At 60.3% G+C, this 230,686-nt stretch carries 209 protein-coding genes, 1 tRNA gene, 2 pseudogenes and 1 riboswitch (1 of these 213 cut by a window edge); of the genes and pseudogenes, 113 read left to right on the top strand and 99 right to left on the bottom strand.

The features are described from left to right. A protein-coding gene (locus ACI2KS_RS21215; RefSeq protein ID WP_404622961.1) for an alpha/beta hydrolase family protein crosses the window boundary here: on the top strand, positions 1-903 show its 3' portion. It extends 84 nt beyond the left edge of the window; 903 of the gene's 987 nt are visible here — the last part of the coding sequence; its start codon lies off the left edge, out of view; it ends in the stop codon at positions 901-903. 225 nt (positions 904-1,128) lie between these two features. Here ACI2KS_RS21215 and ACI2KS_RS21210 read toward each other — a convergent pair whose 3' ends face one another. From ACI2KS_RS21210 to ACI2KS_RS21200, 3 genes are read right to left on the bottom strand one after another with little or no spacing between them, the layout of a single operon-like run. Then, positions 1,129-1,899: a TerB family tellurite resistance protein gene (locus ACI2KS_RS21210; RefSeq protein WP_404622960.1), complete on the bottom strand. Its 771-nt coding sequence runs from the start codon at positions 1,897-1,899 to the stop codon at positions 1,129-1,131. Then, on the bottom strand, positions 1,900-2,568 hold the full coding sequence (gene murU, locus ACI2KS_RS21205) for an N-acetylmuramate alpha-1-phosphate uridylyltransferase MurU (protein WP_404622959.1): 669 nt from the start codon (positions 2,566-2,568) through the stop codon (positions 1,900-1,902). It abuts the gene before it with no gap. A gap of 36 nt (positions 2,569-2,604) precedes the next feature. Further along, positions 2,605-3,633, bottom strand: a complete 1,029-nt coding sequence (locus ACI2KS_RS21200) for an aminoglycoside phosphotransferase family protein (protein WP_404622958.1) — start codon at positions 3,631-3,633, stop codon at positions 2,605-2,607. Positions 3,634-3,762: 129 nt separating this feature from the next. On the opposite strand from ACI2KS_RS21200, the gene ACI2KS_RS21195 reads away from it, so the two are divergent. The 11 genes from ACI2KS_RS21195 (at position 3,763) to ACI2KS_RS21145 (ending at position 17,843) form a co-directional block, all read left to right on the top strand. Beyond that, positions 3,763-6,540 carry an LPS-assembly protein LptD gene (locus ACI2KS_RS21195; protein ID WP_404622957.1) on the top strand — a complete coding sequence of 926 codons (2,778 nt, stop codon included), beginning with the start codon at positions 3,763-3,765 and terminating at the stop codon, positions 6,538-6,540. Beyond that, positions 6,521-7,843 (top strand): peptidylprolyl isomerase, encoded by a 1,323-nt coding sequence (locus ACI2KS_RS21190; protein WP_404622956.1) that lies wholly within the window; start codon positions 6,521-6,523, stop codon positions 7,841-7,843. Before ACI2KS_RS21195 ends, ACI2KS_RS21190 begins: the two co-directional genes overlap by 20 nt. Next, on the top strand, positions 7,840-8,829 hold the full coding sequence (gene pdxA / locus ACI2KS_RS21185) for a 4-hydroxythreonine-4-phosphate dehydrogenase PdxA (RefSeq protein WP_404622955.1): 990 nt from the start codon (positions 7,840-7,842) through the stop codon (positions 8,827-8,829). The genes ACI2KS_RS21190 and pdxA (ACI2KS_RS21185) overlap by 4 nt, the downstream gene beginning before the upstream one ends. Beyond that, positions 8,826-9,632, top strand: a complete 807-nt coding sequence (rsmA, locus tag ACI2KS_RS21180; protein WP_404622954.1) for a 16S rRNA (adenine(1518)-N(6)/adenine(1519)-N(6))-dimethyltransferase RsmA — start codon at positions 8,826-8,828, stop codon at positions 9,630-9,632. Before pdxA (ACI2KS_RS21185) ends, rsmA begins: the two co-directional genes overlap by 4 nt. A gap of 119 nt (positions 9,633-9,751) precedes the next feature. Beyond that, positions 9,752-10,132, top strand: a complete 381-nt coding sequence (gene apaG / locus ACI2KS_RS21175) for a Co2+/Mg2+ efflux protein ApaG (RefSeq protein WP_404622953.1) — start codon at positions 9,752-9,754, stop codon at positions 10,130-10,132. Next, entirely contained in the window at positions 10,132-11,013 is an 882-nt protein-coding gene (locus tag ACI2KS_RS21170) for a symmetrical bis(5'-nucleosyl)-tetraphosphatase (RefSeq protein ID WP_404622952.1), read from the top strand. Before apaG ends, ACI2KS_RS21170 begins: the two co-directional genes overlap by 1 nt. 56 nt (positions 11,014-11,069) lie before the next feature. Beyond that, complete coding sequence (gene glpE / locus ACI2KS_RS21165; protein WP_404622951.1) at positions 11,070-11,390, top strand: thiosulfate sulfurtransferase GlpE; 321 nt, start codon at positions 11,070-11,072, stop codon at positions 11,388-11,390. Between the two features lie 288 nt (positions 11,391-11,678). Beyond that, positions 11,679-13,601 (top strand): PrkA family serine protein kinase, encoded by a 1,923-nt coding sequence (locus ACI2KS_RS21160; protein WP_404622950.1) that lies wholly within the window; start codon positions 11,679-11,681, stop codon positions 13,599-13,601. Positions 13,602-13,717: 116 nt separating this feature from the next. Further along, entirely contained in the window at positions 13,718-14,989 is a 1,272-nt protein-coding gene (locus ACI2KS_RS21155; protein ID WP_404622949.1) for a YeaH/YhbH family protein, read from the top strand. Then, positions 14,986-16,548: a SpoVR family protein gene (locus ACI2KS_RS21150; RefSeq protein WP_404622948.1), complete on the top strand. Its 1,563-nt coding sequence runs from the start codon at positions 14,986-14,988 to the stop codon at positions 16,546-16,548. The genes ACI2KS_RS21155 and ACI2KS_RS21150 overlap by 4 nt, the downstream gene beginning before the upstream one ends. Before the next feature lie 65 nt (positions 16,549-16,613). Continuing rightward, positions 16,614-17,843, top strand: a complete 1,230-nt coding sequence (locus tag ACI2KS_RS21145) for a multifunctional CCA addition/repair protein (RefSeq protein ID WP_404622947.1) — start codon at positions 16,614-16,616, stop codon at positions 17,841-17,843. Between the two features lie 97 nt (positions 17,844-17,940). On the opposite strand, the gene folK is transcribed toward ACI2KS_RS21145, so the two are convergent. Continuing rightward, positions 17,941-18,474 (bottom strand): 2-amino-4-hydroxy-6-hydroxymethyldihydropteridine diphosphokinase, encoded by a 534-nt coding sequence (gene folK / locus ACI2KS_RS21140; RefSeq protein ID WP_404622946.1) that lies wholly within the window; start codon positions 18,472-18,474, stop codon positions 17,941-17,943. Next, positions 18,465-18,818, bottom strand: coding sequence for a dihydroneopterin aldolase (folB, locus tag ACI2KS_RS21135; RefSeq protein WP_404622945.1), 354 nt, complete (start codon positions 18,816-18,818; stop codon positions 18,465-18,467). Before folB ends, folK begins: the two co-directional genes overlap by 10 nt. Positions 18,819-18,892: 74 nt before the next feature. Here folB and plsY point away from each other — a divergent pair, with 74 nt between their 5' ends. Next, positions 18,893-19,462 carry a glycerol-3-phosphate 1-O-acyltransferase PlsY gene (plsY, locus tag ACI2KS_RS21130; protein WP_404622944.1) on the top strand — a complete coding sequence of 190 codons (570 nt, stop codon included), beginning with the start codon at positions 18,893-18,895 and terminating at the stop codon, positions 19,460-19,462. A 53-nt stretch (positions 19,463-19,515) separates the two neighbouring features. On the opposite strand, the gene tsaD is transcribed toward plsY, so the two are convergent. Then, entirely contained in the window at positions 19,516-20,541 is a 1,026-nt protein-coding gene (gene tsaD, locus ACI2KS_RS21125) for a tRNA (adenosine(37)-N6)-threonylcarbamoyltransferase complex transferase subunit TsaD (protein ID WP_404622943.1), read from the bottom strand. A gap of 196 nt (positions 20,542-20,737) precedes the next feature. On the opposite strand from tsaD, the gene rpsU reads away from it, so the two are divergent. From rpsU to ACI2KS_RS21065, 12 genes and pseudogenes are all read left to right on the top strand, one after another. Further along, positions 20,738-20,953 carry a 30S ribosomal protein S21 gene (gene rpsU, locus ACI2KS_RS21120; protein ID WP_002551877.1) on the top strand — a complete coding sequence of 72 codons (216 nt, stop codon included), beginning with the start codon at positions 20,738-20,740 and terminating at the stop codon, positions 20,951-20,953. Between the two features lie 246 nt (positions 20,954-21,199). Continuing rightward, positions 21,200-23,170 (top strand): DNA primase, encoded by a 1,971-nt coding sequence (gene dnaG, locus ACI2KS_RS21115; RefSeq protein WP_404622942.1) that lies wholly within the window; start codon positions 21,200-21,202, stop codon positions 23,168-23,170. Positions 23,171-23,237: 67 nt separating this feature from the next. Beyond that, positions 23,238-25,085, top strand: a complete 1,848-nt coding sequence (rpoD, locus tag ACI2KS_RS21110; protein WP_404622941.1) for an RNA polymerase sigma factor RpoD — start codon at positions 23,238-23,240, stop codon at positions 25,083-25,085. A gap of 390 nt (positions 25,086-25,475) precedes the next feature. After that, positions 25,476-28,433, top strand: a pseudogene (locus tag ACI2KS_RS21105) (EAL domain-containing protein); the annotation flags it as partial. A gap of 16 nt (positions 28,434-28,449) precedes the next feature. Beyond that, positions 28,450-28,526: transfer RNA gene (locus tag ACI2KS_RS21100), tRNA-Ile, on the top strand. Between the two features lie 600 nt (positions 28,527-29,126). After that, complete coding sequence (locus tag ACI2KS_RS21095) at positions 29,127-30,326, top strand: DegT/DnrJ/EryC1/StrS family aminotransferase (protein WP_404622940.1); 1,200 nt, start codon at positions 29,127-29,129, stop codon at positions 30,324-30,326. Between the two features lie 86 nt (positions 30,327-30,412). Beyond that, entirely contained in the window at positions 30,413-31,195 is a 783-nt protein-coding gene (locus tag ACI2KS_RS21090) for an ABC transporter permease (RefSeq protein WP_404622939.1), read from the top strand. Further along, positions 31,192-31,944, top strand: a complete 753-nt coding sequence (locus ACI2KS_RS21085; protein ID WP_404622938.1) for an ABC transporter ATP-binding protein — start codon at positions 31,192-31,194, stop codon at positions 31,942-31,944. Before ACI2KS_RS21090 ends, ACI2KS_RS21085 begins: the two co-directional genes overlap by 4 nt. Then, complete coding sequence (locus tag ACI2KS_RS21080) at positions 31,941-34,262, top strand: glycosyltransferase (RefSeq protein ID WP_404622937.1); 2,322 nt, start codon at positions 31,941-31,943, stop codon at positions 34,260-34,262. Before ACI2KS_RS21085 ends, ACI2KS_RS21080 begins: the two co-directional genes overlap by 4 nt. Further along, complete coding sequence (locus tag ACI2KS_RS21075) at positions 34,253-35,893, top strand: glycosyltransferase (protein ID WP_404622936.1); 1,641 nt, start codon at positions 34,253-34,255, stop codon at positions 35,891-35,893. The genes ACI2KS_RS21080 and ACI2KS_RS21075 overlap by 10 nt, the downstream gene beginning before the upstream one ends. Next, positions 35,883-36,536, top strand: coding sequence for an acetyltransferase (locus ACI2KS_RS21070; protein WP_404622935.1), 654 nt, complete (start codon positions 35,883-35,885; stop codon positions 36,534-36,536). Before ACI2KS_RS21075 ends, ACI2KS_RS21070 begins: the two co-directional genes overlap by 11 nt. 125 nt (positions 36,537-36,661) lie before the next feature. Beyond that, positions 36,662-37,708: an FUSC family protein gene (locus ACI2KS_RS21065; protein WP_404622934.1), complete on the top strand. Its 1,047-nt coding sequence runs from the start codon at positions 36,662-36,664 to the stop codon at positions 37,706-37,708. Positions 37,709-37,738: 30 nt separating this feature from the next. On the opposite strand, the gene ppk2 is transcribed toward ACI2KS_RS21065, so the two are convergent. The 5 genes from ppk2 to ACI2KS_RS21040 all read right to left on the bottom strand — a co-directional run bounded on the left by ppk2 (position 37,739) and on the right by ACI2KS_RS21040 (position 42,917). Continuing rightward, the gene (ppk2, locus tag ACI2KS_RS21060) at positions 37,739-38,662 is read right to left on the bottom strand and encodes a polyphosphate kinase 2 (RefSeq protein ID WP_404622933.1); all 924 of its coding nucleotides are present in this window, start codon (positions 38,660-38,662) and stop codon (positions 37,739-37,741) included. 138 nt (positions 38,663-38,800) lie between these two features. Continuing rightward, positions 38,801-39,571 carry a DeoR/GlpR family DNA-binding transcription regulator gene (locus ACI2KS_RS21055; protein ID WP_404622932.1) on the bottom strand — a complete coding sequence of 257 codons (771 nt, stop codon included), beginning with the start codon at positions 39,569-39,571 and terminating at the stop codon, positions 38,801-38,803. Positions 39,572-39,625: 54 nt separating this feature from the next. Then, positions 39,626-40,627, bottom strand: coding sequence for a 4-hydroxythreonine-4-phosphate dehydrogenase PdxA (gene pdxA, locus ACI2KS_RS21050; RefSeq protein WP_404622931.1), 1,002 nt, complete (start codon positions 40,625-40,627; stop codon positions 39,626-39,628). Beyond that, positions 40,624-41,916: a four-carbon acid sugar kinase family protein gene (locus ACI2KS_RS21045; RefSeq protein ID WP_404622930.1), complete on the bottom strand. Its 1,293-nt coding sequence runs from the start codon at positions 41,914-41,916 to the stop codon at positions 40,624-40,626. The genes pdxA (ACI2KS_RS21050) and ACI2KS_RS21045 overlap by 4 nt, the downstream gene beginning before the upstream one ends. Further along, positions 41,913-42,917, bottom strand: a complete 1,005-nt coding sequence (locus tag ACI2KS_RS21040) for a 2-keto-3-deoxygluconate permease (protein ID WP_404622929.1) — start codon at positions 42,915-42,917, stop codon at positions 41,913-41,915. The genes ACI2KS_RS21045 and ACI2KS_RS21040 overlap by 4 nt, the downstream gene beginning before the upstream one ends. 265 nt (positions 42,918-43,182) lie before the next feature. Between ACI2KS_RS21040 and ACI2KS_RS21035 the strand changes: the two genes are divergently transcribed. From ACI2KS_RS21035 to ACI2KS_RS20985, 11 genes are all read left to right on the top strand, one after another. Beyond that, the gene (locus ACI2KS_RS21035) at positions 43,183-43,950 is read left to right on the top strand and encodes a class II aldolase/adducin family protein (protein ID WP_404622928.1); all 768 of its coding nucleotides are present in this window, start codon (positions 43,183-43,185) and stop codon (positions 43,948-43,950) included. Between the two features lie 146 nt (positions 43,951-44,096). Beyond that, on the top strand, positions 44,097-44,558 hold the full coding sequence (locus tag ACI2KS_RS21030) for an Lrp/AsnC family transcriptional regulator (protein WP_404622927.1): 462 nt from the start codon (positions 44,097-44,099) through the stop codon (positions 44,556-44,558). Positions 44,559-44,700: 142 nt separating this feature from the next. Continuing rightward, the gene (locus ACI2KS_RS21025; protein ID WP_404622926.1) at positions 44,701-46,395 is read left to right on the top strand and encodes a flavin monoamine oxidase family protein; all 1,695 of its coding nucleotides are present in this window, start codon (positions 44,701-44,703) and stop codon (positions 46,393-46,395) included. A 10-nt stretch (positions 46,396-46,405) separates the two neighbouring features. Continuing rightward, positions 46,406-47,203: a carbon-nitrogen hydrolase family protein gene (locus ACI2KS_RS21020; protein ID WP_404622925.1), complete on the top strand. Its 798-nt coding sequence runs from the start codon at positions 46,406-46,408 to the stop codon at positions 47,201-47,203. Positions 47,204-47,386: 183 nt separating this feature from the next. Then, positions 47,387-49,840, top strand: coding sequence for a pyrroloquinoline quinone biosynthesis protein PqqF (gene pqqF / locus ACI2KS_RS21015; RefSeq protein WP_404622924.1), 2,454 nt, complete (start codon positions 47,387-47,389; stop codon positions 49,838-49,840). 156 nt (positions 49,841-49,996) lie between these two features. After that, positions 49,997-50,068: a pyrroloquinoline quinone precursor peptide PqqA gene (gene pqqA, locus ACI2KS_RS21010; RefSeq protein WP_008365141.1), complete on the top strand. Its 72-nt coding sequence runs from the start codon at positions 49,997-49,999 to the stop codon at positions 50,066-50,068. Between the two features lie 123 nt (positions 50,069-50,191). Then, the gene (pqqB, locus tag ACI2KS_RS21005; protein ID WP_404622923.1) at positions 50,192-51,103 is read left to right on the top strand and encodes a pyrroloquinoline quinone biosynthesis protein PqqB; all 912 of its coding nucleotides are present in this window, start codon (positions 50,192-50,194) and stop codon (positions 51,101-51,103) included. 146 nt (positions 51,104-51,249) lie between these two features. Next, positions 51,250-52,005 (top strand): pyrroloquinoline-quinone synthase PqqC, encoded by a 756-nt coding sequence (pqqC, locus tag ACI2KS_RS21000; RefSeq protein WP_404622922.1) that lies wholly within the window; start codon positions 51,250-51,252, stop codon positions 52,003-52,005. After that, positions 52,002-52,277 carry a pyrroloquinoline quinone biosynthesis peptide chaperone PqqD gene (gene pqqD / locus ACI2KS_RS20995; protein WP_404622921.1) on the top strand — a complete coding sequence of 92 codons (276 nt, stop codon included), beginning with the start codon at positions 52,002-52,004 and terminating at the stop codon, positions 52,275-52,277. Before pqqC ends, pqqD begins: the two co-directional genes overlap by 4 nt. Continuing rightward, the gene (pqqE, locus tag ACI2KS_RS20990; RefSeq protein ID WP_404622920.1) at positions 52,249-53,436 is read left to right on the top strand and encodes a pyrroloquinoline quinone biosynthesis protein PqqE; all 1,188 of its coding nucleotides are present in this window, start codon (positions 52,249-52,251) and stop codon (positions 53,434-53,436) included. Before pqqD ends, pqqE begins: the two co-directional genes overlap by 29 nt. Continuing rightward, positions 53,402-55,228, top strand: a complete 1,827-nt coding sequence (locus ACI2KS_RS20985; protein WP_404622919.1) for an alpha/beta hydrolase family protein — start codon at positions 53,402-53,404, stop codon at positions 55,226-55,228. Before pqqE ends, ACI2KS_RS20985 begins: the two co-directional genes overlap by 35 nt. Positions 55,229-55,395: 167 nt before the next feature. Here ACI2KS_RS20985 and ACI2KS_RS20980 read toward each other — a convergent pair whose 3' ends face one another. The 3 genes from ACI2KS_RS20980 to ACI2KS_RS20970 form a co-directional block, all read right to left on the bottom strand. After that, positions 55,396-55,557, bottom strand: a complete 162-nt coding sequence (locus ACI2KS_RS20980) for a YqaE/Pmp3 family membrane protein (RefSeq protein WP_081564967.1) — start codon at positions 55,555-55,557, stop codon at positions 55,396-55,398. A gap of 193 nt (positions 55,558-55,750) precedes the next feature. Then, the gene (locus ACI2KS_RS20975) at positions 55,751-56,449 is read right to left on the bottom strand and encodes an aminotransferase class III-fold pyridoxal phosphate-dependent enzyme (RefSeq protein ID WP_404622918.1); all 699 of its coding nucleotides are present in this window, start codon (positions 56,447-56,449) and stop codon (positions 55,751-55,753) included. After that, complete coding sequence (locus ACI2KS_RS20970) at positions 56,446-57,144, bottom strand: MOSC domain-containing protein (RefSeq protein WP_404622916.1); 699 nt, start codon at positions 57,142-57,144, stop codon at positions 56,446-56,448. Before ACI2KS_RS20970 ends, ACI2KS_RS20975 begins: the two co-directional genes overlap by 4 nt. 102 nt (positions 57,145-57,246) lie before the next feature. Here ACI2KS_RS20970 and ACI2KS_RS20965 point away from each other — a divergent pair, with 102 nt between their 5' ends. Next, on the top strand, positions 57,247-58,155 hold the full coding sequence (locus tag ACI2KS_RS20965) for a LysR family transcriptional regulator (protein ID WP_404622915.1): 909 nt from the start codon (positions 57,247-57,249) through the stop codon (positions 58,153-58,155). 247 nt (positions 58,156-58,402) lie between these two features. On the opposite strand, the gene ACI2KS_RS20960 is transcribed toward ACI2KS_RS20965, so the two are convergent. The 9 genes from ACI2KS_RS20960 to bioB all read right to left on the bottom strand — a co-directional run bounded on the left by ACI2KS_RS20960 (position 58,403) and on the right by bioB (position 69,444). After that, positions 58,403-60,181, bottom strand: coding sequence for an acyl-CoA dehydrogenase C-terminal domain-containing protein (locus ACI2KS_RS20960; protein ID WP_404622914.1), 1,779 nt, complete (start codon positions 60,179-60,181; stop codon positions 58,403-58,405). A gap of 222 nt (positions 60,182-60,403) precedes the next feature. Further along, positions 60,404-61,699: a GGDEF domain-containing protein gene (locus tag ACI2KS_RS20955; protein ID WP_404622913.1), complete on the bottom strand. Its 1,296-nt coding sequence runs from the start codon at positions 61,697-61,699 to the stop codon at positions 60,404-60,406. Positions 61,700-61,952: 253 nt separating this feature from the next. Next, positions 61,953-63,758: a phenylacyl-CoA dehydrogenase gene (locus ACI2KS_RS20950; protein WP_404622912.1), complete on the bottom strand. Its 1,806-nt coding sequence runs from the start codon at positions 63,756-63,758 to the stop codon at positions 61,953-61,955. A 357-nt stretch (positions 63,759-64,115) separates the two neighbouring features. After that, entirely contained in the window at positions 64,116-64,412 is a 297-nt protein-coding gene (locus ACI2KS_RS20945) for a pyrroloquinoline quinone biosynthesis protein PqqE (RefSeq protein WP_404622911.1), read from the bottom strand. Positions 64,413-64,669: 257 nt separating this feature from the next. Further along, positions 64,670-65,350: a dethiobiotin synthase gene (bioD, locus tag ACI2KS_RS20940; protein WP_404622910.1), complete on the bottom strand. Its 681-nt coding sequence runs from the start codon at positions 65,348-65,350 to the stop codon at positions 64,670-64,672. 87 nt (positions 65,351-65,437) lie between these two features. Then, a complete protein-coding gene (gene bioC / locus ACI2KS_RS20935; protein WP_404622909.1) occupies positions 65,438-66,286 on the bottom strand; it encodes a malonyl-ACP O-methyltransferase BioC in 849 nt (282 codons plus the stop codon). Next, complete coding sequence (locus ACI2KS_RS20930) at positions 66,279-67,010, bottom strand: alpha/beta fold hydrolase (RefSeq protein WP_404622908.1); 732 nt, start codon at positions 67,008-67,010, stop codon at positions 66,279-66,281. The genes bioC and ACI2KS_RS20930 overlap by 8 nt, the downstream gene beginning before the upstream one ends. Next, the gene (gene bioF, locus ACI2KS_RS20925) at positions 67,003-68,214 is read right to left on the bottom strand and encodes an 8-amino-7-oxononanoate synthase (protein WP_404622907.1); all 1,212 of its coding nucleotides are present in this window, start codon (positions 68,212-68,214) and stop codon (positions 67,003-67,005) included. Before bioF ends, ACI2KS_RS20930 begins: the two co-directional genes overlap by 8 nt. Before the next feature lie 174 nt (positions 68,215-68,388). Beyond that, positions 68,389-69,444 carry a biotin synthase BioB gene (gene bioB, locus ACI2KS_RS20920; RefSeq protein ID WP_404622906.1) on the bottom strand — a complete coding sequence of 352 codons (1,056 nt, stop codon included), beginning with the start codon at positions 69,442-69,444 and terminating at the stop codon, positions 68,389-68,391. A 108-nt stretch (positions 69,445-69,552) separates the two neighbouring features. Between bioB and ACI2KS_RS20915 the strand changes: the two genes are divergently transcribed. From ACI2KS_RS20915 to rarD, 5 genes are all read left to right on the top strand, one after another. After that, positions 69,553-70,287, top strand: coding sequence for a ComF family protein (locus tag ACI2KS_RS20915; RefSeq protein WP_404622905.1), 735 nt, complete (start codon positions 69,553-69,555; stop codon positions 70,285-70,287). 178 nt (positions 70,288-70,465) lie between these two features. After that, positions 70,466-71,230 carry a TOBE domain-containing protein gene (locus tag ACI2KS_RS20910; protein WP_404622904.1) on the top strand — a complete coding sequence of 255 codons (765 nt, stop codon included), beginning with the start codon at positions 70,466-70,468 and terminating at the stop codon, positions 71,228-71,230. Positions 71,231-71,334: 104 nt separating this feature from the next. Beyond that, positions 71,335-73,248, top strand: coding sequence for a PhoX family protein (locus ACI2KS_RS20905; RefSeq protein WP_404622903.1), 1,914 nt, complete (start codon positions 71,335-71,337; stop codon positions 73,246-73,248). A 217-nt stretch (positions 73,249-73,465) separates the two neighbouring features. Beyond that, a complete protein-coding gene (locus tag ACI2KS_RS20900; RefSeq protein ID WP_404622901.1) occupies positions 73,466-74,440 on the top strand; it encodes a serine/threonine protein kinase in 975 nt (324 codons plus the stop codon). Positions 74,441-74,673: 233 nt separating this feature from the next. Next, complete coding sequence (gene rarD / locus ACI2KS_RS20895) at positions 74,674-75,567, top strand: EamA family transporter RarD (protein ID WP_404622900.1); 894 nt, start codon at positions 74,674-74,676, stop codon at positions 75,565-75,567. 133 nt (positions 75,568-75,700) lie between these two features. Here rarD and ACI2KS_RS20890 read toward each other — a convergent pair whose 3' ends face one another. Then, entirely contained in the window at positions 75,701-76,219 is a 519-nt protein-coding gene (locus ACI2KS_RS20890; RefSeq protein ID WP_404622899.1) for a glycine cleavage system protein R, read from the bottom strand. 495 nt (positions 76,220-76,714) lie between these two features. Between ACI2KS_RS20890 and ACI2KS_RS20885 the strand changes: the two genes are divergently transcribed. Then, positions 76,715-78,892, top strand: coding sequence for a malate synthase G (locus tag ACI2KS_RS20885; protein WP_404622898.1), 2,178 nt, complete (start codon positions 76,715-76,717; stop codon positions 78,890-78,892). A gap of 198 nt (positions 78,893-79,090) precedes the next feature. On the opposite strand, the gene ACI2KS_RS20880 is transcribed toward ACI2KS_RS20885, so the two are convergent. Then, positions 79,091-79,537 carry a response regulator gene (locus ACI2KS_RS20880; protein ID WP_404622897.1) on the bottom strand — a complete coding sequence of 149 codons (447 nt, stop codon included), beginning with the start codon at positions 79,535-79,537 and terminating at the stop codon, positions 79,091-79,093. Positions 79,538-79,773: 236 nt separating this feature from the next. Between ACI2KS_RS20880 and ACI2KS_RS20875 the strand changes: the two genes are divergently transcribed. The 8 genes from ACI2KS_RS20875 to ACI2KS_RS20840 all read left to right on the top strand — a co-directional run bounded on the left by ACI2KS_RS20875 (position 79,774) and on the right by ACI2KS_RS20840 (position 89,125). After that, on the top strand, positions 79,774-81,708 hold the full coding sequence (locus ACI2KS_RS20875; RefSeq protein WP_404622896.1) for a putative nucleotidyltransferase substrate binding domain-containing protein: 1,935 nt from the start codon (positions 79,774-79,776) through the stop codon (positions 81,706-81,708). 14 nt (positions 81,709-81,722) lie between these two features. Next, positions 81,723-82,442: a PolC-type DNA polymerase III gene (locus tag ACI2KS_RS20870; RefSeq protein WP_404622895.1), complete on the top strand. Its 720-nt coding sequence runs from the start codon at positions 81,723-81,725 to the stop codon at positions 82,440-82,442. Between the two features lie 249 nt (positions 82,443-82,691). Further along, positions 82,692-83,210, top strand: a complete 519-nt coding sequence (locus ACI2KS_RS20865) for an RNA polymerase sigma factor (RefSeq protein WP_404622894.1) — start codon at positions 82,692-82,694, stop codon at positions 83,208-83,210. After that, complete coding sequence (locus ACI2KS_RS20860) at positions 83,207-84,196, top strand: FecR domain-containing protein (protein ID WP_404622893.1); 990 nt, start codon at positions 83,207-83,209, stop codon at positions 84,194-84,196. Before ACI2KS_RS20865 ends, ACI2KS_RS20860 begins: the two co-directional genes overlap by 4 nt. A 336-nt stretch (positions 84,197-84,532) precedes the next feature. Next, positions 84,533-86,968, top strand: coding sequence for a TonB-dependent siderophore receptor (locus tag ACI2KS_RS20855; RefSeq protein WP_404622892.1), 2,436 nt, complete (start codon positions 84,533-84,535; stop codon positions 86,966-86,968). An 83-nt stretch (positions 86,969-87,051) separates the two neighbouring features. After that, positions 87,052-88,185: a PepSY-associated TM helix domain-containing protein gene (locus ACI2KS_RS20850; RefSeq protein ID WP_404622891.1), complete on the top strand. Its 1,134-nt coding sequence runs from the start codon at positions 87,052-87,054 to the stop codon at positions 88,183-88,185. Continuing rightward, positions 88,182-88,379 carry a hypothetical protein gene (locus ACI2KS_RS20845; protein ID WP_404622890.1) on the top strand — a complete coding sequence of 66 codons (198 nt, stop codon included), beginning with the start codon at positions 88,182-88,184 and terminating at the stop codon, positions 88,377-88,379. Before ACI2KS_RS20850 ends, ACI2KS_RS20845 begins: the two co-directional genes overlap by 4 nt. Positions 88,380-88,495: 116 nt before the next feature. Then, positions 88,496-89,125, top strand: coding sequence for a glutathione S-transferase family protein (locus ACI2KS_RS20840; protein WP_404622889.1), 630 nt, complete (start codon positions 88,496-88,498; stop codon positions 89,123-89,125). Positions 89,126-89,194: 69 nt separating this feature from the next. Here ACI2KS_RS20840 and ACI2KS_RS20835 read toward each other — a convergent pair whose 3' ends face one another. Together ACI2KS_RS20835 and ACI2KS_RS20830 are read right to left on the bottom strand one after the other, a co-directional pair. Further along, the gene (locus ACI2KS_RS20835) at positions 89,195-89,695 is read right to left on the bottom strand and encodes an ATP-dependent zinc protease (protein WP_404622888.1); all 501 of its coding nucleotides are present in this window, start codon (positions 89,693-89,695) and stop codon (positions 89,195-89,197) included. Positions 89,696-89,786: 91 nt separating this feature from the next. Then, positions 89,787-90,338: a DUF2780 domain-containing protein gene (locus ACI2KS_RS20830; protein ID WP_404622887.1), complete on the bottom strand. Its 552-nt coding sequence runs from the start codon at positions 90,336-90,338 to the stop codon at positions 89,787-89,789. 234 nt (positions 90,339-90,572) lie between these two features. Here ACI2KS_RS20830 and ACI2KS_RS20825 point away from each other — a divergent pair, with 234 nt between their 5' ends. Then, a complete protein-coding gene (locus ACI2KS_RS20825) occupies positions 90,573-91,211 on the top strand; it encodes a sigma-70 family RNA polymerase sigma factor (protein WP_404622886.1) in 639 nt (212 codons plus the stop codon). Next, positions 91,208-91,882 carry an anti-sigma factor domain-containing protein gene (locus tag ACI2KS_RS20820; protein ID WP_404622885.1) on the top strand — a complete coding sequence of 225 codons (675 nt, stop codon included), beginning with the start codon at positions 91,208-91,210 and terminating at the stop codon, positions 91,880-91,882. Before ACI2KS_RS20825 ends, ACI2KS_RS20820 begins: the two co-directional genes overlap by 4 nt. Positions 91,883-91,888: 6 nt before the next feature. Here ACI2KS_RS20820 and ACI2KS_RS20815 read toward each other — a convergent pair whose 3' ends face one another. The 10 genes from ACI2KS_RS20815 to ACI2KS_RS20770 form a co-directional block, all read right to left on the bottom strand. After that, positions 91,889-92,557: a DUF1190 domain-containing protein gene (locus ACI2KS_RS20815; RefSeq protein WP_404622884.1), complete on the bottom strand. Its 669-nt coding sequence runs from the start codon at positions 92,555-92,557 to the stop codon at positions 91,889-91,891. A 366-nt stretch (positions 92,558-92,923) separates the two neighbouring features. After that, entirely contained in the window at positions 92,924-94,123 is a 1,200-nt protein-coding gene (gene fdhA, locus ACI2KS_RS20810; RefSeq protein ID WP_404622883.1) for a formaldehyde dehydrogenase, glutathione-independent, read from the bottom strand. A gap of 221 nt (positions 94,124-94,344) precedes the next feature. Further along, a complete protein-coding gene (gene purU / locus ACI2KS_RS20805; protein ID WP_404622882.1) occupies positions 94,345-95,202 on the bottom strand; it encodes a formyltetrahydrofolate deformylase in 858 nt (285 codons plus the stop codon). A gap of 143 nt (positions 95,203-95,345) precedes the next feature. Further along, complete coding sequence (locus ACI2KS_RS20800) at positions 95,346-95,978, bottom strand: sarcosine oxidase subunit gamma (protein ID WP_404622881.1); 633 nt, start codon at positions 95,976-95,978, stop codon at positions 95,346-95,348. Positions 95,979-96,134: 156 nt separating this feature from the next. After that, the gene (locus tag ACI2KS_RS20795; RefSeq protein WP_404622880.1) at positions 96,135-99,155 is read right to left on the bottom strand and encodes a sarcosine oxidase subunit alpha; all 3,021 of its coding nucleotides are present in this window, start codon (positions 99,153-99,155) and stop codon (positions 96,135-96,137) included. Then, entirely contained in the window at positions 99,152-99,466 is a 315-nt protein-coding gene (locus ACI2KS_RS20790) for a sarcosine oxidase subunit delta (protein WP_404622879.1), read from the bottom strand. The genes ACI2KS_RS20795 and ACI2KS_RS20790 overlap by 4 nt, the downstream gene beginning before the upstream one ends. 22 nt (positions 99,467-99,488) lie before the next feature. After that, positions 99,489-100,739: a sarcosine oxidase subunit beta family protein gene (locus ACI2KS_RS20785; RefSeq protein ID WP_243244200.1), complete on the bottom strand. Its 1,251-nt coding sequence runs from the start codon at positions 100,737-100,739 to the stop codon at positions 99,489-99,491. Positions 100,740-100,754: 15 nt separating this feature from the next. Beyond that, positions 100,755-102,008 (bottom strand): serine hydroxymethyltransferase, encoded by a 1,254-nt coding sequence (gene glyA / locus ACI2KS_RS20780; protein ID WP_404622878.1) that lies wholly within the window; start codon positions 102,006-102,008, stop codon positions 100,755-100,757. A gap of 295 nt (positions 102,009-102,303) precedes the next feature. Continuing rightward, complete coding sequence (gene alaC / locus ACI2KS_RS20775) at positions 102,304-103,521, bottom strand: alanine transaminase (RefSeq protein WP_404622877.1); 1,218 nt, start codon at positions 103,519-103,521, stop codon at positions 102,304-102,306. 228 nt (positions 103,522-103,749) lie between these two features. Then, on the bottom strand, positions 103,750-104,493 hold the full coding sequence (locus tag ACI2KS_RS20770) for a TraX family protein (RefSeq protein ID WP_404622876.1): 744 nt from the start codon (positions 104,491-104,493) through the stop codon (positions 103,750-103,752). A gap of 99 nt (positions 104,494-104,592) precedes the next feature. On the opposite strand from ACI2KS_RS20770, the gene ACI2KS_RS20765 reads away from it, so the two are divergent. Further along, positions 104,593-105,633 carry a low specificity L-threonine aldolase gene (locus ACI2KS_RS20765; RefSeq protein WP_404622875.1) on the top strand — a complete coding sequence of 347 codons (1,041 nt, stop codon included), beginning with the start codon at positions 104,593-104,595 and terminating at the stop codon, positions 105,631-105,633. A 231-nt stretch (positions 105,634-105,864) separates the two neighbouring features. On the opposite strand, the gene ACI2KS_RS20760 is transcribed toward ACI2KS_RS20765, so the two are convergent. Further along, positions 105,865-106,167 carry a cell division protein ZapA gene (locus ACI2KS_RS20760; RefSeq protein ID WP_404622874.1) on the bottom strand — a complete coding sequence of 101 codons (303 nt, stop codon included), beginning with the start codon at positions 106,165-106,167 and terminating at the stop codon, positions 105,865-105,867. After that, entirely contained in the window at positions 106,164-106,397 is a 234-nt protein-coding gene (locus ACI2KS_RS20755; protein ID WP_404622873.1) for a hypothetical protein, read from the bottom strand. The genes ACI2KS_RS20760 and ACI2KS_RS20755 overlap by 4 nt, the downstream gene beginning before the upstream one ends. Before the next feature lie 314 nt (positions 106,398-106,711). Here ACI2KS_RS20755 and ACI2KS_RS20750 point away from each other — a divergent pair. Both ACI2KS_RS20750 and ACI2KS_RS20745 read left to right on the top strand, forming a co-directional pair. Then, positions 106,712-107,482: pseudogene (locus tag ACI2KS_RS20750) on the top strand (MCP four helix bundle domain-containing protein); the annotation flags it as partial. Further along, positions 107,465-108,337 (top strand): methyl-accepting chemotaxis protein, encoded by an 873-nt coding sequence (locus ACI2KS_RS20745; RefSeq protein ID WP_404622993.1) that lies wholly within the window; start codon positions 107,465-107,467, stop codon positions 108,335-108,337. The pseudogene ACI2KS_RS20750 and the gene ACI2KS_RS20745, both read left to right, overlap by 18 nt. Positions 108,338-108,518: 181 nt before the next feature. Here the strand turns inward: ACI2KS_RS20745 and gbcB are convergent, their stop codons facing one another. Then, positions 108,519-109,619, bottom strand: a complete 1,101-nt coding sequence (gbcB, locus tag ACI2KS_RS20740; RefSeq protein ID WP_404622872.1) for a glycine-betaine demethylase subunit GbcB — start codon at positions 109,617-109,619, stop codon at positions 108,519-108,521. Positions 109,620-109,950: 331 nt separating this feature from the next. Here gbcB and gbcA point away from each other — a divergent pair, with 331 nt between their 5' ends. Both gbcA and ACI2KS_RS20730 read left to right on the top strand, forming a co-directional pair. Further along, positions 109,951-111,249, top strand: coding sequence for a glycine-betaine demethylase subunit GbcA (gene gbcA / locus ACI2KS_RS20735; protein WP_404622871.1), 1,299 nt, complete (start codon positions 109,951-109,953; stop codon positions 111,247-111,249). Positions 111,250-113,070: 1,821 nt separating this feature from the next. Next, positions 113,071-113,475 (top strand): hypothetical protein, encoded by a 405-nt coding sequence (locus tag ACI2KS_RS20730; protein WP_404622870.1) that lies wholly within the window; start codon positions 113,071-113,073, stop codon positions 113,473-113,475. A 601-nt stretch (positions 113,476-114,076) separates the two neighbouring features. Here the strand turns inward: ACI2KS_RS20730 and ACI2KS_RS20725 are convergent. The 6 genes from ACI2KS_RS20725 to ACI2KS_RS20700 form a co-directional block, all read right to left on the bottom strand. Beyond that, positions 114,077-114,880 carry an electron transfer flavoprotein subunit beta gene (locus tag ACI2KS_RS20725; protein ID WP_404622869.1) on the bottom strand — a complete coding sequence of 268 codons (804 nt, stop codon included), beginning with the start codon at positions 114,878-114,880 and terminating at the stop codon, positions 114,077-114,079. Continuing rightward, positions 114,870-116,090, bottom strand: a complete 1,221-nt coding sequence (locus ACI2KS_RS20720; RefSeq protein WP_404622868.1) for an electron transfer flavoprotein subunit alpha/FixB family protein — start codon at positions 116,088-116,090, stop codon at positions 114,870-114,872. The genes ACI2KS_RS20725 and ACI2KS_RS20720 overlap by 11 nt, the downstream gene beginning before the upstream one ends. After that, positions 116,090-118,039: a dimethylglycine demethylation protein DgcB gene (gene dgcB / locus ACI2KS_RS20715; protein WP_404622867.1), complete on the bottom strand. Its 1,950-nt coding sequence runs from the start codon at positions 118,037-118,039 to the stop codon at positions 116,090-116,092. Before dgcB ends, ACI2KS_RS20720 begins: the two co-directional genes overlap by 1 nt. 103 nt (positions 118,040-118,142) lie before the next feature. After that, complete coding sequence (gene dgcA / locus ACI2KS_RS20710; RefSeq protein WP_404622866.1) at positions 118,143-120,203, bottom strand: dimethylglycine demethylation protein DgcA; 2,061 nt, start codon at positions 120,201-120,203, stop codon at positions 118,143-118,145. Positions 120,204-120,218: 15 nt separating this feature from the next. Further along, positions 120,219-120,749 carry a DUF5943 domain-containing protein gene (locus tag ACI2KS_RS20705; RefSeq protein ID WP_404622865.1) on the bottom strand — a complete coding sequence of 177 codons (531 nt, stop codon included), beginning with the start codon at positions 120,747-120,749 and terminating at the stop codon, positions 120,219-120,221. Positions 120,750-120,869: 120 nt separating this feature from the next. After that, a complete protein-coding gene (locus tag ACI2KS_RS20700) occupies positions 120,870-121,847 on the bottom strand; it encodes a dipeptidase (RefSeq protein ID WP_404622864.1) in 978 nt (325 codons plus the stop codon). Positions 121,848-122,075: 228 nt separating this feature from the next. Between ACI2KS_RS20700 and ACI2KS_RS20695 the strand changes: the two genes are divergently transcribed. Both ACI2KS_RS20695 and ACI2KS_RS20690 read left to right on the top strand, forming a co-directional pair. After that, entirely contained in the window at positions 122,076-122,480 is a 405-nt protein-coding gene (locus ACI2KS_RS20695) for a lysozyme inhibitor LprI family protein (RefSeq protein ID WP_404622863.1), read from the top strand. Between the two features lie 48 nt (positions 122,481-122,528). Next, complete coding sequence (locus ACI2KS_RS20690; RefSeq protein ID WP_404622862.1) at positions 122,529-122,951, top strand: DUF3010 family protein; 423 nt, start codon at positions 122,529-122,531, stop codon at positions 122,949-122,951. 109 nt (positions 122,952-123,060) lie between these two features. On the opposite strand, the gene ACI2KS_RS20685 is transcribed toward ACI2KS_RS20690, so the two are convergent. Further along, complete coding sequence (locus ACI2KS_RS20685) at positions 123,061-124,230, bottom strand: hypothetical protein (RefSeq protein ID WP_404622861.1); 1,170 nt, start codon at positions 124,228-124,230, stop codon at positions 123,061-123,063. Between the two features lie 67 nt (positions 124,231-124,297). Beyond that, the gene (locus tag ACI2KS_RS20680; protein ID WP_404622860.1) at positions 124,298-125,257 is read right to left on the bottom strand and encodes a GlxA family transcriptional regulator; all 960 of its coding nucleotides are present in this window, start codon (positions 125,255-125,257) and stop codon (positions 124,298-124,300) included. A 384-nt stretch (positions 125,258-125,641) separates the two neighbouring features. On the opposite strand from ACI2KS_RS20680, the gene ACI2KS_RS20675 reads away from it, so the two are divergent. The 3 genes from ACI2KS_RS20675 (at position 125,642) to ACI2KS_RS20665 (ending at position 128,246) form a co-directional block, all read left to right on the top strand. Beyond that, positions 125,642-126,529, top strand: coding sequence for a 3-keto-5-aminohexanoate cleavage protein (locus tag ACI2KS_RS20675; protein ID WP_404622859.1), 888 nt, complete (start codon positions 125,642-125,644; stop codon positions 126,527-126,529). Between the two features lie 140 nt (positions 126,530-126,669). Continuing rightward, positions 126,670-127,635 carry an L-carnitine dehydrogenase gene (locus ACI2KS_RS20670; RefSeq protein ID WP_404622858.1) on the top strand — a complete coding sequence of 322 codons (966 nt, stop codon included), beginning with the start codon at positions 126,670-126,672 and terminating at the stop codon, positions 127,633-127,635. 131 nt (positions 127,636-127,766) lie between these two features. After that, positions 127,767-128,246: a thioesterase family protein gene (locus tag ACI2KS_RS20665; protein ID WP_404622857.1), complete on the top strand. Its 480-nt coding sequence runs from the start codon at positions 127,767-127,769 to the stop codon at positions 128,244-128,246. 128 nt (positions 128,247-128,374) lie between these two features. Here ACI2KS_RS20665 and ACI2KS_RS20660 read toward each other — a convergent pair whose 3' ends face one another. From ACI2KS_RS20660 to tkt, 9 genes are all read right to left on the bottom strand, one after another. Then, the gene (locus ACI2KS_RS20660; protein WP_404622856.1) at positions 128,375-129,643 is read right to left on the bottom strand and encodes an MFS transporter; all 1,269 of its coding nucleotides are present in this window, start codon (positions 129,641-129,643) and stop codon (positions 128,375-128,377) included. Positions 129,644-129,726: 83 nt separating this feature from the next. Then, positions 129,727-130,605 carry an alpha/beta fold hydrolase gene (locus ACI2KS_RS20655; protein WP_404622855.1) on the bottom strand — a complete coding sequence of 293 codons (879 nt, stop codon included), beginning with the start codon at positions 130,603-130,605 and terminating at the stop codon, positions 129,727-129,729. A gap of 72 nt (positions 130,606-130,677) precedes the next feature. After that, positions 130,678-131,697, bottom strand: a complete 1,020-nt coding sequence (locus ACI2KS_RS20650; RefSeq protein WP_404622854.1) for a PdxA family protein — start codon at positions 131,695-131,697, stop codon at positions 130,678-130,680. 194 nt (positions 131,698-131,891) lie between these two features. Then, positions 131,892-132,956 (bottom strand): class II fructose-bisphosphate aldolase, encoded by a 1,065-nt coding sequence (fba, locus tag ACI2KS_RS20645; protein WP_404622853.1) that lies wholly within the window; start codon positions 132,954-132,956, stop codon positions 131,892-131,894. Between the two features lie 124 nt (positions 132,957-133,080). Then, positions 133,081-133,404 (bottom strand): MliC family protein, encoded by a 324-nt coding sequence (locus tag ACI2KS_RS20640; RefSeq protein ID WP_404622852.1) that lies wholly within the window; start codon positions 133,402-133,404, stop codon positions 133,081-133,083. A gap of 100 nt (positions 133,405-133,504) precedes the next feature. After that, positions 133,505-133,732, bottom strand: coding sequence for a hypothetical protein (locus ACI2KS_RS20635; RefSeq protein ID WP_404622851.1), 228 nt, complete (start codon positions 133,730-133,732; stop codon positions 133,505-133,507). Between the two features lie 27 nt (positions 133,733-133,759). Next, positions 133,760-134,923, bottom strand: a complete 1,164-nt coding sequence (locus ACI2KS_RS20630; RefSeq protein ID WP_404622850.1) for a phosphoglycerate kinase — start codon at positions 134,921-134,923, stop codon at positions 133,760-133,762. 17 nt (positions 134,924-134,940) lie between these two features. After that, the gene (gene epd, locus ACI2KS_RS20625) at positions 134,941-135,990 is read right to left on the bottom strand and encodes an erythrose-4-phosphate dehydrogenase (RefSeq protein WP_404622849.1); all 1,050 of its coding nucleotides are present in this window, start codon (positions 135,988-135,990) and stop codon (positions 134,941-134,943) included. Positions 135,991-136,083: 93 nt separating this feature from the next. After that, entirely contained in the window at positions 136,084-138,081 is a 1,998-nt protein-coding gene (gene tkt, locus ACI2KS_RS20620; protein ID WP_404622848.1) for a transketolase, read from the bottom strand. Between the two features lie 259 nt (positions 138,082-138,340). On the opposite strand from tkt, the gene ACI2KS_RS20615 reads away from it, so the two are divergent. The 5 genes from ACI2KS_RS20615 to ACI2KS_RS20595 all read left to right on the top strand — a co-directional run bounded on the left by ACI2KS_RS20615 (position 138,341) and on the right by ACI2KS_RS20595 (position 143,970). Further along, the gene (locus tag ACI2KS_RS20615) at positions 138,341-139,336 is read left to right on the top strand and encodes an ArsR/SmtB family transcription factor (protein ID WP_404622847.1); all 996 of its coding nucleotides are present in this window, start codon (positions 138,341-138,343) and stop codon (positions 139,334-139,336) included. 20 nt (positions 139,337-139,356) lie between these two features. Then, a complete protein-coding gene (metK, locus tag ACI2KS_RS20610; RefSeq protein ID WP_404622846.1) occupies positions 139,357-140,547 on the top strand; it encodes a methionine adenosyltransferase in 1,191 nt (396 codons plus the stop codon). Between the two features lie 443 nt (positions 140,548-140,990). Then, positions 140,991-141,296 carry a DUF6124 family protein gene (locus ACI2KS_RS20605; RefSeq protein WP_404622845.1) on the top strand — a complete coding sequence of 102 codons (306 nt, stop codon included), beginning with the start codon at positions 140,991-140,993 and terminating at the stop codon, positions 141,294-141,296. Between the two features lie 518 nt (positions 141,297-141,814). Beyond that, positions 141,815-143,500 (top strand): NAD-dependent DNA ligase LigB, encoded by a 1,686-nt coding sequence (gene ligB, locus ACI2KS_RS20600; RefSeq protein WP_404622844.1) that lies wholly within the window; start codon positions 141,815-141,817, stop codon positions 143,498-143,500. A 53-nt stretch (positions 143,501-143,553) separates the two neighbouring features. Continuing rightward, a complete protein-coding gene (locus tag ACI2KS_RS20595; protein ID WP_404622843.1) occupies positions 143,554-143,970 on the top strand; it encodes a DUF1090 domain-containing protein in 417 nt (138 codons plus the stop codon). Positions 143,971-144,077: 107 nt separating this feature from the next. Here ACI2KS_RS20595 and ACI2KS_RS20590 read toward each other — a convergent pair whose 3' ends face one another. The 3 genes from ACI2KS_RS20590 to ACI2KS_RS20580 form a co-directional block, all read right to left on the bottom strand. Beyond that, complete coding sequence (locus ACI2KS_RS20590; RefSeq protein WP_404622992.1) at positions 144,078-144,527, bottom strand: c-type cytochrome; 450 nt, start codon at positions 144,525-144,527, stop codon at positions 144,078-144,080. Positions 144,528-144,650: 123 nt separating this feature from the next. After that, on the bottom strand, positions 144,651-145,037 hold the full coding sequence (locus ACI2KS_RS20585; protein WP_404622842.1) for an MAPEG family protein: 387 nt from the start codon (positions 145,035-145,037) through the stop codon (positions 144,651-144,653). A 16-nt stretch (positions 145,038-145,053) separates the two neighbouring features. Beyond that, the gene (locus ACI2KS_RS20580) at positions 145,054-145,893 is read right to left on the bottom strand and encodes an EamA family transporter (protein WP_404622841.1); all 840 of its coding nucleotides are present in this window, start codon (positions 145,891-145,893) and stop codon (positions 145,054-145,056) included. A gap of 219 nt (positions 145,894-146,112) precedes the next feature. Here ACI2KS_RS20580 and ACI2KS_RS20575 point away from each other — a divergent pair, with 219 nt between their 5' ends. From ACI2KS_RS20575 to otnI, 6 genes are all read left to right on the top strand, one after another. After that, on the top strand, positions 146,113-146,949 hold the full coding sequence (locus ACI2KS_RS20575; RefSeq protein ID WP_404622840.1) for a DeoR/GlpR family DNA-binding transcription regulator: 837 nt from the start codon (positions 146,113-146,115) through the stop codon (positions 146,947-146,949). A gap of 200 nt (positions 146,950-147,149) precedes the next feature. Beyond that, positions 147,150-148,145 (top strand): L-threonate dehydrogenase, encoded by a 996-nt coding sequence (gene ltnD / locus ACI2KS_RS20570; protein WP_404622839.1) that lies wholly within the window; start codon positions 147,150-147,152, stop codon positions 148,143-148,145. Between the two features lie 10 nt (positions 148,146-148,155). Next, positions 148,156-149,448 (top strand): 3-oxo-tetronate kinase, encoded by a 1,293-nt coding sequence (gene otnK / locus ACI2KS_RS20565; protein WP_404622838.1) that lies wholly within the window; start codon positions 148,156-148,158, stop codon positions 149,446-149,448. After that, entirely contained in the window at positions 149,445-150,095 is a 651-nt protein-coding gene (locus tag ACI2KS_RS20560) for an aldolase (RefSeq protein ID WP_404622837.1), read from the top strand. The genes otnK and ACI2KS_RS20560 overlap by 4 nt, the downstream gene beginning before the upstream one ends. Positions 150,096-150,184: 89 nt before the next feature. Next, positions 150,185-151,642 (top strand): SLC13 family permease, encoded by a 1,458-nt coding sequence (locus tag ACI2KS_RS20555; RefSeq protein WP_404622836.1) that lies wholly within the window; start codon positions 150,185-150,187, stop codon positions 151,640-151,642. 32 nt (positions 151,643-151,674) lie between these two features. Next, the gene (gene otnI, locus ACI2KS_RS20550; protein WP_404622835.1) at positions 151,675-152,466 is read left to right on the top strand and encodes a 2-oxo-tetronate isomerase; all 792 of its coding nucleotides are present in this window, start codon (positions 151,675-151,677) and stop codon (positions 152,464-152,466) included. A gap of 180 nt (positions 152,467-152,646) precedes the next feature. Here the strand turns inward: otnI and ACI2KS_RS20545 are convergent, their stop codons facing one another. After that, positions 152,647-153,051, bottom strand: coding sequence for an acyl-CoA thioesterase (locus tag ACI2KS_RS20545; RefSeq protein ID WP_133752277.1), 405 nt, complete (start codon positions 153,049-153,051; stop codon positions 152,647-152,649). 199 nt (positions 153,052-153,250) lie between these two features. Further along, positions 153,251-153,363, top strand: a riboswitch (S-adenosyl-L-homocysteine riboswitch). Between the two features lie 21 nt (positions 153,364-153,384). On the opposite strand from ACI2KS_RS20545, the gene ahcY reads away from it, so the two are divergent. The 7 genes from ahcY (at position 153,385) to ACI2KS_RS20510 (ending at position 160,452) form a co-directional block, all read left to right on the top strand. Further along, complete coding sequence (gene ahcY / locus ACI2KS_RS20540; protein ID WP_404622834.1) at positions 153,385-154,794, top strand: adenosylhomocysteinase; 1,410 nt, start codon at positions 153,385-153,387, stop codon at positions 154,792-154,794. 192 nt (positions 154,795-154,986) lie between these two features. Further along, on the top strand, positions 154,987-155,832 hold the full coding sequence (gene metF, locus ACI2KS_RS20535) for a methylenetetrahydrofolate reductase [NAD(P)H] (protein ID WP_404622833.1): 846 nt from the start codon (positions 154,987-154,989) through the stop codon (positions 155,830-155,832). Positions 155,833-155,942: 110 nt separating this feature from the next. Next, complete coding sequence (locus tag ACI2KS_RS20530) at positions 155,943-157,031, top strand: hypothetical protein (protein WP_404622832.1); 1,089 nt, start codon at positions 155,943-155,945, stop codon at positions 157,029-157,031. Between the two features lie 84 nt (positions 157,032-157,115). After that, positions 157,116-157,940 carry a substrate-binding periplasmic protein gene (locus ACI2KS_RS20525; RefSeq protein WP_404622831.1) on the top strand — a complete coding sequence of 275 codons (825 nt, stop codon included), beginning with the start codon at positions 157,116-157,118 and terminating at the stop codon, positions 157,938-157,940. A gap of 229 nt (positions 157,941-158,169) precedes the next feature. After that, entirely contained in the window at positions 158,170-160,089 is a 1,920-nt protein-coding gene (locus ACI2KS_RS20520; protein ID WP_404622830.1) for a DEAD/DEAH box helicase, read from the top strand. Positions 160,090-160,115: 26 nt separating this feature from the next. After that, entirely contained in the window at positions 160,116-160,406 is a 291-nt protein-coding gene (locus tag ACI2KS_RS20515) for a type II toxin-antitoxin system mRNA interferase toxin, RelE/StbE family (protein WP_404622991.1), read from the top strand. Continuing rightward, a complete protein-coding gene (locus ACI2KS_RS20510; RefSeq protein ID WP_404622990.1) occupies positions 160,381-160,452 on the top strand; it encodes a hypothetical protein in 72 nt (23 codons plus the stop codon). Before ACI2KS_RS20515 ends, ACI2KS_RS20510 begins: the two co-directional genes overlap by 26 nt. A gap of 80 nt (positions 160,453-160,532) precedes the next feature. Here the strand turns inward: ACI2KS_RS20510 and ACI2KS_RS20505 are convergent, their stop codons facing one another. From ACI2KS_RS20505 to ACI2KS_RS20495, 3 genes are all read right to left on the bottom strand, one after another. Then, positions 160,533-161,129: a YceI family protein gene (locus ACI2KS_RS20505; RefSeq protein WP_404622829.1), complete on the bottom strand. Its 597-nt coding sequence runs from the start codon at positions 161,127-161,129 to the stop codon at positions 160,533-160,535. 31 nt (positions 161,130-161,160) lie between these two features. After that, complete coding sequence (locus tag ACI2KS_RS20500; RefSeq protein ID WP_404622828.1) at positions 161,161-161,712, bottom strand: cytochrome b; 552 nt, start codon at positions 161,710-161,712, stop codon at positions 161,161-161,163. 403 nt (positions 161,713-162,115) lie between these two features. Further along, complete coding sequence (locus tag ACI2KS_RS20495) at positions 162,116-163,894, bottom strand: flavin monoamine oxidase family protein (protein WP_404622827.1); 1,779 nt, start codon at positions 163,892-163,894, stop codon at positions 162,116-162,118. A 235-nt stretch (positions 163,895-164,129) separates the two neighbouring features. On the opposite strand from ACI2KS_RS20495, the gene ACI2KS_RS20490 reads away from it, so the two are divergent. Then, positions 164,130-165,536 carry an adenosylmethionine--8-amino-7-oxononanoate transaminase gene (locus ACI2KS_RS20490; RefSeq protein ID WP_404622826.1) on the top strand — a complete coding sequence of 469 codons (1,407 nt, stop codon included), beginning with the start codon at positions 164,130-164,132 and terminating at the stop codon, positions 165,534-165,536. Positions 165,537-165,682: 146 nt separating this feature from the next. Further along, positions 165,683-166,402, top strand: coding sequence for a 16S rRNA (uracil(1498)-N(3))-methyltransferase (locus ACI2KS_RS20485; RefSeq protein WP_404622825.1), 720 nt, complete (start codon positions 165,683-165,685; stop codon positions 166,400-166,402). A gap of 155 nt (positions 166,403-166,557) precedes the next feature. Here ACI2KS_RS20485 and hydA read toward each other — a convergent pair whose 3' ends face one another. The 8 genes from hydA to ACI2KS_RS20445 all read right to left on the bottom strand — a co-directional run bounded on the left by hydA (position 166,558) and on the right by ACI2KS_RS20445 (position 174,395). Further along, the gene (gene hydA, locus ACI2KS_RS20480; protein ID WP_404622824.1) at positions 166,558-167,994 is read right to left on the bottom strand and encodes a dihydropyrimidinase; all 1,437 of its coding nucleotides are present in this window, start codon (positions 167,992-167,994) and stop codon (positions 166,558-166,560) included. 12 nt (positions 167,995-168,006) lie between these two features. Beyond that, positions 168,007-168,903, bottom strand: a complete 897-nt coding sequence (locus tag ACI2KS_RS20475) for an allantoinase PuuE (protein ID WP_404622823.1) — start codon at positions 168,901-168,903, stop codon at positions 168,007-168,009. Positions 168,904-168,955: 52 nt separating this feature from the next. After that, positions 168,956-169,828, bottom strand: coding sequence for a MurR/RpiR family transcriptional regulator (locus tag ACI2KS_RS20470; RefSeq protein ID WP_404622822.1), 873 nt, complete (start codon positions 169,826-169,828; stop codon positions 168,956-168,958). A gap of 18 nt (positions 169,829-169,846) precedes the next feature. Beyond that, on the bottom strand, positions 169,847-171,094 hold the full coding sequence (locus ACI2KS_RS20465) for a cysteine desulfurase-like protein (protein ID WP_404622821.1): 1,248 nt from the start codon (positions 171,092-171,094) through the stop codon (positions 169,847-169,849). 22 nt (positions 171,095-171,116) lie between these two features. Beyond that, positions 171,117-171,851 carry an amino acid ABC transporter ATP-binding protein gene (locus ACI2KS_RS20460; protein WP_404622820.1) on the bottom strand — a complete coding sequence of 245 codons (735 nt, stop codon included), beginning with the start codon at positions 171,849-171,851 and terminating at the stop codon, positions 171,117-171,119. Beyond that, positions 171,848-172,525 carry an amino acid ABC transporter permease gene (locus tag ACI2KS_RS20455; RefSeq protein WP_404622819.1) on the bottom strand — a complete coding sequence of 226 codons (678 nt, stop codon included), beginning with the start codon at positions 172,523-172,525 and terminating at the stop codon, positions 171,848-171,850. The genes ACI2KS_RS20460 and ACI2KS_RS20455 overlap by 4 nt, the downstream gene beginning before the upstream one ends. Positions 172,526-172,578: 53 nt before the next feature. Beyond that, on the bottom strand, positions 172,579-173,355 hold the full coding sequence (locus ACI2KS_RS20450) for a transporter substrate-binding domain-containing protein (RefSeq protein ID WP_404622818.1): 777 nt from the start codon (positions 173,353-173,355) through the stop codon (positions 172,579-172,581). 422 nt (positions 173,356-173,777) lie between these two features. Further along, positions 173,778-174,395 carry a hemolysin III family protein gene (locus ACI2KS_RS20445; RefSeq protein ID WP_404622817.1) on the bottom strand — a complete coding sequence of 206 codons (618 nt, stop codon included), beginning with the start codon at positions 174,393-174,395 and terminating at the stop codon, positions 173,778-173,780. Positions 174,396-174,561: 166 nt separating this feature from the next. On the opposite strand from ACI2KS_RS20445, the gene ACI2KS_RS20440 reads away from it, so the two are divergent. After that, entirely contained in the window at positions 174,562-175,482 is a 921-nt protein-coding gene (locus ACI2KS_RS20440; RefSeq protein ID WP_404622816.1) for a LysR substrate-binding domain-containing protein, read from the top strand. A gap of 463 nt (positions 175,483-175,945) precedes the next feature. Here the strand turns inward: ACI2KS_RS20440 and madM are convergent, their stop codons facing one another. The 9 genes from madM to mdcA all read right to left on the bottom strand — a co-directional run bounded on the left by madM (position 175,946) and on the right by mdcA (position 183,293). Further along, complete coding sequence (gene madM, locus ACI2KS_RS20435) at positions 175,946-176,710, bottom strand: malonate transporter subunit MadM (RefSeq protein ID WP_404622815.1); 765 nt, start codon at positions 176,708-176,710, stop codon at positions 175,946-175,948. Between the two features lies 1 nt (position 176,711). Beyond that, a complete protein-coding gene (gene madL / locus ACI2KS_RS20430; protein ID WP_404622814.1) occupies positions 176,712-177,140 on the bottom strand; it encodes a malonate transporter subunit MadL in 429 nt (142 codons plus the stop codon). A 67-nt stretch (positions 177,141-177,207) separates the two neighbouring features. Next, on the bottom strand, positions 177,208-178,143 hold the full coding sequence (gene mdcH / locus ACI2KS_RS20425; protein ID WP_404622813.1) for a malonate decarboxylase subunit epsilon: 936 nt from the start codon (positions 178,141-178,143) through the stop codon (positions 177,208-177,210). After that, a complete protein-coding gene (locus ACI2KS_RS20420; RefSeq protein ID WP_404622812.1) occupies positions 178,140-178,778 on the bottom strand; it encodes a malonate decarboxylase holo-ACP synthase in 639 nt (212 codons plus the stop codon). Before ACI2KS_RS20420 ends, mdcH begins: the two co-directional genes overlap by 4 nt. Continuing rightward, a complete protein-coding gene (mdcE, locus tag ACI2KS_RS20415) occupies positions 178,772-179,575 on the bottom strand; it encodes a biotin-independent malonate decarboxylase subunit gamma (RefSeq protein WP_404622811.1) in 804 nt (267 codons plus the stop codon). Before mdcE ends, ACI2KS_RS20420 begins: the two co-directional genes overlap by 7 nt. Then, positions 179,572-180,423 carry a biotin-independent malonate decarboxylase subunit beta gene (locus tag ACI2KS_RS20410; RefSeq protein WP_404622810.1) on the bottom strand — a complete coding sequence of 284 codons (852 nt, stop codon included), beginning with the start codon at positions 180,421-180,423 and terminating at the stop codon, positions 179,572-179,574. The genes mdcE and ACI2KS_RS20410 overlap by 4 nt, the downstream gene beginning before the upstream one ends. Further along, positions 180,416-180,715 carry a malonate decarboxylase subunit delta gene (locus tag ACI2KS_RS20405; RefSeq protein ID WP_404622809.1) on the bottom strand — a complete coding sequence of 100 codons (300 nt, stop codon included), beginning with the start codon at positions 180,713-180,715 and terminating at the stop codon, positions 180,416-180,418. Before ACI2KS_RS20405 ends, ACI2KS_RS20410 begins: the two co-directional genes overlap by 8 nt. A 2-nt stretch (positions 180,716-180,717) precedes the next feature. Beyond that, positions 180,718-181,617 carry a triphosphoribosyl-dephospho-CoA synthase gene (locus ACI2KS_RS20400; RefSeq protein WP_404622808.1) on the bottom strand — a complete coding sequence of 300 codons (900 nt, stop codon included), beginning with the start codon at positions 181,615-181,617 and terminating at the stop codon, positions 180,718-180,720. After that, positions 181,617-183,293, bottom strand: coding sequence for a malonate decarboxylase subunit alpha (mdcA, locus tag ACI2KS_RS20395; protein ID WP_404622807.1), 1,677 nt, complete (start codon positions 183,291-183,293; stop codon positions 181,617-181,619). The genes ACI2KS_RS20400 and mdcA overlap by 1 nt, the downstream gene beginning before the upstream one ends. A 378-nt stretch (positions 183,294-183,671) precedes the next feature. On the opposite strand from mdcA, the gene ACI2KS_RS20390 reads away from it, so the two are divergent. Together ACI2KS_RS20390 and ACI2KS_RS20385 are read left to right on the top strand one after the other, a co-directional pair. Next, on the top strand, positions 183,672-183,920 hold the full coding sequence (locus ACI2KS_RS20390; protein ID WP_404622806.1) for a CopG family ribbon-helix-helix protein: 249 nt from the start codon (positions 183,672-183,674) through the stop codon (positions 183,918-183,920). Beyond that, positions 183,898-184,224 (top strand): type II toxin-antitoxin system RelE/ParE family toxin, encoded by a 327-nt coding sequence (locus tag ACI2KS_RS20385; RefSeq protein ID WP_404622805.1) that lies wholly within the window; start codon positions 183,898-183,900, stop codon positions 184,222-184,224. Before ACI2KS_RS20390 ends, ACI2KS_RS20385 begins: the two co-directional genes overlap by 23 nt. A 134-nt stretch (positions 184,225-184,358) precedes the next feature. Here the strand turns inward: ACI2KS_RS20385 and ACI2KS_RS20380 are convergent, their stop codons facing one another. The 6 genes from ACI2KS_RS20380 to pilG form a co-directional block, all read right to left on the bottom strand. Further along, entirely contained in the window at positions 184,359-184,850 is a 492-nt protein-coding gene (locus tag ACI2KS_RS20380; protein ID WP_404622804.1) for a chemotaxis protein CheW, read from the bottom strand. Then, positions 184,843-190,836, bottom strand: a complete 5,994-nt coding sequence (locus ACI2KS_RS20375) for an Hpt domain-containing protein (RefSeq protein ID WP_404622803.1) — start codon at positions 190,834-190,836, stop codon at positions 184,843-184,845. Before ACI2KS_RS20375 ends, ACI2KS_RS20380 begins: the two co-directional genes overlap by 8 nt. Positions 190,837-190,890: 54 nt before the next feature. Beyond that, complete coding sequence (locus ACI2KS_RS20370; RefSeq protein ID WP_404622802.1) at positions 190,891-192,933, bottom strand: methyl-accepting chemotaxis protein; 2,043 nt, start codon at positions 192,931-192,933, stop codon at positions 190,891-190,893. 254 nt (positions 192,934-193,187) lie between these two features. Further along, on the bottom strand, positions 193,188-193,727 hold the full coding sequence (locus tag ACI2KS_RS20365) for a chemotaxis protein CheW (RefSeq protein WP_404622801.1): 540 nt from the start codon (positions 193,725-193,727) through the stop codon (positions 193,188-193,190). A gap of 16 nt (positions 193,728-193,743) precedes the next feature. Next, positions 193,744-194,109: a twitching motility response regulator PilH gene (gene pilH / locus ACI2KS_RS20360; RefSeq protein ID WP_404622800.1), complete on the bottom strand. Its 366-nt coding sequence runs from the start codon at positions 194,107-194,109 to the stop codon at positions 193,744-193,746. A 45-nt stretch (positions 194,110-194,154) separates the two neighbouring features. Continuing rightward, the gene (gene pilG / locus ACI2KS_RS20355; RefSeq protein WP_110949460.1) at positions 194,155-194,565 is read right to left on the bottom strand and encodes a twitching motility response regulator PilG; all 411 of its coding nucleotides are present in this window, start codon (positions 194,563-194,565) and stop codon (positions 194,155-194,157) included. Between the two features lie 262 nt (positions 194,566-194,827). Here pilG and gshB point away from each other — a divergent pair, with 262 nt between their 5' ends. The 7 genes from gshB (at position 194,828) to ACI2KS_RS20320 (ending at position 201,129) form a co-directional block, all read left to right on the top strand. Continuing rightward, complete coding sequence (gene gshB / locus ACI2KS_RS20350) at positions 194,828-195,781, top strand: glutathione synthase (protein ID WP_404622799.1); 954 nt, start codon at positions 194,828-194,830, stop codon at positions 195,779-195,781. A 292-nt stretch (positions 195,782-196,073) separates the two neighbouring features. Beyond that, positions 196,074-196,976, top strand: coding sequence for a TonB family protein (locus ACI2KS_RS20345; RefSeq protein ID WP_404622798.1), 903 nt, complete (start codon positions 196,074-196,076; stop codon positions 196,974-196,976). A gap of 256 nt (positions 196,977-197,232) precedes the next feature. Beyond that, a complete protein-coding gene (locus ACI2KS_RS20340) occupies positions 197,233-197,802 on the top strand; it encodes a YqgE/AlgH family protein (RefSeq protein ID WP_404622797.1) in 570 nt (189 codons plus the stop codon). Continuing rightward, positions 197,802-198,242 (top strand): Holliday junction resolvase RuvX, encoded by a 441-nt coding sequence (gene ruvX / locus ACI2KS_RS20335; protein ID WP_404622796.1) that lies wholly within the window; start codon positions 197,802-197,804, stop codon positions 198,240-198,242. The genes ACI2KS_RS20340 and ruvX overlap by 1 nt, the downstream gene beginning before the upstream one ends. Before the next feature lie 80 nt (positions 198,243-198,322). Further along, on the top strand, positions 198,323-198,844 hold the full coding sequence (pyrR, locus tag ACI2KS_RS20330) for a bifunctional pyr operon transcriptional regulator/uracil phosphoribosyltransferase PyrR (protein WP_404622795.1): 522 nt from the start codon (positions 198,323-198,325) through the stop codon (positions 198,842-198,844). Positions 198,845-198,856: 12 nt separating this feature from the next. Beyond that, on the top strand, positions 198,857-199,861 hold the full coding sequence (locus tag ACI2KS_RS20325; protein WP_404622794.1) for an aspartate carbamoyltransferase catalytic subunit: 1,005 nt from the start codon (positions 198,857-198,859) through the stop codon (positions 199,859-199,861). Next, positions 199,858-201,129: a dihydroorotase gene (locus tag ACI2KS_RS20320; protein WP_404622793.1), complete on the top strand. Its 1,272-nt coding sequence runs from the start codon at positions 199,858-199,860 to the stop codon at positions 201,127-201,129. The genes ACI2KS_RS20325 and ACI2KS_RS20320 overlap by 4 nt, the downstream gene beginning before the upstream one ends. Positions 201,130-201,299: 170 nt before the next feature. Here ACI2KS_RS20320 and ACI2KS_RS20315 read toward each other — a convergent pair whose 3' ends face one another. Then, on the bottom strand, positions 201,300-201,719 hold the full coding sequence (locus ACI2KS_RS20315; protein ID WP_404622792.1) for an NINE protein: 420 nt from the start codon (positions 201,717-201,719) through the stop codon (positions 201,300-201,302). A 250-nt stretch (positions 201,720-201,969) separates the two neighbouring features. Between ACI2KS_RS20315 and ACI2KS_RS20310 the strand changes: the two genes are divergently transcribed. Further along, a complete protein-coding gene (locus tag ACI2KS_RS20310) occupies positions 201,970-202,704 on the top strand; it encodes a C40 family peptidase (protein WP_404622791.1) in 735 nt (244 codons plus the stop codon). 228 nt (positions 202,705-202,932) lie between these two features. On the opposite strand, the gene ACI2KS_RS20305 is transcribed toward ACI2KS_RS20310, so the two are convergent. Continuing rightward, positions 202,933-203,967 (bottom strand): type IV pilus twitching motility protein PilT, encoded by a 1,035-nt coding sequence (locus ACI2KS_RS20305; protein WP_404622790.1) that lies wholly within the window; start codon positions 203,965-203,967, stop codon positions 202,933-202,935. A gap of 54 nt (positions 203,968-204,021) precedes the next feature. Between ACI2KS_RS20305 and ACI2KS_RS20300 the strand changes: the two genes are divergently transcribed. The 9 genes from ACI2KS_RS20300 to ACI2KS_RS20260 all read left to right on the top strand — a co-directional run bounded on the left by ACI2KS_RS20300 (position 204,022) and on the right by ACI2KS_RS20260 (position 210,860). Beyond that, positions 204,022-204,708 carry a YggS family pyridoxal phosphate-dependent enzyme gene (locus tag ACI2KS_RS20300; protein WP_404622789.1) on the top strand — a complete coding sequence of 229 codons (687 nt, stop codon included), beginning with the start codon at positions 204,022-204,024 and terminating at the stop codon, positions 204,706-204,708. A 24-nt stretch (positions 204,709-204,732) separates the two neighbouring features. Further along, positions 204,733-205,551 carry a pyrroline-5-carboxylate reductase gene (gene proC, locus ACI2KS_RS20295; protein ID WP_404622788.1) on the top strand — a complete coding sequence of 273 codons (819 nt, stop codon included), beginning with the start codon at positions 204,733-204,735 and terminating at the stop codon, positions 205,549-205,551. Between the two features lie 10 nt (positions 205,552-205,561). Beyond that, complete coding sequence (locus ACI2KS_RS20290; RefSeq protein WP_404622787.1) at positions 205,562-206,152, top strand: YggT family protein; 591 nt, start codon at positions 205,562-205,564, stop codon at positions 206,150-206,152. A gap of 314 nt (positions 206,153-206,466) precedes the next feature. Continuing rightward, on the top strand, positions 206,467-207,606 hold the full coding sequence (locus ACI2KS_RS20285; protein ID WP_404622786.1) for a homoserine O-acetyltransferase: 1,140 nt from the start codon (positions 206,467-206,469) through the stop codon (positions 207,604-207,606). Between the two features lie 7 nt (positions 207,607-207,613). Beyond that, positions 207,614-208,234, top strand: a complete 621-nt coding sequence (gene metW / locus ACI2KS_RS20280) for a methionine biosynthesis protein MetW (RefSeq protein ID WP_404622785.1) — start codon at positions 207,614-207,616, stop codon at positions 208,232-208,234. Positions 208,235-208,257: 23 nt separating this feature from the next. Beyond that, positions 208,258-208,710 carry a DUF4426 domain-containing protein gene (locus ACI2KS_RS20275; protein ID WP_404622784.1) on the top strand — a complete coding sequence of 151 codons (453 nt, stop codon included), beginning with the start codon at positions 208,258-208,260 and terminating at the stop codon, positions 208,708-208,710. Continuing rightward, on the top strand, positions 208,707-209,303 hold the full coding sequence (gene rdgB, locus ACI2KS_RS20270) for an RdgB/HAM1 family non-canonical purine NTP pyrophosphatase (RefSeq protein WP_404622783.1): 597 nt from the start codon (positions 208,707-208,709) through the stop codon (positions 209,301-209,303). Before ACI2KS_RS20275 ends, rdgB begins: the two co-directional genes overlap by 4 nt. Then, entirely contained in the window at positions 209,300-210,514 is a 1,215-nt protein-coding gene (gene hemW, locus ACI2KS_RS20265; protein WP_404622782.1) for a radical SAM family heme chaperone HemW, read from the top strand. The genes rdgB and hemW overlap by 4 nt, the downstream gene beginning before the upstream one ends. 22 nt (positions 210,515-210,536) lie before the next feature. Beyond that, positions 210,537-210,860 (top strand): DUF3392 domain-containing protein, encoded by a 324-nt coding sequence (locus ACI2KS_RS20260; protein WP_062385487.1) that lies wholly within the window; start codon positions 210,537-210,539, stop codon positions 210,858-210,860. Positions 210,861-210,989: 129 nt separating this feature from the next. Here the strand turns inward: ACI2KS_RS20260 and trmB are convergent, their stop codons facing one another. From trmB to ACI2KS_RS20240, 4 genes are all read right to left on the bottom strand, one after another. Next, the gene (gene trmB / locus ACI2KS_RS20255; protein ID WP_404622989.1) at positions 210,990-211,703 is read right to left on the bottom strand and encodes a tRNA (guanosine(46)-N7)-methyltransferase TrmB; all 714 of its coding nucleotides are present in this window, start codon (positions 211,701-211,703) and stop codon (positions 210,990-210,992) included. Positions 211,704-211,758: 55 nt separating this feature from the next. After that, positions 211,759-212,553, bottom strand: coding sequence for a thiazole synthase (locus ACI2KS_RS20250; protein WP_404622780.1), 795 nt, complete (start codon positions 212,551-212,553; stop codon positions 211,759-211,761). 86 nt (positions 212,554-212,639) lie between these two features. Then, positions 212,640-212,840 carry a sulfur carrier protein ThiS gene (thiS, locus tag ACI2KS_RS20245; protein ID WP_404622779.1) on the bottom strand — a complete coding sequence of 67 codons (201 nt, stop codon included), beginning with the start codon at positions 212,838-212,840 and terminating at the stop codon, positions 212,640-212,642. Between the two features lie 110 nt (positions 212,841-212,950). Further along, a complete protein-coding gene (locus ACI2KS_RS20240) occupies positions 212,951-213,334 on the bottom strand; it encodes a DUF423 domain-containing protein (protein ID WP_404622778.1) in 384 nt (127 codons plus the stop codon). Between the two features lie 80 nt (positions 213,335-213,414). Between ACI2KS_RS20240 and mtgA the strand changes: the two genes are divergently transcribed. Further along, positions 213,415-214,125: a monofunctional biosynthetic peptidoglycan transglycosylase gene (gene mtgA / locus ACI2KS_RS20235; protein ID WP_404622777.1), complete on the top strand. Its 711-nt coding sequence runs from the start codon at positions 213,415-213,417 to the stop codon at positions 214,123-214,125. Between the two features lie 216 nt (positions 214,126-214,341). Here the strand turns inward: mtgA and rpoH are convergent, their stop codons facing one another. From rpoH to ftsY, 4 genes are all read right to left on the bottom strand, one after another. Beyond that, positions 214,342-215,196 (bottom strand): RNA polymerase sigma factor RpoH, encoded by an 855-nt coding sequence (gene rpoH, locus ACI2KS_RS20230; RefSeq protein ID WP_404622776.1) that lies wholly within the window; start codon positions 215,194-215,196, stop codon positions 214,342-214,344. 139 nt (positions 215,197-215,335) lie between these two features. Continuing rightward, a complete protein-coding gene (gene ftsX / locus ACI2KS_RS20225; RefSeq protein WP_404622775.1) occupies positions 215,336-216,361 on the bottom strand; it encodes a permease-like cell division protein FtsX in 1,026 nt (341 codons plus the stop codon). After that, positions 216,358-217,029 (bottom strand): cell division ATP-binding protein FtsE, encoded by a 672-nt coding sequence (ftsE, locus tag ACI2KS_RS20220; protein WP_404622774.1) that lies wholly within the window; start codon positions 217,027-217,029, stop codon positions 216,358-216,360. Before ftsE ends, ftsX begins: the two co-directional genes overlap by 4 nt. Next, complete coding sequence (ftsY, locus tag ACI2KS_RS20215) at positions 217,026-218,615, bottom strand: signal recognition particle-docking protein FtsY (protein ID WP_404622773.1); 1,590 nt, start codon at positions 218,613-218,615, stop codon at positions 217,026-217,028. The genes ftsE and ftsY overlap by 4 nt, the downstream gene beginning before the upstream one ends. A gap of 478 nt (positions 218,616-219,093) precedes the next feature. On the opposite strand from ftsY, the gene ACI2KS_RS20210 reads away from it, so the two are divergent. From ACI2KS_RS20210 to ACI2KS_RS20185, 6 genes are all read left to right on the top strand, one after another. Beyond that, positions 219,094-220,449, top strand: coding sequence for a M16 family metallopeptidase (locus ACI2KS_RS20210; RefSeq protein ID WP_404622772.1), 1,356 nt, complete (start codon positions 219,094-219,096; stop codon positions 220,447-220,449). Continuing rightward, positions 220,442-221,938 (top strand): M16 family metallopeptidase, encoded by a 1,497-nt coding sequence (locus ACI2KS_RS20205; RefSeq protein WP_404622771.1) that lies wholly within the window; start codon positions 220,442-220,444, stop codon positions 221,936-221,938. Before ACI2KS_RS20210 ends, ACI2KS_RS20205 begins: the two co-directional genes overlap by 8 nt. Further along, positions 221,938-222,558, top strand: a complete 621-nt coding sequence (rsmD, locus tag ACI2KS_RS20200) for a 16S rRNA (guanine(966)-N(2))-methyltransferase RsmD (RefSeq protein WP_404622770.1) — start codon at positions 221,938-221,940, stop codon at positions 222,556-222,558. The genes ACI2KS_RS20205 and rsmD overlap by 1 nt, the downstream gene beginning before the upstream one ends. Beyond that, the gene (locus ACI2KS_RS20195) at positions 222,542-223,558 is read left to right on the top strand and encodes a hydrolase (protein ID WP_404622769.1); all 1,017 of its coding nucleotides are present in this window, start codon (positions 222,542-222,544) and stop codon (positions 223,556-223,558) included. Before rsmD ends, ACI2KS_RS20195 begins: the two co-directional genes overlap by 17 nt. 225 nt (positions 223,559-223,783) lie before the next feature. Beyond that, positions 223,784-224,512, top strand: a complete 729-nt coding sequence (locus ACI2KS_RS20190; protein ID WP_404622768.1) for an AzlC family ABC transporter permease — start codon at positions 223,784-223,786, stop codon at positions 224,510-224,512. Then, entirely contained in the window at positions 224,509-224,832 is a 324-nt protein-coding gene (locus ACI2KS_RS20185; protein WP_404622767.1) for an AzlD domain-containing protein, read from the top strand. The genes ACI2KS_RS20190 and ACI2KS_RS20185 overlap by 4 nt, the downstream gene beginning before the upstream one ends. Before the next feature lie 141 nt (positions 224,833-224,973). Here the strand turns inward: ACI2KS_RS20185 and ACI2KS_RS20180 are convergent, their stop codons facing one another. Next, positions 224,974-225,828 (bottom strand): sulfurtransferase, encoded by an 855-nt coding sequence (locus ACI2KS_RS20180; protein ID WP_404622766.1) that lies wholly within the window; start codon positions 225,826-225,828, stop codon positions 224,974-224,976. 69 nt (positions 225,829-225,897) lie between these two features. Continuing rightward, complete coding sequence (locus ACI2KS_RS20175) at positions 225,898-226,584, bottom strand: TetR/AcrR family transcriptional regulator (protein WP_404622765.1); 687 nt, start codon at positions 226,582-226,584, stop codon at positions 225,898-225,900. 144 nt (positions 226,585-226,728) lie between these two features. Here ACI2KS_RS20175 and ACI2KS_RS20170 point away from each other — a divergent pair, with 144 nt between their 5' ends. The 3 genes from ACI2KS_RS20170 (at position 226,729) to ACI2KS_RS20160 (ending at position 230,436) form a co-directional block, all read left to right on the top strand. Continuing rightward, positions 226,729-228,168 (top strand): coniferyl aldehyde dehydrogenase, encoded by a 1,440-nt coding sequence (locus tag ACI2KS_RS20170; RefSeq protein WP_404622764.1) that lies wholly within the window; start codon positions 226,729-226,731, stop codon positions 228,166-228,168. 95 nt (positions 228,169-228,263) lie between these two features. Beyond that, positions 228,264-228,809, top strand: coding sequence for a twin-arginine translocation pathway signal protein (locus ACI2KS_RS20165; protein ID WP_404622763.1), 546 nt, complete (start codon positions 228,264-228,266; stop codon positions 228,807-228,809). 31 nt (positions 228,810-228,840) lie between these two features. Further along, positions 228,841-230,436: a GMC family oxidoreductase N-terminal domain-containing protein gene (locus ACI2KS_RS20160; RefSeq protein WP_404622762.1), complete on the top strand. Its 1,596-nt coding sequence runs from the start codon at positions 228,841-228,843 to the stop codon at positions 230,434-230,436. Positions 230,437-230,686: the final 250 nt, after the last annotated feature.

Genomic DNA, 230,686 nt, shown 5'->3' with positions numbered 1-230,686 from the left:
CCTGCACCGGATAAAGACGCCAAGCCCGCCGAGACAGCCGTCGAGCGAGCAGCCCTGCCCTCGCGCAGTCAGGAAGACGCGCTGGCACTCGAACGTCAGGTGCCAAAAGCCGAGCAACAGCAACTGCAGGCCGGGGACGAGAGCTTTCTGGCCTTGTGGAAACCGGCCAACATCGGCGAACCCAAGGGCGCGGTGGTGATCGTTCCCGGCGCCGACGAGTCCCCCGACTGGCCCAACGCCGTGGGACCGCTGCGGCGCAAGCTACCGGAAGTTGGCTGGTCCAGCTTGAGCCTGAGCATGCCCGACGCCTACAACGACGGTGTCTTCGCACGTGCGGCCGACACCCCTGCCGCCGACGACAAGGCTGCCGCTGACAAGGACAAAGCCAAAGACCCACAAGCCAAGGAGGCAGATCCGGCATCCACCGCTGAAGCCGACGCAGCAGCGACTGCTGAACAAGCCGCCGCGCAAGCTGAACAGGCCAAAGCCAACGCCGAGAAAATCTTCGCCCGCATCGACAGCGCCGTGGCCTTTGCGCAACAGAACAAAGCCCGCAGCATCGTGCTGTTGGGGCATGGCACTGGTGCCTACTGGGCGGCCCGTTACATGAGCGAACGGCCGTCGCCTGCGGTACAGCGTCTGGTGATGGTGACGGCCATGGACACCGGCAAGGACGAGCCCGCGCTGCTGGACGTTTTGCCTACGCTGAAAGTCGCCACGGCGGATTTCGTCAACAAGGACCGGTCAGTGCCTCGGCAACAGGCACAGGATCGTCTTGACGCCAGCAAGCGCGTGAAAAATGCGCGGTTTACCCAGGTGACGCTGAATGCGATTCCGGGCAATACGGCCATGGAGCAGGATCAGCTGTTTCGCCGTGTGCGGGGGTGGTTGGAGGGGCAGTAGATCAAGCCTGCCGCGCCGTGCTCGACCTGCTTTTGATGCTGGCCGCAGGCCGTGGCAGCTGCCGGGGCGGCGCTGCACGGCCTGCGATCTGGCACGCAGCGGCAGTCGTTCCGTGGCGATAGTGTCGCCTGACACTCTCGGGTCTTCGGTTTTACTGCCGCTGCGCGCCAGATCGCGAGCCAGCTTGCTCCTCCGTCCTCGGGGCAGAAGCGCATGCCAGTGCATTCAGCGAAACCCGCGCCGGTCACGGATAACGGCATAGGCGCTGTGCAATTCTCGGGTGCGTTCGGTGGCATCACGCACCTGCATCTGGCTGGCGCCGGTGCCAGCGACCTTGTCCGGATGGTGGCGACTCAATAACCGCCGGTAGGCGCGCTTGATCTGTGCCGGCTCGGAATCGGCCCTGACCCCCAGCAAGCGCAACGCATCCTGGTATTCACCGCCACTGCTGGCGGGTGCGCGGGCGCGCTGCTCGTCCTCGGTGGAGGACAAACCCTCGACCTTCTGCGCAGGCCACCCTAGCCATTTTCCCCACAGCACGATCAACTCACGCTCGGCGCGCGAGGCCTTGCCATCGGCCCAGGCCATGCGCCAACACGCGCGCAACAAACCTTCGGCAGCATGGGGCTGGGTTTTCAGGCGCGTCAGGTGCACCCGCAAATTGTCGCGTCCGTCCTTGCCCCGATTGAACGCGGCAATTGCACGACGCGTGGCAGGCTCGCTCAAGTCAAGACGACGCATCTCGACCCGCGCCTGCTGAATGTGACCATCCACCACCCGGCCGTCGCTTTTCGCCACTCGACCCAAGAGGATGAAGATCAGCTCATCATCCCGCGGGACGCTACGCCCGCTGATTCGCTCGCGCAGCTCGGCCAGGCTCTGCACATGCAGGCGCCGATCCAGCGCCTGGCCCAGCAACGCGCCGAGCATGGCCCCGGGAATACTCGCAATCGCGTACCCGACGCCACCGCCGATGACTGTGAATGGCCAGAGCATCTAGGATTTCACCGCAAGCAGCTGCTCGACGTGCGCCAACCGTTCATGAGTGCCGACATCCACCCAACGACCGCTGAAGTGCTCGCCGGTCACCTGCCCCTTGGCCATCGCGTCCCTCAACAGCGGCGCGAGCTTGAACGCGCCATCGCTGCAACCGGCGAACAATTGCGGGTGCAAAATGGCAATGCCGCTGTAGGTCAGGCGTGGCAGGCTGGCGTCATCCCGCACCTGACCATCAACCAACGCAAAGTCACCACCGGGGTGATGCAACGGGTTGTCCACCAGCACCAGATGCGCCAGCCCCTTGAGCGGCGCAGCCAGCCCGGCGAAGTCGCAGTCGGTCCAGATGTCGCCATTGACCACCAGAAACGGCTCATCCCCCAGCAACGGCAACGCCCGAAAAATCCCTCCACCGGTCTCCAGCGGCTCGCCTTCGGGTGAGTAGCGAATGTTCAAGCCCAAGCGCTGACCATTGCCCAGGTAGTCCTCTATCTGTTGCCCCAGCCAGGCGTGGTTGATCACCACCTCGGCAACGCCTGCGGCCTCGAGCGCGCGCAGGTGATATTCGATCAGCGGCACACCACCGACGCGCACCAGAGGTTTGGGCGTGTGCAGGGTCAGCGGGCGCAGGCGCTCGCCTTTGCCTGCCGCCAGAATCATTGCTTTCATGCGTCCCTCTTCAAGACAGTCTTCACATCCATTCCTTCACACGACAGCTTCTTGTTGTGGCTGACCCAGACTGGTCAACAGATTGCTCAGATCGACCAACTCGGGCCGACGCGCCAGGACGGCTTCTATATAAGCAAAGAAACGCGGGACATCGGCGACATAACGAGGCTTGCCATCACGGTGGCAGATACGGGCAAAAATGCCGATCACCTTCAGATGACGCTGCACACCCATCAGATCACTGGCGCGAGAGAACTCGTCGAAGTCGTCCTGCACGGGGATCCCCAACGCGCCGGCTTTCTGCCAATACATTTGTAGCCAGCCCGCCACTTGCGCCTCAGGCCAGCTGAGGAAAGCATCCTTGAACAGGCACGTGATGTCATAGGTGACGGGACCATAGACGGCATCCTGAAAATCCAGCACGCCTGGATTCGGCTCGCTGAGCATCAGGTTGCGCGGCATGTAATCGCGATGCACCAGCACCTTGGGCTGCGCCAGGGCGCTGTCGATCAGCAATTGGCTGACCCGCTGCCAACTGGCCTGCTGGGTCTGATCGAACTCGACGCCCAGATGCCGCTTCACGTACCACTCAGGGAACAGCTCCAGCTCGCGACGCAACAGCGCAACGTCATAGCTGGGCAGAGGCGCCTGCATCGGCAGCTGCTGGAAAGCCAGTAACGCATCGATCGCATCGGCGAACAGTTGATCGGCGTTCTGTTGATCGATGACGTCCAGGTAGGTTTTTCGACCCAGATCGTTGAGCAGCAGAAAGCCCTGATTCAGGTCTTCGGCATAAATTTTCGGAACATTAATTCCCGACTCGCTCAATAAATGAGCGATATCAACGAAGGGTTTGCAGTTTTCCTGAGGGGGTGGGGCATCCATCACGATAAAAGTGTGGCCCTCTCCCTCCCAGCGAAAATAACGTCGGAAACTGGCATCGCTACTGGCAGCAGTCAACGTGGCCGGGGGTATGGCGCCCCAGCCTTGAGCGGCGAACAACTTCGGCAGCTGCTCATCGAGCCAAACTTTCAGGTGTTGCAGGCGTACATCTTGATCTGGCATTGCAAGGGTCTCCGACGGCGCTAGCCGTCAAGCGGGTCATGCTTTATTATCCGACATCTTTTTCAGCCCATCGAGAGGCGTGCGGCCCCCCCGCGGGCAGATGGCGCGCAGGAAGCCCGGACTAATAAGATGGCATTGAAATCCCCCGCGTTTCGTAAAAAATTTCCGTTGCTCGTAACCGGCAGTTTGCTGGCGATGCAACCCCTGGCTACCCAGTACGTGGTTGCAGCCGAACAGTATGACTGCTCGGTGTCGGCAACAGGCGCCTGGGATTGCTCCCCGAAAACCAATGCAGCTCAGTTGCCGCCACGGCCAGTGCACGACGCCAACAGCGTTTCGTCCAGCAGCACGGTGACCGACACCACGACCACCGCCAGCGGTGAAGTGGTGCCCAAGACGATGCTGGTCACCGAAGCCAAGGGCCGCGGCCTGAAGTCGCGCAGCGCAGACTACAGCCATCTGGACTGGGTTCCCCGCGAAAAGCTGACCGCTGCCCAATTGGCAGAGACCGGTCCGTACTGCTCGGGCGCCTATATCGAACCGATTCGCCCTGGCATGGACGACAAGACCGCCAAGAGCGATGCGCCGACATTCATCGGTGCCAAGGCTTCGCGTTACCAGCAGGAAGAACAGATCGCGACCCTGGCCGGTGACGTCGTCATGCGCCAGGGCAGCATGCAGGTAGAAGCTGACGAAGCTGCCCTGCATCAGGCCGAGAACCGTGGCGAACTCAACGGCGATGTCCGCCTGCGCGACAACGGTGCGCTGATCGTCGGCGACCACGCCGAGGTTCAGCTGGACACCGGCGAAGCGAAAGTCGACAACGCCGAGTACGTGCTGCACAAATCCAACGTGCGTGGTAACGCGCTGTACGCTCGTCGTGCAGAAAACGCGATCATCCGCCTCAAGGACGGTACGTACACCACGTGCGAACCGAACAGCAACGCCTGGACGGTGAAGGGCAACAACATCACCCTGAACCCGGCCACCGGCTTCGGTACCGCGACCAACGCCACGCTGCGTGTAAAGGACATCCCGATCCTGTACACGCCGTACATCTACTTCCCGATCGACGACCGTCGCCAGTCCGGCTTCCTGCCACCGACCATCGGTGCCAGCAGCGACACTGGTTTCTCGTTGCTCACCCCGTACTACTTCAACCTGGCGCCGAACTACGACGCCACGTTGTACCCGACGTACATGGCCAAGCGTGGTCTGTTGCTCGAGGGCGAGTTCCGTTACCTGACCAAGAGCAGTGAAGGTCAGTTCGGCGCCGCTTACCTGAACGACGACAACGATGATCGCAAGCTCGAGTCCGACTACAAGGACACCCGCTGGATGATCAACTGGCAGAACCGCAGCGGTCTGGATGAACGACTGACGGCTCATGTCGACTACACCAAGGTCAGTGACCCGTACTACTTCAAGGACCTGAAAAGCGGTCAGGAAGGCGTCAGCACTCACGACTACCTGAATCAGCAAGGCGATCTGACGTACCGCGGCGACACCTACCAGGCGCGCCTGAACGTACAGCAGTATCAGCTGACTACCGTCACCCAGATCACGCCATATGGCCGTCTGCCTCAGCTGACGCTGAACGGCACACTGCCGTTCAACCCGGGCGGCTTCAAGTTCGACTACGAGTCTGAGCTGGTGCGCTTTGATCGTGATCTGCGCGACGGCGACTTCGTTGACGAAGACGGTATTCCGCAAACCCGCCTGGATGAAAACGTCCAGGGTCTTGCGCGTTCCAACGGCGACCGTTTGAATCTGGCACCGTCCATCAGCCTGCCGCTGACCGCCAGCTACGGGTATGTCACGCCGAAGCTGAAGTATGTCTACACCAAATACGATCTGGATCTGGACGGCCAGGGCAAAGCCACCTTGCTGCCTGATGAGAAATTCGACAGTTCCGTTGACCGTTCGGTACCGATCTTCAGCGTCGACAGCGGCCTGTATTTCGATCGCAACACCAACTGGTTCGGCAAGGATTACCGCCAGACTCTGGAACCGCGTCTGTACTACCTCTACGTCCCGGAGAAAGACCAGACCGACATCCCGATCTTCGACAGCGGCGAGACCACGTTCAACTATGCGTCGCTGTTCCGTGACAACCGTTTCGTCGGCTCCGACCGCATCGGCGACGAAAACAAACTGTCGCTGGGCGTGACCAACCGCTGGATCGAAGACAACGGTTTCGAGCGTCAACGCTTCAGCATCGGTCAGGCGCTCTATTTTGCCGACCGCAAGGTGCAGTTGCCTGGCATCAGCTACGAAGACCGCAAGGACGCACAGTCCGACGTCTCTCCGTATGCGCTGGAATACGAATACCGCTTCAACCGCGACTGGCGTGCATCGTCGGACTTCAACTGGGACCCGGACAGCCGCAGCACCCGCTCCGGCAGCGCAATGGTTCACTACCAGCCTGAAGACAACCCCGGCAAGATCATCAACGCCGGCTATCGCTATCGCAACGACCAGGTCCGTTACGACCAGACCACTGGTAAATGGAGCGTTGGCGGCGGCGACTACGGCACTCCGGGTACTCCTGGCTACATCAAGGACTACTACAAGATCCAGCAGCACGACTTCTCGGTCATCTGGCCGGTCGCGCCGCAGTGGAGCGCCATCGGTCGCTGGCAGTTTGACTACAACCGCAACCGTACCCTCGAAGCCTTTGGTGGTTTTGAATATGACAACTGCTGCTGGAAGCTGCGTCTGATCAACCGGTACTGGGTCGACTATGACGAGTCCACTCAAGAGATACCGCAGAACGAGAAAGGCGACCGCGGCGTATTCCTACAAATCGTGTTGAAGGGACTGGGCGGCGTAGTCGGCCAAAAAGTTGAAAGCTTCCTCGACAAAGGCATCCAAGGTTATCGTGAACGTGAAGACCAAGCTTTCTGATTGTCTGCGCCCGCTGATGCTGGGCGCGCTGCTCATGGGTACCGTTGCGCACGCTGAAGTGCGCACCATCGATAAGGTAGTTGCCATCGTCGACAACGACGTGGTCATGCAAAGCCAGCTCGACCAGCGTACCCATGAAGTCCAGCAAACCATCGCCAAGCGCGGGCAGGGCGTTCCTCCTGCCAGCGCTCTGGAGTCACAGGTGCTGGATCGTCTGATCCTGGAAAACCTGCAGCTGCAGATCGGCGAACGCTCCGGCATTCGCATCACCGATGAAGAACTGAACCAGGCCGTCGGCACCATCGCTCAGCGCAACAACATGAGCGTCGAGCAGTTCAAGGGCGCGCTGTCGCACGACGGTCTGTCGTACAACAGCGCACGCGAGCAGATTCGTCGGGAAATGATCATCAGCCGGGTGCGTCAGCGCCGGGTTGCAGAGCGTATCCAGGTGTCGGAGCAGGAAGTGAAAAACTTCCTCGCCTCGGATCTGGGCAAGGCTCAGTTCTCCGAAGAATTCCACTTGGCCAACATCCTGGTCCCTACCCCTGACAGTGCCACCTCGGACCAGATCCAGGCAGCCGCAGTCAAGGCCAAGGATCTTTACGGCAAGCTGCAACAAGGTGCGAACTTCGAGCAGATGGCGATTGCTTCCTCGGCCAGCGAAAGCGCACTGGACGGCGGTGACATGGGCTGGCGTAAAGCCGCTCAGCTGCCGCCCCCGTTCGGCGACATGCTCAGCTCGATGAGCCCCGGCCAGGTCACCCCGCCGGCCCGTACACCGGGTGGTTTCATCATCCTCAAGCTTCTGGAAAAGCGCGGCGGTGAGGCTCAGACCCAGATGCGTGACGAAGTTCATGTGCGTCACATCCTGATCAAGCCAAGCGAAATCCGCGGCGAAGCCGAAACCAAGTTGCTGGCACAGCGCATTTACGATCGTATCCAGAACGGCGAAGACTTCGCTGTGCTGGCGAAGAGCTTCTCTGAAGATCCGGGCTCGGCGCTCAACGGCGGCGACATGAACTGGGTCGACCCCCGCTCCCTGGTGCCGGAGTTCCGCGATGTCATGAACGAAACGCCGCAAGGTGAACTGTCCAAGCCGTTCAAGACTCAGTTTGGCTGGCACGTTCTGGAAGTTCTGGGCCGTCGCGCAACCGACAGCACCAGCCAGGCTCGCGAACAACAGGCCATGACCGTACTGCGTAACCGTAAATACGACGAAGAGCTGCAAACCTGGCTGCGTCAGATTCGCGACGAAGCCTACGTTGAAATCAAGCTGCCTGGCGCCGACCAGGCTACCAAGTGAAACCCCAGCGTTTCGCCCTGACACCCGGCGAGCCAGCCGGCATTGGTCCTGACCTTTGCCTGCTGCTCGCCGCGCAGTCCCAGCCGCACCCCCTGATAGCCATCACCAGTTGCGACCTGCTCAGCGAGCGGGCCGCACAGCTGGGTGTGGCTGTCAGTCTGATTCGTGTCACCCCCGATGCCTGGCCCGACGTGCCGGCACCGGCTGGCAGCCTGTACGTATGGGATACCCCGTTGCAGGCACCGGTGGTCGCCGGGCAACTGAACAAGGCCAACGGCGCGTTCGTGCTGCAAACCCTCACTCGTGCCGGGCAAGGCTGTATCGACGGTGACTTCGCCGGCATGATCACCGCCCCCGTGCACAAGGGTGTGATCAATGAAAGTGGTATCGCTTTCTCCGGCCACACGGAGTTTCTCGCCGAGCTTACCCAGACCGAACAAGTGGTGATGATGCTTGCCACTGGCGACCTGCGCGTGGCGCTGGTGACCACTCACCTGCCCCTTCGCGACATCGCCGACGCCATCACCGCGGATCGAATTGAACGCGTAGCCCGCATCCTGCATGCCGACCTGGTCAACAAGTTCGGCATTGCCCAACCACGCATTCTGGTGTGCGGCCTCAATCCGCATGCGGGCGAAGGCGGTCATCTTGGCCGCGAAGAAATCGACATCATCGAACCCACCTTGGAGCGTCTGCGCAGCGAGGGCCTGGATTTACGCGGCCCGCTGCCCGCCGACACTCTGTTTACCCCCAAATATCTGGAGCACTGCGACGCAGTGTTGGCGATGTACCACGACCAGGGCCTGCCCGTACTCAAGTACAAGGGTTTCGGCGCTGCCGTCAACGTCACCCTTGGCCTGCCGATCATCCGCACCTCCGTGGATCACGGCACTGCACTGGATCTGGCCGGCAGCGGCAAGATCGACACCGGCAGCCTAAAGGTCGCACTGCAAACCGCCTATCAGATGGCCGAGACCCATTCATGACCGAGCAATACCAACACAAGGCGCGCAAGCGTTTTGGCCAGAACTTCCTGCATGACGCTGGCGTCATCGACAAGATCCTGCGCTCGATTCGCGCCAAGCCCGATGACCGCATGCTGGAAATCGGCCCGGGTCAGGGCGCCCTGACCGAAGGCCTCCTGGGCAGCGGCGCGCAGCTGGATGTCGTGGAACTGGACAAGGATCTGGTACCCATCCTCATGCAGCAGTTCGGCAGCCTGCCCAACTTCAGCCTGCATCAGGGCGACGCGCTGAAATTCGACTTCACCAGCCTCAACGCCGCCCCGCACAGCCTGCGGGTGGTTGGCAACCTGCCGTACAACATCTCCACACCGCTGATTTTCCACCTGTTGCAGAACGCCCACCTGATCCGTGACATGCACTTCATGTTGCAGAAAGAAGTCGTGGAGCGTCTGGCAGCCGGTCCGGGTGGCGGTGACTGGGGTCGCCTGTCGATCATGGTCCAGTACCACTGTCGGGTGGAACATCTGTTCAACGTCGGTCCGGGCGCGTTCAATCCGCCCCCTAAAGTCGACTCGGCGATTGTCCGTCTGGTGCCGCATGACACCTTGCCTCACCCGGCCAAGGATCACCGTGTACTCGAGCGCGTCGTCCGTGAAGCCTTCAACCAGCGTCGCAAGACCCTGCGCAATACGCTCAAGGCGCTGCTCACCAGTGAAGAAATCACCGAGTCGGGCGTTGATGGAAGTCTGCGCCCTGAACAGCTCGATCTGGCAGCGTTCGTGCGTCTGGCTGACAAACTCAGCGAGAAACCTGTTGTCGCATAGGTACTCCAGGACATGCACGGGCAAAGCGCCCATTGGTTTTTTACCCGCTACATGTCCTAGACTGGTTGCTTCACCGGGCTTTTCCGGCTTTTTCCGCCCCAGCTTTTAAGGCCTATTGCATGTCCGATCCTCGTTATCAGGTCGACGTCAGCGTCGTTACCCGCTTCCTCGCAGAACAATCACAGCCTGAGCAAAATCGCTTTGCCTTCGCCTACACCGTCACCGTCCACAACAGCGGCGAGCTGGCAGCCAAGCTGTTATCGCGGCACTGGGTGATCACCGACGGCGACGGTCAGGTCGAAGAAGTTCGTGGTGAGGGGGTCGTCGGGCAGCAGCCGCTGATTCAAGCGGGACAAAGCCATACATACAGCAGCGGCACGGTGATGACGACCAAGGTCGGAAACATGCAAGGCACCTACCAGATGCTTGCCGAAGACGGCAAACGCTTCGACGCCGTCATCGCCCCGTTCCGGCTGGCAGTGCCAGGGGCGCTTCACTGATGACGGTTTATGCGGTCGGCGACCTGCAAGGTTGCCTCGAACCCTTGAAATGCCTGCTCCAGCATGTCTCGTTCGAACCTGGCAAAGACAAACTCTGGCTGGTTGGCGATCTGGTCAACCGTGGTCCGCAATCGCTGGAAACCTTGCGCTATCTCTACGCCATGCGCGACTCCATCGTGTGTGTGCTGGGTAACCACGACCTGCATCTGCTGGCGGCCGGGCGCAATATCGAACGACTCAAGAAAGGCGACACCCTTCGGGAAATCCTTGAAGCACCCGATGCCAGCGAACTGCTCGACTGGCTGCGCCAGCAGAAACTCATGCATTACGATGCCCAACGCGATATCGCGCTGGTGCACGCGGGGATCCCGCCGCAATGGACGCTTAAAAAAGCGCTGCGCTGCGCCGAGGAAGTCGAAGAAGCCCTGCGCGATGACAACCTGTTCGAACCGTTTCTCGACGGTATGTACGGCAATGAGCCGTCCAGGTGGGACAAGGATCTGCATGGCGTCACTCGTCTGCGTGTGATCACCAACTACCTGACTCGCATGCGCTTCTGCACCAGCGACGGCAAACTGGACCTCAAGAGCAAGGAAGGTCTGGACAGCGCACCCGCCGGCTATGCGCCGTGGTTCAGCCATAAAGAGCGCAAGACCAAAGGCCTGAACATCATCTTCGGGCACTGGGCGGCGCTTGAAGGGCGCTGCAACGAACCCGGGGTGTATGCCCTTGATACCGGTTGCGTGTGGGGCGGCGCGATGTCGATGCTCAATGTCGACACAAAAGAGCTGATCCGTTGCCAGTGCAACGAAAACGGCATGCCGTCCACGCCAGTGGCGATCGCGCCGGCCAAGGGCGACCAAAGCGCCGCGCGGCGTTAGAATTGTCTTTTTCGTTCTCGACGGCTCGAGAACCCAACGGCCCAGGAGCCCAAGCCATGACCGACTTCAAACGCATCCCGCCGGAGCAGGCCCAGGCCCTGCGTGAACAGGGCGCCGTGCTGGTCGACGTTCGAGACGCACAAACCTTCGCCAGCAATCACATTCCCGACTCGCACCATCTGGATAACCACTCCATTGCTGATTTCATCCGCGCCGCGGACCTCGACAAACCGCTGGTCGTGCTCTGCTATCACGGCAACTCCAGCCAGAGCGCCGCAGCCTATCTTGTAGGACAGGGCTTCTCCGAGGTCTACAGCATGGATGGCGGTTTTGAACTCTGGAAAAACACCTTTCCGGGCGAAACCGCGCAAGGCTGATTCAAAAATATTTTTTCAGTCCGCGACCCCGCGTTCTACGCGGGTTCGCGCCTCCAACTGACGAACGGTCCCCCCCCGTTCACACGCATTCCTTCTTTCTGTGTGCGAATCCGAACTATCCTTAGCCTCAGGCCATCCGAATCAGGGGAGAGCCGGTACACCGGCGCGTGGGTCATCGGTAGCTACTTTTATGGTGTTTGGGGGGTAAATGTCCGCTGAGTGATCAGGGGGCAGCCAGCATCGACTGACGATCCGCCGCCGGCTCTACGTATCGAGCGAGGTGACGTCATGAGTATTTTTAGCCACTTCCAACAACGCTTTGAATCGACACGCCAGGAGGAGTTCTCGCTACAGGAGTACCTTGAGCTCTGCAAACAGGATCGCAGTACATACGCCTCCGCCGCAGAACGCCTTCTGCTGGCCATCGGCGAGCCTGAGCTGCTCGACACCTCGACCAACTCGCGGCTATCGAGAATCTTCTCCAACAAGGTCATTCGGCGCTACCCGGCGTTCGAGGACTTCCATGGCATGGAGGACTGCATCGAGCAAATCGTCTCGTACTTCCGCCACGCCGCTCAGGGCCTGGAAGAGAAGAAACAGATCCTTTACCTGCTCGGCCCTGTGGGCGGCGGCAAGTCGTCCCTGGCTGAAAAACTCAAGCAGCTTGTTGAAAAAGTACCTTTTTACGCCATCAAGGGCTCACCGGTTTTCGAATCGCCCTTGGGTTTGTTCAATCCCACCGAAGACGGGACGATCCTCGAAGAAGACTTCGGCATCCCGCGCCGCTACCTCAATACCATCATGTCGCCCTGGGCGACCAAGCGTCTGGCTGAGTTCGGGGGCGATATCAGCCAGTTCAAGGTGGTGAAACTCTACCCGTCGATCCTCAACCAGATCGCCGTCGCCAAGACCGAACCGGGCGACGAGAACAACCAGGACATTTCGGCGCTGGTGGGTAAAGTCGATATCCGCAAGCTCGAGGAATATCCACAGAACGACGCCGACGCCTACAGCTACTCTGGCGCGCTGTGCCGGGCCAACCAGGGCCTGATGGAATTCGTGGAGATGTTCAAGGCCCCGATCAAGGTCCTGCACCCACTGCTGACCGCTACCCAGGAAGGTAACTACAACAGTACCGAAGGCCTGGGCGCGATTCCGTTCACCGGTATCCTGCTGGCCCACTCCAACGAATCGGAATGGCACAGCTTCCGCAACAACAAGAACAACGAAGCCTTCATCGACCGGATCTACATCGTCAAGGTGCCCTATTGCCTGCGCGTCAGCGATGAAATCAAGATCTATGACAAGCTGCTGTTCAACAGTTCTCTGGCCAAAGCGCACTGCGCCCCCGACACCCTGAAGATGCTTGCCCAGTTCACCGTACTCTCGCGCCTCAAAGAACCGGATAACTCCAACATCTATTCGAAAATGCGGGTCTACGACGGCGAGAACCTCAAGGACACCGATCCAAAGGCCAAGTCGATCCAGGAATACCGCGACACCGCCGGTGTCGATGAAGGCATGAACGGCCTGTCTACCCGCTTCGCGTTCAAGATCCTGTCGAAGGTCTTCAACTTCGACCCGCATGAAATTGCCGCCAACCCGGTGCATCTTCTGTATGTCCTTGAGCAGCAGATCGAGCAGGAGCAATTCCAGGCTGAAACCCGCGAGCGTTATCTGCGCTTCATCAAGGAGTACATGGCGCCACGCTACATCGAGTTCATCGGCAAGGAGATCCAGACCGCCTACCTGGAGTCCTACAGCGAGTACGGGCAGAACATTTTCGACCGTTACGTGCTGTATGCAGACTTCTGGATTCAGGATCAGGAATACCGCGATCCAGAGACCGGCGAGATCCTCAACCGTGTGGCTCTGAACGAGGAACTGGAAAAGATCGAAAAACCGGCCGGCATCAGCAACCCGAAAGATTTCCGCAACGAGATCGTCAACTTCGTGCTGCGCGCCCGAGCCAACAACAATGGCAAGAACCCGACCTGGCTCAGCTACGAGAAGCTGCGGGTGGTGATCGAGAAGAAGATGTTCTCCAACACCGAGGACCTGCTGCCGGTTATCAGCTTCAACGCCAAGGCCAGCAAAGAGGATCAACAGAAACACAACGACTTCGTCACCCGAATGGTCGAGCGGGGCTACACCGACAAACAGGTACGCCTGCTCTCCGAGTGGTACCTGCGCGTCAGGAAGTCCCAATGAAGCAGCTGTGAGCTACAAGCTTCAAGCGGCAAGCTGAGCTGGGCAGCCTTCTGTGCATGCCCCGGTCCAGCTTGCAGCTTTTAGCTGTTCTTTACTTGTAGCTGCCCGGAGGGCCTATGAGCTATGTGATCGACCGACGTCTCAATGGCAAGAACAAGAGCACGGTAAATCGGCAGCGCTTTCTGCGTCGTTACCGAGACCACATCAAAAAGGCAGTCGAAGAAGCGGTCAGTCGCCGCTCCATCACTGACATGGAACACGGCGAGCAAATCAGCATTCCCGGTCGCGATATCGACGAACCGGTGCTTCACCATGGGCGCGGCGGCAAACAGACCGTCGTCCACCCCGGCAACAAGGAATTCACCTCCGGTGAACATATCGCCCGTCCACAAGGTGGCGGCGGTGGCAAGGGGCCTGGCAAGGCTAGCAACTCCGGCGAAGGCATGGATGAGTTCGTGTTCCAGATCACCCAGGAAGAATTCCTCGAATTCATGTTCGAAGACCTCGAACTGCCCAATCTGGTCAAGCGCAACCTGAGCGGCACCGACACCTTCAAGACCGTTCGCGCGGGCATCAGCAACGAAGGCAATCCCTCGCGTATCAATATCATCCGCACCCTACGCTCTGCCCACGCGAGGCGTATCGCGCTGTCCGGCAGCAGCCGGGCCAAACTGCGAGAAATCCAGGCCGAACTCGAGCGCATGAAACGCGAGGAGCCTGACAATTTCGGCGATATCCAGGAGCTGGAAATAGAAGCCGAACGCCTGCAGGCGCGTATCCGCCGCGTGCCTTACCTGGACACCTTCGACCTCAAATACAACCTGTTGGTCAAACAGCCCAACCCCAGTTCCAAGGCCGTCATGTTCTGCCTGATGGACGTTTCCGGCTCCATGACCCAGGCGACCAAGGACATCGCCAAACGCTTCTTCATCCTGCTTTACCTGTTTCTGAAGCGTAATTACGACAAGATCGAGGTGGTGTTCATCCGCCACCACACCAGTGCCCGGGAGGTCGACGAGGAAGAGTTTTTCTATTCACGCGAAACCGGCGGCACCATCGTCTCCAGCGCCCTGAAGCTGATGCAGGAGATCATGGCTGAGCGCTACCCAACCAATGAATGGAATATCTACGCAGCGCAGGCTTCGGACGGTGACAACTGGAACGATGATTCGCCGATCTGCCGCGACATTCTGATCAAGCAAATCATGCCTTTTGTGCAGTACTACACCTACGTCGAGATCACTCCACGTGAGCATCAGGCGCTGTGGTTCGAATATGAGCGCATCGGCGAGGCATTCGCCGACACGTTTGCCCAGCAGCAGCTGGTTTCTGCCGGTGACATTTATCCGGTATTCCGTGAACTCTTCCAGCGCAGGTTAGTGACATGACCGGTAGAGAGCAGAAACGCCAACCCTTATCCACGGGTTCAGAGTGGACGTTCGAACTGATCCAGGCCTATGACCGGGAGATCAGCCGCATCGCCGAGCGTTATGCCCTGGACACTTACCCCAATCAGATCGAGGTGATCACCGCCGAGCAGATGATGGACGCCTATGCGTCGGTCGGCATGCCGCTGGGTTATCACCACTGGTCCTACGGAAAACATTTCCTCAGCACCGAAAAATCCTACTCACGTGGGCAGATGGGTCTGGCGTACGAGATCGTCATCAACTCCGACCCATGTATCGCCTATCTGATGGAAGAAAACACCATCTGCATGCAGGCATTGGTCGTGGCACACGCCTGCTATGGCCATAACAGCTTTTTCAAGGGTAATTACCTGTTTCGCACCTGGACCGATGCCAGCTCGATCATCGACTACCTGGTCTTCGCCAAGCAGTACATCATGCAATGCGAGGAGCGCCACGGTATCGATGCCGTCGAGGACCTGCTCGACTCCTGCCATGCGCTCATGAACTACGGCGTCGACCGGTATAAACGGCCCTACCCTATTTCGGCCGAGGAAGAACGCCGCCGTCAGAAAGATCGCGAAGAACACCTGCAAAAACAGATCAACGATCTGTGGCGGACCATTCCGAAAAACACTAGCAAGAACGACAAGGAGGACAACGCGCGCTTCCCTGCCGAACCCCAGGAAAACATCCTGTATTTCATTGAAAAGCATGCACCTTTGCTGGAACCGTGGCAGCGTGAAGTGGTGCGCATCGTGCGCAAGATCGCCCAGTATTTCTATCCACAACGCCAGACCCAGGTCATGAATGAAGGCTGGGCAACCTTCTGGCATTACACGTTGATGAATGACCTGTATGACGAAGGCCTGGTGACTGACGGATTCATGCTCGAATTTCTCCAGTCCCACACCAGCGTCGTGTTTCAGCCTGGCTTCGACAGCCCTTACTACAGCGGCATCAACCCCTATACCCTGGGTTTCGCGATGTACCAGGACATTCGGCGGATGTGCGAACACCCCACCGAGGAAGATCACCTCTGGTTTCCGGACCTCGCCGGTACCGACTGGCTGACGGCGGTCAAGTTTGCGATGAGCAGCTTCAAGGACGAGAGTTTCATCCTGCAGTACCTGTCACCCAAAGTGATCAGGGATCTCAAGCTGTTCAGCATTCTGGATGACGATCAAAAAGACGATCTGCTGGTTCCTGCCATCCATGACGAACCCGGCTACAAGATCATCCGCGAAACCCTCGCCGCGCAGTACAACCTGGGCAACCGCGAGCCCAACGTGCAGATTTACAGCATCGATCGCCGCGGGGATCGCTCACTGACCCTGCGGCACCAGCAACATGACCGCAAACCTCTGGGCGACTCGACCGACGAAGTATTGAAACACCTGCACCGCCTATGGGGTTTCGACATCCATCTTGAGACGCTGCAAGGCGATCAAGTCATGAAAACTCACCATGTGCCACCGAGAAGCGAACACGCTGACAGTGAATATCCCAGGCTCGACTTGGCCGTCGTTCATCTATAAGACATAAAGCCCCTCCGCAAGCACGACGTAAGGTTTATCCTGTCGCGCTTACGGAGGTTCTTTCTATGCAGATCTATAAAGTTGGCGGCGCTGTGCGCGATCGCCTGCTTGGTAAACCGGTCGCTGACACCGACTGGGTAGTGGTCGGCGCGTCCACCGATGACATGCTGATCAAGGGCTATCGCCCGGTCGGCACGGACTTCCCGGTGTTTCTGCACCCGCTGACTGGCGAGGAATACGCGCTGGCGCGCACCGAGCGCAAAACTGGGCGCGGGTATGGCGGCTTCGTGTTTCACGCCTCTCCTGACGTAACACTTGAACAAGACCTGATCCGTCGCGACCTCACCATCAACGCCATCGCCGAAGACAAAGACGGCCATCTGACCGATCCCTACCATGGCCAGCGCGATCTTGAGTTGCGGATTTTACGCCATGTTTCGCCGGCATTCGCCGAAGATCCCCTTCGTGTCCTTCGTGTTGCGCGATTCGCCGCTCGTTATGCCTCAGACGGTTTCACCATTGCCCCTGAAACCCTGGACCTGATGCGACAGCTCAGCGGCTCAGGCGAACTGCAAGCGTTGACACCGGAACGCAGCTGGAAAGAAATTTCCCGCGCGCTGATGGAGCGCGAACCGCAGGTGTTCATCGAAGTGCTGCGTGACTGCGGTGCGCTCGAGGTACTGATGCCGGAGATCTATACCTTGTTCGGGGTGCCGCAGCCTGAGGCTCACCATCCGGAGATTGATACCGGTCTGCATGTGTTGAGCGTCCTGCAACAGGCGGCGATTCATCGCCAGCCGTTGAGCGTGCGCTGGGCGTGTCTGCTCCACGACTTGGGCAAGGGGCTCACGCCGGAGGAAGAATGGCCCAGGCACATTGCCCACGAGCACCGGGGCCTGAAGGCGATCAAGGCAGTCAACCTGCGCTTCAAGGTGCCCAGGGATTGTCAGGAACTGGCGCTGTTGGTCGGTCAATACCACACGCATGGCCATCGCGCGCTGGAGTTGAAGCCATCGACGCTGCTCGAGTTGCTGCAAAGCTTTGACGTGTACCGCCGTCCGCAACGATTCGAGGAATTCATCGTCGCCTGCGAAATGGATGCCCGTGGTCGCAAGGGTTTCGAGGATCGCAGCTATCCACAGGCCCAATACCTGCGCGGCGCTGCCGAAGCCGCCCGACAGGTCGCCGTGCAACCCCTGCTGGACAAGGGTTATCAGGGGCAGGAACTGGGGGAGGCGCTCAAGCGCGAGCGGCTGGACACACTGATGGTGTACAAGGCGTCGTATCAGATGTGAAGTGAACACAACCCTGTAGAAGTGAGCTTGCTCGCGATTGGTTTCGTCAGCCAATGCTGCGTTAACTGGCGCAAAGCAATCGCAAGCAAGCTAACGCCTACACAGGACCGACCTGGAGCAAGGATACAGGGGTCAACTGCTGCCCCCGCCATTCAAACGTCACGGGCCAGAGCTGCTGGTCGATACTGGCCTCCGCCCACAGCCGGGCAAACGGGATACGGACACCCGGGTGCAGGCGCTCAGGGGCAATCAGTGACAGCGGCCACAGCACGAACGCATTCTTGAGGATTTCGGCGCGAGGCAGGATCAGGCCGTCGAAATCACCCACCTGCTCGCCATACAGCAGCACGTCGATATCCAGGGGCAAGCCCTTGCGATCCGGGGCGTAGCGACCGTTATCGGCTTCGATGAATTTCAATCGGCGATCCAGCTCCATGAGCGGCAGATCGGTCAGGGCGCAGACCACCAGATTGAAAAACGGCCCGCTTTTGATACCCACCGGGTGACTTTCAAATACCGGCGAACAGGTCATGTCGGTCAGAAAGCCAGCCAGCGCGTCGAGTCCGGCGCACAGGTGCTGATGCCGGTCGATATTGCTCCCCAGGCCCAGGAAAATCCGTGTCAGCGACATCCGCGCTCAATCTCCACACCCACGCCCCTGGCCGCGGGTACGGCTCCCGGCTTGGTCAGTTTGAGGTGCAGCCAGGGAATACCGAATTCACTCATCAGCACTTCGGCCAGACGCTCGGCGAAGGTTTCAACCAGCTGGAATCGGGAGACTTCGGCGAACGCCTGGATGCGTGCGCTGACGCTGGCGTAGTCCAGAGCCTTGCTCAGATCATCCCCGGCCGCGGCGGGCCGATTGTCCCAGGCAAAAGTCAGGTCCAGACGCAGGCATTGGCGAATGCCACGCTCCCAGTCGTAGGCGCCGATAACCGTATCGACCTCCAGACCCTCAATGAAAACTCTGTCCAAGCCTTTCTCTCCGTTGCACGACAAGGGCGCGATGCGCCGTTAGAATCAAGGCATCCCCGCCCGGAATGGTTAGCATGTTTTGGTTAATGGCGATCCTCGCCTACCTGCTCGGCTCGCTGTCCTTCGCCATCCTGCTCAGCCGCATCGCCGGCAGTCCGGACCCGCGCGCCAGTGGCTCAGGCAACGCAGGCGCAACCAACATGCTGCGCCTGGCCGGCAAGAAGCTCGCTATCCTGACCCTCATTGGCGATGTCTGCAAAGGGTTGATCCCGGTACTGATAGCCAGTTGGATAGGGCTCGACCTGCGACAGCAAGCCTGGATCGGGCTTTGTGCGGTGCTCGGCCATCTGTTTCCGCTGTATTTTCGCTTCCGCGGTGGCAAGGGCGTCGCGACCGCCGCCGGCATGCTCCTGGCCCTGTACCCGCCCGCGGCCATGCTGGCAATCACTGCCTGGCTGCTCACGTTCTACCTGACCCGTACCAGCTCGCTCGCCTCACTGATCGCCACGCCACTGATTCTGCCGCTACTGGCCTGGCAAGCGCCTCATGTACTACTGCCCGTGAGCCTTCTGACGCTGCTGATCGTCTGGCGGCATCGCGGCAATCTACGCGACCTGTTTGCCGGGCGCGAACGGCATTTCTGAATGCATAAGGTGAAAAAGGCTCATTCGAGCCTTTTTCACAGACAAAACACTACCTACAGCCCCGGCAAATGCTCCATCGGCCAGCGCGCCTGGACACTGATGCTCAGGCTTTCCTTCTGGCCTGCCTGCAGACGCTGACAGCCTGCAAAAGCGATCATGGCCCCGTTGTCGGTGCAAAACTCGGGGCGTGCATAGTAGACATTGCCCCCCAGGCCGCCGAGCATCTGCTCCAGGGAATGACGCAGCGCCTTGTTCGCACTTACGCCACCGGCGATCACCAGACGCTTGAGGCCAGTCTGCTTCAACGCTCGCTTGCACTTGATCGTCAGAGTCTCCACCACCGCTTGCTGGAAGGCCAGCGCGATGTCGCAACGGGTCTGGTCGCTGTCGTCCCCAGCGCTCTGGCATTGCTGCCAGGTGTTCAGGGAGAAGGTCTTGAGGCCACTGAAACTGAAATCCAGGCCCGGGCGATCAGTCATCGGCCGCGGAAAGGTAAAACGCCCCGGCACGCCGCTGAGGGCCATGCGTGAAATCTCCGGCCCACCCGGATAATTGAGCCCCATCATCTTGGCGGTCTTGTCGAATGCCTCACCGGCTGCATCATCGAGCGTCTCGCCCAGCAGCTCATACAGACCGATGCCATCGACACGAACCAGCTGCGTATGCCCACCGGAAACCAACAAAGCGACGAACGGAAACTGCGGTGGTTGTGCCTCCAGCATCGGCGCCAACAAGTGGCCTTCCATGTGGTGCACGCCGAGCGCTGGAATGTCCCAGGCGAAGGCCAGCGCCTGCGCGCAGGAAGCACCCACCAGCAGAGCACCGACAAGGCCCGGACCCGCTGTATAAGCGATGGCATCGATCTCGGTCGCGGCACAGTCGGCCTCGGCCAACACCTGACGGATCAAGGGCAGCATGCGTTTGACGTGGTCGCGAGAGGCAAGCTCCGGGACCACGCCGCCATAGACGCGATGCTGCTCGATCTGGCTGAACAATGCATCGGCGAGCAGACCGCGCTCGCTGTCGTAAAGCGCAACGCCGGTCTCGTCGCAGGAGGTTTCCAAACCCAGTACTAGCATGGGGTACGCCTTGTAGAGGCCAAATTCGAAGGCGCGCATAATAGTCGCCGCTCATGCCTGCGACCAGCGGTTTTCGATCAGAGGCTTTGCATTCCTCGCAACTAGGGGTTAACATCCGCAACCCTTAAAAACCGACGTACTTAGTGCAAGCGTTGCACGAGGCGTTGACCCCGGTAATGAATGAAGGTAGCTCTGGATGCCAGCCGTCAAAGTTAAAGAGAACGAACCCTTCGACGTAGCTCTGCGTCGTTTCAAGCGCTCCTGCGAAAAAGCCGGTGTTCTGGCTGAAGTTCGTAGCCGCGAATTTTACGAGAAGCCGACTTCTGAGCGTAAGCGTAAGGCAGCTGCCGCTGTCAAGCGTCACGCCAAGAAAGTTCAGCGCGAACAGCGCCGCGCCGTTCGTCTGTATTAATACAGACGTTCGTCGCAAGCTTCTGCCATGCCCGGCCCTAAAGCCGGGCTGTCGGCAGTTGCAGATCTAGCCTCAAGCAACATAGACAGAGGCTGTCGACGCCGCAGATGCGACCGAGACACTCCCCGTCGAACTCTTCCAGCCTGATTCAGGCCGCGTTGACCCGTCTACACTGACCAAGCAACCGTCGTTACGCTTTGGATTCGCCACGATCTTTCTGGCGGGGCGCCTGATGATGAGAACGCCATGGCCGGACTGATTCCCCAAGGTTTTATTGACGACCTCCTGAACCGCACCGACATCGTCGATGTTGTCAGTTCGCGCGTCCAATTAAAAAAGACCGGCAAGAACTTCAGCGCCTGCTGTCCTTTCCACAAGGAAAAGACACCGTCGTTCAGCGTCAGCCCTGATAAACAGTTCTACTACTGCTTCGGCTGCGGCGCGGGTGGCAACGCCCTGGGCTTCATCATGGATCACGACAACCTGGATTTTCCCCAGGCGGTCGAGGATCTGGCCAAAGCCGCCGGAATGGAAGTACCCCGTGAACAGGGCGTCAAAGGGCAAAAGCCCAGACAACCCACTGATTCGCCGCTCTACCCGCTTCTGACAGCCGCTGCCGATTTTTACCGCGCCGCCCTGAAAAGCCACCCGACGCGAAAGTCAGCGGTGGACTACCTGAAGGGTCGCGGACTTTCAGGCGAAATTGCCCGCGACTTCGGCCTCGGGTTCGCCCCGCCCGGCTGGGACAACCTCTATAAGCACTTGAGCAGCGATACGCTTCAGCAGAAGGCAATGATCGACGCCGGCCTGCTGATCGAGAATGCGGAAACCGGCAAACGCTACGACCGCTTTCGCGATCGGGTGATGTTCCCCATCCGCGACAGCCGTGGCCGGGTCATTGCCTTCGGCGGCCGGGTCCTGGGCGATGACAAGCCCAAGTACCTGAACTCGCCCGAGACGCCGGTGTTTCACAAGGGTCAGGAACTCTACGGGCTGTTCGAGGCGCGCAAATACAATCGCAACCTCGACGAGATCATTGTTGTCGAAGGCTACATGGACGTGATCGCGCTTGCCCAGCAAGGCCTGCGCAATGCCGTAGCCACACTGGGTACCGCTACCAGCGAAGAGCATCTGAAACGGCTGTTTCGCGTGGTACCGAACGTACTGTTCTGTTTCGACGGTGACCAGGCCGGGCGTAACGCAGCCTGGCGCGCACTGGAAGCGACACTGTCCAGCTTGCAGGATGGCCGCCGGGCCCGGTTTCTGTTTCTGCCTGAAGGCGAAGACCCGGACACTCTGGTACGCGCCGAAGGCACAGATGCATTCAAGGCAAGGATCAACCAGCACGCTCAACCGCTGGCCGATTACTTCTTTGAGCAACTGACCAAGGAAGCCGACCCTCGCTCGCTGGAGGGCAAGGCGCACATGGTCACCCTGGCGGCACCGCTGATCGAAAGGGTCCCCGGTGCCAACCTGCGCGAATTAATGCGTCGACGCCTCAAGGAAATCACCGGCCTGGACACAGCCGCGGTGAATCAGCTGGTGCAAACTGCGCCGCCTGAAGCACCGCCGACCTATGACCCCGGTTTTGACTACGACTCGGTCGCGGATTACGGCGACTACCCGGCGCATAACGCGTACGAGCCGCAGCAGGACTGGACGCCACAAGCGCCAGGCGGGCAACAGAAGAAATGGGAAAACAAACCCTGGGACAAAGGCAAGAAGTGGGACAAGAACGGTAAGCGTGCGGACTTCGAGCCACGCGCCCCACGCACACCGGCAACCGTTGAACCACCAACGCTGACCGCACTCAGGACGCTACTGCATCACCCTGATCTGTCGCAGAAAGTGGAAGACACCAGTCACTTTGCGGCAGAAGACAACGTCTACTCTCAATTGCTGGTCGCACTGCTCGAAGCCCTGCAGAAAAATCCGAAGCTGCGGTCGCTGCAACTGATCGCCCGCTGGCACGGAACTGACCAGGGACGATTATTAAGGCAATTAGCGGAAAAGGAATGGCTGATCTCGGCCGATAACCTTGAACAACAGTTTTTCGACACTATAACTAGCTTGTCCGCCCGCCAACGCGAGCGAAGCCTAGATCAATTGATCAGGAAGGAACGGCAGACCGGGTTGAGCGCAGAGGAAAAAGTTCAGCTACTCAACCTGTTAAATCGCAAAGTTCCTGCACAAACCCCGACCTCAACTGGCGCGTGAGGTCCTAGCTCGGGTATAATCCCCGGCTTGTTTTTTGCCCGCCAAGACCTTCAGTGGATAGGGTGTTATGTCCGGAAAAGCGCAACAGCAGTCTCGCCTCAAAGAGTTGATCAGCCGCGGTCGTGAGCAGGGTTACCTGACTTACGCGGAGGTCAACGACCACCTGCCGGAGGATATTTCAGATCCGGAACAGGTGGAAGACATCATCCGCATGATTAACGACATGGGGATCAACGTATTCGAGAGTGCTCCGGATGCGGACGCCCTTCTGTTGGCCGAAGCTGACACCGACGAGGCGGCTGCTGAAGAAGCAGCCGCAGCGTTGGCGGCAGTCGAAACCGACATCGGTCGCACAACCGACCCCGTGCGCATGTATATGCGTGAAATGGGTACGGTCGAGCTTCTGACACGTGAAGGCGAGATTGAAATCGCCAAACGTATTGAAGAAGGCATCCGTGAAGTGATGGGCGCAATTGCGCACTTCCCGGGCACGGTCGAGCACATTCTCTCGGAATATACTCGCGTCACCACCGAAGGTGGCCGCCTCTCCGACGTCCTGAGCGGTTATATCGACCCGGACGACGGCATTGCGCCGCCTGCCGAGGTTCCGCCGCCAGTCGACCCGAAAGCCGAAAAGGCCGAAGGCGCTGAAGACGACGACGAAGAGTCTGCCGATGCCGACGACGAGGAAGAGGCCGAAAGCGGCCCGGACCCAGTCATTGCGGCGCAGCGCTTCGGTGCCGTTGCGGATCAGATGGCAATCGCTATCAAGGCTCTGAAAAAGCACGGTCGCGGCAGCAAGCAGGCCAGCGCAGAGCTGTTGGCTCTGGCTGAACTGTTCATGCCGATCAAACTGGTTCCAAAACAGTTTGAAGGCCTGGTCGAGCGTGTCCGTGGTGCTCTTGAGCGTCTGCGTGCACAAGAACGCGCGATCATGCAGTTGTGCGTTCGTGATGCACGTATGCCGCGTGCCGACTTCCTGCGCCAGTTCCCTGGCAACGAAGTCGATCAGAGCTGGACCGACGCACTGGCCAAAGGCAAGAGCAAATACGCCGAAGCCATTGGTCGTCTGCAGGTCGATATTCAGCGTTGCCAGCAGAAGCTGACTGCCCTGGAAGAAGAAACCGGCTTGACCATCCTTGAAATCAAGGACATCAACCGTCGCATGTCGATCGGCGAGGCCAAGGCCCGCCGGGCGAAGAAAGAAATGGTCGAGGCGAACTTGCGTCTGGTGATCTCGATCGCCAAGAAGTACACCAACCGCGGCCTGCAATTCCTCGATCTGATCCAGGAAGGCAACATCGGCCTGATGAAGGCTGTGGACAAGTTCGAATATCGTCGTGGTTACAAGTTCTCGACCTATGCCACCTGGTGGATCCGTCAAGCGATCACTCGCTCGATTGCCGACCAGGCTCGCACCATCCGTATTCCGGTGCACATGATCGAGACGATCAACAAGCTCAACCGCATTTCCCGTCAGATGCTGCAGGAAATGGGTCGTGAACCGACGCCGGAAGAGCTGGGCGAACGCATGGAAATGCCTGAGGACAAGATCCGCAAGGTATTGAAGATCGCCAAAGAGCCGATCTCCATGGAAACTCCGATCGGTGATGACGAAGATTCGCACCTGGGTGACTTCATCGAAGACTCGACCATGCAGTCGCCAATCGATGTCGCTACCGTTGAGAGTCTCAAGGAAGCAACGCGTGAAGTCCTCTCGGGTCTCACCGCCCGTGAAGCCAAGGTGCTGCGTATGCGCTTCGGCATCGACATGAATACCGACCACACTCTCGAGGAAGTCGGTAAGCAGTTCGATGTAACCCGTGAGCGTATTCGTCAGATCGAAGCCAAGGCGCTGCGCAAGCTGCGTCACCCGACCAGAAGCGAACACCTGCGTTCGTTCCTGGACGAGTAAGCAAAACGCGCTCAACAAAACCCCCGGCCAGTGCCGGGGGTTTTGCGTTTCTGAAGAATAAGATTTTGGCGGTGTGCCACCTTCCTCCAGCACGGCTACACTCGACACATTCTCACCATTGAAACTACTGAGGCTGCCATGTTTTGGATGCCGGCCATTGTTTTCTTGTGCTTGATGGGGTCGACAACCGTTGACGCTCAGGCTTTTCCCCAAGGGGAAACAGCCTGGCAGGGCATGCACGAGGACGCAGTGCATAGTACGGATACTGCAGCGCCCGACATCGAAGGGATAAGTGACACCAGCCAACGTCAGACGCTGGCATTCAACCAGCCATCCGATTCTGAGGACGGTGTCGAGGCGCAGGCATACCCTGCCCCGGAACCGCCCAGGTTCTGGCGGGACTTCTTGCTTTATGGATTGCCAGGCCTGCTGCTGCTGTCGACGGTTCTGGCGATTGTCGTGCGTATCAATCGACGCCTGAGCTCGGAGATTTTCCGTCGCGTTGCTCTGGAACAGGAGCTTCGCAGCAGCGAATATCACTATCGCGGCATGATCGAAAGCCTGTCGGCCATCGCATGGGAAGCCAATACACACGACTATTCATATAACTACGTCTCGCCCCACGCCGAGAACCTGCTTGGCTACCCTGTCCATCAATGGCGACGACCTGGTTTCTGGCGCAGCATCGTGCACCCTGCCGATCTGGAGCACGCAGAACGTTACTGCGATCAGCAGACAGCCCTGGGCAACGACCACAGCCTGGACTACCGCGTCATCTGCGCAGACGGCAGGGTGTTGTGGGTACGCGATATCGTGAGCCTCATCACCTACGGCCGTGAGCCGGTGATGCGCGGGTTGATGATCGATATCAGCGAGGCCAAACAGACCGAAGAAGCGTTGCGGCTGTCCGAGGGCAAGTTTGCCTCGGTGTTCGATCAATGCCCGGACATTCTGGTCATTGCCAGACTCTCCGACGGCTGCTTCCTGGAAGCGAACCAGGCGTTCGTCGAACAGATCGGTCTGGACGCCGAGGATGTCATTGGACGCACACCCGGCGACCTGAACATCTGGGGCATCCCGGACATCGGCCCGAGCCTGCTGCAACGCCTGCAGAAAGGCAGTATCCGCAATCTGGAAATGCCATTTCGCCGCAGTAACGGACGCACATTTACCGGCCTGTTGTCCGCCGAGCCTTTCGATCTGGATTCAACGCCCGCGGTGGTGCTGGTCGTGCGCGACATCACCCCGCTCAAGGAAGCCCAGCAGCAACTACAGCTGTCAGAGGAAAAATTCGCCAAGGCTTTCCATTCTTCACCGGACGGCCTGCTCATCTCACGACAAAGCGATGGATTGCTGGTTGAAATCAACGACGGTTTCAGCCGCATTACCGGTTATCACAGCTCGCTGTCGCTGGACCGCACAACGCTCGATCTGGGAATCTGGGTCGATCTCAACGAACGCCAGCAACTGCTTGAGCAACTGAGTCGCGACGGCTTCGTCAAAGATTTCACCAGCCATATTCGGCGCAGGGACGGTCAGATAAGGCTGTGCGAAATTTCATCGCGCCCGCTGCCCATCGGCGGCGAAGACTGCATGCTGACCATTGCCCGGGACATCACCGAGCGCCATCAGATGCAGGAGAAGCTGCAACTGGCCGCGACCGTTTTCGAGAGCACCGCCGAAGGCGTGTTGATCACCGACACTCGCCAACGCATCAACGCTGTCAACCGCGCCTTCAGTGAGATCACCGGATACAGCGAGGACGAAGCCATCGGCGAAACCCCGCGTCTGCTCGCCTCGGGCCTGCACGACAGCGCGTTCTATGCCGCCATGTGGTACCAGCTCACGGCCGAGGGCCATTGGCAGGGAGAAATCAGCAATCGGCGCAAGAACGGCGAAATATACCCAAGCTGGCTGACCATCAGCGCGGTGCGCAACCGGGACAAGTTCATCACGCACTTCGTCGCCGTGTTTGCCGACATCTCCAGCCTCAAACAGGCCCAGGCGCGGCTGGATTATCAAGCGCATCACGACCCGTTGACCGGCCTGCCCAATCGCACACTGTTTGAAAGTCGCCTGCATGCCGCCCTGGTGCACAGCAAGGAAGCGGACAGCCTGGGCGCAGTCCTGTTTCTCGATCTGGACCGCTTCAAACACATCAACGACAGTCTCGGCCACCCGGTCGGTGATCTGCTGCTCAAGGGGATCGCTCACCGCCTCAAGGACAGTCTGCGCGACATCGACACCGTCGCGCGTCTGGGCGGGGATGAATTCATCATATTGCTCCCCGGACTACAAACCGCGACCGATGCAGAGGCCATCGCCACCAAACTGTTGAACAGCTTCTCTGCCCCCTTCCAGGCCGGAGAACACGAGTTTTTCATCAGTACCAGCATCGGTACGGCACTGTTCCCAACCGACGGTGCGGACGTGGCCACCCTCATCAAGAACGCCGATGCCGCCATGTATCGCTCCAAGGCCAAGGGTCGCAACCGGGTTGAAGGCTATACCCGTGACCTCACCGCCCAGGCCAGCGAACGCATCGCGCTGGAGCACGAACTGCGCCGGGCGATCGAACGTAATGAATTCAGTCTGTCCTACCAGCCGAAGGTCAGTCTGCTGACACAGCGGCTGGTCGGGGCCGAGGCCTTGATCCGCTGGAGCCACCCCACTTTCGGAGATGTCCCACCCGAGCGCTTCATTCCTCTGGCCGAAGAGAACGGCATGATCCTGCAGATCGGCGAATGGGTGCTGGAAAAAGCCTGCCGGCAATTGCATCAATGGAATCAGACCTATGACGTATTCGGATCACTCTCGGTGAACCTGGCAGGCGCGCAACTGCGCCAGCCCAATCTGGTCACCCGTATCGAACAACTGCTCACCCAGTACGAACTCCAACCCGGCCTGCTGCAGTTGGAAATCACCGAAAACTTCATCATGTCGCAGACCGAGGAGGCACTTTCAGTGCTGCATCGCCTGAAAAAGCTGGGCGTACAATTGGCCATCGATGACTTCGGTACCGGTTATTCCTCACTGAGCTACCTCAAACGTCTGCCGCTGGACATCCTCAAGATCGACCAGTCCTTCGTCCGCGGCCTGCCCGACGACCCCCACGATGCCGCCATCGTGCGAGCCATCATCGCGCTGGGGCGCAGCATGCAGCTCACCGTCATCGCCGAAGGTGTGGAAAACCTCGAGCAACAGCAATTTCTCGCCGATGAAGGCTGCGAGCAAATCCAGGGCTACATCGTCAGCCTGCCCCTGCGCCCGGAAGAATTCTGCGCGACCTTTCTTCGTATGACTGTTTCGGACTTTTCGGATAGCACAGCACGGAAACCATCGTTATAATCCGCCGCCTGACTGAGGGCCTATAGCTCAGTTGGTTAGAGCAGAGGACTCATAATCCTTTGGTCCACGGTTCGAGTCCGTGTGGGCCCACCAAATTCAAAAGCCGCGCATTGCGCGGCTTTTGTGTTTCTGTCGCTCGGCTTCGCGACGCGGCTAACTCGCGCTCAGACGAGCCAGCCAGCACGACCCCTTCCCCATCCGGCCAAAACCAAAAAGCACAAACACATAAATGCACCGTTGAATGAGCGGATGCCGAAAGGAGCGACTCGCCGTGCGTCCGCGCTGGTCGGCACCCGCGCCATTCTCATACGCCGCGTATCGCTGTTCGCCGCCGCGGATGCAAGTATCAGCAAAATCGCCACTACATGACAATGTAGCTGCACAACGCCCTGTTTTTCACACGCTGTAACATCCAAACTCAGACACCAGCCACGCAATTAAAAACTCCCACACAACTATGTAATTTTTCCTACGCAGAAACTGACAGTTTCTTAGTGACTATCAGATTCGTCGCATTTCGAGACGACATGGACTTCTGTAAAGTCGCCGACAGCTCTGCGGCGACGCTTACGCCTAATAAAACAACTGCTTATTAGCGCGCAATCCTATTTAGGCGCGATAGGTCACACGGCCTTACGCGCGACACTCCAGGCAGATCCTCCGCAAACAACCCAGCATAAACAGGAGCAAAAAATGTATAAAAACGAGGAAGTGGTATATAAGACCAGCGCTCCGAAAACTGCGCCACCCGATGCATTGAGTGCCACCCCTGGCAAAGCTGCCGACGCTAACGCCACTAGAATCCCGGTTTATCAACCTTACCTCGCGGGGCAGGAGGCTGAATACGTCAACCGCTGCCTGAACACCAACTGGATATCTTCGAGGGGGGAGTTCATTCAAAAATTTGAGACCCAATTCGCGGAATTCACCGGAGCACCATTCGCGACTTCCGTGTGTAACGGCACCACGGCGATCCATTTGGCGCTAGCAGCACTAGGGATTGGAGTCGGTGACGAAGTGATCGTACCGACCTTCACCTACATCGCATCGGTCAATCCGATCCTGCAGATGGGCGCGACTCCCATATTCGTGGACTCCCTTGCCGACACCTGGCAAATGGACTCCCGTCAGGTAGCACAGAAAATCACCCCTCGAACCAAAGCCATCATGGCAGTTCACCTGTACGGGCTGCCTTGCGACATGGATGCCCTCACGCACCTGTGCAGAGAGCACGATCTGCTGTTGGTGGAAGACTGCGCAGAAGCGTTCGGGACGTTTTATCGAGGCCAGCACGTCGGTACGTTTGGAGACGCGGCGACGTTCAGCTTCTTCGGTAATAAAACCATCACCACGGGTGAAGGCGGCATGGTGATTACGCGATCCCAGGACGTAATGGACCGCGCCCGACACCTGAAGACTCAGGGGGTCTCGTCTGTTCGCGAATATTGGCACGACGAGTTAGCCTTCAACTATCGCATGACCAACCTATGTGCAGCCATCGGCCTCGCACAGCTCGAACAGGCGGATGAAATACTTGAACGTAAACGTCGGATAGCCCAATGGTACGCCGAAGAACTTCAGGGCTTGCCTCTTTCCCTGCACGAAGAACAGCCTGACACCACACATTCGTTCTGGATGTGCTCGGCACTACTTGATTGCGCTGAAGATAGAAATGGTTTGAGAACAACCTTGGCGGCGGCAGGCATCGAGACTCGCCCGCTGTTCCACCCAGCTCATACCATGCCCCACTGCAAAAACGGGGAGAAGTTTCCTGTTGCCGAGATGCTCAGTGCGAGAGGACTCAACTTACCAAGTTATCCCGCGCTCGAGCGTAAGGACATCGAAAGAATCAGTAGCGTGATCCGCCACTATTTCATCAGTAAAGTTTCCTGACGCCCGATGGGGTTTCATTGTGAATACATATCGCGGGCTGCAATCACTCTTGATTCAAGCCTCGATAAAAGCAGAAGACACCCAATATGAATGATTACTGTGCGGGCATCTGGCATGCCCGCTATTTCTGGGGCCATCTAGCATTGTCCGACTTGCGGGCGCGCTGGCGAAGCTCGTACCTGGGAATGTTCTGGTCAATACTTCAACCCTTGGGGTTAGCGTTATTATTGGCTGCGGTGTTCAGTCGGTTATTACAGACCGACATCGTCGCCTATGCGCCGTATATCCTTTCGGGAATTGTGGTCTGGGACTTCTTCGTCACTGTTGTGACAGGTGGTTCAATGGCGTTCGTACAGGCCGATGCCTACATCAAGCAGTGCCGCCATCCGCTGGCTATCTACACCCTGCGCTCTACCCTCAGCAGTTTGGCGATATTGTCGCTGGCAAGCGTCACACTGTTTGTCTGGTCGGCATTGGCATTACCTCATAACTTTGGCTGGCCTTGGCTGGCGATTCTCAGCCTGCCACCCCTGCTGCTGTTCATTGGCTGGCCCTTAGCGACTCTATTGGCCTATATCGGCACCCGATTTCGCGACCTGACCCCGGCTTTGGCTTTGGCGCTACAGGCCCTGTGGTTCATCTCGCCTGTGTACTTTGAGGAGAGCCTGTTCCGTCGTGGCGGACTGGATGCCCTGGTCGACAACAACCCGATTTATCACATCCTGCAGATTCTGCGCGCGCCGCTACTCACAGGCGAATGGCCTACCTCCACCAATTATGCATTCGCTTTTGGCACCTCGATAACGTTCACAGTGCTGGCATGGCTGGTAGGACGTCGTGCGGAACGCAAGGTAATTTTCTACCTATGAACCATTCAAGTATCAGCCTGACGAACGCCAACTTGCACTACGCCGCTACCGCATTCAAAGAGCGCTCGCTCAAGACACTCCTGGCCCATGCCTTTCGCGACCAGCCCAAGCAGAAAATTTCAGATATCCACGCGTTGCGTGACATCAATCTTGAAATTCGCGGCGGAGAGCGGGTGGGTTTACTGGGACACAACGGCGCGGGCAAGAGCACCCTGCTCAAGTCGATCGCAGGTCTCTATCCGCTGTCGAGCGGACAGCGCCATGTGGCAGGACGCATTCGCTCTCTCTTCGATATCAGCCTGGGGTTCGAGCCAGACGCCAGTGGTCGTGAAAACATCCTTTATCGCGGCCTGCTCATGGGGATGACGCCCCAACAGATGCGCGAATGCGAAGCTGAGATCATCGCTTTCGCCGAACTGGGCGAGTTCATCGATTACCCCATAAAGACATACTCCGCGGGCATGCAGGTGCGCCTGGCGTTTGCCATTTCCACTCAGATCGGTGGCGAGGTGCTTTTGCTTGACGAGGTAATCGGCGCAGGTGATGCAGCGTTTTTTGCCAAAGCGCAGAAACGCATCGCCGAGCTGGTTGAAGATGCGGAAATCATTCTGCTTGCCTCCCACGACGTGAGCGCACTCAAACGGTGGTGCCAGCGCGGGTTGGTACTCCAAAACGGACAGCTCGTGTTCGACGGAAAGATCAGCGACGCCATAGCCCATTACCAGCATATCTACACGGCGAATTCATGAACACGCAGTCTACGAAGACAGCCTCGACGCAGGCGTCGCGTCCGTTGCGAGCAATGTGGCTGCTCAATCATTCAGCCGCCAGACGTTTCGAGGTGCCCATGCTCAAGCGCATGGGCATCGAGGAAATATTTCTACCAAAAACGTTTCCGTGCGAGCCCAGTTTCCGGAGCGCTTCGGTGGAGTGGGACGAAGACTTGAACCTGAGCATCCCGCCAGATGATCTGGCCGTGCTCAACTCTATTGACTGGTACAGCGGAGGCAGCCGGGAAGGATGGGACCTCGCCAATCGACACTTCGATATGGTGTTCTTCATCGTTCATAGTCCCTTCTTGCTCCACCAGATAGCCAGCCACTTTCAGGGCGTAGCGCTGTGGCGGGCATACGGCCTGCAAAAGGAAATCAGTTATGACTTCGTGCTCAATCTCGAGCGCGACGGACGCCTGCGCCGTGGGGTCAACCACTTGGGTGCACGCTTCTACCTGGCAGAGGCGTATGCGCACATCGCGGATGACGAACCGGATTATCTGAAGGCCAGAAGGTTATATCTTCCGCTGGGCATCTCGACGGATACAAAGCCGTATCGCTGGACCGGTGAGCTTGACCGAGTGTTATTCGTCTGTCCTGAAATCGCCATCAACCCTTACTACCGGGCGATCTATCGTCAATTCAAGCGCGACTTCGGCGACTTGCCGCATGTGATTGGCGGCGCCCAACCAATCAAGGTCAACGACAGCAACGTTCTGGGCTTTGTCACTGCAGAAGAACACGCGCGCAACATGACTCAGAACCGGGTCATGTACTACCACAGCACCGAACCTAATCATATTCACTATCATCCGTTCGAGGCGATTCAGGCAGGCATGCCGCTGCTCTACATGGCAGGCGGAATACTCGACCGAATGGGTGGTATCGATCTGCCCGGGCGCTGCCGTACTGTTCAGGAAGCCAGAAAGAAGTTGCAGCGGATCCTCGCCGGCGACACGCGCCTGATCGATAGCATACGCAACAGCCAGCCCCGACTACTTGAACCCATGAGTGTTGCGGCCTGTATGCCCGCATGGACAGACAGCTTTGCCCGCCTGCGTTCCGATATGCAGACCCAGCGGCTGGAACGACTGGCACGTCCCTCGATCCGACGGCAAAAGCGAATTGCCGTATGCATGCCGATTGCTTATCAAGGAGGCACATTGCGAGGGGCCCAGGCATTGGCACACGCGCTGTTATCGGGTAGCCAGCAAGCAGGTGAACCGGCGGAAATCGTGCTGCTCTATCCCGAAGATGCCGAGTACAGGCCAGTGGACTGGCAAAAACTACCCAGCGAGATCAGCCGACGCAGTTTTTCCTGGCATGTGCTGGACTCATCAGAAGCCACCCGTGCGATGCATTACGCAGGATTCACTGGATGGGAGCCGAACGCCGAACGCTTCATGGTTCCTGACGACGGGATTCAACAACTTCAGGATTGTGACCTATGGGTGTTTGTCTCTGATCGTTTATCCATCCCCATACTCCCCCTGCGCCCTCAGATCTTGGTGGTGTATGACTACCTGCAACGCTATGAGAACGTGATGCCGGTCGGGCACGACCACGCCTTTCTCAGCGCGGCGTTTCGTGCGCACCGAGTGCTCGTGACCACTCGGTTCACACGGCAGGACGCCTTGCAATACGCCGGTCTCAGGCCGCACAAAGTGCGAAAGGTGCCGATGTTGGCGCCGGACCTCAATCAGCCTGATGTCACTGCCGAGAAAGGCGGCTACTTCGTGTGGCCGACTAATAGGGCAATACATAAAAACCATAGCAACGCCGCAGAGGCCCTTCGCATCTATTACGGGGAACTGGAGGGAGAATGGGACTGCCTTGTCACCGGGCAGGACAAGCATCAGCTACTGCAGTCCGGCCTGCCACATTTGCAGTCCCTGAGCGACACTTTCAAAGTTTCGAAGGAACTGCGTAAGCGAGTGCACTGGAAAGGCTATCTGGATGATCGTCAGTATCACCAGACATTGGCCAGCGCCAACGCTTTGTGGCTTCCAACCCGAATTGACAACGGTAGTTTCAGCGTAATTGAAGCTGGACAGTTGGGCGTACCCTCGTTATGCGTCGATTATCCGGCTATGCGCGAAATCAATGAGCAGTTCCACCTGGATCTCACGTGGATGGATGGCAACGATCCTCGTCAGATGGCTCTGCAGCTTAAAGACATGGAACACAAGGCCCAAAGCCTCAGCGCTCGCCTGGCAGCTACCGATTGCCTGGCAGGGCAGCGGGTGGACGATCTCGCGAGTGCCTACTGGCAGGAGGTGCGCGAATGTCTGTGAAGCGCTACGGGATCTACATCGCCTATGCGCCGACGGTGGATTTGCGCAACGAAGGTCTGGGTCGTTATCTTGCCAACTTTGTCAGAGGCGCAACAGAGTCGACGGATGTCGACTTTGTTATTGCATGCCCAAGCTGGTCGAAGGAGGCGCTGGAGGACCTGTTCCGAAGCGAAGGACTGGCTACACAGGTTTCCATCATTCACCCAATTGGCAAGCCGTGGCTTCTACGCAGCTACGAGACCTATCAAAAGGTCAGGGCCAGGCGACCTAGGCAACGACCCGCGCATAACAAGTCAGGCGGGGTTCTGAAATGGCTCCAGGATGACGTTGAGAAGCGTCTCGTGCAGATCCATAGCCCGAGATCGCTTCTCCCGCTCCTGCTTTACGGTTTCACGCTATCCGTGCTGCTGCTGCTTTACGTACAACTGCTGGGGGCGAAATCCATCGGCGCTCGGCTGCGCAACATCACCGCAAGAACGTTCGCGCCATTGATGGGGAAGTTGAGGGCCCGGCTCAAGCGCTTGACACATTCTCCCAAAGACAACAGCTGGGTGCGGCGTCAGCTCCAATCGATGAACGAGATCGAAAGCAAGCGCATGCAGGCGCTCATCGAAGCCCGCAAGGACGTGATTGCATGGTACAGCCCGACGGCGTTCTGGCCTGCCTTCAACGAGCTGCGCGTTCCGCGCCTGATGTGTGTACCGGATGTCGTGCTCAGCGACTTTTCCATCGGCTTTTCCAGCGTCGGCGGCGATCGCTTTCTCGAGACGTTCAAGAGCATCGAACATGCCATCAGGACTGCTTCTCATCTAGTGACCTATAGCGAGCAGACAAAATGGCATACGCTGGCTGATCGCTTCAGTGTCCCTGCCTCGCGCATCAGCGTGGTCCGGCATGCGCCCAGCACCTTGCATCATTTGATCGACATCGAGGGATTTCCCGATTCCGCGGCCACGTCACATCACTACTGCTGGCAGATGCTGTTTACGGCGCTACAAAGGACCGATAACCCCTACACCACATTCTTCTGCAACGAACAGGTGCGCTTTCTTTTCTACCCATCCCAGGTACGTCCGAACAAGAACATGCTGACCCTGCTCCGCGCGTTCGAGCACCTGGCCCACGAACGCAAACTGGGTTTGAAGCTGATACTGACTGGCGACATCGCCAATGCGCCGCAGCTGAACGATTACATCGCCAAACACCGCTTGCAGGCCGACGTGATCTGCCTGCGCAACCTGTCCACCACCGAACTCGCCGCCTGTTATCGTTTGGCAGAAGTGGCAGTCAATCCAAGCTTGAGCGAGGGCGGTTGCCCGTTCACCTTTACCGAAGCCCTTTCCGTAGGCACCCCGGTGGTGATGTCGAGAATTCCAGTGACGCTGGAAGTACTCACCGATCCCCTCATGAGGGAGGCGACACTGTTCGACCCTTATGACTGGCGCGATATCGCAAACCGCATCGAGTGGGCCATTCTGAACCGGGCACAGTTGCTGACGCTGCAACGAACAGCTTATGCAACCCTGAGCACACGGACCTGGGCGGATGTGGCACGTGAGCATACGGACCTGCTTGACGCCATTGCAGCCCAAGAAACCAGCCGGCCCGGAGGAAACAACCATGCCGCATGACACTGTGCCCAAAGGGCTCCTAATCTTTGGTTTCGGCGGCCATGCGCGCAGCGTGGCCGACGTCGCGATGGCGATGGGCGTTTCAGCGATGCGATTCATCGACCCCGCAGCGCGCGAGGGAGAACGTTATTTGAACCACCCCGTGGAAGCTGATTGGGACGGGCAACTGCTCGAGGGTTGGGCGATATTTTCAGCTTCGGGCTGCAACCGTCAGCGCAGGGTGCACCTGGAACATGCCCGGAGCACGGGATGGCCAGTGGCAACATTGGTTGCCCCGACCGCCAGCCTCGGCACGTCCTGCCATCTCGCGCCCGGCTCTTTCATCGGCCATCAGGCGCATGTTGGGCCACAGGCCAGAATCGGTCTGGGTTGCATCATCAACAGTGGCGCAATCGTGGAGCACGAATCGATCACAGGGGACTACTCGCATGTCGCCGTCAACGCGACTGTCGCCGGACGCAGCGTCCTGGGTGCCAGCAACTTCATCGGGGCAGCCGCCACGGTCATCGACGGAATCACACTTGCCGATCACATCCAGCTCGGTGCCGGCGCGGTTGCGGTGTGCGACTTGGCAGTACCAGGCTTGTACCTCGGCATACCGGCGCGACTGCACCAGGCGCCGAAGGTTGAACATAACGGCTGAAGGAATCAAGGCCTCAGCGCTGCAGCTCTAGCCAGGGAGTAAACGTCAACCCTCGGGTGATTTCGGGTACCATTTGCCTCTCATCGGCCGGGGAATTCCCTGCGGCCCTGACGGTCTGTAACCCCATGAGCAAACCTTCCCTCCCTTCTGCGCTGCGCCGCCTGCTGCGTCCACTTCTGGACCCCTACCGCCGTTATCGCCACGCCCGCTACATTCATGCCGGGCGTATCGTGGTGGGTTTGCTGGTTTCGATCCTGTTGACCACCGGTATCCATCTGCCCCACGGCGAGTGGGCATCGGTGACGATGCTGATCGTGATTGGCGGTTTGCAGCACCACGGCAATATTGGCAAGAAGTCGGTGGAGCGGGCCTACGGGACGTTGATTGGCGCGGCGCTGGGGCTGGCGGTGGTAGCGCAGGAAAACTACTTGGGCATGCCGCTGCTGACCTACGTGATGATGTCTCTGATTTGCGGCTTTTTTGCTTATCACGCCATTGGCAAAGGGGGTTACACGGCGCTGTTGTCGGCGATCACGCTGTTCATTGTCGCGGGGCATGGCGACAACCCGATCACCGACGGGCTGTGGCGCACCGTGGACATTCTGATCGGTATCGTCCTGGCGCTGGCATTCTCCTTCGCTTTACCGCTGTATGCGGTGTATTCGTGGCGCTACAACCTGGCCAGCGGGTTGCGAGATTGCGCCAAGGTATATGAGCGCATCAGCAGCGGGCAGTCGATCGCAGCCGACGAGCATTTGAAGCTGACGGCGCGACTTAATGCGACGATGCTGCAATTGCGCTCACTGATGCCTTCAGTGTCGAAAGAAGTGAAGATTTCGCTGGTGGAACTGGACGCGATCCAGGGGCATTTCCGGATGTGCCTGAGCACGCTGGAAATTCTCTCCAACCTACGCCCGGCTGATATCGGGAATGTGGGCATGAACGCTGAGCAGCGCAGGATCCGGCGCATGCTCATCGGCATGGCGAGAGCCCTGCAGAGCGGTGCGACGGAGCGCCTGGAACGCCCGAGCGAATCCCTGGCGGTGGGTCCCGAAGCGCCCGCGGCATCTGCCGATGTGCTGGGCTATCAGCTGATGAATCGGCAACTGGCGCTGAACATTGAAGGGCTGCAACAGCGCTTGGCAAAGACGGCGAAGAAGTGGAAAATCTGAGTTTCTACGCCGCTTTCTCTTGCTGAAAAATCAGTAAACCGAAGGTACCACCATGTCCCGTGGCACCGGTGCACGCAGATAGTTGGCGTTGTATTCGCGCTCCGGCAGCACCACTTGTGGCGCTTGCGTATCGCCACGCGGGATCTGTTCGAGCAAGTGACGAATGCAATTCAATCGCGCGCGCTTCTTGTCGTCGGCCTCGACGATCCACCACGGCGCCACCTCGCTGTGGGAGCGAGTCAGCATTTCTTCTTTGGCACGGGTGTAGTCTTCCCAGCGGCGTCGGGACTCAAGGTCCATTGGCGAGAGTTTCCATTGCTTCAACGGGTCGTGGATACGCATCAGAAAGCGGCGGTATTGCTCATCGTCGGTGATGGAAAACCAGTACTTGATGAGGATGATTCCGGAACGCACCAGCATCTTTTCGAACTCGGGAACGGTGCGGAAAAACTCTTCATATTCGTCGCTATCACAAAAGCCCATGACTCGCTCGACACCGGCGCGGTTGTACCAGCTGCGGTCGAACAGGACCATCTCGCCAGCTGCCGGCAGGTGAGAGACATAGCGCTGAAAATACCACTGCGTACGTTCGCGTTCGCTTGGGGCAGTCAGCGCAGCGACCCGGCAAACCCGTGGGTTGAGGCGCTGGGTAATGCGTTTGATCGCACCACCTTTGCCTGCGGCATCACGCCCTTCAAACAGCACCACCACTTTGAGTTTCTGACTGACAACCCAATCCTGCAATTTGACCAGTTCACCTTGCAGGCGCAGCAATTCGCGGAAATACAGGCGTCGATCGATGCCTTTGGGCACTTCCTCGCCCAGATCGGCAAGCAGACCATCCAGGCGCGCGTCGTCGTATTCCATTTCCAGCTCTTCATCGAAGCTGTCGAGGATGTCGGCGTGGATGTAGCGGGCGGTTTCGGATAGATCCAGAGGCTGGCTATCGGTCATGGCAGGGCTCCCGGCGCGGGTTGAGAGAGTCAGGGGACCTGATTTAGACACGCAGGGAGTGACAGCTGAATGACAAAACGGTGACTGCTGGGAAAAGTCCTACATATAACGTTGCGGGCCTACAGCTTCCCGGTGGTTTCAAGCACCCGCGGTCTCGACCGTGATTTGCTGAATCGCCCGGAACGGCGCCAACAGTGATTCATCGGCCTGCGCAGAAGTGATCAACCGCCATTCGCGTTCGATAGGCGTCCAGTGTTGCTGGCGGGCGCGGCCGAGCTTGTCGGCGTCGGCGAGAACGAAAATCTGCGCCGCGCGCCGGATGATGCACTCTTTGAGATAGGCCTGCAGGTCGCTGGCTTCGCACAAGCCGAACTCCGCGACCACGCCATCTGCGCCCATGAACGCTTTGTCGACACTCAGACGACTGAGGGTCAGTTCGGCGAGCGGGCCCAGTGTGCTCATGCTTGAACCGCGCAGGTCGCCACCAATCAGCGTCAGCCTGATACCCGGCGCGTTGGCCAGGGTCATTACCGCGAGCAAGTTGTTGGTCACCACGTGCACGTTCTGCCGCGAGCAAAGATGCAAGGCCAGGGCCGCGCAGGTGGTGCCACCGTCGAGCAGTACAGTGTCACCATCCTCGACATGCATCGCAGCAGCCTTGGCAATGGCGTCTTTCTGGTCTCGCTGGGCAGCCTTGCGCTCTTCCAGCGAGGCCTCCGGCTCATGCACGCCAATCAGCGCAGTGGCACCGCCGTGGGTGCGCACCAGATGCCGCTGTTTGGCGAGCATGGTCAGGTCACGCCGCACCGTGGCTTCCGATACGCCAAGGGTGGCGCTCAGTTGCTCGACATTGGTGTCGCGTGCGCGTACCAATTCGAGAATGGCGCGATGACGATCAACGGCTTTCATGGACAGCCTCGTGGCACAAAGGCCGATGATCTTACACGACCCAGGTACAACAGCTCATCCCCGGCGCGTGGCCAGTTCGGCGCCCTGGCGCAACGCTTCCAGCAAACTGCGCTCGTCGGCAATGCCTTTGCCGGCGATATCGAATGCGGTGCCGTGATCCACTGAAGTCCGGATCACTTCCAGGCCCACAGTCACGTTGACGCCCGCTTCCAGGCCAAGCACCTTCACCGGGCCATGGCCCTGGTCGTGATACATCGCCACCACCAGATCGAAATCACCACGACCGGCGCGGAAAAACAGAGTGTCGGCAGGCAATGGCCCGGTCACGTCCAGACCTTGCTCCTGCAGCAGCTTCACTGCCGGGATGATCTTCTCTTCTTCCTCGCCATAACCGAACAGGCCGTTCTCGCCGGCATGCGGGTTGATGCCACAGACGCCAATCCGCGGTCTGGCGATGCCGGCCTTGATCAACGTCGCGTTGCCACGTTCGATGGTCCGCTGGACCAGCCCTGGTTCGATCTTGCGAATCGCGTCGATGATGCCAATGTGCGTGGTCACATGAATGACGCGCAGTTGCGGCGCGACCAACATCATCGACACTTCTTCGACGTTGGTCAGGTGCGCGAGCATCTCGGTATGACCAGGATATTTATGCCCGCCCGCATGCAGGGCTTCCTTGTTCAGCGGCGCGGTGCAGATCGCGTCGATCTGTTTCGCTTCGGCCAGTTGCACGGCGCGGGCGATGTACTGATAGGCGCCATCACCGGCAATCGGCGACAGCTGGCCGAATGGCAGGTCGGCCGGTATCAGGTCCAGGTCGATGCAGTCGATGACACCCGGCTCATACTGTGCTTCGGCGGCTTCCTTGATGCGACGAATCTTCGCGCTGCCCTTGACGATCTGGTTGGCCAGCTCCAGGCGCTTAGCGTCGCCGATCACCAGCGGCCGACACTGTTGATAGACCACGTCATGGGTCAGGCTTTTAACGATGATTTCCGGGCCAACGCCGGTGGCGTCGCCCATGGTGATGCCGATGATGGGCAAATAGTTACTCATGATTTTTTACCTTGTTGCGCAGGATTCGGTACCGAGCCTGAGGAGTATTCCTCAGGCTCTACAGCGTTATTCATGTGCAGCCATGCCGCGTACAGCGCGTGATCGGTGCCGAACGCACCCGCTTTGGTCACCACCCCGGGCTGGTAACCGTCACGGGTGGAAATCGGACGCCCAAAGGCTACGCCCGCTTCGATTTCGCAGAGCAGTTGCAAGCTGCCGATGCCCACTGCGGCAAGCATGGCGCGGGCGGTTTCGCCACCGGTCGCGACCAGCCCGCCGACATGGCCGAAATGCGGGCGCACCAGCGCAGCAAGCAGGGTCGACAATCGCGCACCTTCAGCCGGATCGAACGCTTCGTCGCGGCCGATGCGCAGCAGCAAATCATCGCCGCGACGCAGGGACTCACCGATGCGGATTTCCCAACCGGCCCAATCCGGGTGTGCCATGCCTTGGCGTAATACTGCGGGCGGCACCACCAGTTCACCGATGGCTGCGCGCTCCTTGAGCATTGCGCACTGCCGCTCGGAAACAGCGGACAGGCTGCCCACCAGCACCAGCGTCGGCGCGTGTTTCTCACGCGCGAACGCGGGACGTTGCGCAGCGTTCGCCAACCGTTCGGGCAATGCAGCGATCTCGCGCGCCAGGCCCCCGGAGCCGACCCAGAACAGCGGTTCGCTCGACTGTGTGGTGATCGCCGCCAGAATCTGCAGATCCTCGGTATTTTGCGCATCGACGATCAGTGCTTGCACGTCGCTGTTGGCGACCTCGGCGATATGCGCGGCCAGCGCCTGAGAATCCCCACGCAAGGATTCAAGCGTCAGCCTGGCGGTGCGCAGACCGGCGCCGGCAAGCAGCACGTCGATATCCGCCGGGCGGTCAGCATGTTCAAGCTTCCAGGTGTCGGTGGTTTCCAAAGGCTGGCCGTTGACCAGCACTTTGCCTTGCAGCGTCGTGCGGCCGGTTGCCGGAAACGCCGGGGCGACGATGGCCAGACCGGCCTGCGGTTGAAGCGCCGCGACTTCCGCAGCCCAGTTACCGCGCAAGGTCGAGTCGATTTTCTTGTACAAGCGTTGTCCGGGCTTGAGCAGCGTCTGGTACGCCAACAGCGTGCTGTCAGCCGCCTGCGCTTCAGACAGGCGCCGGGTATCGGTGTCGATGGCAATCACGCTGGCATCACCGGTGTCATGCGACGCATCGAGGGTCACTACCGTGCTCAGTCCGGCGCTGGCAAAAGCGATCGCACAATCGGCCGCTCCCGACAGATCATCGGCAATGATCAGCAATGTCATCGGATGGCCTCCCGCTCGGCGCTCACCTTGATCTCCTGATCAGCGTGACGCTCTTTGTAGCGTTTGGCGATCGTCGCGGTAAGAATCGGCGATAGAACAGCTGTCACCACCACACATGCAGCCACCAGTAACGTCGCAGAATTGGCGGCTTCGGTGTAGACCGGATTGGCGGCCGCCACCAATGCAGGCACCGCGGCAGCATTGCCGGCGGTATTGGCAGCAGCGACGCCGGCCACCCCGGTGCCCCCTGAAATCCGGTCGGCGAAATACAGCGGAATGCCAGTCAGCACCACCACCGCCAGACCTAGGCCAATGCCCAGCAAGCCGGCCTGCCAGACCTTGTGCAGGTCCAGGCTGGCACCCAGCGCCAGGGCGAAGAACGGGATCATCACCGGTACGGCCTTGGCCAGGAAGTCACGCATTTCGCGGTCCAGATTACCCAGCAGCATGCCCAGCAACAGCGGCAGAATCGCGCCGACCAGCGTCGGCCACGGAAACGCGGCCAGACCAGCGACACCCAGGGTGACCATGGTCAGAAACGGCCCGGACTCCAGCGACATGACCGAATAGGCGCCGACATCTTCGGAGCGTCCGTACTGGCCCATCAGGGCCATGTACAAGCCGCCATTGGTGTCGTTCATCGCCGCGACCACCGCCAGCGTCGACAGGCCGGCGAAAATGCCCGAACTGATCGGCTGCTCACCCAGGAAGTGCCCCATGATCACGCCGATCACGATGGCCGTACCGACCTTGGTGCCGAACAGCACACCGCCCTTTTTCAACAGATAGGGTGTGGCCTTGATATCGATGCTGGCGCCCATGCACACATAGAACACCGCCAGAATGGGCAATGAACCGGTGAACAGTGCATTGGTGAAAGAGCCGAAGAATTTCGGCATGTCAGGCAGAAACGTTGCGACCAGCGAGCCGATCAGCAAAGGCACGATCATCATGCCGCCGGGTACACGTTCAATGGTGCGCTTGATAGGAATCTGGGCCACGGGAGCACTCCTTGTTTTTATGTGTGTAGCGATGCGTGGTGCAACAGCTAAATGCTTGAAATTGACCGAACCGATCATTTTTATGATCGATTCACGCAAATCAGCTTATTCCATTCACACAAAACGCGCAAACCGATCATTTACGTGATTGGTTTGAGCATTAAGCAAAAACGTTCTACAGCCTCTGGAGGGACAACCACTCGACGTAGCCGGAACGGGCTGGCAGGCTGCTACCGAGTGCAGACTGAAATCACCGGAGCCCAGCATGTCCCACGCCTACAGCCCGCAGGAATGGCAACTCAGACAAGAGCTGGCCGCCTGTTATCGCCTGATCGCACATTACAAAATGACCGATCTGATCTTCACCCATCTGTCCTTGCGCATTCCCGGCCCCGACCACCATTTTCTGATCAACCCCTATGGGCTGCTGTTCGAAGAGATCACCGCGTCGAACCTGGTGAAAATCGACCTTCACGGCAACAAGGTCGAGTTCTCGCCCTACTCGGTCAACCCGGCAGGGTTCGTGATTCACAGCGCGATTCACAGCGCCCGGGAGGACGCGCACTGCGTGCTCCATACCCATACCAAGGCAGGCTGCGCGGTGGCAGCGCAGGAGGCTGGACTGTTGCCGGTAAACCAGATCTCCATGGAGTTCTACGATCGCGTCGGCTACCACGATTACGAAGGCATCGCGTTGGATCTCAGTGAGCAGCGGCGCCTTGTCGCTGACCTGGGCGATAACTCGGTGATGATCTTGCGTAATCACGGCTTATTGACCGTAGGCGACAGCGTTAAGCAGGCGTTTCTGCGTATGTATTATCTGGAGAAAGCCTGCGAGATTCAGGTGACCGCGCAAGCGGGCGGCAGCCTGCTCTTGCCGCCGGAGCAAGTGTGTCGGCGCACGGAAAGACAATTCAACGCGCCAGGACAAGGCGTCGCGGAGGATCAATTGAGCGATCTCGATGCCACGAACTTTGCCTGGGCTGCGTTGCTGCGGCTGCTCGATCGGGTGGCGCCGGATTACAAGACCTGAACCGGCCACGCTTGTAGCGGTTCGGCTTGCTAGCGGTGGCGCCCTCGAGGGCGCCGCCGTGCGGCTATAGGGGGCGGCAGACCTGGGTCCTGCAGCAATGCTTCGCAACGGGTAACATCACCCGCCTGCCGAAGGAGATTCGCCCCTTGCCCGACACTCGCTCCCCCGCCCTTGATGACATTGACCGCCAACTGATCGCCGCCTTGCAGATCAATGCTCGCGAGCCGGTCGCCAACCTCGCTCGTCAGCTGGGCATCGCCCGGACCACGGTCACCTCGCGCCTGGCGCGTCTGGAAAAATCAAAAATCATCACCGGCTACGGCGTGCGCCTGAGTCAGCGCGTGGTCGATGGCGGACTGCAGGCGTATGTCGGCATAACCGTGCAACCGCGCTCCGGCAAGGAGGTGCTGCGCCGGCTGACCGCTCTGGCCCAGGTGCAGCAATTGTGTGCGGTGAGCGGCGAGTTCGACTATGTGGCCTGGCTGCGCACCGATTCGCCGGAACAACTGGATCAATTGCTGGACCTGATCGGCAGTGTCGATGGGGTGGAAAAGACCACCACATCTATCATCCTCAGCAGCAAGATTGATCGCGGGCAACCGGTGTGAACAAAAGAAATCGTCGTTATGCCTGGTAGGCTCGTCACTTTGACGCACTTGTCTACATAACGACGACACTCTGCGCCTTATTAACGTCTCAACTGTTATCTAGACTTGTTCACTTTCGCGCCACAGCCGAACAAGGTCAGCCATGAAGAACAATCGCCACCCCGCCGACGGTAAAAAACCGATCACGATTTTCGGCCCGGACTTCCCGTTCGCCTTCGACGACTGGATCGAGCACCCCGCGGGCCTGGGCAGCATCCCGACGGAAAACCATGGCAAGGAAGTGGCGATCGTCGGTGCCGGTATCGCTGGTCTGGTCGCAGCTTATGAGCTGATGAAGCTGGGCCTCAAGCCGGTCGTCTACGAAGCCTCGAAGATGGGTGGCCGCCTGCGCTCGCAGAAGTTCGAAGGCGCCGAGGGCGTCATCGCCGAGTTGGGTGGCATGCGCTTTCCTGTGTCGTCCACCGCGTTCTACCACTACGTCGACAAGCTGGGCCTGGAATCGAGCCCCTTCCCCAACCCGCTGACTGCCGCCTCTGGCAGCACCGTGATCGACCTGGAAGGCACCACTCACTACGCACAGAAACTGTCGGACTTGCCTGCGCTGTTTCAGGAAGTGGCCGACGCCTGGGCCGACGCGCTGGAAGACGGCTCGCAGTTCGCCGACATTCAGCAAGCCATACGCGATCGTGATGTGCCGCGCCTCAAAGCGCTGTGGGACAAGCTGGTGCCCTTGTGGGATGACCGCACTTTCTACGACTTCGTCGCCACTTCCAAGGCGTTCGCCAAACTGTCGTTCTACCACCGCGAGGTGTTCGGCCAGGTGGGTTTCGGCACGGGCGGCTGGGACTCGGACTTCCCCAACTCGATGCTGGAAATCTTCCGCGTGGTCATGACCAACTGCGACGATCACCAGCATCTGATCGTCGGCGGCGTGGAACAGGTTCCACTGGGCATCTGGCGGCATGCGCCTGAGCGTTGCGCACACTGGCCAGCAGGCACCAGCCTCTCGACCTTGCACAGCGGCGCGCCGCGTACCGGCGTCAAACGTATCGCCCGTGCGCCTGACGGCAAGTTCGCGGTCACGGATAACTGGGGCGACACCCGCCATTACGACGCGGTGCTGGCGACGTGCCAAAGCTGGCTGCTGACCACCCAGATCGAATGCGAAGAGACGCTGTTCTCGCAGAAGATGTGGATGGCCCTGGACCGCACCCGCTACATGCAGTCGTCGAAAACCTTCGTCATGGTCGATCGGCCATTCTGGAAGGACAAGGACCCGGAAACCGGCCGCGACCTGATGAGCATGACGCTGACTGACCGCCTGACCCGGGGCACCTACCTGTTCGATAACGGCACCTATTCCAACGGCACCGAGAAGCCAGGGGTGATCTGTCTGTCGTACTCGTGGATGAGCGATGCACTGAAAATGCTGCCGCACCCGGTGGAAAAGCGCGTCAGCCTGGCGCTCGGTGCGCTGAAAAAGATTTATCCGAAGGTCGACATCGCCGCGCGCATCATCGGCGACCCCATCACCGTATCGTGGGAAGCCGACCCGCATTTCCTCGGAGCCTTCAAGGGCGCGCTGCCTGGTCACTATCGCTACAACCAGCGGATGTATGCGCACTTCATGCAAAAGGACATGCCCGACGAGCAGCGCGGGATTTTCATCGCCGGCGATGACGTCTCATGGACACCCGCCTGGGTCGAAGGCGCGGTGCAGACCTCGCTCAACGCGGTGTGGGGCATCATGACCCATTTCGGTGGCCAGACTCATGCCGAAAACCCTGGACCGGGCGACGTGTTCCACGAAATCGGTCCTATTGTGTTGCCGGAATAAGGAGTCTGCCATGCGTGTCGCCCTCTACCAATGCCCGCCACTGCCGCTGGACATCCAGGCCAATCTGCAGCGCCTCAACACCCAGGCGATTGAAGCGGCGGCGCAAGGTGTAGCGTTGCTGGTGTGCCCGGAGATGTTCCTCAGCGGCTACAACATAGGAGCGCAGGCAGCGCGTACGCTGGCGCAATCGAGCGACGGTCCGGCCGCCCAGGCGATCGCTGCGATGACCCGGGCAACCGGGGTCGCCATTCTCTACGGGTATCCGGAATTGAGTGCCCAAGGGCAGGTCTACAACGCGGTGCAGTTGATTGACGCTCACGGGGCACGCCTGTGCAATTACCGTAAGACGCATCTGTATGGTGAGCTGGATAAATCCATGTTCAGTGCGGGGGAAGAGCATTACCCGGTCGTTGAATTCAATGGCTGGAAGCTTGGTTTACTCATCTGCTACGACGTGGAGTTTCCGGAGAATACCCGGCGTCTGGCGCTGGCGGGCGCGGACCTGATTCTGGTGCCGACCGCCAACATGGCGCCCTATGACTTTGTCGCCGAGGTCACCGTGCGCGCCCGGGCATTCGAGAATCAGTGTTATCTGGTTTACGCCAACTATTGCGGCAGCGAGGATGACATTCATTACTGCGGCCTCAGCAGCATCTGTGCGCCAGACGGTAAACAGATCGGCCTCGCCGCACAGGATGAAGTGTTGGTGGCAGCGGATCTGGATCGCTTGCTGATGAGCGAGTCGCAGGCGATCAACACCTATTTCAAGGATCGCCGGCCAGGGTTTTATTCGGGGCTGCTGAAGTAACCTGCGTACCTGCAACCGCACGGCTTGCCGGTGTTGGCGCCCTCATAATGGCCGCCTCGGGCAAGCCGTGCGACGGCAACGGTCCGCCCACCCTGTACCAACCGGCTGCTGACATAAATCACCCTGTCGTTGGTAATCCGCTAGCATGACTCCTCAACTGACAGAGTCCGTGCGAAAACCGTCATGCCTGCGTCCGATTCGTCCACAACCCGCTCCCTGACCTTATCCAACGGCTTGCGTATCATGCTGTGCTCTGCGCCGCGCCTGAAGCGTTGCGCGGCCGCATTGCGGGTGGCCGCTGGCAGTCATGACGTGCCAGAGCAGTGGCCGGGGCTGGCGCATTTTCTGGAGCATTTGTTCTTCCTCGGCACGGCGCGTTTTCCTGCCGACGAAAACCTCATGGCCTACGTGCAGCGCCACGGCGGTCAGGTCAATGCGAGCACCCGCGAGCGCACCACCGATTTCTTCTTTGAGCTTGCGCCTGCCCCGTTTGCCGGTGGCCTGGATCGCCTGTGCGAGATGCTTGCTCACCCGCGCATGAGCGTGGTCGATCAACTGCGCGAACGAGAGGTGCTGCACGCGGAGTTTATCGCCTGGTCGCGGGACGAAGCTTCGCGCGCGCAGGTCAAGCGCTTGTTACCTATTTCGCCGAAGCATCCCTTGCGCGGGTTCCACGCGGGCAACCGCTTCAGCCTGCCTGTGCCGCGTCCGGCGTTTCAGCAGGCACTGCGGCACTTTTATGAAAAATTTTATCAGGCCGGTCAAATGACTTTGAGCCTCGCCGGACCGCAGTCGCTAGACGAGCTGCAGGAATTGGCGACAACCTTTGGTGGACTTTTCACTGCGGGCACTCGGATCGCACAACAGAAGCCGCCGACGCTGATGGATGAGTTCTCCGCACAGCGTGCGCAGACCGATCTGCGTCAGATGCATCTGATGTTTGTGTGCGAAGCATTGCCCCAAGGACATCAGCAAGCCGCGGCGTTTTTCTGCACCTGGGTGAACAACCCTCAGCCGGGAGGGCTGGTCGCGCACCTACGTGATCATGGGCTGATCGAATCGCTCAAGGCTGAGGTGATATATGAATTTGGCGGGCAGGTTTTGCTGGGTATCGATATCGGCCTGAAAAGCGCTATCGCGAGCAAGCTCTCTGCTCCAAGGGGAACGCCTTCACCTGTAGGAGCGAGCTTGCTCGCGATGCCTTCTCACCAGACTGCACAGATTTCAAGCCTGATTTTCAACTGGCTGGCCTTCTTCAAGACTCACTACACGCCGCTGCTCGCCGAATACGCCCTGCTCGAGCAGCGCCGCCTGGCTGTCGGCAGCGCATTGTCCCTCGCAAGGCACTTCAGCGCCGAAACCGTCAGCGTCGATCAGGCCGTCTGCGCACTCGATGCGCTACTGGGGCAGCTCACCCCGCAAAGGCTTCTGCAGGCACCATCGGCAATGCCGGTGTGCGAGACCATCGGTTGGCATCTACCCGAACCCAATCCTTTTTTACGTGCGGCCAGTGTGCCAGCACATCCATTTGCGCCCCCGCCGTCGTTCAGCTTCAGCGACAGCCTGCCCGTAAGCGGCGAGGCTAACGTCTATCTGCGCTGGACGCTGCATTCGGCGCAGCCAATGCTCGCCCTGATGCTCAGCGACAGCCTCAAAACCTTGACTGCCGACGCCCTGCAAGCGGGGGTCGCGCTGACGTTTTCCGCTTACGGCAGCCATTGGCAACTCAAGCTGACCGGGTTGGCCGACCCTATGCCAGACGTTCTCGGCCACGCCCTGAAGCTGCTGAGTCAGCCGGCGCCACAGACCCTGCTGCGCTACGGGCAAGCGGATCCCGAACCCGCCCTCATCCCGATCCGCGAGCTGCTCAAAACGTTGCCTGATCATTTTCTGAACAGCCCTGCCGGTGTTGAAACCAATGAGTTGCAGCGTGTCTGGGCCGAGGCCAGATGGATGGGCTTCGCTACCGGGCTGGGGGAGCAAAGCCAGCACGCCTTGACCCATGCCATGCAAGCGGTGCCGGGCAAGCCGGACCCTGCTCCGCTGCACTTGCCCGCTCAGACCCCAGTTCAAAGCTGGCAGACGCAGGCATCCGAATCCTCCGAGAATGCGGTGCTGGTGTTTTACCCCGCGCCCTCGCCCCCTATCGAGAACGAGGCGATATGGCGATTGTTTGCGCACCTGGTCCAGGCACCGTTCTACCAGCGCCTGCGTGTCGACATGCAGTTGGGCTACGCAGTATTCAGTGGTTTCCGACAGATTGCCGGTCACAGTGGAATGTTGTTCGGTGTGCAGTCGCCCACTGCCAGCGTGGGTCAGCTGTTCGAACACATCGAAACATTCATGAGCACTCTGCCCGGATTGATTGAAAACACTGATCTGTCTGCGCAAATCACGGCGCTTGGGGATCAGCTAGACCTGAACAGCATGGACAGCCAATCGGCAGGTGAAATGCTCTGGCAGGCCCATCTCGCCGGATACCGGGCCGATTACCCGGCAAGCCTGCAATATTCGTTCGCACAATTGCAGCGTGACCACTTGCTGCTGGTCGCCAGTCGGGTAGCGCTACCCGGGGCAGCGCGCCTTTATCTAGCGAATCGCTCTAGCCCAAGCGGATCGCCGCGTGAGAGGGCTTGATCGTTGCTTGAAATGCAAAAAGCTTTATCCAATATTTCATCATTGGCGCCCCGATAATTTTAGTAACATAGCTCCCTAAGCATTGGAACGTCTCCTCTCGCAGGTGTACTAAAGATGTACTCACCCACCGTTGCATTAACCCAGAAGGAGTCTTTTATGTGGACTAAACCTGCTTACACTGATCTGCGTATCGGCTTTGAAGTCACCATGTACTTCGCAAGCCGTTGATTTCTGCGCGGTGAGAAGCCTCGGTTCGCCGGGGCTTTTTTGTTACAGGATTATTGATTAATCATTCAGGGCTCACGGGCGCGGCGTTTGCGCGCAGCACCGGCCCCTGAGTACGGAGCACACATGCACATCCAGATTCTCGGTTCGGCCGCAGGCGGCGGTTTCCCCCAGTGGAACTGCAACTGCGTCAACTGCGCAGGTTTTCGCGACGGCAGCCTGCGCGCTCACGCTCGCACTCAATCGTCGATTGCCCTGTCAGATGACGGCGTGAACTGGGTCTTGTGCAACGCCTCCCCGGATATTCGCGCTCAACTGCAAGGTTTCGCGCCCATGCAGCCCAACCGTGGGCTGCGCGACACCGGCATCAGCGCAATCATCCTGATGGACAGCCAGATCGACCACACCACCGGCCTGCTGAGCCTGCGCGAGGGTTGCCCGCATCAGGTCTGGTGCACGGACATGGTCCATGAAGACCTGAGCACCGGCTTTCCTCTGTTCAACATGCTCAAGCACTGGAACGGCGGCCTGAGCTGGAACCGTATCGAACTGCAAGGCAGCTTCGTGATCCCGGCCTGTCCAAACCTGCGCTTCACCCCGTTTGCGCTGCGCAGTGCCGCCCCGCCCTACTCGCCGCACCGCTTCGATCCGCATCCGGGCGACAACATCGGCCTGATGGTCGAGGATCTGAAAACCGGCGGCAAGCTGTTCTACGCCCCGGGGCTGGGCAAGGTCGATGATGCCCTCATGGAAAAGATGAGCGGCGCCGACTGTCTGCTGGTGGACGGCACAATGTGGGACGACGATGAAATGCAGCGTCGCGGCGTCGGCACCCGCACTGGCACGCAGATGGGCCATCTGGCGCAGAACGGCCCCGGCGGCATGCTCGAAGTGCTGGAGAAACTCCCCCGCCAACGCAAAGTGCTTATTCACATCAACAACACCAATCCGATTCTCGACGAAGATTCGCCCGAGCGCGCTGAGCTGGCACGCCGCGACGTTGAAGTGGCCTTTGATGGCATGAGCATCGAGCTGTAGCAACACGGCTTGCGGGCGGTAGCGACCTTCAGCCTGTCACCGCCGGCAAGCCGGACTGCTACAGAGTCTGCAGTGAGCCAGTGCCTGGTGCAGACGCGTTGGAATACACCACAGAACCTGCGACGGCTGATTAAGGAATGTGTGACATGACTGAGCCAACGGCACTGTCCCCCGCTGAATTCGAACAGGCCCTGCGTGCCAAGGGCGCGTACTACCACATCTATCACCCGTTTCATGTGGCAATGTACGAAGGCCGCGCCACCCGCGAACAGATTCAGGGCTGGGTCGCCAACCGCTTTTACTATCAAGTGAACATCCCGCTCAAGGACGCCGCGATCCTTGCCAACTGCCCTGACCGGGAAATCCGCCGCGAATGGATTCAGCGCCTGCTCGACCACGACGGGGCGCCTGGAGAAGACGGCGGTATCGAAGCCTGGTTGCGTCTGGGTCAGGCGGTCGGGCTGGACCCGGACCAACTGCGTTCGCAAGAGCTGGTCCTACCCGGTGTTCGTTTCGCCGTCGACGCTTATGTGAATTTCGCCCGCCGTGCCAACTGGCAGGAGGCCGCCAGCAGCTCGCTGACCGAACTGTTCGCGCCGCAGATCCACCAGTCGCGCCTGGACAGCTGGCCGCAGCATTACCCCTGGATCGACCCGGCCGGCTACGAATATTTCCGCACCCGCCTGGGCCAGGCCCGCCGCGACGTGGAACATGGCCTGGCGATCACCCTGCAGCACTACACCACTTGGCAAGGCCAGCAGCGCATGCTGGAAATCCTGCAGTTCAAACTCGACATATTGTGGAGCATGCTGGACGCCATGAGCATGGCGTACGAGCTGAATCGCCCGCCTTATCACAGCGTCACCGATCAACGCGTCTGGCACAAAGGAATCGCCCTATGACCTTCGACCGCGCACACGTGCCTAGCTGGCGTCGCGGCTATCGCTTCCAGTTCGAGCCTGCACAGAACGGCCACGTATTGCTGTACCCCGAAGGCATGATCAAGCTCAACGAGAGTGCCAGTGAAATCGGCGGGTTGATTGATGGTCAGCGTAGCGTCGAGGCGATCATCGGCCTGCTTGACGAGAAATTCCCTGGCGTTCCCGAACTCGGCACCGATGTCGAGCAATTCATGGAGGTCGCGCGTGCAGAACACTGGATCGAACTTGCCTGAGTCGACGGTAGCCGAGCCCAACGTGCACATTCCGCCCACCCCACCCGTGGGGCTGCCACTGTGGCTGCTCGCCGAGCTGACCTATCGCTGCCCGCTGCAATGCCCGTACTGCTCCAACCCGCTGGATTTTGCCAAGCAGGGCCAGGAGCTGAGCACCGAGCAGTGGTTCAAGGTCATGGCCCAAGCCCGGCAGATGGGCGCGGCGCAGATCGGCTTTTCCGGCGGTGAGCCGCTGGTTCGACAGGATCTGGCAGCGCTGATAGCCGAGGCTCGTCGCCTGGGTTTCTACACCAACCTGATCACCTCCGGGATCGGCCTGACCGAGCAAAAGATCATCGACTTCAAAGAGGCCGGCCTGGACCACATCCAGATCAGCTTCCAGGCCAGCGATGAGCAAGTGAACAACATGCTCGCAGGCTCGAAAAAAGCCTTCGCGCAGAAGCTGGAAATGGCCCGTGCGGTGAAGAAACATGGCTACCCGATGGTGCTCAACTTCGTCACGCACCGGCATAACATCGACAAGATCGACAAGATCATCGAGCTCTGCGTGGCGCTGGAAGCGGACTTCGTCGAATTGGCCACCTGTCAGTTCTACGGCTGGGCGCAGCTCAACCGCGTTGGCCTGCTGCCGACCAAGGATCAACTGGTGCGTGCCGAACGCATCACCAACGAGTACCGGGTAAAACTGGCCGCCGAGAACCATCCAGTCAAACTGATCTTCGTCACCCCCGACTATTACGAAGAGCGCCCGAAAGCCTGCATGAACGGCTGGGGCAACCTGTTCCTCACTGTGACCCCGGACGGCACCGCCCTGCCCTGTCACGGCGCGCGCCAGATGCCGATCCGGTTCCCCAACGTGCGCGATCACAGCATGCAGCACATCTGGTACGAGTCGTTCGGGTTCAACCGGTTTCGCGGTTATGAATGGATGCCCGAGCCGTGCCGCTCCTGCGATGAAAAGGAAAAGGACTTCGGCGGCTGCCGCTGCCAGGCCTTCATGCTGACGGGCGATGCCAGCAACGCCGACCCGGTGTGCAGCAAGTCGCCGCAACACGGCTTGATCACCCAAGCGCGCGACGAAGCCGAGTATGCTAGCCAGACCATTGAGCAACTGGCCTTTCGCAATGAACGAAACTCGCGCCTCATCGCAAAATCCTGATCTGTTTTCTGCCGCCCAGGCCGTGGCGGCAGGCATTGATTTCGCCGAGTTGAGCGTCAGTCCCGCTGGGCTGTTCTGGAATGAATTTCGCCCGCAGGATGCAGCTTCGCGCATATGGCGCCGGAGCAACGGCGTCACCTCTTGCCTGACGCCCGATGGCTTCAGCGTCCGCAGCCGGGTCTATGAATACGGCGGCGGTTCGTTCTGCCTGACCGACGACGCGGTGGCCTTCGTCAACGAAGCCGACCAGCAGATCTACCTCCAGCCGTTTGCCTGCGACACCCCCCTGGCCCTCACCCAAGGCGACAAGCGCTACGGCGATCTGCGCTTTGCCCGTGGGCAGATTCTGGCGGTCGAGGAAGATCAGGACGTGCATCGCCTGATTGCCATCGAGCTGATGAGCGGCCGGCGTGACGTTCTTGCCGAAGGCGCGGATTTCTACGCATCACCGATCCTGAGCCCTGATGCAGATCGATTGGTCTGGATCGAGTGGTGGCGTCCGCACCAACCCTGGACGTCGACCCGACTCATGAGCGTCGAGCGCCTGGCCGACGGCAACTGGGGTCGAGCACGCTGCCTGGCCGGCGGACTGGGGCTGGAGGCACTGCAACAGCCGCGCTTTGACGCTCAAGGCCGCTTGTATTGCCTGACCGATCGCGGCGGGTTCTGGCAGCCGTGGGTGGAAACGCTGGAAGGCCTGGAGTCGTTACCCGCAGCCACGGCCGATCACGCGCCTGCACCTTGGCAGCTGGGCGGTTCGAGCTGGCTGCCGCTGAACGCTGGCGCGTACCTGGCGACCTGGTCCGAAGAGGGTCAGGGCGTGCTGGGCATACGCTCAGGCGATGGATCGGTGGAAGATTTGGGCGGTGACTACAGCCGCTTTCGCAGCCTGGCGACGGATGATCAGTTCATCTACTGCATCGCGGCATCGGCGGTCAGCCCGTCTGCGGTGATCGCCGTGAGTCGATCGGATAAAAGCGTTCAAGTGCTGGCTGGCGGGGTTTCACCGCTGCCTGCCGAGCGCATCAGCCGCCCGCAAATCCTGCGCTACCCCAGCGGAGCGGGCGAGGCGCACGGCTATTTCTACCCGGCCATGAATGGCGAGGAAAAACCGCCGCTGGTGGTGTTCATCCATGGCGGCCCGACTTCGGCCTGTTACCCCGTGCTCGACCCGCGCATTCAATACTGGACGCAACGCGGCTTCGCGGTCGCCGACCTCAACTACCGCGGCAGCACCGGTTACGGTCGCGCCTATCGACAGGCACTGTTCCTTGAATGGGGGGTGGTGGATGTCGAGGATGCTTGCGCGGTGGTCGATTATCTGGGCGATCAGGGTCTCATTGATCCGGACAAGGCCTTCATCCGTGGCGGCAGCGCTGGCGGTTACACGACCTTGTGCGCCTTGGCCTTCAAGGATGTGTTCCGCGCGGGCGCAAGCCTGTACGGGGTCAGCGATCCACTGGCGCTGGCCGAGGCCACGCACAAGTTTGAAGCGGACTACCTGGACTGGCTGATCGGCGACCCCGACATCGACATGGTTCGCTACCGCGAGCGCACGCCCCTGCTGCATGCCGGGCAGATCAAGGTGCCGGTGATCTTCTTCCAGGGTGAACTCGACGCGGTGGTCGTCCCCGCCCAGACCCGTGACATGCTCAATGCGCTGCTGGAAAAGGGCATCCCGGCCGAGGGCCACTTTTACCCCGGCGAACGCCATGGCTTGCGCATGGCCAGCAACCAGGCTCACGCGCTGGAGACCGAATGGGCGTTCTATCGCAAGGTCATTGATGGTTGAAACAACCAGCGGATCCCTGGACGGCGTCGATGTGTGGACAGCCAACACCCGGTAGCAGTCCGGCTTGCCGGCGGTCGCGATCTTGAGCGCGCTATCGCCGGCAAGCCGAGCGGCTACAGGACTCGGCGCCACGACCGCAGTGCACCGTAGCCGCGAACGGAAAAGACTTACTTACGGCTGGCGATGATGTAGACCGCATGGATGATGCCGGGGAAATAGCCCAACAGGGTCAGCAGGATGTTGAGCCAGAAGGCGCCAGCGAAGCCGACTTGCAGGAACACGCCCAAGGGTGGCAGCAGGATTGCGATGATGATGCGAATGATATCCATGGGTGCAGCTCCAGATTAGTGAGATGGCCCATTCGAGCCACACAGCTAATCGACCCTGTGAGGTTTCAGGGGTTCCGCCCGGAATATCACCAAGCCATCACTTGGCAGACAAAAAAACGCCCCGCGCCAAGGTGACCGGCGCGGGGCGAAGCGTACAAAACGCAAGACGGTTTGAGAAAGTGTTAAAGGCCGGTCACGCCATGAGCCCTGTTGCCTGTGCCTGGCGCTGCGGGCGGGGGTGTTGAATGTCACGTGGCGGGCTCGGCACCGTTGGCTGCACAGCGCTTGCCAGGTCGTCGATCACGGCAGTGCAGGCCTGACCTCGCGCAAGCAATGCAGAACTGCGCGGGCTGCGGTTCGAATGGTCGCCCAGCACCACGATATCGGCACGTACGCCATAGGTGTCCTCGCTGAGCAAGCCACCGTGCTGGCCGACCGTGCCTCGAGCTTCATTGACTATCAGCAGGATGTTCAGCGCTCGACAGAGACTGGCCACACCCTGGACATACGCGTGGGACGCCGGGGTAACGACGCTTTGCCCCTGGATCGGCTCCAGCACCACAGCCACTGTTCGGGAGTCCACGGCAGCGTTGAGCGCGGTCAGGTCATTGAACGGCACCCGCGCGACATCGCTGGCCATTGATTCGATCAGCGCGTCGAAACGACCGCCGCTGGCGATCACCACACCACATTGGCCACGCCGGTGGCGCTCACCCCATTTGCGCGCCAGGGTCATGGCCCCGGCGAACGCATCGTGCTCATTGATGAACAAAGCCGCCTGGTCACTGCCGGTGCGCTGACGCAGGCGTTGCAGGGGGGAAAGCAACGCAGCGTGATCAAGCTCGTCGCCGTCGCAGTTTTCAGAGGGGCGCATGCGGTTGAACAGGTTCATGCGCGCAGCCCTTCCAGTGGCAAGCCCAGGAGTCGATCACTCCAGTCCTCGACACGACCGGTACGCAACCGCTTGAGCGCGATGTCCCGCCAGCGTGAGGAGAGCGCCGGGCAATCCACCAGCTTTTTCAGGCCCACATGTTCAAGGGGCTCATGATAAAAACTGCGCAGGGCCCAGGCGACGGTAAGGCCAGGATAGCTGCGCTGGATCAACTCGAATGAATCCTCAGGGCTGACGAATCCGGGCTTGAGCACGCGATAAAACCACCCACAACGCCCGGTGTCCTGGGCATGCTGCGGCAGCGCCTGGATGCCCCATGTGTGGCTCAAGCGGTAACAGGCCGAGCGCGGCTGGCTGATCTGCAGCAACGCGCCGCCCCAGCGGAACATATCGCCAAGGCAGACATGCTCTTCAGTCAGGCCGTGGGAAGACAGGTTTTCACCGAATGACGGGGCGCACCAGTCGATGTGCGGGTAATGCTTGCGCCAGTACGCATAGTGCTCGGCGGGATAGTGGTGCAGGGCGCGCTCGGGCCCGGTATGGAAGCGCGGATCACCGTGCTCGTCATTGCCAAGGCCCTGCGGCCAGAGCCACAAACGTCGGTCCAGTCGATGCTTATCGATATCGCTGATCAACCCTTGACCAAGATTTTTCGCTTTACCTATGTAAACACCATCGACTCGAACACTGTTCATCGCGCTGTACGGCCCTGTAACCCCTGTGAGTTGGGCGTAGACTATGCGCCAACAGGTCACACCACCATTTCGATTTCCCAGCCATTTCGATAAGAATTACTTATGGATTTTCGCCAACTGCGTTATTTCGTCGCGGTCTACGAAGAAGGTCATGTAGGCCGCGCCGCCGAGCGCCTGTCATTGTCACAACCGGCGCTGTCGCAACAGGTTCGTCAGCTGGAACACAGTCTCGACGTCAGCTTGTTCGAGCGCAGCAGCAAACGCCTGCTGCCGACCCTGGCCGCTCACACGCTGTACAACCATGCAGTGCCCCTGCTCGATGGCATGCAGCGGGCGCGCGACGCATTGCGCAATTTCAAAGGGCAATCGCAAAGGACGCTGGCCATCGGCGTGATGCAGACGGTGCATTCAAGCCTGGTGCCACAAATGCTGGAGCACGTGCGCAAAGCCCAGCCGCATCTGGTGGTGCAGATCTACGAGCTGAGCGCGATGGAGATCGAACGACGCCTGCTCAACGGTTCGCTGGATATCGGCATCAGCTATCTGCCGCCACGCCAGCCGGGGTTGCACGGGATGCTGCTGTACGAAGATGAACTGAAACTGGTCATCCCCAACACTCATCCATTGCGCGAATTCAAGAAAGTCTCGATGAGTCAGGCGGCCGAGCTGCCGATGTTGTTGCTGGGCGAAGAGTTTCAGGTGCGGCAGATATGGCAGAGCCAACTCGCCAATCTGGGTCGCCGCGCGCATGTGCAGGCTGAGCTGAATAACATGGCGGGGATTCTCGACAGCCTGGCACACATGAAGCTGGCCACCGTGCTTCCGGGGCGTGCGCAGGGGATCCAGGACAACGATGACTTGCTGTGGAAGCCGTTGAGCGAGCCCAGGGTGGCGCTGCAGATCGGGCTGGTGTTTCGAGATGCGCAGAGACAGCAGACAACCCTTGAGCTGCTCCGGTCTGTGCTGGAGGAAGTGGTGAACCCGACAACCGGGCCGTTTGAAGGGTCGTGATCCGGCGTGCAGGGTTTAAAAGAAGCAGATAAAAGAAAACCCCGCCGAGGCGAGGTTTTCCAGACTGTTTCCCTTTGACTTCCCTTTCTCCCCGCCATCCTGGCAGGCAATCCCTACGTGTCCCTGTTATCTGTTTGCGCATCCTGCGCTACGTCCATGTGAGTAGATTAACTTTGGATCCATTTAAGCGCTAGAGCCAATTGGCATCACGTTGTGTAAGCAAATGCTTACACAACGCCGCCTCACCTTAGAATTGCTCGGCGCTGAGCAGATACAACGGCTCGCTGCCGGCCTTCACCGACGTGGCAAGCGATTGGATGCGTGGCAACAGACGGGCGAAATAGAAGCGCGCAGTGCCCAGTTTGCTGGCGTAGAAGTCTTCCTGAGATTCTTTGCCCAGGGCTGCCTTGGCCATCATCGCCCACATGTACGCATAGGCTGTGTAGCCGAAAACATGCAAATACTCGACAGAGGCCGCACCGATCTCGTTCGGATTGCTGCGTGCGCGATCCAGCACCCAGTCGGTCAGCTCATCCAGCGTCGTCAGCGCGGCGCCGAGCGGTTTGGTGAATTCGGCCAGAGCGCTGTCGGAGGACGCGATGAACTTGCGGACCTCATCGCAGAACAGCCGGTAATAAGCGCCCCCGCTGGCCACTACTTTACGCCCCATCAGGTCCAGCGCCTGGATACCGTTGGTGCCTTCGTAGATCTGGGTGATCCGCACGTCGCGGACCAACTGCTCCTGGCCCCACTCGCGGATGTAACCGTGGCCGCCAAACACTTGCTGGCCATGCACAGTGATGTCCAGCCCCATGTCGGTCAGGAAAGCCTTGGCGACGGGCGTCAGCAGCGCAACCAATGCATCGGCACGTTCACGCACTGTCGCGTCTTCGCTGTATTTGGCGGTGTCCAGCTGCATGGCCACGTAGGTGGAGAAGGCACGACCGCCTTCATTCAGCGCTTTCATGGTCAGCAGCATACGACGCACGTCCGGGTGAACGATGATCGGGTCAGCGACCGTGTCCCTGGACTGTGCACCGGTTGGCGCTCGGCTTTGCAGACGGTCACGGGCGTACTCGATGGCGTTCTGATAAGACCGCTCGCCGGATGCCAGACCTTGAATGCCGACGCCCAGACGCTCGTAGTTCATCATCGTGAACATGGCCGCCAGGCCTTTGTTCGGCTCACCGATCAGATAACCTGCGGCCTGATCGAAATTCATGACGCAGGTGGCCGACGCCTGAATGCCCATCTTGTGTTCGATGGAGCCGCAGGAAACCGTGTTGCGCTCACCCAGACTGCCGTCGCCATTGACCATGAACTTGGGCACCAGGAACAGCGAAATGCCTTTTGGTCCCGCAGGCGCGTCCGGCAGCTTGGCCAGCACCAGGTGAATGATGTTTTCGGTGAGATCGTGCTCACCGCCAGTGATGAAGATCTTGGTGCCACTGATCAGGTAGGAGCCGTCTGCCTGAGGCTCGGCCTTGGTGCGGATGATGCCCAGATCCGTACCGGCGTGAGCCTCGGTCAGGCACATGGAACCGGCCCAGATACCTGCATACATGTTCGGCAGATACGTGGCTTTGAGCGCTTCGGTTGCGTGGGTATTGATCGAAACACAGGCGCCTGAAGTCAGCATCGGATACAGGCCGAAGGCCAGGCTCGCGGAGTTGACCATCTCTTCAACCTGCGCAGACACCGCCTTGGGCATGCCCATGCCGCCGAACTCGGGGTTGCCGCCCACGCCCACCCAGCCGCCTTCGGCGTAGGTTTTGTAGGCCTGAACGAAACCGGCCGGCGTCGTCACGGCGGTGTCTTTCCAGTGACAGCCTTCTTCATCGGCTGCGCGGCTCAGCGGCGCTACGGATTTGCCCGTGACCTTGCCCGCTTCCTCGAGGATCGCCTCGACCGTCTCGGCATCAACCGCCTCGGCCAGCTCAGGCAGCGTGGCCCAGAGCCCGGAGACGTCGAATACTTCATTGAGGACGAAGCGCATATCGCGCAACGGCGCTTTGTAGTCAGCCATGGCAAACCTCGCAAACAGCAGCAGATAACCCGGAAAAGAGACGCCGCGTGATTGCCGCGGCGCCGGTGTGTCAGTTGCTCCGAGTGTACATGAACACCATTTGCGACACATAGGGTCAGGTAGTGACCATATATCTAGTTTTGGTCACAACCAGTCGATTAATACGACAAGGCCTTCACCTGACAGTGAAAGCCTCTTCATCCGCAAGAATAGGGAAGCGTATCAGCTGGCGGCGGCCATTCTGACGGCACCGCGCTTGTTGGTCTGCCCATGGGCGATCACACAATTTCGGCCTGCGCCCTTGGCGGCATACAGCGCCTGATCGGCGGCCTTGAGTACCTCCTCAGGATTGCGATGCTCCGGCTGACGCTCGGCAACGCCAATGCTGACGGTCACTGAAACCGCCGAGGCTTGCGCGCCTGCACGGCGCTGGCGGCCCTGCTGATCGTCATTGGGGCGGTTTTCCTGATTACGCAGCTGAATCGAGTAGCTGGCGATGGTCTCGCGAATGACTTCCAGATGCGGCATGCACTCTTCCAGCGTCTTGCCGGCGAAGACGATGGCGAACTCTTCCCCGCCATAACGGTAGGCCCGCCCGCCGCCGTTGGTGATCTTCGACAATTTGCTGGCCACCAGACGCAGCACCTGATCGCCGACGTCATGGCCGTGGGTGTCGTTGAATTTCTTGAAGTGGTCGACATCGCTCATCGCCAGCACATAGTTACGACCCAGGCGCTGCATCCGCTCATTGAGCGCTCGTCGTCCCGGCAGCCCCGTGAGCTCATCGCGGAACGCCATCTGGTAAGCCTCGTGCGCGACCGCTGCGGCGATCATCAGCATCACCTGGCTGCACATGATGTTCAGCGTGAACGGCAGGATGAAGGTCTTGGGCAATGCCCAGAACAGGCCTAGCAGACCGACCAGCTGAGCAGCATGCAACGGCCGTGGCTTGCGCACGTACTGGGTGATCAGCACCGCAAAGGCCAGCAGGAAGGTGGCATAGGACAGCTGGATCAGGCTCATCCACTCGCCGTGCAGCGAAGGCCAGCGTATGTCGGCCAGCCAGGCCAACAGACCCTCCGGGAAGCTCTGCTCCATGCCGAGGGCGACACTGCCCACCGCCACGAACACCGCCAGCCGCGCCACCAGGTCCTGAAACAGGTGGGTGCGCTCTTCCCAGGCAGCATAAAGGCCATACATGACCGGTAGCAGCAGGCAACACAGATGGAACACCACCGCTGCGTCTTCACGCACCTTGCCGTTGTCGCGGTAATAGTCGGTCTGGGTGTCGAGCAGGAAATAGGCGAGGTACACCGTGATCATCAGAAACAGTTCGCGCTGGCGTTTGTACACGCCGCAATACGCACCGCCGAGCAACAGGACCAAGGTAGGAAGCACGTTGAACAGTGAGGTGAAGAACACGTTCAGGTCCTTCACGTAGGCAGCCGCAAGACCCGCAAGTAAAAGCGCAAATGACGGTAAAAAATGGCTGAGACGTGCAGCGGAAGGGCGCAGCAAGAAGACTATCTCCTACCCGTACGGAGCGAGTTCAAATCGAATGGCATTGTGCCTGTATCGGCCAGCTCACCGATTTGATGAGGAGAATTGTGCGACGAATCACTATTTTTCTGTGGCTTGGGTGATCCCGCCGTCACGATATTTGGGGTACCCGGATTTCGTCTGCCCGCGGACTGTAGGAGCCGGCAGACAGACACAAAAAAGCCGCTCATCCCGAAGGACAAGCGGCTTTGAGGAAAACCCGGCGGGTGACTCAGTAAGCCAGGCCGAAATGCTCTTCGTTCATGTCCATCAGGTTACCTGCGCCCGACAGCATGGCCGCAACGTGAGTACGGGTACGCGGCAGGATGCGCTGGAAGTAGAAGCGCGCCGTCTGCAGCTTGGCGGTGTAGAAAGCTTCTTCGGAGGTGCCGGCAGCCAGTTTCTCGGCGGCAACACGTGCCATGTCAGCCCAGAAGTAGGCCAGGCACACGTAGCCTGAGAACATCAGGTAGTCCACGGAAGCGGCACCGACTTCTTCGCGATCCTTCATGGCGGCCATACCGACCTTCATGGTCAGCTCGCCCCACTCTTTGTTCAGTGCAGCCAGCGGCGTCACGAACTCGTTGACCACTTCATTGCCTTCCTGCGCCTGGCAGAACTTGTGCACGATTCTGGTGAAGCCCTTGAGCGCTTCGCCCTGAGTCATCAGCACTTTACGACCCAGCAGATCAAGTGCCTGAACGCCGGTGGTGCCTTCGTACAGCATCGAGATGCGGCTGTCGCGAACGTTCTGCTCCATGCCCCACTCGGCGATGAAGCCGTGGCCGCCATAGATTTGCACGCCGTGGTTGGCGGATTCGAAACCGACTTCGGTCATGAATGCCTTGGCAATCGGAGTCATGAATGCCAGCAGGCCATCCGCTTGCTTCTTGGCTTCGGCGTCGTCGCTGTATTTGACGATATCGACCTGCTTGGCGGTGAAGTACACCATCGCGCGAGTACCCTCGGCGAAGGCCTTCATAGTCAGCAGCATGCGACGCACGTCCGGGTGAACGATGATCGGGTCAGCGGCTTTTTCAGGCGCCTTGGGGCCCGTCAGCGAACGCATCTGCAGACGTTCGCGAGCGTATTTGAGGCCACCCTGGAAGCCGATTTCGGCATGCGCCAGACCTTGCAGTGCGGTACCCAGGCGCGCAGTGTTCATGAAAGTGAACATGCAGTTCAGGCCCTTGTTCGGCGGGCCGATCAGAAAGCCCGTGGCGCCGTCGAAGTTCATCACGCAAGTGGCGTTGCCATGAATGCCCATCTTGTGTTCGAGCGAGCCGCAGGTCACAGCGTTGCGCTCGCCGACGCTGCCATCGGCGGCCGGCATGAACTTGGGCACGATGAACAGCGAAATGCCTTTGGTGCCCGCAGGCGCATCGGGCAGGCGCGCCAGGACGATGTGGACGATGTTGTCGGCCATGTCGTGTTCGCCGGCGGAGATGAAAATCTTGGTGCCGGAGACTTTGTAAGAACCGTCGGCCTGAGGCTCGGCCTTGGTGCGCAGCATGCCAAGATCGGTACCACAATGAGGCTCGGTCAGGCACATGGTGCCGGTCCACTCACCGGAAACCAGCTTGGTCAGGTAAGCCTCTTGCTGCTCAGGGGTGCCGTGCTCGGAGATGGTGTTCATCGCGCCATGAGACAGGCCCGGGTACATGCCCCACGACCAGTTGGCCTCGCCCACCATTTCGCTGACAGCCAGACCCAGCGACTCAGGCAGACCCTGACCACCGTGGGCGACGTCATGCGCCAGGCTTGGCCAGCCGCCTTCGACGAACTGCTTGTAGGCTTCCTTGAAACCGGTCGGCGTCTTAACCCCAGACTCGCTCCAGGTGCAGCCTTCGGTATCGCCCACGCGATTCAGCGGTGCCAGTACCTGCTCACAAAACTTGGCGCCTTCCTCGAGAATGGCGTCAACCATGTCAGGCGTGGCGTCCTGGCATGCTGGCAAACTCTGATAGTGCGCTTCGTAGCCGAGCAGCTCGTCACGAACGAAGCGAATATCACGCAAGGGGGCCTTGTAGTCAGGCATAGCGATAAACCTCTGCTGATGAATCCTGGAATTGGATGACCGTTCGGTCACTGCGGGGACTGGCCCCTTCCACCGACACCTGTGGTCTGTCCGGCGGTCAAACAGGTGTTTGAAACATACGTTTACGCCCAATCCTTGTCAAGGGTGCGTCGTCAACCTTTCATCGTCACGGCGCTGAACGACACGCAGCACGAAGCCCGAAGCTCACGGAACGCGAAGAAAGGTTTACCGGGAGTTTAGTCGAGCAGATGCGTGCAGCAGCCCTCAGAAGGCCGCGATTCGGTCTGCTGATGGGGCGTTATTCAGAGAGGGGCGAAACCAGTTAGCGATGTGCGCCGAAGCGCACGGGAGAGGGAGTCAGGCGAAGGTGTCGATCAGCGTGCCGAGCGCTTCGTCGCTGGCTTTTTCGACCCTGGCGCCAGCATGAACCTGAATCCGGCCTTGGGTCAGTTCGACTACGTTGGTGGCCAGGTCCGAACTCTGCGGGCGATCCACGGAACGCAGGCGCTCAAGCTGGAAATCCGAAGACTGGCTACGGCCGGAAACTTCCGTGGCCGGGCTGGCCAGCTGAGTAGCGGCTTGATCGACACGGTCCATCCCCACCTGCATTGCACTCAGGCCCGGGTACAGCGTGTTGTTCAGGGAGATTTGCATGACCGTGATCCTCTGTTCATAAAACGAACAGAGCGATTAAACCAGTAAACCGGGTCAAACACTCGTCAAATAGACTAATGGCATTGCGCCGTGTGATAGACCTCACAACTTGAAGCCATGTCTACCTGTTGGTGTGAGCTTGCTCGCGATTGCGCCGCACCGGTCGACATCACCATGTCTGAAGTAACGAATCGCGAGCAAGCTCACTCCTACAGGTACGGCGAGACAGAGGCGTCTGAAATCCCATCGCCCTGTCATTAATCCAGCAACTCAAGATGCAGATGCTCGGCGACCAACTCAGGCGAAGATTTCTTCATGAAGGGCACCCGCCCCAGGCAAGGCGCAGGCAGTCTTTCAGCGAGCGTGGCCAGATTCTCTTCGAGCCGCGAAGTCTTCGGATCGATGATATTGGCCACCCAACCGGCCAGTTGCAGACCGTCGTTGGCAATGGCTTCGGCCGATAGCAGCGCATGGCTGATGCAGCCCAATCGTACGCCCACCACCAGGATCACCGGCAAGCCAAGGGCGATGGCCAGATCAGAGAGGTTCGCCTGATCGGCCAACGGCACGCGCCAGCCGCCAGCGCCTTCAATCAGGGTGAAGTCCGCATTTTTGTCGAGGATATGCCGCATCGGACCCAGCAGTGATTGCACGGTCAGCGCCACGCCAGCCTCGCGGGCCGCCAGGTGCGGAGCGATGGCCGGCTCGAACGCCACCGGATTGACCTCGTTGTAGGTCAGCGTAATAGAGCACTCGGCTCGCAGCGCTACGGCATCGGGGTTGCGCAAACCCTTGGGGCGCACGTCACAGCCCGAGGCCACGGGTTTGCCCGCAGCCGTGCTCATTCCGGACTGTCGCGCCGCATATAAAATCCCGGTGGCAACAGTAGTCTTGCCAACATCGGTATCGGTTCCCGCGATGAAATACGCAGCACTCATCTTGGCGACCATCCGTTCAGATATTTCAAACTGTTGCTTACTCACTATAGCGCCTGCAGGAACACCGCTCATCCGATTGGTCATTTTCTAAACAACTGCAGGCTTTTCAAGCACTGCGTAAACCACCTGATAGGTCGCCGGCAGGCCGTCTGGTTGTCGAAATCCCTCATAGGCTTCGATCAGCGCTTGAATCCGCGCCCTGCCGGTCAACCCGCCAGGGCGGCCTGGGTTGATATTGTGCGCACCCAACGCCTTGAGCTCATGGGTCAGGCTGCGCACATCGGGGTAATGCAACACATGCGCCTGTACGTCCAGACTGCGCACCCGCAGCCCACTGGCCGCGCAGAGGCGCTGATAGTCGTCAAACTCGCGGAACCGGTTGACGTGAACCATACCGTCCACCGCCTGCCAGCTCTCACGCAGCTCATACAAAGTGCCCACGCAGAGGCTGGCAAACGCGAATGTGCCCCCAGGCCGCAAGATCCGGTTGGCTTCGGCCAGCACCGCAGCGAAATCCGAACACCATTGCACGGCGAGACTGGAAAACATCAGATCGACGCTGGCACCGCGTAGTGGCAGGTTCTCGGCGTCACCGGCCACGTAATGTTGCGCACCACCCAACGGACGCGCATGGCGCAGCATGCCTTCGGCGATATCCAGGGCGACCCCTTCACTGTGGGCAAAGTGCTGGGCCATTGCTCGACTGAAATGGCCGGTGCCACTGCCCAGGTCGAGCCACCGCGCGGGCGGATTTTCCGGCAGGCGGGCCATCAATTGCGCCCCGACCGCGCGCTGCAGATCCGCGACGCTGTCGTAACTGGCAGCCGCTCTGGAAAACGATGCAGCGACCTGACGTTTGTCCGGCAGCCGGCCCTGGGTTGTCGCCTGTTGCTGTTTCACGGCCTTCAACACCGCACAATGGGAAAGATCAGTCATCACCGGACTCATGTAGAAACGCCTGGACCGCTGCGGCCACGCCGTGGGGGTTTTCCAGAATGAAGGCATGGCTGGCCTTCTCGATCACGCCGACTTCGATGTCAGGCAACAATGCGAGCAGATCGGCCGAGGCCTCTGCCGGCACCAAGGCGTCCAGACCGCCAAACAGATGCAGTTGCGGACCTCGATAAGCCTGCAACGCGGCGCGGGTGTCCATCTGCTCGAGCAGCTTGAGGCCTTCGATCAGGCCGTTACTGGTGCCATGGGGCGCGCCGGCCTTGAGTTGTCGCGACAAGGCACGGGGTTCCTCGGCACCCTGCACACACAGCAGGCTGAAGCGCTTGAGCGTCACGTCCTGATCGGCCTTGCAGCCGGCAATGAAGGCATCGAAGTCAGTTTGCGCCATCGCATTGGGCCACTGGCTGCGGGCGACAAAGCACACATTGCTGGCAAAGGTCGCCAGACCACAGCAGCGCTCGCCCCTGCGTGCGGCCAACTCTGCGGCCAACATGCCGCCGAGCGACCAGCCACCGAGCCAGACATTGTCTGGCAAGGTCGAATCCAGCTCGTCGAGCCAGTCGTCGAGGTCATCGTTGTCCATGTCCGGCAACGGTTCGATCTCGACCCGCAGATGTTCGTCCAGCCCGCGCAATGCCGCCGCCAACGGTTCCAGCGGCGAAACCCCCAGCCCCCAGCCCGGTAGCAGGATCAACCGATCACGCATGTTGTGGCTCCCCCGATTCACTCGTGCCGTTCACGCCAACGCCCTCGGCGAGCAGCGGATAGCACTGCTCCAGTGCTTCCAACAATAGCTGCACCTGAGCCTGACTGTGAGCGGCGGACAGGGTGACGCGCAAACGCGCGCTGCCTGCCGGAACCGTTGGCGGACGAATAGCGGTCACCATCAAGCCGCGCTCACGCAGCATCTGCGACAGCCGCAAGGCGCGGCCGCTGTCTCCAATGAGAATCGGCTGGATCGGCGTGAAGCTGTCCATCAGCTCAAGACCGATGGCCTGGGCGCCGGCGCGGAACTGCTTGATCAGCGCCGCCAGATGCTCGCGCCGCCAATGTTCCGAGCGCAGCAATTGCAGGCTTTTCAGGGTCGCGCAGGCCAATGCTGGCGGCTGGCTGGTGGTGTAGATGTAGGGGCGGGCGAACTGGATCAGGGTCTCGATCAGTTCCTCGCTCCCGGCCACGAAGGCACCCGCCGTGCCGAAGGACTTGCCCAGGGTGCCGATCAGCACAGGCACGTCGTCGATTCCCAGGCCGAAATGCTCGACGATGCCAGCACCATTGGCGCCAAGCGGACCAAAACCGTGGGCGTCATCGACCATCAGCCAGGCATTTTTCGCCTTGGCTGTTTTTGCCAGCGCTGGCAGGTCGGCAATGTCGCCGTCCATGCTGAACACGCCGTCAGTGACCACCAGGGTATCGCCCACCGCCTTCTCCAAACGAGCGTTCAGGCTGTCGGCATCGTTGTGCAGGTAGCGGGAGAAACGCGCGCCGCTGAGCAGGCCGGCATCGAGCAGGGAGGCGTGATTGAGCCGGTCTTCCAGCACCGTATCGCCCTGCCCCACCAGTGCCGTGACCGCCCCGAGGTTGGCCATGTAGCCGTTGGAGAACAACAAGGCACGCGGGCGACCGGTAAGGTCTGCCAGTGCTTCTTCCAGCTCGTGGTGCGGGGTGCTGTGGCCGATGACCAGATGCGACGCCCCGCCACCGACTCCCCAGCGTTCTGCGCCAGCTTTCCAGGCAGCGACAACCTCGGGATGATTGGCCAGGCCCATGTAGTCGTTGTTGCAGAACGCCAGCAGCGGTTTGCCATCGACCACCACTTCAGGGCCTTGCGGACTCTCCAGCAAAGGACGATGACGGTACAGATGCTCGGCACGACGGGCAGCAAGCCGTGCGCTCAGATCGAAAGACATGCAGGCCTCGTGGCGAATGCATTACGCATTTCTCTGTAGGAGTGAGCTTGCTCGCGATTGCAGCGGGTCAGTCGATAGTCATGTCGATTGATAGACCGCTTCGCGAGCAAACTCACGCCTACAGTTGCCGTGCGTGCCGCATATTGGATGTTAGCCAGGGTGATGACAGCGAATTCAGACAGCCGCGTCGTAAAACAGCTCGCTGCTCTTTTGTTCCACCAGCGCCTGCTCGATGGCGGCCTGATGCACTTCATCGGAATGCTCTTCACGGGCCTCCGGGGCAATGCCCAGGCGCGAGAACAGCAGCATGTCCTTGTCGGCCTGCGGATTGGCAGTGGTCAGCAGTTTGTCGCCGTAGAAAATCGAGTTGGCGCCGGCAAAGAACGCCAGGGCCTGCATCTGATCATTCATCGCCTCGCGACCTGCCGAGAGGCGTACATGGGATTGCGGCATCAGGATGCGCGCCACGGCCAGCATGCGGATGAAATCGAACGGATCGACGTCTTCGGCGTTTTCCAGCGGCGTGCCGGCGACCTTGACCAGCATGTTGATCGGCACCGACTCGGGATGCTCTGGCAAGTTGGCTAGCTGGATCAGCAGATTGGCGCGATCGTCCAGCGACTCGCCCATGCCCAGAATGCCGCCGGAGCAGATCTTCATCCCCGAATCACGCACGTAGGCCAGGGTTTGCAGGCGCTCGCTATAGGTCCGGGTGGTGATGATGCTGGTGTAGAAATCCGGTGAGGTGTCGAGGTTGTGGTTGTAGTAATCCAGACCCGCCTGGGCCAGCGCCTGTGTCTGATCCTGATCCAGCTTGCCCAACGTCATGCAGGTTTCCAGGCCCAGGGCCTTCACGCCTTTGACCATCTCCAGCACGTACGGCATGTCCTTGGCCGAAGGATGCTTCCAGGCGGCGCCCATGCAGAAACGGGTGGAGCCGATGGCCTTGGCCCGCGCAGCCTCTTCCAGCACTTGCTGGACCTGCATCAGCTTTTCTTTCTCAAGCCCGGTGTTGTAGTGACCGGACTGTGGGCAGTACTTGCAGTCTTCAGGGCAGGCGCCGGTCTTGATCGACAACAAGGTGGAGACCTGCACACGGTTGGCGTCGAAATGAGCGCGATGCACGGTTTGCGCCTGAAACAGCAGGTCATTGAAGGGCTGTGTGAACAGCGCCTTTACCTCGGCTAGATTCCAGTCGTGACGCAAAGTGGCATTGATGCTGGCGCTCATGGGCGGCTCCTTGATGTTTTTGGCGATACCCGGGCGGTTCTGCTCGTTCGGCAGACCCTGAAAGTCCACAGGCGCAACACGGATGTTCGGCATATTTAAGGAAGAGACATGCGCTGTCAACCAAACAACGGACATCAGGTTTACATCTGGTTAAAAAACGTACAAACCTGTTTGCTGTGCGACGAGCAGACTGGCTCGATCAGTTCGATCTGCGCCGCCTGCGAGAGCGACCTTCCCTGGCTGATCGACCAGTGCGACCACTGCGCCCTGCCCTTGCCGCTGTCAGGCATGACCTGCGCGCAGTGCATTCGCCAACCGCCGGCATTCAGTCAGGTCATCGTGCCGTGGCTTTACGACTTTCCCATCGACGCATTGGTCACACGCTTCAAGCATCAGGCCAAGTGGCCGCTGGGGCGCTTGCTCGGCGAAATGCTGGGACAGACCTTGCAGCATCGTTTCGACGAAGGCCTTGAGCGGCCGGATCTTTTGCTGCCGGTGCCGCTGGCCAGAAAAAGACTGCGCCAGCGCGGTTACAACCAGGCGGCGATGCTCGCGCACTGGCTCGGCGACGCCCTGCGACTGCCGGTGGACGAACGCCTGATCAAACGCATCAAAGAGACACCGGCGCAGCAGGGGCTGGACGCCAAGGCACGAAAGCGCAACCTGCGCGACGCGTTCGCCTTGCCCACCCCCGCCCGCGTGTTCGGTCAACACATCGCCCTGATCGATGACGTACTGACCACCGGCGCCACGGCCCACGCCCTCGCACGCCTGTTGATTCAGGCGGGGGCAAGGCAGGTGGATGTGTATTGTCTGGCGCGCACGGCCAGACCTGGGGATTGATTCGGTCACCTGGGCGCTCGACAACCGGGCAAAACCACCTGTAGCCGTGCGCCGCGCAGGCGATAGCGCTATCACAGACGCCACCGCCGGCAAGCCGTGCTGCCACAGCGGGATCGTGTTGAGGACATCGAAACTGGCTTACACTCGCCCCTCATTCCAACAAACACATCCCGCCATCATGTCGCTACCCACCTCACTCACCCAACACATGGTCCGTCGCCCGCATCGCATTGCGCTGTTGCAGCACATTGCCGAGCAGGGCTCGATCACGCGCGCGGCAAAAAGCGCCGGGCTCAGTTACAAGGCGGCGTGGGACGCCATCGATGAACTGAACAATCTGGCGCACAAACCACTGGTGGAGCGCAGCGTCGGCGGCCGCGGCGGTGGAGGGGCCAGGTTGTCGGAGGAAGGTGAGCGTGTCCTGCGCCTCTATCAACGCTTGCAGGCACTTCAGGCGCAACTGCTGGAGACTGCCGAAGAATCCAGCGACCTGGCACTGCTCAGCCGTTTGATGCTGCGCACCAGCGCACGCAATCAACTGCACGGCCAGGTCACCAGTATTACGCCGTTCGGTCGCAACGACCTGATCGGGCTGAAGCTGGCGGGGGGACTGATGATCAATGCGCAAATCACCCACGACAGCACCCTGCGTCTGGAGCTTGAAGCGGGCACCGACGTGTTTGCCTTGATCAAGGCCAGCTGGCTGGAGCTGTTGTCACCCGAGCACACGGTAACAACTGGACACAATTGCCTAGCGGGGAAAATCGACGAGATTCTTGACGGCGAAGAGGGGCCCAGCGAGGTCAGAATCGCGCTCCCGAGCGGTCAGACGCTGTGCGCAATGTCCGAGCCTGACCAGCTGAAAGCGCTGAACGCAAAGGTCGGGAACGATATCAACGTGCAGTTCGCCCCCTCCAACGTGCTGATCGGCACGCCGCTTTAACGCCCTCCCGCACACCGCTTTGCCGCGGGCAGCCGTCATTGCACGGACACAATATTGTCATCCGGGCTGAATAAGGTTTTCGCCAAAACCGCAGGAAGCCCGTGATGAAATCCCTAGAAGAAAATCAGTCCACCGACCTCGAGACCATGGTGGGACTCACCCGCCGTGGCTTCATCAGCGCCGGCGCCCTGTGCGGCGCCGCGATGTTTCTGGGCGGCAATCTGCTCAGTCGCAGCGTCATGGCCGCCAGCGTGAGCGCCGGTAACAGCACGCTGCTGGGCTTTGCCAGCATCCCCGCCGCCACCGCCGACAGCATCAGCCTGCCATCCGGTTATACAGCCTCGGTGCTGATCAGTTGGGGCCAGCCGCTGCAGGCGAGCGGGCCTGCCTTTGACCCAAGCGGCAAGGGCACGGCCAGGGCGCAGGAGCTGCAGTTTGGCGACAACAACGATGGCATGAGCCTGTTCACCTTCCCCGGCGACAACGCCAACAACGCCAGCCGTGCGTTGATGGCAATCAACAACGAGTACACCAATTACCGCTATCTGTTCGATCACGGCAAAGACCCGCAATCAGCCGAGGACGTGCACAAGGCCCAGGCCAGTGAGGGTGTGTCGGTGATCGAGATCAAGCGCGAAGGCGCTCGGTGGACGTTCGTGCAGGGCTCGAAATACAACCGCCGCATCCATGGCAATACGCCGATTCGGCTGAGCGGCCCGGCGGCAGGTCACGAGTGGCTCAAAACCGCCGCCGACACAACCGGCAGGAACGTGCTTGGCACCTTTCAGAACTGTGCCAACGGCAAGACGCCCTGGGGCACGTACCTAACCTGCGAAGAGAACTTCACCGACTGCTTCGGCAGCAGCGATCCTGCGCAGACATTCGACCCAGCCACCAAGCGCTACGGCGTTGTCGCGGCCAGCAAGGAAGTGAACTGGCACCTGCACGACCCTCGCTTCGACATCGCCAAGCATCCCAATGAATTCAATCGGCACGGCTGGGTGGTGGAAATCGACCCGTTCGATCCGCAATCCACACCGGTCAAACGCACCGCGCTGGGCCGCTTCAAGCACGAAAACGCGGCCCTGACCGAAACCCGCGACGGGCGCGTCGTGGTGTACATGGGCGACGATGAGCGAGGTGAGTTCATCTACAAATTCATCAGCCGCGACAAGATCGATCACAAGAGTGCGAAGGCCAATCGCGACATTCTCGATCACGGCACGCTCTATGTAGCGCAGTTCGACAACGGCGACAGCCACCCGGATCACCCCAAGGGCCAGGGCAGATGGATCGAGCTGACCCATGGACAGAACGGTATCGATGCCACGAACGGTTTTGCCAACCAGGCTCAAGTGCTGATTCATGCGCGTCTGGCGGCAAGCCAGGTCAAGGCAACGCGAATGGACCGGCCGGAATGGATAGTGGTTAGCCCAACTGACGGTCAGGTCTATTGCACGTTGACCAACAACGCCAGGCGCGGCGAAGACGGTCAGCCGGTGGGCGGGCCCAACCCTCGGGCGAAAAACCAGTACGGGCAGATTCTGCGCTGGCAGGAAACCGGCTCGGACGCGGCCTCCATGACCTTTGACTGGGATCTGTTCGTCATCGCGGGCAACCCCGGCGTCCATGCCGGCACACCGCAAGGCGGCTCAAGCAATATCACTGCTCAAAACATGTTCAACAGTCCCGACGGACTGGGATTCGACAAGGCTGGACGACTGTGGATTCTCACCGATGGTGATTCCAGCAACGCCGGGGATTTCGCTGGCATGGGCAACAACCAGATGCTCTGCGCCGACCCCGCCAACGGTGAGATCCGCCGGTTCATGGTCGGCCCGGTGGGCTGCGAGGTGACCGGGATCAGCTTCGCGCCGGACCAGAAGGCGCTGTTCGTCGGGATTCAGCATCCGGGCGAGAACGGCGGCTCGACTTTTCCCGAACATTTGCCCAACGGCAAACCGAGGTCTTCGGTGATGGTGATCACCCGCGAGGATGGTGGGGTGATCGGGGCCTGAGGTGGCCGCGTTGATCCATTCGCCAGCGCATCCCCTGTAGCAGTCCGGCTGGCCGGCCGTGGCGTACTTGAAACCGGTACCTGCGGCCAGCCGGCCTGCTACAGGGAATGCATCGCGGCACCAAACCTCCACGGTTTTAATCCATACACCTCATTCACCCTGCGCTGCGTTACCATGACGGGCCCGACGCGGCAGCCTGCTGCGCGCAGGAGTAAGCATGGCCCACCCGTTCGCAACACTCACACCGGACCTGGTGCTGGACGCCGTTGAAAGCATCGGTTTCGTCAGCGACGCGCGCATTCTGGCGCTCAACAGCTACGAGAATCGCGTCTATCAGGTCGGCATCGATGAAGGTCAGCCACTGATTGCCAAGTTCTACCGACCCAATCGCTGGACCACTGAAGCCATCCTTGAAGAACACAGTTTCACCGCCGAGCTTGCCGAGGTGGAAATTCCCGTGGTCGCGCCGCTTATACACAACGGCCAGACCCTGTTCGAACACGCGGGCTTTCGCTTTACGCTGTTTCCTCGTCGCGGCGGCCGGGCGCCGGAGCCGGGCAATCTGGATCAGCTCTACCGCCTCGGTCAGTTGCTTGGGCGTATTCATGCGGTGGGCGCCACTCGCCCGTTCGAGCACCGCGAAGCGCTGGGTGTGAAGAACTTCGGCCACGACTCGCTCAACTATCTGCTGGAAAACAACGTCATTCCGCGCAGCCTGCTACCGGCTTACGAGTCAGTCGCCAAGGATCTGCTCAAGCGCGTGGAAGATGTCTACGCCGCCACGCCGCATCAGAACATCCGCATGCACGGTGATTGCCACCCCGGCAACATGATGACCCGCGACGAAATCTTCCATATCGTCGACCTCGACGACTGTCGCATGGGGCCCGCCGTGCAGGACATCTGGATGATGCTCGCCGGCGATCGTCAGGATTGCCTGAGTCAGCTGTCGGAACTGATGGACGGCTACAACCAGTTTCATGACTTCGACCCGCGCGAACTGGCGCTGATCGAGCCTCTGCGGGCCCTGCGCCTGCTGCACTACAGCGCCTGGCTGGCACGCCGCTGGGACGACCCTGCATTTCCACACAGTTTTTCCTGGTTCGGCACCGAACGCTATTGGGGCGATCAGGTATTGGCGCTACGCGAGCAACTGTCGGCGCTGAATGAGGAGCCATTGAAACTGTTTTGAAACCTACGAGGGCTCTGCCCGCAGGGCGTGAGGGCTTGGCTTGCCGGCGATCAATCGGGTACCGGTCGTAAACCCTAGGCCTGGGTAATCCCGAGACACGGCATTTGCCGGGGTTGTGACCGGTGCCCGGTCAATCGTCAGCAAGCTGGACTCCCACGCCCTCCGGGCAGAAGCCGGTCGCATGGCAACCGAAGATCCGCACCACCTACAAAAAAACTGTCCAAGGACCCTCCATGCAAGCTGCCAACCCGCGTCGCGGGTACATTCTGGGCCTGAGTGCCTACATCATCTGGGGATTGTTTCCGATCTACTTCAAGCTGCTTGCCGCAGTCCCCGCCGTGGAAATCATCGTCAACCGCGCCATCTGGTCAGCCATTTTCGGCTCTGTCCTGTTGCTGCTATGGAAGCACCCCGGCTGGTGGCGAGAGCTGCGCGACAATCCCCGCCGCCTGGCCATTCTCGCCAGCAGCGGCGCGCTGATCGCCATCAACTGGCTGATCTACGTCTGGGCGGTCAACCACAACCACATGGTCGAAGCCAGCCTCGGCTACTTCATCAATCCGCTGATCAACGTCATGCTGGGTCTGGTATTGCTGCGTGAAAGGCTGCGGCCTTTGCAGTGGGCTGCCGTGCTGCTGGCGCTGGTAGGCGTTGCGCAACAGGTCTGGCAGGTCGGCAGTCTGCCGTGGATTTCCCTGGCACTGGCCTTCAGCTTCGGTTTTTACGGGCTGATCCGCAAACAGGCGCCCATCGCCGCACTCCCGGGTCTGGTGGTCGAGACCTGGATCCTGGTGCCGCTGGCGATCGGCTGGTTGATTTTCAACCCGACAGCCCACAGCGCTCAGCCGGAATTCTGGACCACCTCCGAGGCGATCTGGCTGGCCGCTACCGGTCCGGTCACCCTGGTGCCGCTGCTGTGCTTCAACGCAGCCGCTCGCCATCTGCCCTATGCCACGCTGGGCTTTTTGCAATACATCGCACCCACGATCGTGCTGTCGCTGGCCGTACTCATGTTTGGTGAGCACATGCCCTCGGCGACGGTGGTGACCTTCGCTTTCATCTGGGCAGGACTGGTTATCTACAGCGCCGATGCTTGGTGGGCGATACGCCGCCGCGCCAAACGCTGATCAATAAACGACCAACTCGTTGCAGGCCACGGACGGTATGGCCTGCGCGGGTCTTTGCTCAGGTTATCCACAGGCAGGTTCAGGGAAAAACTGGATAACTGCCTGCAAACTGCGCCCTTGCACCCCACCGCAATCACTCGTCCGCTTTCAGTTTCAACTCCACCATCAATTCATCCGCCAGCGTCTCCAGGGACTCCTGCAACGCCTCGAGTGACAACGTTGGCGGCAATCCCAGCACCGCGTTGGCACGGAACAGGGTTTCGCTGCTCATGGGCGCCGGCTCGACATTGGTCACCAATTGCTCGACGTTGACCCCCTGGCCGGTCAGCAAGCGTGTCACGTCGCGGACGATCCCCGGTCGGTCGTTACCCACCAGCTCCATGCTGATTGGCTTGCGGGACGCCGGAATTTCCACGCCAATTTCAGCAAATTGCACCCGGATCCCGTAATCCGACAATCCTCCCAGCGCCTGGCGCAATTCAGTCTGCGCCTGGTCCGGGACGTCCACGCGAATAATCCCGGCAAACTGCCCGGCCATATGAGTCATGCGGCTTTCCAGCCAATTACCACCGTGATCTGCAATGCACGATGCGATCCGCTCGACATGCCCGGGTTGGTCAGGGGCAAATACGGTGACGATAAGATGATTCACGGCAAACTCCTCATTTTTTACGTGTCATAGGCGCGCTTCACCCGCCTGGGCGACGATCGGGCAAGTATAGGCAAGGCCATGACGCCCGCATCAATGCTTCCGGGAGAAACAATCTGTGTACCATTTCAATAATTCTCTGGAACAATTAACGGGTTTTTTGAGAACATCCTTAACCCCAACGTGACCCGTCGTGAAAAATCAGTCGCTCGGTGACATATTTAGTCTGATTTTCACACCGCGACTCATCATGTAGTATTCCCCAGCGTTCACTACATAGATGTCACCTGGATGTAGAAACGATGCCTGACTTGGCACCGCCGCTCGTTGACACCTGTTTCGCAAAGCGCACAAACGTCTTTCCTTCAGGTCCCTCCGGCCCCGGCCCAGCCGCCAGCGATGGCATGATCTGGCCAGGGTGAGCAGTGATGTCGATGGCTTTTAACAAGAGAGCGCTCGTGATTGAAGCGCAGATAGCTGAGCAGAGTGAGGCAAGCAATGACTGAACACGTTCAAGTCGGTGGCCTTCAGGTCGCCAAAGTCCTTCTGGATTTCGTGAACAACGAAGCCCTTCCTGGAACCGGCCTTGAAGCAGCCGCGTTCTGGGCCGGTGCCGACAAGCTGATCCACGAGCTGGCACCCAAGAACAAAGCCCTACTCGCCAAACGCGACGACTTCCAGGCGCGCATCGATGCCTGGCACCAGTCCAATGCCGGCAAGGCCCATGACGCCACGGCATACAAAGCTTTCCTGCAGGAAATCGGTTATCTGCTGCCAGAAGCGGCGGACTTCACCATCACGACGCGAAACGTCGACGAAGAAATCGCCCGTATGGCCGGCCCGCAGCTGGTCGTGCCGGTGATGAATGCGCGCTTCGCCCTGAACGCGTCGAATGCCCGTTGGGGCTCGTTGTATGACGCTTTGTATGGCACCGACGCCATCAGCGAAGAGGGCGGCGCCGAAAAAGGCCGCGGCTACAACAAGGTTCGCGGTGACAAGGTGATCGCCTTCGCTCGCGCCTTCCTGGATGAAGCCGCGCCACTGGCTGCCGGTTCCCATGTCGATTCGGTGAACTACAAACTGGTCGATGGCGTGCTGATTGTCGGCCTCAAGGGCGGCAGCAACACCGGGCTGCGCGACGACGCGCAACTGATCGGTTTTCAGGGCGAGGCGTCGGCCCCTACCGCGCTGCTGCTCAAGCACAACGGCCTGCACTTCGAAATCCAGATTGATGCCGCAAGCCCGGTTGGCCAAACCGACGCAGCCGGCGTCAAAGACGTGCTGATGGAAGCAGCGCTGACCACCATCATGGATTGCGAGGACTCCATCGCCGCCGTGGACGCTGACGACAAAGTGGTTGTCTACCGCAACTGGCTCGGCTTGATGAAGGGCGATCTGTCCGAAGAAGTCTCCAAGGGCGGCACGAGCTTCACCCGCACCATGAACGCTGACCGTGCCTACACCTCGCCCAAAGGCGAGGCTGTCACGCTGCACGGCCGCTCGCTGTTGTTCGTGCGCAACGTCGGTCACCTGATGACCATCGATGCAATCCTCGACAACCAGGGCAACGAAGTACCGGAAGGCATTCTCGACGGCCTGCTGACCAGCCTTGCGGCAATCCACAACCTCAATGGCGGCACCTCACGCGCCAACAGCCGTACCGGTTCGGTGTACATCGTCAAACCGAAAATGCACGGCCCTGAGGAAGCAGCGTTCACCAACGAGCTGTTCGGCCGTATCGAAGACGTGCTGAGCCTGCCGCGCAACACCCTGAAAGTCGGGATCATGGACGAGGAACGCCGCACCACGGTCAACCTCAAGGCGTGTATCCAGGCCGCCAGCGAGCGCGTGGTGTTCATCAACACCGGCTTCCTGGACCGCACCGGCGATGAGATTCACACCTCAATGGAAGCCGGCCCCGTCGTGCGCAAGGCGCAGATGAAGGCCGAGAAGTGGATCGCTGCGTACGAAAACTCCAACGTCGATATCGGTCTGAAGTGCGGTCTGCAAGGACGTGCGCAAATCGGCAAGGGCATGTGGGCCATGCCGGACCTGATGGCTGCCATGCTGGAGCAGAAAATCGCTCACCCGCTGGCCGGCGCAAACACCGCGTGGGTCCCGTCCCCGACTGCGGCTGCACTGCACGCACTGCATTACCACAAGGTTGACGTGTTCGCCCGGCAGGCCGAGCTGGCTCAGCGCACGCCTGCCTCGGTCGACGACATCCTGACCATCCCACTGGCGCCGAACACCCACTGGACGCCAGAGGAAATCCAGAACGAACTGGATAACAACTCCCAAGGCATCCTGGGCTACGTGGTGCGCTGGATCGATCAGGGCGTGGGCTGCTCCAAAGTGCCGGACATCAACGACATCGGCCTGATGGAAGACCGCGCGACCCTGCGCATTTCCAGCCAGCACATCGCCAACTGGCTACGCCATGGCGTGGTCAGCGAACAGAAAGTGATGGAAAGCCTCAAGCGCATGGCGCCGGTGGTGGACCGTCAGAACGCCGGTGATTCGCTCTATCGCCCGCTGGCGCCGGACTTCGACAGCAACATCGCCTTCCAGGCGGCCGTCGAGCTGGTGATCGAAGGCACCAAACAGCCTAACGGCTACACCGAGCCTGTGCTGCATCGCCGTCGACGCGAGTTCAAGGCCAAGAACGGGTTGTAACAGTCCGGCCAATAAAAAGGCGGCGTGCCTGACTGACACGCCGCCTTTTTTATTCGGCTCAGCAAACCCTTGATGTGACTGACACGCGGCTACCACTGTAGGAGCCGGCTTGCTGGCAATCGGCTGGCTCAGACACAGTCACGTCGCCTGATGCATCGCATTCGCCAGCAAGCCGGCTCCTATAATGGCCCGCAGCGTCTAGCTCATCCCCAATTCCCGCTTGACCAATCTGAGCAACTGCTTGGTATTGATCGGCTTGAGCAGGAAATCCACCACGCTCAGGTGCATCGCATCGATGGCGTCGCGCACGTGGGCATCGCCTGAGACGATAATGATCGGCAGTGCCGCACGGTCCGAGTCGCGAACCTGACGGATCAGGTCCAGCCCGTCGCATGGCGCCATGCGCAAATCGGTAATCAACAATGCAATGGACGGTCGGGTTTGCAACAAATGCATGGCGCTGGTGCCACCCGCCGCCGTGATACAGCTGATGTCATTGAGACTGAGGATTTCGGAGAGCACTTCCCGAGCATCCTTGTCATCATCGACGATCAACACCCGTTGTGGCGATTGCGATGGAGGCGCGAGCATGACCTCATTAAGGGCTTCGCGCTCCTCATCACTCAAAATGTTGTGATCGAACATACCCGTCTCATCTTCCTGTCGACTCTCATTCTGACAGCGCAAACAGACTGAATACGCTGCACGCTTTGTCGGCTTCATGCCAGGCCTGACCGGCCTCTGCGCGCAGGACAATGATGCGGTTGTACACCACCGCCTGTTGTCCTCCAACGCCTTTCCTTCCACCTAAGACTTACGTCCAATGTGCATCACCGGATAAGCGGTCGACCATGGCGCTATAAAAACAAGCGGTATCGGTCATGAGCAAAGCGGACGCTTTCACCCAGGCAGGCAAGACAGCCGTGTTGCAGAACATTCACGGCACGATGCAATTCCTGCAAAAATTCCCGCCTTTCAATCAGATGGAAAACGCCCACCTGGCGTACCTGGTCGAACAGTGTCAGCTGCGTTTCTACGCTACGGATGAGAGCATCATCAAGCCTGGCGATGGGCCAGTAGAGCACTTTTACATCGTCAAACAGGGTCGGGTGGTCGGTGAACGCCCACATTCGGCCAAAGGCGGCACCGAAACCACATTCGAAATCACCACCGGTGAATGTTTTCCGCTGGCCGCCCTTTTGGGTGAACGCGCCACGCGCACCGAGCACCTGGCGGCCGAGGACACCTTCTGCCTGCAGCTGAACAAACAGGCGTTCATCAAGCTTTTCGCCCTCTCCAGCAGCTTCCGCGACTTCGCCCTGCGCGGTGTCAGCAGCCTGTTGGAACAGGTCAATCAGCAAGTAAAGCAGAAGGCGGTGGAAACACTGGGTACGCAGTACTCGCTCAATACCCGGCTGGGTGAGCTGGCGATGCGGCATCCGGTCACCTGCTCGCCTGAAACACCGCTGCGCGAGGCCGTCAGGCAGATGGATGAACAGCAGGTCGGCAGCATCGTCATCGTTGACGATGCCAAGGCCCCGCTGGGGATCTTTACCCTGCGCGATCTGCGCCAGGTGGTGGCGGATGTGAATGCAGACTTCGGCCAGCCGATTCATCACAGCATGATTCAGGCGCCCTTTTACCTGAGCCCCGATGCCAGTGCGTTCGATGCAGCCATCGCCATGACCGAACGGCATATCGCCCACGTTTGCCTGGTCAAGGATCAGCGTCTGTGTGGCGTGGTGTCGGAGCGCGATCTGTTTTCCCTGCAACGGGTGGATCTGGTGCACCTGGCGCGCACCATCCGTTCTGCCCCGCGCATCGATTCGCTGAGCAACCTGCGCGGGGACATCGTGCAGCTGGTGGACCGCATGCTGGCCCACGGCGCGTCGTCGACCCAGATCACCCAGATCATCACCCTGCTCAACGATCACATGGTCTGTCGGGTCATCGAGCTGACGCTTGAAGAAAAAGGCGATCCCGGTATCCCGTTCAGCTGGCTGTGTTTTGGCAGCGAAGGTCGGCGCGAGCAGACGCTTTATACCGATCAGGACAACGGCATTCTGTTCGAGGCCAAGGACGCCGCCGACGCCGCCGAAATTCGCGGCCGGCTGCTACCGATCGCCGAACGCATCAATCAGAGCCTGGCGCAGTGCGGGTTCTCGCTGTGCAAGGGCGGGATCATGGCCAGCAATCCAGAACTGTGTCTGTCTCGGGTCGAGTGGGCGCGGCGCTTTGGCTCGTTCATTCGCGAGGCAACACCGGAAAACCTGTTGTCGTCAAGCATCTACTTCGACCTGCGCGTGGTCTGGGGCGATGAAAGCGGCGGCGCGCAATTGCGTCAGAGCATCCTGGCCCAGGTCGCGGACAACAAACTGTTCCAGCGCATGATGGCCGACAACGCCTTGCGTCAGCGCCCACCGGTAGGACGTTTCAGGGATTTCGTGGTCGCACGCAAAGGCAGCGAAAAAGACACCCTGGACCTCAAGACCCAAGGCCTGACGCCGTTCGTCGACGGTGCCCGTCTGCTCGCCCTGGCCAACGGTGTGGAGGCCAACAATACCCTGGAGCGCCTGCGCCAGCTGGTTGCCAGGGAAGTCATCGACCCGTTGGACGGCGCCGCCTATGAAGAGGCGTATCACTTCATCCAGCAGACCCGTATGCAGCAACACCAACAACAGAGCCGTCAGAACCTGCCCTATTCCAACCGTATCGACCCTGATGTACTCAACCATCTGGATCGGCGAATTCTGCGCGAATCGTTCCGCCAGGCGCAGCGCCTGCAGACCAGCCTGACCCTGCGTTATCAACTGTAAGTGGTAGACCCCGCATGAACCTGTTTCAGTGGCTCAAGCCATCCAGACGTGCCAAGACGCCTGATCTGACCTGCGAACAACTGCAGCGCCTGGACACGCTGCCGCGCGCTGCTGTGCTCAACGAACAGCCGCTGCGCCAACAGCGCTGGGTGGTGCTGGATGTGGAAACCAGTGGCCTGAACATGAGCCGCGATCAGGTGCTGTCGATCGGCGCCGTGGTCATCGAGGACGGCGCCATCGATCTGGGCCAGCAGTTCGAGCGCACGCTGTTACGCACTGACCACAAACTCAGTCCCAGCGTGCTGATTCACGGGCTGGGGCCCAGCGCGATTGCCGCCGGCAGCGAGCCGATTGAGGCGCTGCTGGATTTCATGGAATTTGTCGGCGACAGCCCGTTGCTGGCGTTTCATGCGCCGTTCGATGAACACATGCTCGGCCGCGCATTGAAGGAAAGCCTGGGCTTTCGCCTGCAGCATCCCTTTCTCGACGTGGCCGAAATTGCCCCGCTGTTATGCCCTCAGGCATGCCTGCGACAGGCGGGTCTGGACGACTGGACCGCATTCTTCGGCCTGCATGCAGAAGAACGGCATCACGCCAGCGCCGATGCCCTGGTCACCGCAGAACTGGCGTTGATCCTTTTCAGTCACGCCCGACGCCAGCAGATGGACAGCCCCGCCAGGCTGGAACAATGCCTGGCGCAGTGGCGACGCAGGCAGCAATCGCACTCGTTTTGATGCAGCTTGTGTCCATCGCCGCCCGCTGTAGCAGCATGGCTAGCCGGCAGTTAAGTCCCGAAAACCGCTGCCGCCGGTGAGCCGCACTGTTTATAGAGGCCTGCGGCATGCCCTTCGTCGCCTCTAGATTTTTCCTACGCAAACTATGCCGTTCGGCCCTTGGTGATAACGACTAATTGCCAGCATTCATTGGCTCTGACACAATCGCGAATAATTCTCGTTAGTTACTTTGTTCTCCTTGGTGCGTACGTGTCATCACTTCAAAGTCCTCAACATCAGCTTGTCGGAACGCTCTATCGCGACCATCGCAGCTGGTTGCTGGCTTGGCTGAAACGTAACGTCGCCTGCCCACACCGCGCCGAGGATCTGAGCCAGGACACTTTCATGCGCCTGCTGGGCCGGGCTCAGCTGAACGAGCCTCATGAACCCCGGGCGTTCCTGGTGTCTGTGGCCAAGGGCCTATTGTTCGATTACTTCCGTCGGGCAGCGCTGGAACAGGCATACCTTGCCGAGCTGATGCTGATCCCCGAAGGCGAACAGCCCTCACCCGAGGAGCAGCAAATGATCCTTGAAGACCTCAAGGCCATCGACCGCCTGCTAGGCAAGTTGTCGAGCAAGGCTCGGGCAGCCTTCTTGTATAACCGTCTGGACGGCATGCCCCATGCCGAAATCGCCGAGAAACTCGGGGTTTCGGTACCGCGCATACGCCAGTACCTGGCCCAGGGCATGCGCCAATGCTATGTCGCCCTGTACGGCGAGCCGACATGAGCATCTCGACCCGCCCGGTACCCTCCCATGTACTCGACGCGGCCATCGCCTGGCAGTTGTGCCTGGATTGCGGCCAGGGCAGCGAGGCTGAACGTGAAGAGTTCGCCAAGTGGTATGCCGCCAGCGAAGAGCACGCCCGCGCCTGGATGCAGCTGGGCATGCTCGATCAACGATTTGCAGGTACTACGGGCCCTGCCCGCTCGGCGCTGCTGCGCTCTCGCGAAGGTATCAGTCGGCACGTGCGAAAATTCGGGCGCGGCGTTGCCAGTATCGCCCTTGCACTGGGTCTGACCCTGGCACTCGGTGATCACTTCTTGCCGGTCAGCTACTGGCTGGCGGATCAGCGCACGGCGACCGGTGAGCAACGCACCATTCGCCTGTCGGACAACACTCTGATTCGCCTTAATACTCACAGCGCGCTGGACGTGCGATTCGACGCCCACCAGCGCCGGGTGGTTCTTCAGGAAGGCGAAATTTTCGTCGAGACCGGCAGCCATGAAGACCCGAGGCCGTTCATTGTCGAAACCGATGAAGGACAAATGCGTGCGTTGGGTACGAAGTTTCTGGTCAAGCGTCAGAACGACGGCACCCTGTTGAGCGTGCTGCAATCGGCCGTCGCCGCGCATCCGCAAATTTCCGGCAATGAAATGATTCTCCATGAGGGTCAGCAGATGCTGATCCAGCGTCACGGCCTGGGCCCGATGCTCGCGCTCGTTCCCGGCGCCGATGCCTGGATGCAGGGCATGCTGGTGGTCGATAACGCACCACTCAGGGAGGTCGTCGCCGAACTGGGTCGTTATCGCCAGGGGCATCTGGGAGTGGCGCCGGAAGTGGCTGACCTGCGCATCACCGGCAGCTTCCCGCTCAACGACACGGACCTCGCCCTGAAGGCCCTGACGCCGACCTTGCCCGTGGCCATCGAACAACGCACGCATTGGTGGGTAACGGTGGTCGGCAACGCGGAAAAGCCAACCAGCAAACTCTGATCAGGGTTCGCACGATTCGATTCTGCCCGAAGGGCGTGGGAGTCCGCCGGGGTGGCGCTGCACCTTGCCGACGATCTGCCGGGCACCGGCAGCAAGCCGTGAAATATAGGGCCTGCTGACGGACCGGGGTGCACCGGTTTACTGCCGGTGCCCGACAGATCGTGAGCAAGCTGGCTCCTACGCCTGCGGCCAGAATCAAAAGCACATGACGCGCGCCGCAGAATTATCGAAACGGTTCAAAATTGTAAATCTAAATTATTTTCGATTAACCCTATCACTTTTCAGATCTCGCTCGGCTCATAGGCAATGAGAACATTTTCCATTCAGGAGCCGCCCATGTCCCGCACGCTTCAAACCCTTCTGCGACCGAGCCTGCTGGCCGTTGCCGTTGCAATCGCCGCGCCCCTGGCAAGCACGCAGCTGATGGCGGCCTCGCAGACGTCCAGCGTTCGCGCCTACAACCTGCCGGCAGCGCAGTTGTCCACGACATTGACCCAGATCGCCAGCCAGGCCGGGCTTGCGCTGTCGCTGGATCCGTCGCTGGCCGCCGGTCGTACCTCGGCACCGGTTCAGGGTCAGTTCGATGCGCCGGGTGCGATGGCGCAGGCATTGCGTGGCACGGGTCTGCAATTGACCCAGACGTCCGCAGGCACCTATAGCCTCGTCGCCGCGCCTGAAGGCGTGATGGCACTGCCGGAAACCAGTATCCAGGGGCGTCAGGACGGCGTTGAAAGCGCGTGGGGTCCTACCGATACCTACGCGGCGACGCGCACTGCCTCCGGCACCAAGACCGATACCGCGCTGATCGAAGCACCGCGTTCGATCTCCGTCGCCACCCGCCAGCAGATGCAAGATCGCGCCGTGCAGAACCTCGATGATGCGGTGCGCTACATGCCGGGCGTCGTCGCCAGCAGCTACGGCAGCGACAGTCGCGCTGAGTGGTTGAAAGTGCGCGGCTTCGAACCCACGCAGTTCCTCGACGGCTTGCCCCTGCCAAAAGGCGCGTACGTCATGCCGAAAATGGAAACCTGGGACCTGGACCGCGTCGCCCTGCTCCGTGGCCCGGCCTCATCGGTTTACGGCCAGACGCCTCCAGGCGGCCTGCTGGACATGGTCAGCCGCCGCCCCGAAGCCCAGGCCAGTCACGAAGTTCAGGTCCAGGTCGGCAGCTACAATCGCAAACAGATCAGCTTCGACAGCACCGGCAAGATCGATGATGCCGACAACTTCGAATACCGCGTCAGCGGCGTGGTCCGTGACAGCGGTACTTCGGTCGAGCACATCGACGACAAGCGCTACAACATCGCCCCCAGCCTGACCTGGAACATAGATCCGGACACCAAACTGACCTTGCTGACTCAGTTCAACCGTGACGATACCGGTATCACCAGCCAGTTCCTGCCGATCCAGGGCACCAAATACCCCTCCGCGGTCGGGCGGGTGAAATACCACGAGAATCTCGGAGACCCGGACTGGGAGTTCTACGACAAGACCTACTACGCACTGGGCTATGCCTTTGAACACCGCCTGAACGATGTCTGGCAGTTCAAGCAGAACCTGCGCTACACCAAGAGCGACTTGTCCTTCCAGGGCATCACGGCGGGCGGCTACTTCGGTTCAGTATCCGATGATGGCACTGTCCAGCGTGGTGCCAACGTCGTGAATGAAGACATCAGCCAGTTCGCCCTGGACAACAATTTCCAGGCCGACTTCGACACCGGCGTGCTCAAGCATACCCTGTTGCTGGGCGTGGACTACCAGCGCGTCAACCACAATTACAAATGGCAATACGGCAACGCGCCTACCAGCAACATCGCTCGCCCGATCTATGGTCAGGACTTCAGTAACGTCGCATACACGGCCTATCAGGATTACAACCAGAAGACCGACGACATCGGCGCTTATTTCCAGGACCAGATTGCCCTGGATAACTGGCGCCTGACCCTCGGCGGTCGTCAGGACCTGCTCAAGACCCAGTCGAAGTTCTACAACTCCGATCAAAGCGATGACCGGACCGACAGCGCCTTCACGGGCAACGCAGCACTGAGTTACGTTTTTGATTCCGGCTTCACTCCGTACGTTTCCTACGCCGAATCGTTCCAGGCCGAACAGGGCGGTGCCAATGGCGTTGCCTTCAAGCCAGGCACCGGCAAGCAGTACGAAGTGGGTCTGAAATACCAGCCACCGGGCAGCGACATCATGTTCACCGCTGCGGCGTACGACCTGACCCGCAGCGACATCGTACTGAGCGACACCCTGGGCGTGCAGCGTCCATTGGGGGAAGCCAAGGTGCGTGGCTTCGAGCTCGAAGCGGTGGGCAACGTCACCGACAACCTGAAAGTGACGGCGTCCTACACCTACGCCAACAGCAAGATGACCAAAGTCACCGACCCGCTGGACAAGAATCGTCCACTGCCGCTGACACCTGAAAACCAGGCGTCGATCTGGGGTGACTACACCTGGCACACCGGCCTGCTCGATGGCTTCGGCCTGGGCTTCGGCGCCCGTTACGTCGGCGACACCGACAACATCGCGATTGGCAGCTACGGCTTCGTGGCCGACAAAAACTATGGTCACAGCAACCCTTACACCGTGTATGACGCAGCCGTTCATTACGACCTGGGCCGTATGAGCAACTCGCTCAAGGGTGTCAGCGTGTCGGTCAACGCCAACAACGTGTTCGACAAGGAATACGTTTCCACCTGCGACGGCTTCTACTGCTACTACGGCGATCGTCGTAGCGTGCTCGCAAGCGTGGACTACAAATGGTAATCGTTTAAACTCCTAGCGCTGAAAAACAAGGGCCGCTCGTAACAGCGGCCCTTTTTGCTTTCGCTTAACCCGGTACCTGCGCCATGAAGAGCCAAACCATCCGCCGCTGGTCGTTCATCCACACCTGGACCAGCCTGATCTGCACCCTGTTCCTGCTGATGCTGGCGATCACCGGCTTGCCATTGGTGTTCCACCACGAGATCGATGAGCTACTGGGCGACGCCCCGCAGCTCAAGCAAATGCCGGCCGACACCCCGCGCATGGACCTGCAACAACTGGTCGCTGCCGCTCAGGCGCATCGTCCGGAAGAAGTGGTGCAGTACTTCGGCTGGGACGAGGACGAGCCCAATGGCATGTACGCGTTCATGGGCAAAACGGCGGGCGGCGACCCCAACGATACGCATACCTTCATGCTCGATGCGCGCACCGGGCAAGCCGTGGAGACGCCATCGGCCAATGGCGGCTTCATGATGGTCATGCTGCGCCTGCATGTGGACATGTATGCCGGATTACCGGGCAAGTTGCTGCTGGCCTTCATGGGGCTGCTGTTTGCCCTGGCGATCATTTCCGGCGTGGTGCTGTACGCGCCGTTCATGCGGCGGCTGGATTTCGCCACGGTACGGCCGCACAAATCGACCCGCGTGCGTTGGCTGGATTTGCACAACCTGATCGGTGTGGTGACGCTGACCTGGACCTTTGTGGTCGGCCTCACCGGCGTGCTCAATGCCTGCGCGGACCTGGTCATCGCTCAATGGCGCGACGATGCGCTGGCCGCGATGGTCGCCCCCTATCGTGATGCCCCGCCGCTCACCGACCGGGCACCGGCCACGCGCTTGCTGGAGATTGCCAAGGCCACCGTACCGGGCACCGAACCTTCGTTCATCGCGTTTCCCGGCTCGCGTTTTTCCAGTGAGCACCACTATGCGGTGTTCATGAAGGGCGATACGCATCTGACTTCACATCTGCTGACGCCAGTCCTGATCGATGCCAAGGACCTGACCGTGACTGCCATTGTCAGCAGCCCCTGGTACATGGATGCACTGCTGTTGTCGCAGCCCCTGCATTTTGGCGATTACGGCGGTATGCCGATGAAAATCCTCTGGGGCGTGCTGGATGTACTCACCATCATCGTGCTGGGCAGCGGCGTCTACCTGTGGTGGGTGCGCCGACGTGCCGCTGCCACGGTCAAGGTAAGACAGGCGGTGGAGCCAGCATGACCCGGCACAAGAAACACGCGGCGTTCTGGAGAACCTTTGCCAAGCCGGTCTGGATTGCAGCACTGACCGCAGCCGGCCTGTTCGCCGCGCTGCTGGGCGATGACGGCTGGGATGTATTGTCCTGGGTCGGTCTGGGGATTCCGGCGTGGTTGAGCGTCAAGGGCTTGATGGTGCGGCGGCGCACGTCGAACTGAGCAATCCTGCGCTCAAACATCCCCCTGCGGGTGGCTGTCGCGCAATGTGAAGCAGGACATTGCACGGCGTTCTGGCCCTGACTAGTCTAAGGCCCAGACCGAACAGAGGAATGTCCATGTCGTCTCCCAGCATGACGCTGTATTACCACGCCGCGTCGCCGTTCGCGCGCAAGGTGCTGATTGTGCTGTATGAAACGGGGCAGACACTCAGCGTCAACCTCAAGCCGGTGGCCGTCAGCCCGGTTACTGTCAACAGTGACCTGTGCCACGAAAACCCCTGCGGGAAGATTCCGGCCCTGTGCCTGGCCGATGACAACGTGATTCATGACAGTCGGGTGATTCTCGATTACCTCGACCATCAACACTGCGCCAACCCCCTGATTCCGCGCCAGGGCCCGGCGCGCTGGAGACGCCTGACCCTGGCCTCACTCGCCGATGCAGTGCTCGATGCGGCGGTGCTCATCCGCTATGAGACGTTTTTTCGACCGCAGGAAAAGCGCTGGGGCGAGTGGCTGGACAGCCAGAGCGAGAAGATCTTGCGCTCGCTGGCGTACTTTGAAACCGAGGCGTTGACCGAACTCAGTGCCCATTTCGACATCGCGTCGATCAGCCTGGCCTGCGCCCTGGGCTATCTGGACTTGCGCCAACCCGACCTGAGCTGGCGCAGCAGCTTCCCGCGGCTGGCCAGCTGGTATTACGAAGTCAGCCAGCGCCCGTCAATGCTGGAGACGCAACCGCCAGCTTGATCAGGCTTCCCTCCCGCAAGAGGCGACTGCGCCAGGTGCATCCGGGCGCCGGATCCACCTGGACGTTCATCAGCATTCGGGTTTGTCGGCGATGTAGCGACGTGCCGGATTGACCGCTGCGCCAAACTCACGAAGCGCCTTGGCCCCGATCAGCAACGGGTAGTTGAAATGACTGCGGTCGACCAGATTGACCTCGACCGTGCGTTTGACGTTGCCCAGGCACAGTTCCAGATCCACCACCGGGCGTTTGGTCGGATCGACCGGCTCGTCTTCGTCCTCACCGTCAGATCGGCCCTTGATGCGGCTGATGCGCGAAACCTTGTGCTCGTAAACCTTGTTGTCTGCATCCTTGGTCGCCAGCCGGAAGCGGACCCAGTCATCGCCATCGCGCTTGAACAGTTCGATGTCCTTGGCCGACAGCGAAGCGGTCAGCGCCCCGGTGTCCATCTTGGCCTTGAAGGTCTCGCCAAACTCGCCGACCTGAATGTACTCGTAGCGACCATACAACGTCGGTTCAGCGGCCATGACAGGCAACGCCAGCAAAGACAGAAGCGCCATAAGGGATTTCACGTAGCAGATTCCTCGCAATGGATGGGCAGGCATGAGCCCGATTCTATACGTCAGACGCATGCCCTTTGTAGGCGTGAACTGACCCAGGTGCCTATTTGGCGCCCCAAACCCCACTCAACGCCGACAGCGCCGAACCGCTCGCGCCCTGCTGCCCCAGATACTGCAGGATCACCGGTACAAACTGGCCGACCATGCCACTGTCCATGCCAAGGGCGCTGAACGCCTTGTTCACATCGCCCATGCTCTGCACATTGCCCAGCGCGCTGCTGACGGCCGTATTGCTGCTGCCAGAACCGCCCAACATGCCGCCCAGACCACCCAGGCTGCCTAGTGCGGAGGTGCCGGAGAGTTGATCGAGCCCAGGCACCGATTTGCTCAGGCTCGAGTAGTCATTGCCGGAAAGCTTGTTCTTGGCCAGCCCCAACAAGGCGCCGGTGCCGCCCACCGCCTGCTGCGGGGTGACGTTCAATTGCGTGCCCAGCGAGTTCAGCAGGCCAGCCGCCTCAGGCGCTGCGGTAGCCTTCTGCTGACCTCCGGTGGCGTTGGAAACGGCGTTTGCCGCATCGTTCAGGTTGAAAGCCAGGACTGGCATCGCCGCCAGCGCCATCAACGTCGCCAATGCAGCATTGCGTGCGTTTTTCATCGAAACTTTCATCCAGGCGACCTCGTTATCCAAAGAACCGGCCATGGCCGGGTAAACACGCGTTGGACCACTGCCGGGCGGGAAGTTCCGACACGCCGGCCGGCTTCTATATATCCGCGGGTACGCTGCATCCACTTTGCAGCGGGCAACGTATTGCTTGCACGAACAGTGACTTCAGCGAACTGCCGCCCGATGGCCGGTGGTTTTCATTTTCCCTAGGGTGAGTAAAAAAACGTGGTTGGAACTGCGGCGCAACCTGGACTAACCTGCCAGCATTCTGGCGATCAGCGTGCTCGCCGTCGTTCCCATGTCTGGAGTATGCCTATTTCCTCCGTCGACGCCGATGACCTCCGCCAGCTGCTCGCTCAATGCTCGCTGGGCAACCGCCGCGCTTTCGAAAGCCTCTACCGCAAGGTTTCCGGACACCTGTTCGCCGTCGCTCTGCGTTGCATGGGTCATCGTGACCAGGCAGAAGACATCGTGCAGGAGGCCTTCGTGCGGATCTGGAACAGCGCCTCGCAATACGATGCGAATCTTTCGGCGCCGATGACCTGGATGATCAGCATCACGCGCAACAAGGCCATTGACCAGCTGCGCAAACATCGCGAAGAACCGCTGACCGATGAACAGGCCCAGGCACTGTTCGATCCGTCGGCGTCGGCGCATGAACAAATGGAAGGCCAGCGCGATGCCAGCGCATTGCAACGCTGCCTCGACACCCTCGAAGGCATGCAGCGTCAGTCCATCATCACCGCGTACTTTCATGGTGCCTCCCACGGCGATCTGGTCATTCAATTGGCCGCGCCGCTGGGCACCGTAAAGTCGTGGATACGTCGGGGCATGGAGCGCCTGCGCAGGTGTCTGGAATCATGAATTATCGCCAACCTGAACTGCGCCGCGCCCTGGCCGCCGACTATTCCATCGGCCTGATGCCCTCTACGGCGCGCCGGCGCTTCGAAAACCTGCTGCTGGATGATCCCCTGTTACGTGCCGAGGTCGCACAGTGGCAACAAAGCCTGGTCGGGCTGACGTCGTCGCTGGCACCGCAACCGGTACCGGAGCGGGTATGGCAGCACATCGTCGCGCGTATCGAACCGCAGCAGTTGCATGTGCCGGAAAAATTACCATTCTGGAGCTGGATGCGCCTGACCGCCGCGGCCTGCTCGCTGCTGGTCGCGGTTATCGTGGGCGTGATCTACAACCGCGACAAAGCCGAGTTCAATGCCACCCTTCTGGCAGGCAACCAACAACCGGCGCTGACCGTGGAGGCCTTCGACCACTATCTGAAAGTCGAGCCGGTCACCGTCGCGTCAGTCGAGTCGGGCCGTAGCCTGGAGTTGTGGGCCATTCCCGCAGACGGGGTTCCGGTCTCGCTGGGCGTGATTCCGGATGACGGCAAGGGCCGCGTCGAACTGAGCGCCAGTCAGCGCCAGTTGCTGGGCTCACAAACGACCATGGCGATCACATTGGAACCCAAAGGCGGGTCGCCGACGGGTAAACCGACCGGGCCAATCCTGTACAAAGGCCAGTTGGCATCGCTGTAGCGCCGGTCAGGGGGCTGCAACGTCAACCAGCCTCTGCGGTTCGAACAGCCGCGCAAGCTGACGTGTCCAAAGCGCCGACCCCGCCTGAACGGGCGGGCGGCGAATGAATGCATGGGCAAATTGCTCGCCGTTGCGCAGTTTCTCCCGCAGCGTTGTCAGGCGGATTGCGCCCTGATGATCACGCTCCCAGTACAGCGGCTCGCTGAAATATCGAACTTGGGTGGTTGCCTCAGCCGATTGCGTCGCCCCTTGCAAATGCTGCCACCATGATCTGTTGAGGTGCTGCATTGGCGTTTGACGCTGAGACTGCCTGGAGGATGATGGCAGCTGCGCCTGGGTGATCAGGGAAAACCCCGATAGCCACGGCGCCCACAGACCAGACACCTCGCTGACGACGCATTCACCCGCGACAAAGTCGGCTTCGCAGTCGGTCTTGTGCTGATATGCCGGCGTGATCCGGACATGCTGGCGGTACGCTGAACGATAGCCGGACTGGCAGATCCGATCGGGCATTCCTGCCCACTTGCAGGCGTTGGCGTTCTCGAAGAAAACCGACGAGGAAACCCAGCGCTGCTCGCTTGCCTCCAGTTCAGCACTCGCCAGCATGGCTGGCACTGCAACCAGACACATCCCGATCCAGGCCGAAACCGTTTTTTTTGATACCTCAACAAACATGTACCACCCGCGACCTGAAAAAACCCGGCGGGACAAATAGCACGTAGAAACGCTCCTCGACACAAGCGGGAACGGAATTCAAAGATTCCACCTGGAAATACGGAAAGATCCTACGCCAGCCAAGGCTCCAGCTTACGGTGAGCACATCTGGGCCGGCCGAGCCGTCGATGCATGCTCAACAGCGATGGCCTTTGGAATAACGGTTATTTCAAATCGATCCAGGAAACTGTCATTTCTGACAGTAGTCACCGCACTGGATGCTGAGCAGCATGAAGGCCTGCCCCGCACCTGCGCCTCATCTGGAGTTGCACCAGAAGAAATGAAAACGGGCGACCCGAAGATCGCCCGCCGTTGCGGTTGGCCGGCTTACGCGGCGCTGAATAGCTTGTGTGGATCGATCACGAATTTCTTCGGTACACCCGCATCAAACTCACCGTAACCTCGCGGTGCATCGTCGAGGCTGATGACTTCCACGCCGACGACGTCGGCAATGTTGATGCGATCCCACATGATGGCTTGCATCAATTGACGGTTGTACTTCATGACTGGCGTCTGGCCGGTGTGGAAACTATGGGATTTCGCCCAACCCAGGCCAAAACGAATGCTCAGGCTGCCCATTTTCGCCGCGGCATCGACAGCGCCCGGGTCTTCGGTGACGTACAGACCGGGGATACCGATCTTGCCCGCTACCCGCACCACACCCATCAAAGAGTTGAGCACGGTCGCAGGGGCTTCGGCCTTGACGCCCGCGTGGCCATGACCGCGCGCTTCGAAGCCGACAGCGTCGACAGCGCAATCCACTTCAGGCTCGCCCAGCAGAGCGGCGATCTGTTCGTGCAAAGGGGTGTCCGTGGACAGGTCGGCGATTTCAAAACCCTGTGCCTTGGCGTGGGCCAGACGCACGGGGTTCACGTCGCCAACGATGACCACCGCAGCACCGAGCAGACGCGCCGAAGCCGCCGCCGCCAGACCGACCGGGCCGGCACCGGCGATATACACCGAGCTGCCCGGACCGACACCGGCGGTCACTGCGCCGTGGTAACCGGTCGGCAGGATGTCCGAGAGGCAGGTCAGGTCGCGGATCTTTTCCATCGCCTTGTCGCGATCAGGCAGTTTGAGCAGGTTGAAGTCGGCGTACGGTACCAGCACGTATTCGGCCTGGCCGCCGGTCCAGTCGCCCATGTCGACATAGCCATAGGCGCCACCGGGACGCCCTGGGTTGACGGTCAGGCAAACGCCGGTGTGCTGCTCTTTGCACGAACGGCAAAGCCCACAGGCGACGTTGAACGGAACCGACACCAGATCGCCGATCTTGAGATTCTCGACGCCGGAGCCCATCTCGATGACTTCACCGGTGATTTCGTGCCCCAGGACCAGGCCGACCTGGGCAGTGGTGCGACCGCGCACCATGTGTTGGTCCGAACCGCAGATGTTGGTGGATACCACGCGCAGAATGACCCCGTGCTCGATCTTCTTGCCGCGCGGGTCCTGCATTTTGGGATAGTCAATCTTGCGTACTTCGACCTGACCTGCGCCGAGATACACCACACCACGATTACCAGACATGCTTTCACCTCGCTGAATTGTTTTTATGGATGCAGCTGTGTAGCGGAGTTATGCGTTGCGTGGGTGTTGCGGCAACGCACCGATTGCTCTGGGGTATTTCGTTTTCCATCCTTGATGTTGCGTCGTTTGTGAATCCTTCTTCGCGAGCAAGCTCACTCCTACAGGGGCGCGCGATCACTGTAGGAGTGAGCTTGCTCGCGATACCGCGAAACGATCCGTCCTTACAGCACCACTGTGCGATTGGCGTTGAGGAACACACGCCGTTCGATGTGATAACCCACCGCACGCGCCAGGGTCAGGCCCTCGATGTCGCGACCCTTGGCGATCAAATCCTCGGGATAGTGACTGTGATCCACCGCCTCGACGCCCTGGGCGATGATCGGACCCTCGTCCAGATCGTTGTTGATGTAATGCGCGGTTGCGCCGACCAGTTTCACGCCCTTGTTATAGGCCTGGTGGTACGGCTTGGCACCCTTGAACCCCGGCAGCAGCGAGTGGTGGATATTGATCGCCTTGCCGTCCAGCTTGCGGCACAGCTCGGGCGACAACACCTGCATGTAGCGGGCAAGAACCACCAGCTCGGCGCCGGACTCTTCGATCACCTGCCAGACCTTGGCCTCTTGCGAAGGCTTGTCGTTGGGATCGAGAGGGAAATGGTAGTAGGGAATCTCGTGCCAGCGCGCCAAAGGTTCGAGATCGGGGTGATTGGACACCACGGCGACCACGTCCATGGACAGTTGGTTGATGCGCTGGCGGTAAAGCAGGTCGTTGAGACAGTGATCGGCCTTGGAGACCATGATCACCACTTTCGGCCGGTAGTTCGGCGCGGTCAGTTCGAAGATCATGCCAAACGCTTCACCGGGTTCACTCAAGCCTGCGCGAAAAGACGTCTCATCGAAGCCATCGGGCTGACGGAATTCGACACGAATGAAGAAGCGGCTGGACAGCCGGTCATCGAACGAATGGTGCTCGGTGACATAACAACCCTGCTCGAACAGGTAGCGGGTGACCGCGTCCACCGTGCCCAGCACGCTGGGGCAGTCGGCGGTCAGAATCCAGGTATCGGGGGCGCGGCTCATGGATCTTCCTCTGATCGTTCCCACGCTCTGCGTGGGAATGCAGTTCAGGACGCTGCGCGTCCATCACAATGACGCGCAGCGTCAAGGGCAACGTCCCCACGCAGGGCGTGGGAACGATCACGTCAACAGACTTTCACAACGGCTCAGGCGGCAATCCCGAGGCCGTACTCCGCACTCGCATCCTGCAGCCACAACCACCAGTAATCGGAGAAGCTGCGGCGAATGACCAGTTCCCAGGTCTCTTCGCCGGTACGACGGATCACCAGTTGCGACTTGGCGAACACGGTACCGATGGCTTTGCCCACCGGGAAATTGCTCGGATGCACATCGTAGCTGGTGGACTTCATCAGCAGTTCCCGAACTTTCGGGCCGGTCAGCTCCAACAGCGATTGACCGCCGCTGACGTTGACGATCGCGATGTGCAACCCATCCAGTGCTTCGCGCAGCTTCTGCTCGACGGCGAATTCTTCGCCGCCCGGCACGATCAGCAGCCATTCATCCGGGCCCAGCCACTGGATCGAGCTTGCACCGCTAAAAACCACTGCCAGTGCGCCCGGCAGTTCCATGCCCAGCGCCTTGTGCACGCCGGCAGCGAACGCCGCGTCGTGACCGTTGCCACGAATGGTCAGGTGACCCAGCAGTTTTTTCTCGCGCAGCACCACACCCGGGTTGGTGCGGCCTTTGCCGACCAGGCTTTTCAGGTCGGCATGAAACAGAGGCGACTCGACTTTGACGTCGGTCGTGGGCCGCTGTTGGTAAACGTTGGCTGTGGTCATAGAGCACCTGTGTTGAATTCTGTTGTAACAGTGAACATGGCCCCTATGGGAGTGAGCTTGCTCGCGATTGCAGTATGTCAGTCAGCACATGTATGCCTGGTCTGACGCTATCGCGAGCAAGCTCACTCCTACAGAGAAATCAGCAAACCCAGAGGCTTACTCCACGTTCTGCCGGTCACCCTTCGGATCGAAGAACACCGAGGACACGATTTGCGCCTCGATCACACTGCCATCGGCTTGCGGCGAGAACACACGCTCACCCATGCGCTTCAGACCGCCCTTGACCACACCCATGGCGAACGAGTAGCCCAGCGAGTTCGCTGCATAGCTGGATGTCACGTGACCGACCATGGTCATCGGGATCGACTGTTTAGGGTCGAACACCAGCTGTGCGCCTTCGGGCAGCCACTTGTTCGGATCGATCGGCTTGAGGCCAACCAGTTGCTTGCGCTGATCACGCACGCAGTCTTCGCGATTCATGCCGCGCTGACCGAGCCAGGAGAACGGCTTGGTGCGACCGACACACCAGCCCATGTTCAGGTCGTCCGGGGTCATCGAGCCGTCGGTGTCTTGCCCGACGATGATGAAGCCCTTCTCGGCGCGCAGTACGTGCATGGTCTCGGTGCCGTACGGGGTCAGGTTGTACTTCTTGCCAGCCTCGGCGATTTTTTCCAGGACACCCATGGCGTAGTCGGCCTGGATATTCACTTCGTAGGAAAGCTCACCGGTGAAGGAAATCCGGAACACCCGCGCCGGTACGCCGCCGACCAGACCCTCTTTCCAGGTCATGAACGGGAATGCTTCACGGCCCAGGTCGATGTCGGTCACTTCGCCGAGCAGCTTGCGGCTGTTCGGGCCCGACAGGGTCAGGGTCGCGTAGTGGTCGGTGACGGAGGTGAAGTACACCTTCAGGTCCGGCCATTCGGTCTGCTGGTAGATTTCCAGCCATTGCAGCACGCGTGCAGCGCCGCCCGTGGTGGTGGTCATGATGAAGTGGTTGTCGGCGACACAGGCAGTCACGCCGTCGTCGAAAACCATGCCGTCTTCTTTACACATCAGGCCGTAACGGGCCTTGCCCACATCCAGCTTGGTCCAGGCGTTGGTGTAGATGCGGTTGAGGAACTCACGCGCATCCGGGCCCTGAATGTCGATCTTGCCCAGGGTAGACGCGTCCAGCAGGCCGACGCTGTCACGTACCGCCTTGCATTCGCGACGCACGGCGGCATGGATGTCTTCACCGGCTTTGGGGAAGTACCACGGCCGTTTCCACTGACCGACGTCTTCGAACTCGGCAGCGTTCTTGATGTGCCAGGCATGCAGCGCGGTGAAGCGCACAGGCTCGAAGATGTGACCGCAGTGACGCCCTGCGACCGCGCCGAACGTGACCGGCGTGTAGTTGGGGCGGAACATGGTGGTGCCCATCTCGGGAATGGTCACGTTCAGCGAGCGGGCCGCGATGGCCAGTCCATTGACGTTGCCCAGCTTGCCCTGATCGGTGCCGAAGCCCAAAGCGGTGTAGCGTTTGACGTGCTCGACCGACTCGAAACCTTCGCGGGTCGCCAGTTCGATGGCGGCGGCGGTGACATCGTTCTGCAGGTCGACGAATTGTTTCGGCGCGCGGGAAGTACCCTTCTCGTGGGGCACCTGGAACAACGCCAGTGTCGGTTCCTCGGCACGGCTCAGGGCCTTGGGCATGACACCCTCGACCAGCTGGAAACCGGCTTCGCTGGCTGCGCGCACACCGCCCTCAAAGCCATCGGCCAGGCTGTCGCCCAACCCATAGACACCGTTCACACCGCCGACGCACACACGCTTCTGCGGTGCTTCGCCCGGTACGAAACCGAGAATGTCCTCACGCCAGACCGGCTTGCCGCCCAAGTGGGAGGCCAGGTGAACGATCGGGCTGTAGCCACCGGAGCTGGCGACCAGGTCGCAATCAAGCCACTCGCCTGGGCTGGTGACCTTGTGCGCCTTGACGTCGATGGCGGCAACCCGGGCGCCACTGACGCGCTTGCTGCCACGTGCTTCGACCACGGCGCTGCCGGTGAGAATGCGGATGCCTTTGGCGCGCGCTTCTTCAACCAGCGCGCCGCGTGGATTGTGGCGTGCATCGGCTACCGCGACCACTTGCAGACCGGCATCGAGCCAGTCCAGTGCAACGCGGTAGGCGTAATCGTTGTTGGTCGACAGCACCAGCTTCTTGCCCGGCGCCACGCCATAACGGCGGACGTAAGTGGAGACTGCACCAGCGAGCATGTTGCCCGGCACGTCGTTGTTGCCGTAGACCAGCGGGCGCTCGTGTGTGCCGCTCGCCAGCACGACACGCTTGGCGCGAACGCGGTGCATGCGCTGACGCACCTGACCGATTGGCGCGCGGTCGCCCAGATGATCGGTCAGACGCTCGTGGATGGTCAGGAAGTTGTGGTCGTGGTAACCGTTGACCGTGGCGCGCGGCAACAGAACGACGTTGGCCAGCCCCTTCAACTCGGCAACCACAGTGGCTACCCACTCGGCTGCTGGCTTGCCGTCCAGGCTCTCACGGGAATCAAGCAGACTGCCGCCAAACTCTTCCTGTTCGTCGGCCACGATCACCCGCGCGCCGCTGCGCGCTGCAGCCAGTGCAGCAGCGAGGCCAGCGGGGCCGGCGCCCACCACCAGCACATCGCAGTGCTGGTTCATGTTGTCGTAGGTGTCCGGATCGTTTTCAGTCGGCGAGCGACCCAGCCCTGCGGCCTTGCGGATGTACTTCTCGTAAGTCATCCAGAACGATTGCGGGTACATGAAGGTTTTGTAGTAGAAACCCGGCGGCATCAGCTTGCCGCCGACCTTGCCGAGAATCCCCATCATGTCGGTATTCACACTCGGCCAGCCGTTGGTGCTGGTGGCGACCAGACCCGAGTACAGCGCTTGCTGCGTGGCGCGCACGTTGGGGATCTGCGTGGCTTCGGTGGCACCGATCTGCAGCACCGCGTTCGGCTCTTCGGACCCTGCTGCAAAAATGCCGCGAGGACGCGAGTACTTGAAGCTGCGGCCAATGATATCGACGCCGTTGGCCAGCAGGGCTGCGGCCAGGGTGTCGCCTTCAAAGCCTTGGTAGGTCTGGCCATTGAAGCTGAAATTCAGGACCTTGCTGCGGTCGATGCGGCCGCCGTTGGGCAGACGATTGGACTGGCTCATACCTTGTCTCCCTTACCGACTGCCGGAACCTTGTTAACGAACTGTGGCTTGGTGCCAATCGGATAGGTTTCGAGAATTTCATAAGTCACGGTGTCACGCGTGGCGTTGAAGTACTGACGGCAACCGGCGGCGTGAATCCACAGTTCGTGGTGCAGGCCGCGGGGGTTGTCGCGGAAAAACATGTAGTCGCCCCACTGCTCGTCGGTGCAGGCAGCCGGGTCCAGCGGACGCGGGATGTGAGCCTGACCGGAGGCGTGGAATTCCTCTTCGGAGCGCAGTTCGCCACAGTGAGGACAGAAGATGTGCAACATAGGAAAACTCTCCTGTTAGTGGTTAGTGAGCTACCGCAGCGGCGCCGTGCTCATCGATGAGCGCACCGTTGTGGAAACGATCAATGGAGAAAGGTTTGGCCAGCGGGTGCATTTCGCCCTTGGCCAGGCTTGCGGCAAACACGTTACCCGAGCCCGGCGTCGCCTTGAAGCCGCCCGTACCCCAACCGCAGTTGAAGAACATGTTCGGCACAGGGGTCTTGGAGATGATCGGGCAGGCGTCCGGCGTGGTGTCGACGATGCCGCCCCACTGACGGTTCATGCGTACGCGCGACAACACCGGGAACATCTCGACGATGGCCTGAATGGTGTGCTCGATGACCGGGTACGAACCGCGCTGACCGTAGCCAACCCAGCCGTCGATGCCGGCGCCGATCACCAGGTCGCCCTTGTCGGACTGACTGATGTAGCCGTGCACGGCGTTGGACATGATCACGCTGTCGATGATCGGCTTGATCGGCTCGGACACCAGCGCTTGCAGCGGGTGAGACTCGATCGGCAGGCGGAAGCCCGCGAGCTTGGCCATGTGGCCAGAGTTACCGGCCGTCACCACACCGACGCGCTTGGCACCGATGAAGCCCTTATTGGTTTCAACGCCGATGCACACGCCGTTTTCCTTGCGAAAGCCGGTGACTTCGGTCTGTTGAATCAGGTCTACGCCCAAAGCGTCGGCAGCACGAGCGAAGCCCCAGGCCACGGCATCGTGACGCGCGACACCGCCGCGACGTTGCACGGTCGCGCCGATGATCGGGTAACGGGTGTTCTTCGAGCAGTCCAGGTACGGAATCTCGTCGGCCACTTGCTTGCCGTTGAGCAGCTCGCCATCCACGCCGTTCAGGCGGTTGGCGCTGACCCGGCGCTCCGAATCACGCATGTCCTGCAGCGTGTGGCACAGGTTGTAGACGCCGCGCTGGGAGAACATGACGTTGTAGTTGAGGTCCTGAGACAGGCCTTCCCACAGCTTCATTGCGTGCTCATACAGGTGCGCGGACTCGTCCCACAGATAGTTGGAACGCACGATAGTGGTGTTGCGCGCGGTGTTGCCGCCGCCCAACCAGCCCTTCTCGACCACGGCCACATTGGTGATGCCGTGCTCCTTGGCCAGGTAGTAGGCCGTCGCCAGCCCATGACCGCCGCCACCAACGATCACAACGTCGTAGACCTTTTTAGGGGTCGGCGTGCGCCACATGCGCTGCCAGTTTTCATGGTGGCTGAGGGAGTGTTTGAAAAGGCCGAAGCCTGAGTAATGCTGCATGGTGCTACTCCTGACTCAGCGGTAAACCGGGAAATCGGCACACAGCGCGGCAACCTGACCGGCCACATTGGCCTCGACATCGGCATCGCCGAGGTTGTCGAGAATGTCGCAGATCCAGCCAGCCAGCGTGATGCATTGGGTCACTTTGAAGCCGCGGGTGGTCACGGCCGGGGTGCCGATACGCAGGCCCGAGGTGACGAACGGCGACTGTGGATCGTTTGGCACCGAGTTCTTGTTCACGGTGATGTGCGCACGACCCAGAGCGGCGTCGGCATCCTTGCCGGTCAGGCCCTGACGGATCAGGCTGACGAGGAACAAATGGTTGTCGGTGCCGCCGGAAACGACGTCGAAGCCGCGGTCGATAAACACCTGCGCCATGGCCTGGGCGTTGTCGATCACCTGCTGTTGATAGGCCTTGAAGCCTGGCTCCATTGCCTCTTTGAAGCACACGGCCTTGGCGGCGATCACATGCATCAGCGGCCCGCCCTGGCCCCCGGGGAATACCGCGGAGTTGAATTTCTTTTCCAGTTCTTCGTTGGCCCTGGCCAGGATCAGACCGCCACGGGGACCACGCAGGGTCTTGTGGGTGGTGGTGGTGACCACATCGGCGTACGGCAGCGGATTAGGGTACAAGCCCGCTGCGACCAGACCCGCCACGTGAGCCATGTCGACGAACAGATAGGCGCCAACCTTGTCGGCGATTTCCCGAAAACGAGGGAAATCCAGGGTTTTCGAGTAGGCCGAGAACCCGGCAATGATCATTTTCGGTTTGTGCTCGACCGCCAGACGCTCGACTTCGTCGTAATCGATCAGGCCGGTGGTGGTGTCGATACCATATTGAACAGCGTTGTAGAGTTTGCCGGAGAAGCTGACCTTGGCGCCGTGGGTCAGGTGACCGCCGTGTGCCAGGCTCATGCCCAGTACGGTGTCGCCCGCTTGCAGCAGCGCCAGATAGACCGCGGCGTTGGCCTGGCTGCCGGAGTGCGGCTGAACGTTGGCGTAATCGGCACCGAAAAGCTGTTTGGCGCGGTCGATGGCCAGTTGCTCGACCTTGTCGACGTGCTCGCAGCCGCCGTAGTAACGCTTGCCCGGATAGCCTTCGGCGTATTTGTTGGTCAGGCCGCTGCCCTGGGCCTGCATCACGCGCTTGCTGGTGTAGTTCTCCGAGGCGATCAGCTCGATGTGATCTTCCTGACGCTGCTCTTCGGCATTCATCGCTGCCAACAGTGCGTCGTCATAACCCTGGATCTGGTCTTGCTTGCTGAACATCGCGGTTCTCCCAGCGGCGGCGCGGCGCCTGAATGATCGATAGGGCTTGTGGACTGCCCTTTGGAAGCGATGGTATGGCCGACGCAGACTGGCTAGATGCCTACGCACGCCACACAAAGGTGCGTTTACGACATGGGTTTACGGGGAGCCGGTAATGGGCACTGCATGACAGAAGAGAATGGCGCGGCAGGCTGCTGATTCTGGCCGCAGGCCGTGGGAGTCCGGGCAGAAGCGAGAGTGCAGAAACAAAAATCCCCGGTCGAGGCCGGGGATTTCGGGGTAGCGGATGTCGCAATCAGACAGATTTTGCAGGCAACTGGCCGTCGGCCCTGAACATGCCGCGAATCCCGCGCACCGCCTGACGAATCCGGTCCTGGTTTTCGATCAGGGCAAAACGCACGTGATCGTCGCCATACTCGCCAAAACCGACACCCGGCGAGACACAGACCTTGGCCTCAAGCAGCAGCTTCTTGGCGAACTCCAGCGAGCCCATGTGGGCGTAGGCTTCAGGAATCTTGGCCCAGACGTACATCGACGCTTTCGGATTTTCGACCATCCAGCCCAGTTCATGCAGGCCCTTTACCAGCACGTTGCGGCGCTGGCGATACTGCTCGGCAATGTCGAGCACGCATTGCTGGTCGCCTTCGAGCGCCGCGATGGCCGCCACTTGCAGCGGGGTGAAGGTGCCATAGTCGTGGTAACTCTTGATCCGCGCCAGGGCATTGACCAGTTCCGGGTTGCCGACCATGAAACCAATTCGCCAGCCGGCCATGTTGTAGCTCTTGGACAAGGTGAAAAACTCCACCGCGATGTCCTTGGCGCCCGGCACCTGCATGATCGACGGGGCTTTCCAGCCGTCGTAGACGATGTCGGCGTAGGCCAGGTCGTGGACCACCAGCACGTCATATTGCTTGGCCAGGGCGACAACCCGTTCGAAGAAATCCAGTTCGACGCATTGGGCGGTAGGGTTGGACGGGAAGCCCAGGATCATCATCTTCGGCTTGGGAATCGAGCCACGGATGGCTTTTTCAAGCTCGGCGAAGAAATCCACGCCCGGCACCAGCGGCACGGAGCGTACCTGTGCACCCGCGATGACAGCGCCGTAGATGTGAATCGGATAGCTGGGATTGGGCACCAGCACTGTGTCGCCCTGATCGAGGGTGGCAAGCATCAGGTGCGCCAGGCCCTCTTTAGAGCCGATGGTGACAATGGCTTCGGTTTCCGGGTCGATATCGACCTCGTAACGCTTCTTGTACCAGCTGGAAATCGCCCGACGCAGACGCGGGATGCCACGCGAAGTCGAGTAGCCATGAGTGTCTTCACGTTGGGCGACAGTGACCAGTTTCTCGACGATATGCGGCGGCGTTGCCCCATCGGGGTTGCCCATGCTCAGGTCGATGATGTCCTCACCACGACGACGAGCGGCCATTTTCAGCTCGGCAGTGATGTTGAACACGTAAGGAGGGAGTCGATCGATCCGCGCGAAACGGCGCGGCGAACCTTGGTCTGCCATGGTGGCCTCTGAAGACGTAAGCGCCCGGAACCGTCCGAGCGACGCTGGCCACTGCGGTGGCCTGTGCGCAAGATAATGGCGCCGAAGGCGGTTTGTCTACAGAGATCTTCGGACCAATGCCCTCGGATCTCCTGTAGGCGTGAGCTTGCTCGCGATGCGCTGTATCAGTCGATTCATGAGTACCTGACGGGAGCGATCGCGAGCAAGCTCACTCCTACAGAGAGCGCGTCAGGCCAAGAGGCGACGTAGCCCGAACAACACGAGAAAATGCAGCGGATAAATAAGGTACGCCCAGCGCCGCATCGGCCAGACACTGAACGCCGGGCGCCAGCGCAACAAGGCCAATCCAAGCCACGGCCCCAACAGACAGGTGATCAGCGCACCGATGGAAATCGGATCGCCCCAGAGCATGCCGTCGATGATCTTCGGCCATTCGTTGCTCAAAAGGCATACCACCCCCGGCACTACCGCCAGCCATAGCGAGCGGCGCAGCACCAGCAGGCAGGCGGTCGGCAGCAGCACGCCATAGGCGCCGAACATCAATTGCTGGCTAGCGGCGACTCCGACGCCCAACGCCAGCACGCCCGCGACCCGAACCGGTAGTGAGCGGCCGACCGCGCCCTGCGCCACCAATAAGCCCAGCGCCAGAGTCGGCAGCACGTTGAGCGTGGTGACTTCACCGGCCATGTAGAGACGATAGGGAAACTCGGCGAGCACCGAAAACACCAGGAGCCACGTCAGATATTTCCAGTCCACCCGAGGCTGTTCGGCGCGTGCAATACCGCGCCCGACATTCACCGCAATGGCCAGGCAAAACCAGGCGAACGCAAAGCGCCCCGGCACGTATAGCCAATCGGCAGACCAACCGACATAGCGCAGGTGATCGAGCACCATACTCAGCATCGCCAGCCACTTGAGCAGGTCCAACGCGCGATCACGCCGGGGTGGTAGGGTCGAATGTGCCTGGCTCATCTGGCTCCACTGATTTGCTGAATTTTCTGACGCAAGAATGCATGACCAAACCACTGAATCTTGGTTACAGTCGCAGCCTTCGATTACAGGGAACCGGCCATGACAGACCAAAGCCAGCAGTTTGCCAGCGATAACTATTCGGGAATCTGCCCGGAAGCCTGGGCCGCCATGGAACAAGCCAACCACGGCCATCAGCGCGCCTATGGCGACGACCAATGGACAGCACGCGCGGCCGATCAATTCCGTCAGCTGTTCGAAACCGACTGTGAAGTGTTCTTCGCCTTCAACGGCACGGCGGCCAACTCGCTGGCGCTGTCATCGTTGTGCCAGAGTTATCACAGTGTCATCTGCTCCGAAACCGCCCACGTCGAAACCGACGAATGCGGCGCACCGGAATTTTTCTCGAACGGCTCCAAGCTGCTGACTGCCCGCAGCGAAAACGGCAAGCTGACCCCCGAATCGATCCGCGAAGTGGCGCTCAAACGTGCCGACATTCACTACCCCAAACCACGCGTCGTGACCCTGACCCAGGCCACGGAAGTCGGCAGCGTGTACCTGCCTGATGAGCTCAAGGCCATCAGCGATACCTGCAAGGAACTGGGCCTGAACCTGCACATGGACGGCGCACGCTTTGCCAACGCCTGCGCGTATCTGGGCTGCACGCCGGCTGAGTTGACCTGGAAAGCCGGCGTCGATGTCCTGTGCTTCGGCGGTACCAAGAATGGCATGGCGGTGGGCGAGGCGATTCTGTTCTTCAACCACAAGCTGGCTGAAGACTTCGACTATCGCTGCAAACAGGCAGGCCAACTGGCCTCGAAAATGCGCTTTCTATCCGCGCCCTGGGTCGGCCTGCTGGAAAACGACGCCTGGCTCAAACACGCCCGCCACGCCAACAGCTGCGCGCAGTTGCTTGCACAACTGGTAAGCGACATTCCAGGGGTTGAATTGATGTTCCCGGTGCAGGCCAACGGCGTGTTTCTGCAGCTTTCGGAAGCGGCCATCGCGGCGCTGACCGCCAGAGGCTGGCGTTTCTACACCTTCATCGGCAGCGGCGGTGCACGCTTCATGTGCTCGTGGGATACCGAGGAAGCCCGCGTGCGTGAGCTGGCGGCCGATATTCGGTTGGTGATGGGGGCGTAAGTCTTCGCAATCCGCTTCTGGCCGGAGGCCGTGGGAGCCTGACTTGTCGGCGATCGACTGCGCAGCAGTCGTAAAACCGGACAACGTTTTGCATCTGAACCACCGCACTGGCCGGCTTTGCTGCCGGTGCCCGGCAGATCGTCGGCAAGGTGGAGCGCCCCCCGGCGGACCCACGCCTTCGGCAGTAGTCAAGGTCAAGCCGCCGCCCATACATGCTCGGCGGCAAGACCATCACCCCTGCGCAATCACCTTTTCAATCACCTCGACCGTTGCGCTGACCTTGTCTTCATAACGGCTCAGTTGCTGGGCATGCTGCTGCTTGAGCTCGATTTGCTTCGAGCACAGATTCAGCGCTGCCAGGACCAGCAGGCGGTCGCCGATCAGGCTCGGGTAAGTGCGCTTGGTTTCCGACAACGCGGACTTGAGCATGACCACGGCGTCCATCAAGGTCTGTTCCTGGCCAGCAGGCGCCTTGATCGTGTAATCGTTGCCGAGAATGGAAATGACCTTGGCGTCGTCGCGGTCGGTGATCATGCGCTGACCGCACTGACGCTGGTTGCACGATCAACCAGCGCCTGAATGCGAGCAGCGGTGGCGCCTTGCTTCTCTTCCTGCTCCAGCAAGCTCAGCTGCAGACTGTCGTTGTCATCCCGGGCTTGTTTCAACTCTTCGGCGAGCTGCGTGTTCGTGTTCTGCAGCTCCTGATTCTGTTGCACCAGGTCACTGACGAGTTTTTCCAACTGGCTTAGGGATGCTTCCAACATTTTGATTTCTCAGGCAAATTTCAAAGGGCGCGTACGATAAAGAAAAGTCACTTCGGCTACCAGTGAAATCAGGGCTTTTACGCCGCTACACCGACCGCAAATCACATCTTTCACTTCAATCCCGCAAACGCATCGGGTCCCCATTGACTGCGTTTTGGCCGTCTTGTTCCTGCTGTTCGTCAGATCACGGCCCTGCGACATAAGCGCACAGAACGGACCAAAGGCTTCAAGTCTGTGTCTGCGCGACCGATAAGCCATGCATCTCCTTCAAATCTCCTCTTCTCGCATGGATCGCGGCTTTCTCAGGAACCGTCATGTCCCTCCGCAATATCAACATCGCGCCCCGCGCTTTTCTCGGATTTTCCATCATTGGCGTGCTGATGCTGGCCCTCGGCATCTTTGCCCTTTCGCAAATGAGCAAGATCAACGATGCCACTGAGGTCATGGCCACCAACAGCATGCCGAGCATCAAGTCCCTGGATAAGCTGACCGAGGCGAGCATCCGTCTGCGCGTATTGTCCTATCGGCTGATGCTCAATCGCGACGCCGACACCCAGCAGAAAACCATTGAACTGCTGGCCATGCGCAACCGGCAGATCGAAGAAGCACGGACGATTTACGTCAAGCTGATCTCCGCGCCGGAAGAACAGGCCGCCTATGATCAGTACGTGAAATTGCTCAACGACTATCGCCAGCTCGAGGAGCGCATGAAGTCCCTGAGCAACGCCAACAAGCTTGACGAACTGACGACCCTGCTCAGTGCCGACCTGCAGACCAACTCTGACCAGATGAACGTGGTGTTGGGCAAGCTGGTGGAAATCAACACTCAGCAACTCAAGGACACCAACAAAATGGCGTCCGATCAGTATTCGAGCGCCATCAACATGGTCGTCACGCTGCTGATTGTTGCCACCGTCCTGACGCTGCTGTTCGCCTGGCTGCTGACCAACAGCATCACTCGCCCGATCGCTTCTGCGCTCAATGCTGCCGAAGAAATTGCCGAAGGCGACCTGACCCGCACCATTTCCGTCGACGGTTCCGACGAAGCCGGGCGCCTGTTGGCTGCCATGCTCAAGATGCAGTCCAAATTGCGCGACACCCTGCAACGCATTTCCGGTTCGGCGACCCAGCTTGCTTCCGCCGCTGAAGAGCTCAACGCCGTCACTGAAGAAAGCGCGCGTGGCCTGGCACAACAGAACAACGAAATCGAGCAGGCGGCCACTGCGGTCAATGAAATGACCAGTGCCGTGGAAGAAGTGGCGCGCAACGCCGTCAGCACATCCGAAGCCTCGAAGAACGCCACCACCTCGGCCAGCGATGGTCGCGACCTAGTCCAGGAAACCGTGGGCGCCATCGAGCGCATGAGCGGTGATGTTCAGAGCACGGCCACGCTGATCGGCAACCTGGCCGACGAATCCCGTGACATCGGCAAGGTGCTGGACGTCATCCGTGGGCTGGCCGACCAGACCAACCTGCTGGCACTCAACGCCGCCATCGAAGCAGCCCGCGCCGGTGAAGCCGGTCGCGGATTCGCCGTGGTCGCCGACGAGGTTCGCGCACTGGCTCATCGCACCCAGCAATCGACCAGCGAAATCGAACGCATGATCGGCAGCATCCAGGGCGGCACCGAACAGGCCGTGAACTCGATGCGCAGCAGCACCGATCGCGCTGAATCAACCTTGAACATCGCCAAGGGCGCAGGCCTTGCGCTGGATACCATTAACAATGCTGTGGTGGAAATCAACGAGCGCAACCTGGTGATCGCAAGCGCCGCCGAAGAACAGGCGCAAGTGGCCCGTGAAGTGGACCGCAATCTCGTCAACATCCGCGACCTGTCGACCCAGTCGGCCACCGGCGCCAACCAGACCAGCGCCGCAAGCAACGAACTCTCGCGCCTGGCAGTGGACTTGAACGGAATGGTTGCGCGTTTCAGGTTGTAAACAGGGCCTCATACCTGGCCACTGGGGGAGCCGGCTTGCTGGCGAATGCGTCAGGTCAGACACTTTGATGGTGACTGATCCAGTACATCCGCCAGCTAGCCGGCTCCCCACAAGTCTTGGTCCGGTTTGCCGCCGGTGGCGTTTTTGAATCGCTACCACCGGCAAGCCATGCTGCTGCCCGTCAATATTCGATCCGCACATCGCCCTTCGGCACGCTGCAGCACGACAGGATGTAGCCTTCTTCGACGTCGTCATCGGTGATGCCGCCGTTGTGCTCCATCTCCACTTCCCCGCTCAGCTTCATGACCTTGCAGGTACCGCAGATGCCCATACCGCATGCCTTGGGGATCATCAGGCCGAGCTTGGCAGCGGCCGCATGCACGGTTTCGCCGGGGCCCACGCGAATGCTTTTGCCGGTATCGGTGAACTCCACCTGATGCAGCTCGGCGACGTCGATTTCCGGCGCATCGGCCGCCTGTTCGGCGTGCTCCACCGCGTCAGCGCGGGCTTCAGGCGGTGTCGCGCCAAAGGATTCTTCGTGGTACTGCGCCATGTTGAAGCCATTGGCTTCGAGCAGGCGCTTGACGGCATTCATGTACGGCGTCGGGCCGCAGCAGAAGACTTCGCGCTCCATGAAATCCGGGGCCATCAGCTCCAGCATCTTCTGGTTCAGATAACCGCGATAGCCGGCCCATGGCTCGCCCAGACCGTGCTTTTCACAGACGATGTGCAAGGCGAAGTTATTGATGCGCGACGCCATCTGCTCCAGTTCACGGTGATAGATGATGTCCTTGGGCGAGCGCGAGCTGTGGACGAAGACCATGTCGACGTTGGCGTTGGTGTCGTAATACCAGCGCGCCATGGACATGACCGGGGTAATGCCGACACCGCCGCTGAGGTAGAGGATCTTCGGGTTAGGGAAATCGATGGCGTTGAACAGACCCACCGGTCCATGGACCGCCAGCTCCTGGCCTTCATGCAATGTGTCATGCAGCCAGTTGGAAACCTTGCCGCCCGGCACCCGCTTGATCGTGATCGAGAAGCTGTACGGCACCGACGGCGAGCTGGAAATGGTGTAGGAGCGCATGATCGGCACGCCTTCGATTTCCAGCTCCAGGGTGACGAACTGACCTGGCTTGAAAAAGAACAGAATCGGCTGGTCGGCCATGAAGCAAAAGGTGCGTACGTCCCAGGTTTCCTGGATCACTTTGACGACCCGCACCAGGTGACGGCCATTGGCCCAGGTCTGGGTGTTGACCGGGCTGAGGAAACTCTGGGACATACTCACTCTCCACGGCCGACGGTCGGCCTCTTATGGTGGCGATTCTGCGTAACGCACGAGCCACCTATTTACCTATCAGCGACATTCACATACTTATGGCGACCAGGCCCTGTCTATAAGGGTTGCGTAGTCGGAAACGGATTCGGCCATGTCGCCCATGGATAAGGTTCGCGTCGCGCCCGGCTCCACACTCGCCGCTAAATCGTTATGACTTTCTGACACAGAAGCATGAGCGACAGAAAACACCGTCGCCTGGCGTGCCAATACATACAACCCAACCGTATTAGCCACATTCGTAGACCGCTCAAATCGCGGTCTGAGGACTTCAAAGATGGACGTCACCGCAACTCTGAGCCTGGGCGATCCGCTGGAACCCGCACGCAAGGCCACCGCTGAAATGCTGCAGAACCGTGAGCGCACCTACTCACTGCCGCAGCCTTTCTACAGCGATGAGCGGCTGTTTGAAATCGACATGCAGGAAATCTTTCAGAAAGAATGGCTGATAGCGGGCATGACCTGCGAAATCCCGGCCAAGGGCAACTTCCTGACCCTGCAGATTGGCAAGAACCCGATCCTGGTGGTGCGCGCGCCAGACGGCTCGATCAACGCCTTCCACAACGTTTGCCGTCACCGCGGCTCGCGTCTGTGCACCAAGGAAAAAGGCAAGGTCGCCAAACTGGTGTGCCCTTACCACCAGTGGACTTACGAACTTGACGGTCGTCTGTTGTATGCCGGCACCGAAATGGGCGCTGACTTCGACATGAAGCAGTTCAGCCTCAAGCCTGTGAATTGCAAGGTTGCCGGCGGTTACATCTTCATCAGCCTGGCCAGCAACCCGCCCGCCATCGACGAATTCCTGCAAACGCTGAACCACTACATGGAACCGTACGACATGGAAAACACCAAGGTGGCGGTGCAAACCACCTTGATCGAAAAAGCCAACTGGAAGCTGGTGCTGGAAAATAACCGCGAGTGCTACCACTGCAACGCCTCGCACCCGGAGCTGCTCAACACCCTGCTCGAATGGGATGACGTCACCGACCCGCGCGCCGATCAGGCCTTCAAGGACCACGTCGCTGCGTCCGCCGCCGCCTGGGAAGCAGAAAAAATCCCCTTTGCACACGCCAGCTTCGGCCTGCGTAACCGCATCGTGCGTATGCCACTGCTCAAAGGCACCGTGTCGATGACCATGGACGGCCAGCAAGGCAGCAAAAAGCTGATGGGCCGCATCAAGAATCCGGACCTGGGCTCGATGCGCATCCTGCACCTGCCGCACGCCTGGAACCACTGCATGGGCGACCACGTGATCGTCTTCACCGTGTGGCCAATCAGCGCACAGGAAACCATGGTTACCACCAAGTGGCTGGTGCACAAGGATGCAGTCGAAGGCGTGGACTACGACGTCGCGCGCCTGCGTGAGGTCTGGGACGCCACCAACGACCAAGACCGTCGCCTGGCCGAAGAAAACCAGCGCGGCATCAACTCCATCGCTTATCAGCCAGGTCCGTATTCACAGACCTATGAGTTCGGCGTAGTCAACTTCATCGACTGGTACAGCGCCAAGCTCCTAGAAAACATGGGCGCCGAGCCCGCGCCGTATCTGAAGGGCGTGGCGGTTAATCACGAGTAAGTTCTAACGGTTGACGATATCCCTACCGCCCTATTTCCCGGTAGCAGTCCGGCTTGCCGGCGGTGTGGTCATTTCGGACCCCACCGCCGGCAAGCCGGACTGCTGCAAGGATTGGCCCAACGCCGCATACACTGCTCAAAAAACAATCACCTCCGTCCCATACCAACCCCGCCGCACTGTCCCTGCATCCACAAACAACTTATCCACAGCACTACCCACTGCAATTGTGGGAAAGCGAATTTGCACCTGTGCAAAAAACCAAGAAAAACCGTGACTTATTCAGATAGTCATAATCGCATTGCGCCTGATCATTTTTTGAACAAATCTTTGAACGCCACGTATTTGAAGGGCTACAGGGGATGACAAACACCTTATCCACAGAACCGCCAACAGAGAATGTGGGCAAGTGCTGCGTTGTGGCTACCACCTGTGGAAAAACAGGCCGGAGGTAGAGAGTCCGGCCGCTAAGAAACAGATCCGAGAAAAAAAGCCTGAATTGATCAATATTTGATCAATCCTCTACAAGCCACGTATTTCAAGGCTTACAACAGATGACGAACAACTTATCCACATAAGCGCTAACAGAGATTGTGGGCAAATTCGAACGAGCTCAGCATTCTCTGTGGAGAAAAAACGTTTAAAAACCGTTAGATAGGCTGATCACTATTTAAACAAACGCTTGTAAGCCTTGAATCACGTGGCTCGCGTCAATGGCCGAACAGCTTATCCACAGGTGGGTTAACAGGGATTGTGGGTATGTGGGCAAATTTCATCGGCCACAAATCGGAAGCGACTGACATTCAGCTCCATTCCTGATCAGTAGGCTTGCAGCCAACCCACCGACGCAGGACGTCAATCATGAAATCAAAGATGATTTTTTCAGAAGAAGTTGTCTGCGGGCGAACGCTTGACTAATACAACAACGCGGACGCCCCACCAGCCTTCCGCGCGAATTGCTGGGTATCGTCAGTTACAGACCTAGTACCATCGATGAATCAAAAGCGCTTTTGCATCTGCGTACGAAGAATGACACCGGCTGTTATGAAAATGGCGAAAGGATCGGCTCTGGCCTGTTCACCCTGTTGATCGGATGCCTCGTTTTCTTCGCCTGGAGCCTGAAACAGGCCCGCGCCAAGTCATAGAGCAGGTGTTCGATGTCGTGATCATCGACGCGGCGTCCAGCATGAAGACGGTATCGGCAGAAGAGCCGCCGCTTTAGGCATAAAAAGAGCGGCACGCAGCCGCCTTCGGATGTTCAGAGGGCGTGACTCAGCGAATCACCCCCTCCTCCACCAACAACTTCAGGATCGCCGCCGCGCCTTCCTGAAGACTCAGACGCCCTATCAATCCATGCCTTTAATTTGAGACCCGCTTATGGGAATTTACCGATATATCGGACATCTCAATTGTTTCCGATTAATTCAATTCATATGTGAAAAAGATAATGGACGATAGAGGCAGGGCCATGGACAACGGCTTTCAAGCAATATTAGACTTTTTTCGCACCCTACGATTGTCGGGGATATCACATCAATGAAACATAAGCCATGATTACCGAACCGACTAGACAGATAAATGGCTGACGGAGAAGTCCAAATCAGCAGAAAATATTCAAACCAATGCATATTGAAACTGACTCATACTATCGGGCAGGGTGATCACACCTCATGAAAATTCAAAATCCATACCGGGAACTGTTCATATCACGACAACGGACTGTAAGTTAGAAATATTTTTGTTATGAGCAGTAACCGCACATAATTCTGTGAATTACCGCCTGACTACACAAGCACCGCTGAAAGCTATCAGAAAGGAATATTTATGGATAACGCCGTTAGACATTATTTTTTTTCCATGGTGTGGTCAATCGCTATTATCTATTTAATGTTCTGGGAAACAAGCGACAATTCCGGATTACTATTAAAAACCATGGACTATATTCTTTCAATAACCGTGATCGGGCACACATTCTACCTAATCGGTTCGGCAGTAAAAACCGCGCCGGACTCAGTTCCAAACTACGCTACCCCTAGCTTAAAAAAAACGCTCACAGGAGGCGTCCTATTAGCAGTCATTAACGTTATTGCAGCATGGCTAATTTATGACAATCACACTGGAAAAACTTTAATCGGAGTGTCTTTAGGATGTCTAATTCCAGCTGCCTCGCTTAGTCTTATTGTCTGCAGCATTCGCAATAAATTACACAACAAAGGAGCAATACCATGAGATAAATCACTATCCAAAAGCTGTAATTGTTCGGGATAGACTAACCGGAATAAATTAAACACTATTGCATGCGGTTATCTTACACCACACCTAACCAGAGTACTGAGGGAGGTAAGGTATGGACTTTCGGCACAGATTCGCGTTTCACACCATATACATCGGAGCGATCATTTCGGCCCTATGGGAACTTGACCCTTGCTACATAGAGAGCATGATAATCATAGGATTATTCGCAGCCCTAGGCGTTATAGCCATAGAACTATTTTTTGTTGAAAATAAACTATTATTCGAAAGCTTCTTAATAACGCCGCGATGGCGCATTGCAAATAAAATACTTTTAACGGACAAGAAATTTAAAGGAAATCAGAGATGAGAGAAATAGCTGTTTTAGACCTGAAGCTTGTTTCGGGAGGATCATCAGTTTCTGATGCTGTCGCTGCAGTCGCTGCCGGTGCAGCAGCTTTTTTCGCAGGTCCGGCCTCTTTCCCGGCAATAGCCGCAGCGGAGGTTGGTTTTCCCCGCCGGGCTGGTTGGCGGAGGCGGAGGCGGAGGGGTTGATTCTAGGTCAAATCGTGATGGTTGTTGCCATCTTCACAACACGCTACCGAATCACCCCCTCCTCCACCAACAACTTCAGGATCGCCGCCGCCCCTTCCTGTGGGCTGACATCCTTGAGCACTTGCCCACCGCCGCCAGTGGCCTTCGCGGTTGCCGCTTTCATGCGATCGGCACCGCTTTTCGCTTTGATCACCTTCAACCGCTTTGGCCTCGGCTTGGCAGGCGTCAGTTCAGCGCTTGTGAATAACTCGTCGATGACCACGTCCACCTCCTCAACGTCCAGAACCCCACGCTGCGCTGGGCCGTAGGCGCTCTGACGAGGCTTGGGCGCGGCGTTGTCCACAGTGGCGAGGAACGGCAGGCGGACTTTGAGGCGACGGCGCTGGCCGCGAGGCAATGCTTGGAGTACCTGGGCGGTACCGTTGCTCATGGATTCCACTTCAGCCATGCCTACTACCAGCGGCCAGCCCAGTTTTTCGGCCAGCAGGTACGGGAGCATCCCGGAGCCTTCTCCGGTTTCCGCCTGGCTGCCGGTCAGCACCAGTTGCACGCCGGATTCCCTTATGTAATCAGCCAGACCTGGCAGCGCATCGGCATCCTGCGGTTGCTCAAGCACATGCAGCTCGTTCAGTCCCATGCCCAGATAGGCCCGCAGCGCTGGTTCCTGTGCATTGCCGGCATGCAGCACGTGCAAGTTATCCCCAGCCAGTTGCAGCCCCAACTCGACCGCCCGGGCATCCTGCTCGGCGCGTCGAGGACGACCAGAGGTCGGGTGCGCGCCGATGGAAACCAGACTGATGACGTGCAAAGCGTTTTTATCCACAGGCAATTTTTTGTCAGGCTGCATCGCGTTTGGCCCCATTGCGGTACGTTTCAACGGCTTCAATCAGCGCCTCGAGGATGGCCGCGCTTTCACCAATGACTGACAAATCAGCACGTTTGATCATGTCGCAGGTGGGGTCGAGGTTGATCGCCACCACTTTGTCGCAGGCGCCAATGCCTTGCAGATGCTGAATGGCACCAGAGATCCCCACAGCGACATACACCCGCGCCGTCACCCAGGTGCCAGATGCGCCAACCTGACGATCGCGACTCATGAAGCCATCGTCCACGGCGACGCGGGAGGCACCTTCAGTCGCCCCTAGCGCCACGGCAGTACGGTGGAACAGATCCCAGTCCTTGACCCCGTTGCCACCGGAAAAAATGAATTCCGACTCGGCCATGGGGATAAGCGCGGGGTCGACCGCCACTGCACCCAAGTCTTCGATGCGCGGCAAGCTGCGTGCGATGGCTGTGGACAACTCCACCGCCAGCGCCTCGTGACGGGTTTCGCTGACCGGCTCGGCACACTCGGCAGCCGCCAGGATCAGCCTTGACACAGGACGCGCCAGATCCTCAAGGCCTGCGCCTGCGCGGCCTGTAGCTCGATGAGCCTTGACCTGCCAGACGCGCGTCGCCGGACGCTCGCCAATGCTTGCGCCGAAACGGCGACCCAGTTCGCCGCCACCACTGCGGCTATCTGGCAACAACCAGTGACGCGGGTCGAACTGGTTATCCACAGCCCGCAGGCCTTGTACCCGCTGTTCAGGTGAATAGCCGCTGAATTCGCCGCCATCGAGCACCAGCAGACGGTCAACGCCCGCCGTTTCGAAGGCGCTTTCCTTGTGCTCGCCGAAGACCACGGCCAGTACCGCACCGTCCTGCCCGGCCAGACCGTGGGCCAGGCCCAGCAGGTCGCGGTCGTGGCTGCTCAAGCGGCCACCGACCATGTCCGGGACCACGGCAATATAAAACGCCGGCTGTGCAATCTGATGCAGTGGCAGTTGCACGGCTACAGAAGCCGAACGTTTGACCGCCCCGCCCTGTTGCGCGCCGCTGCGGTCGATACGCTTGATGCCGTTGGGGCCGATGAAGCCGATACCGTGGACGTTCTTGCGGATGACGCCGTTGGGCCCCATCCAGCTGCTCTGCGCGGGTTGCATCGCGGCGTGCAGCGGGTGCAAGCGGTTACGGGCGATCCATTCGGCCCGGGGGTCGCGGCGGATAATGTCGCTCATCAATGCACCTCCGCAGGTTCGCGTTTGACCGGCGCCGGTTTGGCGGGTGCGGCGGCGTCTTCGAGCAGGGCGTCGGCTACCAGTTCGGCAATGTCCTTGATCATCGGGCGCGGCTCGACCACGCCTTCAAGCATCGCCGTGCACTGCGGACAGCCCACGGCCACCAGCTCAGCGCCAGTTTCGCGAATGTCTTCCATGCGCATGTCAGGGATACGCTGCTTGCCAGGGATGTCGGTAATCGGCGCCCCGCCGCCGCCGCCACAGCAGCGGGAGCGGAAACCGGAGCGTTGCATCTCCTTGACCTCGATACCCAGCGCCTTGAGCACATCGCGCGGGGCTTCATACTCGCCGTTGTAACGCCCAAGGTAGCAAGGGTCGTGATAGGTGACGCTGGAGCCCTTGTGTTGCCCCAGGTTCAGTGCGCCATCGGCGATCAGTTCGGCCATGTAGGTGCTGTGGTGCTGGACCAGGTAATGGCCGTCGAAGGCGCCGTATTCATTTTTCAGCACATGGAAGCTGTGCGGATCGCAGGTGACGATGCGCTTGAAGCTGTATTGGCTCAAGGTCTGGATGTTGCGCCTGGCGAGCATCTGGAAAGTCGCTTCATCACCCAGGCGACGAGCCACGTCACCGCTGTCGCGCTCTTCAAGTCCCAGCACCGCAAAATCGACCCTGGCCGCTTTCAGCACTTTGACGAAGGCGCGCAAGGTGCGCTGGTTACGCATGTCGAAAGCACCATCACCGACCCAGAACAGCACGTCAGCGGTTTTCTTGTCGCTGAGGATGCCGAGGTTCAAGTCAGCCGCCCAGTTCATCCGTCCGCCCGGCGCAAAGCCGCCAGGGTTATCGGTAGCGATGAGGTTTTCCAAGACTTCGGCGCCCTTGTTCGGGGTTGCGCCTTTTTCCAGGGTCAGGTGACGACGCATGTCGACGATGGCATCCACGTGCTCGATCATCATCGGGCACTCTTCCACGCAGGCACGGCAGGTGGTGCAGGACCACAGGGTTTCAGCGTCCACCAGACCGTTGACGATCGGCTGGTGCGGGTTGCCGCCATGCTCGCCCACCGGCTTACCCGGATACGGGCTGCCGGCGAATTTGGCGTCGGTGCCACCGGCCAGACCGACGACCATGTCCTGAATAAGCTTTTTCGGGTTCAACGGCTGGCCAGCGGCAAAGGCCGGGCATGCGGCTTCGCATTTACCGCATTGCACGCAGGCGTCGAAGCCCAGCAGTTGATTCCAGGTAAAATCCTTGGGCTTTTCCACCCCAAGCGGCGCAGTCGGATCATTCAGGTCCAGCGGCTTGAGCCCGGTGGACCGGCCGCCGCCGAAACGTTCAGCGCGACGGTGCCAGGCCAGATGCAGCGCCCCGGCGAAGGCGTGCTTCATCGGGCCGCCCCAGGTCATGCCCAGGAACAGCTCGCAAACGCCCCACAGCACGCCAATACCCAGAATGATTGCCAGCAGCCAGCCGCCGAAGTCTTCCGGAAGAATACCGGCGACCGGCAGCGTGACCAGAAAGAAAGAAGCCGAGAACGCCAGCAGGCTTTTCGGCAGGCGCATCCACGGGCCTTTGGACAGGCGCGCTGGCGGGTTGCGGCGGCGCAGGTACATGAAGATCGCGCCAACGAACATCACCGCCGACATGAGCAGCAGTGCATAACCGAGGATGCGGTTATGTAGCCCGAAACCATGAACCACAATCGCCAGGATAATCGATGCGACCGCACCACCGGCCGTCGCGACGTGGGTATTGGCGATGTATTTGTCCCGCGCGACCACATGGTGCAAATCGACCATGTAACGCTTGGGCATGGCCAGCAGACCGCCCAGCAGATCGACCCTGGACGCACGCCCTGTGCGCCACATGGCCACCCGCCGCAACGCGCCGAGGAGCCCAAGGCCCAGGGCAGCGAACAGCAGGATTGGAAGAAGGGTGTTTAACATCGAGGAGCCCTCGAGCTGCAAGCTTCAAGCTACAAGCGGCAAGCAAAAGCCGGTCACCCGTCGCTCTTTCTTGCAGCGTGAAGCTTGCCGCTTGTGGCTGATCTTAGAAGTCTTTACAAAGTCGCAGCGCGTCATAGATAGCGGCGTGGGTATTACGCTGGGCCACGCAATCGCCGATGCGGAACAGCAGGTAGCCGTCACCCGGCTCACTCAACGATGGCTGAGGCTGGATGGCGAACAGGGCTTCGATGTCCATCTGACCCTTGTTGCGCGACCCTTCCTTGAGCCCGTAATACAGCTCTTCGTCGGGACGCACGCCGTTTTCGATGACCACCTGATCGACCACCCGCTCCTCTTTGGCGCCGGTGTATTCGTTCTCCAACACCGCCACCAGCTTGTCGCCTTCGCGGTATACCTTCTCCAGCATCATGTCGCCGGTCATGATCACTTCTTTGGGATACATGCTGCGGTAGTAGGTGGGGAACGACGTACCGCCGATGGCCACGCCCGGCTTGATGTCGTCAGTGACGATCTCGACCTGGCTGCCTTTGTCGGCCATGAAGTCGGCAACCGACATCCCGGTGAATTCACAGATGGTGTCGTACACCAGGGCGTTTTTGCCCGGTGCCACCTTGCCATCGAGCACATCCCAACTGCTGACCACCAGCCCTTCGGCGGCGCCCCAGTGCTCGTTCTGCTCAAGGAACGGATGCCCACCGACGGCCAGCACCACCACATCCGGGCGCAGGTCCAGGATGGTCGCGATGTCGGCAGCGGTACCCAGGCGCAGATCGACCTTCAGGCGCGCCAGTTCCAGTTGATACCAGCGAGTGATACCGGCGATCTGGTCGCGTTGCGGCGCCTTGGAGGCCGTGACGATCTGCCCGCCGATGAATTCTTTCTTCTCGAACAGGGTCACGTCATGACCGCGCTCGGCAGACACCCGTGCAGCTTCCATCCCCGCAGGACCGGCACCAACCACTACCACTTTGCGTTTCACACCGGTGGTTTTCTCGATGATGTGCGGCAGGCCCATGTATTCACGGGAGGTCGCGGCGTTCTGGATGCACAGTACGTCCAGCCCTTGATACTGGCGATCGATGCAGTAGTTGGCACCGACGCACTGACGGATCTGATCGATCTGGCCCATCTTGATCTTGGCGATCAAGTGCGGATCGGCGATGTGCGCGCGGGTCATGCCGACCATGTCGACGTAGCCACCTTCCAGGATGCGCGTGGCCTGGTTCGGATCCTTGATGTTCTGCGCATGCAGAACCGGGGCCTTGACCACTTCCTTGATACCGGCGGCCAGGTGCAGAAACGGCTCCGGTGGATAACTCATGTTCGGGATGACGTTGGCCAGGGTGTTGTGGGTGTCGCAACCCGAACCCACCACCCCGATGAAGTCGATCATGCCGGTCTGGTCGTAGTACTTGGCGATTTCCTTCATGTCTTCATGGCTGAGACCGTCCGGATGAAACTCGTCACCACACAGGCGCAGGCCCACACAGAAGTCAGGCCCGACTTCCTTGCGCACGGCCTTGATCACTTCCATACCGAAACGCATGCGGTTCTCGAAGCTGCCGCCCCACTCATCGGTACGCTTGTTGACCCGCGGGCTCCAGAACTGGTCGATCATGTGCTGGTGCACGGCCGACAACTCGACACCGTCCAGACCGCCTGCCTTGGCCCGCCCGGCGGCGCTGGCATAATTGCCGATCACCCGCCAGATCTCTTCGGGCTCGATGGTCTTGCAGGTCGCGCGGTGTACAGGCTCACGGATACCCGATGGCGACATCAGCGTCGGCCAGTGGTCGCCGTCCCAGCGGGAGCGGCGGCCCATGTGGGTAATCTGGATCATGATCTTGGCGCCGTGCTTGTGCATGGCGTCAGCGAGATTCTGAAAGTGCGGGATGATCTTGTCGGTGGCCAGGTTGACCGATTTCCACCAGCCTTGCGGGCTGTCGATGGCAACGCTGGAAGAGCCGCCGCAAATGGCCAGACCGATACCGCCCTTGGCTTTCTCCTCGTAGTACTTCACGTAACGGTCGGTGGTCATGCCGCCATCGGTCGCGTAGACCTCGGCGTGCGCGGTACTCAGGACGCGGTTACGGATCGTCAACTTACCGATCTGAATAGGCTGAAACATTGCTTCGAAAGCCATGGCACGGTCCTCGGCTTACAACGGTTTTACGACGAACAGGCCATCTTCGTGGCCTTCTTCCGATCCGCCGTAAACTTGCTCGGCCACGGTACGAATGGTGCTGCCCTTGGCGGCGAGGACCTGATCCATGGCACCGGCGAACCAGCCAGTGAACATGTAATCGACCTTGCGACCGACCTTGCCGTAAACGTAAACGAAGGCGGAGTGCTCAAGCTTGACGCTGGCGGTGCCTTTCTCCAGATCGATTTCCTGGATCTTGAACAGCCCCCAGCCACGCTGCGACAGGCGATTCATGTAGTGCTCGAACACCGCAACGCCTTCGAGGCCGTGGCACTCGGCTTCCTTTTCACACCAGTGCCAGGCCGACTTGTAGCCCGCCTTGTAGAGGATCTGGGCATAAGCGTCGGCGCCCAGCACTTCCTCGATGCCCATGTGGTTATTGACGAAGAAATGCCGTGGCACGTACAGCATCGGCAGGGCGTCGGAGGTCCAGACGCCGGTCTCGCTGTCGACTTCGATTGGCAATTGCGGGGCGATCTTGGCCATGGAAACTTAACTCCAGAAAAATTCAGTAATTAGCAAAGCGTCGGCTTTGTTTAATAAAAAGCACGGGGTGGATGCCTTTGGCGCCCTATCGGCGGGCGCAGCAGGCTCCAGAGGGGTCCACTACTCGCCCCAGACGTCGCCCAGAATCCGTACCCAGTTCTCGCCCATGATCTTGCGCACCACGCGCTCGGAATGGCCGCGCTTGAGCAGGGTTTCGGTGAGGTTCGGGAATTCGCCGACGGTGCGGATGCCCAGCGGGTTGATGATCTTGCCGAAGCTGGTCAGACGACGGGCGTAGCCCTTGTCATGGGTCAGGTACTCGAAGAACTCCTGACCGTGGCCCTGGGTGAAGTCGGTACCGATGCCGATGGCGTCTTCGCCAACGAGGTTCATCACGTATTCGATCGCTTCGGCGTAGTCGTCGATGGTCGAATCGATGCCCTTGGCCAGGAATGGCGCGAACATGGTCACGCCGACGAAACCGCCATGATCGGCAATGAATTTCAGTTCCGCATCCGACTTGTTGCGCGGGTGTTCTTTCAGACCTGAAGGTAGGCAATGGGAGTAAGTCACGGGCTTCTTCGATTCGAGGATGACTTCCTCGCTGGTCTTGGAGCCCACGTGAGACAGGTCGCACATGACGCCGACGCGGTTCATTTCCGCGACGATTTCTCGGCCGAAGCCTGACAGGCCGCCGTCACGCTCGTAACAGCCGGTGCCGACCAGGTTCTGGGTGTTGTAGCACATCTGCACGATGCCCACGCCCAGCTGCTTGAAGATCTCGACGTAGCCGATCTGGTCTTCATATGCGTGGGCATTCTGGAAACCGAAGAGGATGCCGGTCTTGCCCAGCTCCTTGGCTTTGCGGATGTCCGCGGTGGTGCGCACCTGAAGCACCAGATCGCTGTTTTCACGAATCAGTTTCTGGCTGGAAGCGATGCTGTTGACGGTCTGCTGGAACCCTTCCCATACCGAAACCGTGCAGTTGGCCATGGTCAGGCCACCTTTGCGCATGTCCTCGAACAGCTCACGGTTCCATTTGGCGATGATCAGCCCGTCAATAACGATGCTGTCGGCGTGTAGTTCGGATGGGCTCATCAGGCTGTCCCCTTTAGGTTGATCACGCGCCGAAACGTCTGCCAGCGCTTTGGGGCCAGCATATGCCTGAGGGTCACAAGAGCCGGGTGCAAAAACGACAGGGGAATTGCCGAAAGCGTCAAGAAACGACAAAGGGCGACCGCATGCGTCTGCCGCCTGCGTTTGATAACTGTTCTTTGCAGCGCGCTTGGGCGAGAATTCCCCGCATCACTGAATCGGGAAACCCCAATGAAGACGATTTTTCTGGCTCTGGCTCTATTTGCGACAGGCGCACACGCAGCGGCAAACCCCGACGCTACGCCATGTGATGGTGTAGACGAGGAAAAGCAGACGCCCGAGTGCGCGCTTTATAGCCGCGACACGGCGGTCAAGCTGCTGGATGAGAACTTCCAGAACCTGCTGGAGCGCGTGAACACTCAGTACGGCGCCAACAAGGCCGAGGCCAACGACTTCATCGCCAAGCTGAAGACCGCTCAGGACGCCTGGAAGAAGCTGCGAGACGCCGATTGCGAAGTCGAGGTGTTTCCGGCAAAGAAAGGCAGCAAGGAATTCAACATTGGCCAGAACGACTGCACGGCGCGCATGAGCGATGAGCGCTCGGAGTACCTGGAGAGCATCCTGCAGCCAGAATGACCAGCGAATGCGCTACCCTGACGCCCTTCACCAGCTCAAGGTATGCACATGAACATCTGCGGCGTAGAAATCAAAGGCAGCGAAGCGATCTTCGCTGTCGCCACTCGCGCATCGGGCGTGCTCGAACACTTGCCGCTGGCGGTCAAGAAGATCGCCCTGGAGGACGATGACGAAGCCGCCAACGTCAAAGCCTTCGCCCAGAAGATCATCACCTTCGTCCGCGAAAACGGTATCGCCCACATCGCCATCAAAAAACGCAGCAAGAAAGGCGAATTCGCCGGCGGCCCGACCACGTTCAAGATCGAGACGGTGTTTCAGTTGCTCGACGATTGCGAAGTGACCTTACTGTCTCCCCAGACCATCAATGCCCAGTTCAAGAAGCACGCCTTCGACCTGCCCGCCGCGCTGAACAAGTATCAGCATGAGGCTTACAAGGCGGCGTGTTCGGCGTTGCTCAAAGGCAACAGGTAATTGTTCGCTCTGTAGCGGCGCGGCGGTCGTCGGCATCGCCCGAAGCTCGCGGCCGGCGGCCGGCGGCAAGCCGGATGCTACGGGCGCTCACCCCGGCCTTTGCGATCGATCAGCTTCTGCGTTGTCTCAGCCACTCGCCAAGTGCCTTGTCCTCCAGCGCATACGCCCCACGACTGGACTTCCACACCAACTCTTTCTCACGCAGCGAATCGATCGCCGCCTGAATGGTCTGGGTGCCGGGCACCACTTCGCTGCCTAGCGACTTCAGTGCCTTGCCCACCGCCAGGACCGTAGCATCGGAAAAGGGTGCAAATGGTTGGTTGTCATCAGCACGATCGGCCATGATCTCAAGCACTGCTCGTTGCGCCAAGGTCAACGCGTTGTAGGCACTTTCGTACTCTTCCCACACCCCTGCACGCAGCATCTGGGCGCTGTTTCGCAGCAATTGGCCCAGATTCCCGGCCTCGCCCAACTCCAGCGCGACATCGCCAATGATCGCGCGCAGCATTTCCGGGCGACGGCCCACCAGATCGAACGCGGCGTCGATATCGGCTGCCGAGAACTGATTGCTTTGCGCCAAGTGGCTGTTCAAGTGAGCCGTGTAGGCCTTGGTGAAGTCCTTCCCCAGCAGCGGAAACGGCGTGATGCTGGAGCCGTAAAACGGTTGATTTTTGTTCAGCACCAAGTGCGCCAGCTTGTCGCGGTTGGACCCGGTCAGCACCAGTCGCAGACCGCCATTGCCCCGCTCCAGCCTTTGATTGAGCTCGTCTCGCGCAGCTTTCAGGGCAAACATCGCGTTAATGCCCGCCTCGCTGGTCAGGGCATGCTGCGCTTCGTCGATGATCAGAACGATCATTTTCTGTGCGGCGCTGTGGAGAAGCTCCAACGCCTGGGTCAACGTCGCGCCGACAGGTAACTGGGGCCGGGTGAAATCCCAGGACAACGTGCGCAGGAAGTTGAGATTTTCGATACCGGCGGATTTGGCCAGTTTGCGGATGCCTTTTTCGTAGGGCACCAGTGCAACCGCGACAGCTGCGCTGATCAGCTCGGCGGGGTCTTTTCCCCTGTCCGCCCACAAATCGACGTATACCGGTAGCCAATCGTGCTTGACGCATTGAGGCAGCAGATCCTCGCGCAGAAACGTGCTCTTGCCGGTGCGTCGCGGCGCGGCCAGAAACAGCCCCGACGAATAGTCCTGCAGACCTTCGCCGATCAGACCTTGTGCGATGGCCAGGGCGAGATTGTCACGCCTGAATACAAACCCGGTGCGGCTTGTCATGATTTATACCCAATTATTGCAAAGACCATAATTTATAGTCGCGAGTATAATTGACAATAAACCGAAATCAAACGACCTTGGCGTCCCGTGCCAGCCGCCCCCGATCTTCCCGCGGACACACCACGAACCGCGCCTTGTAACTGCGGGTGAAGTACGACGGCGACTCGAACCCGCAGGCGATGCTGACTTCCAGCACGTTCATGTCGCTCTGGCGCAAAAGCTGCCTGGCTTTCTCCAGGCGCAGGCCCAGGTAGAAGTTGCTCGGCGTATCGTCCAGGTGCAGGCGAAACAGCCGTTCCAGCTGACGCCGGGTGACCTGAATGCCTTCAGCCAGTTTCAGCGTGCTCAGCGGCGGCTCCGTGTGTTGCTCCATCAAGCCGATGACCTGCACCAGCTTCTTGTTGTTGATGCCATAGCGCGTGGCGATCTGCATGCGCTGGTGATCCTTGCGCTGACGAATCCGCCCGAGCACGAATTGCTCGGACACCTTGATTGCCAGGTCCGGGCCGTGGGCCTGGCCTATCAGGTCCAGCATCATGTCGATCGAGGCCGTGCCCCCTGCCGAAGTGATACGACGGCGGTCGGTTTCGAACAACTCCTGGGTCGCCTGGAGTGCGGGGTAGGTCTCCTTGAACGCATCCAGCGCCTCCCAATGCAGGGTCATGCGATAGCCGTCGAGCAGCCCGGCCTCGGCGAGCACGAAGCTGCCGGTGTCGATGGCGCCCAGTGTCACGCCCTCAAGGTCCAGGCGACGCAGCCAGTGCGCCAGTGTCGAGGTGTAGCACTGCATTGGATCGACACTGCCCATAACCCACAGGGCAGCGCCCTTTTTCAGGGGTTCCAGGGCGGCATCGGCGTTGACCGACATGCCATTGCTGGCAATCACCGGCCCGCCATCGATGCTCAGGATGTGCCAGCGGTACAACTCGCCACCGAAGCGGTTGGCCACGCGCAACGGCTCAAGGGCCGAGACGAAGCCCATCATGGAAAAGCCGGGCATCAGCAGAAAGTAGAAATCCTGGGACATCGTTGACGCGTTCCTCGGCAATTGGATGGTGACGACAACCACGGACTCGACGCCCTACCTGCGGGAGTGAGCTTGCTCGCGATAGCGGTGTATCAGTCATCGCATACGGCACAGATGAACCGGCCACTCATGGATATTGCACCGACGGATCCGACCCAGACCTATCGCTATCGCGAGCAAGCTCACGCCTACAGTTCAAGCGTGCTGCCTGGATGAGATACGCCTGTTCAGGCGTACCGGCAATAGCGCAGGTCGCTGCTGTGCAAGAGCTTGTCGCCGCTGTGCGTTTTGAGCCGCGCGGGGCTGCGTAGCTTTGCACCTCAAAAGCGGGTGGCAAAAAGCCCGCGTCATGCAAACGACCCTGGCCTGCAAGGAACCTCGCTCATGAACCACGACGTCATCATCACCTGCGCACTCACCGGTGCTGGCGACACGACCGGGAAAAGCCACCTGGTCCCGATCACCCCAAAACAGATCGCAGCCGCAGCCGTCGAAGCCGCCAAGGCAGGCGCGACCGTCGTGCATTGCCATGTGCGAGACCCGCAAACCGGCAAGTTCAGCCGTGACGTCGAGCTGTATCGCGAAACCATGGATCGCATCCGCGAGGCCGACATCGACATCATCGTCAACCTCACCGCAGGCATGGGCGGCGATCTGGAAATCGGCCCGGGCGAGCGTCCTACCGATTTCGGACCCGGTACCGACCTGGTCGGCCCGCTGACGCGTCTGGCGCATGTCGAGGCGCTGCTGCCAGAGATCTGCACCCTGGACTGCGGCACGCTCAACTTCGGCGACGGCGACACTATTTATGTCTCCACCCCGGCGCAACTGCGGGCCGGCGCCAAGCGCATCCAGGAACTGGGTGTGAAGGCCGAGCTTGAAATTTTCGACACCGGCCATCTGTGGTTCGCCAAACAGATGATCAAGGAAGGGCTGCTGGATAACCCTTTGTTTCAGCTGTGCCTGGGCATCCCGTGGGGCGCCCCTGCCGACACCACCACCATGAAAGCCATGGTCGATAACCTGCCGGCGGACGCGGTCTGGGCCGGGTTCGGCATTGGCCGCATGCAAATGCCGATGGCCGCGCAGGCGGTATTGCTCGGTGGCAACGTGCGCGTCGGGCTGGAAGACAATATCTGGCTGGACAAGGGTGTGCTGGCCAGCAATGGCGCCTTGGTCGAACGCGCCAGCGAGATCCTTAGCCGCATGGGCGCCCGGGTCATGACCCCGGCAGAAGGGCGCGTGAAGATGGGCTTGAAAAAGCGTTTTTGAGACAACCCACATCATCTCCTCTGTAGGAGTGAGCTTGCTCGCGATTAACGGTCCGCCAGTGCGAAGTGTGTAGCTGACACACCGCTATCGCGAGCAAGCTCACGCCTACAGGGTCCTGCGAATCTGCATGAGTGAATACCATGACCTTCATCACCGACATCAAAACCTTCGCTGCCCTGGGTAGCGGTGTCATCGGCAGCGGCTGGGTTGCCCGCGCCCTGGCCCATGGCCTGGACGTCGTGGCCTGGGACCCGGCGCCGGGTGCCGAAGCGGCATTGCGCAAACGCGTGGCCAACGCCTGGCCTGCGCTGGAACAAAAAGGCCTGGCCGCGGGTGCTTCACAGGAGCGGCTACGATTTGTCGCGACCATCGAGGAATGCGTGCGCGACGCCGACTTCGTCCAGGAAAGCGCACCGGAGCGCCTGGACCTCAAGCTGGATCTGCACAGCAAGATAAGCGCCGCCGCCAAGCCCGATGCGATCATTGGCTCCAGCACCTCGGGCCTGCTCCCTTCAGAGTTCTATGAAAGCGCGACCCACCCTGAGCGCTGCGTGGTCGGTCACCCATTCAACCCGGTCTATCTGCTGCCGCTGGTCGAGGTCGTTGGCGGCAAGAACACCACACCTGAAGCTGTTCAGGCGGCGATCAAGGTGTATGAATCACTCGGCATGCGCCCCCTGCACGTGCGCAAGGAGGTCCCCGGTTTCATCGCCGACCGTCTTCTGGAAGCGCTATGGCGCGAGGCGCTGCACCTGGTCAATGACGGGGTAGCAACCACCGGCGAAATCGACGATGCGATCCGTTTCGGCGCAGGGTTGCGCTGGTCGTTCATGGGCACCTTCCTGACTTACACCTTGGCGGGTGGCGACGCCGGCATGCGGCATTTCATGGCCCAGTTCGGCCCTGCCCTGCAATTGCCCTGGACCTACCTGCCAGCGCCCGAGCTGACCGACAAGCTGATCGACGACGTGGTCGACGGCACCAGCGACCAGCTCGGTAGCCACAGCATTGCGGCGCTGGAGCGTTATCGCGATGACTGCCTGCTGGCAGTGCTGGAAGCGGTGAAAACCACCAAGGCCAAGCACGGGATGGCGTTCAGCGATTAAACAAACATCCTATCGCCAATACTTACGTCATCGCGAGCAGGCTCACTCCGACAGCAAACACTTTTGCGCTGTAGGGGTGAGCTTGCTCGCGATTGGCCGCAGCGACCGAACGCTACCAGACGGAACACTCTATGCCCGCCCTGATCACCTACAAAACCGCGATCCTCGCCGATTGGGTCGACTACAACGGCCATCTGCGTGATGCGTTCTATCTACTGATCTTCAGCTACGCCACCGACGCCTTCATGGACCGTATCGGCCTTTCCGGCGACAACCGGGATGCCAGCGGCCATTCGCTGTTCACTTTGGAAGCCCACATCAACTACCTGCATGAGGTGAAACTGGGTCAGGAAGTGGAAGTGCGCACGCAGATCGTCGCCCACGACCGCAAGCGCGTGCAGCTTTATCACAGCTTGTACAAGGCCAGCGGCGATGAGGAAGTGGCCGCCAGCGATCAGATGCTGCTGCACGTGGACCTGGCCGCCGGGCCTAAGTCAGCGCCCTTCAGCGAGCAGTCGCTGCAAGCTTTGCACCGGCTCACCGAAGCGCAGCACGACCAGCCGCCACCTGCCTACACCGGTCGCACCATCGGCCTGCCCCCGTCGCGATAATCGGGCCTGCCGCTGATCGCGCCCCGACACCGCGTGCTCTACAGCAGTCCGGCTTGCCGGCGGTAGCACCTCAAAACCGCCACCGTCGGCAAGCCGGACTGCTACAGGGATCGTTACTCTGGCCCCCTCTAAGCAACGGCGCGCTTGCCCGCGACCGGTGAGACCACGCTGACGCCCGGTTCGTCGTCCAGCTTGATGAACATCGCCAGTATCGGCCCCAGCAGCACGACGACGATGGACGCCGCGAACGCCGCTGTCCAATTGGTGCCGGTAACGTCCAGCAGCCAGCCGATCACCACCGGCGAGACGGCACCCGCCACTGCCATGCCGAAGAAAGTGCAGGCACTGGAAGTCGCCGAATGTTCGTGTGACACCTCGGTGCCAATCACCCATAACGGCGAATCCGCCAGCTCCGAACAGAAGAACGAGAAGCTCAGCCCTGCCGCGCAAATGTAAATATTCTGGGTGAACATCAGCGGGATAAGCCCGATGATCGATGCCAGGAAGCCGAAGATGATCAAATCGCGTCGCGAGCGCAGCTTGTTGCCGGTCACCTTGAAACGCCAGTCCGAGAGCATCCCGCCCACCGCCGTGCCCACTGTGCCGCCGAGTAATACGAAGGTGGAAAACAGCGCGGTCTTCGACAGGTCCATGCCATAGCGCTGGGTGAAGAACGATGGAATCCAGTTCAGAAAGAACCACAGCACCCAGCCGTGGCAAAAGCAGGTGGCCGCCGCGGGCCAGACTTTGCGCAGCATGCTCGGCCAATGCACCGGCGCTGGTGCCTTGACCGGTTCCATGATCAGCGACTCGACCTGCTTTTTCGACTCCCCAAGGATGAAGTACATGGCAAACATATAGATCAGCGTCAGCGCACCCAAAATAATGAACGCTGCACGCCAGGAAAATTGCAGGATCAAAAAGGTCACGATCAGCGGCGCCAGTGCGTTGGCCAATCGCCCGGACGCATGCATCACACCTTGCGCCGTGCCGCGCTGGGTGATCGGAATCGCCCGCGCGATCATCCGCGCTGCGGTGGGATAAATCGGCGCCTCGCCGATGCCGACGACAAAACGGGCGATGACCAGCACGACCAGACCGCTCACCAGCCCGGTGGCAATCGTCGCCACTGACCAGATCACGCCATACAGCAGCATCGCCTTGCGCGAACCGATGCGGTCACTGAGCCACCCGCCGGGGATCATGAAACAGCTGTAGGCGACCGCGAATGCCGAGAACATCATCCCGAGATTGGTGTTGCTGAAGCCCAGTTCCTTGCTGATGGTGGGTGCGGCGACCGCGAGATTCGTGCGGTCGACGTACATGATGAAAGCCATGACGCAGAGCAACACGAAGGTCAGTGTCGCCCTGCGCTTGTGCGCAAGAGTCGGTAACATTTTATCCACCTGTTTTTATCTTTATCGTGGAACGAGCAGTCCGGTTTCAGACCGCTCGCGTCGCTACTTCGGAAAACTGCGACTTATTTGAAGAACCCCTGCAATACCTCATAGGTCTCGTCAGGGCATTCTTCCTGCAGGTAATGACCTGAGGGCACTGTGGCCGTCTGCACGATGTTGCTCGCGTAACGGCTCCAGACTTCTGCGGCGTTGTGGTTGCGGCCGACGCCGCCCTTCTCGCCCCACAGAATCAGCGAAGGGGTGTGGATCCGGCGCCCCGCATCAAAATCAGCGGTATCCATGTCCAGATCGATACCGAAGGTCGCTCGATAGTCTTCGCACATGGCGTGGGTGGTGGCCGGGTTCTTGATACAGCGGATGTAATCGGCCAGCGCTTCAGGCCCGAAGAATGCCGTGCCTTGAGCGGTTTTCGAGAGTTTGCGCAGGATGAAGAACTCGGGGTCTGCGTCCATCATCCGTTCAGGCGTCGGCGCATCCTGAGTCATGAAGAACCAGTGCCAGGAGAACTTCGCCCATTGGCGCGTGACATTGTTGAGCAGGTGATGCTGGGGCAGCATGTCGACGAATCCGGCTTTCAACACGTTGTCCGGATGATCCAGGCACATGCGATGCAACACCCGCGCCCCGCGATCATGTCCAGCGGCGTTGAAGCGCTCGAAGCCCAGCGACTGCATGACCTCGACCTGATCCTGAGCCATGGAGCGGAACGAATAATCGGAGTGATCGCCACCGCCCTCGGGCTTTGAACTGTCGCCATAGCCGCGTAGATCGGTGCAGACCACGGTGAAATCCCTGGCCAGGCGAGGCGCGATCTTGTGCCAGGACAGGTGGTTGAATGGGTTGCCGTGCATCAACAATAGCGGCGGACCCTCGCCACCGACGACGGTCACGATCTCGGCGCCGCTGGTTTTGACGGTGGTTTTGCGGAAATTCTCGAACATATCGCCAGCCTCTTTTATCGGTTTTATTCTTGAGTACGAACGTCCCTTCCCTGCCGGATGAATTCCCTATCGCTAAGCGTTGGCCACCTCGCGCTTGTGTTTGCGCGCGGCGGCGTTGTCCGTGGCGACTCTGAACGCGGCGGCCATCGCACCGACGTCGGCCTTGCCGGTGCCAACAATGTCGTAAGCCACACCATGGGCTGGCGTCGCGTATACAGTTTTCAGGCCGCCGGTCAGGGTCACGCCCTGGGAGAAGCCCAGCAATTTGGTCGCGATCTGGCCTTGGTCGTGGTACATGATCACCACCGCATCGAAGTCGCCGTTGCGCGCCTTGATAAATACCGTGTCGGAAGGAAACGGTCCTTCGCTGGCCAGGCCTCTGGCGCGAAGCTTTTCCAGGGTCGGGCGAATGATGGTGATCTCTTCATCACCGAACAGACCGTTCTCGCCGTTGTGCGGATTGAGCGCGGCGACACCGATTCGCGGCGCCGGATTGCCCAGCGCGCGCAGGGTGTCGTGAGCCAGTTGCAGCGCACCTTCGATGCGATCCGGCTGAACCATATCCACCGCCTTGCGCAGCGCAACATGGGAGGTCACGCGGAAGGTCGAAAACTGAGGAATGATGTTCACTTCGCCGAAGTAGCCAACATGATCGGTCCAGGCTGCGAACATCTGATGTTCGTCGTGGTAGTTCCAGCCGCCTCGATGCAGGCCGGCCTTGTTCAGCGGTGCGAAGCAGATTCCATCCAGTTCGCCACGCAACGCCAGGTCAGTCATGACTTTCAGGGTTTCGCCGGTGAGGCGGCCCGACTCGGCGCTGACCTGGCCACGTTCATATAACGAAGGGTCGATGTTGTGCAGGTCGATCAGCGGAACCGCTTCGCCCGAGTGATCGGCATCGGCGAGCCGGGAGATTTTCAGATACGGAATAGTCAGCCCCGCGTCGCGCATGCCCAATTGCAGAACACGTTCATCACCAATGATCACCACATCGGCACGCTCGCGGGCCTGGGGCGTTGACAGCAGCTTGACCACAAGCTCGGGCCCAATGCCTGTGACATCACCGAGCATAAGTCCAATCAGAGGCTTCATCAGGTGTTCTCCGGTTCAGGTTCTATTTTTGTAGTGAGCCTCATCCTAGTCCCATGGCTGCGGGCAACAATGCGCAAAGCGTGGGAGAGCAATTCACGGAATGTGGTTTGCAGGCTGTCCCCGGCAAATCACGCGCACAAAAAAGCCCGCATCGCTGCGGGCTTTTTCTTGTCGACCAATTGATCAGTTAATGATCAGTTGACCTTGGCGTTCAACTCGCCCTTGGCATAACGCTCGAACATGCGTTCCAGAGAGATCGGCTTGATCTTGGAGGCGTTGCCTGCGGTGCCGAAGGCTTCGTAACGGGCGATGCACACGTCGCGCATGGCCGACACGGTTTTCGCCAGGTATTTACGTGGGTCGAACTCGCTCGGGTTCTTGGCCATGAATTCGCGGATGGCACCGGTAGACGCCAGGCGCAGGTCAGTGTCGATGTTGACCTTGCGCACGCCGTGCTTGATGCCTTCAACGATTTCCTCGACCGGCACACCGTAGGTTTCTTTGATGTCGCCGCCGAACTCGTTGATGATCTTCAGCCATTCCTGTGGAACAGACGAAGAACCGTGCATGACCAGGTGAGTGTTGGGAATGCGTTTGTGGATCTCTTTGATGCGCTCGATCGCCAGGATGTCGCCGGTAGGCGGCTTGGTGAACTTGTAAGCGCCGTGGCTGGTGCCGATGGCGATGGCCAGGGCGTCTACCTGAGTCTTCTTGACGAAGTCGGCGGCTTCTTCCGGATCGGTCAGCATCTGGCTGTGATCCAGCATGCCTTCGGCGCCAACGCCGTCTTCTTCACCGGCCATGCCGGTTTCCAGCGAACCGAGAACACCCAGCTCACCTTCGACCGAAACGCCGCAGGCGTGAGCCATGGCGACGGTTTCCTGAGTGACGCGAACGTTGTAGTCGTAATCGGCCGGGCTCTTGCCGTCTTCACGCAGCGAGCCGTCCATCATCACCGAGCTGAAACCCAGCTGGATCGAGCGCTGGCAGATGGCAGGGCTGGTGCCGTGGTCCTGGTGCATGACCACCGGGATGTGCGGGAATTCTTCAATCGCCGCCAGGATCAGGTGGCGCAGGAATGGCGCACCCGCGTATTTGCGCGCGCCGGCCGAGGCCTGAACGATCACCGGGGAATCGGTCTTGTCGGCCGCTTCCATAATGGCGCGCATCTGTTCCAGGTTGTTCACGTTGAATGCAGGGACGCCGTAGCCGAATTCGGCGGCGTGGTCCAACATCTGGCGCATGCTGATAAGTGCCATTGTCTGTCTCTCTCCCGGTAGGGTCGTTAATCGTGCGTGCCTGCCGTAGCGGCGGCTATTCAAATTATAGGGGCGAACTGCTCAATTACCGCCCGGTGTTGCATCGTTCGAAGCATTCGGCCCTTCAAGGCGCCTTGCAGCCGCGACCGATCAAATCGTTGGTAGCGTCCCAGTAGACCAGGCCTTCGCTACCCTTGTTGTCGAATGCCAGGACGCCGTTGCTGTACAGCGCCCCCGATGCACCCGGGGCGGCCTGCAGACGGAACACCTGCTCGCTCTGATTCAAGCGTACGTCGACCTCTTTTTTCGCGGGGTCTGCGTAGCGCCAATAAATCTCCGCCTTGCTGTCGCAGACCCAATGGGTCCACTGCGCAGCCGGTTCAGAAGCCTTCATGCTGGCGCAACCGCCCAGCAGCATCAGTGTCGCAAGGGCAATCAAGCCTTTCATTACCACTCCTGGATCCCCTGTGCAGCGTGACGCGTGTCAATCGCTGCGATGCCCAGGGGCAGTTCTGTTTCAGATGTTGTCGTTGGCTGTCAGTTCAGATTCAGCGACAGGCAACCGGGCCGACAGCGGGCATGAACTCGTATTTTTCCCAGACTTCAGGACCACCGCGCTTGTAAACGATAGGTACGGTTTCAGCCTGCCAGCCGGCTTGGTAGCAGCTGACCTGAAGCGTATCGGGCGACGCGTTGGACGCCACCTGCGCCTGGGGCTTGCCTGCACAGCCGACCAGCAAACCCGCCATGATTAACAGCGGCAATGGCTTGACCATTTCTTTCCCCTTCACACGGACCTGAAATCAGGCCTTGGCGCGTTGTTCCAGAATTTCCACGGCAGGCAACACCTTGCCCTCGACGAACTCGAGGAACGCGCCGCCGCCGGTGGAGATGTAGGAGATCTTGTCGCCCACCCCATACTTGTCGATTGCAGCCAGCGTGTCGCCACCGCCAGCGATGGAAAACGCAGGGCTCTGGGCGATGGCCTGGGCCAGCACCTTGGTGCCATTGCCGAACTGATCGAACTCGAACACGCCGACCGGGCCGTTCCACAGAATGGTCTTGGAAGACTTCAGCAGCTCGGCGAAATGAGCCGCCGTCTGCGGGCCGATGTCGAGAATCATGTCGTCGTCGCAAACGTCGGCGATCAGCTTGACCGTCGCTTCAGCGTCTTCGGCGAATTTCTTGGCGACCACCACATCGACCGGCAACGGCACGCTGACCTTGGCGGCAATGGCGCGTGCGGTGTCCAGCAGGTCCGGCTCGTACAGCGACTTACCGACCGGGTGACCAGCCGCTGCGAGAAAGGTGTTGGCGATGCCGCCGCCGACGATCAGTTGATCGCAGATCTGGCTCAAACTGTTGAGCACGTCCAGCTTGGTGGAGACCTTGGAGCCAGCGACGATGGCCGCCATCGGCTTGGCAGGAGCGCCCAGCGCCTTGCCCAGGGCGTCCAGTTCGGCAGCCAGCAACGGACCTGCCGCGGCCACCTTGGCGAACTTGGCAACGCCGTGGGTCGAGCCTTCGGCGCGGTGCGAGGTGCCGAAAGCGTCCATCACGAACACGTCGCACAGTGCGGCGTACTTTTGCGCCAGCTCGTCGGCGTTCTTTTTCTCGCCGGTGTTGAAGCGCACGTTTTCGAACAGCACAACGTCGCCCGGTTTGACATCGACACCGTCCAGGTACTCGGCGACCAGCGGCACGTCACGACCCAGCGCCTTGCTCAGGTAGTCGGCAACCGGCTTGAGGCTGTTCTCGGCGGAAAATTCACCTTCGGTCGGACGACCCAGGTGCGAGCAGACCATGACGGCCGCGCCCTTTTCCAGCGCCAGCTTGATGGTCGGCAGCGAAGCAAGAATACGCGCATCGCTGGTGACAACACCGTCCTTGACCGGCACGTTGAGATCTTCGCGGATCAGTACACGCTTACCTTGCAGATCGAGGTCGGTCATCTTCAACACGGTCATGAGGCTTTCCCTGTTTATTACTGTTGTTTATGGATGCTGTGCAAAAAGTGATCGGCGACATCCAGCATGCGATTGGCAAAACCCCATTCGTTGTCGAACCAGGCCAGGATATTGACCAGACGCGGCCCGGAAACCCGGGTCTGGCTGGCATCGATGATGGCCGAATGAGGGTCATGATTGAAATCACAGCTGGCGTGCGGCAACTCGGTGTAGGCCAGCAAGCCTTTGAGCGGACCGCTGGTAGCAGCCTCGCGCAGGATGCGGTTGATCTCGACCGCATCGGTATCACGGGCTACCTGCAACGTGATATCCAGGCACGAGACGTTAACCGTCGGCACACGAACAGCTTTGGCCTGAATTCGGCCGGCAAGTTCCGGAAGCAGCCGTTCGATGCCGCGTGCCAGACCAGTGGACACCGGGATGATCGACTGAAACGCCGAACGCGTACGGCGCAGGTCTTCATGATGATAGGCGTCAATCACCGGTTGGTCGTTCATCGCCGAGTGAATCGTGGTGATGGTGATGTATTCGAGCCCCAACTGGCGGTTGAGCAGGTCCAGCAACGGCACGCTGCAGTTGGTGGTGCAGGACGCCGCCGATACCAGTTGCTCGGCACCGGTCAGGGTCTGCTGGTTGATGCCGTAGACGATGGTGGCATCGACGTCGGCTTCGCTGGCCATCGGCTGGGAGAACAGCACACGCGGTGCTCGCGCAGAAAGAAAACGCTCGCCGTCGGCGCGGGTGTTGTAGACGCCTGAGCATTCGAGCACCAGATCGACGTCCAGCTCGTTCCAGTCGATGCCTTCCGGCGTTGCGCTGCGGAACACTTTGATGACGTGATCGTTGATGTGCAGAAAATCGCCTTCGACCCGCACCTCGCCCGGAAACCGGCCGTGTGTGGAGTCAAAGCGCGTGAGGTATTCGAGACTGGCCATATCAGCCAGGTCGTTGATTGCCACCACTTCAAAGCCAGCCTTCGCACCTCGCTCGCACAGCGCGCGCAGCACGCAGCGGCCGATTCGACCGTAACCATTGAGGGCGACTTTATAAGGGCGTGGCTGAGGCATGGGGTTCTCAAATTTCGTGGTGTTCAGAGAACATGTAGGAGTGATCGGGATGGCGACCCACCCCGGTCACTCCTACAGTTATTGCGCAGGCTTTCAGTCTTCCAGCAGTTCTTCAGCCGTGGAGAGGATGTTATCCAGGGTGAAACCGAACTCTTCGAACAACAGGTTGGCTGGCGCCGACTCGCCGAAGGTGGTCATGCCGATCACGCGGCCTTCCAGACCGACGTACTTGTACCAGTAGTCAGCGTGGGCGGCTTCGATAGCGATACGCGCGCTGACTTGCAGAGGCAGGACCGACTGTTTGTAGTCCGCACTCTGACTTTCAAAGACGCTGGTGCAAGGCATCGACACCACACGCACGTTCCTGCCCGATGCAGTCAGCTTGTCGAACGCCTGAACCGCCAGACCGACTTCCGAACCGGTAGCGATCAGGATCAGATCCGGCTCGCCGTTGCAGTCGCGCAGCACGTAGCCACCACGGTTGATGTTCTCCAGTTGCTGCGCGTCACGTGCCTGGTGCGGCAGGTTCTGGCGCGAGAAGATCAGCGCGGACGGGCCGTCGTCACGTTCGATGGCGTGTTTCCAGGCCACTGCCGATTCAACGGCGTCGGCCGGACGCCAGCAGTCCAGGTTCGGCGTGGTACGCAGGCTGGTCAGTTGCTCGATCGGCTGGTGCGTCGGGCCGTCTTCGCCCAGACCGATGGAGTCGTGGGTGAACACATAGATGACGCGCTTCTTCATCAGCGACGACATACGCACCGCGTTGCGCGCGTACTCCATGAAGATCAGGAAGGTCGCGCCGTACGGCACGAAACCGCCGTGCAGGGCGATGCCGTTCATGATCGCGCCCATGCCGAACTCACGCACGCCGTAGTGCAGGTAGTTGCCGGTGGCGTCTTCGCCGGTGATGCTGCGGCAGCCCTTCCAGATGGTCAGGTTGGAGCCGGCCAGGTCAGCCGAACCACCGAGGAACTCGGGCAGCAACGGGCCCAGAGCGCTCAGGGCGTTCTGGCTGGCTTTACGGCTGGCGATGGTCTCGCCCTTAGCGTTGACTTCAGCCACATAGGCTGCGGATTTTTCAGCGAAGTCAGCAGGCAGCTCGCCGCTCATGCGACGGATCAGCTCATTGGCCTCTGCAGGGAACGCAGCGGAGTAGGCCGCGAAACGCTGGTCCCACTCGGCCTCGTACGCCAGGCCTTTTTCCTTGCCGTCCCACTCTTTGTAGATGTCGGCCGGGATTTCGAAAGGACCGTGGGTCCATTTCAGCGCGGCGCGGGTCAGGGCGATTTCGTCATTGCCCAGTGGAGCGCCATGGCACTCTTCCTTGCCCTGCTTGTTTGGCGAGCCGAAACCGATGGTGGTCTTGCAGCAGATCAGGGTCGGCTTGTCGCTCTTGTGCGCGGTGTCGATGGCGGTCTTGATTTCATCGGCGTCATGACCGTCGACGTTGCGGATCACCAGCCAGCCGTAGGCTTCGAAGCGCTTTGGCGTGTCATCGGTGAACCAGCCTTCGACTTCGCCGTCGATGGAAATGCCGTTGTCGTCATAGAAGGCGACCAGCTTGTTCAAGCGCAGGGTGCCGGCCAGCGAGGCGACTTCGTGGGAAATGCCTTCCATCATGCAGCCATCACCCATGAACACGTAGGTGTGGTGGTTGACGATGTTGTGGCCGGGGCGGTTGAACTGGGCAGCCAGGGTCTTCTCGGCGACCGCGAAACCGACAGCATTGGCGAAACCCTGACCCAGTGGGCCGGTAGTGGTTTCGACGCCCGGGGTGTAGCCGTATTCAGGGTGGCCCGGGGTGCGGCTGTGCAATTGACGGAAGTTTTTCAGATCGTCGATCGACAGGTCGTAGCCGGTCAGGTGCAGCAGCGAGTAGATCAGCATCGAGCCGTGGCCGTTGGACAGGATGAACCGGTCACGGTCGGCGAACAGCGGGTTGCTCGGGTTGTGCTTCAGATAATCGCGCCAAAGGACTTCAGCGATATCGGCCATGCCCATAGGGGCACCTGGGTGGCCGCTGTTGGCCTTTTGCACGGCATCCATGCTGAGGGCACGAATGGCATTGGCACGCTCACGACGGCTGGGCATCGCTGATCTCCTGGGGCAGAAAGAAGTGGGATCGTAAAAAGGCGGCCATTTTCCCTCAGGCATTGCTGCGGGGCAATGACAGATACGGGCCGATGCGCGATTTTCCTGCGATGCAGGCGGTTTTTATCGCCGGGCGCCGCGATGCTGCCCAGAAATGGCCGAGTCTCGGCGCCCGGCAGCCGCCACCCATCGACCAATATCAAAACTTTTTGATATTGGTCTTGCAGGCTGCCCGGTCGATAACTAGACTGCCTGCCCTATGAATCTTCGCGTGCCCGCCATTAGCCACGACCAAAGCGACGAGCTGGCTGCCTTGTGCAAGGCCGGTGGCGATCCGCTGCGACTGAACGTGCTGCGCGCCTTGTCCAACGATTCGTTCGGGGTGCTGGAGCTGGCGCAGATCTTCGCCATCGGCCAATCGGGCATGAGCCACCACTTGAAGGTGCTGGCGCAGGCTGCCCTGGTCGCGACACGGCGCGAAGGCAATGCGATCTTTTATCGGCGCGCCTTGCCCCATACCGAACAAATGGGCGGCAAGCTGCATGCGGCACTGCTCGAAGAAGTCGACGGTCTTGTATTGCCCGAAGACGTACAGGCCCGTATCGGCTTGGTGCATCGTCAGCGAGCCAATGCCAGTCAGGACTTTTTCGCACGTACCGCTGAGAAATTTCGCGCCCAGCAGGACCTGATCGCAGGACTGCCCCAGTACCGTGACAGCCTGCTGTCGCTGCTGGACAAACTGAGTTTCGATGCCGACGCCACTGCGGTGGAAGTCGGCCCCGGCGATGGCGGATTTCTGCCTGACCTGGCGCGACGCTTTCGACATGTCACAGGGCTGGACAACAGCCCGGCCATGCTCGACCTGGCACGTAACATCTGCCAGCAAAAGGCGCTGGACAACGTTGAGCTGAAACTGGCCGATGCCCTGGCCAACGCTAACGTTTATGCCGACTGCGTCGTCTTGAACATGGTGCTTCACCACTTCGCCGCACCGGCTGAGGCACTGAAACAACTCGCCAACCTGTTGCAACCGGGCGGTAGCCTGTTGGTGACAGAGTTGTGCAGCCACGATCAGAGCTGGGCCAGGGAGGCCTGTGGCGATCTCTGGTTGGGTTTTGAACAGGAAGATCTGGCCCGTTGGGCCATCGCTGCGGGGCTGGTCCCCGGGGAAAGCCTGTATGTAGGCTTACGTAATGGTTTCCAGATCCAGGTCCGCCATTTTCAGCGACCGGCTGGCAACACTCACCATCGGTAATACTCAGGAAAACCGTCGAGATGAGCGAATATTCCCTTTTCACCTCCGAGTCCGTGTCCGAAGGGCATCCGGACAAAATCGCCGACCAGATCTCCGATGCGGTGCTGGACGCCATTATCGCCCAGGACAAACACGCACGCGTTGCGGTTGAAACCCTGGTCAAGACCGGTGTTGCCATCGTTGCCGGGGAAGTCACCACCAGCGCGTGGGTTGACCTGGAGCAGATCGTTCGTGACGTGATCAACGGCATTGGCTACACCAGCTCCGACGTAGGCTTCGATGGCTCGACCTGCAGCGTGATGAACATCATCGGCAAGCAGTCCCCTGACATCAACCAAGGTGTCGACCGTGCCAAGCCTGAAGATCAAGGCGCAGGCGACCAGGGCCTGATGTTCGGTTATGCCAGCAACGAAACCGCTGCACTGATGCCCGCGCCAATCGCGTTCTCGCACCAGCTGGTGCACCGCCAGGCCGAAGCCCGTAAATCGGGTCTGCTGCCGTGGTTGCGTCCGGACGCCAAATCCCAGGTCACCTGCCGCTATGAAAACGGCATCGTGGTCGGTATCGATGCGGTCGTCTTGTCCACTCAGCACAACCCTGAAGTGGCGTACAAAGACCTGCGCGAAGGCGTCATGGAGCTGATCGTCAAACACGTGCTGCCCGCCGAGCTGCTGCACAAGGACACCCAGTTCCACATCAACCCGACTGGCCAGTTCATCATCGGTGGCCCGGTGGGTGACTGCGGTCTGACCGGTCGCAAGATCATTGTCGACAGCTACGGCGGTATGGCCCGTCACGGCGGCGGCGCGTTCTCCGGCAAGGATCCATCCAAGGTTGACCGTTCGGCTGCCTACGCAGGCCGTTACGTTGCCAAGAACATCGTCGCTGCAGGCCTGGCCGAGCGCTGCGAGATTCAGGTTTCCTACGCCATCGGCGTCGCGCAACCTACCTCGATTTCGCTGAATACCTTTGGCACCGGCAAGATCAGCGACGACAAGATCGTCCAGCTGGTCCGCGAGCACTTCGACCTGCGTCCATACGCGATCACCAAGATGCTCGACCTGCTGCATCCGATGTACCAGGAAACCGCAGCCTATGGCCACTTCGGTCGTACGCCGCAGAGCAAGACCGTGGGCGACGACACCTTCACCACGTTCACCTGGGAAAAAACCGACCGCGCCGACGCCCTGCGCGCTGCTGCCGGTCTGTAATACGGATTAATCCCAGGCAGTAAGCAAAAGCCCCCGGCGACGCACGTTGCCGGGGGCTTTTTTGTGATCCGGCTACGCTTGCCCATCGGGGACGCACTGCATTTCCCGACACATTCCCCGACAAAACAGACACAGCCTTGTAGGACGCTTCTGAAATTTGGCGCTATCCTCCCCGGCGCGTTGCGGCTCTGTGGATCACGGCTTACCCTCCTTCGCGTCGCTGATTCCAGCGACCGGTTTTGACAGACCGACCGACCTACCGAACGTAACGTGCGCCAAACACCAGCAGATCATGCATCCGTTGGCTGTGCTATGGCGGCTGTACGCGGGGCACATTCGTGTGCGCCAGTTTGGGTGGTCACTGGTCTGTCAACCCACGTACAGCTGCCACCCATCCTGTTTGACAGCAGACGGTGTCGGCTCAGCCCACAAAAGGACCCCCGATGATCCGATCTACTCCGCACCCTCCCGAAACACCCGTCACCCAAGCCACCCCTTTCGGTGCCAACATCGACAACCAAAACCTGTTCAGCGTCCAGCCCGGCATCAAGGTCGAAGACGCCCTCACCCTCGTATCCGAATACCTCAACTGCGCCGCAGCCACCGCCTATGAATCGGCCGACAACAGCCCTGCAGAATTCCGGCCATTGGCCAGAGCCGTGGTGCATCAGATCGAGGCCGCAAAAGCGCTGGTAGAAGCGTCGATTGCAGGGCTGAGCGACGTCCTGCGGGAAAGACAAACCGCCTAGCCCTCGCCCCTGGCAGCACGGCTGACTGGCGGTGACGCCCTCAAGATCGCTGCCGCCGGCAAGCCGGACTCCTACGGCCTTCGTCCAGAAGCAGATCCTCAGTGCCGCCACACACCGGGATCGTTCCCACGCTCCGCGTGGGAATGCGGCTGGTGATGCTCTGCGTCATCCAACAGGCGACGCGGACCGTTTAGCGAGGTGCAACCACGCGCAGTGGAAGCGATCAAAGCGAACAACGCGCAGTTCAACCGGTAGGAGCCGGCTTGCTGGCGAATAGGGAGTGTCAGGCGACATTGATGTATCTGACCCACCGCCTTCGCCAGCAAGCCGGCTTGTATTCCGAGTACAGGATCGAAACATCATTTTGCACTCCCTTTGAATCCGCTCAAGGGACAGCTGAGCAGCGAAACCGGCCCTGACTGTACCGCCTAGAGACAAACCCGGTAACCAGCGCGAGGGGAACGCCGCAGCCGGTCGGCCTAGCCTTGCAGGCTCCATTTCCCGGCAAGGACGCTTCAATGTCTCCCCTTCTACGCCCCGTCATCTGTGTTTTGGTCGCCGTTTACCTGGACGCCGTCAGCGCGCAGAACTGTCCCGACTGGCCTGCCGTTAAAGCCCGAAGCGAGATCGCCTTTCAGCAGGCGCAGATCGAGCAATGGGATGACAGCTACCATCGACAAGGCATCGCGCTTGTGGCCGATGAGCTGTACGACCAGTCCCGCGAGCGCCTCGACTATCTTCGTGCCTGTTTCGCGGCGTCGCCGAAGGTTGCCGATAATCCGCTGAAAACGGCCAGGGGAACCGTGCCGCACCCGGTGCCTCACACCGGCCTGAACAAACTGCCCGATGAGGTGGCGGTGCGCGCCTGGCTCAATGGGCGCAAGGATCTGTGGATTCAACCGAAGGTGGACGGTGTGGCGGTCACACTGGTGTATCAGCGCGGCAGGCTGGTCCAGGCGATCAGCCGCGGGGATGGCATCAAAGGGCACGACTGGACCGGACATGCCTACCAGATCGAGGCGATTCCACGCCATATCGCGTGGGAAGACACCCTGGTGCTGCAAGGCGAGCTGTATTGGCAGATGACTGACCATGTACAGGCAAAAGCCGGCAGTCTAAACGCTCGCAGCAAGGTGGCCGGGCTGTTGGCGCGAACCGCAATCAATGATGAGGAAGGCGCACGCATTGGCCTGTTTGTCTGGGACTGGCCGCAGGGGCCAGCGAACATGCGTGAACGGCTGGCCAGCCTCAGAGCACTCGGCTTTGAAGACAGCCTGCGGTTCAGCGAGCCAGTGAAGGGCTTCACTCAGGCGCAGAATTGGCGTGATCATTGGTACAACAGTCCGCTGCCGTTTGCCACCGATGGCGTGGTCATCCGCCAGAGTGAACGCCCGCCCGCGCAACGCTGGCAGGCGAAGGCGCCTTACTGGATCGCAGCGTGGAAATACCCGCTTGCCCAGGTATTGGGTGAGGTACGCAAAGTCCATTTCAACGTCGGTCGCAGCGGAAAAATCACCCCGGTGCTGGAGATAAAGCCGACACAGATGGATGACCGCAAAGTGAGTCGCATCAGCGTCGGTTCACTCAGACGCTGGCAAACGCTGGATATTCGCCCCGGTGATCAAGTAGCGATTAGCCTGGCAGGGCTGACCATTCCGCGGCTGGATGGCGTGGTCTCACGCAGCGTCGAACGGGTACCGATGAATGTTCCCGACTCCGCCGATTTTCATGCGCTGAGCTGCTGGCAGCCGAGTACCGGCTGTGAAGGTCAGTTCCGTGAGCGCCTGAAATGGCTGAGTGGCAAGAAAGGCCTGGCGCTGAGTGGAGTAGGACCTGGCACCTGGGACAAGTTGATCGACGCCGGTCTGGTCCACGGCTTGCTCGACTGGATGCCCCTTGATGGTGCGCAACTTGCTAACATTCCCGGCCTTGGCCAGCAGAGCGCAGCTAAACTGTTACACAGTTTTCAAACAGCCCGCGAACAATCGTTCGAAATTTGGCTCAAAGCCATCGGTTTGCCGCCGGTCGCGGGCACTCATCTAGGCGATTCGTGGGCAGCACTGGCCGGCCGAAGCGTGGATCAATGGCAGGCCGAACCCGGTATTGGACCGGGACGTGCAAAGCAGCTGCATGCATTTTTTCAAGACCTCGAGGTGCAGGCACTGAGCCGACAATTGCGCGAGCATGGCATCGAGGGGTTTTAGTCATTTTTTGTCCCGCACGAGGTGTCGTGGGGGAGTGTAATCAAGGAGCATTCATGAAATTCCTGTCACCATTGATGGTATTCACCGCCTGTGGATTGCTGGCGGCTCCATTGTTCGCCGCCGAGCAGGCGCCCGAACTGACGGGTTGCGCAGCCAAGCGCCAGGACATCAGCACCCAGATCGAACAGGCCAAGGCGGCTGGCAACAGCAGCCAGCAGGCGGGTCTGGAGAAAGCCTTGAGCGAAGTCAGCGCCCATTGCACCGATGCCGGCCTGCTCAAGGCGCAGGAGAACAAGGTGTTGGACGCCAAGCGGGAAGTCAGCCAGCGCCAGGCGGATCTGGACAAGGCCATCAAGAAGGGCGATGCGGACAAGATCAACAAGCGCAAGGACAAGCTGGCCGAATCGCGCAAGGAGTTGCAGGACGAGCAGGCCAAGCTGGAACAGCTCCAGCCGGATGAAGATGAATAAGGGCAGCGGCAAGCTTCAGGACGCAAGTGGTGACGCGCTGCGCTCCTTGCTTAAGGCTTAAGGCTTAAGGCTTAAGGCTTAAGCCTTACAGCCTGTAGCGGCTCCCCTCAATGATCCCGAAACTCTTTATGGCAGGCGTCGCACGCATCTTCGACGTTGTTCATCGGCGGAATCATTGTCGCCGGTGACAGCTGAAGCTGTTGCGTCGCGACGACCAGCTCACCGGTCCGGGTTTCCAGCGCTCGAGCCAGGTCCTGAAAACGCGCCTGCCGTTCCCAGACTGCATCCTTGGCGCTGGTGTGCTCGGATTCCCGCACCGCCGGGAAGTGTTTCCATGGCTCGTGGGCCAAGCCATCGAGCTTCACGGCGCCCTCGGCGAATTTCGCCCCGTCGAACGGCAATCGACCGCGCAACATGCCGCCGATGTCTTCGCTGGTCTTGAGCATCTGTTTGAAAATCGCCTTGCGTTGCCCCAGCGGCGAGTTCGGATCAACACCCCCACAGCCGCTCAACCCTATGGTCACAAGCAGGAACAGGCTGACCGTTTTCAACGGCAGCTTTTTTGTCGATGCGGCTTTCAACCCAACGCGCTCAGGCTTCATGGCGACTACTGGCTGGAAAAATGGCCGCCAGTATCTGCGCCCGCCATGGAAAACCCAAGTGAATGATGGGCGCTTCGATCACACCGAAACGCCAAACAGCGCCACCACCAGTGCCAGACCGATGAACCACACCAGCGAGCGCAAGGCAGCCAGATCGGCGAGGTAGAAAATGATGTACAGCAGGCGACTGGTCACGTACAGCACCGCCAGCACATCGATCGTCACCAGCTGCGCCACACCGGCGACATGGGCAATGATCACACCCGCAGCGAATCCTGGAATCGCTTCGAAGCTGTTCTGCTGCGCGGCATGGGCGCGACGTGGCAACCCCTCGAGCTGGTCCAGGAAGTCACGCGGATTATGGTTCTGCCGCGCGCCGAACCGGCCGCTACTGAACTTGGCGACCGAGGTACAGACCAGCGGCAATAGAATCACAACCAACACGCACCAGAAGGCAACGGTCATATTTGCAGCATCCTTTTTAGAGTTTGAGTTTCATCACAAGCATCCCCAGTAAAACCAGCCCACAGGCTAAGAGCCGCGGCCGACCGAAAGGTTCTTGCAGATAACGCATGCCCAACAGCACCACCAATACTACGCTGACCTCACGAAGCGCCGCAGCTTCGGCCACGGAGCCCAGCTGCATTGCCCACAACACCAGGGCGTAGCTCAATAGCACACAAAAACCAACGCTTAACCCCAGCTTCCACTGCACGCGCCAGAACAGGGTGAAGGCCGCTCGTTTGCTGACCAGCGCCAGTAGCGGAAAAGGCCACGCACTGATGAATGTCAGCCAGACCAGATAATCCAGAGGGGCAATGCCACGCTTGAGCGCCTGGCCGTCGATCCAGGTGTAACAGCCGATGCACAGGCCGATCACCCCCACCACCGGCAGCATCGACCAGGGCAACCGGTCGCCGCCCCCGCCTTGCCACAGCAAGCACGCCATGCCGCAGGGGATCAGCAAGATGCCGAGAATCTGCTGGGCGTTGAGCTGCTCTGCGCCGGACATCAGCGTCAGCGCCAACACCACCAGAGGCGACAGGCCGCGCATCAGTGGATACACCAGACCCAGGTCGCCGACCCGGTATGCCTTGATCAACAGCACGCGGTACAGCAACTCGAACAGCGCCGATGCCACCAGCCACGGCCAGATAGCCGCAGGCGGCGGGGAGACGAAGCCCAGAGCCATGACGGCGAGGATGAAGGCGACCACGTCCATACTGGCGATCACCAACAGGCGCTCGCCGCTGAATTTGATAAGGGTGTTCCAGGTTGCGTGCAGCACGGCTGCAATCAGAACCAGGGTGGTCGCCAGCACTTGATCTCCTTATGGCCCCTGACAGTTATATCGGACGCTTTCCTTGTTTGGCAGCGGTGTGCAATTGCGCGACCGCCGGCGGCGCTTAAGGATAATGGATTGCGCCACGGCAAACCCAGCGAGATGCATGGCAAGTCGAGCTTTTTCGCTACTGCTACAAACGACACGATTGGCTAAGATGCCAGCCACCAGACCGTATACCGTGCCCCAGGAGCCTGAATGTCCAGCGAAGAAGACACCACCGTCAGTGGTGCAGCGCCCATGATTCCCGATCAGCGCCGGGAATCGATGCTGCGCCAGTTGCGCAAGCATCAGGTGCTCAGCGTGCATCAGCTGATGGAGATGTTCGAGTGCTCGCACATGACCATTCGCCGCGACATCGCGCTGCTGGAGCAAAGCGGCCGCGCCTATTCGGTCACTGGCGGGGTGCGGATTGCCAGCCAGGTGCACAGCGAGCCGAGTCATCAGTCCAAGGCGGTGACCGAGCTTGCGCACAAGCAGGCCATGGCCAGGCTGGCAGCGGGCTTGCTGCATGCCGAAATGACCGTATATCTGGATGCCGGGACCAGCACCCTGGAGATCGTGCCGCACATTGTCGCGCTCTCGGGCATGACAGTGGTGACCAATGATTTCGGGGTGGTCAACGCTCTGGCCGATGCGCTCCATGTGGATGTGATTCACACCGGTGGCCTGTTGGATCACCCCAACCGCTCCTGCGTCGGCGGTCTTGCGGCAGCGACTTTGCGCCAGTTGGCGACCGACGTGGCATTCATGTCCACCAGTTCCTGGGATCTGCAACGCGGCACTACCACGCCCTCGGCGCTGAAAGTCGAGGTCAAGCAGGCAGCGATGCAGGCCGCCTCGCGCAGCGTGTTGCTGACCACCAGCTCCAAATACGGCACCTTCGGCATGTACAAGGTGGCCGGGCTCGAGCAGTTCGACACCATCATCAGCGACGACGGGCTGGCGCAAGCGGCGTCGGACAGCATCCGCGCTCAAGGCGTGGAGCTGCTTTTGGCGTCGGTGGATAAACGCGGAACCGTGCCACAGACCTGAAAAACGTCAGGACTGAGCTTGCTCGCGATTGAGGCAGGTCAGACAGCATTGATGTTTCTGAAAGCACGCAATCGCGAGCAGGCTCACGCCTACAGTGGATCAATACACGAAACCCCGGCCCATCCCCGGGGCTTTTTTTTGTCGGGTAAAAAACCAACCGATGTTAATTTTTGTTAATTTGAAAAACCTCTTCACATTATTTGCTCGTAGGTTCACTATCTTTAACAGATCAGAACAAACACCGTTCGAGTGCTGACTACACTTGGGGCACTCAACCCGAGGAGAGACTCATGAATAACAAGAATGTCGGCGTCGTTGGACTGGGCGCCATGGGCCTGGGTATCGCCCGCTCCCTGTTGCGCAGCGGCTTCAACGTGCATGCCTGCGACGTACGTGCTGCCGTGACCGAGCAATTTGCCAGCGAAGGCGGCGTTGCTTGTGACTCTCCTGCCAACATGGCCGCAACGTGCGACGTGATCGTGACCGTGGTGGTCAACGCCGAGCAGACCGAGACCGTCCTGTTCGGGGAAAACGGTGCGGTTGACGCGCTCAAGCCAGGCAGCCTGATCATCGGTTGCGCCACTGTCGCCCCTACGTTCGCTATCGAGTTGGGTCAGCGTCTGGCCCAGAAGGGTCTGCTGTACCTCGATGCGCCCATCTCCGGTGGCGCGGCCAAGGCCGCGGCCGGTCAAATGACCATGATGACTTCCGGCCCGGCTGACTCATACGCCAAGGCTGATGCGATCCTCAATGGCATGGCCGGCAAGGTCTATCGCCTGGGCGACGCTCATGGCCTGGGTTCGAAGGTCAAGATCATCAACCAGCTGCTGGCCGGCGTGCACATCGCTGCCAGCGCCGAAGCCATGGCGCTGGGCCTGCGCGAAGGCGTCGACGCCGATGCGTTGTACGAAGTGATCACCAACAGCGCCGGCAACTCGTGGATGTTCGAAAACCGCGTGCCGCACATCCTCAAGGCTGACTACACGCCTCTGTCGGCGGTCGACATCTTCGTCAAGGATCTGGGCCTGGTGCTCGATACCGCCCGCGCCAGCAAATTCCCGCTCCCCCTGTCTTCCACGGCTCATCAGATGTTCATGCAAGCCTCTACCGCAGGCTTCGGTCGCGAAGACGACTCGGCAGTGATCAAGATTTTCCCGGGCATCACCCTGCCTGTCGCTAAAGCGGCCAACGACTGAGGAATCGCACATGAGTACGACAACTGTGCGCCCCCTGTTGGGCTGCATCGCCGACGATTTCACCGGCGCTACCGACCTTGCCAACATGCTGGTCCGTGGCGGCATGCGTACCGTGCAAAGCATCGGCATCCCGAGCGCCGACAGCCTGGCTGAACTGGATGCCGACGCCATCGTCATTGCCTTGAAGTCACGCACCACGCCTGCGGCCGAAGCGGTCGAAGAATCATTGGCTGCGTTGCAGTGGTTACAGGATCGCGGCTGTGAGCAGATTTTCTTCAAGTACTGCTCGACCTTCGACTCCACCGCGAAAGGCAACATCGGTCAGGTCAGCGAAGCGCTGCTCAAGGCATTGAACAGCGATTTCACCCTCGCGTGTCCGGCGTTCCCCGAGAATGGCCGCACGATCTTCCGTGGCCACTTGTTCGTGCAGGATCAACTGCTCAACGAATGCGGCATGCAGAATCACCCGCTGACGCCGATGACCGACGCCAACCTGGTGCGTGTGCTGCAATCGCAGACGACGAAGAAAGTCGGCCTGTTGCGCTACGACACCGTCGCCCAGGGTGCGGAAAAGATTCGGGCGCGCATCGCCGAGCTGCGAGCCGAAGGGGTGGTCATGGCGGTTGCCGATGCGCTGTCCGACGCCGATCTGTACACCCTCGGTGAAGCCTGCGCCGACCTGCCGCTGCTGACAGGTGGCTCAGGACTGGCGCTGGGGCTGCCGGGCAACTTCCGCAAGGCGGGCAAGCTGCGCGACATCGACGCCGCGCAACTTGAGCAGGTCCAGGGCGGCGAAGTAGTGCTGGCCGGGAGCGCATCGGTTGCCACCAACGGCCAGGTCGCGGCATGGCTGGAGGCCAAGCGCCCTGCCCTGCGTATCGATCCGTTGGCGCTGGCCGATGGCAAGCCGGTGGTTGAAGACGCTCTGGCGTTTGCCCGCGATGCCGGTCAGACCGTCCTGATCTACGCCACCAGCAGCCCGGAGGAAGTCAAAGCCGTACAACAGAAACTCGGTGTCGAGCGCGCCGGGGCCATGGTCGAAGACGCCTTGGGCAAGATCGCTCGCGGCCTGCTGGACGCAGGTGTGAAGCGCTTCGTCGTTGCCGGTGGCGAAACATCCGGCGCCGTGGTTCAAGCCTTGGGTGTGAGCCTGTTGAAAATCGGCGCGCAGATCGATCCCGGCGTGCCGGCCACTATCAGCAGCGGTGATCAACCGCTGGCTCTGGCGCTCAAATCCGGCAACTTCGGTGGTCGCGACTTCTTCGACAAAGCCCTCAAGCAATTGGCCGGGGGTGCGCAATGAGCAGCGCAGCGAGTGCCGAGAACAAGCTACGCGACGAAATCTGCGACATCGGCCGCCTGCTGTTCGGGCGCGGCTACACCGTCGGCAGCGCAGGAAATATCAGCGCGCGTCTGGATGACGGCTGGCTGATCACGCCAACTGACGCCTGTCTGGGCCGCCTCGATCCGACGGCCATCGCCAAGGTCAATCTGGCGGGCGAATGGGTGTCGGGTGACAAGCCGTCGAAAACCTTGATGCTGCATCGCGAGGTGTATGACCGCAATCCGGGGGTCGGCGGCGTGGTGCATACCCATTCCACTCATCTGGTGGCGCTGACCTTGGCCGGCGTCTGGAAGCCGGATGACATCCTGCCGCCGATCACCCCGTACCAGGTGATGAAGGTCGGCCATATTCCACTGATTCCTTACGAACGTCCCGGCTCGCCGAACGTCGCCGCCCAGGTGGCGAAACTGGCTAACAGCGTGCGTGGCGTAATGCTTGAAAGGCTCGGCCCGGTGGTCTGGGAAAGCTCGGTGGCCAAGGCGGCCTACGCCCTGGAAGAGCTGGAAGAAACCGCACGCCTGTGGCTGATGAGCAATCCAAAACCCGAGCCTCTGGACGCAGCGGCCCTGGAGCAATTGCGCCAGACCTTCGGTGTGAACTGGTAATCCGTACCGTTTTGATTGGAGACCGTTGTTGCGGTCGCCGGCGACCCGGCCTTGCCGGAAAACAATAACAACAGGACAACACACACAACATGACTCCTCTACTCCTCATGATCATCGCCGGAGCCGGCATCGCGCTGTTGCTGCTTCTGGTGCTCAAGTACAAGTTCCAGCCGTTCGTGGCACTGATGCTGGTCAGCATCCTTGTCGCGCTGGTGGCCGGGGTGAAACCGGCCGATCTGGTTGCCACCATCGAAGGCGGCATGGGCAAGACCCTGGGCCACATCGCGATCATCATCGCCCTGGGCGCGATGATCGGACGGATCATCGAACTTTCAGGCGGCGCCGAAGCGCTGGCCAAGACGCTGATCAAGCGCTTCGGCAACAAGCGCACTCCGCTGGCGCTGACCGTGGCTGGCTTCATGGTCGGCATCCCGGTGTTCTTCGAGGTTGGCGTGATTATCCTCATGCCGCTGGCCTATGGCGTGGCGCGAGCGGCGCGCAAACCGCTGCTGGTGTATGCGTTGCCAATGTGTGCCGCACTGCTGTCTGTGCATGCGTTTCTGCCACCGCATCCGGGCGCCGTGGCGGCTGCCGGGCAGCTGGGTGCGGACCTGGGACGGGTGTTGATGTTCGGTTTGCCAATCGTTGCCGTGTTGTGTGTGATCGGCTACCTGATCGCCGGTCGCATGACCCGCAAGGTCTATCCGATGACCGACGATATCCGTGCCGAAGTCTACGGGCCGCACATCACCAATCAGGACCTTGTGGCCTGGGCCAACGACGATTACTCCAACACCAGCGAAGCCGCGCACGCCAAGACACTGGGCCTTGAAGAAAGCGCCAGCAGCCTGGCGGCGCGCCTGCCAAAGGCGCCCCCACCGGGCGCGGGAATCATCATTGCGCTGATTCTGCTGCCGATCATCCTGATCCTGCTGGGTACGCTGGCCACCACCATGCTGCCAGCCGATTCGGCGGTGCGCAGCGTGCTGACCGTTCTCGGTGCACCGCTGGTGGCGTTGCTGATCGATACCATGCTGTGTGCCTGGCTGCTGGGCTCGCGTCGTGGCTGGAGTCGCAGCCAGGTCTCCGACGTAGTCGGTTCGGCGCTGCCGGGGGTTGCCATGGTGATTCTGATTGCCGGCGCTGGCGGCGTATTCGGCAAGGTGCTGGTGGATACCGGTATCGGCGCCGTGGTTTCGGAGGCATTGCGCAACACCGGCCTGCCGGTTCTGGCGCTGGGCTTTCTGCTGACAATGCTGTTGCGTGCGGTGCAAGGCTCGACCACAGTGGCGCTGGTGACCACGGCCGGCATCCTCAGCCCGTTGATCGCCACCCTGAACCTGAGCGCAAACCACATGGCACTGCTGTGCCTGGCCATGGGCGGTGGCGGTCTGGCCATGTCGCACATCAACGACGCTGGCTACTGGATGTTCACCAAACTGGCGGGCCTGAATGTCGGTGACGGCCTGCGCACCTGGACCTTTCTGGTGACTATTCTCGGCACGCTGGGCTTTCTCATGACCTTGCTGCTTTGGCCTTTCGTCTGACCCACCCGGACGCCTGTAATTAGGAGACAACCATGCCTCGTTTCGCTGCCAACCTCAGCATGATGTACCCGCAACACGACTTCCTCGCTCGCTTTTGCGCTGCGGCGAGCGACGGATTCGAGGCTGTGGAGTACCTGTTCCCGTACGACTTCAAGGCACAAGAGATCAAGCTGCGCCTGGACGACTTTGGGCTGACTCAGGCGCTGTTCAACGCACCACCGGGCGACTTCGGCAAGGGCGAGCGCGGCATTGCTTCGCTGCCTGGCCGCGAAAGTGAGTTTCGCAGCGGGTTTCAACAGGCCCTGGAATATGCGGCCGTGCTGGGCAACGACCGGATTCATGTGATGGCGGGTCTGCTGCCCAGTGAAGATCTGCGTCAAAAACACCACGCGGTGTACCTGGAAAACCTGAGTCATGCCGCACAGCAAGCGGCCAAGGTCGGTATCACGGTGCTGATCGAACCGATCAACACCCGCGACATTCCGGGCTTTTTCCTCAATCGTCAGGATCAGGGCCAGGCCGTGCTCAAGGAGGTCGGCGCGGACAACCTGAAGGTGCAGTTCGATTGCTATCACTGCCAGATCGTCGAGGGTGACGTGACCAGCAAACTGCGTCGTGATTTCGCGGGTATTGGCCACATCCAGATCGCCGGCGTGCCGGACCGCCACGAGCCGAGTATCGGTGAGGTGAATTATCCGTGGCTGTTCGAAGAGATCGACCGCCTGGGGTACACCGGCTGGGTCGGCTGCGAATACCGCCCGAAAGGCGATACCAGTGAAGGGTTGCAGTGGTTGCGGGACTGGAAGGCGAATAATCCGAGCTGACGCTGATGGCGACGTGGAGCGTTGCAGGAGCCATTCCCACGCAGAGCGTGGGAACGATCAGGCCACTGTAGGCCTTCGCTTGCTCGCGATGCATCAGATCAGCCAAACGCCTTCGCCTGACACGATGCAATCGCGAGCACGCTCATTCCTACAGGCTATGCATGCCGCGCAACTGCGCGATCACTCGTTGATATTCTCCTCCTTGAACTGATCCTTCACGTACGTGATTTCAGTCTTGCCGTGCGGTGCGGGCAGGCCGTCCTCACCGAGGTTGACGAAGACCATCTTTTCCACGGTCAGGATGCTCTTGCGGGTGATCTTGTTGCGCACCTGGCAGGTCAGGGTGATCGACGTGCGGCCGAATTCGGTGGCGGTGATGCCCAGTTCGATGATGTCGCCCTGGCGCGACGCGCTGACGAAGTTGATTTCGGAGATGTACTTGGTCACCACCCGCTGATTGCCCAGCTGAACGATGGCGTAGATCGCTGCTTCTTCATCGATCCAGCGCAGCAGACTGCCGCCGAACAGCGTGCCGTTCGGGTTGAGGTCTTCGGGTTTTACCCATTTGCGAGTGTGGAAATTCATGATCGCTCCTGTCGTCTGCCGGTTGATGACCAGCATAGTGCCAGCCCGCGACGTTTACCTCCATTGAACATCGACTATGGTCTCGATTAGTCATCCGTCATTTAAACGCACGCGCCTCTTGGGCTAATCGACTGACGCCGCTATAATCGCCACCGCTTCAAAAAACGGTCATCACCGCTTGATACCGTTTTCCCGCCACCTGTCCGAGGGGCGCTGCAGCAGGTCAGACCTGTCAGGCTCGGATGGGGCGTTGTTTGCTCCAGGCCGATCACGGCCGGGCAAGCCTTAAACGCACAACGGCGCCCATTCGCACCCTACGAATGGAGACTCTTCATGAGCGCTGTACTGACGCCCAACGATTTCAACGACTTCAAAGTCGCCGATATTTCCCTGGCTGCCTGGGGCCGTCGCGAGACCATCATCGCTGAATCCGAAATGCCGGCCCTGATGGGTCTGCGTCGCAAATACGCCGGCGAGCAACCGCTCAAGGGCGCGAAGATTCTCGGCTGTATCCACATGACCATTCAGACTGCCGTGCTGATCGAAACCCTGGTTGCCCTGGGTGCCGAAGTGCGCTGGTCGTCCTGCAACATCTTCTCGACTCAGGATCAGGCCGCCGCCGCCATCGCTGCTGCCGGCATTCCTGTGTTCGCCTGGAAAGGCGAGACCGAGCAAGAGTACGAGTGGTGCCTGGAGCAGACCATCCTCAAGGATGGCGCGCCATGGGACGCCAACATGATCCTCGATGACGGCGGCGACCTGACCGAACTGCTGCACAAGAAATACCCGGCGATCCTGGACCGCGTCCACGGTGTCACCGAAGAAACTACCACCGGCGTACACCGCCTGCTGGACATGCTGGCCAAGGGCGAGCTGAAAATCCCGGCGATCAACGTCAACGACTCGGTCACCAAGAGCAAGAACGACAACAAGTACGGCTGCCGTCACAGCCTCAACGACGCCATCAAGCGCGGCACCGACCACCTGCTGTCCGGCAAGCAAGCGCTGGTCATCGGCTACGGTGACGTGGGCAAGGGTTCGGCTCAGTCGCTGCGTCAGGAAGGCATGATCGTCAAGGTCTCGGAAGTCGACCCGATCTGCGCCATGCAAGCCTGCATGGACGGTTTCGAGCTGGTTTCCCCGTTCATCGACGGCGAAAACGACGGTACCTCCGCCAGCATCGACGCAGCACTGCTGGGCAAGATCGACCTGATCGTGACCACCACCGGCAACGTCAACGTCTGTGACGCGAACATGCTCAAGGCCCTGAAAAAACGCGCTGTGGTCTGCAACATCGGTCACTTCGACAACGAAATCGACACCGCTTTCATGCGCAAGAACTGGGCATGGGAAGAAGTGAAGCCACAGGTGCACAAGATCCACCGCACCGGCGCCGGCCAGTTCGACCCGCAGAACGACGACTACCTGATCCTGCTGGCCGAAGGCCGCCTGGTGAACCTGGGCAACGCCACCGGTCACCCAAGCCGCATCATGGACGGCTCGTTCGCCAACCAGGTTCTGGCGCAGATCTTCCTGTTCGGCCAGAAATACGCCGACCTGAGCCCGGCCCAGAAAGCCGAACGCCTGACCGTTGAAGTGCTGCCAAAGAAACTCGACGAAGAAGTGGCCCTGGAAATGGTCCGTGGCTTCGGCGGCGTCGTGACCAAGCTGACCAAAACCCAGGCCGACTACATCGGCGTGACCGTTGAAGGTCCGTACAAGCCGCACGCTTACCGCTACTGATACGTCAGCAGGAGCGCTGCCTGTTTCTTCAGGTACACGCTGCTGCATGAACGATCGCTACCCTGTAGGAGCCGGCTTGCTGGCGAACGCGTCAGGTCAGACACGTCAGTGTCGCCTGATCCGGCGCATTCGCCAGCAAGCCGGCTCCTTCAAGGATTTTGCGTAGGCTTTCGAGATCCCCAGGATATGACCATGTCCCAAGACCGTCGCTACAGTTTCGAATTCTTCCCCACGAAGACCGACGCTGGTCACGAAAAACTGCTTGCCACTGCGCGTACGCTGGCCGGCTACAACCCTGACTTCTTCTCCTGCACCTACGGCGCTGGCGGCTCCACCCGTGACCGCACGATCAACACCGTGCTGCAGCTGGAAAAGGAAGTGAACATCCCCGCTGCTCCGCACTTGTCCTGTGTCGGCGACAGCAAGGCCGACCTGCGCGGCCTGCTGACCCAATACAAGGATGCGGGCATCACGCGCATCGTCGCACTGCGCGGTGACCTGCCATCGGGCATGGGCATGGCCAGCGGCGAGCTGCGTCACGCCAATGATCTGGTGAGCTTCATTCGTGAAGAAACCGGCAGCCATTTCCACATTGAAGTCGCCGCCTACCCGGAAATGCATCCCCAGGCACGCAACTTCGAAGACGACCTGAAAAACTTCGTGCGCAAGGCCAATGCCGGTGCCGACAGCGCCATTACCCAATACTTCTTCAACGCCGACAGCTACTTTTACTTCGTCGAGCGCGCAGAGAAGATGGGCGTCAGCATCCCAATCGTGCCGGGGATCATGCCGATCACCAACTACAGCAAGCTGGCGCGGTTTTCCGATGCCTGCGGAGCGGAAATCCCGCGCTGGATTCGCAAGCAGCTGGAAGCCTATGGCGACGATTCGGCGAGCATCCAGGCGTTCGGCGAGCAAGTGATCACGCAGATGTGTGAGCGTTTGTTACAAGGTGGGGCCCCTGGCCTGCACTTCTACACGCTGAACCAGGCAGAACCTAGCCTGGCGATCTGGAACAACCTCCAGCTTCCCCGCTAAAAGGGCGGAATTCGCCCCGATAGTTCCGGTCACAATAAGGCAACGTTTCACCGGCAGGCTTCGTCACGACGACACCTGCCAACGCCTTAACGTGACGGATACCCAAGCAGTTGACTTCCTTCAGTCAGATCATTTCGCGCCCGCAACTGGTCTACCTCGTTTTCGGGGCCCCGACCTACCATCAGGAAGCGGTCTTCAGCATCGCAAGCGCTTTGGCGCAACTCGGCAAAACCACCGACCTACCGTTCGATATCCAGGTGTTCAGCGATGACCCAGAACCCTATCGTGAGTTACCGGTGCGCGTGCGCCCGATCGATTCCGACCTGCGCCGGCAATGGAGCGGCCCCTACCACTATCAGTTCCGCTGCAAACACGTGGTGGCCCGCAAGGTACTGCAAGAGTCGCAAACAGCGATTCTGATCGATACCGATACCTTCTTTCACGACAGTCCCATGAAACTGTTCGAACGGGTGCAGCCAGACACGCTGCTGTGCAACGCTTTTCAGCTTCGCTACGAGGACTGCAAGGAGACCGTGCTTTACACGGCGCTGGCACAGACCCTGGCGCGACGGGAACTGGCGGACGACCAGATGCGACTGATCAATTCCGGGGTGATCGGACTGACCCACGACAACACTTCGGTCCTGGATAAATCCATTGCGCTGATGGATGAGTTTTTCCCCGTCACGCCGGGCGCTGTCACGCTGGAGGAGTTCTGCCTGGGTGTTGCCGCCTACCGCTCGTTGAAGGTCGAGCAGTGCACCGACGTGATCCATCACTACTGGAGTCGCAAGCAGCTGTTCCGCGCCAAGGTTCGCGCCTGGCTGAACAAACACGGAGAAAACCCGTTGAGCACCGATGCGCTGCGTGACACCGGCAATGTTTCGCCACGCGTGCCACGGCCGTCGACCTGGCAGCGGCTGATGTACAAGACCGCGACGCTGGCCGTACCGCCCGCACAACGGCAATTCATACGCGAGGTGCTGTATGGCTGCTGCGAGTATCCGAATGAATTCGACCGCGCCTGTTCGCCAGTCTGGTGGGAGAAAGCGTTCGCCAATGCCCAACGGCGACTGAAAAAACCGATCGAGCCCGCACAACTGCATCAGTGGCTGGAACATTGGGCGGTACGCAGACTGCTTGGCCGTCGCCGCGTTGCCATCTATCAGCATCTGGTTCAGGCGCAGACCTCACGCTGATCCGCGAGCCAGACGCCCCCACCCTTGGCGGGGTGGCGAATATCAGCGCTTCTATTTAGCGGGCGCGCGTCGTAATCTCGCCTGATGCACCTGACTTCCCGACTGCTGTTCGCCGCTTTCGTTGCCTGCCTGAGTTTCAGCGCCGCAGGTGAAAAACTGCGCATCGTCACCGAGCCTTGGGCGCCCTATGCCATGGTCGAGAACGGCCAGGCCTCGGGGCTCGACTACGACACCACAGCCATTGTGTTCCAGCGCCTGGGAATCGATGTGCAATGGCAGTTCCTGCCCTGGAAGCGTTGCCTGATGATGCTCCAGCAGGGCGAGGCCGACGGCGCACTGGATATTTTCAAGATCAGTGAGCGCGACGATCTGCTGCTGTACCCAAGCGAGCCGCTGTCCGACGTCAACTATGTACTGTTCCAGGCCAACGCCCGGCCGCATGCTTTCAATGGCCTGGAAGACCTCAAGGGCCTGACCGTCGGTGTCTCGCCGGGTTATCTGTACACCCCGCAATTCGACAGCTCCACTGACTTCATTCACGAACCGGCGCCCAGTCATGAGGCCAACTTCGGCAAGCTCATCCGTGGCCGTATCGATCTGATGGTCACCGACCGCATCGTGGGCCAGCAGATGATCGATCAGCTTCACCTGCGGGACCAGGTCAGCCAACTGCCCACCGTATTGAGCACCCGCGAACAGTTTCTGGCGTTGCGTCGCAACGCCGGCATGGATTTGCTGATCCAACGCTTCGGTGCCGAGTTGAAACGCTTCAAGCGCGAACCGGCCTACGCCCAACTGGTGGAACGCTATACCGGCGAGGCGCCGGGTGCGCCGCGTGACTCGTCGGCCGCTCACTCGGCCATCAGCGCGGATAAAACCGTTGAGCAGCATGAAAGCAGCGCATTGTGATTGCTCTGTTATACTCCGGCGTTCCCGCCAGGCTTACGCCCGGATGCTCGGTCTCACAGAAGACTTCTCGATTACGTCCAGCGCACTTTCTTTCACGCGCTCATGCCACGAGTTGAACTTACAGACCTCGACAGAACCGGACGGAACCGCGCCTTCTGAACGCAGTTTTTTGCCGGGTTGAACATCCCCTATTTGGGCCCTTTGGCCCCAACTTAAGACAGGATTACTCATGTCCTTTGCTTCCCTCGGTCTCTCCGAGGCTTTAGTCAGCGCCATCGAGGCTGCTGGCTATACCCAGCCTACCCCAGTGCAACAGCGGGCCATTCCCGCCGTGTTGCAAGGCCGCGATCTGATGGTCGCCGCACAGACAGGTACTGGTAAAACCGGTGGTTTCGCCCTCCCGATTCTGGAGCGCCTGTTCCCCGCCGGTCACCCGGACAAATCCCAGCGTCATGGCCCGCGCCAACCGCGCGTACTGGTCCTGACCCCAACCCGTGAGCTGGCAGCCCAGGTTCACGACAGCTTCAAGATCTACGCCAAGAACCTCAAGTTCGTCAGCGCCTGTATCTTCGGCGGTGTCGGCATGAACCCACAGGTTCAGGCCATGGCCCGTGGCGTCGATGTACTGGTCGCCTGCCCGGGTCGTCTGCTCGACCTCGCCGGCCAAGGCAGCGTCGATCTGTCCCACGTCGAAATCCTCGTGCTCGATGAAGCCGACCGGATGCTCGACATGGGCTTCGTTCACGACGTCAAGAAAGTCCTCGCGCGCCTTCCGGCCAAACGCCAGAACCTGCTGTTCTCGGCCACGTTCTCGTCCGACATCACGGCGCTCGCCGGCAAGCTGCTGCACAACCCCGAGCGCATTGAAGTCACGCCGCCGAACACCACGGTCGAACGCATCGAACAGCGCGTTTTCCGTCTGCCTGCCAACCACAAGCGCTCGCTGCTGGCGCACCTGATCACTCAGGGCGCGTGGGAACAGGTGCTGGTCTTCACTCGCACCAAGCACGGCGCCAACCGCCTGGCCGAATACCTGGACAAACATGGCCTCAGCGCTGTGGCTATCCACGGTAACAAGAGCCAGAACGCCCGCACCAAAGCACTGGCCGACTTCAAGGCAGGCTCGGTGCGGATCATGGTTGCCACCGATATCGCGGCACGTGGCCTGGACATCGACCAGTTGCCTCACGTAGTCAACTTCGAGCTGCCTAACATCGACGAAGACTACGTGCACCGTATCGGTCGTACCGGTCGCGCAGGCCGCAGCGGTGAGGCGATCTCGCTGGTCGCTCCGGACGAAGAGAAGCTGCTCAAAAGCATCGAGCGCATGACCAAACAGAAGATTGCCGATGGTGATCTGATGGGCTTCGACATCAATGCCGTCGAGGCCGAGAAGCCGGAAGTTCGTGAGCGTCCGGACGTGCGCAATCCGCGCAATGCCCGTGGCCCTCGCGGCGATGGTCCAAATGGCGGCGGCGGTGGTGGCGGTCGCAAGGACAAAGGCAAGGACAAGGGCAAGGAAAAACCGGCAGCGGCCGCAGCCTCTGGCGAACGTCCGGCGCGTCCGGCACGCGCGCAGAAACCTCGCCAGGGCACGCCGTCCAGCGAAACACGTCAACCGCAGCCGTCGTCGCAACGGGCTGATCGCGCACCGGACGAGTTCCTGGATGACGAGGTCGACAACTTTGGCAACCGCGCCGATTACGTCAGCCCCTACCCGAACAAGAACCAGCAAGGTCGCGGCCGTCGCCCTGGCGCTCCGGCCACAGGCGCCGCACCGGCGCCACGTGGTCAGGCCCCTGGTCGTGGCGCTCCACGCAGCGGTTCCGGCGGTGGCGCCAGCACTGGCACTACCGCAGGCACCCCGGCAGGCGCTCCGGCCAAGCGCAGCGGCCCGCGCAACGGGTCGGGCCGTGATGGCCAGGCTCGTCGTGAAGACCAGCCGCGCAATCGTCGTCCGGCGCGTGAAGACCAGCCTGCTCGTCAGGAACCCGCTGTTCGTGGTCCTCGCGATGGTCAGCCCGCGCCGAAGATCATGCACAAAGAGTCCAAGAGCGATCGCTTCCCGTCCGCTGAACAGCTCGATCAGCTGCCAAGTCGCCCACGCGGCGAGAAGCCAGCACTGCTGACCCGCAATCGCGAAGGTTAAGCCGCGCTGAAACGCAAACGCCCCGACTGGTTCGGGGCGTTTTTGTTTTCGCGGCAAGTGCTCATCTACCTGGAAGACTGCAGGTCTCTGCTAGGCGGGTTGATTACACACCAGAGTTCAAGAAATCCTGGGACCGACACCATAAGTCCGGTCGAAGCGACATGAAAGCCATGCGCGAAGTGATGGGGATGATCTGGGAAGCAGAGCCCTTACCACAGGCGTATCGGGACCATGAACTCAAAGGCGAATGGGGGAGGCTGCCGGGAGCGCCACATTGGTGGACACTTTCTCCTGGCCTATCAAATCACCGGACGTGAGGTGATATTCGTCGACTTGGGCAGCCATGCCGAGCTCTTCAAGTGACTGGCCTGCAACAAACTGCCATAGCTCGAATAACCAAAAACGCCGCCCATTGGGCGGCGTTCTTGTTAAAGCAGCCCGTCTTACTTGGCTTTGACGCCTTCGAACGAGATGACCAGATCCATGGTGTCGGACTGAGGGCCCAGGTCCATCATCTTGCCGAAATCAGAACGCTTGATCGAGGTAGTACCCTCGAAGCCGGCGCGGTAGCCGCCCCATGGATCCTTGCCTTCACCCAGGAAGGTGGTCTTGACGGTAACCGACTTGGTCACACCGTGCAGGGTCAGGTCGCCGATCACGTCAGCAGTGGTCTTGCCATTGGCGTTCTTGCCAACGTTGGTGACCTTGGTCGACTTGAAGGTGGCGTCAGGGAAGCTGGCAACGTCCAGGAAGTCCTTGCTGCTGATGTGCTTGTTACGTTCAGCGTGATTGGTGTCAACGCTGGCGGTTTTCACGTCGATGCTGATCTTGCTGTCTTCAGGCTTGGCGGCGTCGAAGCTGAACGTACCGGTCCAGTCCTTGAACGTGCCGTAGATGAAGCTGTAGCCCAGGTGGCTGATCTTGAAGTTGATGAAGGCGTGCTGGCCTTCCTTGTCGATGGTGTAGTCAGCAGCCATTGCCTGACCGGCCGACAGCAGCGCAGTACCCAGGGCCAATGCAGCAAGTGTCTTTTTCAACATACGTCGTCTTCCTGTTTAGTTGTGTTGAGCGTCAGGCCTTGCGGCCGAACATACGAGTCAGTGTGGGATCACGATCAATGAAATGATGCTTCAAGGCAGCCAGTCCATGGAGTACAGCGAAGATCACCAGAGACCAGGCCAGATACAGGTGCACTTCACCGGCAACGTCCGCCTGGTCGGGCAGTCCGCTGATCAGCGCTGGCACTTCAAACAGACCAAACACCGGGATCCCCACACCTTCGGCAGTGGAGATCAGGTATCCGGCGAACATCACCAGGAACAGATCCAGATAAAGGAACGCATGCCCCAGTGTCGCCGCGACCCGCACGAAACGAGTGTGGTTGGCCGGTGGTGGCGGCGGCGGGCTGACAAAACGCCAAATCACACGAAGCAGCATGAACAAGAACAGCGTGATGCCGATGCTCTTGTGCAAATCAGGCCCGGCCTTGCGCCATGTGTCGTAATAACCGAGTCCGACCATCCACAACCCAAGCGCGAACAGCCCGAAGACAGCCAGCGCGACGCCCCAATGCAGAACAATGCTGACCCAGCCGTAGCGAGAAGAAGAGTTGCGTAACTGCATGGTACCGCTCCTGTAAAAACAGCCTGAAGAAGCTGTAGAGAAGACTATCGGTTTACCTATCGAAAGAAAGCGCAAAATTTCGCTTTGAAATATCAGGAAATACGATGGAAATTTCCTGACATATTTTCCCTCGTAGAGGATTAACGCAGCGTTATGCCCAGGTTAGCCTTTGAATCCCTGACGAAGGGGCAAGGCTCATTCGGCACTCTGTAGCAGCTCGGCTTGCCGGCGGTAGCGATGTCCAGGACACCACTTCCGGCAAGCCGGACTGCTACTGATCGTTCACTGGCGAACGGGGCCAAGAGCAGCTCCCTGGAGAACACCCGAGACCCAGCCGTTATTCGCCAGACGAAAAAAAAGGCGCGGTATTTAACCGCGCCCTTCTCATTTGAGCCGCTACCGATCAGTTTTTGCTGTCGGCTGGAGCGGCGGCCTTATCGCTGGTGGCCTTGGCCGGGGCCTTTTTGGCGGCATCGGTTTTGGCGGGTGCCTTGTGGGTCGCTGCCGGTTTGGCTGGCGCCTTCTTCACGGGCTCCTTGTTGGTCGGCGCTTTCTTCACGGGTGCCTTTTTCGCCGGTTCTACGGCTGCGGGCTTGGCAGGCTCGACCGCCGGGGCCGGTGGTGGCGTCACGGGCGCCGGTGCTGGAGCCGGAACTGGAGCAGGCTCTGGCGCTTTCTCTACCGGCTTGGGCGCAGGCTTGGAGCCGCCGAACAAGTTGGAGAAGAAGCCGCCAATGCCGCCGCCGCTTTCTTTAGTGCTCGCTTCAGGCGCTTTTGGTGGAGCAACCTTCACCGGCTCGAACGACTTGCCAGCTGCCAGGTCCTGCACTTGGCTGGCCGCGCGCTGACCTGTGCGCAGTGCCCCTTCCAGCGTGCCTGGGTACAAGCTATCGGTGTGCTCGCCGGCGAAGGCTACACGCTGCAGTGGTTTTTCCCACAGGCGCCAGTATTTGCTGATCTGTCCCGGACCAAAGGCCAGGTACGCGCCGCCGGTGGACGGGTCGACGCTGGAACGACGGATTTCGTAGCCGGTGAACGCGCCGCGGGCCTGTGGATAGAAGGTGTGCAGACGAATCAGCACTTGATCCACCAGTTGCTTGTCGCCGAATGCCTGCATGATCCGGGCGTTATCGCCGGACAGGTTGATCACGGCGTTGGCGCCGCCTTTCAGGGCCGGCTCGATCCACAGCATGCCAAGACCTGTGTTGCTGTAGATTTCGCCGGACATGCGCGCCTTGCTGTCCCAGACCGGGTTTTTGAATTTGAGCATGATCTGGTCGTGCCAACCGTAGTTGGTGCTCTTGATCGCGCCCTGGTGCTGGGCGTCCAGCGCCGGGGTCAGCTGAATCTTGCTCAGTGCGCGCAACGGCACCGCGAGCACTACGTACTCGGCTTGGTAACCTACCGCGCCGACCTTGACGGTGACGCCGTCCTTGTCCTGGCTGATGGCCGAAACCGGCGAGTTGGTCTTGATCACCTTGAGCTGTTTGACGAACTCTTCGGCCAGCACTGCGCTGCCACCTGGCAGACGCGCCGCACGACGGTCGCGGTCGTCGACGTCACGATTGACCCGCGATTGCTGCGCGAAATACAACAGCGACAGGCGAGACGGTTCGTCATAACGGGTACGGATCTGCTGGTTGATCAACTGACGCGCGGTCGGCGGCAGCATCAGACGATCCAGCCAGTTGGCCACGTTGATCTGGTCCAGGGCGAACAGCGTGCTGTTGGCGGCAGGGTTTTCAGGGTCGGTGATCGAACGCGCCATGTCGTCCAGCGCCGCTTCGTAGCGCTTGATGGCTTCGGCGGTGGCCGGTTGTTTGATCGCCAGATCGGCTGCGGAAAAGTATTCGCCCTCGATCAGATAGCCGGGGGTGCGCACGAACTCAGGCGCGGGGACGGCTTTGAGCTTGAAGCGGTCCAGGTACTGATTGAGCACCGGCTGAGCCTTGGCATTGCCGATCCACTCGCTGCCGGCCAGGCCGGAGCGGCCGCCGACCGTCGGCTTAGCCTCCAGCAGGGTGACTTGCCAGCCCTTGTTTTGCAGCTCATAGGCGGCTGTCAGGCCCGCCAGGCCGCCACCGACGACAATCGCCGTATGCGGCTTATCCACGGCAAGCGCTGAAGCGCTGACCAGCCCAACCATCATCAGCGCACAGGCGCGCAGCCAACCAGAAAGCATTCAGCAAACTCCGGAATAAAACGTAGGAATTGTCGGATTTTCTTGCCCGATTCTTCGAAGAGCGCGAAGGATACGCCAGCCGTGAAAGGCCCGCCAGCAATGTCCGTTGCGCTGGTTTCTGGCGCCAGCGATATGCGAAAAGAAGGCGCTAAAGGTTGTCCCGCTGCCACGCATTGCATAGGCTTGCGCGATTGTTTGCCCTCGCGCCGAGCGAGTTGTTACCTGGAGATTGCCGATGGGCCTTAATAACGACTGGATGCAACGCGACCTCAAAGTCCTGTGGCACCCCTGCACCCAGATGAAAGACCACGAAAATCTGCCGCTGATTCCGATCAAGCGCGGTGAAGGGGTCTGGCTGGAAGACTTCGAAGGCAAGCGTTACCTGGACGCCGTCAGCTCCTGGTGGGTCAATGTCTTCGGGCATGCCAACCCGCGGATCAATCAGCGCATCAAGGACCAGGTCGACCAACTTGAACATGTGATTCTTGCCGGCTTCAGTCATCAGCCGGTGATCGAGCTGTCCGAGCGTCTGGTGGCGATGACGCCGGAAGGCCTGACGCGGTGTTTCTACGCCGATAATGGTTCGTCCTGCATCGAAGTCGCACTGAAAATGAGCTTTCACTACTGGCTCAACCGCGGCAAGCCAGAGAAGAAACGCTTTGTCACCCTGACCAACAGCTACCACGGCGAGACCATGGCGGCGATGTCGGTTGGCGACGTGCCACTGTTCACCGAAACCTACAAAGCGCTGCTGATGGACACCATCAAGGTGCCGAGCCCGGACTGCTACCACCGTCCCGAAGGCGCCAGCTGGGAAGAACACACGCGCACCATGTTCGCGGTGATGGAGCAGACCCTGGCCGAGCACCATGACAGCGTCGCGGCGGTGATCATCGAGCCGTTGATCCAGGGCGCAGGCGGCATGCGCATGTACGACCCGATCTACCTCAAGCTGTTGCGTGAGGCCTGCGATCGTTATGGCGTGCACCTGATTCACGATGAAATCGCCGTAGGCTTCGGCCGTACCGGAACCATGTTTGCCTGTGAGCAGGCAGGCATCCGTCCGGACTTCCTCTGCCTGTCCAAGGCACTGACCGGCGGTTACCTGCCGCTGGCGGCGTGCATCACTACCGATGACGTCTACGATGCCTTTTACGACGACTACCCGACCCTGCGCGCCTTCCTGCACTCGCACAGCTATACCGGCAATCCGCTGGCGTGCGCCGCCGCGCTGGCGACGCTGGATATTTTCGAGCAGGACAACGTCATCGAGAACAACAAGGCGCTGGCGTTGCGTATGAAAACCGCGACCGCGCACCTGGTGGATCACCCCAACGTCGCCGAAGTGCGCCAGACCGGCATGGCCATCGCCATCGAGATGGTGCAGGACAAGGCGACCAAAGCGGCCTATCCATGGCAGGAGCGGCGTGGCTTGAAGGTTTTCGAGCATGCCCTGACGCGCGGCGCGCTGCTGCGCCCGTTGGGGAGCGTGGTGTATTTCCTGCCGCCATATGTGATCACGCCGGAGCAAATCGACTTCCTGGCCGAAGTAGCCAGTGAAGGCATCGACATCGCAACACGCAGCAGTGTCAGCGTGGCGGTGCGAGAGAATTTCCATCCGGACTTTCGTGATCCGGGTTAGTCGGGCTGACGAGCGCACAAATGTAGGCTTCGCTTGTTGGTGATTGCGGTCTTCCAGCTGATACGGATATCTCTGGACTGACGGAATCGCGAGCAAGCGAGGGCCTACAAGATTGCAGTGAACGCATCACTTTTAGAGAAACAACCATGAGACTGTCCCGCTTTTTCATCGACGCGACCCTGAGCCTGGGTGAACACGAACTGCCTGAAGCCCAGGCGCATTACATCGGTCGGGTACTGCGCATGGCTGAAGGCGATGCAGTGCAACTGTTCGACGGGTCAGGTACGGAATTTCGCGCCACGCTGACGGAAGTCGGCAAGAAGCGCGTCCGGGTGCAGGTGTCGGAAAGCTTTGCGGGGCTTGCCGAATCCGCGTTGCAGATCCATCTCGGCCAAGGCCTGTCCCGTGGCGAGCGCATGGACTGGGCAATCCAGAAGGCCACCGAGCTGGGTGTCACACAGATCACCCCGATTATCAGCGAGCGCTGCGAGGTTCGGCTCAAGGACGAGCGCGCCGAAAAAAGGCAGGCGCACTGGCAGCAGATCGCCGTCAGCGCCTGTGAGCAATGCGGGCGTTCGGTGGTGCCGGTGATCAATCCACCGCTCACGCTGGGTGAGTGGCTCAAACAGACCCAAGCCGATCTCAAGCTGGTGCTGCACCCGGTGGCCGAGCCGCTGGTGAGTCATGAAAAACCGCAAACACTGGCCTTTCTCATCGGTCCGGAAGGCGGTCTTAACGATGCCGAGGTCGACCAGGCCCAAGACGCCGGTTTCCACGCCGCCCGCCTGGGCCCGCGTGTACTGCGCACCGAAACGGCTCCGGTTGTAGCGTTGAGCATCGCCCAGCAGTTGTGGGGGGATTTTTAAGAGACTGATCGGGATTACCCCTCCCGATCAACTGTAGGCCTTCGCTTGCTCGCGATGGCGTTGAGTCAGGCGCCACTCCCGTGTCTGAACCACCGCAATCGCGAGCAAGCTTCCTGCTACAGATTCGCGGCAGGCCAGAGACTCTCGCAGTCAACTCAATTGGGCCATTGCGAGTGCCGCCGACGCGCTTTCGCAGGCTCTGGCCGGGCGCAAGGGAGAAACCGACCCCGACCCGGTTTGCCCAGCGGCTTGCCATCCCAAACCCGTTCCCCTCGGGCAAAAGTCACGGCAGGCCAGGCACTCAGCCGCATGCCTTGATACGGCGTGTAATCCACATTGTGATGAAGCAATGCGTTGGTCAGCTCCAGATCAAGGCCTTCATCCCAGATCACCAGATCGGCGTCAGCTCCGATGGCAATGCTGCCCTTTCGTGGATACAAGCCATACAGCCGAGCGGCATTGGTCGCTGTCAGCGCGACAAATTCCTGAGGGCTGATCCGCCCTTTGCGCACGCCTTCGGACCACAGCAACGCCATGCGCGTCTCGATGCCCGGAATGCCATTGGCGACCTCAGAGAAAGGCGCATCCGCGCCATGCGCACGCTTGCCGTCCGAGCCTTCGTATCGAAAGGGCGCGTGATCGGAGGAGAACACTTCGAACGACCCGTTCTGCAGCCCGTCCCAGATTACTTGTTGATTGCCTGCATCCCTCGGCGGTGGGCTACAGATGCATTTGGCACCCTCGAAGCTGTCGTCGCAGCCCAGCGAGTCTGCGGTCAGAAACAGGTATTGCGGACAGGTCTCGCCATAGACCTTCAAGCCGTGGCTCTGCGCCCAGCGAATCTGCTCGATGGCTTCACGGCCGGAAACATGCACGATCAGAATCGGCACATCCACCAGCTCCGCCAGCGCAATGGCCCGGTGCGTCGCCTCGCGCTCGACCAGCATTGGTCTGGAGGTGGCGTGATAACGCGGCGCAGTGTGCCCGGCTGCCAGCAAACGCTCGGTCAGCCAGGCAATGCAGTCGCTGTTTTCGGCATGCAACATCACCATCGCACCTTCAGCCCGCGCCACCGACAATGTTTCAAGAATCTGTCGGTCATCGAGCTTGAGTGCGTCGTAGGTCATGTAGATCTTGAACGAGGTGTAGCCCTCGGCGATCAACTCCGGCAGCTCGCGGCGCAGCACGTCTTCGGTGGGGTCGGTAACGATCAGGTGAAACCCATAGTCGATCAACGCGCGGCCTTGCGCACGGCGATGATAATCGTCCACCGCTGCGCGCAGGCTCTGACCCTTCTGCTGACAGGCAAACGGAATCACCGTGGTCGTCCCGCCGCACGCCGCCGAGCGTGTGCCGCTTTCGAAATCGTCGGCCATCACCGAACCGTCACCGGTGGGCTGATCGAGGTGAACATGGCTGTCCACCCCACCCGGTGTCACCGTGCGGCCACGTGCATCGACCTCATCGGCCGAGCCTTGCAGGCCCAGCCCGAGGGCGACGATGCGACCGTCGCTTATACCGATGTCGCACAGAAAACTGTCCGCTGCCGTCACCACATTGGCGTTGCGGATGATCAGATCAAAGGCCTGCATGGCTGCTTTCCCTCAGGTGCGGGTCATCCAGGCCCTGGCGATTTGTTCACGCGTGGTGAACCACACGCCGCCATGACTCTGGGCATATTCGATGAAGCGCTTGATCGCGCGCACGCGGCCAGGACGCCCGACCATGCGTGGGTGCAGCCCGATCGACATCATTCGCAGGCCGTCGGCGGCTTCTTCGTAGAGCACGTCGAAGCTTTCCTTCATGTATTCAAGAAAGTCCGATGCCTGAGACAAACCTGGCGAGTTCCAGTAGCGGAAGTCGTTGACGTCGCTGGTGTAAGGCACCACCAGATGCTGCTTGCCCTGGACGTCGACGAAGTACGGTACGTCATCGTTGTAGGCATCGGAGTCATAGAGAAAACCGCCCTCCTCGGCCACCAGTCGGCGTGTATGTACGCTGGCGCCGTAGCGGCAATACCAGCCTACCGGGCGCTTGCCGCAGGTGCGCTGGAAAGACTCGATCGCCAGGCGAATATGCTCGCGCTCCTGGGCCTCGCTTAACCGAAACACTTCTTCCCAGCGATAACCGTGACTGCAGATTTCATGACCCAGCTCGACCGCCGCCCTGGCCACATCCGGGTTCTGCTCGAACGCCACCGCACAGGCATGGAAAGTCGCCGGCACGTTGGCCTGCTGGAGGATATCGAGGATGCGCCAGATGCCGACACGCGCACCGTACTCATACATCGACTCCATCGCCAGGTTGCGCACGCCGTCGGGAAACTGATAGCTGCCCCACTCGGTCATGGTCTCCTGATCGGGGTCACCCATGGCCAGTGAGCGCTCTGATCCTTCTTCGTAATTGATGACGAAGTTGACCGCCAGCCGGGCACCGTTGGGCCAGGTGCCTTGAGGGCGCTGCCGGCCGTAGCCGACCAGATCTCTTGGAGGTAAAGCCATGGAACCTGTCTCCTGCAACATTCGAATGTTCGGCAAACCGCCGGGCCAAGGCTCAGCAGTCGATATTTTTCAGCGCATCATGATCAGGGCCGTCCAGACTCTGGCCATCACGGAAAGCCAGACCCATGGCCAGGGTCTGGGCGATACAGAAAGCGGCAGTCAATGAGCGGAATCCCAGGAGTTCGGCGTCGTTGACCTCGATCATCACCGACGCTTTCTGTCCGACAGGGCTCAGAATGCTGTCGGTAATCGCCACAATCGGCGTGCCAGCAGCGACGGCCTGCTGACAGGCATCGATGGTCTCCTGCGCATAGGGCGGGAAGCTCACCGCCACCAGCACATCATCGCTGTGCAGTGCACCGACTTGCTCACGCAGGCTGCCACCCAACCCACTGATGTGTACCGCGCGGCGGCCGACCCGGCTTAGCGCGTAGCTCAGGTAGGCCGCCATGGGAAACGAGCGCCGCATGCCGATCACAAAGGTGGTGCGTGCTTGTTGCAACAAGACGATGGCTTTCTCGATGGCCTCGACCTGCTCGCCTTCGGCCAGATGCTCCAGCGACACGATGTTGGCGCGGCTGAACGCAGAAAGCATGGCGCCGACGTCAGTTGGATCGTCCAGCAGCTGCTCGCCGCGGTAGTGACGGATGCGCTCTTTGAAACTGCCCTGCCCGGCTTGCTGCAAAGGCTGTTTGAACAGCCGCTGCAGATCGCTGAAGCCCCCGAAACCCAATGCCTGAGCCAGTCGAATGAAGGCCGAGGACGGAATCCCGGAAATTTTCGCCAGCGCGGCCACGGTGTTGAGCGCAACGTCGTGCGGATGCTCGTTCAGATAGTGCGCCGCATCCCGCTGACGGGCAGTCAACCGGCCCTGCTGTTCGACGATGGCGGCACGCAGCTCGGCGAGGGTTGAAGGTACAGGCATAAAGTCGCTCGATAAATTTCAGGATGGACGCAGTTCTTCGATCGCCTGGGCCAGGTGCTGCACCAGACGGTTCAACTCATCGACGCTGTTGTAATGGGCGATCGATACACGGACCACGCCACCATAAGGGGTCAGGCCCAACTGTTCGATCAGCCGGCGCGCGTAGAAGTCACCAAAACGGATGCCCATGCGATGGTCGTCGACGTGGCGCACGATACTTTCGGACTGAACGCCTTCAACCACGAAGCTGATGGTCGGCACCCGGTCGCCGGCGGTCACGCGAGATTTACCGATGATGCGCACGCCGGCGGTGTCCCGCAGAAACGCCAGAAGGGTTTCTGCCAGCAGGTCTTCCTGCACCTCGAACGCGTCGAATGCAGCTTGCATGAGCTGGCGTGGGGTGCCGCTGGCGCCCAGACGCTGGCCGATGTCGATCAGGTAATCGCTGATGCCGATGCAGCCGTAGGACAATTCGTAGTTGAGATTGCCCGGCTGCAGCTTGTAGGGAATGACCTCCTCGCCGATGAAGAAGTGATTGAGGCTGGGCAGTTGCAGCAACGCCTCGCGCTTGCCCCACAGCACCGCGAAATGCGGACCGAAGGTCTTGTAGAAACTGAACACGTAGTAATCGGCGCTGCTGGCCTGCACATCGACCAGCCGATGGGGCGCATACGCCACGGCATCGACGCACAATTTGCCGCCTACCGCATGCACCTTGCGTGCGACTTCAGCGACCGGGTTGACGCTGCCGAGGATGTTCGATGCGTGGGTCATGGACACGTAGCGGGTGGTGTCGCCAAGCAATGCGTCCAGGTCCGCCAACTCCAGTTCCATGCTCTGTGGGCTCACCTCCCAAACACGCAGGGTCGCGCCTCGCTCCTCGCACAAGCGTACCCATGGCCCGATATTGGCCTCGTGGTCGCAGTTGGTGACGATGATTTCGTCACCCGGCTGAATCGACGGTGCAATGGCGCGACAGAGAATCTGCAGCAGATGCGTGGTCGAGCCACCCATGACGCACTCTTCCGGGTAACGGGCATTGATCAGCTGGGCGACCGATTCACGCGCCTGCATCACTCGCGCGCCGGCCTCTACCGATTCGCTGTAAGAGGCGCCCAGTTGCACCGCGCTGTTGAGCAGATAATCGGTGACTCGGTCGGCCACCGGCTTGAGCACAGCCGAGCCGCCGGCGTTGTCCAGATAGGCATATCCATTTTTGAGCGCAGGAAACTGGCTGCGTACGTAATCGATGTCCAAGGCATTCAAGGCAGTGCTCTCCAAAATCTGGTCAGTGGTGCAGGATGGCCTGCAAGAAGGCGCGGGTTCTTGGCTCCTGCGGAGCGGTGAAGAAATCATGCGGGTTGTTCTGTTCGATGATCCGGCCGTTTTCCATGAAGATCACCCGGTCGGCGACCTTGCGCGCAAAGCCCATCTCATGAGTGACGACCACCATGGTCACGCCGGAGCGCGCCAGGTTCTGCATGACGTCGAGCACTTCGCCAACCATCTCGGGGTCAAGCGCGGAGGTCGGTTCGTCGAACAGGATCACCCGTGGCTCCATCGCCATCGTGCGGGCGATGGCCACGCGCTGCTGCTGACCGCCGGACAACTGGGCTGGATACTTGGCGGCGTGCGCGCCCATGCCGACCTTTTCCAGCAGCAGCCGGGCGCGCTCGTTGGCATCCCGGCGCGACATGCCTCGCACCCGCACCGGCGCGAGTGCCACATTGGCCAGCACGGTGAGGTGCGGGTACAGGTTGAAATTCTGAAAAACCATGCCGACTTCACAGCGAATGCCCGCCAGTTTCGGCCCATTTTCCACACGTTGCTCGGCCACGCGGATATCACCCTGCTGATATTGCTCCAACAGGTTGATGCAGCGAATCAGCGTGGACTTGCCGGAACCGGACGGTCCGAGAATCACCACCACTTCGCCCTGCTCGACTCGCAGATTGATGTCGGTCAGCGCCTGGAACGGCCCGTAGAACTTATCCAGACGTTCGATCTCGATCACGCTACTCATGCGCTTTTCCTCCCGGCGCCGTTACGCCGCTCTATCCAGCCCACCAGTTGCACCAACGGCAGCAGTAACAGCAGATACATCACAGCGGCCCCCACCAGAGGTGTCGGGTTGGCGGCCAGCGCCTGGGCCTGGGTCGCTTGCTTGAGCAGATCGGGCATCGCCACCACCGACGCCAGCGCCGTGTCTTTCATGACATTGATGCAGTTGCTGGTCATGGGCGGCATGACGATACGCATGGCCTGCGGCAGGATGATGTCGCGCATGGTGTTGAAGAAGCTCATGCCTTGAGAGGCAGCGGCCTCGAACTGACCGCGAGGAATGGCTTCGATGCCGGAGCGGAAAATTTCCGCCGAGTAGGCGCAGGAGACCAGCGACAGCGCGGCAGTGGCGGCCGCGAACGACGACAGGCGAATACCCACGAACGGCAACGCGTAGTAGATCAGGACCAGCAGCACCAGCAGCGGGATCGAGCGCAGCACGTCGATGTAAACCCGGGCGAAAAACCGCACCGGCGCATAGCCATACAACCGCAACATCGCCAGCAACAGCCCGCCCACCAGGCCGAGAATGATACTGACGACGCCCAGCATCACCGTCACCCCAAGCCCGCGCAGCATCAATGGCAGCGCGTCTACGAACACGCTCCAGTTGAAGAAGGTTTCGAACAACTCCATTGCAGTTCCTTGGGTCAGAGCAGCGGCGGGCGCGGGTGGTGAAGGGTCGGGTGTTACTTCAGGACATCGACCACTTTGACGGTACTCGACTCGGCATCAGCGTCAGCACCAAACCACTTCTTGTGCAGATCGGCGATCACGCCTTCCTTCTTCATGCTGGAAATGATGTCGTTGACCTGCGCAGCGGATGCCCAACCCTTGGCGTGCATCAGCGAATATTTTTCGCCCGTGGGGATACGCGCGACCACCTTGTACTGAGGCTTGTCCTTGATGTAGTAGAGGACCGCAGGGATGTCGCTGATGTACCCGTCCATCCGCCCTGAAGCGAGATCGAGCATGGCGGGCGACAGGCCTTCGTAGCGAGATACTTCCTTGAACTTGTACTCGCCCTGATGCGCGTTCACCCACATGTCGCCAGTGGAACCGGTGTCGACGCCGACCACCTTGCCATCCATGTCCTTGAGGCCTGTGATGCCGGACTTGGCGAGCACCGACAACGACTGATCGCTGTCGTAGTACGGCTGGGCGAAGCCAACCGATTCGAGGCGTTTGGGGGTGATGGTGATCGATGAAATCGCGATATCTGCGCGCTTGGACTGCACGGCGCTGAACAGCCCGTTGAACGGGATGTTGACGAACTCGACTGTCTTGCCCGCACGCTTGGCGACTTCTTTGACGACATCGACTTCAAAGCCGACGATATCGCCCTTGGCGTCCTGAAACTCCCACGGCACGTTGCCGACGTTGGCGCCCACGGTCCAGTCTGCCGCCCAAGTGGAAGCGGAAAATGCAGTTGCTACGGCCATGCTCAAGAGTACTTTCACATTCATGTCTTGCTCCCCGATTAATCAGTCAGTCCAAGAAGGCCGCCGCATCACTTGAGCAGGCGTTTCGAGACTCAGACTAAGACTACGAATCAAATAATTCAACATATAAAATAAATGAATCAAATGCTTCAATAGGGTGCGAAAGCTATCTGCTTTGGTGCGCGTGCGCCAACGCCGGTGGGCTGCGGGGTGTACAGAAAATGATCAGGCAAACTCAGGCGTCGGTGCCCTGATGCAGCGCATGGATGAGCACAACGGGATTGAACTGCCGAACTATGACTTGCAGGGGTGAGCTTGCTCGCGATCGCGATGAGTCAGTTGCCACACCTGTGTATGGCCGAACGCAACCGCGAGCAAGCAAAGGCCTACAAGGAGGGTGTAAAGCCAGCGATCGCAGCGAACACCCCAGCGCGCAAATCAGGGGCTCAGAGCACATACCCCGTGATGGCCACGAAATGCAGGAGGCTCCCGGCAATCACGAACAGATGCCAGATGCCGTGCCAGTGGCGAAAACGTTTGTCGTAGGCAAAGAAGATGATCCCTACCGTGTACAGCACGCCGCCCATCGCCAGCCAGGTGAACCCGGCGGTGCCCAGGGCTGCCATCAGTGGCTTGACCGCCACCAGCACGATCCAGCCCATGACCGCGTAGATCACGATGGACATCACCCGCGCCTCCGAGCGCGGCTTGATCTCCTGCAACATGCCAATCACCGCCAGCCCCCAGACCACGCCGAACAGCGTCCAGCCCCATGGCCCGCGCAGGGTCACCAGACAAAACGGCGTATAGCTGCCGGCAATCAGCAGGTAGATCGAAAAGTGATCGACCTTCTGCATGATCACCTTCGCCCGCCCGCGCACGCTGTGATACACCGTCGAGGCGCTATAGAGCAGCACCAGCGCCACGCCATACACACCGACGCTGACGATCTTCCACACATCACCGGTGAGACTGGCGATCACCAGCAGCCAGACGGCGCCGATGGATGCCAGAACCGCGCCCACCAGGTGGGTCCAGGCGTTGAATTTTTCTCCGTAGTACATCCGTCAAGAACCTCCTCAGTTGCACAACAGCCTGCAAGGCTCCCGCTTATGACGCCAAAGCGCAATGCATGTGTCCGCCTCGAGGAGAATTTAATCCAGCCAGTGGCCAGCGACTTGGGCACAATCGAGCCTGCAAAAAACAAGAAAACGGTCCGGGAACGACACGATGCAGATTGACGAAGAGCTGACCCTCAAGAAGCTGGAAATCTTTCTGGCGTTTATGCGTACCGGCAATCTGGCGCGGGCGGCGGTGGAGTTGCAGACCAGCACCGTCAGCGTTCATCGTGCCATCCATTCACTGGAAAGCGCCCTGCGCTGCCCGCTGTTCAAGCATGAAGGGCGTAACCTGACGCCGCTGGAAAGCGCCTATGTGCTGGAGGAGCGCGCGCAGAAGCTGGTGCTGGACGTGCTCAGCACTGTGGAGCAGACCCGCCAGGCGGCAGGATTCTCGGCGGCGCGCTTCAAGCTCGGGGCGCTGTATTCGTTGACCGTCAAGACCGTGCCGCAGCTGATCATGGGCCTGAAGATCCGTCGCAGTGAACTGAACATCGACCTGATCCTGGGCTCCAACATCGACCTGTTCTACAAGCTCAAGAACATGGAGGTCGACGCAATCCTGGTGTCGCTCAACGAAAGCGTCAACGATCCGGATTGCGAGCAGTTGCCGCTGTTCTCGGACGATATCTTTCTCGCGACTCCTGCCGATTCGCCTTTCGCGCAACAAAGCGAAGTGGACTTGAGTGATCTGCGCGAGATGACCTTCATTACGCTGACCCAGGGCTTCGCCACCCATCGCGATGGCGCCAGGGTGTTTCAACAGGCGGGGTTCGAGCCGAAAGTGGCGATGCAGGTCAACGATATCTTCACCCTGTTGAGCATGGTCAGCTCGGGTGTGGGTTACGCCCTGCTGCCAGGCAGGATCGCCGCAGTCTACGAGAACCGCGTGCGCCTGATACCGCTGCAAGCGCGTTACCGCATGCAGCAGCACATTGGTCTGGTATTCCTCAAGGCTCGCGAGCGTGATCCCAACCTGCTGGCGCTGCTGGCCGAATGCCGGATGTATTCGAATCGGTTGGACCAGGCATAGAAGCCTGCAGCAACAGGTTTTCTGTGGGAGATTCTATGGTTTCAAACAAGCTCCTCAAGCAGCTTTGGACTATTGCGCCGCCTGCTTTTGATTCTGGCCAGAGGCCGTGGGAGCTTGGCTTGCCAGCGATCTGCCGGGCACCGGCAGTAGACTCAGACGGCGCGGGGGTCAGGTGCATCGCGTCCACAGGCTTTGCTGGCGCTTCGCGCCATATCGTCGGCAAGCCAACTCCCACGCCCTCCGGGCAGAAGCGGGTGGACCTCTGTCGTCCTGCGGGCAGAAGCGATAGACCTCTACTGCGCCGCTTGCTTTTGATTCTGGCCGAAGGCCGTGGGAGTCGGCTTGCTGGCGAAGGCGGTGGGTCAGATACATCAATGTCGCCTGACACTCCCTATTCGCCAGCAAGCCGGCTTCTATGGCGTTGGGCCAGAATCGAAAGCCGACACGCCACAGCCGTGAGGCGTCAGCCCAAAATCCCACGCACGATGAAATACAGCAGCGATGGCCCAAGCAGGCAGCCGAGGCCGGTATGAAAGGTCGCGGTCAGCGCACCGTACGGCACCAGGCGACGATCCGTTGCAGCAAGCCCCGCAGTTACACCGCTCACTGTGCCGGCCAGCCCGCCGAACACCATCGCCGAACGCGGGTTGTCCAGCCCCATCCAGCGCGCAGCCATTGGCGTGCCGACCATCACCAGAATCGCCTTGATCAGGCCCGTGGCAATCGACAGCGCCATCACATCGGACGACGCGCCCAGTGCGGCACCGGTAACCGGTCCGACGATATACGTCACCGCGCCCGCGCCGATGGTGGTGATGCTCACGGCATCGCGATAACCGAATGCATAAGCGACGCACGAGCCAACGATAAACGGCAACAAGGTGCCCAGAAAAAGCGAAATCGCACCGATCAGACCGGCCTTCTTCGCTTCGGTGGCCTGCACCTCGAAGGCCGTAGCGACGATGGCGAAATCTCGCAGCATCGCGCCGCCCATCAAGCCGATCCCGGAAAACAATGCCAGGTCGGCCAGGCCTTTCTGGCCGCCGGTCATCACCCCGCCCACCCACGCCAGCACCAGCCCGATCACGATGGCGATCGCCGAGCCGTGAATGCGGCCGAAGGTCAGGCGCTTGGAGAGCACCACGGAAATCCACATCACCACACCGACCACCGCGAACGCGGTGACCAGGCCCTGACTGATCAGGTCTTTCTGAATGAGATCCCACATGTCAGCGCCCCCCTGCCGGTGAGACGGTCGGCGCGATGACCGGCGGCTCCAGCGGCTCTTCCTTGGGCAATGGCTCGCCCTTGTTGGTCCGGCTGATGATGGCGATGGTGAAACCACAGATGACCACCGAGCCGATGGCCGCGATCACTGCAATCGGGCCGCCTTTCAAAGCGGTCACGACGTTCTGCTGCGCGGCCATGGCCACGACCACCGGAATGTACATTGCACCCCAGAAGCCGACGCCCATCTCGCAGCCTTCGCTCATGCCCCCGCGCTTTTGCATGAACAGGCGTGCGCAGATCAGCAGGATCATCGCGATCCCGACCCCGCCCACGTTGGATTTGACGCCCAGCAGCACACCGAGCAGATCACCCAGGATCACCCCCGCAAGGGTGCAGATAGCCAGTAACGCGACACCATAAATAATCATTGTTGTTGTCCTCAAATTGCATCGTCGAAGTTGTTGTTTTTGTGTTCCTTCGAAAGCAGCAGTCGGTTTATGGGTGGCGACGTTCCTCCTCTCGCGACAACGCGCTCAGGGTGTCCAGCCGGGCGCCCTGAAAGGCGACTGCGGATCCTTGTTCAAAGATGCGCCGCGCCAGCCCCGTGAGCACGGTGCCGGGCGGCAATTCGATCTGCAGGCGTGCGCCGCGCTCATAGGCGGTTTGCACGGTGCTGCGCCAATCGACGATGCGGCACATGTTGAATGCCAGATCGTCACGCAATTTGTCGGCATTGAGCATCGGCCGCGCTGTACTGCCGCTGAGATAGCGAAGGGTCGGCGCCTTTACCGATACGTCCGCAAACGCATGGGCCAGGATTTGCGCAGGCTCGCTCAACAACTCGCAATGGGACGGCACGCTGACCGCCAGACGCTTGGCTGCCGCCGCACCCTGGGCCTTAGCCAATCCGGCCACCTGGGCCATCGCCTGATCGCTGCCTGCGATGACGAACTGGTTGTCGGCGTTGATGTTGGCCATGTAGACCGGCATGGAGCTGCTGTTGACCTGAGCCAGCAGGCTTTCGACCGTAGCCTGATCCAGCCCGATCAGCGCGGTCATGCCATAACCCTGTGGATAGGCGTTCTGCATCAGCTCGCCGCGCAGGGCCACCAGGCGCATCGCATCGGCAAAATCCAGCGCCCCGGCCACCACCGCAGCCGGGTAAGCGCCAATCGACAGCCCCGCTACGTAATCCGGTGTGTTGCCTTGGGCCATCAGCACCCGGGAGCACGCCACCCCGGAAACCAGCAGACAGAGTTGAACCGCACGGGTCGATTGCAACGCAGCAGGGGTGTCCAGACTCAAGACATCTTCATTCAGCGCATCGCTGGCCTGTTCAAGGCATTCGCCAGTCAGCGGATGGCTCGGCAGCCCATGGAGCATGTCGGGCTGCTGCGCGCCTTGGCCTGGAAACACCCAGAAGCTGCTCATGCCACACACTCCTGCAACTGCCAGGGGTTGACCACCAGAGTCGCAGCGTCAGAGGCCTTGAGCAGCACCTGACGCGACGCCCCTGCCCACTCCCGCAACGCCACCGCGCCAGCGGGCGTCTGCAGTTGCAGGTCGATACGGCAGATCGACTCATCGAAGGCTGCGACCAATGCTGCAGCTTGTTCACGGCTGAAGAAATCAGAGGTGCGCAGAATCAGATCCAGATCGCTCAGCTGATGCAACACCGCCACACCGCAGGCCAACTGGAAACCCACACTGCCGGCGACGCCCCAGGGCAAACCCAGCGCGTCCATCAGTGGACGAATCTGGCGCAGTGCGCGCACCGCTGGCCATTGATCCACTTGCGTATCAGTGACCTCGATCAATTGCTCGGGCTGCACCCGACGGCTGATATCGGCCCGTTGCATCACCGTTGCGTAGCGCTGGTCACGGGTACCACCTCGTACGCCAACAGCGACGCAATCGTCTGCGACCCGGGCTCGCCGGACCACCACTGGATGGCCCAGCCCAACCACCTCGACCACCCATGCAGGCGCATCGGCGGGCAAGGCGGACACGGGCAGGCCCCACAACAGATCATGGGGCTGCACGGGCGCCAGAAGGCTCATTACCACTGTGCCCGCAGCAGCTCGCGAACCTTCGAGGACGCGCGACGGTTGACCGCACCCAGTCTTGAACGCAAATCGTTGCCGCTGGCCTGGGTGTCCTTGATCGCCGCCATCAGGCAGTCCTGTACAGCACAGATATCGGCAGCGGTCGGCTGTTCGATCTGACTGACCGCCAGCGTCTCCCAAAGCAGACCCAAGCCTGCATAGCTGTCGATGTCGTAAGCCATCGGCGGGATGCTGGCGGCGAGCTTTTCCAGCTCCTCGACACTGCGCAAGGTCACACGCGCTGCCGATGCCTTGCCCATGGCATGCACCATCACACCGGGATCACGCAGGGCGATCAGGCGGTTGGCTTGATAACCGTGGGCCAGAAATGCCCCGGACATCGCCTTGCCAACCAGCAGGCCGATCACCGGATGACCCGCCAGGCGCGCCCGTGCATAAGCGTCCACGGCACCGGCCAGCGCCTGATGAATGCCCAACGCTTCCTCGCGCCGACCGTACGCCTGGCTCGGTACATCGATAATGGCGATCAGTGCGCCCTTGTGTTCGCTCAGACGGTCCTGCTCGATGAGGCTGTCCACCGCCTGCGCCAGGCCCCAACCTTCAAGCAGGCCGACTTCGCCGTTTTGCGCACGAGCAAAGCGGTTATCCGGGTCGGCGACCACGGCAACAAAGCGCACCGCCTGATCACCCAGCTTGCCATCGGCGGCTTTCACCGAGGCCGGCAGTCCGGGCACTTCAGGGGCATTCACGCTCAATGCCTTGAACCATTGCACACCACGGGTCGAATAACCGCTCATGGCTTTTCTCCTTGATACAGACTGCGCACGGTCGCGGGATCGATCTGCGCGGTGGTGTCCAGCTCAGCCAGACGCCGCAGGAACAAAGCGTACTGGCCACTGCGTTCTTGCTCGGGCTTGCCGGCATGCAGCAACTGTTGAACCTGCTGACGTATGGCCTGGATATCGTCGGCGACATAGGCATCCACCAGGCCGCTGGCAAAGCGCTGCTCGCCGCCGGTCAGGCTCCAGATGAACGGCCGGTCGCGCGAGTCGTATTCTTCGATGCCCGCTTCCTGCTCGATCACTTGCGGGCCGTTCAACCCCAGACGCGCTTCCTGGGTGACGACCAGATAGCTGCACAGCCCGGCCGCGATGGACATCCCGCCAAAGCAGCCGACACTGCCCGCCACCACGCCGATGACCGGCTGATAGCGACGCAGGTCTACGATACCGGCGTGGATTTCAGCGATGGCGGCCAGACCAAGGTTGGCTTCCTGAAGGCGCACGCCACCGGTTTCCAGCAGCAGAACGGCTGCCGTCGGGACGCCCTTGCGGTTGTCTTCAGCGGCCAGCTCCAGGGCGCCTGCGATCTTCGCGCCGCCGACTTCGCCCATGCTGCCGCCCTGGAAGTTGCCTTCAATGGCGCAGACCACCACCGGTTGCCCATTGATGGAGCCCTTGGCAATTACCACGCCATCGTCGGCCTGGGGCACGATGCCTTGCAATGGCAGCCAGGGCGAAGTGAGCCGGGCAAACGGGTCGATCAATTCGCGGAAACTGCCCTCGTCGAGCAGAGACCGGGCGCGCTGCCGGGCGCCGAGTTCGACGAAGCTGTGCTGTTGCAACAAGCGAGTGGTGTCAGTCATGACCGATCTCCTCGAAGCCCTGCTCCAGGCGCAAACGGACCACGCCAGGGGTGGCGCCGAAGTCATGGATGTCGATGCTCAGGGCTGGCGGAGTCTGCCCGTCGAACATGCGCTGGAATAGATGCTGCCAGCGCGCCGAACTGCCGTTGACCGAGGTCAGGACCTGAATGGTCAGCTTGCCCGGCACCCCGGGTTCGAGCAGCACTTCCAGGTCGCCGGAACCGACACAGCCCACCAGCGCGCGACCCAGGGGAGGCTGGCCGGCGGGGAATTCAAAAGACAGGGTTTCCATGATCAGAGGTTCCTCGTTGCATTGCCGAGCGCAGGCTCCAGGCAATCAATGAACAGGCAGGCGGCAAGCAGATCGGCAGCGCCGCCGGGGGAAGCATTCAGACTGAGCAACTGCTGATCGAGCTCATGCAATGCGCGCCGACCGGCCAGGCTCGCACTGCCACCGGCATCCAGTACGCGTTGCGCGCCCTTCTGCATGGTGTGCAGACCTTGCTCGCCGGCCCGGTAAAGCACGCAGGTATCCGACAGCGTGGTCATGATCGCCAGCAGCGCGTCGAGCCGGGCGTTCTGTTCGCCATGGCCGCCAGCGCGACTGCGTTGCAGTTGTGGCAGCCCGGTTTGGGTGACTGCGGGGAAGCCCATCTGCGCCTGCTCCCTTGCCCCCATCGCCCCATATTGACGAGCGACCTGGGCGCCATGACTGTTGAGCACAGGCAGTTGGCGGTCCTCGATCAGCGCCAGACAGGCAGCCCGCAGACCCAGCCCGGCGGCGGACAGATCCGTTGGATCAAGCGCAGCGGCAGTGACCAGCAAGCCCAAGGCCCAGATGGCACCCCGATGGGTGTTCACACCGTCAGTGGTGCGCAGCATCGCGGCTTCGCCTTCGCGGCCAATACGGCCAATCGCTTCGCGCAGCGGCTGGTCGATTTCGCCGATGTGCATCGCAGCTTCGGCCATCTCTTTGAAGGCCGGCCACAATGACAACGCCGAAGCATGCATCAGCCCTAGGTGCAGATCCTTGTGTGCGCCGCTGCTGCGACGGTCGACCAACGCCGGCTTGGGTGAAAGATCGGCTTCATCGATCAATGCGTCCACGGCCAGATCGGCCAGGCGCTCGGCCAGCGAGAGCGGGCGTGATACCGGTTGTGAAGTTGTGGGGTAAGCCAGACTGAATGCGCGCATCACCAGCTCCTGAATTTCGCAGGCGGGTTATACAAACCACCGGACCACTCCACCAGTTCGGCAATGCTCTTGGCCGCCAGCAGCTCACGCGTGGCATCGGTGCGGCGGATGCCAAGATCCTCAGGCAATGCAATCAGGCCTTCGCGGCGCATACGGGCGGTGTCTTTGGGGTTGTGGCGCAGGCCAATGGTGGTAACGCCCGCCACGGCGGCGATCATTGCCTGACGCTCTTCCAGGCTGCGGGCCTTGTACAGATAGGCGATGCCTTCTTCAGTCAGCAGGTGGGTCACGTCATCGCCGTAGATCATGATCGGTGCCAACGGCATGCCGCTTTTCTTCGCCACTTCGACGGCGTCCAGGGTCTCGACGAAGGTCGGTTTGCCGCCTTCCTGAAAGGTCTCGACCATTTGCACTACCAGCTTCTTGCCGCGTTCCAGATAGGCATCCGGGCCGTCGCCGGTCTGCTGGCGCATGTCCAGCCAGGCCGGGGTGGGGTGACGGCGTCCATGGGGGTCATGCCCCATGTTCGGCGCGCCGCCGAAGCCGGCCAGGCGACCGCGGGTCACCGTTGAAGAGTGCCCGTCGCCGTCCACCTGCAAGGTCGCGCCGATGAACAGATCCACCGCGTACTGCCCGGCCAGCTGACACATCATGCGGTTGGAACGCATGGAGCCGTCACGACCGGTGAAAAACACGTCCGGGCGCGCGGCGATGTAGTTTTCCATGCCCAGTTCGGTGCCGAAGCAATGCACGCTTTGCACCCAGCCGCTTTCGATGGCGGGGATCAGGGTTGGATGGGGGTTGAGGGTCCAGTTGCGACAGATCTTGCCTTTGAGGCCAAGGGATTCACCATAAGTCGGCAGGATCAGCTCGATGGCGGCGGTATTGAAACCGATGCCGTGGTTCAGCGACTGGACGTTGTGTTTCTCGTAGATTCCGCGAATCGCCATCATCGCCATCAGCACGTGGACCGGCTTGATGTGGCGCGGATCGCGGGTAAACAGCGGCTCTATGTAGAAGGGTTTGTCAGCGACCACCACGAAGTCGACCCAGGAGGCGGGGATGTCCACACGCGGGAGATCGCTCACGTCGTCGACCAGCTCGTTCACCTGCACGATGACGATGCCGTCGCTGAAGGCGGCCGGTTCGATAAGCGCTGGCGTGTCTTCGGTGCTGGCGCCGGTGTAGATGTTACCGGCACGGTCGGCCTTGAACCCGGCTGACAGCACGACGTTTGGAATCAGGTCGACCAGCAGGCGCGAATACAATTCGATATAGGTATGGATTGCGCCGATCTCCAGCAGGCCATCTTCCAGCAGCTGGCTGATGCGCAGGCTCTGCGTACCGGCAAAGGAGAAATCCAGCTTGCGGGCGATACCGCGTTCGAACAGATCCAGATGCTCGGCGCGCCCGACGCTGGGCATGATCATGTGCAAGTCATGCAGCTTGGCAGGGTCGGCCTTGACCAGCGAACGGGACAGGAAGTCCGCCTGCTTCTGGTTATTACCTTCAAGCACCACACGGTCGCCGGGCGCGATCAACCTCTCCAGCGCCGCGACGATCTTGTCGGTGGGCAGTACCACGCCATCGGCGAGGGAACGCACTTGCTCGAGCCGCCGCAGTTTTTCACTGCGACGACGCGACCAGCGCGGGTCGAGTTTCGTTGTTGTTGTCATGCTGACTCCACGAGTTCGCTGTCGTGGGCCACAGTAGGCGCGCAGGGTAACGGCATCAATCAAGCAAAAGGATGGATCGTTACGCCTGGAGTAATGATTGCCCTGAGGAAGCGTCCCTGGCTCGCAACGGGAAACGCCATTTGGCTCACATCATGAGCCAGATACACGGCTTATTCGGCTCACGATCCCTTTCGGTTGAGGAAATTTGCGATAAATATGTACGACCTCTCTCTCAGCCGAATGAATAGACTCGTGGGCTCTTAAATCTCATTTTCAGGCCCTATGTCACGCTCAACCGAATTGCATTTTGCCCCTCAGGCGCCTACCGTCAAGGCTGCCGTATACGACGTATACACCGGTCAAACGTCAGAGGGACTCATGGCGACAATCGTTCTGTCATTGCGCACCGGTGAAGAAATGGTGGCGAAGCTTGATCAACTGGCTGAGGCCACTGAGCGTGACCGGCAGTATCACCTTAAGCGAGCAGTGGCACGCTACCTGGAGGCAGAAGCCTGGCACGTGCACAGCATCAAAGAAGGTATCGCAGACGCCGACGCAGGTAATCTCTCCGACCTTGAGTCCGTGAAAGCGAAGTGGGTAAAGCGTGCCGAAAATAGCGCTGACTGACAAAGCGCAAAGCGATCTCGAGTCGATACATGCTTACTACGCAGTCAACTGCGGCCGAGATGCTGCAAACCGGGTCGTGCTTGCGCTGCTCGAGTCACTTGAGCGACTGAGGACCTTCAATGGTTTGGGTAGGCCCTCGCAACTCCCCGATGTTCGAGAGCTCATGTTCGGGAATCTCCCCTATGTCGCGCCGTACCGGATAAATAAGGGCGAGGTGCAGATTTTGAGAGTTTTGCACCAGCGCACAGATTTTTCGTGTGGCGGGGGCGAGCCCGAGGGGCTGTTCAGAGAATCACCGAAGTAACTAGCCCACAGTCCCGCTCCTGCCCGGAGGGCGTGGGGGCAGGCTTGCTCCTGCGACTACGACCACGACTACGACCACGGCCAGGATTCGGAGTCCAGCAGATCCCCTGTAGCAGTCCGGCATTCACGTAAGCTTTAGATCCCCGGCCCCGCCACCTGCACCAACCCTGCATCCACCAGCCACTGCTCCAGGGCTACCAGGTCAGGCACCTTGGCCACGGTTTCGCCGACCTGCACTGCCGCCAGTTCAAGCTCGGACAATGGCACGTCAACATAGCTCAGCTGGCTGTCGAGCTTGCAGGAGCGCGGGATGCCCTGTGTCAGCAAAGCGATGAATTTCAGGTCGGGGCGGCCGCCCAGTGCGTTGAGGACCACGATCCGCGCCCGACCACCAACCCGTGCCCGGCTGCCGCAGGCGGCCTCGAAACTGAGCAACGGCAGGCTGCGATGACGCCAATTGATCGGACCCAGGTACCACTGCGGCGCTTGCGGATCGGCGATGCTGTCCTGATAGTCGATCAATTCGGCCACGGCCACGTTGGGCAACAGCAAATGCCGGTCGCTCAGGGGAATGAGCAGGCCGGTGAGGCTGGTCAGGCGCGCGGTCTGGGTAGCGGTGTCAGACATTCACCTGACTCCAGTGGGCGATGCTTTCCAGCAATGCAGCCTCCTGATACGGCTTGCTCATGTAGTCGTTGACCCCCAGCGCCATGGCGCGGTCGCGATGTTTCTGGCCGGAGCGCGAGGTAATCATGATGATTGGCAAGTGCTTGAGCGCCTGGTCTTCGCGCACTTTGCTGGCGACTTCAAAGCCATCCATGCGCGGCATTTCAATGTCCAGCAACATCACGTCCGGCGTGTGCTCTTGCAGCAGTGCCATGGCGTCGACCCCGTCCTTGGCCGTCAATACGTTCATGCCGTTGCGCTCCAGCAGTCGGCCGGTGACCTTGCGCACGGTGACCGAATCATCCACCACCATGACCAGCAACGGCCGGGTCTGCTCGGCTTCGACGTACTGTCGCGGCGCCCCGCCGGAGACCTGCAGCGCCAGCATCCGGGCATGGAAACGGCGAATGTGGGCGAACAGATCGAGAATCAGCACCACGCGCCCGTCGCCCAGAATCGTCGCCCCGGAAATCCCTTGCACCGCCGAGAACGGCGCCCCGAGATTCTTCACCACGATTTCCCGCGAACCCGCCAGCGCGTCCACTTGCACGGCCACCCACTGGTCATGCACGTGAACCAGCAGCACCGGCAATGGCTGGGTCTGGCCGATCAGCTTGGGCGGTTGCACGTTGTTGAGCAGTTCGCCCAGATAACGCAGCTCATAAGTACGCTCACCGTACTGATAGCGCGGCGGGGTGGACTGGTAATAAGCCTCCAGCTCGCTGGGCATGACACGCACAATCCCCTCGATGCTGTTCAGCGGCACGGCGTATTGCTCCTCGCCGCACTGCACCATCAGCGCTCGATTGACCGAAACCGAGAACGGCAGGCGAATGCGGAAACGCGCGCCCTGGCCCGATTTCGAATCGATGATCATCGAGCCGCCCAGTTCCTTGACCTCGGCATGCACCACGTCCATGCCGACGCCGCGCCCAGAGATCTGGGTAATGGTTTGGGCGGTGGAGAAACCGGCCTGCAGAATGAACTGCAAGGTGTCGTGCTCGCTGAGTTCGGCGTTCGGGCCAATCAGGCCGCGCTTGATCGCCTTGCGCCGAACCGCTTCGAAATCGACACCGGCGCCGTCGTCACTCATTTCAATGACGATGTCGCCGCCTTCGTGGGCCAGGCTCAAGGTGATGTGCCCGGTCTCCGGCTTGCCGGCAGCCAGGCGTTTTTCGCTGCTTTCCAGCCCGTGATCGACGGCGTTGCGCAGCATGTGCTCCAGCGGTGCAACCATACGCTCCAGGACGTTGCGATCCATTTCGCCTTCGGCGTTGAGTACGTCGAACCTGACCTTTTTGTTCAGCTCGCCCGAGACTTGGCGCACGATTCTGCGCAGGCGCGGCACCATGCGCTCGAACGGCACCATGCGCGTGCGCATCAGGCTTTCCTGCAGCTCGGTGTTGACCCGGGCTTGCTGCAGCAGCAGCGTCTGGGCTTCATGGGCGCCGGTATCAAGGGTTTCCTTCAAATCCATCAGGTCGGATGCAGACTCGAACAGCGCCCGCGACAGCTGCTGCAATTGGGAATGCCGATCCATTTCCAGCGGGTCGAACTCCTCGTAGCCCAGGCGTTCTGCCTGATGATCACGGCTGAGGATTCGTCCCTGGGTCTCGATATCCAGACGCCGCAACTGATCGCGCATCCGCTCGATGGTGGTTTCCATTTCAGCCAGCGTCACCTGGGTATCACTGACCTGTTGCTCGATACGGCCGCGAAAGATCGAGGTTTCGCCGGCCAGATTGACCAGCTCTTCAAGCTGCTCGGCCGGCACCTTGACCATTTCCGGGCCCGCACGCTCGGCATCGCTGTCGGCGACCGGGGTAACGGGATCGGCGACCGGTTGCGCAGCCGCGGCTGGCTCATCCAGCGGCTTGCTGGCAACCTCGTGGATGGCCCCCGGCGAGGAATACCGCGCGATGCTTTCAATCAGCAACGCCGGGTTGGGCAATGGTTCATAGCCGCGAGCGGCGTCGACCATATCGGCCAGCATGTCGTGGCCGCTCTGCAACAACCCGTTGAGCAGTGCGCTGTTTTTCAACGCGCCGGACGCCAAGCCCTCGTACAGCGACTCGAGCTCATGGGACAAATCACCGATCGGCGCGATCTCGACCATGCGCGCACCGCCCTTTAAGGTGTGCAGATCGCGCAGCAGGTTGTCCACTTCCTGCATGCCTTGCGGATCGGCCTGCCAGCGCACCAAGGCCGCGCTTGAACTTTCGATGATGTCGTCGGCTTCTTCGAGGAAGATTTCCAGCAGCTCGGGGTCGCGTTCATCGAGCGGCTGAATCATCGAGCCGACGTTTCGCGGTTCGCCTTCGTGCGGCAACCCATAGCAGTTGGCCTGGCGGAACTCGCGAATCGCATCGATCACAGGCCCGGGATCGGCCAGCACGGTCTGGTTCTGCAATTGATCGAGCATCAACGCCAATTGGTCATGGCTGCGCACCAGCAGTTCGCCCAGCTGCGCGCTGTAGCTACAGCGCCGATCGATCAGCCCCTCGTAAAGCGACTCAAGCTCATGGCCCAGATCGCCCACCGGCCCGATTTCCGCCATGCGCGCGCCGCCCTTGAGGGTGTGCAGGTCGCGTTGCAGCGATGACAAGGGCTGCGGATTTTCCGGATCGTCGAGCCAGCGCTGCAGCGCTTGACCTGCGCTGTCGAGGATATCCACTGCCTCTTCAAGAAAGATCTCGACGATTTCCTGATCCAGCGCGTCGCGCACGGGTCGTGGCGATGCTGCGTCCAGGCGCTCGGTGGCCTGTCCCAGTTCGGTGACACTGCTCGCCAGACCGCCGTCGCTCTTGATCACGCCCATGGCGTCAGGGTCCAGCGCCTCGTCGAGCAATTCGCGCAAGGCGCGCACACGATCCGGACACGGCTGCACCTGCTGCCCCGCGGCGACCTGATCGAGCATGTTGATCAACGCTTCGTGGGCGTTTTCGGCCTCGAGGAAAAACCGTTCGCTGACGGCAAGGCTGCTCTCTTCGACCGCGCCATACAGATCCAGCAAGGCTTCGCACAGCTCATCCACTTGCGGCAGGTCAGCCATGTGCGCGCCATGGCCGAGCATGGTCAGCTCATCGAGCAGCGCGTTGAGCTCCTGACGCTGACCGGGATGTTGCCGCCAGCGTTCGAGCAGGTTGTCGGCATCGAGCAGGATATCCATGCCCTCGGCCAGGAAACTGGCAATCAGCTGAGGGTTGCGGCGGGTGCGCAAGCCGTTGTTATCGGCGCTCAGGGCTGCGGCCATGCGCTCTTCAAGCAACGCGTGAGCGCTTTCGATCAACGGCGCAGCACCGTCGATCGGCATCAGTGGATCGACATCCAGTTGCGCCAAGCCCTTGTGAAACACAGGAACGGCGGCACTCAGCAAGTCGATTTCCGGCTGACTGACAGCAATCTGGTTGGTCTTGAACTCACGCACCAATTGATCCAGCGGACTGGCCAGTTCGGCCATTGGCAGCACGCCGGCCATATAGGCACTGCCCTTGAGCGTGTGCAAAGCGCGCAACAACTCGTCGCTGAAAGAGGGTGATTGCTCCTCTTGAGCGGTGTCGAGATAACGCTTCAGAGCATCGAGATGGGTGTGCGCTTCCTGGCGGAATATCTCAAGCAACTGCGGGTCGAAGCCCTCTTCTGCTTCAGGCTCGGCGGGGAGAGCGGGGGCCGACAGCGGGGATTCAATCGCCTCACCCTGGGCCAGCGCGTGGGCCCGGGCAGCCAGCAGGTCGACATCATCGCGCTGACGCTGGACGTCTTCGGCGAAATCACGGATCACGTCAGGCAACAGCATCTGCACGTCAATCAGCAAATCCTTGACCCGAGCATCCGGCTCGACGCTGGACTCCAGCACTCGGTTGAGCAGGTTTTCCACCGACCAGGCCAGCTCGCCCAGAATCAATGCCCGAACCATGCGCCCGCTGCCCTTGAGGGTGTGGAAGGCGCGACGGATTTCACCCAACGCCGAAACGTTGCCGACATCGGCCAGCCAGCGTGGCAGGTACTCGTGCAATGCCTGAAGCACCTCGTCGGTCTCCTCCAGGAATACGTCACGCAGCTCATCGTCCACGGCTTCCTCGCCCTTGGGCGGCGGCAGCAGGCTGGCTGGCACGTGGCGGGCTGGCGGGTTGACCGCCGACAACGGCCTGGCGAGCACCTCGGCGATGCTTTTGTTGGGGCTGACCAGCGCCTGCCGCTCGTGCAGTTCGTGCAACTCTTCCTGACTGATGATCTCTTCGAGCACTGGCACATCGACCGTGTCAGGCACGGGGGAGTAACCGAGTTTGGCCAGACTGTCCTGGGCCAGATCCAGCACGTGCTCGCCTGGCGCTTCCGGGTCTTCGGCCATGCGTTCCAGGTAATACTCGATGCCGATGATGACGTCGGCCAAGTGATCCAGCTGCGACCAGGCCGGGCGCTGCTCGTCAGCCAGCAGATGCTCGACGATGTAGTCGTTGCACGCCGCCAACAGGCCCGAAGCCCGGGCCAATGGGATCATCGCCAGCGCGCCGCGCACTTGTATCAGCTGTGCCGACAGCGGCGTCAGGCGCTCGCGGTCCAGCTCGCCATCGATGTAATCGTCGATGACATCCTTGGCCTGCTGCAGCACCACGCGAGCTTCCTTGATCACCAACTGATGAATCTGGCTCAGATCGGTGGTTGGCAGACGGCTTTCTTCAGGACTGCTCTGATCGACGGTTCCGGCCATGCCTGCGAGCGTCGCCTCGACGTAAAGCAAGGCACCGGCAACGTCCATCAGCGTCGCGTCATTGGGCTCGCGCTGACCTTGAGCCATGCCTTGCACCACGCTCAGTTGATCGATGATGACCTTGCGCGGCTGGCCGAAACCCAGCACCGCCAAGGTGTCGGCGATCTGCCGCAGCGGTGGCAGCAAGCCATTGAGTTCGCTGACATGCTCGCGGTCGCCGCGCACGAACACATCGAGCCGCTCTTTGGTGCGGACCAGTTCATCGCACAGGGCAATGATCACCGAGCGCATGGCGTCGCGATCCGGCCCGGCCATCCGCGCGCGTTCCTGATCGACCAATGCGCTTTCCGGCAAGGCGTCGGCGAGGCCGTATAGCTCCTTCAAATCCATCATCCTTTGAGCCTGACTGTCAGACTTGGCGATATAAAACAGCAGGCTTTTAAGCAGTTCATCCGGCGCGGGCTGATTGATGCCGGCGATGCCCTGATCCAACAGGCGCTTGAGTTCCTTGTCGGCGTCCTTGAACAGGCTGCGCAGCGCCGGGCTGCTGGTGAAGTTGCCGCTGGCCATGGTCTCCACCAACGCCGACGCGATACGCCACAACGGCTCAAGCGGCGCGTCACGGCACAACAACTCGAGGCGCTCGAACACCTTGGTCATGTAGCCCAGTTGAGTCTGCACATCCTGTTCGCGCAACAAACCGACCAGGGCCGTTTGCAGGGTCTGGCGCCACTTGCGCAGCTTTGCCGGCAGCTCAGGAATGTCGCGCTCGGCCAGGGTCCGGGCATCGAGCTCTGGCACCGATAGCAATTGTGGTGAGAACAGGCTGGTTTCCGAGAGCAGGCTTTCGCCCCGGGCGCTGCGCAGGTCATTGAGCAACGGCAGCACAACCAGTGGCAGGTCGCGGCGCGCCGAATGCACACGCTCCAGATACACCGGCAATTGACTCATGGCCTGGTGGAGCAACTGGGTGGCCTCGGTTTCCTGGACCACATGGCCTTGTTGCAGGGCCAGGGCCAGCTGTTCGATTTCCTCGGCGAACAGCGCAGCGCCGTAGAACTCGATCATTTGCAGGCTGCCGTGCACCTGATGGATGAAGTCCAGGCAAACGTCCATCGCCGCCGGGTCATGAGGACGCGCGACGAAGGAATCCAGCGCCTGTCGGGCATGCTTGAGGGTTTCGGCTATTTCGCCCTTGACCCACTCCAGGGCCACGTAGTCGTGACGGTCAGCCATGCTGGCTCCAGTTGCCTATGTCTTGACGCAGCTGATCCTCGGTCGGTGCGACGATCAATGCCGATCCCGTGAACTCGGTAGCGTGAAACCAGACACCGAACGGCGCATCTCGCTGGCCATCTTCGCCAGATTACCCATGCTCTGCGCAGTGGCGGCGGTGCCCGAGGTCGTCTGCGTAGTGGTCTGCTGGATCACCGTCATGGTCGCGGAAATCTGCTGGCCCAGTGCCGCCTGCTGTTGCGCGGCATTGGTAATGCTTTCGACGAGCGCCGCCAGCACCTTGGAAACCCCTTCGATTTCTTCCAGGGCCACCCCGGCATCCTGCGCCAATCGCGCGCCGCGCACCACTTCGGTAGTCGTCTGTTCCATGGAAATCACGGCTTCGTTGGTGTCATTCTGGATCGCCCGAACCAGCGTCTCGATCTGCTTGGTGGCCGAGGAGGATCGCTCCGCCAGACGCTGGACTTCGTCGGCAACCACCGCGAAGCCGCGCCCGGCATCACCGGCCATCGACGCCTGGATCGCGGCGTTGAGCGCAAGGATGTTGGTCTGGTCGGCAATGTCGTCGATCAGGCTAACTATATCGCCGATTTCCTGAGACGACTCACCCAGGCGCTTGATCCGTTTGGAAGTGTCCTGGATCTGTTCGCGAATGTTGTCCATGCCGTTGATGGTGTTGTGCACCACCTCGTTACCCTTGTTGGCAATGGCCACGGAGCGCTCGGCGACCGCCACCGACTCCGAGGCATTGGCCGACACCTGTTCCACTGATCTGGACATGTCGTTGACGGCATTGGACGCCGCGGCAATCTGCAAGGCCTGATGCTCTGAAGCTGCGGCCAGCTGGGTCGCGGTGGTCTGGGTATCCTTCACCGCGCCAAACACTTGCTCGGCGGTGAGGTTGATGGTTGCCACCAGTTCACGCAGCTGATCGATGGAATAGTTGATGGAGTCGGCAATCGCGCCGGTAAAATCTTCGGTTACCGAGGCGGCAACCGTGAGATCGCCATCGGCCAGATCCTCGATCTCATCGAGCAGGCGCATGATCGCGGTCTGGTTACGGTCGTTTTTCTCGGCGGTTTCACGCAGTTGACGGTTGGTCTCGCGGACCATGATCAGCCCGATCAGGATGATCGACGCCAGCGCCAGCAAGCCAAGGATGTATCCGCCGTAGCTGTTGGTGGTCCGACCGCCGGCCATGTGCTCGAAACTGCTGGCCAGCACCGAGGCTTCATCGAGCAAGGTTTGCGAAAGGTTGAAGATGTTGCTTGCCGCTTCGCGCACGTCCAGCAGTTCTGGCGAGGTCTCCAGGATTTCGTCGACCGAGCCCGACACGAACTGGAACAGCTCGGAGATTTCACCGAGTCGTGCCCGGGCATCGCGATCCTCGACCTGAGTGATTTTCAGCGTTGCATTGCCTTCGAGCATGCCGTTGAGCACACGACCGAACTGGCTGGCGTCACGGCCGAAGGCATCGGCCGCCCGGACGGCGGTTTCATCACCCGAGAGCACCGTGTTCACCGCGCCGAGGATTCGCTCCGCCAGCAGGGACTGACGCTGGGCCAGCGCCACCTGACTGGCGGGAGCGCGGTTTTGCAGGAGGATGTCGACGACCTTTTCCGATTCAACCTGCAACTGCGGGATGGTTTCGGCCAGCGTTGCCGCCACCTGGTGCAACGACAGCACGGTCTGTTCGCGCGAGAGGATCACATCAGTGCTTTTACGCAGGTTTTCCCAGTCGTTCTGCACCGATTTGAGCTCATCGGCCACCTCGGATGGTGCCGCCGGCAGACCGGTCTTCCTGTCGCCTTTCTTGAGGTATTCCCAGCGCGTGTCGAAATCGTTGCGCGCATCGGCCAGCAGCTTGAAGGCCGCCGCCTTGCCGGACGCAGCCTCAGTGGCATTCTTGGCGATGCGCTGAGACAGCACGCGCAGCTCGCCGGCGTGGCCAATGTACTGCTTGTCGTAGTTGGACTGAGTGCTCAGATACGCGAAATTCACGAACAACAGCATGATGAAAATGATCAGGGCCACGAACAACGCGATGATTTGCGAGCGGCTGCGTGCGCCTTCCTGTGATTTACCGGAATTACTCATTGCTCAGGGCTCCGCCTGAAGTTCGGTTCTTGTTGGGGCACCCGGACATCAGCTGTGGGTATACGCGGTGGCGACCGTGGGAGCCGGCTTGCTGGCCAATGCAGGGTGTCGGACGACTCAGCTGCAACCGACCCGATGCATTAGCCAGCACGCCGCCTGCTACAGGTTGTGTGGTGCGCAGGGTTCTGTGGCTGTGGCAGACACAACTTCGCCTGCGAAGACGCAATGCGTCTTCGCAGCCTTGCCAGACAGGGTTAAAGTGCGACATCCATGAAGCCCGGCGACTGCACCAGCCTTCTGGGGCTGAACACGCGCCACGCCTGCTCGCGCACGAACCGGCCTTGAACATAGGGGGCGATGAGCGGGTCGTGGTCATCCGCCGACTCCGGCATCAGGCTGCGCTCATTGAAATGCTGCATGCCCAGGACCTCATCGACCAGCAGACCGGCGAATACGTCTTGATGATCGATCACCAGTACCCGTCGCTGTTTGCGCAGGGGCGAGAGCTCGTGACCAAAGAAGGCGCACAGGTCCATGATCGGCAACAGCCTGCCGCGCAGATTGGCGATGCCCTTGACCCAGGGTTTAACCCCTGGCAAGACCGCATGGCGCGGTTCATGGAGGATTTCATCGACCTCGCCCATCGGCGCCACGTAATAACGCTCGCCCATGCGAAAGCCGATGCCGCTCCAGCCCTGCTGACGGGTCTCCTGCAAGGGTAGGCCGGCCGCCAGCGAGCGGCAGCGCTGGTCGATATCGAGCAGCAGCTGAAAGGCGGTTTGCGACTGAGCCATGAACGCCGGCCAGCCTTCAGCCGGCCAGGACCGCGTTCAGGGTTTTCATGAGGGTGTCTTCGTCCACCGGCTTGGTCAGGTAATCCCGAGCGCCCTGACGCTTGCCCCAGACCTTGTCGGTTTCCTGATCCTTGGTGGTGATGATGATCACCGGGATCATGTTGGTGTCAGTGTCCTTGGTCAGCTGACGAGTTGCCTGGAAGCCATTCAGGCCAGGCATGACGATATCCATCAATACCGCATCGGGTTTTTCCTGGCGCGCCAGAGCGACGCCGTCGGCACCGTTTTCGGCCTTGAGAACCTGATGGCCGTGCTTTTCCAGCATCCCGGTCAGCTTGTACATTTCGGTCGGCGAGTCATCGACGATCAGAATTCGAGCCATGGTGCTTCCCCATAGAAACAGCCGCCCCCCGATGAGGGAGCGGCATCAAGATAGTTGTTGTTCTACTGCAACGAACCCCGGCACGTGAGCCTTGATCGCACTCAGCAGTTCTTCCTTGCTAAAAGGCTTGGTCAAAAACTGATCGGAACCGACGATGCGGCCCTTGGCCTTATCGAACAGCCCGTCCCTGGAGGACAACATGATCACCGGCGTAGACTTGAATGCCCGGTTGTTCTTGATCAACGCACAGGTTTGATACCCGTCGAGCCTGGGCATCATGATGTCGACAAAAATGATTCTTGGATGATTATCAGCGATCTTGGCCAGCGCGTCGAAACCGTCCACGGCGGTGATCACTTCACAGCCGACGTTTTTCAACAGGGTCTCGGCGGTACGACGAATCGTTCTGGAGTCGTCGATGACCATGACTTTCAATGGCGCTGAATGCTGTTCCATATCTGCTCTACCATCGCCGCGGCGATTCAGATGGGTTGCCTTCTGCCGGGCGCCTGGTGCTGTCTGACTCGCCGAACCCACATCCAGAGGGGTGTATGACAACCAGCATGACGCCGGATGCCGAGCCTTTTTAGCACACTCTCCAGACGCAATCCATAAAGCATGTGCGCCGCTCTTGCCCCTTGACCCCAAGCCCGCGCAGCGCCACCCTGACGCCTGTTTTCGGGCCTGTGCGGCCATTACCTATCAGAGGATATTGCCCATGAGCATTCGCCTGGGAATCGTCATGGACCCCATCGAGCGCATCTCCTATAAAAAGGACAGCTCGCTGGCCATGCTCCTGGCAGCGCAAGCGCGCGGATGGTCGCTGTTTTACATGGAACAGCAAGACCTGTATCAGGACGCGGGTCAGGCACGCGCGCGGATGAAACCGCTGAAAGTGTTCGCCGACCCTGCGCACTGGTTCGAACTAGAAGCCGAAGTCGATAGCGGCCTGGATGATCTGGACGTGATCCTGATGCGCAAGGATCCGCCGTTCGACATGGAATTCGTCTACGCCACTTACCTGCTGGAGCAGGCTGAGCGCGCCGGCGTGCTGGTCGTCAACAAACCGCAAAGCCTGCGTGACTGCAACGAAAAGCTGTTCGCCACGCTGTTTTCCCACTGCACGCCGCCCACGCTGGTCAGCCGCCGTGCCGATATCCTGCGCCAATTCGCCGACAAGCATGGCGATGTGATCTACAAGCCGCTGGACGGCATGGGCGGCGCATCGATCTTCCGCCATCGCCCCGAAGACCCGAACCTGTCGGTCATCCTCGAGACCCTGACCAATCACGGCCAGAACCAGATCATGGCGCAGGCCTATCTGCCCGCAATCAAGGACGGCGACAAACGCATCCTGATGGTCGACGGCGAACCGGTGCCGTATTGCCTGGCGCGCATTCCGGCCGCTGGCGAAACACGCGGCAACCTGGCTGCCGGCGGTCGTGGCGAAGCACGTCCACTGACCGACCGCGACCGCTGGATCGCCGCCGAAATAGGCCCGACCCTGCGTGAGAAAGGCCTGCTGTTCGTCGGTCTGGACGTCATCGGCGAACACCTGACCGAAATCAACGTCACCAGCCCCACCTGCATCCGCGAAATCGACAATGCGTTCGGCACCGACATCGGCGGGATGCTGATGGATGTGATCGAGAAGAAGCTCAAAAAGGCGTAACGTCCTTGACCAGTAGGCGCGAGGCTTGTCCCGCGAGCGGCGGGGCACCCGTCGTAAAACCTGCCCATGCGGGCTGTCTGACACACCGCATTTAAAGGATTTACGACTGCTTCGCAGCCGCTCGCGGGACAAGCCTCGCTCCTAGAGGGGGCAACGTGTCGCGACCCGCCCACTAATCGGCCAGCCCATATCAAAGCCCAAGTCCTGACCGACATTGCGTTATCATGCGCGGCCTGAAATTTCGTCCTAGGTTGGTTTTTGCAATGCTGGCTGATGTGATTGCGAAGTGTCGATGAACGCTACGCTCGACAGTGATCTGCCCATGGCCCTGACTCGCTCAGCCGTGCGCCCCGCCGATCGCCTGGGCTTTACCCTGATGATCGCTGCGCTGGTGCATCTGGCGCTGATCCTTGGTGTGGGTTTCACCTACGTCAAACCGGAAAAGCTCAGCCAGACGCTGGAAATCACCCTCGCCCCGTTCAAAAGCGACAGCAAGCCCAAGGATGCGGATTTCCTCGCCCAGGAAAACCAGCAGGGCAGCGGCACGCTCGACAAGAAGGCGGTCCCGAAGACAACGGAAATCGCGCCGTACCAGGACACCCGAATCAATAAGGTGACGCCACCGCCGGCCGCGAAACCTGTGGTCAAGCAGGAGGCACCCAAGACCGCCGTTGCGACCAAGGCCCAGGCCCCGCAAAAGACCGTCGCCAAGCGCGATGAGGTCAAACCCGAAGAAAAGAAAAAAGCCGCGCCGACCTTCGACAGCACCCAGCTGAACAGCGAAATCGCCAGTCTGGAAGCCGAACTCGCCGACGAGCAGCAAGCCTACGCCAAGCGGCCGAAGATCCACCGCCTCAGCGCCGCCTCGACCATGCGCGACAAGGGCGCCTGGTACAAGGAGGACTGGCGCAAGAAGATCGAGCGCATCGGTAACCTCAACTACCCCGAAGAAGCTCGGCGCCAGCAGATCTACGGCAGCCTGCGAATGATGGTGTCGATCAACCGCGACGGCTCTCTCTATGAGGTTCTGGTACTCGAGTCTTCCGGCCAGCCATTGCTGGACCAGGCAGCGCAGAAAATTGTCCGACTGGCAGCGCCATTTGCGCCGTTCAGCGGCGATCTGGCCGACATCGACCGGCTGGAGATCATCCGTACCTGGAAGTTTGCACGCGGCGACAAGCTGTCGAGTAACTGATTGCCCGCATGTTCTGCCGAACCAATACCCTTAGGAGTGAGCTTGCTCGCGATTGCGGTGTCTGATTCTACATTTGCGCAATTGACACACCGCGATCGCGAGCAAGCTCACTCCTACCATGTTCGGCACTGGCCAGCAGTTTTGGTTGTAACTCGACCCATCAGCCAACATGAAACCTGAACGCCGTCGCGATTTATCCGCATCAGGTCGGTTCTGCCAGTTGTCACAGCAGCCCCACGGCGCCACACTAGGGCTCATGAAAAACGTCACTCCGTCTTACCTCAAACATCAGTTTCTGATCGCCATGCCCCACATGCACGATGAGAACTTCGCGCACACCTTGACCTACATCGTCGAGCACAACGCCAATGGCGCGATGGGTCTGGTGATCAACCGACCGCAAAGCCTTTCTCTGGCGGACATTCTCGAGCAACTGCGCCCGGAAATGGACCCACCGGTACGCTGCCAGCACATTCCCATCCATGTTGGCGGCCCGGTGCAGACCGATCGCGGTTTCGTCCTTCATCCGCCGGGCCAGGTTTTCCAGGCCACGGTCGATCTGGGCGGGATTTCGCTGTCCACCTCCCAGGACATCCTGTTCTCGATTGCCGACGGCTACGGCCCTGATCAAAATCTGATCACCCTCGGCTACGCTGGCTGGGACGCCGGACAGCTGGACGCCGAATTCGCGGCCAACGCCTGGCTGACGTGTGCGTTCGACCCGGCGATCCTGTTCGAGGTCGACAGCGGGCAGCGGCTGGACGCCGCAGCCGCGAAACTGGGCATCAACCTGAACCTGCTGACCAGTCAGGCGGGTCACGCCTGATGGCCGGATTGCGCCTGTTGCTGGGTTTCGACTACGGCACCAAACAGATCGGCGTAGCGGTGGGCCAGGTCATCACCGGCCAGGCACGCGAGCTGTGCACCTTGAAGGCGCAGAACGGCGTACCGGACTGGGACAAGGTTCAGGCGCTGATAACCGAGTGGAAGCCTGACGCCATCGTGGTCGGCCTGCCTTTGAACATGGACGGCACGCCGAGCGAGATGAGCGCCCGCGCCGAGAAGTTTTCGCGCAAGCTCAACGGCCGCTTCAATCTGCCCGTCTACACCCATGACGAACGCCTGACCACCTTCGAAGCCAAGGGCGAGCGCATGGCCCGCGGCGGTCAGCGTGGCAGTTATCGCGACAATCCGGTCGATGCCATTGCTGCGGCACTCCTGCTGCAAGGCTGGCTGGAAGCCAACGGCGCACTGTTCGACCACTGAACGATTCACGCTGCACCGAGAATTCGAGTTTCAACCCGGTCCTCCACAGGGAGCCAGACCGGGGACCTGAAGGAGCAACCATGAGCCTGCCAAACCCCGCCGATCTGATCAGCCAGATGGCGATCGATCTGAACGCGCACCTGAACAAACGTGGTATCAGCGAGCCCCGGTTCATCGGCATTCGCACCGGCGGCGTGTGGGTCGCCCAGGCCTTGCTTGAGGCGCTTAACAGCCAGTCGCCGCTCGGCACGCTGGACGTTTCCTTTTACCGCGACGATTTCAGCCAGAACGGCCTGCACCCGCAAGTGCGGCCATCGGAACTGCCGTTCGAGATCGAAGGCCAGCATCTGGTGCTGATCGACGACGTCTTGATGAGCGGACGTACCATCCGTGCGGCCCTGAACGAGCTGTTCGACTACGGCCGACCCGCGAGCGTGACCCTGGTTTCGTTGCTCGACCTGGACGCCGCCGACCTGCCGATTCGCCCGAACGTGACCGGCGCGACACTGGCCCTGGCGCCGAACGAGCGGGTCAAGCTCTCCGGCCCGACGCCGCTGACGCTAGAACTGCAAGACCTTTCCACCGATTCCGCCGCCCTCTAAGAGTCCCTTGCGATGACGCCTCTCGACGCCAAGCGCCCGCTGCAGCTGAACCACCAGGGTCAGCTGCAACATTTCCTTTCGCTCGACGGTTTGCCCCGCGAACTGCTCACCGAAATCCTCGATACCGCCGATTCCTTCCTCGAAGTCGGCGCCCGGGCGGTTAAAAAAGTCCCCCTGCTGCGCGGCAAGACCGTGTGCAACGTGTTCTTCGAGAACTCGACGCGCACCCGCACCACGTTCGAACTCGCCGCGCAAAGGCTGTCGGCTGACGTCATCACCCTGAACGTGTCGACCTCCTCGACCAGCAAGGGCGAAACCCTGTTCGACACCCTGCGCAACCTCGAAGCCATGGCAGCCGACATGTTCGTCGTGCGTCACGGCGACTCGGGCGCGGCGCACTTCATTGCCGAGCACGTCTGTCCGCAAGTCGCGATCATCAACGGCGGCGACGGACGTCATGCCCACCCGACCCAAGGCATGCTCGACATGCTGACCATCCGCCGGCACAAAGGCAGCTTCGAAAACCTCTCGGTGGCCATCGTCGGCGACATCCTGCACTCGCGTGTGGCGCGCTCGAACATGATCGCGCTCAAGGCACTGGGTTGCCCGGACATCCGTGTGGTCGCGCCCAAGACGCTGCTACCGGTTGGCGTCGAGCAGTATGGCGTGAAGGTGTATACGGATCTGGCCGAAGGCCTGAAAGATGTCGACGTGGTGATCATGCTGCGCCTGCAGCGCGAGCGCATGTCCGGCGGCCTGCTGCCAAGCGAAGGCGAGTTCTACCGCCTGTTCGGCCTGACCACCGCGCGCCTGGCCGGCGCCAAGCCTGACGCCATCGTCATGCACCCCGGCCCGATCAACCGCGGCGTGGAGATCGAGTCGGCCGTGGCCGACGGCGCCCACTCGGTGATCCTCAATCAAGTGACCTACGGCATCGCCGTGCGCATGGCCGTTTTGTCCATGGCCATGAGCGGTCAAACCGCACAACGCCAGTACGAGCAGGAGAACGCTCAGTGAAGTTCAGCATCCTCGGCGCTCGCGTCATCGACCCTGTCAGCGGTCTGGATCAAGTCCTCGACGTTCACCTGGAAGCCGGCAAGGTGCTCGCCCTTGGCGCAGCGCCTGCCGATTTCACCCCATCGCAGATCATCGACGGTACGGGCCTGGTTGCCGCGCCCGGGCTGGTGGACCTCAACGTGTCCCTGCGCGAACCGGGTTACAGCCGCAAAGGCAGCATCGCCAGCGAAACCCGCGCCGCTGCAGCCGGTGGCGTCACCAGCCTGTGCTGCCCGCCGCGAACCAAACCGGTACTGGATACCTCGGCGGTCGCCGAACTGATCCTGGACCGCGCCCGCGAAGCCGGACACAGCAAGGTCTTCCCCATCGGCGCCCTGAGCAAAGGCCTGGAAGGTGAACAGCTGGCTGAACTGATCGCCCTGCGCGACGCTGGCTGCGTGGCCTTTACCAATGGTCTGGTGAATTTCCGCAGCAACCGCACCTTGTGCCGCGCGCTGGAATACGCTGCGACCTTCGACCTGACGGTGATCTTCAATTCGCAGGATTACGATCTGGCCGAAGGCGGCCTGGCGCATGACGGCCCGACTGCAGCGTTCCTCGGCCTGCCGGGCATTCCGGAAACCGCGGAAACCGTGGCACTGGCCCGCGACCTGCTGCTGGTTGAGCAGAGTGGCGTGCGCGCGCACTTCAGCCAGCTGACCAGCGCCCGCGGCGTTGCGCTGATCGCTCAGGCCCAGGCTCGGGGTCTGCCGGTGACGGCGGATGTCGCGCTGTACCAACTGATCCTGACCGACGAAGCACTGATCGACTTCTCCAGTCTTTATCACGTGCAACCGCCGCTGCGTACCCGTGCCGATCGCGATGCATTGCGTGAGGCGGTCAAGTCGGGCGTGGTTCAAGCGATTTCCAGCCATCACCAGCCTCACGAACGAGACGCCAAACTGGCGCCGTTCGGCGCGACAGAGCCTGGCATCAGCAGCGTTGAGCTATTGCTGCCGCTGGCCATGACGCTGGTTGAGGATGGCTTGCTGGACTTGCCGACGCTGCTGGCACGCCTGAGCGCAGGCCCGGCGACAGCCCTGCGTCTGCCTGCCGGTCAGTTGGCCGCCGGCGCTGCGGCGGACCTGGTGCTGTTCGATCCGGAAGCCTCGACCGTTGCGGGCGAGAAATGGCTGTCCAAAGGCGAAAACTGCCCGTTCCTCGGCCATTGCCTGCCGGGCGCAGTGAAGTACACCTTCGTTGACGGACGGATCAGCTATATCGGGTGATCACGTGGCTTGACCCTTCCGTTTAGGAGCGTGGCTTGTCCCGCGACCTGCCGGGAGCCGGCAGTGAAATCGGTAGACGCGGTATATCAGATAGTCCGCGTTAACTGGATTCACGACGGGTTCCCCGCCGGTCGCGGGACAAGCCACGGCTCCTACAGTGTACGAGGGCCTCACCGACGCTTGGCATTGCACATCGATACCTGATCGTTCAGCGTCCAGAAGTCATACAGCACGCCCACGAAGAACAGGCCGCCCGTGAGCAGATAGATGATGCCGGTGATCCATTTGCCCTGATACATCCTATGCACGCCTAACACGCCGAGGAATGTCAGCAGAATCCAGGCGACGTTGTAGTCCGTCTCGCCTGCGGTGAATCTCAGGTCCGCTTCACGGTCCATCGCCGGGATCAGAAACAAGTCGATCAGCCAGCCGATACCCAGCAATCCGAAGGTCAAAAACCAGATAGTCCCGGTCACCGGCTTGCCGAAATAAAAACGATGGGCGCCGGTAAACCCGAGGATCCACAACAGATAGCCGATGGCTTTACTGTGGGTATCGGGACGCTGAACGTCGGGGTGATAGGTGTTCATTGCTTACCTCTTTTGCACCGATAGAAAAAAATATGCGTAACATCTGTGACTTTCATGCCTCTGTCCGACGTATGGCTTGAACCTCTGGGCATTCGTGCAAACCCTTGTTCTGCAAGGTGAACGACACAGCCATGTGACAGTTTAAGTGTCAAAACTGACTTCCAGGGCAGTAAATTGTTCGACAAGTGGGCTCGGTAACCCGCAAAAAGCTGTTATAAAGTTGCGCGCTGACCAATATGAGCCCTGCCTAATGCGTCCATTTTTCAAGACATGGCTAACTATTTGCCTATTTATGCCACTGGCCGCCCACGCCACCAATCGTGAGCAATCGCTACCCTCGAGTTTCACCGGCTACACCGCGAACAGTCATTCTTCGCCAGCCCGTGAAAAAGTGGTAGCCAAAAACATCGTTGCTGAAGAAGCCCTCGAAGAAACGGCGATGCCGCTCGAGACCTCCAGTAAAAAAAGTCGGGCGACCAAGGGCAAGAAATCCCACGGTTCTCGCAAGATTTCGCAGAACACCGTCGCCCTCGCCACGCCGGCGCAGATGGGGACCAAACAAAGCAGCAATGTAGTCAACCGGGCCGTCAAAGCCATCGGTACACCTTATCGTTGGGGCGGCACCAGCCCAACCAAAGGCTTTGATTGCAGCGGTCTGGTGAAGTACGCGTTCAACGACGTAAGCGAAGTGGACCTGCCGCGTACCTCCAATGCCATGGCCGAAGGGCATGGGCAGAAGGTTGACCGCAAGGATCTGAAGCCGGGCGACTTGCTGTTCTTCAACATCAAGAGCCAGAAAGTGAACCACGTTGCCATCTACCTGGGCGACGACCGTTTCGTCCACGCGCCTCGCCGTGGCAAGTCGGTGACGATCGATACGCTGAAGAAGCCGTACTGGGATAGCCACTACGTGGTAGCCAAGCGCGTCTTGCCCAAGCAAGCCCCTGGCCGTAAAGCCACCCCCGTGCGGATCGCTCAGCGCTGATCAGAGCGGCTGCTTGTGGACAGAGGCCGTAGGCGTCCAGCTTGCTGACGATCTGCCGGGCGCCGACAGCAAAATGAGACACCCTGGTTGTGTCAGGCAGAACCGGTTCAGGGGTTTTGCTGCCGGTTCCCGGCAGATCGCTGGCAAGCCAAGCTCCTACGCCCTCTGGGCAGAAGCGAAATGAACCACCAGCGGCATCTGGTGGTTCATTTGCTATCGCATCAGCGATCAGAAGTTGTCAGGCGTCTTGGCTTTTTCGCGAGCGCTTTCCCGAGTGATCACCCCTTTGCTGACCAGATCCTTCAGACACATATCCAGCGTCTGCATCCCCAGCGAGCCCCCGGTCTGAATGGACGAGTACATCTGCGCCACCTTGTCCTCACGGATCAGGTTACGGATCGCGGAGGTGCCGATCATGATCTCGTGCGCTGCCACGCGGCCACCGCCGACCTTCTTGAGCAATGCCTGGGACACGATCGCATGCAGCGACTCCGACAGCATCGAGCGAATCATCGACTTTTCCTGCGCCGGAAACACATCAACGATCCGGTCGATACTTTTCGCCGCTGAAGTGGTGTGCAGCGTGCCGAATACCAGGTGACCGGTCTCGGCAGCCGTCAGCGCCAGGCGGATCGTCTCCAGGTCACGCAGCTCGCCCACCAGAATCACATCCGGGTCTTCACGCAATGCCGAGCGCAGTGCTTCGGCAAAGCCGTGGGTATCGCGGTGGACTTCACGCTGGTTAATCAGGCTTTTCTTGGACTCGTGAACGAATTCGATCGGGTCTTCAATGGTCAGGATGTGGTGATGCTTGTTGGCGTTCAGGTAATCGACCATCGCTGCCAATGTTGTCGACTTGCCGGAACCGGTGGGGCCGGTGACCAGAACCAGCCCCCGCGGTACGTCGGTAATCTTGCGAAACACTTCTCCCATGCCCAGATCTTCCATGCTCAGGACCTTCGAGGGAATGGTCCGAAACACCGCACCTGCACCACGGTTCTGGTTGAACGCGTTGACCCTGAACCGCGCCACGCCCGGCACTTCGAAGGAAAAGTCCGTTTCCAGATCCTCTTCGAAGTCCTTGCGCTGCTTGTCGTTCATGATGTCGTAGATCAGCGCCTGGACCTCTTTCTGATCAAGCGCTGGCAGGTTGATCCGCCGCACATCGCCATCGACGCGAATCATCGGGGGCAGGCCGGCAGAGAGATGTAAGTCCGACGCGCCTTGCTTGGCACTGAAGGCAAGCAGCTCGGTAATATCCATACAGCTCCTCATCACATAGAATGCCGCAGACTTTAGCCCTGCTGGCGCAAATCAATGTCCACGATAGCAGAGAACATTTCAACGCTCGCGCAGCGAATTCGTAACGCAGCGCAGGCGGCCGGTCGCGATCCGGCGTCAATAGGCCTGCTGGCCGTCAGCAAGACAAAACCGGCGAATGATCTGCGCCAGGCGCATGCCGCCGGACTGCTCGATTTCGGCGAGAACTACCTGCAAGAGGCCCTGGCCAAGCAGGTTGAATTGAACGACCTGCCCTTGATCTGGCATTTCATCGGCCCCATTCAGTCAAACAAGACTCGCGCCATCGCCGAGAACTTTGCCTGGGTGCATTCCGTGGATCGTTTGAAAATCGCACAACGCCTGTCCGAACAACGCCCCACCGAACTGCCCCCGCTCAACATCTGCATCCAGGTCAATGTCAGTGGCGAAGCCAGCAAATCCGGCTGTACCCCCCACGACCTGCCTGCTCTCGCGCACGCCATCAGCGCCCTGCCCAACTTGAGATTGCGCGGCTTGATGGCAATTCCCGAACCGACAGAAAACAGCGACGAACAGAACGCTGCCTTTGCGGCCGTACGCACCTTGCAAGACCAACTGAACCTGCCGCTGGACACTCTTTCAATGGGCATGAGCCACGACCTGGAGGCCGCCGTCGCACAAGGCGCAACCTGGGTACGTATCGGCACTGCCCTATTCGGCGCCCGCGACTACGGGCAGCCTTAACCTTTGCCTCACAGGAAATCGATCATGAGCAAGACCCGTATCGCGTTTATCGGTGCCGGAAACATGGCTGCCAGCCTCATCGGCGGCATGCGTGCCCAGGGCGTCGAAGCTGATCTGATCAGTGCCAGCGATCCTGGCGCTGAAACCCGCGAGCGCGTGGCCAGGGAGCACGGGATCAGGATGGTCGCCGACAACGCCCAGGCCATCGATGGCGCCGATGTGGTGCTGTTGGCGGTCAAGCCGCAGATGATGAAAACCGTCTGCGAGTCGCTCAAACCCGCGCTCAAGCCTGAGCAACTGGTGGTATCGATTGCCGCCGGCATCACCTGCGCCAGCATGCAGGCCTGGCTCGGCGAGCAGCCCATCGTACGCTGCATGCCCAACACGCCGGCTCTGCTTCGCCAAGGCGTGAGCGGCCTGTACGCGACCGCCGATGTATCCCCGACCCAACGCCAGCAGGCCGAAACGCTGCTGTCGGCCGTGGGCATCGCCTTGTGGCTGGATGAAGAAACACAGCTCGATGCCGTCACTGCCGTGTCGGGCAGCGGCCCTGCGTATTTCTTCCTGCTGATCGAAGCCATGACCGCCGCAGGTGTGAAGCTCGGCCTGTCCCACGACGTCGCCGAACAACTGGCCGAGCAGACAGCCCTGGGCGCCGCGCGCATGGCCACCGAGAGCGATGTCGATGCCGCCGAACTACGTCGTCGCGTGACGTCGCCTGCGGGCACGACCGAAGCTGCGATCAAATCTTTCCAGGCAGACGGCTTCGAAGCGGTCGTTGAAAAGGCGCTCAGCGCTGCCGCACACCGCTCGGCCGAGATGGCCGAACTGCTGGGCAAATAAGGAGCAATTCATGAATGCACTCACCGGCGCCACGATTTTCGTCATCCAGACGCTGATCAGCCTGTACCTGACCATCGTCCTGCTGCGTTTCGTGCTGCAACTGGTCAAGGCCAACTTCTACAACCCGCTCTGCCAGTTCACCGTCCGTGCAACCCAGCCACTGCTCAAGCCCATCCGCCGCATCGTGCCAAGCGTGTTTGGCCTGGACACTTCATCCCTGCTGCTGGCCGTGGTGATTCAAGCGCTGTTGATGGCCTTCGTGCTGATGATGACCTACGGCACCATCGGCGATGTTCCGCACCTGTTGATGTGGTCGATCATCGGCATCACCTCGCTGCTGCTGAAGATCTTCTGGGTGGCAATGATCATCATGGTGATCGTCTCCTGGATCGCGCCAGGCACCCATAACCCGGCGGCCGAGCTGGCCTATCAGATCAGCGAGCCGATCCTGGCGCCCTTTCGCCGCATCATCCCCAATCTGGGCGGCATGGACATCTCGCCGATCTTCGCCTTCCTGGCGATTCAGGTGCTGCAGTCCTATGTCATGCCTGAACTGGCTGCCTATGCCGGCATGCCGCAGGAGCTGTGGCGGTTGATTTAAAGATCAGGGGCGAGCGAAACCTTCCATCGCCCCTGATTACCTGCCATACGCAAATTGCTTCTGCCGAAGGCGTGGGAGCTGTGCTTGCCAGCGATCGGCTGCGCAGCAGTCGTAAAGTCTCAATCTTCGCCATGTCTGACACAGCGCATCCGCAGATTTCGTGACCGGTTTCCGGTCAATCGTCAGCAAGCAGGCCTCCCACGCCTTCTGGGCAGAATCAAAAGCCAGCGCTCAAACCCTTCAAATATTTACCTTGTTGCCGCTACCCTGCGCGATCTTTAGACTTACGCCTCATTTCAGCGAGAGCAGGGTCGATGTCCACGGTCTTTCCCAAAGATTCTGTCGGTCTAGTCACGCCGCAAACGGTGCATTTCAGCGAGCCTCTGGCCCTGGCCTGCGGTCGCTCGCTGCCTGCCTACGACCTGATCTACGAAACCTACGGCCAGCTTAATACCGCCAGAAGCAACGCGGTGTTGATCTGCCACGCGCTGTCCGGGCATCACCATGCCGCGGGCTATCACAGCGCCGAAGACCGCAAGCCGGGCTGGTGGGACAGCTGCATCGGCCCCGGCAAACCCATCGACACGAACAAATTCTTCGTGGTCAGCCTGAACAATCTCGGCGGCTGCAACGGCTCGACTGGCCCCAGCAGCATCAACCCGCAAACCGGCAAGCCATTTGGCGCCGACTTCCCGGTGTTGACCGTCGAAGACTGGGTGCACAGTCAGGCACGCCTTGCCGACAACCTGGGCATCGCGCAATGGGCGGCTATCGTCGGTGGCAGTCTGGGCGGCATGCAGGCGTTGCAGTGGACCATGACCTACCCGGACCGCGTGCGTCATTGCCTGGCGATTGCTTCGGCACCCAAACTCTCGGCGCAGAACATCGCCTTCAACGAAGTGGCCCGTCAGGCGATTCTCACCGACCCCGAGTTCCACGGCGGCTCGTTCCAGGAAATGGGCGTGATCCCCAAGCGTGGGCTGATGCTGGCGCGCATGGTGGGGCATATCACCTACCTGTCCGATGACTCCATGGGCGAAAAATTCGGGCGTGGCCTGAAAAACGAGAACCTCAACTACGACTTCCATAGCGTCGAGTTCCAGGTCGAAAGCTACCTGCGCTATCAAGGCGAAGAATTCTCCGGGCGTTTCGACGCCAACACGTACCTGCTGATGACCAAGGCGCTGGATTACTTCGACCCGGCTGCGAACTTCAATGACGATCTGGCCGCGACCTTCGCCAAGGTCACGTCCAAATTCTGCGTGATGTCCTTTACCACCGACTGGCGCTTCTCCCCGGCGCGCTCACGTGAGCTGGTGGATGCCCTGATGGCGGCGAAAAAGGATGTCTGCTACCTGGAGATCGATGCACCGCAAGGCCACGACGCCTTTCTGATGCCGATCCCGCGCTACTTGCAGGCCTTCACCAGCTACATGAACCGTATTGCACTCTGAGGACACCATGAGAGCCGACCTGGAAATCATCCAAGACTGGATACCGGCAGGCAGCCGCGTGCTCGACCTCGGCTGCGGCGACGGCGAACTGCTGGCCTGGCTGCGCGACAACAAGCAAGTCACCGGCTACGGCCTGGAAAACGACGCCGACAATATTGCCCGCTGCGTGGCCCGCGGCGTCAACGTCATCGAGCAGGACCTGGACAAGGGCCTGGGCAACTTCGCCAGCAACAGCTTTGATGTGGTTGTCATGACCCAGGCGCTGCAGGCGGTGCACTACCCCGACCGGATCCTCGACGAAATGCTGCGCGTCGGTCGCCAGTGCATCATTACCTTCCCTAACTTCGGTCACTGGCGCTGCCGCTGGTACCTGGCGAGCAAGGGCCGCATGCCAGTATCCGAATTTCTCCCCAATACGTGGTACAACACGCCCAACATCCACTTCTGCACCTTCGAAGACTTCGAAGCGCTGTGCCGGGGACGGTCTGCCAAGGTCATTGATCGGCTGGCCGTGGATCAGCAGCATCGCCATGGTTGGGCCAGCAAGCTATGGCCTAACCTGTTGGGTGAGATCGGCATCTATCGCGTCAGCAGCCCGGGCTTGCAGGACCACCAGATCGCCGTGTAACCACAACAACAAGGAGAATGATCATGCGTCGTCTGATTGCAACGCTCGGCGTGCTGCTCGCGCTTGCCATGAGCGCTCCGGTGATGGCGGCTGACAGCGCCAGACCCGAGCGACAGGAGAAGTTCGGCGATCTGATCATTCACTACAACGCATTCGCCTCGGGCATGTTGCAGCCCTCCATCGCCAAGGATGCCGGACTGATACGCAGCAAGGGCCAAGGGGTGATCAACATCACCGCCATCCGGGACGGCAAAACCGTCCCTGCCAGCGTCAGCGGCACGATAAAAGACCTGACGGGTCGGGAAAAACCGTTGATCTTCAGGCCGATCAACGAAAACAGCGCCGTCAATTACATCGCACAATTTGCCGTCGAGCCCGACAGCTCTGCCACCTACATCTTCACGATCAACGTGAAGGCCGGTGACGATGACGCGCACACGCTCAGCTTCAACCAGGAAATTTTCTCGGACCAATGATGAACTTCACCCAGCTTGTACTGGCCAGCCACAACGCCGGCAAACTCAAGGAACTCCAGGCCATGCTCGGCGACAGCGTGCAACTGCGCTCGATCGGCGAGTTCAGCAGCGTCGAGCCTGAGGAAACCGGCCTGTCGTTCGTCGAGAACGCGATCCTCAAGGCCCGCAACGCAGCGCGCATCTCCGGCCTGCCTGCGCTGGCCGATGATTCGGGTCTGGCGGTGGACTTTCTGGGCGGCGCCCCGGGCATCTATTCGGCGCGCTATGCCGACGGCAAGGGTGATGCGGCGAACAACGCCAAGCTGCTCGCTGCGCTCCAAGACGTGCCGGAACAACAGCGTGGCGCGCAGTTCGTTTGCGTCCTGGCGCTGGTTCGTCACGCCGATGATCCATTGCCCATTCTTTGCGAAGGCTTGTGGCAAGGCCGCATCCTGACCGCCGCCAGCGGTGAACATGGTTTTGGCTACGACCCGCTGTTCTGGGTGCCTGAGCGCAACGTTTCAAGTGCCGAACTGAGCCCGTCCGACAAGAACCTGATCAGCCACCGCGCTCGGGCCATGGCCATCCTGCGTCAGCGCCTGGAACTGAAATGAGTCAGGATTCAACCACCCGGCCGCTGATTCTCGGCGCGGCCGGTTTCAGCTCGGAGCAACCGAGACACCCGTTGCCCGAGCTGCCCCCGTTGTCGTTGTACATCCACATCCCATGGTGCGTGCGCAAATGCCCGTACTGCGATTTCAACTCGCACACCGCCAGCCCCGTGCTGCCGGAGCAGGAGTACATCGATGCCCTGCTGGCCGACCTCGATCAGGACCTGCCTCACATCTACGGCCGCGAGCTGAGCACGATCTTCTTCGGCGGTGGTACGCCCAGCCTGTTCAGCGCCCAAGCGTTGGGCCGTTTACTCGAGGGCGTCGAGCAGCGCATCCGTTTCGCCCCGGACATCGAGATCACTCTGGAGGCCAACCCCGGCACCTTCGAACAGGTGAAATTCAGTGCCTACCGTGGCTTGGGGATCAATCGCCTGTCCATCGGCATCCAGAGCTTCCAGCAAGCCAAGCTCAAGGCACTCGGGCGCATCCACAATGGCGAGGAGGCCGTGCGCGCTGCCGACATGGCGCGTCAGGCGGGGTTCGACAACTTCAACCTGGACCTGATGCATGGCCTGCCGGACCAGTCTGAGGACGACGCGCTGGGCGATCTGCGTCAGGCCATTGCCCTGGCGCCGACGCATCTGTCCTGGTATCAGCTGACCTTGGAGCCAAACACGGTGTTCTGGAATCAGCCGCCGACGCTGCCCGAAGACGACATCCTCTGGGACATTCAGGAGGCCGGTCAGACGCTGCTTCGGGAAAATGGCTACGCACAGTACGAAGTGTCGGCCTACGCGCAGCCAGGACGCGCTGCGCGACACAACCTCAACTACTGGAGCTTCGGCGATTTCATCGGCATCGGTGCAGGCGCCCACGGCAAGCTCAGCCATCCCGATGGGCGCATCATCCGCACCTGGAAGACCCGACTGCCCAAGGATTACCTCAATCCATCGAAGCCCTGGCAGGCGGGCGAAAAGCTGCTGGCACTCGACGAAATGCCGTTCGAATTCCTGATGAATGCCCTGCGCCTGACTAACGGCGTTGACGCTACATTATTTGGGCAACGCACCGGTCTAAGCGTCGATTCACTCGCTGGCGCCCGTCAACAGGCTGAACAACGTGGCCTGCTGGAGGCCGATCCGGCACGACTGGTCGCGACTGCCCGAGGTCAACTGTTCCTCAATGACCTGCTGCAGTATTTTCTTCTTTAAGGCTTAACGCTAAGGACCCTGAATGGACCTCGTACTCGACCTGCTGGCCACCGTATCGCGCTGGAGTCGCAGCAACCTTTCGGAAATTGCCCTGGCCTTGGTGGGCTGCCTGCTGATTCTGTTCGGAGCTGACATCAAAGGCTGGATCGAAGGACGTTTGAGCAGCTTCGCCGGCGCATTGCGCGTGCCGGTGATGGCTTTGCTGTGCACCATCGGCAGCGGCGCGGCGCTGATCTATGCCACGCCCTGGGTGGTGCGCGGCCTCAGCCAGTTCAACAACTACAGCCTGGCGCCGGTATTGTTGGTGGTGCTGGTGTTGATCGGGGTGGTGGCGGATCGCAAGTAAACCGCCCTGTGAACCGATAGCCTGTAGGAGTGAGCTTGCTCACGATGGCTCCTGTCAGCCAATACGTAAATGCTGACAGACAGCAATCGCGAGCAAGCTCACTCCTACAACGATTCAGCAGAATTCAGATCAGGCGATCTTCTCGAACTTCAAATCCCAGACCCCATGCCCCAGACGCTCGCCACGGCGTTCGAACTTGGTGATCGGGCGCTCGGCCGGACGCGGGACGCATTTGCCGTCTTCGGCCAGGTTGCGGTAACCCGGCGCGACGTTCATGACTTCCAGCATGTACTCGGCGTAGGGTTCCCAATCGGTGGCCATGTGCAGGATGCCGCCGGGCTTGAGCTTGCTGAGGACCAGCGCGGCGAACTCGGCCTGAACGATCCGGCGCTTGTGGTGACGCGACTTGTGCCATGGGTCCGGGAAAAACAGCATCAGACGGTCGAGGCTGTTGTCGGCCACGCAGCGGTTGAGCACTTCGATTGCATCGCAATCGTAGACCCGCACGTTGGTCAGGCCTTGAGTCAGCACGCCATTAAGCAGCGCACCAACGCCCGGACGGTGCACTTCGACACCGATGAAATCCTGTTCCGGCGCAGCGGCAGCCATCTCCAGCAACGAGTGGCCCATGCCGAAGCCGATTTCCAGGGTACGCGGTGCGCGGCGACCGAACACCGTATCGAAATCAACCGGGGCGTCGGCCAGCGGCAGCACGAACAGCGGCTTGCCCTGGTCCAGACCGCGCTGCTGGCCTTCGGTCATGCGACCGGCGCGCATCACGAAGCTCTTGATGCGCCGATGATGGCTGTCATCGCCCTGTGCTTTACCGTCTTCGTCGTTCATCACTTCGTCGTCCGGAAGTGGGTCAGGCGTTTGCGAATCAATCATCAACAGGCTCTTACTTGATCAGACCATCCAGCGGCGAGGATGCGCTGGCATAAAGTTTCTTGGGCATACGACCAGCCAGGTAAGCCATGCGGCCTGCCAGGATGGCGTGTTTCATGGCTTCGGCCATCAGCACCGGGTGCCCGGCGTGGGCGATGGCCGAGTTCATCAGCACCGCCTCGCAGCCCAGCTCCATGGCGATGGTAGCGTCGGATGCAGTACCGACACCGGCATCGACCAGGACCGGGACTTTCGATTCTTCAAGGATGATCTGCAGGTTGTACGGATTGCAGATACCCAGGCCCGTGCCGATCAGACCGGCCAGCGGCATGACCGCGCAGCAACCGATTTCTGCCAGCTGGCGGGCGATGATCGGGTCATCGCTGGTGTAGACCATCACGTCGAAACCGTCCTTGACCAGGGTTTCTGCGGCCTTGAGCGTTTCGATCACGTTGGGGAACAGGGTTTTCTGGTCGGCCAGCACTTCCAGCTTGACCAGATTGTGGCCGTCGAGCAGTTCACGGGCCAGACGGCATGTGCGTACGGCCTCGATGGCGTCGTAGCAACCGGCGGTGTTGGGCAGGATGGTGTAGCGATCCGGCGGCAGCACGTCCAGCAGGTTCGGTTCGCCCGGGTTCTGGCCCAGGTTGGTCCGGCGCACTGCCACGGTGACGATCTCTGCGCCTGAAGCTTCAATGGCCAGGCGGGTTTGTTCCATATCCTTGTACTTGCCGGTGCCGACCAACAGGCGCGACTGGAAAGTACGACCGGCCACTGTGAACGGCTTGTCGCTACGAACATTGCTCATCGAAAATCCTCTTTACGGTTGAGGTTCTTGCAGTTCTTCTGGCAGCTCTTCCAGGCCGGGGCTCACGCAGCAGCCATTCGCGCCCGCTAGCCACCACCGATGGCGTGCACCACTTCGACCTGATCGCCTTCGGCAAGCGTCGTGGATACATGCTGGCTGCGCGGGACGATATCCAGATTGAGCTCGACCGCGATTCGCCGCCCGGTCAGATCCAGACGCGTCAACAACGCCGCAACGGTCTCACCGTCGGGCAGTTCAAAGGATTCACCGTTCAACTGAATGTGCATGCGAATGGCAGCCATCATTTAAGGGGCGAGCATTCTAGCCCGATCAGCCGGTATGACCAAGGCAAAGGCGTGCCATTCGTCTCGCCCCGGACCTGCGGGTCAGGATTGCCTTACAACGTATCCAGGCCCAGACGCCAGGCGGTCCAGCCCAGGATGAACCAGCCAATCAGAAAGAACAGGCCGCCGATCGGGGTAATGATCCCGAGCTTGCTGACACCGGTCACTGTCAGCAGATACAGACTGCCGGAGAACAGCAGGATGCCCAGGGTGAACGAGATGCCCGCGTAGGTCACCAGCCGGCCCTGAATCTGGGTGGCCAGCACTGCGACGCCGAAAATCGCCAAGGCGTGAATCAGCTGATACAGCACGCCGGTATGAAAGATCGCCAGGTATTCGGGACTCAGGCGGTTCTTCAGGCCATGAGCGGCGAACGCTCCAAGGGCCACACCGGTAAATCCGAAGAAAGCGGCCAGCATGAGAAAGGTTCGAAGCATCGGTGACTCCAGTCAAAAATCGTTCTATCGCGCGTGGTCTGTATAATGGCCCGCTCAACGGGTTCGGCCAAGCCATCTCTATGCTGCGTTTCCTCCTTCGTCGTGTCGCCAAAGGCCTGCTCTGGTTCGCAGTGGCAAGTGTCGTACTGGTTTTGCTCTTTCGTTTCGTACCCCCGCCGTTCACCGCGCTGATGGTCGAGCGCAAGGTCGAGTCCTGGTTCGACGGCCAGCCCATCGACCTGCAGCGCGACTGGGAGCCTTGGGAGAAAATCTCCGACGATCTGAAAGTCGCGGTGATTGCCGGTGAAGACCAGAAATTCGCCGAGCACTGGGGTTTCGATATCGACGCTATCCAGGCCGCACTGGTTCACAACGAACGCGGCGGCTCGATTCGCGGTGCCAGCACGCTGAGCCAGCAGGTCTCGAAAAATCTGTTCCTGTGGTCCGGGCGTAGTTATTTGCGCAAAGGCCTGGAAGCCTGGTTTACCGCGCTTATCGAGGTGCTCTGGTCCAAGCAGCGGATTCTCGAGGTCTACGTCAACAGCGTGGAGTGGGACGATGGCGTGTTCGGCGCGCAGGCGGCGGCCCAGCATCACTTCCATGTCAACGCCAGCCAGCTCTCCACGCAACAAGCGAGCTATCTGGCAGCCGTGTTACCCAATCCCCGCGAGTGGAGCGCCAGCAGCCCCAGCAGCTATGTGTCGCGTCGCGCCGGATGGATTCGTCAGCAGATGCGCCAGTTGGGTGGGGATGAGTATCTGGCGGGGTTGAATCACAGTCGCAGGTGGTGATGGCGATACGATACGCACAATCGACAATTCCACCGCAGCCTCTGCAGGAGTGAGCTTGCTCGCGATTGCGGTGTGTCAGTCACTGGATCACATTCAGGAATAAACCATCGCGAGCAAGCTCACCCCTACAGGCGAGGGTTGGCCGTCAGCAATGCAAAACCCCACAAACAAAAACGCCCCGATCATCTCGGGGCGTTTTTTGTCGTGGCTTTTCGCTTACGCAGCAATCGACAGCTTGAGCTTGTTCATCGCGCTCTTCTCGAGCTGACGAATGCGCTCGGCAGAGACGCTGTATTTCTCGGCCAGGTCGTGCAGCGTGGCTTTCTCCTCAGCCAGCCAGCGCTGGTAGAGGATGTCACGGCTGCGATCGTCGAGCACATTCAGCGCTTCGTGCAGATTGGCCGTAGAGCTGTCGGTCCAGTCGGAATCTTCCAGCTGACGCGCCGGATCGTAACGGTGGTCTTCCAGGTAATTGGCCGGCGACTGGAATGCACTGTCGTCGTCGGCTTCGGCAGCCGGGTCAAACGCCATGTCGTGGCCGGTCAAACGGCTTTCCATCTCGCGCACTTCACGCGGCTCAACGCCCAGGCTTTCAGCGACGCGATGCACTTCCTCGTTATTCAACCAGGCCAGACGCTTTTTCTGGCTGCGCAGGTTGAAGAACAGCTTGCGCTGCGCCTTGGTGGTCGCGACCTTGACGATGCGCCAGTTGCGCAGGATGAACTCGTGAATCTCGGCCTTAATCCAGTGCACTGCAAAGGACACCAGACGTACACCCATTTCCGGGTTGAAACGTTTCACGGCCTTCATCAGGCCGACGTTGCCTTCCTGGATCAGGTCAGCCTGAGCCAGGCCGTAACCGGAATAACTGCGCGCGATGTGCACGACAAAACGCAGGTGGGCGAGCACCATCTGCCGAGCCGCCCCCAGATCCTGCTCATAATAGAGACTCTCGGCCAGTTCACGCTCCTGCTCAGGCGTCAGCAATGGAATGCTGTTGACCGTGTGCACATAGGCTTCCAGGTTTGCACCGGGAACCAAGGCATAAACAGGCTGCAAAGAATTGGTCATACGAAAAAACCTCCGACACATGACTCGTGCAGTTCAGCACTGCGAAATTGACCGGAAACCGCTAAACAAGTTCCCTTAGCTGAAAAGTCAATAGATGAAACAATATTTACGCTACAAAAATTAACCGAACATTAAACGCTTAACGAGGCGCCAGCTCTCTCAAATGGCGTGCCACTGCAATCCACGCACCGATATAACCCAACAACACCGCCCCTAGCAAGAGCGATAGACCATCGGCCATCGGCACACCCGCCAGGGAGAAATTGCTGCCATACAGCCCAGCCAAGCGGACCACTGCCTCGTTGAGCCAGTCCAGCCCGAAAGCCAAGACCCCCCAGGATAGAATCCCGGCACCGAATCCATACAGCGCGCCCATATAGAGAAAGGGCCTGCGTACGTAGCTGTCTGTGCCGCCTACCAGTTTGATGACCTCGATCTCGGTGCGACGGTTCTCGATGTGCAGACGAATGGTATTGCCGATAACGAGCAACAAAGCGCCCACCAGCAGCACCGTCAGACCGAACACAAACCGATCGCCGAGCTTGAGAATGGCCGCCAGACGCTCGACCCAGACCAGGTCCAGCTGAGCCTGCTGCACCTTGGGTAGCGCAGCCAGACGCGTACGTAATGCTTCCAGCGCGGCTTTGTCAACTTCCTGTGGCGTGACCAGCACCACACCCGGCAGCGGATTTTCCGGTAACTCCTTGAGTGCCTCGCCCAAGCCGGACTGCTGCTGGAACTCGTTCAGCGCCTGATCGCGGCTGATGTACTCAGCTTCGGCGACGCCGGGCATTGCCTTGATCTGCGTAACCAGTCCTTCCCCTTCGGTTGCGGAAGCATCCAGTTGCAAATAAAGCGAAATCTGCGCAGCGCGCTGCCACGATCCGCCCAGGCGTTCGACGTTGCTCAGCAACAGCGACAGCCCCATTGGCAGACTCAAGGCAATGGCCATCACCAGACAGGTGAAAAAGCTACCGATCGGTTGTCTGCCAAGACGGCGCAGGCTGTCCAGCATGCTGGAGCGATGCGCCTCGATCCAGGCGTTGAACAGCATGCCAAAGCCTGGGCCGTCGTCATCGTCGTGTTTTCTTTTCTTTTGCGGGCCGGGCTCGGAGGCTTTGGGCGCCACGCGTTCGGAAACCTTGGGGCTACGCGTGGCACTCATACGCCAGCCTCCCCGTCGCCAATCAATCGGCCGCGTTGCAGGGTCAGCATGCGGTGGCGCATGCGGGCGATCAGCGCCAGGTCGTGACTGGCAATCAGCACGCTGGTGCCCAGGCGATTGATGTCTTCGAATACGCCCATGATTTCCGCAGCCAGGCGTGGATCGAGGTTACCGGTCGGCTCGTCCGCCAGCAGCAAGGCCGGGCGGTGGACGATGGCGCGGGCGATGCCGACGCGCTGCTGCTGGCCTGTGGACAGGTCGCCTGGGTAAAGCTCGGCCTTGTCCGACAGGGCCACGCGCTCAAGCGCTGAATCGACGCGCTTGGTCACTTCGGTCTTGGACAGGCCAAGAATCTGCAAAGGCAAGGCGACGTTGTTGAATACGGTGCGATCAAACAGCAACTGGTGGTTCTGGAACACCACGCCGATCTGCCGACGCAAGAAGGGGATCTGTGCAGTGCTGATTTGCCCCAGATCCTGCCCGGCCAGCAGCAGCTTGCCGGTGGTTGGTCGCTCCATGGCCAGCAGCAGACGCAGCAAGGTACTTTTACCGGCGCCGGAGTGGCCGGTCACAAACAGAAACTCCCCACGACGCACTCGAAAGCTCAGCTCATGCAAGCCGACGTGTCCGTTCGGATAGCGTTTACCGACCTGTTCGAAACGAATCATGTGCGCTCCCGCTCGGCGAAAAGAGCCTGAACGAAGGATTCAGCCTCGAAAGTCCGCAAATCGTCGATGCCTTCACCGACCCCAACGTAACGAATGGGCAGCCCGAACTGCTTGGCCAGGGCGAAGATCACACCGCCTTTGGCCGTACCGTCGAGTTTGGTCAGGGCCAGGCCGGTCAGAGTCACGGTCTGGTGGAACTGCTTGGCCTGATTGATGGCGTTCTGACCGGTTCCGGCATCGAGCACCAGCAATACTTCGTGCGGAGCCGCTTCATCAAGCTTGCCCATGACCCGGCGAACCTTCTTCAGCTCTTCCATCAGGTTGTCTTTGGTGTGCAGGCGACCGGCCGTATCGGCGATCAACACATCTATGCCACGGGCCTTGGCGGCCTGCACGGCATCGAAAATCACGGAAGCGGAATCCGCTCCGGTGTGCTGGGCGATCACCGGAATCTTGTTGCGCTCGCCCCAGACCTGCAATTGCTCGACCGCCGCGGCGCGGAAGGTATCACCCGCCGCCAGCATGACTTTCTTGCCTTCGAGCTGAAGTTTTTTCGCCAGCTTGCCGATGGTCGTGGTCTTGCCGGCGCCGTTGACGCCTACCACCAGAATCACGAACGGCTTGTGTTCGGACCCTATCACCAGCGGCGCTTCCACCGGCTTGAGCATGTCGGTCAGCTCGTTTTGCAGCGACTTGTACAACGCGTCGCTGTCGGTGAGCTGCTTGCGCGCCACTTTCTGCGTCAGGTTACGCACGATCAGAGAAGTTGCCTCGACGCCGACGTCTGCAGTGAGCAAACGGGTTTCCAGCTCATCGAGCATATCGTCATCGATGGCTTTCTTGCCCAGAAACAGACTGGCCATGCCCTCGCCCAGGCTTGCACTGGTCTTGGACAGGCCTTGTTTGAGGCGGGCGAAGAAGCCGGGTTGTCTGGCTTCGGTCGATTGCGTTTCTGCCACGGGGGCCACGGCAACTGCCGGTGCCTGCTCGACAGCTACGACTGCAGGCGCTGCAGCTGGCACAACCTGGGGCTCGGCCGGAACAACCAGCGCAGCCACTACAGGCGGCGCGGGCGCCGGGGCGGGTTGCGCCAGGGCAGGCAGATCGTCACCGGCAACTGGATCCGGCAGCGCAACCGGGATCGGTTCGATCGTCGGCGGCAGTTCTGCTGAAGGGGTATCGATCACTTCGGGCTGAACGGGCGGCTGCGACGAGACGACTTCCGTTTGCACCTGAGCGGCGGTGTAGGTCGGGATCTGTGGCGTTACGTGCGGCTCACTTTCGTCGGTCAGGGCAACAGGCTCTTCGGCGACGGGCAGTTTCAGCCACGGCTCGGCGTCTGGCTCGGCAATCGGTGCGGGCTCATGAACCGGGATGGCTTCCGGTTCCGGCTCGACAGGTATTGCCGGGACGATCTGCGGCGCAGCGACGACCGGCGTCTGTTCGACAGCGGGTTCGGGCGCTGGGGTCAGTTCTTTGGGCTGCTCGGCGACGGTTTCCTGCGGTTTCTTGCGCAGCCATCCGAACAGGCCTTTCTTCTCGCCAGCCGCGGCTGGGGTCTTCTTGTCGTCGTTGGAACCAAACATGGAGGACGGCTATCTCAAGGTAGCGACGCGCCGGAGCGGCGCCTCTGAAAAATTCTGTATGCGAAACAGACTGCTTTTATGTCCGCTTGTTCATAGTCTGCCCAGACCACAGTGCTCGAATGAGATGCTGGACCCCCTGACAATTGTCATCCAGGCCATTTCTTACGAGGTGTGTTTACGCCTCTGGCATCTTAGCCATGGTCGGCAAGCAAACTGGTCGCTATCCTATGGCGTGTCATCACATATTTCCACCGCCGCGTTGCCGCCTGAAAGCGCGCCAGGCAAGGCGCAGGCCGCAGGGAATGTGCGTTTCCTTGCCAAGGCCTGCAACGCAACATGGCGCGTTTTCAGGCGCCAACCCGGAGGGCCGGGCCTGAGATTAAGCAGGGCGGCGGTGAAAATATGTGATGATACGCCCTAACCCCCGCGCCCGCCGACGCTAAGTTCAAGCAGGCCGCCTCGAAGGTTCGAATTACCAATGAATGCTATTGCCCGCCGTGCCGCAGGCCTTCTGCTCGGCACATTGTGTTTGCCCCTTGCAGCCATCGCCGCCGATCCTCAACCCACTTCCGAATTCATCCTGGACAACGGCCTCAAGGTTGTCGTGCGCGAGGACCATCGCGCGCCGGTCGTGGTTTCCCAGGTCTGGTACAAAGTCGGCTCCAGCTACGAGACACCTGGTCAGACAGGGCTTTCCCATGCGCTGGAACACATGATGTTCAAGGGCAGTTCCAAGGCTGGCCCGGGTGAAGCATCGCTGATCCTGCGTGATCTGGGCGCTGAAGAGAACGCCTTCACCAGCGACGATTACACCGCTTATTACCAGGTGCTGGCCCGCGACCGCCTCGGTGTGGCCTTCGAGCTGGAAGCCGACCGCATGGCCAGCCTGCGCCTGCCGCCGGAGGAGTTCGCCCGCGAGATCGAGGTCATCAAGGAGGAGCGCCGCCTGCGCACCGACGACAAGCCCAACGCCAAGGCTTACGAGCGTTTCAAGGCCATTGCCTACCCCGCCAGCGGCTATCACACACCTACGATCGGCTGGATGGCCGATCTGGACCGCATGAAGGTCCAGGAACTGCGTCACTGGTATGAATCCTGGTACGTGCCGAACAACGCCACGCTGGTCGTGGTAGGCGACGTCAAGCCCGACGAAGTGAAGGCCCTGGCCGAACGGTTCTTCGGGCCGGTCCCGCGCCGCGACATTCCACCGTCCAAGAAACCGCTGGAGCTGCCTGAACCCGGCTTGCGCCAGATCACCGTGCATGTCGCCACCCAGATGCCGAGCCTGATGTACGGCTTCAACGTACCGAGTCTGGCGACCACCACTGATGCGCAATCGGTGAACGCCCTGCGCCTGATCTCTGCATTGCTTGATGGCGGCTACAGCGCACGCATCCCGGCACGCCTGGAGCGCGGCGAAGAGCTGGTCACTGGCGCATCCTCGGATTACGACGCCTATACCCGCGGCGACAGCCTGTTCACCATCAGTGCCACGCCCAATCAGCAGAAGAAAAAAACCCTGGCCGACACCGAAGCCGGTATCTGGCGCCTGCTCGACGAGCTGAAAAACAAGCCGCCAACCAAGGAAGAGCTTGAGCGGGTCCGCGCTCAGGTCATCGCCGGGCTGGTCTACGAGCGCGACTCCATCACCAGTCAGGCCAGCACTATCGGTCAACTGGAAACCGTCGGCCTTTCCTGGAGGTTGATCGATCAGGAACTGGCCGCTCTGCAAAGCGTGACCCCCGAAGATATCCAGAAAGCCGCACGCACCTACTTCACCCGCGACCGCCTCGCCGTTGCGCACGTTCTGCCAGAGGAGAAAGCCCATGAGTAAGCGCAACGAGACACGCTTTGCGCGAACGCGGGCCCACTCGCTGGTACTGGCCACAGCCCTGGGCCTGTTCAGCGCCGCCTCAGCCATGGCCGAGACGCCTGCCGAGCCCCCCAAGGCCATCGACAAGGCAGCCACCACACTGGAGTCACTCAAGGAACTCGACGGCAAGGCGCCAGCCCGACGGGCCCTGAACATTCAGTCGTGGAATACCGCCGAGGGCGCTCGGGTCCTGTTTGTCGAGGCCCACGAGCTGCCGATGTTCGACCTGCGCCTGCTGTTCGCCGCAGGTAGCAGCCAGGACGGCGCTACGCCGGGCATCGCGCTGATCACCAACGCCATGCTCAATGAAGGCATCAAAGGCAAGGACGTCAGCGCGATCGCCGAAGGCTTCGAAGGCTTGGGCGCGGACTTCGGCAATGGCTCCTACCGCGACATGGCAATCGCTTCGCTGCGCAGCCTGAGTGCCGCAGACAAACGCGAGCCGGCCCTCAAGCTGTTCTCGGAAGTGGTCGGCAAACCGACCTTTCCTGCCAGTTCGCTGGCGCGCACCAAGAACCAGCTGATGGCCAGCTTCGAATACCAGAAGCAGAACCCCGGCAAGCTGGCCGGCGATGAGCTGTTCAAGCGCTTGTACGGTGATCACCCTTACGCCCACCCGAGCATGGGCACGGCCAACAGCATCACGCCGATTACCCTGGCCCAGCTCAAAGCGTTCCACGCCAAAGCCTACGCGGCCGGCAACGCAGTCATAGCGCTGGTCGGCGATCTGTCCCGTGCCGAGGCAGAGGCCGTGGCGGCCCAGGTATCGGCCTCGCTACCCAAAGGGCCGGCGCTGGCCAAGACCATCGCGCCAACCGAACCCAAGCCTGGGGAAACCCATATCGAGTTCCCGTCCAAGCAGACTCACCTGATGCTGGCCGAACTGGGCATCGACCGCGCTGACCCGGACTACGCCGCGTTGTCGCTGGGCAACTCGATTCTGGGCGGCGGCGGCTTCGGTAGCCGGCTGATGACCGAAGTGCGCGAGAAACGCGGCCTGACCTACGGTGTGTCCTCGGGTTTTACCCCGATGCAAGCGCAAGGGCCCTTCATGATCAGTCTGCAGACCCGCGCAGAACTCAGCGAAAACACGCTCAAGCTGGTCAAGGACATCACTCGCGACTTCCTCGCCAACGGCCCGACCCAGAAAGAGCTTGACGACGCCAAGCGCGAGCTGGCCGGCAGTTTCCCGCTGTCCACCGCCAGCAACTCGGCGATCGTTGGCCAACTGGGCGCCATTGGCTTCTATAATCTGCCTTTGACCTACCTCGAAGACTTCATGACGCAGTCCCAGAGCATCACCGTGCCGCAGATCAAGGCCGTGATGAACAAGCATCTGGACGCCGACAAGCTGGTCATCGTGACCGCAGGTCCTACCGTCGCGCAGAAGCCTCTGCCGCCACCTACTGATAAACCCGCCGAGCGACCGCTCGGTGTTCCGGAGCACTAATGACCTCGACTTCCAAGCCGCCGCGTATTCACAAAGGGCACAAAATCCACACGGGCCTGGGCCAATTGCGGATTATCGGCGGCCAATGGCGCAGTCGGCGTCTGAGCTTCCCGGATGCCCCGGGCCTGCGTCCGACACCGGACCGGGTTCGGGAAACCCTGTTCAACTGGCTCGCACCCTATATCGAAGGCGCCCGCGTGCTCGATCCGTTTGCCGGTAGCGGCGCGTTGTATCTGGAGGCGTTATCGCGAGGCGCCAGCCTTGGCCTGGCGCTGGACACCAACTCCGCCGCCATCTCCAACCTGCGCGAGCATCTGGGCACGCTGCGCTGCACGGTGGGCAAGACCGTCAGCAGCGATGCATTGCGCTATCTGGAGACCCAGCCTGCGGAACAATTCGACGTGGTCTTCCTTGACCCGCCGTTCCACCAGAACCTGCTGGCTCCGGCCTGCACCCTGCTGGAAGAACGCCAATGGCTGGCCGACGACGCCTGGATCTATACCGAAAGCGAAACCGCGCCATCCACCCTCGGCATGCCAGGCAACTGGCGTCTGCATCGCGAGAAAAAAGCCGGCCAGGTGTATTACGCGCTGTGGGAACGCAGTGTTACCGCTGGCTGAAAGTCGCCCGTTCGTTCCGGCGACTGGCCTGGGCAACCCGCACCTGCAAACGCTGTGGGGGCCGCTGTGGCGCAGGACCATTCATCTGGAGCGCCGCCGCGAACGGATCTGGCTCGAAGATGGCGACTTTCTCGACATGGACTGGCACGGGCCCCACGACGCCAAGGTCCCCGTGGTGCTGGTACTGCACGGGCTGACCGGCTCTTCCAACTCGCCCTACGTCGTCGGTCTGCAGCAAGCGATGGAGAAGCGCGGCTGGGCCAGCGCAGCCCTGAACTGGCGAGGCTGCTCGGGCGAGCCGAACCTGTTGCCGCGCAGCTATCACTCAGGGGCCAGTGAAGACCTCGCCGCCGTGATCGCTCATCTGCGGGCAGCCCGCCCCTTGGCGCCGCTGTACGCAGTCGGTTATTCGCTGGGCGGCAACATTCTGCTCAAGCATCTGGGCGAGTCAGGACTGGACAGCCAACTGCAAGGCGCGGCTGCGGTGTCGGTGCCGTTCCGCCTGGACGAATGCGCCGACCGTATCGGCCAGGGCTTCTCCAAGGTCTATCAGCGGCACTTCATGCGCGAGATGGTCGGATACATCAAGGACAAGCAACGGCGTTTTCAGCATGAAGGCCTGAGCGAAGGGCTCGCAGAACTTGCAGCATTGGGTTCGCTGGAGAACATGCGCACGTTCTGGGAGTTCGATGGCCGGGTGACGGCGCCGCTCAACGGTTTTGTCGACGCACACGATTACTACCGGCGGGCCTCGAGCCGCTATTTCCTGGGCGCCATCCGCACGCCAACGTTGCTGGTGCAGTCGCTGGACGACCCGTTCGTGTTCAAACACAGCCTGCCCGATGCCAGCGAACTGTCCGCCAGCACCGAGTTCGATCTGCAGAATCATGGCGGGCATGTAGGATTTGTCGATGGCACCCTGAGAACACCGACCTATTATCTGGAGCGGCGGATTCCGCAGTGGTTGGTGGATGTGCACGGGGCGCCGCTGAATCCGTAGCGCTCAGCCGATCGATTGCCCAACCCATACCTGTAGCAGCACGGCTTGCCGGCGATAGCGGTCTCAAGGACGTCACCGCAGGCAAGCCGTGCTGCTACAGATGCTCGGCGCAGGAGAGATCTTCATCACTTCGACCCTTATCGCATTCTTGTATTTCCACCCTGCAAGATCGTTCAAGACAGTCTTCAAACTGCGGCTTACCATTCGGGACATAAGGAGAAACCCATGTCCCGCAATCAACTTTATGTCCGCGGCCTTCGCGACAGTGTGCCCATGCTGGTCGGTATCGCGCCGTTCGGCATCATCTTCGGAACCCTGGCCGGCGTCGGCGGCTTGTCGCTGTGGCAAGCGGTCGGCATGTCGCTGTTCGTCTACGCAGGGTCCGCGCAGTTCATCGTGGTCAGTCTGATGGGCGCCGGAGCCAGTGCTGTGGTGATTCTGCTGACCACCTTCATCGTCAATCTTCGCCATGTGCTGTACAGCGCAACCTTGCAGCCACAGGTTCATGGCCTGCCGCAACGCTGGCGGCTGCTACTGGCGTTCTGGCTGACCGACGAGACCTTCGCGGTGGTGCAACGCTATTACCTGGTACACGGTCGTACGCCGTTGGCGCATTGGTACTGGCTTGGCGTGACCAGCGCGCTGTATGCCTGCTGGGTCGGCAGTTCACTGGTGGGTGTGCTGTTTGGTCAGGCGGTGCCGGATATGGCCAGCTGGGGTCTGGAGTTCGCGATGCTGGCGACCTTCATCGGCATTGTCGTGCCGCTGCTGCGCAATCAGCCACAGATAGCAGCGGCGCTGGCCGCGGGTGCAGTGGCGTTGATGACCTGGTCGTTGCCCTACAAGCTGGGCCTGATGGCCGCTGCCTTCAGTGGAATAGCCGTCGGCGTCTTGCTGGAACGCCGGCAAGCCTCCGACCATCAGGATGCCTCCGGCACGCAGGTGCGGTCATGAGCTACTGGTGGCTGATTCTGGGCATGACGGCGATCACCTTCCTGATGCGTTACAGCCTTTTTGCCTGGCCGAACCTGCGTTTTCCGCCTGTCGTGCGTCAAGGTCTGCATTACGTGCCAACGGCCGTACTCACCGCCATCGTGGTACCCGGGATGCTGCTGCCTGACGGCGAGCACTGGCAATTGTCACTGGACAACGCGTATCTGCTGGCCGGTGTGGCGGCCATCGGCATCGCAGCACTGAGTCGCAATCTGCTGGCGACCATTGGTGGCGGGTTGGTGGTGTTCTTCATGTTGCGCTGGGCGATGGGGCAGATATAACGGACGAGGTCGCCTCTCTGTAGCGCCCGGCTTGGCGGCGGTGACGATACCCAGACCGCTACCGCCAGGAAACCGGGCCGCTACAGGGCGACGGAATCTGCAAGTGCACGCCAGCCGTCACCCGATCACCGAGCCAGGCAATCACTCCCCTGTCGCAACCCCACGCTTGGGATCATTGATCCATTCACTCCACGACCCTGCGTACAGCCCGGCCAACGGGTACCCGGCCAGACACAGCGCGAACAGGTTGTGGCACGCGGTGACGCCAGAGCCACAATAGGCGACCAGTTGCTCCGGTGCGCGCCCCTGGAGGGTTTCGGCGAATCGCTGCTTGAGTTGCTCGGCTGGCAGGAAGCGTCCGTCTGGCCCCAGGTTGTCAGTGAACGCCGCACACTGGGCGCCCGGGATATGCCCCGCGACCGGATCGATCGGCTCGACCTCACCCCGAAAACGCGCGGGTGCCCGAGCATCGATCAGGGTCATTTCCGGCTGGCCCAGCCGGCTCTGCAATTCAACGGCGGTCAACACCAGCCTGTCATCGGGCTGTCCCTGGAATGAACCCTGATGATGATCCGGCGGATCCAGGCTCAACGGCTGACCGGCCGCGTGCCAGGCTTTCAGTCCACCGTCCAGGACATACATACCCTCGCGCTTGCCCAGCCAGGCCAGCAACCACCAGGCCCGCGCAGCATAGGCGCCGGGGCCGTCGTCATAGAGCACGACCTCACTGTCGTTATTCACCCCCCAGAAACGCAGACGCTCGACCAGCGTTTGCGGGTCGGGCAGTGGATGGCGCCCTGTCACTCCCTTGCTGATGGGGCCGCTAAGATCATTGAGCAGATCCGCGTAGGACGACCCCTCGATGTGACCTTCGGCATAGCTGCGCTGACCGTAGTCCAGGTCATCGAGTGACGAACGACAATCCAGAATCACCAGCCCGGTATTTTTTTGCCGTTCGGCCAGTTGTTGAGGGCTGATCAATTGCGCGATGGACATGACAGGCTCCTGCAGGCAGTGGAAGTGGCTATAGCACCAAGACAATTTATTTGAACGACAGGAGGCGATTCATTCTGCGTCCTCCAGTGCCTGATTCAACGGCACGTAAAATTCTGCGCACAACGCGTGTACCGCTTCGCGCGCCTGAGGCGTGACGAACCCCAGTTCCAGCATCAGCACCTGATACACGCCACGGCGGATGGCATTTTCATTCAGCCGCGTAGCGTTTTCCCGCGTGGTGCAGAGGAACCGCACCCAGGACGTCAGAATGATCCAGGCGTTGAGCGTCAACGACTCGATCTGCACCTGATCCATGTCCAGAATCCCGGCCTCGACAAAGCCGCCGTAAATGGTCATGGCCTTGATCAGGCAATGCTGGGAAAAACGCCTGTAGCGCTCTGCCAGTTCCGGGTCGGCATCAAGCAGGTGTTCAAGGTCGCGATGCAGAAAACGATAGCGCCACATGCCGTCGAGAATCGCCATCAGATAATGGCGCTTGTCTTCCACCCCGGGCAGACGCCCCTTTGGCGGGTGCAGAAAGCTGTCGACCAGCGCTTCGTATTCGCTGAACAGCTCGGCGATGATCGCCTGCTTGTTGGGGAAGTGGTAATACAGATTGCCGGGCGAAATCTCCATGTGCGCAGCAATATGGTTGGTGCTGACGCTGCGCTCGCCCTGCTGATTGAACAGCTCAAGGCTGCTCTGCACGATGCGTTCACGGGTATTGATGCGAAGAGGTTTTATGCGCGGCGCCATGCTCAGCTCGAACGTTGAGACGTAACAGTCATGTGCTGGATCTTAACGCAAGCATCGCGGCTCGGGGCAATCCATGCGTGGCATTTGACTTTATAGAGTAATCACTCTAAAACCACTCTATAACTTCAAGAAGGAACAGCAGCGATGCCTGTCGAATCCGTGCGTTTTTCCCTGCCTGATGATGGCCCGGTCCTGGGGGACGACCTTGAGCGACTTTTCGACAGGCAGCGCAGAGCCTTCGCAGCAAATCCAATGCCCGCCGCAGAGCAACGCCGGCAATGGCTCGACGCTCTGCGCCAGCTGCTCAGCGAAGAGCGCCAGACGCTGATCGAGGCCATCAGCGCCGACTTCAGCCACCGCAGCGCCGACGAGACACTGCTCGCCGAGCTGATGCCCAGCCTGCACAACATTCATTACGCACGTCGCCACCTGAAAAAGTGGATGCGCGCTTCTCGGCGCAGCGTGGGCATGGCGTTTCAACCGGCCTCGGCGAAGGTCGTTTACCAGCCCGTAGGCGTGGTGGGTGTGATCGTGCCGTGGAACTACCCGCTGTATCTGGCGATCGGTCCGTTGGTCGGCGCCCTGGCGGCGGGCAACCGGGTGATGCTCAAACTCAGTGAGTCGACGCCCGCTACCGGCCACCTGCTCAAAACGCTGTTCGCCAGAATCTTTCCCGAGGATCTGGTCGCCGTGGTCCTGGGCGAAGCGGAGGTCGGCATGGCCTTCTCCCGGCTGGCGTTTGATCATCTGTTGTTCACTGGCGCCACCAGTGTCGGCCGGCATGTGATGCGCGCAGCGGCCGAGAATCTGACGCCGGTAACGCTGGAGCTTGGGGGAAAATCTCCGGCTATCGTCGCCCAGGACGTGCCCATCGGGGACGCCGCCGAACGCATCGCCTTTGGCAAGACGCTCAACGCCGGACAAACCTGCGTGGCGCCGGATTACGTACTGGTGCCCCAGGATCGCGTTACTGATTTCGTAGAAGCCTACAGGCAGGCGGTGACTCGATTTTATCCGACCCTGACCGACAACCCGGACTACACCGCAATCATCAACCCACGGCATGTCGCGCGATTGAACAGCTATGTGGCTGATGCAACCAGTAAAGGCGCGCGCGTCATCCCGCTGTTCGAGCATGGTCAGGGGCGGCGCATGCCCTTCAGCCTGGTGCTGGATGTCAGCGACGACATGCTGGTCATGCAGGACGAAATCTTTGGCCCGCTGCTGCCCATCGTGCCCTATGAGCGGATCGAGCAGGCGTTGGACTACATCAACCAACGACCTCGTCCCTTGGCGCTTTATTACTTTGGCTACAGCAAGGCCGAGCAACAGCGGGTGCTTGAGCAGACACATTCCGGCGGTGTCTGTCTGAACGACACGCTGCTGCATGTCGCCCAGGATGACTTGCCCTTCGGCGGCAGCGGCGCATCGGGTATGGGTCACTACCACGGTCATGAAGGTTTCCTGACGTTCAGCAAGGCCAAGGGTGTGTTCATCAAGCAGCGTTTCAATGCAGCGCGGTTGATCTATCCACCTTATGGCAAAGCGATTCAGAAGCTGATTTACAAACTCTTTGTCCGCTAAGCCCCGCCTTTAGCACGGCTTGTCGGCGGCAGGATCTGAAGGACGCCATCACCGGCAAGCCTGACTGCTACGGATGCACGCTGGAACAGGTGAACATGATCGAAGAACTTCCCCACCACTGCGGCCCTTCGCGACGTGCCGTGCTCAAGCTGGGCGTCGGCGCGACTGCGTTCCTCGCGACCACGGGACTGACGGCAAGCCTCAGCGGATGCTCCAGCAGTACTGCCGCGCCCGGCTTTGCCGTGTTGCGCGCCAGCGACCAGCCATTTTTGCGGGCAGTGATCCCGGTCATGCTCGAAGGCGCGCTGGCTGGGGTGTCGCTGCAAACGGCTGTCGAGCAGACCTTGCGCAGCCTGGATGCCGGCCTGTCCCGACTGTCGCCGCAGATGCTCAAGCTGACTCAGCAGCTGTTCGACGTGCTGGGGATGGCAATCACACGCGGACCGCTGACCGGTATCTGGGGTAGCTGGCAGAGCGCCGCTGCGGAGCAGATAAGGCACTTCCTCGTGCGCTGGGAAAACAGCTCGCTTGACCTGCTGCGCCAGGGTCACAGCTCACTCTTGCAGCTGGTGCTCATGGCTTGGTACGCCCGCCCCGAATCGTGGGTGCATTGCGGCTATCCCGGCCCGCCAACGATCTGATTGAAGCAAAACAATAAAACATCGAGGTGGTATGCCTGTTCCCGACACGTTCCACGAGGGTATCGCCCGCGGCTGGAAAACCCTTGATGGCTCGCGCCTTGAGCAGGACCTGACGCTTGAGGCCGACGTCGTCATCATCGGCAGCGGCGCAGGCGGTGGCACCAGTGCCGAGATTCTCAGCGCCGCCGGGCTCAAGGTGCTGATTATCGAAGAGGGTCCGCTCAAGACCAGCTCCGACTTCAAACTGCTGGAAGATCAAGCCTATTCGACGCTCTATCAGGAAGGCATCGGGCGCATGAGCAAGGATGGGGCGATCACCATCCTGCAAGGCCGCGCAGTGGGTGGCAGCACCCTGATCAACTGGACCTCAAGCTTTCGCACGCCTGACCAGACCCTCGATCACTGGGCCACCGAGCATGCCGTCAAAGGTCATGGCCCCGCCGACATGGCGCCATGGTTCGAGCGAATGGAGCAGCGACTGGGCGTTGCGCCCTGGATCATGCCACCTAACGCCAACAACGACGTCATCCGTCAAGGTTGCGAAAAGCTCGGCTACAGCTGGCATACGATTGCGCGCAATGTGCGGGGCTGCTGGAACCTGGGTTATTGCGGGCTTGGCTGTGCAACAAACGCCAAGCAGTCGATGTTGGTGACGACGATTCCAGCGACGCTGGAAAAGGGTGGAGAGCTGCTCTATCTGGCCCGCGCCGAGCGCTTGATCATCCAGAACGGCACTGTGCTGGGCGTGGAATGCCTGGCCATGGATGACCGCTGCGTAGCACCGACCGGGCGCAGGATCACGGTCAGGGCCCGCCATACGGTGCTCGCGGGCGGCGGCATCAACAGCCCTGGCCTGCTGATGCGCTCTGGGGTTCCCGATCCCCATGGGCGACTGGGCAAGCGCACGTTTCTGCACCTGGTGGCGTTTTCTGCCGGGCTGTTCGACCAGGTGATCAACCCGTTCTACGGAGCGCCACAGTCGATCTATTCCGACCATTTCCAGTGGCGCGACGGCGTCACTGGGCCCATGGCGTACAAACTTGAAGTGCCACCCTTGCAGCCGGCGCTGGCCAGTACGTTACTGGGCGATTACGGCACCAGGAACGCCGAGCGCATGGCGCAACTGCCCCACACCCACATGATGCTGGCACTGCTGCGCGACGGGTTTCATCCCGACAGCGTTGGCGGCACCGTGCAGCTGCGCGGCGACGACACGCCGGTGCTGGACTACCAGGTCTCGGCCTATGCCTGGGACGGCGTGCGGCGCGCTCTGCACAGCATGGCCGAGATCCAGTTTGCCGGCGGCGCGAGGGCGGTGCTGCCGCTTCACGGTGACGCCGACTACGTGAAGACCGCCGCGCAGGCTCGCACCCTGATCGATAGCCTGCCCCTGGAAATCTTCCGCACACGCCTGGGCAGCGCTCATGTCATGGGTGGCTGCGCCATGGGTGAGGATGCGCGGCACGCGGTGGTCGACAGTCTGGGTCGGCATCACCAGTTGCAGGGTCTTTCGATTCATGACGGCTCGCTGTTCCCCACCAGCATCGGCGCCAACCCGCAGCTTTCGGTCTATGGGCTGACGGCCAAGCTGGCGACGGCGCTGGTGGAGCGGCTCAAGCCAGCATGAGATAACGGCAAATGCTGACGAACCCGTTCCCTCAAGCGCCGCGGACATGTGGCACCTGGCTTGCTGGCGAAAGTCACCTGTCAGTCTACTTTGGTGTCGACTGACAAAGCGCATTCGCCAGCAAGCCGGCTCCACGGCCTGCGGCCAGAATCAAAAGCAGGCGGCGCAACAGGGGTCGATTGCTTCTGCGCGCGGCCGTCAGATGTTCACCCGCTTCTGCCCGGAGGGCGTGGGAGTTGGCTTGCCGACG

It is taken from the genome of Pseudomonas sp. NPDC087358 (assembly GCF_044900785.1).
Lineage (GTDB): Bacteria > Pseudomonadota > Gammaproteobacteria > Pseudomonadales > Pseudomonadaceae > Aquipseudomonas.
Note: the sequence above shows the minus strand (reverse complement) of the source record. Positions and strands in the feature narration are given on the sequence as shown.

Bases quoted from the DNA above. Each gene is read 5' to 3' on its own strand.
- ACI2KS_RS21210 (WP_404622960.1), bottom strand. From the start codon at position 1,899: ATGCTCTGGCCATTCACAGTCATCGGCGGTGGCGTCGGGTACGCGATT.
- murU (WP_404622959.1), bottom strand. From the start codon at position 2,568: ATGAAAGCAATGATTCTGGCGGCAGGCAAAGGCGAGCGCCTGCGCCCG.
- ACI2KS_RS21200 (WP_404622958.1), bottom strand. From the start codon at position 3,633: ATGCCAGATCAAGATGTACGCCTGCAACACCTGAAAGTTTGGCTCGAT.
- ACI2KS_RS21195 (WP_404622957.1), top strand. From the start codon at position 3,763: ATGGCATTGAAATCCCCCGCGTTTCGTAAAAAATTTCCGTTGCTCGTA.
- rsmA (WP_404622954.1), top strand. From the start codon at position 8,826: ATGACCGAGCAATACCAACACAAGGCGCGCAAGCGTTTTGGCCAGAAC.
- apaG (WP_404622953.1), top strand. From the start codon at position 9,752: ATGTCCGATCCTCGTTATCAGGTCGACGTCAGCGTCGTTACCCGCTTC.
- ACI2KS_RS21170 (WP_404622952.1), top strand. From the start codon at position 10,132: ATGACGGTTTATGCGGTCGGCGACCTGCAAGGTTGCCTCGAACCCTTG.
- glpE (WP_404622951.1), top strand. From the start codon at position 11,070: ATGACCGACTTCAAACGCATCCCGCCGGAGCAGGCCCAGGCCCTGCGT.
- ACI2KS_RS21160 (WP_404622950.1), top strand. From the start codon at position 11,679: ATGAGTATTTTTAGCCACTTCCAACAACGCTTTGAATCGACACGCCAG.
- ACI2KS_RS21155 (WP_404622949.1), top strand. From the start codon at position 13,718: ATGAGCTATGTGATCGACCGACGTCTCAATGGCAAGAACAAGAGCACG.
- ACI2KS_RS21150 (WP_404622948.1), top strand. From the start codon at position 14,986: ATGACCGGTAGAGAGCAGAAACGCCAACCCTTATCCACGGGTTCAGAG.
- ACI2KS_RS21145 (WP_404622947.1), top strand. From the start codon at position 16,614: ATGCAGATCTATAAAGTTGGCGGCGCTGTGCGCGATCGCCTGCTTGGT.
- folK (WP_404622946.1), bottom strand. From the start codon at position 18,474: ATGTCGCTGACACGGATTTTCCTGGGCCTGGGGAGCAATATCGACCGG.
- plsY (WP_404622944.1), top strand. From the start codon at position 18,893: ATGTTTTGGTTAATGGCGATCCTCGCCTACCTGCTCGGCTCGCTGTCC.
- tsaD (WP_404622943.1), bottom strand. From the start codon at position 20,541: ATGCTAGTACTGGGTTTGGAAACCTCCTGCGACGAGACCGGCGTTGCG.
- rpsU (WP_002551877.1), top strand. From the start codon at position 20,738: ATGCCAGCCGTCAAAGTTAAAGAGAACGAACCCTTCGACGTAGCTCTG.
- dnaG (WP_404622942.1), top strand. From the start codon at position 21,200: ATGGCCGGACTGATTCCCCAAGGTTTTATTGACGACCTCCTGAACCGC.
- rpoD (WP_404622941.1), top strand. From the start codon at position 23,238: ATGTCCGGAAAAGCGCAACAGCAGTCTCGCCTCAAAGAGTTGATCAGC.
- ACI2KS_RS21095 (WP_404622940.1), top strand. From the start codon at position 29,127: ATGTATAAAAACGAGGAAGTGGTATATAAGACCAGCGCTCCGAAAACT.
- ACI2KS_RS21090 (WP_404622939.1), top strand. From the start codon at position 30,413: ATGAATGATTACTGTGCGGGCATCTGGCATGCCCGCTATTTCTGGGGC.
- ACI2KS_RS21085 (WP_404622938.1), top strand. From the start codon at position 31,192: ATGAACCATTCAAGTATCAGCCTGACGAACGCCAACTTGCACTACGCC.
- ACI2KS_RS21080 (WP_404622937.1), top strand. From the start codon at position 31,941: ATGAACACGCAGTCTACGAAGACAGCCTCGACGCAGGCGTCGCGTCCG.
- ACI2KS_RS21075 (WP_404622936.1), top strand. From the start codon at position 34,253: ATGTCTGTGAAGCGCTACGGGATCTACATCGCCTATGCGCCGACGGTG.
- ACI2KS_RS21070 (WP_404622935.1), top strand. From the start codon at position 35,883: ATGCCGCATGACACTGTGCCCAAAGGGCTCCTAATCTTTGGTTTCGGC.
- ACI2KS_RS21065 (WP_404622934.1), top strand. From the start codon at position 36,662: ATGAGCAAACCTTCCCTCCCTTCTGCGCTGCGCCGCCTGCTGCGTCCA.
- ppk2 (WP_404622933.1), bottom strand. From the start codon at position 38,662: ATGACCGATAGCCAGCCTCTGGATCTATCCGAAACCGCCCGCTACATC.
- ACI2KS_RS21055 (WP_404622932.1), bottom strand. From the start codon at position 39,571: ATGAAAGCCGTTGATCGTCATCGCGCCATTCTCGAATTGGTACGCGCA.
- pdxA (WP_404622931.1), bottom strand. From the start codon at position 40,627: ATGAGTAACTATTTGCCCATCATCGGCATCACCATGGGCGACGCCACC.
- ACI2KS_RS21045 (WP_404622930.1), bottom strand. From the start codon at position 41,916: ATGACATTGCTGATCATTGCCGATGATCTGTCGGGAGCGGCCGATTGT.
- ACI2KS_RS21035 (WP_404622928.1), top strand. From the start codon at position 43,183: ATGTCCCACGCCTACAGCCCGCAGGAATGGCAACTCAGACAAGAGCTG.
- ACI2KS_RS21025 (WP_404622926.1), top strand. From the start codon at position 44,701: ATGAAGAACAATCGCCACCCCGCCGACGGTAAAAAACCGATCACGATT.
- ACI2KS_RS21020 (WP_404622925.1), top strand. From the start codon at position 46,406: ATGCGTGTCGCCCTCTACCAATGCCCGCCACTGCCGCTGGACATCCAG.
- pqqF (WP_404622924.1), top strand. From the start codon at position 47,387: ATGCCTGCGTCCGATTCGTCCACAACCCGCTCCCTGACCTTATCCAAC.
- pqqB (WP_404622923.1), top strand. From the start codon at position 50,192: ATGCACATCCAGATTCTCGGTTCGGCCGCAGGCGGCGGTTTCCCCCAG.
- pqqC (WP_404622922.1), top strand. From the start codon at position 51,250: ATGACTGAGCCAACGGCACTGTCCCCCGCTGAATTCGAACAGGCCCTG.
- pqqD (WP_404622921.1), top strand. From the start codon at position 52,002: ATGACCTTCGACCGCGCACACGTGCCTAGCTGGCGTCGCGGCTATCGC.
- ACI2KS_RS20985 (WP_404622919.1), top strand. From the start codon at position 53,402: ATGAACGAAACTCGCGCCTCATCGCAAAATCCTGATCTGTTTTCTGCC.
- ACI2KS_RS20980 (WP_081564967.1), bottom strand. From the start codon at position 55,557: ATGGATATCATTCGCATCATCATCGCAATCCTGCTGCCACCCTTGGGC.
- ACI2KS_RS20975 (WP_404622918.1), bottom strand. From the start codon at position 56,449: ATGAACCTGTTCAACCGCATGCGCCCCTCTGAAAACTGCGACGGCGAC.
- ACI2KS_RS20970 (WP_404622916.1), bottom strand. From the start codon at position 57,144: ATGAACAGTGTTCGAGTCGATGGTGTTTACATAGGTAAAGCGAAAAAT.
- ACI2KS_RS20965 (WP_404622915.1), top strand. From the start codon at position 57,247: ATGGATTTTCGCCAACTGCGTTATTTCGTCGCGGTCTACGAAGAAGGT.
- ACI2KS_RS20960 (WP_404622914.1), bottom strand. From the start codon at position 60,181: ATGGCTGACTACAAAGCGCCGTTGCGCGATATGCGCTTCGTCCTCAAT.
- ACI2KS_RS20950 (WP_404622912.1), bottom strand. From the start codon at position 63,758: ATGCCTGACTACAAGGCCCCCTTGCGTGATATTCGCTTCGTTCGTGAC.
- ACI2KS_RS20945 (WP_404622911.1), bottom strand. From the start codon at position 64,412: ATGCAAATCTCCCTGAACAACACGCTGTACCCGGGCCTGAGTGCAATG.
- bioD (WP_404622910.1), bottom strand. From the start codon at position 65,350: ATGAGTGCTGCGTATTTCATCGCGGGAACCGATACCGATGTTGGCAAG.
- bioC (WP_404622909.1), bottom strand. From the start codon at position 66,286: ATGACTGATCTTTCCCATTGTGCGGTGTTGAAGGCCGTGAAACAGCAA.
- ACI2KS_RS20930 (WP_404622908.1), bottom strand. From the start codon at position 67,010: ATGCGTGATCGGTTGATCCTGCTACCGGGCTGGGGGCTGGGGGTTTCG.
- bioF (WP_404622907.1), bottom strand. From the start codon at position 68,214: ATGTCTTTCGATCTGAGCGCACGGCTTGCTGCCCGTCGTGCCGAGCAT.
- bioB (WP_404622906.1), bottom strand. From the start codon at position 69,444: ATGAGCGCCAGCATCAATGCCACTTTGCGTCACGACTGGAATCTAGCC.
- ACI2KS_RS20915 (WP_404622905.1), top strand. From the start codon at position 69,553: ATGCGCTGTCAACCAAACAACGGACATCAGGTTTACATCTGGTTAAAA.
- ACI2KS_RS20910 (WP_404622904.1), top strand. From the start codon at position 70,466: ATGTCGCTACCCACCTCACTCACCCAACACATGGTCCGTCGCCCGCAT.
- ACI2KS_RS20905 (WP_404622903.1), top strand. From the start codon at position 71,335: ATGAAATCCCTAGAAGAAAATCAGTCCACCGACCTCGAGACCATGGTG.
- ACI2KS_RS20900 (WP_404622901.1), top strand. From the start codon at position 73,466: ATGGCCCACCCGTTCGCAACACTCACACCGGACCTGGTGCTGGACGCC.
- rarD (WP_404622900.1), top strand. From the start codon at position 74,674: ATGCAAGCTGCCAACCCGCGTCGCGGGTACATTCTGGGCCTGAGTGCC.
- ACI2KS_RS20885 (WP_404622898.1), top strand. From the start codon at position 76,715: ATGACTGAACACGTTCAAGTCGGTGGCCTTCAGGTCGCCAAAGTCCTT.
- ACI2KS_RS20880 (WP_404622897.1), bottom strand. From the start codon at position 79,537: ATGTTCGATCACAACATTTTGAGTGATGAGGAGCGCGAAGCCCTTAAT.
- ACI2KS_RS20875 (WP_404622896.1), top strand. From the start codon at position 79,774: ATGAGCAAAGCGGACGCTTTCACCCAGGCAGGCAAGACAGCCGTGTTG.
- ACI2KS_RS20870 (WP_404622895.1), top strand. From the start codon at position 81,723: ATGAACCTGTTTCAGTGGCTCAAGCCATCCAGACGTGCCAAGACGCCT.
- ACI2KS_RS20860 (WP_404622893.1), top strand. From the start codon at position 83,207: ATGAGCATCTCGACCCGCCCGGTACCCTCCCATGTACTCGACGCGGCC.
- ACI2KS_RS20855 (WP_404622892.1), top strand. From the start codon at position 84,533: ATGTCCCGCACGCTTCAAACCCTTCTGCGACCGAGCCTGCTGGCCGTT.
- ACI2KS_RS20850 (WP_404622891.1), top strand. From the start codon at position 87,052: ATGAAGAGCCAAACCATCCGCCGCTGGTCGTTCATCCACACCTGGACC.
- ACI2KS_RS20845 (WP_404622890.1), top strand. From the start codon at position 88,182: ATGACCCGGCACAAGAAACACGCGGCGTTCTGGAGAACCTTTGCCAAG.
- ACI2KS_RS20840 (WP_404622889.1), top strand. From the start codon at position 88,496: ATGTCGTCTCCCAGCATGACGCTGTATTACCACGCCGCGTCGCCGTTC.
- ACI2KS_RS20830 (WP_404622887.1), bottom strand. From the start codon at position 90,338: ATGAAAAACGCACGCAATGCTGCATTGGCGACGTTGATGGCGCTGGCG.
- ACI2KS_RS20820 (WP_404622885.1), top strand. From the start codon at position 91,208: ATGAATTATCGCCAACCTGAACTGCGCCGCGCCCTGGCCGCCGACTAT.
- ACI2KS_RS20815 (WP_404622884.1), bottom strand. From the start codon at position 92,557: ATGTTTGTTGAGGTATCAAAAAAAACGGTTTCGGCCTGGATCGGGATG.
- fdhA (WP_404622883.1), bottom strand. From the start codon at position 94,123: ATGTCTGGTAATCGTGGTGTGGTGTATCTCGGCGCAGGTCAGGTCGAA.
- purU (WP_404622882.1), bottom strand. From the start codon at position 95,202: ATGAGCCGCGCCCCCGATACCTGGATTCTGACCGCCGACTGCCCCAGC.
- ACI2KS_RS20800 (WP_404622881.1), bottom strand. From the start codon at position 95,978: ATGACCACAGCCAACGTTTACCAACAGCGGCCCACGACCGACGTCAAA.
- ACI2KS_RS20795 (WP_404622880.1), bottom strand. From the start codon at position 99,155: ATGAGCCAGTCCAATCGTCTGCCCAACGGCGGCCGCATCGACCGCAGC.
- ACI2KS_RS20790 (WP_404622879.1), bottom strand. From the start codon at position 99,466: ATGTTGCACATCTTCTGTCCTCACTGTGGCGAACTGCGCTCCGAAGAG.
- ACI2KS_RS20785 (WP_243244200.1), bottom strand. From the start codon at position 100,739: ATGCAGCATTACTCAGGCTTCGGCCTTTTCAAACACTCCCTCAGCCAC.
- glyA (WP_404622878.1), bottom strand. From the start codon at position 102,008: ATGTTCAGCAAGCAAGACCAGATCCAGGGTTATGACGACGCACTGTTG.
- alaC (WP_404622877.1), bottom strand. From the start codon at position 103,521: ATGGCAGACCAAGGTTCGCCGCGCCGTTTCGCGCGGATCGATCGACTC.
- ACI2KS_RS20770 (WP_404622876.1), bottom strand. From the start codon at position 104,493: ATGAGCCAGGCACATTCGACCCTACCACCCCGGCGTGATCGCGCGTTG.
- ACI2KS_RS20765 (WP_404622875.1), top strand. From the start codon at position 104,593: ATGACAGACCAAAGCCAGCAGTTTGCCAGCGATAACTATTCGGGAATC.
- ACI2KS_RS20760 (WP_404622874.1), bottom strand. From the start codon at position 106,167: ATGATCACCGACCGCGACGACGCCAAGGTCATTTCCATTCTCGGCAAC.
- ACI2KS_RS20755 (WP_404622873.1), bottom strand. From the start codon at position 106,397: ATGTTGGAAGCATCCCTAAGCCAGTTGGAAAAACTCGTCAGTGACCTG.
- ACI2KS_RS20745 (WP_404622993.1), top strand. From the start codon at position 107,465: ATGCTCAAGATGCAGTCCAAATTGCGCGACACCCTGCAACGCATTTCC.
- gbcB (WP_404622872.1), bottom strand. From the start codon at position 109,619: ATGTCCCAGAGTTTCCTCAGCCCGGTCAACACCCAGACCTGGGCCAAT.
- gbcA (WP_404622871.1), top strand. From the start codon at position 109,951: ATGGACGTCACCGCAACTCTGAGCCTGGGCGATCCGCTGGAACCCGCA.
- ACI2KS_RS20730 (WP_404622870.1), top strand. From the start codon at position 113,071: ATGGATAACGCCGTTAGACATTATTTTTTTTCCATGGTGTGGTCAATC.
- ACI2KS_RS20725 (WP_404622869.1), bottom strand. From the start codon at position 114,880: ATGCAGCCTGACAAAAAATTGCCTGTGGATAAAAACGCTTTGCACGTC.
- ACI2KS_RS20720 (WP_404622868.1), bottom strand. From the start codon at position 116,090: ATGAGCGACATTATCCGCCGCGACCCCCGGGCCGAATGGATCGCCCGT.
- dgcB (WP_404622867.1), bottom strand. From the start codon at position 118,039: ATGTTAAACACCCTTCTTCCAATCCTGCTGTTCGCTGCCCTGGGCCTT.
- dgcA (WP_404622866.1), bottom strand. From the start codon at position 120,203: ATGGCTTTCGAAGCAATGTTTCAGCCTATTCAGATCGGTAAGTTGACG.
- ACI2KS_RS20705 (WP_404622865.1), bottom strand. From the start codon at position 120,749: ATGGCCAAGATCGCCCCGCAATTGCCAATCGAAGTCGACAGCGAGACC.
- ACI2KS_RS20700 (WP_404622864.1), bottom strand. From the start codon at position 121,847: ATGAGCCCATCCGAACTACACGCCGACAGCATCGTTATTGACGGGCTG.
- ACI2KS_RS20695 (WP_404622863.1), top strand. From the start codon at position 122,076: ATGAAGACGATTTTTCTGGCTCTGGCTCTATTTGCGACAGGCGCACAC.
- ACI2KS_RS20690 (WP_404622862.1), top strand. From the start codon at position 122,529: ATGAACATCTGCGGCGTAGAAATCAAAGGCAGCGAAGCGATCTTCGCT.
- ACI2KS_RS20685 (WP_404622861.1), bottom strand. From the start codon at position 124,230: ATGACAAGCCGCACCGGGTTTGTATTCAGGCGTGACAATCTCGCCCTG.
- ACI2KS_RS20680 (WP_404622860.1), bottom strand. From the start codon at position 125,257: ATGTCCCAGGATTTCTACTTTCTGCTGATGCCCGGCTTTTCCATGATG.
- ACI2KS_RS20675 (WP_404622859.1), top strand. From the start codon at position 125,642: ATGAACCACGACGTCATCATCACCTGCGCACTCACCGGTGCTGGCGAC.
- ACI2KS_RS20670 (WP_404622858.1), top strand. From the start codon at position 126,670: ATGACCTTCATCACCGACATCAAAACCTTCGCTGCCCTGGGTAGCGGT.
- ACI2KS_RS20665 (WP_404622857.1), top strand. From the start codon at position 127,767: ATGCCCGCCCTGATCACCTACAAAACCGCGATCCTCGCCGATTGGGTC.
- ACI2KS_RS20660 (WP_404622856.1), bottom strand. From the start codon at position 129,643: ATGTTACCGACTCTTGCGCACAAGCGCAGGGCGACACTGACCTTCGTG.
- ACI2KS_RS20655 (WP_404622855.1), bottom strand. From the start codon at position 130,605: ATGTTCGAGAATTTCCGCAAAACCACCGTCAAAACCAGCGGCGCCGAG.
- ACI2KS_RS20650 (WP_404622854.1), bottom strand. From the start codon at position 131,697: ATGAAGCCTCTGATTGGACTTATGCTCGGTGATGTCACAGGCATTGGG.
- fba (WP_404622853.1), bottom strand. From the start codon at position 132,956: ATGGCACTTATCAGCATGCGCCAGATGTTGGACCACGCCGCCGAATTC.
- ACI2KS_RS20640 (WP_404622852.1), bottom strand. From the start codon at position 133,404: ATGAAAGGCTTGATTGCCCTTGCGACACTGATGCTGCTGGGCGGTTGC.
- ACI2KS_RS20635 (WP_404622851.1), bottom strand. From the start codon at position 133,732: ATGGTCAAGCCATTGCCGCTGTTAATCATGGCGGGTTTGCTGGTCGGC.
- ACI2KS_RS20630 (WP_404622850.1), bottom strand. From the start codon at position 134,923: ATGACCGTGTTGAAGATGACCGACCTCGATCTGCAAGGTAAGCGTGTA.
- epd (WP_404622849.1), bottom strand. From the start codon at position 135,990: ATGCCTCAGCCACGCCCTTATAAAGTCGCCCTCAATGGTTACGGTCGA.
- tkt (WP_404622848.1), bottom strand. From the start codon at position 138,081: ATGCCCAGCCGTCGTGAGCGTGCCAATGCCATTCGTGCCCTCAGCATG.
- ACI2KS_RS20615 (WP_404622847.1), top strand. From the start codon at position 138,341: ATGAATCTTCGCGTGCCCGCCATTAGCCACGACCAAAGCGACGAGCTG.
- metK (WP_404622846.1), top strand. From the start codon at position 139,357: ATGAGCGAATATTCCCTTTTCACCTCCGAGTCCGTGTCCGAAGGGCAT.
- ACI2KS_RS20605 (WP_404622845.1), top strand. From the start codon at position 140,991: ATGATCCGATCTACTCCGCACCCTCCCGAAACACCCGTCACCCAAGCC.
- ligB (WP_404622844.1), top strand. From the start codon at position 141,815: ATGTCTCCCCTTCTACGCCCCGTCATCTGTGTTTTGGTCGCCGTTTAC.
- ACI2KS_RS20595 (WP_404622843.1), top strand. From the start codon at position 143,554: ATGAAATTCCTGTCACCATTGATGGTATTCACCGCCTGTGGATTGCTG.
- ACI2KS_RS20585 (WP_404622842.1), bottom strand. From the start codon at position 145,037: ATGACCGTTGCCTTCTGGTGCGTGTTGGTTGTGATTCTATTGCCGCTG.
- ACI2KS_RS20575 (WP_404622840.1), top strand. From the start codon at position 146,113: ATGTCCAGCGAAGAAGACACCACCGTCAGTGGTGCAGCGCCCATGATT.
- otnK (WP_404622838.1), top strand. From the start codon at position 148,156: ATGAGTACGACAACTGTGCGCCCCCTGTTGGGCTGCATCGCCGACGAT.
- ACI2KS_RS20560 (WP_404622837.1), top strand. From the start codon at position 149,445: ATGAGCAGCGCAGCGAGTGCCGAGAACAAGCTACGCGACGAAATCTGC.
- ACI2KS_RS20555 (WP_404622836.1), top strand. From the start codon at position 150,185: ATGACTCCTCTACTCCTCATGATCATCGCCGGAGCCGGCATCGCGCTG.
- otnI (WP_404622835.1), top strand. From the start codon at position 151,675: ATGCCTCGTTTCGCTGCCAACCTCAGCATGATGTACCCGCAACACGAC.
- ACI2KS_RS20545 (WP_133752277.1), bottom strand. From the start codon at position 153,051: ATGAATTTCCACACTCGCAAATGGGTAAAACCCGAAGACCTCAACCCG.
- ahcY (WP_404622834.1), top strand. From the start codon at position 153,385: ATGAGCGCTGTACTGACGCCCAACGATTTCAACGACTTCAAAGTCGCC.
- metF (WP_404622833.1), top strand. From the start codon at position 154,987: ATGTCCCAAGACCGTCGCTACAGTTTCGAATTCTTCCCCACGAAGACC.
- ACI2KS_RS20525 (WP_404622831.1), top strand. From the start codon at position 157,116: ATGCACCTGACTTCCCGACTGCTGTTCGCCGCTTTCGTTGCCTGCCTG.
- ACI2KS_RS20520 (WP_404622830.1), top strand. From the start codon at position 158,170: ATGTCCTTTGCTTCCCTCGGTCTCTCCGAGGCTTTAGTCAGCGCCATC.
- ACI2KS_RS20505 (WP_404622829.1), bottom strand. From the start codon at position 161,129: ATGTTGAAAAAGACACTTGCTGCATTGGCCCTGGGTACTGCGCTGCTG.
- ACI2KS_RS20500 (WP_404622828.1), bottom strand. From the start codon at position 161,712: ATGCAGTTACGCAACTCTTCTTCTCGCTACGGCTGGGTCAGCATTGTT.
- ACI2KS_RS20495 (WP_404622827.1), bottom strand. From the start codon at position 163,894: ATGCTTTCTGGTTGGCTGCGCGCCTGTGCGCTGATGATGGTTGGGCTG.
- ACI2KS_RS20490 (WP_404622826.1), top strand. From the start codon at position 164,130: ATGGGCCTTAATAACGACTGGATGCAACGCGACCTCAAAGTCCTGTGG.
- ACI2KS_RS20485 (WP_404622825.1), top strand. From the start codon at position 165,683: ATGAGACTGTCCCGCTTTTTCATCGACGCGACCCTGAGCCTGGGTGAA.
- hydA (WP_404622824.1), bottom strand. From the start codon at position 167,994: ATGCAGGCCTTTGATCTGATCATCCGCAACGCCAATGTGGTGACGGCA.
- ACI2KS_RS20475 (WP_404622823.1), bottom strand. From the start codon at position 168,903: ATGGCTTTACCTCCAAGAGATCTGGTCGGCTACGGCCGGCAGCGCCCT.
- ACI2KS_RS20470 (WP_404622822.1), bottom strand. From the start codon at position 169,828: ATGCCTGTACCTTCAACCCTCGCCGAGCTGCGTGCCGCCATCGTCGAA.
- ACI2KS_RS20460 (WP_404622820.1), bottom strand. From the start codon at position 171,851: ATGAGTAGCGTGATCGAGATCGAACGTCTGGATAAGTTCTACGGGCCG.
- ACI2KS_RS20455 (WP_404622819.1), bottom strand. From the start codon at position 172,525: ATGGAGTTGTTCGAAACCTTCTTCAACTGGAGCGTGTTCGTAGACGCG.
- ACI2KS_RS20450 (WP_404622818.1), bottom strand. From the start codon at position 173,355: ATGAATGTGAAAGTACTCTTGAGCATGGCCGTAGCAACTGCATTTTCC.
- ACI2KS_RS20445 (WP_404622817.1), bottom strand. From the start codon at position 174,395: ATGTACTACGGAGAAAAATTCAACGCCTGGACCCACCTGGTGGGCGCG.
- ACI2KS_RS20440 (WP_404622816.1), top strand. From the start codon at position 174,562: ATGCAGATTGACGAAGAGCTGACCCTCAAGAAGCTGGAAATCTTTCTG.
- madM (WP_404622815.1), bottom strand. From the start codon at position 176,710: ATGTGGGATCTCATTCAGAAAGACCTGATCAGTCAGGGCCTGGTCACC.
- madL (WP_404622814.1), bottom strand. From the start codon at position 177,140: ATGATTATTTATGGTGTCGCGTTACTGGCTATCTGCACCCTTGCGGGG.
- mdcH (WP_404622813.1), bottom strand. From the start codon at position 178,143: ATGAGCAGCTTCTGGGTGTTTCCAGGCCAAGGCGCGCAGCAGCCCGAC.
- mdcE (WP_404622811.1), bottom strand. From the start codon at position 179,575: ATGAGCGGTTATTCGACCCGTGGTGTGCAATGGTTCAAGGCATTGAGC.
- ACI2KS_RS20410 (WP_404622810.1), bottom strand. From the start codon at position 180,423: ATGACTGACACCACTCGCTTGTTGCAACAGCACAGCTTCGTCGAACTC.
- ACI2KS_RS20405 (WP_404622809.1), bottom strand. From the start codon at position 180,715: ATGGAAACCCTGTCTTTTGAATTCCCCGCCGGCCAGCCTCCCCTGGGT.
- ACI2KS_RS20400 (WP_404622808.1), bottom strand. From the start codon at position 181,617: ATGCGCGCATTCAGTCTGGCTTACCCCACAACTTCACAACCGGTATCA.
- mdcA (WP_404622807.1), bottom strand. From the start codon at position 183,293: ATGACAACAACAACGAAACTCGACCCGCGCTGGTCGCGTCGTCGCAGT.
- ACI2KS_RS20390 (WP_404622806.1), top strand. From the start codon at position 183,672: ATGGCGACAATCGTTCTGTCATTGCGCACCGGTGAAGAAATGGTGGCG.
- ACI2KS_RS20380 (WP_404622804.1), bottom strand. From the start codon at position 184,850: ATGTCTGACACCGCTACCCAGACCGCGCGCCTGACCAGCCTCACCGGC.
- ACI2KS_RS20375 (WP_404622803.1), bottom strand. From the start codon at position 190,836: ATGGCTGACCGTCACGACTACGTGGCCCTGGAGTGGGTCAAGGGCGAA.
- ACI2KS_RS20370 (WP_404622802.1), bottom strand. From the start codon at position 192,933: ATGAGTAATTCCGGTAAATCACAGGAAGGCGCACGCAGCCGCTCGCAA.
- ACI2KS_RS20365 (WP_404622801.1), bottom strand. From the start codon at position 193,727: ATGGCTCAGTCGCAAACCGCCTTTCAGCTGCTGCTCGATATCGACCAG.
- pilH (WP_404622800.1), bottom strand. From the start codon at position 194,109: ATGGCTCGAATTCTGATCGTCGATGACTCGCCGACCGAAATGTACAAG.
- pilG (WP_110949460.1), bottom strand. From the start codon at position 194,565: ATGGAACAGCATTCAGCGCCATTGAAAGTCATGGTCATCGACGACTCC.
- gshB (WP_404622799.1), top strand. From the start codon at position 194,828: ATGAGCATTCGCCTGGGAATCGTCATGGACCCCATCGAGCGCATCTCC.
- ACI2KS_RS20345 (WP_404622798.1), top strand. From the start codon at position 196,074: ATGAACGCTACGCTCGACAGTGATCTGCCCATGGCCCTGACTCGCTCA.
- ACI2KS_RS20340 (WP_404622797.1), top strand. From the start codon at position 197,233: ATGAAAAACGTCACTCCGTCTTACCTCAAACATCAGTTTCTGATCGCC.
- ruvX (WP_404622796.1), top strand. From the start codon at position 197,802: ATGGCCGGATTGCGCCTGTTGCTGGGTTTCGACTACGGCACCAAACAG.
- pyrR (WP_404622795.1), top strand. From the start codon at position 198,323: ATGAGCCTGCCAAACCCCGCCGATCTGATCAGCCAGATGGCGATCGAT.
- ACI2KS_RS20325 (WP_404622794.1), top strand. From the start codon at position 198,857: ATGACGCCTCTCGACGCCAAGCGCCCGCTGCAGCTGAACCACCAGGGT.
- ACI2KS_RS20315 (WP_404622792.1), bottom strand. From the start codon at position 201,719: ATGAACACCTATCACCCCGACGTTCAGCGTCCCGATACCCACAGTAAA.
- ACI2KS_RS20310 (WP_404622791.1), top strand. From the start codon at position 201,970: ATGCGTCCATTTTTCAAGACATGGCTAACTATTTGCCTATTTATGCCA.
- ACI2KS_RS20305 (WP_404622790.1), bottom strand. From the start codon at position 203,967: ATGGATATTACCGAGCTGCTTGCCTTCAGTGCCAAGCAAGGCGCGTCG.
- ACI2KS_RS20300 (WP_404622789.1), top strand. From the start codon at position 204,022: ATGTCCACGATAGCAGAGAACATTTCAACGCTCGCGCAGCGAATTCGT.
- proC (WP_404622788.1), top strand. From the start codon at position 204,733: ATGAGCAAGACCCGTATCGCGTTTATCGGTGCCGGAAACATGGCTGCC.
- ACI2KS_RS20290 (WP_404622787.1), top strand. From the start codon at position 205,562: ATGAATGCACTCACCGGCGCCACGATTTTCGTCATCCAGACGCTGATC.
- ACI2KS_RS20285 (WP_404622786.1), top strand. From the start codon at position 206,467: ATGTCCACGGTCTTTCCCAAAGATTCTGTCGGTCTAGTCACGCCGCAA.
- metW (WP_404622785.1), top strand. From the start codon at position 207,614: ATGAGAGCCGACCTGGAAATCATCCAAGACTGGATACCGGCAGGCAGC.
- ACI2KS_RS20275 (WP_404622784.1), top strand. From the start codon at position 208,258: ATGCGTCGTCTGATTGCAACGCTCGGCGTGCTGCTCGCGCTTGCCATG.
- rdgB (WP_404622783.1), top strand. From the start codon at position 208,707: ATGATGAACTTCACCCAGCTTGTACTGGCCAGCCACAACGCCGGCAAA.
- hemW (WP_404622782.1), top strand. From the start codon at position 209,300: ATGAGTCAGGATTCAACCACCCGGCCGCTGATTCTCGGCGCGGCCGGT.
- ACI2KS_RS20260 (WP_062385487.1), top strand. From the start codon at position 210,537: ATGGACCTCGTACTCGACCTGCTGGCCACCGTATCGCGCTGGAGTCGC.
- trmB (WP_404622989.1), bottom strand. From the start codon at position 211,703: ATGAACGACGAAGACGGTAAAGCACAGGGCGATGACAGCCATCATCGG.
- ACI2KS_RS20250 (WP_404622780.1), bottom strand. From the start codon at position 212,553: ATGAGCAATGTTCGTAGCGACAAGCCGTTCACAGTGGCCGGTCGTACT.
- thiS (WP_404622779.1), bottom strand. From the start codon at position 212,840: ATGCACATTCAGTTGAACGGTGAATCCTTTGAACTGCCCGACGGTGAG.
- ACI2KS_RS20240 (WP_404622778.1), bottom strand. From the start codon at position 213,334: ATGCTTCGAACCTTTCTCATGCTGGCCGCTTTCTTCGGATTTACCGGT.
- mtgA (WP_404622777.1), top strand. From the start codon at position 213,415: ATGCTGCGTTTCCTCCTTCGTCGTGTCGCCAAAGGCCTGCTCTGGTTC.
- rpoH (WP_404622776.1), bottom strand. From the start codon at position 215,196: ATGACCAATTCTTTGCAGCCTGTTTATGCCTTGGTTCCCGGTGCAAAC.
- ftsX (WP_404622775.1), bottom strand. From the start codon at position 216,361: ATGAGTGCCACGCGTAGCCCCAAGGTTTCCGAACGCGTGGCGCCCAAA.
- ftsE (WP_404622774.1), bottom strand. From the start codon at position 217,029: ATGATTCGTTTCGAACAGGTCGGTAAACGCTATCCGAACGGACACGTC.
- ftsY (WP_404622773.1), bottom strand. From the start codon at position 218,615: ATGTTTGGTTCCAACGACGACAAGAAGACCCCAGCCGCGGCTGGCGAG.
- ACI2KS_RS20210 (WP_404622772.1), top strand. From the start codon at position 219,094: ATGAATGCTATTGCCCGCCGTGCCGCAGGCCTTCTGCTCGGCACATTG.
- ACI2KS_RS20205 (WP_404622771.1), top strand. From the start codon at position 220,442: ATGAGTAAGCGCAACGAGACACGCTTTGCGCGAACGCGGGCCCACTCG.
- rsmD (WP_404622770.1), top strand. From the start codon at position 221,938: ATGACCTCGACTTCCAAGCCGCCGCGTATTCACAAAGGGCACAAAATC.
- ACI2KS_RS20190 (WP_404622768.1), top strand. From the start codon at position 223,784: ATGTCCCGCAATCAACTTTATGTCCGCGGCCTTCGCGACAGTGTGCCC.
- ACI2KS_RS20185 (WP_404622767.1), top strand. From the start codon at position 224,509: ATGAGCTACTGGTGGCTGATTCTGGGCATGACGGCGATCACCTTCCTG.
- ACI2KS_RS20180 (WP_404622766.1), bottom strand. From the start codon at position 225,828: ATGTCCATCGCGCAATTGATCAGCCCTCAACAACTGGCCGAACGGCAA.
- ACI2KS_RS20175 (WP_404622765.1), bottom strand. From the start codon at position 226,584: ATGGCGCCGCGCATAAAACCTCTTCGCATCAATACCCGTGAACGCATC.
- ACI2KS_RS20170 (WP_404622764.1), top strand. From the start codon at position 226,729: ATGCCTGTCGAATCCGTGCGTTTTTCCCTGCCTGATGATGGCCCGGTC.
- ACI2KS_RS20165 (WP_404622763.1), top strand. From the start codon at position 228,264: ATGATCGAAGAACTTCCCCACCACTGCGGCCCTTCGCGACGTGCCGTG.
- ACI2KS_RS20160 (WP_404622762.1), top strand. From the start codon at position 228,841: ATGCCTGTTCCCGACACGTTCCACGAGGGTATCGCCCGCGGCTGGAAA.